197 protein-coding genes, 13 tRNA genes, 6 rRNA genes, 4 pseudogenes and 2 riboswitches (1 of these 222 running past the window's edge) are annotated in these 230,686 nt (G+C 55.9%); of the genes and pseudogenes, 78 read left to right on the top strand and 142 right to left on the bottom strand.

The genetic code is table 11. The features are described 5' to 3' along the window. The 3 genes from nfi to nudC all read right to left on the bottom strand — a co-directional run. Window positions 1-37 carry the 5' portion of a deoxyribonuclease V gene (gene nfi / locus BJF97_RS01350; protein ID WP_025107530.1) on the bottom strand. The gene continues 635 nt to the left of window position 1, outside the view, so 37 of the gene's 672 nt are visible here — the first part of the coding sequence; it begins with the start codon at window positions 35-37; its stop codon lies off the left edge, out of view. A gap of 9 nt (window positions 38-46) precedes the next feature. After that, window positions 47-1,111: a uroporphyrinogen decarboxylase gene (gene hemE, locus BJF97_RS01345; RefSeq protein ID WP_014227501.1), complete on the bottom strand. Its 1,065-nt coding sequence runs from the start codon at window positions 1,109-1,111 to the stop codon at window positions 47-49. Between the two features lie 166 nt (window positions 1,112-1,277). Then, window positions 1,278-2,051: an NAD(+) diphosphatase gene (gene nudC / locus BJF97_RS01340; protein WP_004097667.1), complete on the bottom strand. Its 774-nt coding sequence runs from the start codon at window positions 2,049-2,051 to the stop codon at window positions 1,278-1,280. A 95-nt stretch (window positions 2,052-2,146) separates the two neighbouring features. Here nudC and BJF97_RS01335 point away from each other — a divergent pair, with 95 nt between their 5' ends. The 10 genes from BJF97_RS01335 (at window position 2,147) to BJF97_RS01290 (ending at window position 10,914) form a co-directional block, all read left to right on the top strand. Continuing rightward, a complete protein-coding gene (locus tag BJF97_RS01335) occupies window positions 2,147-2,644 on the top strand; it encodes an Rsd/AlgQ family anti-sigma factor (protein WP_014837106.1) in 498 nt (165 codons plus the stop codon). A gap of 54 nt (window positions 2,645-2,698) precedes the next feature. After that, a riboswitch (TPP riboswitch) is annotated at window positions 2,699-2,812 on the top strand. 85 nt (window positions 2,813-2,897) lie between these two features. Beyond that, window positions 2,898-4,793, top strand: a complete 1,896-nt coding sequence (gene thiC / locus BJF97_RS01330) for a phosphomethylpyrimidine synthase ThiC (RefSeq protein WP_032692778.1) — start codon at window positions 2,898-2,900, stop codon at window positions 4,791-4,793. After that, a complete protein-coding gene (thiE, locus tag BJF97_RS01325) occupies window positions 4,793-5,428 on the top strand; it encodes a thiamine phosphate synthase (protein ID WP_009652773.1) in 636 nt (211 codons plus the stop codon). Before thiC ends, thiE begins: the two co-directional genes overlap by 1 nt. Continuing rightward, entirely contained in the window at window positions 5,421-6,176 is a 756-nt protein-coding gene (locus tag BJF97_RS01320) for a HesA/MoeB/ThiF family protein (RefSeq protein WP_014227497.1), read from the top strand. Before thiE ends, BJF97_RS01320 begins: the two co-directional genes overlap by 8 nt. After that, entirely contained in the window at window positions 6,160-6,360 is a 201-nt protein-coding gene (thiS, locus tag BJF97_RS01315) for a sulfur carrier protein ThiS (protein ID WP_032692783.1), read from the top strand. The genes BJF97_RS01320 and thiS overlap by 17 nt, the downstream gene beginning before the upstream one ends. Before the next feature lies 1 nt (window position 6,361). Next, window positions 6,362-7,132, top strand: coding sequence for a thiazole synthase (gene thiG, locus BJF97_RS01310; RefSeq protein WP_014227495.1), 771 nt, complete (start codon window positions 6,362-6,364; stop codon window positions 7,130-7,132). Beyond that, window positions 7,129-8,262 (top strand): 2-iminoacetate synthase ThiH, encoded by a 1,134-nt coding sequence (gene thiH / locus BJF97_RS01305; RefSeq protein WP_014227494.1) that lies wholly within the window; start codon window positions 7,129-7,131, stop codon window positions 8,260-8,262. The genes thiG and thiH overlap by 4 nt, the downstream gene beginning before the upstream one ends. A 320-nt stretch (window positions 8,263-8,582) precedes the next feature. Beyond that, window positions 8,583-10,115, top strand: a complete 1,533-nt coding sequence (locus BJF97_RS01300) for a sensor domain-containing diguanylate cyclase (RefSeq protein WP_014227493.1) — start codon at window positions 8,583-8,585, stop codon at window positions 10,113-10,115. Window positions 10,116-10,332: 217 nt separating this feature from the next. Next, window positions 10,333-10,593: a PTS sugar transporter subunit IIB gene (locus BJF97_RS01295; protein ID WP_009652762.1), complete on the top strand. Its 261-nt coding sequence runs from the start codon at window positions 10,333-10,335 to the stop codon at window positions 10,591-10,593. A 3-nt stretch (window positions 10,594-10,596) separates the two neighbouring features. After that, window positions 10,597-10,914 carry a PTS lactose/cellobiose transporter subunit IIA gene (locus BJF97_RS01290; protein WP_004097651.1) on the top strand — a complete coding sequence of 106 codons (318 nt, stop codon included), beginning with the start codon at window positions 10,597-10,599 and terminating at the stop codon, window positions 10,912-10,914. Between the two features lie 43 nt (window positions 10,915-10,957). On the opposite strand, the gene dcuB is transcribed toward BJF97_RS01290, so the two are convergent. The 14 genes from dcuB to BJF97_RS01220 all read right to left on the bottom strand — a co-directional run bounded on the left by dcuB (window position 10,958) and on the right by BJF97_RS01220 (window position 26,910). Further along, the gene (gene dcuB, locus BJF97_RS01285) at window positions 10,958-12,298 is read right to left on the bottom strand and encodes an anaerobic C4-dicarboxylate transporter DcuB (RefSeq protein WP_004097650.1); all 1,341 of its coding nucleotides are present in this window, start codon (window positions 12,296-12,298) and stop codon (window positions 10,958-10,960) included. 409 nt (window positions 12,299-12,707) lie between these two features. Next, window positions 12,708-16,931, bottom strand: a complete 4,224-nt coding sequence (rpoC, locus tag BJF97_RS01280; protein ID WP_032692785.1) for a DNA-directed RNA polymerase subunit beta' — start codon at window positions 16,929-16,931, stop codon at window positions 12,708-12,710. A 76-nt stretch (window positions 16,932-17,007) separates the two neighbouring features. Further along, complete coding sequence (gene rpoB / locus BJF97_RS01275; RefSeq protein ID WP_004097647.1) at window positions 17,008-21,036, bottom strand: DNA-directed RNA polymerase subunit beta; 4,029 nt, start codon at window positions 21,034-21,036, stop codon at window positions 17,008-17,010. Window positions 21,037-21,361: 325 nt separating this feature from the next. After that, window positions 21,362-21,727 carry a 50S ribosomal protein L7/L12 gene (gene rplL / locus BJF97_RS01270; protein ID WP_004097645.1) on the bottom strand — a complete coding sequence of 122 codons (366 nt, stop codon included), beginning with the start codon at window positions 21,725-21,727 and terminating at the stop codon, window positions 21,362-21,364. 66 nt (window positions 21,728-21,793) lie between these two features. Continuing rightward, window positions 21,794-22,291 (bottom strand): 50S ribosomal protein L10, encoded by a 498-nt coding sequence (gene rplJ / locus BJF97_RS01265; protein WP_004097644.1) that lies wholly within the window; start codon window positions 22,289-22,291, stop codon window positions 21,794-21,796. A gap of 419 nt (window positions 22,292-22,710) precedes the next feature. After that, window positions 22,711-23,415, bottom strand: coding sequence for a 50S ribosomal protein L1 (gene rplA / locus BJF97_RS01260; protein WP_004097642.1), 705 nt, complete (start codon window positions 23,413-23,415; stop codon window positions 22,711-22,713). A gap of 3 nt (window positions 23,416-23,418) precedes the next feature. After that, window positions 23,419-23,847 (bottom strand): 50S ribosomal protein L11, encoded by a 429-nt coding sequence (gene rplK / locus BJF97_RS01255; RefSeq protein WP_004097640.1) that lies wholly within the window; start codon window positions 23,845-23,847, stop codon window positions 23,419-23,421. Between the two features lie 153 nt (window positions 23,848-24,000). Further along, a complete protein-coding gene (nusG, locus tag BJF97_RS01250) occupies window positions 24,001-24,546 on the bottom strand; it encodes a transcription termination/antitermination protein NusG (protein WP_002438628.1) in 546 nt (181 codons plus the stop codon). A gap of 1 nt (window position 24,547) precedes the next feature. After that, a complete protein-coding gene (gene secE, locus BJF97_RS01245) occupies window positions 24,548-24,931 on the bottom strand; it encodes a preprotein translocase subunit SecE (protein ID WP_004097638.1) in 384 nt (127 codons plus the stop codon). A gap of 232 nt (window positions 24,932-25,163) precedes the next feature. Next, window positions 25,164-26,348, bottom strand: coding sequence for an elongation factor Tu (gene tuf, locus BJF97_RS01240; protein ID WP_004097636.1), 1,185 nt, complete (start codon window positions 26,346-26,348; stop codon window positions 25,164-25,166). 116 nt (window positions 26,349-26,464) lie between these two features. Then, window positions 26,465-26,540 (bottom strand) — tRNA-Thr (locus BJF97_RS01235). A gap of 5 nt (window positions 26,541-26,545) precedes the next feature. Continuing rightward, window positions 26,546-26,620 (bottom strand) — tRNA-Gly (locus BJF97_RS01230). 119 nt (window positions 26,621-26,739) lie between these two features. Next, a tRNA-Tyr gene (locus BJF97_RS01225) sits at window positions 26,740-26,824 on the bottom strand. 10 nt (window positions 26,825-26,834) lie between these two features. Continuing rightward, window positions 26,835-26,910 (bottom strand) — tRNA-Thr (locus BJF97_RS01220). A 439-nt stretch (window positions 26,911-27,349) separates the two neighbouring features. Here BJF97_RS01220 and coaA point away from each other — a divergent pair. After that, complete coding sequence (gene coaA, locus BJF97_RS01215; RefSeq protein ID WP_014227490.1) at window positions 27,350-28,300, top strand: type I pantothenate kinase; 951 nt, start codon at window positions 27,350-27,352, stop codon at window positions 28,298-28,300. Window positions 28,301-28,326: 26 nt separating this feature from the next. On the opposite strand, the gene birA is transcribed toward coaA, so the two are convergent. From birA to pepQ, 11 genes are all read right to left on the bottom strand, one after another. Further along, window positions 28,327-29,289 carry a bifunctional biotin--[acetyl-CoA-carboxylase] ligase/biotin operon repressor BirA gene (birA, locus tag BJF97_RS01210; protein WP_014837096.1) on the bottom strand — a complete coding sequence of 321 codons (963 nt, stop codon included), beginning with the start codon at window positions 29,287-29,289 and terminating at the stop codon, window positions 28,327-28,329. Continuing rightward, entirely contained in the window at window positions 29,286-30,314 is a 1,029-nt protein-coding gene (gene murB, locus BJF97_RS01205) for a UDP-N-acetylmuramate dehydrogenase (protein ID WP_032695049.1), read from the bottom strand. Before murB ends, birA begins: the two co-directional genes overlap by 4 nt. A gap of 167 nt (window positions 30,315-30,481) precedes the next feature. After that, a 5S ribosomal RNA gene (gene rrf / locus BJF97_RS01200) occupies window positions 30,482-30,597 on the bottom strand. Between the two features lie 200 nt (window positions 30,598-30,797). Further along, a 23S ribosomal RNA gene (locus BJF97_RS01195) occupies window positions 30,798-33,701 on the bottom strand. Window positions 33,702-33,879: 178 nt separating this feature from the next. Then, a tRNA-Ala gene (locus BJF97_RS01190) sits at window positions 33,880-33,955 on the bottom strand. A 106-nt stretch (window positions 33,956-34,061) separates the two neighbouring features. Further along, window positions 34,062-34,138, bottom strand: a tRNA-Ile gene (locus BJF97_RS01185). Window positions 34,139-34,209: 71 nt separating this feature from the next. After that, window positions 34,210-35,748: ribosomal RNA gene (locus BJF97_RS01180) — 16S ribosomal RNA — on the bottom strand. Together the 16S, 23S and 5S rRNA genes with 2 tRNA genes alongside form the textbook arrangement of a ribosomal RNA operon. A gap of 392 nt (window positions 35,749-36,140) precedes the next feature. Beyond that, on the bottom strand, window positions 36,141-36,674 hold the full coding sequence (gene hemG, locus BJF97_RS01175) for a menaquinone-dependent protoporphyrinogen IX dehydrogenase (protein ID WP_004870475.1): 534 nt from the start codon (window positions 36,672-36,674) through the stop codon (window positions 36,141-36,143). A gap of 11 nt (window positions 36,675-36,685) precedes the next feature. Further along, complete coding sequence (trkH, locus tag BJF97_RS01170) at window positions 36,686-38,137, bottom strand: Trk system potassium transporter TrkH (protein WP_070082755.1); 1,452 nt, start codon at window positions 38,135-38,137, stop codon at window positions 36,686-36,688. 41 nt (window positions 38,138-38,178) lie between these two features. Then, window positions 38,179-38,793, bottom strand: a complete 615-nt coding sequence (locus tag BJF97_RS01165) for an IMPACT family protein (protein ID WP_014227487.1) — start codon at window positions 38,791-38,793, stop codon at window positions 38,179-38,181. Then, window positions 38,793-40,124 carry a Xaa-Pro dipeptidase gene (gene pepQ / locus BJF97_RS01160; protein WP_009652560.1) on the bottom strand — a complete coding sequence of 444 codons (1,332 nt, stop codon included), beginning with the start codon at window positions 40,122-40,124 and terminating at the stop codon, window positions 38,793-38,795. The genes BJF97_RS01165 and pepQ overlap by 1 nt, the downstream gene beginning before the upstream one ends. 191 nt (window positions 40,125-40,315) lie before the next feature. Between pepQ and fadB the strand changes: the two genes are divergently transcribed. The 3 genes from fadB (at window position 40,316) to BJF97_RS01145 (ending at window position 44,231) form a co-directional block, all read left to right on the top strand. After that, entirely contained in the window at window positions 40,316-42,505 is a 2,190-nt protein-coding gene (gene fadB, locus BJF97_RS01155) for a fatty acid oxidation complex subunit alpha FadB (protein WP_032693751.1), read from the top strand. Between the two features lie 9 nt (window positions 42,506-42,514). Further along, complete coding sequence (fadA, locus tag BJF97_RS01150) at window positions 42,515-43,678, top strand: acetyl-CoA C-acyltransferase FadA (RefSeq protein ID WP_014837092.1); 1,164 nt, start codon at window positions 42,515-42,517, stop codon at window positions 43,676-43,678. Between the two features lie 241 nt (window positions 43,679-43,919). Beyond that, window positions 43,920-44,231, top strand: coding sequence for a hypothetical protein (locus tag BJF97_RS01145; RefSeq protein WP_014227485.1), 312 nt, complete (start codon window positions 43,920-43,922; stop codon window positions 44,229-44,231). A 44-nt stretch (window positions 44,232-44,275) separates the two neighbouring features. Here the strand turns inward: BJF97_RS01145 and fre are convergent, their stop codons facing one another. Continuing rightward, a complete protein-coding gene (gene fre / locus BJF97_RS01140; RefSeq protein ID WP_014227484.1) occupies window positions 44,276-44,977 on the bottom strand; it encodes an NAD(P)H-flavin reductase in 702 nt (233 codons plus the stop codon). Between the two features lie 54 nt (window positions 44,978-45,031). Continuing rightward, window positions 45,032-46,501 (bottom strand): 4-hydroxy-3-polyprenylbenzoate decarboxylase, encoded by a 1,470-nt coding sequence (gene ubiD, locus BJF97_RS01135; protein ID WP_014227483.1) that lies wholly within the window; start codon window positions 46,499-46,501, stop codon window positions 45,032-45,034. A 177-nt stretch (window positions 46,502-46,678) separates the two neighbouring features. On the opposite strand from ubiD, the gene rfaH reads away from it, so the two are divergent. Then, the gene (rfaH, locus tag BJF97_RS01130; protein ID WP_004097595.1) at window positions 46,679-47,167 is read left to right on the top strand and encodes a transcription/translation regulatory transformer protein RfaH; all 489 of its coding nucleotides are present in this window, start codon (window positions 46,679-46,681) and stop codon (window positions 47,165-47,167) included. Between the two features lie 6 nt (window positions 47,168-47,173). Here the strand turns inward: rfaH and tatD are convergent, their stop codons facing one another. The 9 genes from tatD to udp all read right to left on the bottom strand — a co-directional run bounded on the left by tatD (window position 47,174) and on the right by udp (window position 55,077). Then, window positions 47,174-47,968: a 3'-5' ssDNA/RNA exonuclease TatD gene (gene tatD, locus BJF97_RS01125; RefSeq protein WP_014837091.1), complete on the bottom strand. Its 795-nt coding sequence runs from the start codon at window positions 47,966-47,968 to the stop codon at window positions 47,174-47,176. A gap of 30 nt (window positions 47,969-47,998) precedes the next feature. Then, the gene (gene tatC, locus BJF97_RS01120; protein ID WP_004097593.1) at window positions 47,999-48,772 is read right to left on the bottom strand and encodes a Sec-independent protein translocase subunit TatC; all 774 of its coding nucleotides are present in this window, start codon (window positions 48,770-48,772) and stop codon (window positions 47,999-48,001) included. Window positions 48,773-48,774: 2 nt separating this feature from the next. Further along, window positions 48,775-49,314, bottom strand: a complete 540-nt coding sequence (tatB, locus tag BJF97_RS01115) for a Sec-independent protein translocase protein TatB (RefSeq protein WP_014227481.1) — start codon at window positions 49,312-49,314, stop codon at window positions 48,775-48,777. Between the two features lie 3 nt (window positions 49,315-49,317). Continuing rightward, window positions 49,318-49,569: a Sec-independent protein translocase subunit TatA gene (gene tatA / locus BJF97_RS01110; RefSeq protein WP_032693753.1), complete on the bottom strand. Its 252-nt coding sequence runs from the start codon at window positions 49,567-49,569 to the stop codon at window positions 49,318-49,320. Between the two features lie 77 nt (window positions 49,570-49,646). Beyond that, the gene (gene ubiB, locus BJF97_RS01105; RefSeq protein WP_032693754.1) at window positions 49,647-51,287 is read right to left on the bottom strand and encodes a ubiquinone biosynthesis regulatory protein kinase UbiB; all 1,641 of its coding nucleotides are present in this window, start codon (window positions 51,285-51,287) and stop codon (window positions 49,647-49,649) included. Further along, window positions 51,284-51,889, bottom strand: coding sequence for a ubiquinone biosynthesis protein UbiJ (ubiJ, locus tag BJF97_RS01100; protein ID WP_014227479.1), 606 nt, complete (start codon window positions 51,887-51,889; stop codon window positions 51,284-51,286). The genes ubiB and ubiJ overlap by 4 nt, the downstream gene beginning before the upstream one ends. Before the next feature lie 13 nt (window positions 51,890-51,902). After that, window positions 51,903-52,658 carry a bifunctional demethylmenaquinone methyltransferase/2-methoxy-6-polyprenyl-1,4-benzoquinol methylase UbiE gene (gene ubiE / locus BJF97_RS01095; RefSeq protein ID WP_004097585.1) on the bottom strand — a complete coding sequence of 252 codons (756 nt, stop codon included), beginning with the start codon at window positions 52,656-52,658 and terminating at the stop codon, window positions 51,903-51,905. A gap of 70 nt (window positions 52,659-52,728) precedes the next feature. Continuing rightward, window positions 52,729-54,177, bottom strand: a complete 1,449-nt coding sequence (rmuC, locus tag BJF97_RS01090; protein WP_032693755.1) for a DNA recombination protein RmuC — start codon at window positions 54,175-54,177, stop codon at window positions 52,729-52,731. 138 nt (window positions 54,178-54,315) lie between these two features. After that, the gene (udp, locus tag BJF97_RS01085; protein WP_004097583.1) at window positions 54,316-55,077 is read right to left on the bottom strand and encodes a uridine phosphorylase; all 762 of its coding nucleotides are present in this window, start codon (window positions 55,075-55,077) and stop codon (window positions 54,316-54,318) included. Window positions 55,078-55,344: 267 nt separating this feature from the next. On the opposite strand from udp, the gene BJF97_RS01080 reads away from it, so the two are divergent. Continuing rightward, window positions 55,345-56,157: a dienelactone hydrolase family protein gene (locus BJF97_RS01080; RefSeq protein ID WP_032693756.1), complete on the top strand. Its 813-nt coding sequence runs from the start codon at window positions 55,345-55,347 to the stop codon at window positions 56,155-56,157. A 3-nt stretch (window positions 56,158-56,160) separates the two neighbouring features. Here the strand turns inward: BJF97_RS01080 and BJF97_RS01075 are convergent, their stop codons facing one another. Further along, entirely contained in the window at window positions 56,161-56,850 is a 690-nt protein-coding gene (locus BJF97_RS01075) for a transporter substrate-binding domain-containing protein (RefSeq protein WP_025108394.1), read from the bottom strand. Window positions 56,851-57,056: 206 nt separating this feature from the next. Continuing rightward, the gene (metE, locus tag BJF97_RS01070; RefSeq protein ID WP_032693757.1) at window positions 57,057-59,318 is read right to left on the bottom strand and encodes a 5-methyltetrahydropteroyltriglutamate--homocysteine S-methyltransferase; all 2,262 of its coding nucleotides are present in this window, start codon (window positions 59,316-59,318) and stop codon (window positions 57,057-57,059) included. A 232-nt stretch (window positions 59,319-59,550) separates the two neighbouring features. On the opposite strand from metE, the gene metR reads away from it, so the two are divergent. After that, entirely contained in the window at window positions 59,551-60,504 is a 954-nt protein-coding gene (gene metR / locus BJF97_RS01065; RefSeq protein ID WP_014227475.1) for an HTH-type transcriptional regulator MetR, read from the top strand. Here the strand turns inward: metR and BJF97_RS01060 are convergent. From BJF97_RS01060 to pldB, 3 genes are all read right to left on the bottom strand, one after another. Next, window positions 60,392-61,291, bottom strand: coding sequence for a carboxylate/amino acid/amine transporter (locus tag BJF97_RS01060; RefSeq protein ID WP_014227474.1), 900 nt, complete (start codon window positions 61,289-61,291; stop codon window positions 60,392-60,394). The genes metR and BJF97_RS01060 overlap by 113 nt on opposite strands. An 88-nt stretch (window positions 61,292-61,379) precedes the next feature. Continuing rightward, window positions 61,380-62,180, bottom strand: coding sequence for a sugar/pyridoxal phosphate phosphatase YigL (gene yigL, locus BJF97_RS01055; protein ID WP_014227473.1), 801 nt, complete (start codon window positions 62,178-62,180; stop codon window positions 61,380-61,382). A 43-nt stretch (window positions 62,181-62,223) separates the two neighbouring features. Continuing rightward, window positions 62,224-63,216, bottom strand: coding sequence for a lysophospholipase L2 (pldB, locus tag BJF97_RS01050; RefSeq protein ID WP_004097574.1), 993 nt, complete (start codon window positions 63,214-63,216; stop codon window positions 62,224-62,226). A 109-nt stretch (window positions 63,217-63,325) separates the two neighbouring features. On the opposite strand from pldB, the gene rhtB reads away from it, so the two are divergent. Beyond that, complete coding sequence (gene rhtB, locus BJF97_RS01045; RefSeq protein ID WP_014227472.1) at window positions 63,326-63,946, top strand: homoserine/homoserine lactone efflux protein; 621 nt, start codon at window positions 63,326-63,328, stop codon at window positions 63,944-63,946. Between the two features lie 12 nt (window positions 63,947-63,958). Then, window positions 63,959-64,255: pseudogene (locus BJF97_RS32025) on the top strand (ISNCY family transposase); the annotation flags it as partial. 41 nt (window positions 64,256-64,296) lie between these two features. Here BJF97_RS32025 and rhtC read toward each other — a convergent pair. From rhtC to pldA, 3 genes are all read right to left on the bottom strand, one after another. After that, entirely contained in the window at window positions 64,297-64,920 is a 624-nt protein-coding gene (gene rhtC, locus BJF97_RS01035; protein WP_032693760.1) for a threonine export protein RhtC, read from the bottom strand. Window positions 64,921-64,981: 61 nt separating this feature from the next. Next, window positions 64,982-66,808, bottom strand: a complete 1,827-nt coding sequence (recQ, locus tag BJF97_RS01030; protein WP_014837082.1) for an ATP-dependent DNA helicase RecQ — start codon at window positions 66,806-66,808, stop codon at window positions 64,982-64,984. A 67-nt stretch (window positions 66,809-66,875) separates the two neighbouring features. After that, window positions 66,876-67,748, bottom strand: coding sequence for a phospholipase A (pldA, locus tag BJF97_RS01025; protein WP_032693761.1), 873 nt, complete (start codon window positions 67,746-67,748; stop codon window positions 66,876-66,878). Window positions 67,749-67,903: 155 nt separating this feature from the next. On the opposite strand from pldA, the gene yigI reads away from it, so the two are divergent. Then, window positions 67,904-68,368 carry an acyl-CoA thioesterase YigI gene (gene yigI / locus BJF97_RS01020; RefSeq protein ID WP_004097567.1) on the top strand — a complete coding sequence of 155 codons (465 nt, stop codon included), beginning with the start codon at window positions 67,904-67,906 and terminating at the stop codon, window positions 68,366-68,368. Between the two features lie 49 nt (window positions 68,369-68,417). Beyond that, window positions 68,418-69,311: an EamA family transporter RarD gene (rarD, locus tag BJF97_RS01015; RefSeq protein WP_014227470.1), complete on the top strand. Its 894-nt coding sequence runs from the start codon at window positions 68,418-68,420 to the stop codon at window positions 69,309-69,311. Window positions 69,312-69,352: 41 nt separating this feature from the next. Here rarD and corA read toward each other — a convergent pair whose 3' ends face one another. From corA to pdxR, 9 genes are all read right to left on the bottom strand, one after another. After that, the gene (gene corA, locus BJF97_RS01010) at window positions 69,353-70,303 is read right to left on the bottom strand and encodes a magnesium/cobalt transporter CorA (RefSeq protein WP_004097564.1); all 951 of its coding nucleotides are present in this window, start codon (window positions 70,301-70,303) and stop codon (window positions 69,353-69,355) included. Between the two features lie 149 nt (window positions 70,304-70,452). Then, entirely contained in the window at window positions 70,453-70,509 is a 57-nt protein-coding gene (ysgD, locus tag BJF97_RS35600) for a YsgD/CorL family protein (RefSeq protein WP_349817343.1), read from the bottom strand. Window positions 70,510-70,657: 148 nt separating this feature from the next. Continuing rightward, window positions 70,658-72,820, bottom strand: coding sequence for a DNA helicase II (gene uvrD / locus BJF97_RS01005; RefSeq protein ID WP_014227469.1), 2,163 nt, complete (start codon window positions 72,818-72,820; stop codon window positions 70,658-70,660). Between the two features lie 77 nt (window positions 72,821-72,897). Next, window positions 72,898-73,614 (bottom strand): 5-amino-6-(5-phospho-D-ribitylamino)uracil phosphatase YigB, encoded by a 717-nt coding sequence (gene yigB, locus BJF97_RS01000; protein ID WP_014227468.1) that lies wholly within the window; start codon window positions 73,612-73,614, stop codon window positions 72,898-72,900. Continuing rightward, window positions 73,614-74,516, bottom strand: a complete 903-nt coding sequence (gene xerC, locus BJF97_RS00995) for a tyrosine recombinase XerC (RefSeq protein ID WP_009651718.1) — start codon at window positions 74,514-74,516, stop codon at window positions 73,614-73,616. The genes yigB and xerC overlap by 1 nt, the downstream gene beginning before the upstream one ends. Further along, window positions 74,513-75,220, bottom strand: a complete 708-nt coding sequence (locus BJF97_RS00990; RefSeq protein WP_004097556.1) for a DUF484 domain-containing protein — start codon at window positions 75,218-75,220, stop codon at window positions 74,513-74,515. The genes xerC and BJF97_RS00990 overlap by 4 nt, the downstream gene beginning before the upstream one ends. Next, on the bottom strand, window positions 75,217-76,041 hold the full coding sequence (dapF, locus tag BJF97_RS00985; protein WP_004127458.1) for a diaminopimelate epimerase: 825 nt from the start codon (window positions 76,039-76,041) through the stop codon (window positions 75,217-75,219). The genes BJF97_RS00990 and dapF overlap by 4 nt, the downstream gene beginning before the upstream one ends. A 25-nt stretch (window positions 76,042-76,066) precedes the next feature. Further along, complete coding sequence (lptM, locus tag BJF97_RS00980; protein ID WP_009651708.1) at window positions 76,067-76,270, bottom strand: LPS translocon maturation chaperone LptM; 204 nt, start codon at window positions 76,268-76,270, stop codon at window positions 76,067-76,069. A gap of 163 nt (window positions 76,271-76,433) precedes the next feature. Then, window positions 76,434-77,894, bottom strand: a complete 1,461-nt coding sequence (gene pdxR, locus BJF97_RS00975) for a MocR-like pyridoxine biosynthesis transcription factor PdxR (RefSeq protein ID WP_014227466.1) — start codon at window positions 77,892-77,894, stop codon at window positions 76,434-76,436. Between the two features lie 132 nt (window positions 77,895-78,026). Here pdxR and BJF97_RS00970 point away from each other — a divergent pair, with 132 nt between their 5' ends. The 4 genes from BJF97_RS00970 (at window position 78,027) to cyaY (ending at window position 83,589) form a co-directional block, all read left to right on the top strand. Then, entirely contained in the window at window positions 78,027-79,673 is a 1,647-nt protein-coding gene (locus BJF97_RS00970) for an amidohydrolase (RefSeq protein ID WP_014227465.1), read from the top strand. A gap of 204 nt (window positions 79,674-79,877) precedes the next feature. Continuing rightward, the gene (locus BJF97_RS00965; RefSeq protein ID WP_050595133.1) at window positions 79,878-81,554 is read left to right on the top strand and encodes an MFS transporter; all 1,677 of its coding nucleotides are present in this window, start codon (window positions 79,878-79,880) and stop codon (window positions 81,552-81,554) included. Between the two features lie 86 nt (window positions 81,555-81,640). After that, entirely contained in the window at window positions 81,641-83,224 is a 1,584-nt protein-coding gene (locus tag BJF97_RS00960; protein WP_032693763.1) for an MFS transporter, read from the top strand. Window positions 83,225-83,268: 44 nt separating this feature from the next. Continuing rightward, complete coding sequence (gene cyaY / locus BJF97_RS00955; protein ID WP_004097546.1) at window positions 83,269-83,589, top strand: iron donor protein CyaY; 321 nt, start codon at window positions 83,269-83,271, stop codon at window positions 83,587-83,589. A gap of 136 nt (window positions 83,590-83,725) precedes the next feature. On the opposite strand, the gene cyaA is transcribed toward cyaY, so the two are convergent. Next, on the bottom strand, window positions 83,726-86,275 hold the full coding sequence (gene cyaA, locus BJF97_RS00950) for a class I adenylate cyclase (RefSeq protein ID WP_009651720.1): 2,550 nt from the start codon (window positions 86,273-86,275) through the stop codon (window positions 83,726-83,728). A gap of 346 nt (window positions 86,276-86,621) precedes the next feature. Here cyaA and hemC point away from each other — a divergent pair, with 346 nt between their 5' ends. The 4 genes from hemC to hemY are packed head-to-tail and all read left to right on the top strand — an operon-like array spanning window position 86,622 to window position 90,712. Then, complete coding sequence (hemC, locus tag BJF97_RS00945) at window positions 86,622-87,563, top strand: hydroxymethylbilane synthase (protein WP_032693764.1); 942 nt, start codon at window positions 86,622-86,624, stop codon at window positions 87,561-87,563. Beyond that, window positions 87,560-88,300, top strand: coding sequence for a uroporphyrinogen-III synthase (gene hemD, locus BJF97_RS00940; protein WP_004097542.1), 741 nt, complete (start codon window positions 87,560-87,562; stop codon window positions 88,298-88,300). The genes hemC and hemD overlap by 4 nt, the downstream gene beginning before the upstream one ends. A gap of 21 nt (window positions 88,301-88,321) precedes the next feature. Beyond that, window positions 88,322-89,512, top strand: a complete 1,191-nt coding sequence (gene hemX, locus BJF97_RS00935) for a uroporphyrinogen-III C-methyltransferase (RefSeq protein WP_004097536.1) — start codon at window positions 88,322-88,324, stop codon at window positions 89,510-89,512. A gap of 3 nt (window positions 89,513-89,515) precedes the next feature. Further along, window positions 89,516-90,712, top strand: a complete 1,197-nt coding sequence (gene hemY, locus BJF97_RS00930; RefSeq protein ID WP_004097533.1) for a protoheme IX biogenesis protein HemY — start codon at window positions 89,516-89,518, stop codon at window positions 90,710-90,712. Between the two features lie 585 nt (window positions 90,713-91,297). Here the strand turns inward: hemY and BJF97_RS00925 are convergent. The 17 genes from BJF97_RS00925 to trxA form a co-directional block, all read right to left on the bottom strand. Then, a tRNA-Pro gene (locus BJF97_RS00925) sits at window positions 91,298-91,374 on the bottom strand. 45 nt (window positions 91,375-91,419) lie between these two features. Continuing rightward, window positions 91,420-91,506, bottom strand: a tRNA-Leu gene (locus BJF97_RS00920). A 22-nt stretch (window positions 91,507-91,528) separates the two neighbouring features. Beyond that, a tRNA-His gene (locus BJF97_RS00915) sits at window positions 91,529-91,604 on the bottom strand. Between the two features lie 55 nt (window positions 91,605-91,659). Next, window positions 91,660-91,736: transfer RNA gene (locus BJF97_RS00910), tRNA-Arg, on the bottom strand. 102 nt (window positions 91,737-91,838) lie between these two features. Then, on the bottom strand, window positions 91,839-93,224 hold the full coding sequence (thrP, locus tag BJF97_RS00905; RefSeq protein WP_014227461.1) for a bifunctional threonine/serine APC transporter ThrP: 1,386 nt from the start codon (window positions 93,222-93,224) through the stop codon (window positions 91,839-91,841). Between the two features lie 231 nt (window positions 93,225-93,455). Next, the gene (wecG, locus tag BJF97_RS00900; RefSeq protein ID WP_014227460.1) at window positions 93,456-94,196 is read right to left on the bottom strand and encodes a lipopolysaccharide N-acetylmannosaminouronosyltransferase; all 741 of its coding nucleotides are present in this window, start codon (window positions 94,194-94,196) and stop codon (window positions 93,456-93,458) included. Between the two features lie 11 nt (window positions 94,197-94,207). Then, window positions 94,208-95,554: an ECA oligosaccharide polymerase gene (wzyE, locus tag BJF97_RS00895; protein ID WP_014227459.1), complete on the bottom strand. Its 1,347-nt coding sequence runs from the start codon at window positions 95,552-95,554 to the stop codon at window positions 94,208-94,210. Continuing rightward, window positions 95,551-96,630, bottom strand: a complete 1,080-nt coding sequence (locus BJF97_RS00890) for a TDP-N-acetylfucosamine:lipid II N-acetylfucosaminyltransferase (RefSeq protein WP_032693765.1) — start codon at window positions 96,628-96,630, stop codon at window positions 95,551-95,553. Before BJF97_RS00890 ends, wzyE begins: the two co-directional genes overlap by 4 nt. Beyond that, window positions 96,627-97,877 carry a lipid III flippase WzxE gene (gene wzxE / locus BJF97_RS00885; RefSeq protein WP_014227457.1) on the bottom strand — a complete coding sequence of 417 codons (1,251 nt, stop codon included), beginning with the start codon at window positions 97,875-97,877 and terminating at the stop codon, window positions 96,627-96,629. Before wzxE ends, BJF97_RS00890 begins: the two co-directional genes overlap by 4 nt. Before the next feature lies 1 nt (window position 97,878). After that, window positions 97,879-99,009 carry a dTDP-4-amino-4,6-dideoxygalactose transaminase gene (rffA, locus tag BJF97_RS00880; protein WP_004097526.1) on the bottom strand — a complete coding sequence of 377 codons (1,131 nt, stop codon included), beginning with the start codon at window positions 99,007-99,009 and terminating at the stop codon, window positions 97,879-97,881. Window positions 99,010-99,013: 4 nt separating this feature from the next. After that, complete coding sequence (rffC, locus tag BJF97_RS00875; protein WP_014837069.1) at window positions 99,014-99,688, bottom strand: dTDP-4-amino-4,6-dideoxy-D-galactose acyltransferase; 675 nt, start codon at window positions 99,686-99,688, stop codon at window positions 99,014-99,016. Window positions 99,689-99,766: 78 nt separating this feature from the next. Continuing rightward, window positions 99,767-101,029: a UDP-N-acetyl-D-mannosamine dehydrogenase gene (wecC, locus tag BJF97_RS00870; RefSeq protein ID WP_014227455.1), complete on the bottom strand. Its 1,263-nt coding sequence runs from the start codon at window positions 101,027-101,029 to the stop codon at window positions 99,767-99,769. Then, on the bottom strand, window positions 101,026-102,156 hold the full coding sequence (wecB, locus tag BJF97_RS00865; RefSeq protein WP_004097518.1) for a non-hydrolyzing UDP-N-acetylglucosamine 2-epimerase: 1,131 nt from the start codon (window positions 102,154-102,156) through the stop codon (window positions 101,026-101,028). The genes wecC and wecB overlap by 4 nt, the downstream gene beginning before the upstream one ends. A 56-nt stretch (window positions 102,157-102,212) precedes the next feature. Then, window positions 102,213-103,259 (bottom strand): ECA polysaccharide chain length modulation protein, encoded by a 1,047-nt coding sequence (gene wzzE / locus BJF97_RS00860; RefSeq protein WP_014227454.1) that lies wholly within the window; start codon window positions 103,257-103,259, stop codon window positions 102,213-102,215. 21 nt (window positions 103,260-103,280) lie between these two features. Next, on the bottom strand, window positions 103,281-104,375 hold the full coding sequence (wecA, locus tag BJF97_RS00855) for a UDP-N-acetylglucosamine--undecaprenyl-phosphate N-acetylglucosaminephosphotransferase (protein ID WP_004097511.1): 1,095 nt from the start codon (window positions 104,373-104,375) through the stop codon (window positions 103,281-103,283). Window positions 104,376-104,617: 242 nt separating this feature from the next. Beyond that, window positions 104,618-105,877 carry a transcription termination factor Rho gene (gene rho / locus BJF97_RS00850; protein WP_002883293.1) on the bottom strand — a complete coding sequence of 420 codons (1,260 nt, stop codon included), beginning with the start codon at window positions 105,875-105,877 and terminating at the stop codon, window positions 104,618-104,620. A 329-nt stretch (window positions 105,878-106,206) separates the two neighbouring features. After that, complete coding sequence (gene trxA, locus BJF97_RS00845; RefSeq protein ID WP_004097507.1) at window positions 106,207-106,536, bottom strand: thioredoxin TrxA; 330 nt, start codon at window positions 106,534-106,536, stop codon at window positions 106,207-106,209. 341 nt (window positions 106,537-106,877) lie between these two features. Here trxA and rhlB point away from each other — a divergent pair, with 341 nt between their 5' ends. Further along, window positions 106,878-108,143: an ATP-dependent RNA helicase RhlB gene (gene rhlB, locus BJF97_RS00840; protein WP_004127388.1), complete on the top strand. Its 1,266-nt coding sequence runs from the start codon at window positions 106,878-106,880 to the stop codon at window positions 108,141-108,143. Between the two features lie 125 nt (window positions 108,144-108,268). Beyond that, window positions 108,269-109,765 (top strand): guanosine-5'-triphosphate,3'-diphosphate diphosphatase, encoded by a 1,497-nt coding sequence (gene gppA, locus BJF97_RS00835; RefSeq protein WP_160743202.1) that lies wholly within the window; start codon window positions 108,269-108,271, stop codon window positions 109,763-109,765. 64 nt (window positions 109,766-109,829) lie between these two features. Here gppA and BJF97_RS00830 read toward each other — a convergent pair whose 3' ends face one another. Then, entirely contained in the window at window positions 109,830-110,570 is a 741-nt protein-coding gene (locus BJF97_RS00830; protein WP_004097500.1) for a GntR family transcriptional regulator, read from the bottom strand. Between the two features lie 221 nt (window positions 110,571-110,791). On the opposite strand from BJF97_RS00830, the gene BJF97_RS00825 reads away from it, so the two are divergent. From BJF97_RS00825 to BJF97_RS00815, 3 genes are read left to right on the top strand one after another with little or no spacing between them, the layout of a single operon-like run. Beyond that, on the top strand, window positions 110,792-111,808 hold the full coding sequence (locus BJF97_RS00825) for an ADP-ribosylglycohydrolase family protein (protein ID WP_032693766.1): 1,017 nt from the start codon (window positions 110,792-110,794) through the stop codon (window positions 111,806-111,808). 18 nt (window positions 111,809-111,826) lie between these two features. Further along, window positions 111,827-113,242: a purine-cytosine permease family protein gene (locus BJF97_RS00820; RefSeq protein WP_014837065.1), complete on the top strand. Its 1,416-nt coding sequence runs from the start codon at window positions 111,827-111,829 to the stop codon at window positions 113,240-113,242. Next, window positions 113,226-114,188, top strand: a complete 963-nt coding sequence (locus BJF97_RS00815) for a PfkB family carbohydrate kinase (protein ID WP_032693767.1) — start codon at window positions 113,226-113,228, stop codon at window positions 114,186-114,188. Before BJF97_RS00820 ends, BJF97_RS00815 begins: the two co-directional genes overlap by 17 nt. 3 nt (window positions 114,189-114,191) lie before the next feature. Here BJF97_RS00815 and rep read toward each other — a convergent pair whose 3' ends face one another. The 4 genes from rep to BJF97_RS00795 all read right to left on the bottom strand — a co-directional run bounded on the left by rep (window position 114,192) and on the right by BJF97_RS00795 (window position 118,518). Next, window positions 114,192-116,210 carry a DNA helicase Rep gene (gene rep, locus BJF97_RS00810; protein WP_032693768.1) on the bottom strand — a complete coding sequence of 673 codons (2,019 nt, stop codon included), beginning with the start codon at window positions 116,208-116,210 and terminating at the stop codon, window positions 114,192-114,194. A 102-nt stretch (window positions 116,211-116,312) separates the two neighbouring features. Then, window positions 116,313-117,041 (bottom strand): nicotinamide riboside transporter PnuC, encoded by a 729-nt coding sequence (gene pnuC, locus BJF97_RS00805; protein WP_032693769.1) that lies wholly within the window; start codon window positions 117,039-117,041, stop codon window positions 116,313-116,315. After that, window positions 117,041-117,790, bottom strand: coding sequence for a nucleoside phosphorylase (locus tag BJF97_RS00800; RefSeq protein WP_014227449.1), 750 nt, complete (start codon window positions 117,788-117,790; stop codon window positions 117,041-117,043). Before BJF97_RS00800 ends, pnuC begins: the two co-directional genes overlap by 1 nt. A 23-nt stretch (window positions 117,791-117,813) precedes the next feature. After that, window positions 117,814-118,518: a Crp/Fnr family transcriptional regulator gene (locus BJF97_RS00795; protein ID WP_004097483.1), complete on the bottom strand. Its 705-nt coding sequence runs from the start codon at window positions 118,516-118,518 to the stop codon at window positions 117,814-117,816. A 194-nt stretch (window positions 118,519-118,712) separates the two neighbouring features. Between BJF97_RS00795 and ppiC (BJF97_RS00790) the strand changes: the two genes are divergently transcribed. Both ppiC (BJF97_RS00790) and ppiC (BJF97_RS00785) read left to right on the top strand, forming a co-directional pair. Further along, window positions 118,713-118,994 carry a peptidylprolyl isomerase PpiC gene (ppiC, locus tag BJF97_RS00790; protein ID WP_032693770.1) on the top strand — a complete coding sequence of 94 codons (282 nt, stop codon included), beginning with the start codon at window positions 118,713-118,715 and terminating at the stop codon, window positions 118,992-118,994. A 52-nt stretch (window positions 118,995-119,046) separates the two neighbouring features. Continuing rightward, window positions 119,047-119,328 carry a peptidylprolyl isomerase PpiC gene (ppiC, locus tag BJF97_RS00785; RefSeq protein WP_004127351.1) on the top strand — a complete coding sequence of 94 codons (282 nt, stop codon included), beginning with the start codon at window positions 119,047-119,049 and terminating at the stop codon, window positions 119,326-119,328. A 168-nt stretch (window positions 119,329-119,496) separates the two neighbouring features. Here ppiC (BJF97_RS00785) and ilvC read toward each other — a convergent pair whose 3' ends face one another. After that, entirely contained in the window at window positions 119,497-120,972 is a 1,476-nt protein-coding gene (ilvC, locus tag BJF97_RS00780; protein WP_003018001.1) for a ketol-acid reductoisomerase, read from the bottom strand. A gap of 153 nt (window positions 120,973-121,125) precedes the next feature. Between ilvC and ilvY the strand changes: the two genes are divergently transcribed. Beyond that, the gene (ilvY, locus tag BJF97_RS00775; RefSeq protein WP_004097479.1) at window positions 121,126-122,016 is read left to right on the top strand and encodes an HTH-type transcriptional activator IlvY; all 891 of its coding nucleotides are present in this window, start codon (window positions 121,126-121,128) and stop codon (window positions 122,014-122,016) included. Window positions 122,017-122,072: 56 nt separating this feature from the next. Here ilvY and ilvA read toward each other — a convergent pair whose 3' ends face one another. From ilvA to ilvL, 6 genes are all read right to left on the bottom strand, one after another. Beyond that, window positions 122,073-123,617, bottom strand: coding sequence for a threonine ammonia-lyase, biosynthetic (gene ilvA, locus BJF97_RS00770; RefSeq protein WP_014227448.1), 1,545 nt, complete (start codon window positions 123,615-123,617; stop codon window positions 122,073-122,075). 2 nt (window positions 123,618-123,619) lie between these two features. Next, on the bottom strand, window positions 123,620-125,470 hold the full coding sequence (gene ilvD, locus BJF97_RS00765) for a dihydroxy-acid dehydratase (RefSeq protein ID WP_014227447.1): 1,851 nt from the start codon (window positions 125,468-125,470) through the stop codon (window positions 123,620-123,622). Between the two features lie 61 nt (window positions 125,471-125,531). Next, window positions 125,532-126,461, bottom strand: a complete 930-nt coding sequence (locus tag BJF97_RS00760) for a branched-chain amino acid transaminase (protein WP_014837062.1) — start codon at window positions 126,459-126,461, stop codon at window positions 125,532-125,534. A gap of 16 nt (window positions 126,462-126,477) precedes the next feature. Next, window positions 126,478-126,735, bottom strand: a complete 258-nt coding sequence (gene ilvM, locus BJF97_RS00755; protein ID WP_014837061.1) for an acetolactate synthase 2 small subunit — start codon at window positions 126,733-126,735, stop codon at window positions 126,478-126,480. Next, window positions 126,732-128,378, bottom strand: a complete 1,647-nt coding sequence (gene ilvG / locus BJF97_RS00750; protein ID WP_014227445.1) for an acetolactate synthase 2 catalytic subunit — start codon at window positions 128,376-128,378, stop codon at window positions 126,732-126,734. Before ilvG ends, ilvM begins: the two co-directional genes overlap by 4 nt. Window positions 128,379-128,517: 139 nt before the next feature. Beyond that, window positions 128,518-128,616 carry an ilv operon leader peptide gene (ilvL, locus tag BJF97_RS32020; protein ID WP_001311244.1) on the bottom strand — a complete coding sequence of 33 codons (99 nt, stop codon included), beginning with the start codon at window positions 128,614-128,616 and terminating at the stop codon, window positions 128,518-128,520. Between the two features lie 350 nt (window positions 128,617-128,966). Between ilvL and BJF97_RS00745 the strand changes: the two genes are divergently transcribed. Continuing rightward, window positions 128,967-130,487: a YifB family Mg chelatase-like AAA ATPase gene (locus tag BJF97_RS00745; protein ID WP_032693771.1), complete on the top strand. Its 1,521-nt coding sequence runs from the start codon at window positions 128,967-128,969 to the stop codon at window positions 130,485-130,487. A 23-nt stretch (window positions 130,488-130,510) separates the two neighbouring features. On the opposite strand, the gene BJF97_RS00740 is transcribed toward BJF97_RS00745, so the two are convergent. Then, window positions 130,511-130,849, bottom strand: a complete 339-nt coding sequence (locus tag BJF97_RS00740) for a DUF413 domain-containing protein (RefSeq protein WP_004097464.1) — start codon at window positions 130,847-130,849, stop codon at window positions 130,511-130,513. Window positions 130,850-130,967: 118 nt separating this feature from the next. Between BJF97_RS00740 and hdfR the strand changes: the two genes are divergently transcribed. After that, window positions 130,968-131,789, top strand: a complete 822-nt coding sequence (hdfR, locus tag BJF97_RS00735) for an HTH-type transcriptional regulator HdfR (RefSeq protein ID WP_004097454.1) — start codon at window positions 130,968-130,970, stop codon at window positions 131,787-131,789. A gap of 81 nt (window positions 131,790-131,870) precedes the next feature. On the opposite strand, the gene BJF97_RS00730 is transcribed toward hdfR, so the two are convergent. The 8 genes and pseudogenes from BJF97_RS00730 to btuB all read right to left on the bottom strand — a co-directional run bounded on the left by BJF97_RS00730 (window position 131,871) and on the right by btuB (window position 140,437). Next, a tRNA-Trp gene (locus BJF97_RS00730) sits at window positions 131,871-131,946 on the bottom strand. A 53-nt stretch (window positions 131,947-131,999) separates the two neighbouring features. Beyond that, window positions 132,000-132,076 (bottom strand) — tRNA-Asp (locus BJF97_RS00725). A gap of 55 nt (window positions 132,077-132,131) precedes the next feature. Next, window positions 132,132-132,247: ribosomal RNA gene (gene rrf / locus BJF97_RS00720) — 5S ribosomal RNA — on the bottom strand. 194 nt (window positions 132,248-132,441) lie between these two features. Continuing rightward, a 23S ribosomal RNA gene (locus BJF97_RS00715) occupies window positions 132,442-135,343 on the bottom strand. A gap of 359 nt (window positions 135,344-135,702) precedes the next feature. Then, window positions 135,703-135,779, bottom strand: a tRNA-Ile gene (locus tag BJF97_RS00705). Window positions 135,780-135,850: 71 nt separating this feature from the next. Then, window positions 135,851-137,389 (bottom strand): 16S ribosomal RNA (locus tag BJF97_RS00700). 378 nt (window positions 137,390-137,767) lie between these two features. After that, window positions 137,768-138,622: a glutamate racemase gene (gene murI / locus BJF97_RS00690; RefSeq protein WP_071993362.1), complete on the bottom strand. Its 855-nt coding sequence runs from the start codon at window positions 138,620-138,622 to the stop codon at window positions 137,768-137,770. Next, window positions 138,567-140,437 (bottom strand): annotated as a pseudogene (gene btuB / locus BJF97_RS00685) (TonB-dependent vitamin B12 receptor BtuB). Before btuB ends, murI begins: the two are co-directional and overlap by 56 nt. Window positions 140,438-140,503: 66 nt before the next feature. Beyond that, window positions 140,504-140,685: riboswitch (cobalamin riboswitch) on the bottom strand. 116 nt (window positions 140,686-140,801) lie between these two features. Here btuB and trmA point away from each other — a divergent pair. Then, window positions 140,802-141,902, top strand: a complete 1,101-nt coding sequence (gene trmA / locus BJF97_RS00680) for a tRNA (uridine(54)-C5)-methyltransferase TrmA (RefSeq protein WP_014227442.1) — start codon at window positions 140,802-140,804, stop codon at window positions 141,900-141,902. 46 nt (window positions 141,903-141,948) lie between these two features. On the opposite strand, the gene BJF97_RS00675 is transcribed toward trmA, so the two are convergent. Together BJF97_RS00675 and fabR are read right to left on the bottom strand one after the other, a co-directional pair. Further along, window positions 141,949-142,308: a YijD family membrane protein gene (locus BJF97_RS00675; RefSeq protein WP_004856046.1), complete on the bottom strand. Its 360-nt coding sequence runs from the start codon at window positions 142,306-142,308 to the stop codon at window positions 141,949-141,951. A 15-nt stretch (window positions 142,309-142,323) separates the two neighbouring features. Next, window positions 142,324-142,959: an HTH-type transcriptional repressor FabR gene (fabR, locus tag BJF97_RS00670; RefSeq protein ID WP_004107582.1), complete on the bottom strand. Its 636-nt coding sequence runs from the start codon at window positions 142,957-142,959 to the stop codon at window positions 142,324-142,326. Window positions 142,960-143,155: 196 nt separating this feature from the next. On the opposite strand from fabR, the gene sthA reads away from it, so the two are divergent. Further along, on the top strand, window positions 143,156-144,556 hold the full coding sequence (gene sthA / locus BJF97_RS00665) for a Si-specific NAD(P)(+) transhydrogenase (RefSeq protein ID WP_004116922.1): 1,401 nt from the start codon (window positions 143,156-143,158) through the stop codon (window positions 144,554-144,556). Here the strand turns inward: sthA and oxyR are convergent. The 4 genes from oxyR to argC form a co-directional block, all read right to left on the bottom strand. Next, on the bottom strand, window positions 144,539-145,456 hold the full coding sequence (oxyR, locus tag BJF97_RS00660; protein ID WP_014227441.1) for a DNA-binding transcriptional regulator OxyR: 918 nt from the start codon (window positions 145,454-145,456) through the stop codon (window positions 144,539-144,541). The genes sthA and oxyR overlap by 18 nt on opposite strands. Window positions 145,457-145,723: 267 nt before the next feature. Then, window positions 145,724-147,097, bottom strand: a complete 1,374-nt coding sequence (argH, locus tag BJF97_RS00650) for an argininosuccinate lyase (RefSeq protein ID WP_014227439.1) — start codon at window positions 147,095-147,097, stop codon at window positions 145,724-145,726. 77 nt (window positions 147,098-147,174) lie between these two features. Beyond that, window positions 147,175-147,951, bottom strand: coding sequence for an acetylglutamate kinase (gene argB, locus BJF97_RS00645; protein WP_088941751.1), 777 nt, complete (start codon window positions 147,949-147,951; stop codon window positions 147,175-147,177). A 6-nt stretch (window positions 147,952-147,957) separates the two neighbouring features. After that, on the bottom strand, window positions 147,958-148,962 hold the full coding sequence (gene argC / locus BJF97_RS00640; protein WP_032693276.1) for an N-acetyl-gamma-glutamyl-phosphate reductase: 1,005 nt from the start codon (window positions 148,960-148,962) through the stop codon (window positions 147,958-147,960). 184 nt (window positions 148,963-149,146) lie between these two features. On the opposite strand from argC, the gene argE reads away from it, so the two are divergent. Then, window positions 149,147-150,298 carry an acetylornithine deacetylase gene (gene argE, locus BJF97_RS00635; protein WP_014227436.1) on the top strand — a complete coding sequence of 384 codons (1,152 nt, stop codon included), beginning with the start codon at window positions 149,147-149,149 and terminating at the stop codon, window positions 150,296-150,298. Between the two features lie 253 nt (window positions 150,299-150,551). Further along, window positions 150,552-153,203 carry a phosphoenolpyruvate carboxylase gene (ppc, locus tag BJF97_RS00630; protein WP_004856030.1) on the top strand — a complete coding sequence of 884 codons (2,652 nt, stop codon included), beginning with the start codon at window positions 150,552-150,554 and terminating at the stop codon, window positions 153,201-153,203. A gap of 93 nt (window positions 153,204-153,296) precedes the next feature. Here ppc and zinT read toward each other — a convergent pair whose 3' ends face one another. Beyond that, a complete protein-coding gene (zinT, locus tag BJF97_RS00625; protein WP_032693277.1) occupies window positions 153,297-153,944 on the bottom strand; it encodes a metal-binding protein ZinT in 648 nt (215 codons plus the stop codon). A gap of 151 nt (window positions 153,945-154,095) precedes the next feature. Here zinT and BJF97_RS00620 point away from each other — a divergent pair, with 151 nt between their 5' ends. From BJF97_RS00620 to BJF97_RS00605, 4 genes are all read left to right on the top strand, one after another. Then, window positions 154,096-154,959, top strand: a complete 864-nt coding sequence (locus BJF97_RS00620; protein ID WP_014227434.1) for an AraC family transcriptional regulator — start codon at window positions 154,096-154,098, stop codon at window positions 154,957-154,959. Window positions 154,960-155,164: 205 nt separating this feature from the next. Then, complete coding sequence (gene fsa, locus BJF97_RS00615) at window positions 155,165-155,827, top strand: fructose-6-phosphate aldolase (RefSeq protein ID WP_004107558.1); 663 nt, start codon at window positions 155,165-155,167, stop codon at window positions 155,825-155,827. 55 nt (window positions 155,828-155,882) lie between these two features. Further along, entirely contained in the window at window positions 155,883-156,986 is a 1,104-nt protein-coding gene (gene gldA, locus BJF97_RS00610) for a bifunctional L-1,2-propanediol dehydrogenase/glycerol dehydrogenase (RefSeq protein WP_032693278.1), read from the top strand. A gap of 128 nt (window positions 156,987-157,114) precedes the next feature. Next, window positions 157,115-157,864 (top strand): DeoR/GlpR family DNA-binding transcription regulator, encoded by a 750-nt coding sequence (locus BJF97_RS00605; protein ID WP_032693279.1) that lies wholly within the window; start codon window positions 157,115-157,117, stop codon window positions 157,862-157,864. Window positions 157,865-157,986: 122 nt separating this feature from the next. Here BJF97_RS00605 and metF read toward each other — a convergent pair whose 3' ends face one another. Both metF and BJF97_RS00595 read right to left on the bottom strand, forming a co-directional pair. Next, on the bottom strand, window positions 157,987-158,874 hold the full coding sequence (gene metF, locus BJF97_RS00600) for a methylenetetrahydrofolate reductase (RefSeq protein ID WP_032693280.1): 888 nt from the start codon (window positions 158,872-158,874) through the stop codon (window positions 157,987-157,989). A 166-nt stretch (window positions 158,875-159,040) separates the two neighbouring features. Then, a complete protein-coding gene (locus tag BJF97_RS00595; protein ID WP_032693281.1) occupies window positions 159,041-159,946 on the bottom strand; it encodes a LysR family transcriptional regulator in 906 nt (301 codons plus the stop codon). Between the two features lie 90 nt (window positions 159,947-160,036). On the opposite strand from BJF97_RS00595, the gene BJF97_RS00590 reads away from it, so the two are divergent. Then, entirely contained in the window at window positions 160,037-160,408 is a 372-nt protein-coding gene (locus BJF97_RS00590; RefSeq protein WP_004856015.1) for a carboxymuconolactone decarboxylase family protein, read from the top strand. A gap of 39 nt (window positions 160,409-160,447) precedes the next feature. Here the strand turns inward: BJF97_RS00590 and BJF97_RS00585 are convergent, their stop codons facing one another. Both BJF97_RS00585 and metB read right to left on the bottom strand, forming a co-directional pair. Then, entirely contained in the window at window positions 160,448-162,880 is a 2,433-nt protein-coding gene (locus BJF97_RS00585) for a bifunctional aspartate kinase/homoserine dehydrogenase II (protein WP_032693282.1), read from the bottom strand. Between the two features lie 2 nt (window positions 162,881-162,882). Beyond that, a complete protein-coding gene (metB, locus tag BJF97_RS00580) occupies window positions 162,883-164,043 on the bottom strand; it encodes a cystathionine gamma-synthase (protein WP_014227429.1) in 1,161 nt (386 codons plus the stop codon). 266 nt (window positions 164,044-164,309) lie between these two features. Between metB and metJ the strand changes: the two genes are divergently transcribed. Continuing rightward, the gene (gene metJ, locus BJF97_RS00575; RefSeq protein WP_004107547.1) at window positions 164,310-164,627 is read left to right on the top strand and encodes a met regulon transcriptional regulator MetJ; all 318 of its coding nucleotides are present in this window, start codon (window positions 164,310-164,312) and stop codon (window positions 164,625-164,627) included. A gap of 97 nt (window positions 164,628-164,724) precedes the next feature. On the opposite strand, the gene rpmE is transcribed toward metJ, so the two are convergent. Continuing rightward, window positions 164,725-164,940 carry a 50S ribosomal protein L31 gene (rpmE, locus tag BJF97_RS00570; protein WP_004107543.1) on the bottom strand — a complete coding sequence of 72 codons (216 nt, stop codon included), beginning with the start codon at window positions 164,938-164,940 and terminating at the stop codon, window positions 164,725-164,727. Between the two features lie 230 nt (window positions 164,941-165,170). On the opposite strand from rpmE, the gene priA reads away from it, so the two are divergent. From priA to rraA, 7 genes are all read left to right on the top strand, one after another. After that, window positions 165,171-167,366 carry a primosomal protein N' gene (priA, locus tag BJF97_RS00565; RefSeq protein ID WP_032693283.1) on the top strand — a complete coding sequence of 732 codons (2,196 nt, stop codon included), beginning with the start codon at window positions 165,171-165,173 and terminating at the stop codon, window positions 167,364-167,366. Window positions 167,367-167,516: 150 nt separating this feature from the next. Continuing rightward, the gene (cytR, locus tag BJF97_RS00560) at window positions 167,517-168,545 is read left to right on the top strand and encodes a DNA-binding transcriptional regulator CytR (RefSeq protein WP_004856005.1); all 1,029 of its coding nucleotides are present in this window, start codon (window positions 167,517-167,519) and stop codon (window positions 168,543-168,545) included. Window positions 168,546-168,636: 91 nt separating this feature from the next. After that, window positions 168,637-169,605: a cell division protein FtsN gene (gene ftsN / locus BJF97_RS00555; protein ID WP_071846047.1), complete on the top strand. Its 969-nt coding sequence runs from the start codon at window positions 168,637-168,639 to the stop codon at window positions 169,603-169,605. 90 nt (window positions 169,606-169,695) lie between these two features. After that, a complete protein-coding gene (gene hslV, locus BJF97_RS00550) occupies window positions 169,696-170,226 on the top strand; it encodes an ATP-dependent protease subunit HslV (protein ID WP_004107530.1) in 531 nt (176 codons plus the stop codon). Between the two features lie 9 nt (window positions 170,227-170,235). Continuing rightward, a complete protein-coding gene (hslU, locus tag BJF97_RS00545; RefSeq protein ID WP_004127247.1) occupies window positions 170,236-171,570 on the top strand; it encodes an HslU--HslV peptidase ATPase subunit in 1,335 nt (444 codons plus the stop codon). 190 nt (window positions 171,571-171,760) lie between these two features. Then, the gene (gene menA, locus BJF97_RS00540; RefSeq protein ID WP_032693284.1) at window positions 171,761-172,687 is read left to right on the top strand and encodes a 1,4-dihydroxy-2-naphthoate polyprenyltransferase; all 927 of its coding nucleotides are present in this window, start codon (window positions 171,761-171,763) and stop codon (window positions 172,685-172,687) included. A gap of 92 nt (window positions 172,688-172,779) precedes the next feature. After that, a complete protein-coding gene (gene rraA, locus BJF97_RS00535) occupies window positions 172,780-173,265 on the top strand; it encodes a ribonuclease E activity regulator RraA (RefSeq protein ID WP_004127241.1) in 486 nt (161 codons plus the stop codon). Between the two features lie 59 nt (window positions 173,266-173,324). On the opposite strand, the gene pfkA is transcribed toward rraA, so the two are convergent. From pfkA to cpxP, 3 genes are all read right to left on the bottom strand, one after another. Further along, window positions 173,325-174,287, bottom strand: coding sequence for a 6-phosphofructokinase (gene pfkA, locus BJF97_RS00530; RefSeq protein ID WP_004127238.1), 963 nt, complete (start codon window positions 174,285-174,287; stop codon window positions 173,325-173,327). 202 nt (window positions 174,288-174,489) lie between these two features. After that, complete coding sequence (gene fieF / locus BJF97_RS00525; RefSeq protein WP_014227425.1) at window positions 174,490-175,386, bottom strand: CDF family cation-efflux transporter FieF; 897 nt, start codon at window positions 175,384-175,386, stop codon at window positions 174,490-174,492. A gap of 149 nt (window positions 175,387-175,535) precedes the next feature. After that, window positions 175,536-176,039: a cell-envelope stress modulator CpxP gene (gene cpxP / locus BJF97_RS00520; RefSeq protein WP_004855993.1), complete on the bottom strand. Its 504-nt coding sequence runs from the start codon at window positions 176,037-176,039 to the stop codon at window positions 175,536-175,538. Window positions 176,040-176,188: 149 nt separating this feature from the next. Here cpxP and cpxR point away from each other — a divergent pair, with 149 nt between their 5' ends. Continuing rightward, on the top strand, window positions 176,189-176,887 hold the full coding sequence (gene cpxR / locus BJF97_RS00515) for an envelope stress response regulator transcription factor CpxR (protein ID WP_004127228.1): 699 nt from the start codon (window positions 176,189-176,191) through the stop codon (window positions 176,885-176,887). Then, window positions 176,884-178,257: an envelope stress sensor histidine kinase CpxA gene (cpxA, locus tag BJF97_RS00510; protein WP_070082754.1), complete on the top strand. Its 1,374-nt coding sequence runs from the start codon at window positions 176,884-176,886 to the stop codon at window positions 178,255-178,257. Before cpxR ends, cpxA begins: the two co-directional genes overlap by 4 nt. A 91-nt stretch (window positions 178,258-178,348) precedes the next feature. On the opposite strand, the gene yiiM is transcribed toward cpxA, so the two are convergent. Beyond that, window positions 178,349-179,023 (bottom strand): 6-hydroxyaminopurine reductase, encoded by a 675-nt coding sequence (yiiM, locus tag BJF97_RS00505; protein ID WP_014227423.1) that lies wholly within the window; start codon window positions 179,021-179,023, stop codon window positions 178,349-178,351. A gap of 71 nt (window positions 179,024-179,094) precedes the next feature. Beyond that, window positions 179,095-179,715: a superoxide dismutase [Mn] gene (gene sodA, locus BJF97_RS00500; protein WP_004127220.1), complete on the bottom strand. Its 621-nt coding sequence runs from the start codon at window positions 179,713-179,715 to the stop codon at window positions 179,095-179,097. Window positions 179,716-180,006: 291 nt separating this feature from the next. On the opposite strand from sodA, the gene rhaT reads away from it, so the two are divergent. Beyond that, a complete protein-coding gene (gene rhaT, locus BJF97_RS00495; RefSeq protein WP_004107493.1) occupies window positions 180,007-181,041 on the top strand; it encodes an L-rhamnose/proton symporter RhaT in 1,035 nt (344 codons plus the stop codon). Between the two features lie 5 nt (window positions 181,042-181,046). Here rhaT and rhaR read toward each other — a convergent pair whose 3' ends face one another. Together rhaR and rhaS (BJF97_RS00485) are read right to left on the bottom strand one after the other, a co-directional pair. Continuing rightward, window positions 181,047-181,895, bottom strand: coding sequence for an HTH-type transcriptional activator RhaR (rhaR, locus tag BJF97_RS00490; protein ID WP_004127212.1), 849 nt, complete (start codon window positions 181,893-181,895; stop codon window positions 181,047-181,049). 73 nt (window positions 181,896-181,968) lie between these two features. Continuing rightward, window positions 181,969-182,805: an HTH-type transcriptional activator RhaS gene (gene rhaS / locus BJF97_RS00485; protein WP_014227422.1), complete on the bottom strand. Its 837-nt coding sequence runs from the start codon at window positions 182,803-182,805 to the stop codon at window positions 181,969-181,971. Between the two features lie 311 nt (window positions 182,806-183,116). On the opposite strand from rhaS (BJF97_RS00485), the gene rhaB reads away from it, so the two are divergent. The 9 genes from rhaB (at window position 183,117) to rhaM (ending at window position 193,111) form a co-directional block, all read left to right on the top strand. Beyond that, window positions 183,117-184,583 (top strand): rhamnulokinase, encoded by a 1,467-nt coding sequence (gene rhaB / locus BJF97_RS00480; protein ID WP_032693285.1) that lies wholly within the window; start codon window positions 183,117-183,119, stop codon window positions 184,581-184,583. Continuing rightward, complete coding sequence (gene rhaA, locus BJF97_RS00475; protein ID WP_014837041.1) at window positions 184,580-185,839, top strand: L-rhamnose isomerase; 1,260 nt, start codon at window positions 184,580-184,582, stop codon at window positions 185,837-185,839. The genes rhaB and rhaA overlap by 4 nt, the downstream gene beginning before the upstream one ends. A gap of 137 nt (window positions 185,840-185,976) precedes the next feature. Next, window positions 185,977-186,807, top strand: a complete 831-nt coding sequence (gene rhaD, locus BJF97_RS00470) for a rhamnulose-1-phosphate aldolase (protein ID WP_014227419.1) — start codon at window positions 185,977-185,979, stop codon at window positions 186,805-186,807. Window positions 186,808-186,888: 81 nt separating this feature from the next. Beyond that, window positions 186,889-187,875, top strand: coding sequence for a rhamnose ABC transporter substrate-binding protein (rhaS, locus tag BJF97_RS00465; protein WP_032693286.1), 987 nt, complete (start codon window positions 186,889-186,891; stop codon window positions 187,873-187,875). Window positions 187,876-188,019: 144 nt separating this feature from the next. Beyond that, complete coding sequence (locus BJF97_RS00460; RefSeq protein WP_014227417.1) at window positions 188,020-189,531, top strand: sugar ABC transporter ATP-binding protein; 1,512 nt, start codon at window positions 188,020-188,022, stop codon at window positions 189,529-189,531. After that, window positions 189,531-190,535 carry an ABC transporter permease gene (locus BJF97_RS00455; RefSeq protein WP_032693287.1) on the top strand — a complete coding sequence of 335 codons (1,005 nt, stop codon included), beginning with the start codon at window positions 189,531-189,533 and terminating at the stop codon, window positions 190,533-190,535. The genes BJF97_RS00460 and BJF97_RS00455 overlap by 1 nt, the downstream gene beginning before the upstream one ends. Continuing rightward, complete coding sequence (locus BJF97_RS00450; protein ID WP_014227415.1) at window positions 190,532-191,536, top strand: ABC transporter permease; 1,005 nt, start codon at window positions 190,532-190,534, stop codon at window positions 191,534-191,536. Before BJF97_RS00455 ends, BJF97_RS00450 begins: the two co-directional genes overlap by 4 nt. Window positions 191,537-191,651: 115 nt before the next feature. Then, complete coding sequence (gene fucO / locus BJF97_RS00445; RefSeq protein WP_014227414.1) at window positions 191,652-192,800, top strand: lactaldehyde reductase; 1,149 nt, start codon at window positions 191,652-191,654, stop codon at window positions 192,798-192,800. Next, complete coding sequence (gene rhaM / locus BJF97_RS00440; protein ID WP_014227413.1) at window positions 192,797-193,111, top strand: L-rhamnose mutarotase; 315 nt, start codon at window positions 192,797-192,799, stop codon at window positions 193,109-193,111. Before fucO ends, rhaM begins: the two co-directional genes overlap by 4 nt. Before the next feature lie 47 nt (window positions 193,112-193,158). Here rhaM and BJF97_RS00435 read toward each other — a convergent pair whose 3' ends face one another. After that, the gene (locus BJF97_RS00435) at window positions 193,159-194,538 is read right to left on the bottom strand and encodes a carbohydrate porin (protein WP_032693288.1); all 1,380 of its coding nucleotides are present in this window, start codon (window positions 194,536-194,538) and stop codon (window positions 193,159-193,161) included. Window positions 194,539-194,695: 157 nt separating this feature from the next. Beyond that, a pseudogene (locus BJF97_RS32010) lies at window positions 194,696-195,016 on the bottom strand (right-handed parallel beta-helix repeat-containing protein); the annotation flags it as partial. Between the two features lie 69 nt (window positions 195,017-195,085). Here BJF97_RS32010 and BJF97_RS00425 point away from each other — a divergent pair. After that, window positions 195,086-196,066 (top strand): IS5-like element ISKpn26 family transposase, encoded by a 981-nt coding sequence (locus BJF97_RS00425; protein WP_070082752.1) that lies wholly within the window; start codon window positions 195,086-195,088, stop codon window positions 196,064-196,066. Beyond that, on the top strand, window positions 196,048-196,236 hold the full coding sequence (locus BJF97_RS35465) for a hypothetical protein (protein ID WP_077270197.1): 189 nt from the start codon (window positions 196,048-196,050) through the stop codon (window positions 196,234-196,236). The genes BJF97_RS00425 and BJF97_RS35465 overlap by 19 nt, the downstream gene beginning before the upstream one ends. Here the strand turns inward: BJF97_RS35465 and BJF97_RS00420 are convergent. The 18 genes and pseudogenes from BJF97_RS00420 to BJF97_RS00335 form a co-directional block, all read right to left on the bottom strand. Next, window positions 196,198-197,031: pseudogene (locus BJF97_RS00420) on the bottom strand (NosD domain-containing protein); the annotation flags it as partial. The gene BJF97_RS35465 and the pseudogene BJF97_RS00420 sit on opposite strands and share 39 nt — an antisense overlap. Window positions 197,032-197,090: 59 nt before the next feature. Next, window positions 197,091-198,779: a glycoside hydrolase family 32 protein gene (locus tag BJF97_RS00415; RefSeq protein ID WP_032693290.1), complete on the bottom strand. Its 1,689-nt coding sequence runs from the start codon at window positions 198,777-198,779 to the stop codon at window positions 197,091-197,093. Next, window positions 198,763-200,184, bottom strand: a complete 1,422-nt coding sequence (locus tag BJF97_RS00410) for a glycoside-pentoside-hexuronide (GPH):cation symporter (RefSeq protein ID WP_014837032.1) — start codon at window positions 200,182-200,184, stop codon at window positions 198,763-198,765. Before BJF97_RS00410 ends, BJF97_RS00415 begins: the two co-directional genes overlap by 17 nt. A 70-nt stretch (window positions 200,185-200,254) precedes the next feature. Continuing rightward, complete coding sequence (locus tag BJF97_RS00405; protein ID WP_032693291.1) at window positions 200,255-201,265, bottom strand: LacI family DNA-binding transcriptional regulator; 1,011 nt, start codon at window positions 201,263-201,265, stop codon at window positions 200,255-200,257. Between the two features lie 328 nt (window positions 201,266-201,593). Beyond that, a complete protein-coding gene (locus BJF97_RS00400) occupies window positions 201,594-202,175 on the bottom strand; it encodes a helix-turn-helix transcriptional regulator (RefSeq protein ID WP_032693292.1) in 582 nt (193 codons plus the stop codon). 29 nt (window positions 202,176-202,204) lie between these two features. Continuing rightward, a complete protein-coding gene (locus BJF97_RS00395) occupies window positions 202,205-202,477 on the bottom strand; it encodes a YceK/YidQ family lipoprotein (protein WP_014227406.1) in 273 nt (90 codons plus the stop codon). Between the two features lie 13 nt (window positions 202,478-202,490). Further along, window positions 202,491-203,348, bottom strand: a complete 858-nt coding sequence (mscS, locus tag BJF97_RS00390) for a small-conductance mechanosensitive channel MscS (protein ID WP_014837029.1) — start codon at window positions 203,346-203,348, stop codon at window positions 202,491-202,493. Window positions 203,349-203,545: 197 nt separating this feature from the next. Continuing rightward, window positions 203,546-203,836, bottom strand: a complete 291-nt coding sequence (locus BJF97_RS00385; protein WP_032693294.1) for a hypothetical protein — start codon at window positions 203,834-203,836, stop codon at window positions 203,546-203,548. 170 nt (window positions 203,837-204,006) lie between these two features. Further along, window positions 204,007-205,731: a PglL family O-oligosaccharyltransferase gene (locus BJF97_RS00380; RefSeq protein ID WP_223240660.1), complete on the bottom strand. Its 1,725-nt coding sequence runs from the start codon at window positions 205,729-205,731 to the stop codon at window positions 204,007-204,009. Window position 205,732: 1 nt separating this feature from the next. After that, the gene (locus tag BJF97_RS00375) at window positions 205,733-206,428 is read right to left on the bottom strand and encodes a fimbrial biogenesis chaperone (RefSeq protein ID WP_032693295.1); all 696 of its coding nucleotides are present in this window, start codon (window positions 206,426-206,428) and stop codon (window positions 205,733-205,735) included. 7 nt (window positions 206,429-206,435) lie between these two features. Next, window positions 206,436-206,951, bottom strand: a complete 516-nt coding sequence (locus BJF97_RS00370; RefSeq protein ID WP_032693296.1) for a fimbrial protein — start codon at window positions 206,949-206,951, stop codon at window positions 206,436-206,438. Beyond that, a complete protein-coding gene (locus BJF97_RS00365; RefSeq protein WP_032693297.1) occupies window positions 206,951-207,493 on the bottom strand; it encodes a fimbrial protein in 543 nt (180 codons plus the stop codon). Before BJF97_RS00365 ends, BJF97_RS00370 begins: the two co-directional genes overlap by 1 nt. 9 nt (window positions 207,494-207,502) lie before the next feature. Further along, window positions 207,503-208,540, bottom strand: a complete 1,038-nt coding sequence (locus tag BJF97_RS34630; protein WP_177341176.1) for a fimbrial protein — start codon at window positions 208,538-208,540, stop codon at window positions 207,503-207,505. After that, window positions 208,540-211,170 (bottom strand): fimbrial biogenesis usher protein, encoded by a 2,631-nt coding sequence (locus tag BJF97_RS00355; RefSeq protein WP_077253344.1) that lies wholly within the window; start codon window positions 211,168-211,170, stop codon window positions 208,540-208,542. Before BJF97_RS00355 ends, BJF97_RS34630 begins: the two co-directional genes overlap by 1 nt. A 19-nt stretch (window positions 211,171-211,189) precedes the next feature. Continuing rightward, a complete protein-coding gene (locus BJF97_RS00350) occupies window positions 211,190-211,927 on the bottom strand; it encodes a fimbria/pilus periplasmic chaperone (RefSeq protein WP_014227396.1) in 738 nt (245 codons plus the stop codon). 46 nt (window positions 211,928-211,973) lie between these two features. Beyond that, window positions 211,974-212,531: a fimbrial protein gene (locus BJF97_RS00345; protein ID WP_014227395.1), complete on the bottom strand. Its 558-nt coding sequence runs from the start codon at window positions 212,529-212,531 to the stop codon at window positions 211,974-211,976. 71 nt (window positions 212,532-212,602) lie between these two features. Next, window positions 212,603-213,169, bottom strand: coding sequence for a fimbrial protein (locus tag BJF97_RS00340; protein ID WP_014837020.1), 567 nt, complete (start codon window positions 213,167-213,169; stop codon window positions 212,603-212,605). Window positions 213,170-213,494: 325 nt separating this feature from the next. Continuing rightward, window positions 213,495-214,190 (bottom strand): winged helix-turn-helix transcriptional regulator, encoded by a 696-nt coding sequence (locus BJF97_RS00335; protein WP_014837019.1) that lies wholly within the window; start codon window positions 214,188-214,190, stop codon window positions 213,495-213,497. 293 nt (window positions 214,191-214,483) lie between these two features. On the opposite strand from BJF97_RS00335, the gene BJF97_RS00330 reads away from it, so the two are divergent. After that, on the top strand, window positions 214,484-214,678 hold the full coding sequence (locus BJF97_RS00330; protein ID WP_032693299.1) for a hypothetical protein: 195 nt from the start codon (window positions 214,484-214,486) through the stop codon (window positions 214,676-214,678). A gap of 111 nt (window positions 214,679-214,789) precedes the next feature. On the opposite strand, the gene BJF97_RS00325 is transcribed toward BJF97_RS00330, so the two are convergent. From BJF97_RS00325 to BJF97_RS00310, 4 genes are all read right to left on the bottom strand, one after another. After that, entirely contained in the window at window positions 214,790-215,380 is a 591-nt protein-coding gene (locus BJF97_RS00325; RefSeq protein WP_032693301.1) for a maltose acetyltransferase domain-containing protein, read from the bottom strand. Between the two features lie 54 nt (window positions 215,381-215,434). After that, window positions 215,435-216,700 carry an MFS transporter gene (locus BJF97_RS00320; protein ID WP_014227390.1) on the bottom strand — a complete coding sequence of 422 codons (1,266 nt, stop codon included), beginning with the start codon at window positions 216,698-216,700 and terminating at the stop codon, window positions 215,435-215,437. Between the two features lie 41 nt (window positions 216,701-216,741). Continuing rightward, a complete protein-coding gene (locus BJF97_RS00315) occupies window positions 216,742-218,865 on the bottom strand; it encodes an alpha-galactosidase (protein WP_032693303.1) in 2,124 nt (707 codons plus the stop codon). Window positions 218,866-218,979: 114 nt separating this feature from the next. Continuing rightward, the gene (locus BJF97_RS00310) at window positions 218,980-219,975 is read right to left on the bottom strand and encodes a substrate-binding domain-containing protein (protein WP_014227388.1); all 996 of its coding nucleotides are present in this window, start codon (window positions 219,973-219,975) and stop codon (window positions 218,980-218,982) included. Between the two features lie 645 nt (window positions 219,976-220,620). Between BJF97_RS00310 and BJF97_RS00305 the strand changes: the two genes are divergently transcribed. The 5 genes from BJF97_RS00305 to BJF97_RS00285 are packed head-to-tail and all read left to right on the top strand — an operon-like array spanning window position 220,621 to window position 227,633. Beyond that, complete coding sequence (locus BJF97_RS00305) at window positions 220,621-221,769, top strand: MFS transporter (protein WP_236945565.1); 1,149 nt, start codon at window positions 220,621-220,623, stop codon at window positions 221,767-221,769. A gap of 36 nt (window positions 221,770-221,805) precedes the next feature. Continuing rightward, window positions 221,806-222,933: a LuxE/PaaK family acyltransferase gene (locus BJF97_RS00300; RefSeq protein WP_032693305.1), complete on the top strand. Its 1,128-nt coding sequence runs from the start codon at window positions 221,806-221,808 to the stop codon at window positions 222,931-222,933. A gap of 1 nt (window position 222,934) precedes the next feature. Further along, window positions 222,935-225,343 carry an acyl-CoA reductase gene (locus tag BJF97_RS00295; protein WP_014227385.1) on the top strand — a complete coding sequence of 803 codons (2,409 nt, stop codon included), beginning with the start codon at window positions 222,935-222,937 and terminating at the stop codon, window positions 225,341-225,343. Window positions 225,344-225,384: 41 nt separating this feature from the next. Further along, complete coding sequence (locus BJF97_RS00290; protein ID WP_077253345.1) at window positions 225,385-226,719, top strand: AMP-binding protein; 1,335 nt, start codon at window positions 225,385-225,387, stop codon at window positions 226,717-226,719. After that, window positions 226,716-227,633, top strand: a complete 918-nt coding sequence (locus BJF97_RS00285) for a GNAT family N-acetyltransferase (RefSeq protein WP_032693306.1) — start codon at window positions 226,716-226,718, stop codon at window positions 227,631-227,633. The genes BJF97_RS00290 and BJF97_RS00285 overlap by 4 nt, the downstream gene beginning before the upstream one ends. A 58-nt stretch (window positions 227,634-227,691) precedes the next feature. Here BJF97_RS00285 and BJF97_RS00280 read toward each other — a convergent pair whose 3' ends face one another. After that, entirely contained in the window at window positions 227,692-228,240 is a 549-nt protein-coding gene (locus BJF97_RS00280) for a helix-turn-helix domain-containing protein (protein WP_004855902.1), read from the bottom strand. Between the two features lie 100 nt (window positions 228,241-228,340). Between BJF97_RS00280 and BJF97_RS00275 the strand changes: the two genes are divergently transcribed. Further along, window positions 228,341-229,000: an AzlC family ABC transporter permease gene (locus BJF97_RS00275; protein ID WP_009653646.1), complete on the top strand. Its 660-nt coding sequence runs from the start codon at window positions 228,341-228,343 to the stop codon at window positions 228,998-229,000. Beyond that, window positions 229,000-229,323, top strand: a complete 324-nt coding sequence (locus BJF97_RS00270; RefSeq protein ID WP_009653628.1) for an AzlD domain-containing protein — start codon at window positions 229,000-229,002, stop codon at window positions 229,321-229,323. Before BJF97_RS00275 ends, BJF97_RS00270 begins: the two co-directional genes overlap by 1 nt. A gap of 87 nt (window positions 229,324-229,410) precedes the next feature. On the opposite strand, the gene BJF97_RS00265 is transcribed toward BJF97_RS00270, so the two are convergent. From BJF97_RS00265 to BJF97_RS00255, 3 genes are read right to left on the bottom strand one after another with little or no spacing between them, the layout of a single operon-like run. Then, complete coding sequence (locus BJF97_RS00265; RefSeq protein WP_014837010.1) at window positions 229,411-229,965, bottom strand: AAA family ATPase; 555 nt, start codon at window positions 229,963-229,965, stop codon at window positions 229,411-229,413. Then, window positions 229,962-230,399: a PTS sugar transporter subunit IIA gene (locus BJF97_RS00260; RefSeq protein ID WP_014227381.1), complete on the bottom strand. Its 438-nt coding sequence runs from the start codon at window positions 230,397-230,399 to the stop codon at window positions 229,962-229,964. Before BJF97_RS00260 ends, BJF97_RS00265 begins: the two co-directional genes overlap by 4 nt. Before the next feature lie 9 nt (window positions 230,400-230,408). Beyond that, complete coding sequence (locus BJF97_RS00255; RefSeq protein WP_014227380.1) at window positions 230,409-230,678, bottom strand: hypothetical protein; 270 nt, start codon at window positions 230,676-230,678, stop codon at window positions 230,409-230,411. Between the last annotated feature and the right edge of the window lie 8 nt (window positions 230,679-230,686).

Below are 230,686 nucleotides of genomic sequence, written 5' to 3'. Positions count from 1 at the left end.
GGCTGAGCTGCTGGGTGCGTAGCGATGACAAATCCATATTCACTCCTTAACGGTGGTATGGCGCCGACAACCGGTGCACTGCCTCCACAAATACGCCAGCATGTTCCGGGTCGACGTCCTGATGAATGCCGTGCCCGAGGTTAAAGACATGGCCTTCGCCCTGGCCAAACCCGGCAAGAATGGTCGCCACCTCTTCTTCGATGCGCGCCGGAGGGGCATACAGCATCGAGGGATCCATATTGCCCTGCAGGGCGACTTTATGGCCGACGCGACGCCGCGCATCGGCGATATCGGTCGTCCAGTCGAGTCCCAGCGCATCGCAGCCGGTTTCCGCCATCGCTTCCAGCCACTGCCCGCCGCCTTTGGTAAACAGCGTCACCGGCACGCGGCGGCCATCGTTCTCACGCAGCAGCCCATCAACGATTTTATGCATGTAATAGAGCGAGAACTGCTGATAATCCCGGCCGGTCAGCACCCCGCCCCAGGTATCAAAAATCATCACCGACTGCGCGCCCGCTTTGATTTGCGCATTCAGATACAGCGTGACGCTTTTCGCCAGCTTATCGAGCAGCGCATGCAGGGCCTGCGGCTCGGCGTACATCATCTTTTTGATCACCGTAAACGCTTTGCTGCTGCCGCCTTCCACCATGTAGGTCGCCAGCGTCCACGGGCTGCCGGAAAAGCCAATCAGCGGCACTTCTCCCTTCAGCTCACGGCGGATGGTGCGCACGGCGTTCATCACGTAGCCAAGCTCATCTTCCGGGTCGGGTACGGGTAATTTATCGACATCCGCTTTGCCGGTAATGGGTGAGGTAAAACGCGGGCCCTCCCCGGCTTCGAAATAGAGCCCCAGCCCCATCGCATCCGGGATGGTGAGAATGTCCGAGAAGAGGATAGCCGCATCCAGCTTATAGCGGCGCAGCGGCTGCAGCGTCACTTCACAGGCAAGCTCGGCGTTTTTACACAGCGACATAAAATCGCCCGCCTCGGCGCGGGTGGCCTTATATTCCGGTAAATAGCGGCCCGCCTGTCGCATCATCCATACCGGGGTGACATCAACCGGCTGGCGTAGCAGCGCGCGCAGGTAGCGATCGTTCTTCAGTTCGGTCATTTTTACATTCCTTTAGCGTTGATGCGCCAAGTTTATACACAAAATCATTCAAAGTGGATCGAGGCGGCAATTGAATGAACCCCAGGAGCTTACTCAAGTAAGTGACTGGGGTAAGTGAAAGCAGCCAACAAAGAGGCAATTTGAAGGATAAAGTGTATGTAACATGTCACTCATACTCTGCCCGACACATCGCCACGGTATCTTCAATCAGACGGCGCGCCACGGTGCCCGGCGGCGGCAAAAGCGGCAGATTGTCATAGCGATACCATCCCGCCTCCAGCAGCTCTTTCTTGTCGATGACAATCTCGCCGCTATCGTACTCGGCCATAAACGCGGTCATCAGCGATTGCGGGAACGGCCAAGGCTGAGAGGTCACGTAGCGCAGGTTTTTCACCTTAATGCCGCTCTCCTCCATCACCTCGCGGGCAACGGTCTGCTCCAGGGTTTCGCCGACTTCGACAAACCCGGCCAGCACCGTATGCACGCCGTTGCGATGGCGAGTATGCTGCGCCAGCAGGATAGAATCATCCCGACGGATGGCGACGATAATGCACGGGGCGATTTGCGGGTAGTAGCGTTCGCGGCAGTGGCTGCACAGCATTGCCCACTCGGTTTTGCTGGGGTGCATAGGATGACCGCAGTAGCCGCAGAATTTATGCGATCGGTAGAACTCCGCCAGCTGGATCCCGCGCCCCGCCAGTTGAAAAAGGCCAGCATCCTGATCGAGCACCTGACGCAGCGATCCCATCTCATGCCGGCGATCCTGGCGGACCAGCCACACCGGATCGCCCTGCCATTCTCCGATTCGCAGCGCGGGCTGCCCCGCAAGATTAAAATTTACCGCTTCGCCGTAGGGCAATTCTCCGTCGGGCAACCATAATTTCTGTTCGTGGCTGACGATCCACCAGCCGCGATCTAATTTTTCAATAATACGATCCATATCTATTGCACTACCTTTATTTTACTGGCACTTTTAACATTAAATTTACATTTTGGTGAGCAACGTATTTCTCTTAAAACCTTGCGGAGTCAACCATGTTAAACCAGCTGGAAAACCTGACGGAACGTGTTGGAGGCAGCAATAAACTGGTCGATCGCTGGCTACAAGTACGTAAGCATTTGCTTGTGGCTTACTACAACCTGGTTGGCCTGAAGCCCGGCAAAGAATCATTTATGCGGCTTAATGAGAAAGCGCTGGATGATTTTTGTCAAAGCCTGGTGGACTACCTCTCCTCCGGCCATTTTAATATTTATGAACGCTTTATCGGCGAATTGGAAGGCGATACGCCACTTTTAGCCGCCACTAAGATTTATCCACAGCTGCAGGCCAATACCCAGCAGATCATGGATTATTACGACTCCTGCCTCGAAAACGCCATCGATCACGATAACTACCTTGAGTTCCAGCAGGCGCTGTCGGATATCGGCGAAGCGCTGGAAGCGCGCTTTGCGCTGGAAGATAATCTGATCGCCCTCGCCGTCGCCCACAGCCGCAAAGACAACGTCAGCGACAATATCGCGCCGACCGCTTGAGTTGTGAGCCATTAACGCGTAGTTTACATACATTCCCCCTCACGGAGAGGGGATGTCATCTTGTCGGAGTGCCCATTTTCCACACTGGAAAAGGCTGAGACCGTTAATTCGGGATCCGCGGAACCTGATCAGGCTAATACCTGCGAAGGGAACAAGAGTAAACTGCGTTTAGCATCAGCCTCTTCAGGGCCGATCGCATCTGTTACTCCATCCGTCGTCTGGCAAGCCATATCCTGTTTAACTGGAATGAGCTATGTCTACAACCAAACTCACGCGTCGAGAGCAACGCGAACGCGCCCAGCGCTTTATCGACACCCTGGAAGGTACCGCATTTCCCAATTCGCAGCGCATCTATATCCCCGGTTCGCAGGAAGATATTCGCGTACCGATGCGCGAAATTCAGCTGAGCCCGACGCTTATCGGCGGCAGCAAAGATAATCCTCAGTACGAAGCGAACGAAGCTATTCCGGTCTATGACACCTCCGGCCCCTATGGCGATCCGCACGTCGCGATTAACGTTCAGCAGGGTCTGGCAAAACTGCGTCAGCCGTGGATTGATACGCGCCGCGACTGCGAAGCACTCAGCGATCGCAGCTCGGCCTATACCAGAGAGCGGCTGGCGGATGATGGCCTCAACGAACTGCGCTTTACCGGCCTGCTCACGCCCAGGCGCGCCATCGTCGGGAAATGCGTGACGCAGCTGCACTACGCCCGTCAGGGGATTGTCACCCCGGAAATGGAGTTCATCGCCATTCGCGAGAATATGGGCCGCGAGCGTATTCGTGGCGAAGTGCTGCGCCAGCAGCATCCGGGCGTTGGGTTTGGCGCGCGGCTGCCGGAGAATATCACCCCGGAGTTTGTGCGGGCTGAAGTCGCCGCCGGGCGCGCGATTATCCCGGCCAATATTAATCATCCGGAATCCGAACCGATGATTATTGGCCGCAACTTCCTCGTGAAGGTTAACGCCAATATCGGCAACTCGGCGGTCACCTCGTCGATTGAAGAAGAGGTCGAGAAGCTGGTGTGGGCGACGCGCTGGGGAGCGGATACGGTCATGGACCTCTCCACCGGCCGCTATATTCACGAGACCCGCGAGTGGATCCTGCGCAATAGTCCGGTACCGATCGGTACGGTGCCGATCTACCAGGCTCTGGAGAAGGTCAACGGGATCGCCGAAGATCTCACCTGGGAAGCCTTCCGCGATACGCTGCTCGAGCAGGCGGAACAGGGGGTGGACTACTTCACCATCCATGCGGGCGTGCTGCTGCGCTACGTGCCGATGACCGCCAGGCGCCTGACCGGCATCGTCTCCCGCGGCGGCTCAATCATGGCGAAATGGTGCCTGTCCCATCACAAAGAGAATTTCCTCTACCAGCATTTCCGCGAAATCTGCGAAATCTGCGCCGCCTATGACGTCTCGCTGTCATTGGGCGACGGCCTGCGTCCCGGCTCGATTCAGGATGCCAACGACGAAGCGCAGTTCGCCGAACTGCACACCCTGGGCGAACTGACCAAAATCGCCTGGGAGTATGACGTACAGGTGATGATCGAAGGCCCGGGCCACGTGCCGATGCAGATGATTCAGCGCAATATGACCGAAGAGCTGGAGCACTGCCACGAAGCGCCGTTCTACACCTTAGGGCCGCTAACCACCGATATCGCGCCGGGCTATGACCATTTCACCTCGGGAATTGGCGCCGCCATGATCGGCTGGTTCGGCTGCGCGATGCTCTGCTACGTGACGCCAAAAGAGCACCTCGGCCTGCCGAATAAAGAAGACGTTAAGCAGGGCCTGATTACCTACAAAATTGCCGCCCACGCCGCCGATCTCGCCAAAGGCCATCCCGGCGCGCAGATCCGCGATAACGCCATGTCGAAAGCGCGCTTCGAGTTCCGCTGGGAAGATCAGTTTAATCTGGCGCTCGACCCGTTCACCGCGCGCGCTTACCACGACGAAACCCTGCCGCAGGAGTCAGGCAAAGTGGCCCACTTCTGCTCCATGTGCGGCCCTAAATTCTGCTCAATGAAGATAAGCCAGGAAGTTCGCGACTACGCCGCCGCGCAGACCATCGAAGTGGGGATGGCCGATATGTCGGATAACTTCCGCGCCCGCGGCAGTGAAATCTATCTACGTAAGGAGGAAGCCTGATGTATCAACCCGATTTTCCATCCGTCCCTTTCCGTTTAGGGCTCTATCCGGTCGTCGATAGCGTCACGTGGATCGAACGCCTGCTGGCCGCGGGCGTTCGCACTCTCCAGCTGCGCATCAAGGATAAACGCGATAGTGAAGTTGAAGAGCATGTCGTTGCCGCTATCGCCCTGGGACGCAAATACCATGCGCGGCTGTTTATTAACGATTACTGGCGCCTGGCCATCAAACATCAGGCTTACGGCGTGCATTTAGGCCAGGAGGATCTGGAAACGACCGACCTCAGCGCCATCCGCAACGCCGGGCTGCGCCTTGGCGTTTCGACGCATGATGATATGGAAATTGATATCGCGCTGGCGGCGCGTCCCTCTTACATCGCGCTTGGGCACGTTTTTCCAACGCAAACCAAGCAGATGCCTTCCGCCCCTCAGGGGCTGGATCAGCTGGCGCAGCATATTCAGCGACTCGGGGATTATCCAACCGTGGCGATTGGCGGCATCAGCCTTGAGCGCGCCCCGGCGGTACTGGCGACCGGCGTCGGCAGCGTTGCGGTGGTCAGCGCCATTACTCAGGCGGCCGACTGGCGACAGGCAACGGCCCGGCTGCTCGAGATAGCGGGAGCCGGTGATGAATGACAGCGATTTTATGCGCTATAGCCGCCAGCTGCTGCTGGAGGATATCGCCATTGAAGGCCAGCAAAAGCTGCTGGCCAGCCGGGTATTGATCGTGGGTCTCGGCGGGCTGGGCTCTCCCGCCGCGCTCTATCTTGCCGGCGCTGGCGTCGGCACGCTGGTGCTGGTCGATGACGACGACGTGCACGTCAGTAACCTGCAGCGACAAATTTTGTTCACCAGCGAGGATATCGCTCAGCCTAAAACCACGGCCGCCAGGGCCCGGCTGGCTCAGTTAAATCCGCAGATTGAACTGATTGCGCTGAAGCAGCGGTTAGGCGGAAAGGCCCTGCGGGATGAAGTGGCGAAGGCCGATGTGGTACTGGATTGCACCGATAACATGGCGACTCGTCAGGCGATCAACGCCGCCTGCGTCGCGCTTAAAACGCCGCTGATTACCGCCAGCGCCGTCGGGCTTGGGGGGCAGCTGATGGTACTGACGCCGCCGTGGGAGCAGGGCTGTTATCGCTGTCTGTGGCCGGATGCTAACGAACCCGAACGCAACTGCCGCACGGCGGGCATCATTGGTCCGGTGGTTGGCATGATGGGTACCCTACAGGCGCTGGAGGCCATCAAGCTGCTCGCCGGCATGATGGCCCCGCGGAACACGCTGCGCCTGTTCGATGCCCGAACCAGCAGCTGGCGCACTCTCGCGCTCCAGCGGGCTCAGGGCTGTCCGGTATGCGGAGGGCAGCATGCGGATATGGTTTAACGATGAACCGTTGCAGTGCGCCGAAGCGACCTCCGTCGCCGATCTGCTCACGCAGCTGGAACAGCAGCAGCCGGGCGTCGCGCTGGCGCTCAATCAACGCATCCTGCCGCGTGAACGGTGGCAAGATCATCTCTTACAGGAAGGCGATCAAATCCTGCTTTTTCAGGTTATCGCTGGAGGCTGACATGTTACGTATTGCGGATAAAACCTTTGAGTCACATCTTTTCACCGGCACCGGTAAATTCGCCGCCCCCGACGTCATGGTGGAGGCCATTCGCGCCTCCGGCAGCCAGCTGGTGACGCTGGCGATGAAGCGCGTCGATCTCCGTCAGCATAATGACGCGATCCTCGCGCCGCTGCTGGCGGCCGGCGTTAGCCTGCTGCCCAACACCTCCGGCGCTAAAACGGCGGAAGAGGCGGTATTTGCCGCCCGTCTGGCGCGGGAAGCGCTGGGCACCCACTGGCTAAAGCTGGAAATTCACCCGGACGCCCGCTGGCTGCTCCCCGACCCGATCGAAACGCTGAAAGCGGCGGAGATTCTGGTACGGGAAGGCTTCGTGGTGCTGCCCTACTGCGGCGCCGACCCGGTGCTGTGCAAGCGCCTCGAAGAAGCGGGCTGCGCGGCGGTGATGCCGCTCGGCGCGCCCATCGGCTCCAATCAGGGACTGGAAACCAAAGCAATGCTGGAGATTATTATCGCGCAGGCCACGGTGCCGGTAGTCGTTGACGCGGGTATTGGCGTGCCGAGTCACGCGGCACAGGCGCTGGAAATGGGCGCTGACGCGGTACTGGTGAATACCGCCATCGCCGTTGCCGACGATCCGGTAACCATGGCGCGGGCCTTCCGTTTAGCAATCGATGCCGGCTTGCTGGCCCGACAGGCAGGCCCGGGCGCGCGCAGCGCGCAGGCGCAGGCCACCAGCCCGCTGACCGGCTTTCTGGAGGCGCGGATATGAACACCTTCACTGACCGTTGGCGGCAGCTGGACTGGGATGATATTCGCCTGCGAATCAACGGGAAAACTCCCGCCGACGTTGAACGCGCCCTGGCAGCCAAACAGCTCAGCCGCGACGATATGATGGCCCTGCTCTCCCCCGCCGCCGCGGACTATCTGGAGCCTCTGGCCCAGCGCGCTCAGCGCCTGACTCGCCAGCGTTTTGGTAATACCGTCAGCTTTTATGTCCCGCTGTATCTCTCTAATCTCTGCGCCAACGACTGTACCTACTGCGGTTTCTCAATGAGTAACCGCATCAAGCGCAAGACTCTGGATGAGGCGGAAATAGCCCGTGAATGCGCGGCGATCCGCGAAATGGGCTTTGAGCATCTGCTGCTGGTGACCGGCGAACATCAGGGCAAGGTCGGCATGGACTACTTTCGTCAACATCTGCCCGCGATTCGCCGCCAGTTCGCCTCGCTGCATATGGAGGTCCAGCCGCTGGCGATGGAAGAGTACGCCGAGCTGAAAACCCTCGGTCTGGACGGGGTGATGGTCTATCAGGAGACCTATCATGAAAGCATGTATGCGAAACACCATCTGAAAGGGAAAAAGCAGGACTTCTTCTGGCGGCTGGATACGCCGGACAGGCTTGGGCAGGCGGGGATTGATAAAATTGGCCTTGGCGCACTTATTGGCCTTTCCGACAGCTGGCGGGTGGACTGCTTTATGGTGGCGGAGCATCTGCTGTGGCTCCAGCAGCATTACTGGCGCAGCCGCTACTCCATCTCCTTCCCACGACTGCGGCCTTGCGCGGGAGGTATCGAGCCCGCCTCATTAATGGATGAACGGCAGCTGGTGCAAACTATTTGCGCTTTCCGCCTGCTGGCTCCGGAAGTGGAACTCTCGCTCTCCACCCGCGAATCCCCCTGGTTCCGCGATCGGGTGATCCCGCTGGCCATCAACAACGTCAGCGCCTTTTCGAAAACCCAGCCCGGCGGGTATGCCGATAACCATCCGGAGCTGGAGCAGTTCGCGCCTCACGATGACCGCCGCCCGGAAGAGGTCGCCAGCGCGCTGGTGGCCAGCGGTCTACAGCCGGTATGGAAGGATTGGGACAGCTGGCTGGGACGCGCCTCCCAATCGTCATGATAACGAATGTAATTTCTTAAACGTTCTTCATGCACGATCGTAATAAGAGAAACGGGAGATTGTGGCCCTGTTCCCGTTTCTCTATTCTGCCCCTGTCAGCAGCGGACGCTGGCCAGGGCGAATATTCACTCTTCCTCCTTTTCGCCCTGCTCCCGCCTCTTTGCGGCAACGGTAATTCCATCAATATCGAATATTAATCAGTCCATATCACAACGTCAGCGTTATAATTACCGGAGTTTTATCTGATTCGCTCAGCAGGCATGCTGGCTAAACCTGCGTCTCCACCCACGGTTTAACGCTTCTGGAACGATTTACGACTCATGGCTCGTCATAATAGAAAGCTCTCTTTCACCACGCCGATTATCATCGGATTTGCAGGTATTTTATTCAGCTTCTTGCTGATAGCGGTGTTTGCCACGACGACGCAGAGGAATGATTTTCTCGAAGATTATCATCATATTAATCGCAATTTTACCCACAATATGGCGACCAACTACACGGAGACGCTGCTGCAGGGCAACGACTTTATCCTCACCCGTGCCGCCACTTTCTTTGCCCGCAACGATGCGCTGAATGAGGCGGTTAACGTCAATCCGGAAAAAGGGTTGATGCAGCTTATGCAGTTGCAAAATATGATGCAGACCGTTTCGTCCATCTCGCTGGCGGATACCAATGGGCACTATCTGCGCGCGCCCGAGGTTCTGGAAACCGAAGACAGCCAGTCCTTCGATGCCAAAACAAGGCCGTGGTTTATTAAGCAAGCGGAAGCCAGTACCTTCAGTCGGTATACCAGCCCGTACAACGACTACTTCACTCATCACCCGACGATTACCGTCTACAAACCCATAATTTCTCCAGAGGGACGGCTAAAGGGCAGTCTCGCGTTTCATCTCGATCTCACCTCAATGGGCTACGCGTTACGGCAGATGGTTGCACCCGTCCAGGGGGAGTTTTTTGTGGTGCAACGCGATGGTAAAGTCGTTCTCCATCCCGATCCCGGCGCTTTGTTTAAACCCTACGTCAGTGAAGCCTTGATGGACAGAATGACCAGCGGCGAAGGCCAGCTGTACGACACCAATACGGACACCTGGTACTATTACTACTCCTTTACCAACCCCGACTGGTTTGTTATTTATCGGGTCGATAACTCGACGCTGGTCAACTTAACGCGCCATGAAACGGATATCGTCGCCTGGAGCTTTGCCCTGGCCGCGATCGTTATCGTGCTGTTTGGACTGTATCTGCGCCATGCTTCACGTACGGTGTTGATGAACATCATCAATGCGATTAAAACCGGGGATGTTCAGCGCGCCCCGCGGCTGGAAGCGATGCTCAGCAAAGCCATCGAGAGCAATAAGCAGCGCGAGTTAACCTACGTTCGCCAGGCGACCATCGACGCGCTAACCGGCTGCAAGAACCGCCGCGCCTTTGACAGCGATATCGCCGCGCTGATGAACGATCATCAGCCCTTCTCTCTTGCGCTGGTTGATATTGATAACTTCAAAACGATAAACGACACCTGGGGTCACCTCAACGGCGATATCGTGCTGCGCAATGTCGCCCGGGAAGGGCTGCAAATCCTCCAGCCCCGGCAAATTTCGCTTTACCGCTACGGCGGCGAAGAGTTTGCGGCGATCTTTACCACCGGACATAGCGATGACGCCCTGATGCTGCTGGAGAGCTGGCGGGCCCGCGTTGCGCAGCGCTCCTGGCGTGAAGAAGGGCTAACGGTCACCTTCAGCGCAGGTCTCGGCGAATGGAATATGGAGCCCCTGGAGCAGCTTGTCGTGCGCGTTGATGAAGCGCTGTATAAAGCCAAGCAGCTCGGCAAGAATCGCATCGTCCGCGCTTAACAGAGCCCTCCGTTTCAGGCCTGTCGGACGCGGCTTTTAGCGTTTTCTCCCCCAGAACCGAAACCGGTTTCATTATTTTGTGATGACTTACACACAATCACCGTAAAGCGGTTGTCCCGCCCGCCTGCCCGCGATAAAGATGGTACATCAAGGAACATAAGGGCCAACAATTATGAAGAATATCGTTTTATGCTGTGCCGCAGGAATGTCCACCAGCATGCTGGTTCAACGTATGCAGGCCGCTGCGCAACAAAAAGGCGTGGAAGTCTCCATCAAAGCCGTACCGGTTGCCGAGTTTAAAGATAATCTTGCCGCTGCCGATATTATCCTGCTCGGCCCTCAGGTGAAGTACGAGCAGGCCAAGCTACAGGCAATGGCCGACCCGTTTGGTAAAAAAGTCGCCGTCATCGATATGATGGATTACGGCATGATGAAAGGCGATGCCGTGCTTGATAAAGCCCTGAAGCTGATGGAGTAAGAGATGGAAGATTTAGAAACGATCATCATGGAGCTGCTGGTTAACGCCGGTTCTGCGCGCAGCTCGGCGTTAACCGCTCTGCAGCTGGCGCGTAAAGGCGATTTTGCTGCGGCCGAACAGGCAATGGCGGAATCCCATGAATTCGTCAAGCATGCGCATAAAATCCAGACCCAGCTGATTGGCATGGATGAAGGCAGCGGCAAGCTTCCGGTTAACCTGATTACCGTACACTCTCAGGACCACCTGATGAACGCGATGGTCATTCAGGATCTGGCTACCGACATGATTGAGCTCTATCGCCGAATTCCGCTCGCACAATAACGTCAACGACTTAACAGGCGCCGCTACCGGCGCCCGTATCCTCTTAAAGAAATCCGTACATCGCTGCAAATACCCAGCCAAAGACGCATGAGACGCTGACGCCAATGAGCCCTGGCAGAATAAAGCTATGGTTAATCACAAAGCGGCCGATATGCGTAGTACCTGAGCGGTCGAACTGAATCGCCGCCAGATCGCTTGGGTAGGTCGGCAGAATGTAATAGCCGTAGCAGGCGGGCGCGGAAGCGACGATGTAGGCCGGATCGACGCCAATCGCCAACGCCACCGGGACGATCGCCGCCAGCGCAGCCGCCTGGGAGTTAACAAACTTCGATACCAGCAGCAGAACGATAGCGTAGGCCCACGGGTACTCCTTCACCATCTCCCCGAGCACGCCTTTAATCTCGGTCATGTGCGCGCCGAACATCGTTTCCGCCATCCACGCGATGCCGTACACGGCAACGATAGCGATCATCCCGGAACGGAACACCTCATTTTTGGAGATCGAAGCCGGATTCGTTTTCGTAATGATGATGATGAGCGCCCCGGAGAGCAGCATAAACATCTGGATCACCAGCACCATCGACAGCGGCTTACCGTCGAATGCCGGACGCAGTTCGGAGAAGGCGCCGAGCAGGGCGACAACCGCGATTGAGGCCAGAAAAATCCACATCGCAATCCAGTTGCTGGTCGGAAGCTTTCTATCCAGCAGCGTGGCCGTGTCCCCGTACACGTAGTGACGGTTTTCCGGTACCGCAATAAAGGCCTGGAAGGTTTCGTCTTTATCGAGGTCTTTGCCGCGAAACCAGCTGAAGATACCAATGGCCAGAATCCCCAGCAGCGTGGACGGAATGGTTATCGCCAGCAGGTCGAGAAATTCAAGGTGCTTGCCGTTAAAGGTAAAGTTGCCAAGCATTGCCACCAGCGAGACGACCGCCACGGAAACCGGGCTGGCGATAATCCCCATCTGTGCGCCGATCGAGCTGGCGGCCATGGGTCGCTCCGGACGGATGTTATTTTTGATGGCGACATCATAAATAATCGGCAGAATGGTATATACCACGTGCCCCGTGCCGCAAAGAATCGTCAGCGTACAGGTGACGAATGGCGCGACGATCGAGACATATTTCGGGTTTCGCCGCAGGAGTTTCTCGGCAATCTGCAGCATCACGTCTAAACCACCGGAAGCCTGCAGCGTCGCCGATGCCGCCACGACGGCGATAATAACCAGCATGACATCGACGGGCGGTTTTCCAGGCTTCAGGTGAAAAACAAAGACCAGGATAACTAGCCCAATGCCGCCTAAAAGACCGAGCGCAATGCCGCCCTTTCTCGCACCATAGAACAAACAAATTAAGATAATGATAAGTTGTATAGCAAATTCCATACATCCCCCAGAAGCTATCCATTAAATAACGACAATACTCTCCGCTTTGTTTTTATTAGTTCACCTCCTCCATCGCCTTTTAACAGGCGTAACAATCCCCTCGGCTGCGGTAAACCGAAAAGAACCGGGAAAGTAATCACATGATTATTTTAGTTTTTTGACTATATAGCGTTTGCGGTGCTTATTTTTTGACACGCGTAGAATTTTCACCCTTTCATTGAGGATGAAAAACAGTCATGGAAATAAATCATTATAGGAGTGGTTTATATTTGCTAATTAATTGCAGCTATTACATCAATAAAATGTAATAAAAAAGTAGACGGGATAAACGGCAACAATAAACTGGCAGGCAATAAAAAAGCCAGTCAGGTGACCTGACTGGCTTTTTGAGCCTTTAGCGAATCAACGATTAATCGTTGTCAGAACCGCTCAGACCCGCGTTCAGCAGTTCTGCCAGGTTAGCAGAAGCTTCTTCCACGCTGACCTGCGGCGCTGCTGGCAGTTCGCCCGCTGCGCGACGGCGCATACGATCCTGGTGGTACGCATAACCGGTACCGGCCGGGATCAGACGACCCACGATAACGTTCTCTTTCAGGCCACGCAGTTCGTCGCGTTTACCCGCAACGGCTGCTTCGGTCAGGACACGGGTGGTCTCCTGGAACGATGCGGCAGAGATGAACGATTCGGTTGCCAGGGACGCTTTGGTGATACCCAGCAGATCGCGGGAGAATGTTGCACCCACTTTGCCGTTCGCTTCCAGATCGCGGTTAGCAATCTTAACGCGAGAGTATTCAACCTGTTCGCCTTCCAGGAAGTCGGAGCTACCGGCGCTTTCGATGGTCGCTTTACGCAGCATCTGACGAACGATAACTTCGATGTGCTTATCGTTAATCTTAACGCCCTGCAGACGGTATACGTCCTGAACTTCGTTAACAATGTAACGAGTCACAGCATGCACGCCACGCAGACGCAGAATGTCGTGCGGCGCTTCCGGACCGTCGGAAACCACGTCACCACGTTCTACGCGTTCACCTTCGAACACGTTGAGCTGACGCCACTTAGGAATCATCTCTTCGTACGGATCGCTACCGTCTACCGGGGTGATAACCAGACGACGTTTCCCTTTGGTTTCTTTACCGAAGGAAATGATGCCGCTGATTTCAGCCAGGATTGCCGGCTCTTTCGGACGACGCGCTTCGAACAGGTCGGCAACGCGCGGCAGACCACCGGTGATGTCCTTGGTACCGCCGGATTCCTGCGGTACACGCGCCAGGGTGTCACCAGAGCTGATCTGGACGCCATCTTCCAGCTGAACAATCGCTTTACCCGGCAGGAAGTACTGCGCAGGCATATCGGTACCCGGGATCAGAACGTCATTGCCCTGAGCATCAACGATTTTCAGCGCCGGACGCAGATCTTTACCGCCAGTGGTACGCTCTGCAGAATCCAGAACCACCAGAGAAGACAGACCGGTCAGCTCGTCGGTCTGACGAGTAATGGTCTGGCCGTCAATCATGTCAGTGAAGCGGACAAAACCACTCACTTCGGTGATAACCGGCATGGTGTGCGGATCCCAGTTTGCTACGGTTTCACCGCCGGCAACCTGCTCGCCATCACCTTTCGCCATAACGGAGCCGTAAGGCACTTTATAGCTCTCTTTGGTACGACCGAATTCGTCGATCAGCTTCAGCTCGGTATTACGGGAAGTAATAACCAGCTTACCGCTGGAGTTCACAACCGACTTCGCGTTGCTCAGACGGATGCTACCTTTGTTTTTCACCTGGATGCTGGACTCAGCAGCCGCACGAGATGCCGCACCACCGATGTGGAACGTACGCATCGTCAGCTGTGTACCCGGCTCACCGATGGACTGTGCCGCGATAACGCCGATAGCCTCACCTTTGTTGATGATGTGGCCACGCGCCAGGTCACGACCGTAGCAGTGCGCACATACACCAAAGTCGGTGTCACAGGATACAACGGAACGCACTTTGACGGAGTCAACGGAGTTCTCTTCCAGCAGATCGCACCAGTGCTCGTGCAGCAGCGTGTTGCGTGGAACCAGAATGTCCGCCGTACCCGGCTTCAGAACGTCTTCAGCGGTCACACGACCCAGTACGCGATCGCGCAGCGGCTCTTTAACATCGCCACCCTCGATAACCGGGGTCATGGTGATGCCTTCCAGGGTGCCACAGTCGTCTTCAGTCACGACCAGGTCCTGCGCAACGTCAACCAGACGACGAGTCAGGTAACCGGAGTTCGCCGTTTTCAGTGCGGTATCCGCCAGACCTTTACGCGCACCGTGCGTGGAGATGAAGTACTGGAGTACGTTCAGACCTTCACGGAAGTTCGCGGTGATTGGCGTTTCGATGATGGAGCCATCCGGCTTCGCCATCAGACCACGCATACCGGCAAGCTGACGAATCTGTGCAGCAGAACCACGCGCACCGGAGTCGGCCATCATGTAAATGCTGTTGAAGGAGACCTGCTGCTCTTCTTCGCCGTTACGGTTAATAACGGTTTCAGTTTGCAGGTTGTCCATCATCGCTTTGGATACACGATCGTTCGCCGCGGCCCAGATATCGATAACTTTGTTGTAGCGTTCGCCAGCGGTAACCAGACCCGACTGGAACTGCTCCTGAATCTCAGCAACTTCCGCTTCCGCTTCGCTGATGATCTCGTATTTTTTCTCCGGGATGACCATGTCATCGATACCAACGGATGCACCTGAGCGCGCTGCATAAGCAAAGCCGGTGTACATCGTCTGGTCCGCAAAAATAACGGTCGGTTTCAGGCCCAGAATACGGTAGCAGGTGTTCAGCATTTTGGAGATCGCTTTCTTACCCAGCGCCTGGTTGACGATGGAGAAAGGCAGACCTTTCGGTACGATCATCCACAGAATGGCACGGCCGATAGTCGTGTCTTTCAGGCTGGTTTTCGCAACGAATTCGCCGTTAGCATCTTTTTCGTATTCAGTGATACGCACTTTAACGCGCGCATGCAGAGAGGCCAGGCCAGCGCGATAAATACGCTCAGCTTCTTTCGGGCCAGTCAGCACCATGCCTTCGCCTTTGGCGTTAACACAGTCACGGGTCATGTAGTACAGACCCAGTACAACGTCCTGAGACGGAACGATGATTGGTTCGCCGTTCGCCGGAGACAGGATGTTGTTGGTAGACATCATCAGCGCACGCGCTTCGAGCTGGGCTTCCAGCGTCAGCGGTACGTGAACAGCCATCTGGTCACCATCGAAGTCGGCGTTGTATGCCGCACAAACCAGCGGGTGCAGCTGAATAGCTTTACCTTCGATCAGTACCGGCTCAAATGCCTGGATACCCAAACGGTGCAGGGTTGGTGCACGGTTCAGCAGTACCGGGTGTTCGCGGATCACTTCGTCCAGGATATCCCAAACGACAGCTTCTTCACGCTCAACCATTTTCTTAGCGGCTTTAATGGTGGTGGCGAGGCCACGCAGTTCCAGCTTGCCGTAGATGAACGGTTTGAACAGCTCCAGCGCCATTTTCTTCGGCAGACCGCACTGATGCAGACGCAGGTATGGACCTACGGTGATTACAGAACGACCGGAGTAGTCAACGCGCTTACCGAGCAGGTTCTGACGGAAACGACCCTGCTTACCTTTGATCATATCGGCCAAAGATTTCAGAGGACGTTTGTTAGAACCGGTGATCGCACGACCGCGACGACCGTTATCCAGCAGGGCGTCGACCGCTTCCTGCAGCATACGTTTTTCGTTGCGTACGATGATGTCCGGCGCAGCCAGATCCAGCAGACGTTTCAGACGGTTGTTACGGTTAATGACGCGACGATACAGATCGTTCAGGTCAGAAGTCGCGAAACGACCGCCATCCAGCGGAACCAGCGGACGCAGATCTGGCGGCAGAACCGGCAGAACGGTCAGGATCATCCACTCCGGCTTGTTGCCAGACTGGACGAACGCTTCCAGCAGTTTGATACGCTTGGTCAGCTTCTTACGCTTGGTTTCGGAGTTGGTTTCGTTCAGCTCTTCGCGCAGAGTTTCACACTCTTGCTCCAGATCCATGCTCTTCAGCAGGGCCTGGATAGCTTCCGCACCCATCTTCGCGTCAAATTCGTCACCGAACTCTTCCAGCGCGTCCAGATACTGTTCTTCAGTCAGGATCTGCTGGCGTTCCAGGTTGGTCATACCGCCTTCGATAACCACATAGGATTCGAAGTACAGCACGCGTTCGATATCGCGCAGCGGCATATCGAGCAGCAGGCCGATACGGGACGGCAGAGACTTCAGGAACCAGATGTGGGCGGTCGGAGACGCCAGCTCGATGTGGCCCATACGCTCACGGCGCACTTTAGTCTGGGTCACTTCAACGCCGCACTTCTCACAGATCACACCGCGGTGTTTCAGGCGCTTGTACTTACCGCACAGGCACTCGTAGTCTTTTACTGGCCCGAAAATACGCGCACAGAAAAGGCCGTCACGCTCAGGTTTGAACGTACGGTAGTTAATGGTTTCCGGCTTTTTAACTTCACCAAAAGACCATGAACGGATCATGTCTGGCGATGCCAGAGCAATTTTGATCGCATCAAACTCTTCGGTTTTAGTTTGCGCTTTCAGAAACTTTAATAAGTCTTTCACGGATTTGCTCCCGTCGGAGTTAGCACAATCTGGCGCCGGGTCTTACCCCGGCACCAGTGACCTGTTTGAGCGAGAGTTACTCGTCTTCCAGTTCGATGTTGATGCCCAGCGAGCGAATCTCTTTCAACAGTACGTTGAAGGATTCCGGCATGCCCGGTTCCATCTGATGGTTGCCGTCCACGATGTTCTTATACATCTTAGTACGGCCGTTCACGTCATCAGACTTAACGGTGAGCATTTCCTGCAGGGTGTATGCTGCGCCATATGCTTCCAGCGCCCACACTTCCATCTCCCCGAAGCGCTGACCACCGAACTGCGCCTTACCACCCAGCGGCTGCTGAGTAACCAGGCTGTAAGAACCGGTAGAACGCGCATGCATCTTGTCATCAACCAGGTGGTTCAGTTTCAGCATGTACATGTAGCCAACGGTAACCTGGCGCTCGAATTGCTCACCGGTACGACCGTCGAACAGGGTGATCTGGCCGGAAGTCGGCAGGCCACCAAGCTGTAACAGTTCCTTGATTTCAGACTCTTTCGCACCGTCGAAGACCGGCGTTGCGATCGGCATACCTTTTTTCAGGTTTTCAGCGAGACGCATAACTTCTTCGTCAGTGAAGGTATTCAGATCAACCTTCTGACGCACGTCGGTACCCAGATCGTAGGCACGCTGGATGAATTCGCGCAGTTTGGCGACTTCCTGCTGCTGTTTCAGCATGGCGTTGATTTTCTCGCCAATACCTTTCGCAGCCATACCCAGGTGAGTTTCCAGGATCTGACCGATGTTCATACGAGACGGTACGCCCAGCGGGTTCAGTACGATGTCAACCGGCGTGCCGTTTTCATCGTAAGGCATATCTTCGATCGGGTTGATCTTAGAGATAACACCCTTGTTACCGTGACGGCCTGCCATTTTGTCACCAGGCTGAATCTGACGTTTAACGGCCAGATACACTTTGACAATCTTCAGCACGCCCGGTGCCAGATCGTCGCCCTGAGTGATTTTGCGGCGTTTCGCTTCGAGTTTTTTCTCGAACTCGTGTTTCAGTTCGTCGTACTGCTCAGCCAGCTGTTCCAGCTGATTCTGTTTCTCTTCGTCGGTCAGGCCCAGTTCCAGCCAGCGATCGCGCGGCAGCTTATCGAGCTTCTCAGCTTCGATACCGCCGGAGACCAGCACCGCGTAGATACGACCAAACAGGCCAGCTTCGAGGATCTGCAGTTCTTCAGACAGGTCTTTCTTCGCCTGTTTGAGCTGCATCTCTTCAATTTCCAGCGCACGTTTGTCTTTTTCTACGCCGTCGCGGGTAAAGACCTGAACGTCGATAATGGTACCGGAGACACCGTTTGGTACGCGCAGGGAAGAGTCTTTAACGTCAGACGCCTTCTCACCGAAGATCGCACGCAGCAGTTTCTCTTCCGGCGTCAGCTGGGTTTCACCTTTCGGCGTTACCTTACCAACCAGAATATCGCCACCGGTCACTTCCGCGCCGATATAAACGATACCGGATTCATCCAGTTTAGAGAGCGCAGCTTCACCCACGTTCGGGATGTCGGCGGTGATCTCTTCCGGCCCCAGCTTGGTGTCACGAGACACGCACGCCAGTTCCTGAATGTGGATGGTGGTAAAACGGTCTTCCTGGACAACACGCTCGGAAACGAGGATGGAGTCTTCGAAGTTGTAACCGTTCCACGGCATGAACGCGACGCGCATGTTCTGGCCGAGCGCCAGTTCACCGAGGTCGGTAGACGGGCCGTCAGCCAGCACGTCACCGCGCTCAATCGGCTCACCCAGAGAGACACACGGCATCTGGTTGATGCAGGTGTTCTGGTTAGAACGGGTGTACTTGGTCAGGTTATAGATGTCGATACCTGCTTCGCCCGGGTACATCTCGTCTTCGTTAACTTTGATAACGATACGGGAAGCATCCACGTACTGAACGGTACCGCCACGTTTAGCGACCGCAGTTACACCGGAGTCAACGGCAACAGCACGTTCCATACCGGTACCAACCAGCGGCTTATCAGCGCGCAGAGTCGGAACGGCCTGACGTTGCATGTTCGCACCCATCAATGCACGGTTGGCGTCATCGTGTTCCAGGAACGGGATCAGGGACGCACCGACGGATACCACCTGCTGGGTGGATACGTCCATGTAGTCAACCTGGTCGCGGCTGAACAAGCTGGATTCGCCTTTACTACGGCAGGTAACCAGATCTTCTACAAAGTGGCCTTCGTCATCCAGGTTGGAGTTCGCCTGAGCAATAACGTAGTTGCCTTCTTCGATAGCAGACAGGTAATGAATTTCGTCGGTTACAACACCGTCAGTCACTTTACGGTACGGGGTCTCGAGGAAACCGTATTCGTTCGTCTGTGCGTACACGGACAGGGAGTTGATCAGACCGATGTTCGGACCTTCAGGCGTTTCGATTGGACATACGCGACCGTAGTGGGTCGGGTGTACGTCTCGAACTTCAAAGCCTGCGCGTTCACGGGTCAGACCGCCCGGGCCGAGTGCAGAGATACGACGTTTGTGCGTAATCTCAGACAGCGGGTTGTTCTGGTCCATAAACTGAGACAGCTGGCTGGAGCCAAAGAACTCTTTCACTGCCGCAGAAATCGGCTTGGCGTTGATCATATCCTGAGGCATCAGGGTATCCAGATCGCCCAGAGACAGACGCTCTTTCACCGCACGCTCTACGCGGACCAGGCCAACGCGGAACTGGTTTTCCGCCATTTCGCCAACGGAACGGATACGACGGTTGCCGAGGTGGTCGATATCATCGACTTCGCCTTTACCGTTACGGATATCGATGAGCTTCTTCATCACTTCGATGATGTCTTCTTTGCTCAGGATACCGGAACCTTCGATTTCGTCGCGCAGCAGAGAACGGTTGAACTTCATACGACCTACCGCGGACAGATCGTAGCGGTCTTCGGAGAAGAACAGGTTCTCGAACAGGCTTTCAGCCGCTTCACGAGTCGGCGGCTCACCAGGGCGCATCATGCGGTAGATTTCTACCAGCGCGCTCAGACGGTCGTTGGTCGGGTCGACGCGTACAGTCTCAGAGATGTACGGACCGTGATCCAGATCGTTGGTGAACAGCGTTTCGATACGCTTATGGCCAGACTGGCTCAGCTTGGCCAGCAGATCCAGGCTCAGCTCCATGTTCGCCGGGCAGATCAGCTCGCCAGTAGATTCGTCAACATAGTCTTTAGAGGCAACTTTGCCAGCGATGTACTCAACCGGAACTTCGATATGTTTGATATCGTCTTTTTCCAGCTGGCGAATGTGACGTGCGGTGATGCGACGCCCTTTCTCAACGTACACTTTGCCGTTCGCTTCGATGTCGAAGGAGGCCGTTTCGCCGCGCAGACGCTCCGGTACCAGTTCCATCTGCAGCTTGTTATCGCGAATTTCAAAGACCACTTTCTCGAAGAACAGGTCAAGGATCTGCTCAGTGGTGTAATTCAGCGCGCGCAGGATGATGGTAGCCGGCAGCTTACGACGACGGTCGATACGGACAAACAGGTTGTCTTTCGGGTCGAACTCGAAGTCCAGCCAGGAGCCACGGTAAGGAATGATACGTGCGTTATACAGGACCTTACCGGAAGAGTGGGTCTTACCTTTGTCACTGTCAAAGAAGACGCCCGGGCTACGGTGCAGCTGAGAAACGATAACGCGCTCGGTACCGTTGATAACGAAGGTACCGTTGTCGGTCATGAGCGGAATTTCGCCCATGTAGACTTCTTGTTCTTTAATGTCTTTAACGGTGCCTTCCGGCGCTTCGCGCTCGTAGATCACCAGACGCAGTTTGACGCGCAGCGGTGCCGAGTAGGTCACGCCACGGATCTGACATTCTTTAACGTCAAAAACCGGTTCGCCCAAACGGTAGCTGACGTACTGCAGCTCAGAGTTACCGCTGTAGCTTTTGATCGGGAATACGGAACGGAAAGCTGCTTCCAGACCATACTGCCCTTCAGGATCTTGCTCGATGAACTTCTGAAACGAGTCAAGCTGGATAGAAAGGAGATAAGGTATGTCCAGAACCTGCGGACGTTTACCAAAATCCTTACGAATACGTTTTTTCTCGGTATAGGAGTAAACCATAGGGTTCCTCAGCTCGCTGACAAGTCGACCCATCTGCCCACATAAGGCAGTTTTTTATGCAACACTATTTTGTTGACCGGAAAATGGAACACTTTCCGCAATACCTGTTTCTATCACGCTTAAACCATTTCATTGCGATTTACACAGCTCAGGAGCCCTAACCTGTCGCAGTATATTAAGTCGTCTATAGAAACAAGCATTGTCAGGACAACCAGTAGTCAAACAGTGTGAAATTCTACTGGCGCCTTACAGCGCAAAAAGGCTGGTGACTAAAAAGTCACCAGCCATCAGCCTGATTTCTCAGGCTGCAACCGGAAAGGTTGGCTTATTTAACTTCAACTTCAGCGCCAGCTTCTTCCAGAGATTTTTTCAGTGCTTCAGCGTCATCTTTGCTCACGCCTTCTTTCAGAGCGGCCGGAGCAGATTCTACCAGGTCTTTAGCTTCTTTCAGACCCAGGCCAGTTGCGCCACGTACTGCTTTGATAACGGCAACTTTGTTAGCGCCGATACCTTTCAGAATTACGTCGAATTCAGTTTTTTCTTCAGCAGCTTCAACCGGGCCAGCAGCTACAGCTACAGCAGCAGCAGCGGAAACACCGAATTTTTCTTCCATTGCAGAGATCAGCTCAACAACGTCCATTACGGACATAGCGGATACTGCTTCAATGATTTGATCTTTAGTGATAGACATTTAAATTGTTCCTGAATATCAGAATAAGTTTATACGTAAGCGAATGCTTTACAAAGACAACTGCGATTAAGCAGCTTCTTTCGCATCGCGTACAGCAGCCAGAGTGCGAACCAGTTTGCCAGCCGAAGCTTCTTTCATGGTTGCCATCAGGCGTGCAATTGCTTCTTCGTAGGTCGGCAGAGTTGCCAGGCGGTCGATTTGCGACGCCGGGATCAGCTCACCTTCAAAGGCTGCGGCTTTGACCTCAAATTTTGCATTCGCTTTCGCGAACTCTTTGAACAGACGAGCGGCAGCGCCCGGGTGTTCCATAGAGTATGCAATCAGGGTCGGACCAACAAACGTGTCTTTCAGGCACTCGAAAGGAGTACCTTCAACGACGCGGCGCAGCAGGGTGTTACGAACAACACGCATGTATACGCCAGCTTCACGACCTGCTTTACGCAGTTCAGTCATTTTGTCTACAGTCACGCCACGGGAATCCGCAACTACTGCAGACAGCGCGCCTTTGGCTACTTCGCTGACTTCAGCAACAATCGCTTGTTTGTCTTGAAGATTTAAAGCCATTAGCTTTGCTCCTGGATGTTTGCCAGAGCTCATGCTCCGGAACTCACTTCACTCGACTCAAAGAGAAGAGCGTCTTAATACGGTGAGCAGAAACAAGCCAGAGTATCCAAAAATAATCTTAGCGTTCTGTCACCGTCTACGCAGGGCATTAAGTCTCTTGCGAAACACCTGCGGTCTTCGACGGAGGCCTGGATAGGCCAGGCTCCAACGAACAAATTCTTTCTATGACTTCGTCCTTTGAACCGCAGCTGTGTTAGCTGCGCTCGTTCACACCAGTCACATAGTTAACTATGCTCCTGGTGATTCACTCACTTGCTGCCTTGCTGCAATTCAAATGACTCGCATAGTGCTCTGTTATATTTCAACAGAATCGTGGGGGTAGAATTGTAGACAAAACCACCGCCCACGTAAAGCTAATCTTAGTTCGCAGATGCGCTCAGACCAGCCTGATCAACGGCAACGCCAGCACCCATGGTGGTGGAGATGCTGATTTTCTTGATGTACACGCCTTTAGCTTGAGTCGGTTTTGCTTTTTTCAGCGCAACCAGCAGAGCTTCCAGGTTTTCTTTCAGTTTATCAGCGTCAAAATCCACTTTACCGATGGTGGTGTGGATGATGCCGTTTTTGTCGTTACGGTAACGAACCTGACCTGCTTTAGCGTTCTTAACCGCTTCAGCAACGTTCGGCGTTACGGTACCCACTTTCGGGTTTGGCATCAGGCCGCGCGGACCCAGAACCTGGCCCAGCTGGCCAACAACGCGCATTGCATCCGGGGAAGCAATAACAACGTCAAAGTTCATTTCGCCTTTTTTGATCTGGTCAGCCAGATCTTCCATACCTACCAGCTCTGCGCCAGCAGCTTTAGCTGCTTCAGCGTTCGGGCCCTGGGCAAATACGGCTACGCGAACTGAACGGCCAGTACCGTGCGGCAGTACGGTCGCGCCGCGGACGTTCTGGTCAGATTTACGCGCGTCGATGCCGAGGTTAACGGCAACATCAACGCTTTCAACGAACTTAGCAGTAGCCAGTTCTTTCAGCAGAGAGATGGCTTCGTTGATGTCGTACTGTTTGGTCGCATCAACTTTGTCACGAATCACGGACATGCGCTTGGTCAGTTTAGCCATTTCTTAGTCCTCCACTACCAGGCCCATGGAACGTGCAGTACCTTCAATGGAGCGAGTCATCGCTTCAATGTCGGAACCAGTCATGTCGGCAGCTTTGGTCTGCGCGATTTCCTGCAGCTGAGCGCGGGAAATTTTACCTACTTTGTCTTTGTTCGGTTTACCGGAACCAGACTTGATACCAGCCGCTTTTTTCAGCAGAACTGCTGCCGGCGGAGTTTTGGTAACGAAGGTGAAAGAACGGTCAGCGTAAACGGTAATAACAACCGGGATCGGCAGACCTTTTTCCAGGGATTCAGTTTTTGCGTTGAACGCTTTGCAGAATTCCATGATGTTCACACCCTGCTGACCCAGTGCTGGACCAACCGGTGGACTCGGGTTTGCCATACCAGCTGCAACCTGCAGCTTGACATAGGCTTGTACTTTCTTAGCCATGTAAATTTCCTCGTTTGGGTGTAGCGCCTAAAAAGGCTCCCCGTGATAAATATCGCTTTATGGGAATCAGACCCATAAAAACAAAAGGCGCGAAATTGTATGTCAATTCCGCGCCTCATGCAACGATTAAAACGTTGCTTTTTTGATCGGCTGTTAGGCTTTTTCTACCTGAGCGAAGTCCAGCTCAACCGGCGTCGCACGACCAAAGATAGAAACGGACACTTTCAGACGAGACTTCTCGTAGTCCACTTCTTCAACCACACCGTTAAAGTCGGCAAATGGACCGTCGCTAACGCGAACCATTTCACCCGGCTCAAACAGCGTTTTCGGCCGCGGCTTATCGCCAACCTGCTGCAGACGGTTCATGATCGCGTCGACTTCTTTGTCGCTGATCGGTGCCGGACGGTCAGATGTACCGCCGATGAAACCCATCACACGCGGTACGCTGCGCACCAGGTGCCAGCTCGCGTCGTTCATCACCATCTGGACCAGCACGTAGCCCGGGAAGAATTTGCGTTCGCTTTTACGACGCTGGCCGCCGCGGATTTCGACCACTTCTTCGGTCGGCACCATGACTTCGCCAAACAACTCTTCCATATTGTGTAATTTGATATGTTCACGCAACGAGGTAGCTACGCGACCTTCAAAACCGGAAAACGCCTGAACGACGTACCAGCGTTTTTTAGGAGCTTCAGACATCTCAGAACCTCAGGCCAGTGATAAAGGATACCAGGCGAACCAGAATACCATCCAGTCCCCACAGGATCAGTGACATTACGGCAGTCACTGCGGCAACAATCAGCGTGGTATGCAACGTTTCCTGGCGAGTCGGCCAGATCACCTTGCGGACTTCGGTTCTCGCTTCACGAGCGAAGGCGACTGTCGCCTTACCTTTTGTCGTTAACAGCGCGACACCGCCCGCTGCAGCGATCAGAATCACTACAGCCAGCGCACGCACTGCCAGCATAATGTCACGATAAAGGAAGTTGCCGACGATGGCCACAACCAGCAGCACGACTACGATTGTCCACTTCATCGCTTCGAGGCCGCGCCCGCTCCCTTGAGCTTCGGTATTCGCACTCATAAACCAACCTGTCACAAGAATTCAGACAAATAACTTCACCCCGCATGAAATGCGAGGCGACCAAACCGAAATGCTCTGCTGCGTTTCGGACTTAACGCCCTCTTCAGAGCCTGTCTCAGCAATGATTATGACCCAAAAAATCACTGATGAGCCAGGTTCTGGTGTGAAAGCGTGCAAAAAGGGCATCAAATGATGCCCTTTTATTGCGCATTGCGTCAAATGTTATCAGCGATTAGCCGAGAACTTTAGCAACCACGCCCGCGCCAACGGTACGGCCACCTTCACGGATTGCGAAACGCAGACCGTCGTCCATCGCGATCGGGTGGATCAGGGTAACAACCATTTTGATGTTGTCGCCCGGCATTACCATCTCTACGCCTTCCGGCAGTTCGATGGTGCCAGTCACGTCAGTTGTACGGAAGTAGAACTGCGGACGGTAGCCTTTGAAGAACGGAGTATGACGGCCGCCTTCGTCTTTGGACAGAATGTACACTTCAGATTCGAACTTGGTGTGCGGCTTGATAGAACCCGGCTTAGCCAGTACCTGACCACGTTCGATTTCTTCACGTTTGATACCACGCAGCAGAACACCAACGTTCTCACCAGCACGGCCTTCGTCCAGCAGTTTGCGGAACATTTCAACGCCAGTACAGGTAGACTTCGCAGTCTCTTTGATACCAACGATTTCAACTTCTTCGCCAACTTTGATGATACCGCGCTCTACACGACCGGTAACAACGGTACCACGACCGGAGATGGAGAATACGTCTTCGATCGGCAGCAGGAACGGCTTGTCAATCGCACGCTCTGGTTCCGGGATGTAAGAATCCAGGTAGCCAGCCAGTTCGATAATTTTCGCTTCCCAGTCTGCGTCACCTTCCAGCGCTTTCAGAGCGGAACCGCGAACGATCGGAGTGTCGTCGCCCGGGAAATCGTACTGAGACAGAAGTTCACGAACTTCCATTTCAACCAGTTCCAGCAGCTCTTCGTCATCAACCATGTCGCATTTGTTCAGGAACACGATGATGTACGGAACGCCTACCTGACGACCCAGCAGGATGTGCTCACGAGTCTGCGGCATCGGGCCGTCAGTCGCAGCAACAACCAGGATCGCGCCATCCATCTGCGCAGCACCGGTGATCATGTTTTTAACATAGTCGGCGTGGCCCGGGCAGTCTACGTGCGCGTAGTGGCGAGTCGGGGTGTCATATTCAACGTGAGAAGTGTTGATGGTGATACCACGAGCTTTTTCTTCCGGCGCGTTATCGATCTGGTCGAATGCGCGAGCAGAACCACCGTAGGTTTTAGCCAGAACGGTAGTGATTGCAGCGGTCAGCGTTGTTTTACCATGGTCAACGTGGCCGATAGTACCGACGTTAACGTGCGGTTTTGTACGTTCAAACTTTTCTTTAGACATCGATTGTCCCTCTAAGACACGGATAAATCGGTGATATCACCACATCAACCGGGCAACATGCCCGACTTGTTGAATGCAATAAACAAGAGAGAAACAGGGGAGGAGAGATAAAGAAGTGGTGCTGATACCCAGAGTCGAACTGGGGACCTCACCCTTACCAAGGGTGCGCTCTACCAACTGAGCCATATCAGCACGTTTGGAGCGGGCAGCGGGAATCGAACCCGCATCATCAGCTTGGAAGGCTGAGGTAATAGCCATTATACGATGCCCGCATCCTGAAACTCGGCTACCCAGTTCTTTCTATAACAAAAAAAAGAGAAGCGTCTCTTTTTTTGTTTGAGCTGACCAGTTTAACCAATCAACTCTGGCTCCGCAAAGCGTTGCCGAAAGATGGTGGTGGGGGAAGGATTCGAACCTTCGAAGTCGATGACGGCAGATTTACAGTCTGCTCCCTTTGGCCGCTCGGGAACCCCACCAGGCACTTGATGGTGCCGACTACCGGAATCGAACTGGTGACCTACTGATTACAAGTCAGTTGCTCTACCTACTGAGCTAAGTCGGCATCAAGTAGCGCGCATTCTAGGGAGACCTGCGAGTTCATGCAACTAAAAAATTGCAGAAAATGTTCTATTGCTCACATTTTGTGCTCAAACGAGAAAAAATGGTGTAATTTCAAACAGAGCAGGACAAAAATACGCCAATCATCCTCACGGACAGGGTTGCCGAGGAGGGCAAAAAGTAGAGTGATGTCGCTAAAGCGGCATCGATACCCCATCACCTGACCACCCGATTCAATGAATAACCCACGGGTCTCTGCTGAGAACTTTATATCCCCTTACCAAACCATTCATCTCTGTGATGCTACCTTTAGAAAGCATCATTCAATGAGTTTTTTTCTTATTATTCCTCGCAATCTGGTGTTACCCTCCTGCCCATTGTCCTGATTAACTAGTGTGAAGCACCCCGCCTTCATGTAATTCGGCGGTTGCAAGAGCATGCTTATGAGCCTAAAAGAGCAAACGTTAATGACACCGTATCTACAATTTAACCGCGACCAATGGGCTGCGCTTCGTGATTCCGTTCCGATGACGCTAACAGAAGAAGAAATCACGCGGTTAAAAGGCATCAACGAAGATCTTTCCCTGGAAGAAGTAGCGGAAATTTATTTGCCGCTGTCGCGTTTACTCAATTTCTATATCAGCTCTAATCTGCGCCGCCAGGCTGTACTGGAACAATTCCTTGGCACCAACGGCCAACGTATTCCTTACATCATTAGCATTGCGGGTAGCGTGGCGGTCGGGAAGAGCACTACCGCGCGCGTGCTGCAAGCATTGCTGAGCCGCTGGCCTGAACATCGACATGTAGAATTAATCACGACAGATGGTTTTCTGCATCCTAACGCGGTATTGAAAGAACGCGGCCTGATGAAGAAGAAGGGCTTCCCGCAGTCTTATGACATGCATCGCTTGGTTAAATTCGTCTCAGACCTGAAATCCGGCGTTCCTGACGCTACGGCGCCGGTCTATTCACATCTGATTTACGACGTCATTCCTGATGGGGATAAAACCGTCACGCAGCCTGATATATTAATTCTTGAGGGTTTAAATGTTCTGCAGAGCGGCATGGATTATCCACACGATCCGCATCATGTATTTGTTTCGGACTTCGTTGATTTTTCAATTTACGTCGATGCGCCTGAAGAACTGCTAAAAAACTGGTATATCAATCGTTTTCTGAAATTCCGCGAAGGCGCGTTTACCGACCCGGACTCCTATTTTCATAGCTATGCTCAGCTGTCTAAAGATGAAGCAATTGATATTGCCACATCGCTGTGGAATGAGATTAATCTTTTGAATTTAAAAGAGAACATTCTACCAACCCGTGAGCGAGCCAGCCTTATAATGACCAAAAGCGCAAACCACTCTGTGAATCAGGTGCGTTTAAGAAAATAAAAAAGGGAGCGTTAGCTCCCCTTTTTTTATTCAGCGCTGCGCAATGATATCTCACCGCCAATCCAGGGTTTTACCATCCCGTCCTGCTCCAGTAATAATGCGCCTTGAGCATCAATACCTCGCGAAATACCAAAGATCTCTTTATCGCCAATAATAAGTTTAACCGGTCGATTAATAAAGTTATCGAGCTTTTCCCAGCGGGTGAGATAGGGTGCCAGACCTTCATTCTCAAAAAGTTTAAATCCTGCCCGCAGCTCTTTAATCAGACAAGCCGCTAACGTATTACGATCGATAGAGATCCCTGCCTCCTGGAGGCTGATCCAACCCTGATTGACAACATCAGATTCCACCCGGCGCATCATGAGGTTAATCCCCGCGCCGCTGACTATCTGCGCAGCATCGCCGGTTTTCCCCGTCAGTTCCACCAGGATCCCGGACAACTTCCGATCCTGTAAATAGAGATCGTTTGGCCATTTCACCCGAACTTTATCCGCCCCCAGGCTTTGCAGCACCTCGGCAATGACGATCCCAATGACCAGACTCAAGCCTATAGCCGCAGCAGGGCCCTGCTCCAGTCGCCAGTACATTGAAAGGTAAAGGTTAGAACCAAACGGCGAGAACCACTTGCGCCCGCGGCGGCCGCGACCTGCCTGCTGATACTCAGCCACGCAGGCATCACCCGATTGCAGTTCGCTAAGTCTGTCCAGAAGATACTGGTTCGTGGAATCAATCACCGGTAGTACGGTTACCCGGCCATGCTCGATCTGCCTGGCGATCTGCTCTTCATCCAGAAGCTGGATAGGCTCAGGGAGACTGTAGCCTTTACCCGGTACGGTAAATACGTCGACTCCCCAATCGCGTAACGTTTGAATATGCTTGTTGATTGCTGCCCGACTCATCCCTAAACGCTCGCCAAGCTGTTCACCTGAGTGAAATTCAGCGTCGGCCAGGATCGATATTAGCGTCAAAGGAACGGTGTAGTCTTTCATGCGATGGTCTCCTCGGCATTAACTTCTCCCGTTTCACCGATAAAGCGCACTTCCGGCTGTAACCAGATATTAAACTTCTCACCAACCTGCTGGCGTACGTAATGAGCCAGCTCAACCACGTCTTCACTGGTTGCCTGATGCTGATTGATCAATACCAGCGCCTGCTGGCTATGCACCGCTGCGCCACCCATCACTTTACCTTTAAGCTGGCATTGATCGATAAGCCAGCCGGCGGCAAGTTTCATACTGCCATCCGGCTGAGGGTAGTGAGGGATGCCCGGATAGGTCGCCAGCAGCGCTTGCGCCTTGTCCGCGCTAACGACCGGGTTCTTAAAGAAGCTCCCCGCATTTCCATTCACTTTTGGATCGGGGAGTTTGGTCATGCGCATATGACAGACGGCGTCAAATACCTGCTGCGGGGTAACGGTTTGCGGATCGAGCCGGGTTAAATCACCGTAGGTCAAAACGGGTTGCCAGGCTTTTGGCAACGTCAAACCAACCGCCACAATGGCGTAGCGGTCCTGATATTCATGTTTAAAAATACTGTCCCGGTAGCCAAAGCGACATTCAGCAGCGGAAAGACGCTGTTTCACACCCGTGACCAACTCAATGCAGTCGACGTACCGGCAAACCTTCTGTAATTCAACGCCGTAAGCACCAATATTTTGAATCGGCGAGGAGCCGGCGCAGCCAGGAATCAAAGCAAGATTTTCCAGGCCCGGCATTCCGTTATTTAACGCAAACTGGACCAGCTGATGCCAGTTTTCTCCTGCACCAACATGCAAATGCCACGCGCCAGGTGTTTCACTCACTTCTATCCCCATAATACGGTTGATAATGACCGTACCGGAATAATCCTTCAGGAACAGAACATTGCTTCCTTCACCAAGGATCAGGGTTGGCTGGCGCTCTGCGGTGGCATTTTGCCAGGCATCCAGTAGCTGTTTTTCAGTTTCGGCGCGTACAATCGCTTTGGCAGAACGGTCAATACCGAAGGTGTTCCAGGGCTTAAGTGAGTGGCTCATAATGGCTTCCAGATGCAAAATCTGCATTAGTTTACCGTATATAGTGAGGGAAGGCTTGCCTGATTGTCAGGGGGAGCAGGTACCATGGCGTGCCTAAAATCTGGCAATTTTAAACGACAAAAACGCAAAAAGCCCATCCGTCAGGATGGGCTCTTCACTTGTTTGATGCCTGGCAGTTCCCTACTCTCACATGGGGAGACCCCACACTACCATCGGCGCTACGGCGTTTCACTTCTGAGTTCGGCATGGGGTCAGGTGGGACCACCGCGCTGTCGCCGCCAGGCAAATTCTGTTGTCAGAAACGAATCTTTTACACCGATGCTGCGTTGGCTGCATTCGTAAAGTCAGTCACATACTACAGTATGCTCCTTCCTTTACTTCATTTGCCGCCTTGCCTCAGCGTAAAATCTTTCGTTCCCGAAAATCTGTAATCTAAGCTGAAATTGTTGTCTTCTCAAATCGCCAAAACATCTTCGGCGTTGTAAGGTTAAGCCTCACGGTTCATTAGTACCGGTTAGCTCAACGCATCGCTGCGCTTACACACCCGGCCTATCAACGTCGTCGTCTTCAACGTTCCTTCAGGACCCTTAAAGGGTCAGGGAGAACTCATCTCGGGGCAAGTTTCGTGCTTAGATGCTTTCAGCACTTATCTCTTCCGCATTTAGCTACCGGGCAATGCCATTGGCATGACAACCCGAACACCAGTGATGCGTCCACTCCGGTCCTCTCGTACTAGGAGCAGCCCCCCTCAATTCTCCAGCGCCCACGGCAGATAGGGACCGAACTGTCTCACGACGTTCTAAACCCAGCTCGCGTACCACTTTAAATGGCGAACAGCCATACCCTTGGGACCTACTTCAGCCCCAGGATGTGATGAGCCGACATCGAGGTGCCAAACACCGCCGTCGATATGAACTCTTGGGCGGTATCAGCCTGTTATCCCCGGAGTACCTTTTATCCGTTGAGCGATGGCCCTTCCATTCAGAACCACCGGATCACTATGACCTGCTTTCGCACCTGCTCGCGCCGTCACGCTCGCAGTCAAGCCAGCTTATGCCATTGCACTAACCTCCTGATGTCCGACCAGGATTAGCTGACCTTCGTGCTCCTCCGTTACTCTTTAGGAGGAGACCGCCCCAGTCAAACTACCCACCAGACACTGTCCGCAACCCGGATTACGGGCCCACGTTAGAACACCAGCCATTAAAGGGTGGTATTTCAAGGATGGCTCCATGCAGACTGGCGTCCACACTTCAAAGCCTCCCACCTATCCTACACATCAAGGACCAGTGTTCAGTGTCAAGCTATAGTAAAGGTTCACGGGGTCTTTCCGTCTTGCCGCGGGTACACTGCATCTTCACAGCGAGTTCAATTTCACTGAGTCTCGGGTGGAGACAGCCTGGCCATCATTACGCCATTCGTGCAGGTCGGAACTTACCCGACAAGGAATTTCGCTACCTTAGGACCGTTATAGTTACGGCCGCCGTTTACCGGGGCTTCGATCAAGAGCTTCTCCGTGAGGATAACCCCATCAATTAACCTTCCGGCACCGGGCAGGCGTCACACCGTATACGTCCACTTTCGTGTTTGCACAGTGCTGTGTTTTTAATAAACAGTTGCAGCCAGCTGGTATCTTCGACTGATTTCAGCTCCATGAGCAAGTCACTTCACTTACCATCAGCGTGCCTTCTCCCGAAGTTACGGCACCATTTTGCCTAGTTCCTTCACCCGAGTTCTCTCAAGCGCCTTGGTATTCTCTACCTGACCACCTGTGTCGGTTTGGGGTACGATTTGATGTTACCTGATGCTTAGAGGCTTTTCCTGGAAGCAGGGCATTTGTCACTTCAGCACCGTAGTGCCTCGTCATCACACCTCAGCGTTGATAACGTTCCGGATTTACCTGGAACATCCGCCTACATGCTTAAACCGGGACAACCGTCGCCCGGCCAACATAGCCTTCTCCGTCCCCCCTTCGCAGTAACACCGAGTACAGGAATATTAACCTGTTTCCCATCGACTACGCCTTTCGGCCTCGCCTTAGGGGTCGACTCACCCTGCCCCGATTAACGTTGGACAGGAACCCTTGGTCTTCCGGCGTGCGGGTTTTTCACCCGCATTATCGTTACTTATGTCAGCATTCGCACTTCTGATACCTCCAGCAACCCTCACAGGCCACCTTCAACGGCTTACAGAACGCTCCCCTACCCAACAACACATAGTGTCGCTGCCGCAGCTTCGGTGCATGGTTTAGCCCCGTTACATCTTCCGCGCAGGCCGACTCGACCAGTGAGCTATTACGCTTTCTTTAAATGATGGCTGCTTCTAAGCCAACATCCTGGCTGTCTGGGCCTTCCCACATCGTTTCCCACTTAACCATGACTTTGGGACCTTAGCTGGCGGTCTGGGTTGTTTCCCTCTTCACGACGGACGTTAGCACCCGCCGTGTGTCTCCCGTGATAACATTCTTCGGTATTCGTAGTTTGCATCGGGTTGGTAAGTCGGGATGACCCCCTAGCCGAAACAGTGCTCTACCCCCGAAGATGAATTCACGAGGCGCTACCTAAATAGCTTTCGGGGAGAACCAGCTATCTCCCGGTTTGATTGGCCTTTCACCCCCAGCCACAAGTCATCCGCTAATTTTTCAACATTAGTCGGTTCGGTCCTCCAGTTAGTGTTACCCAACCTTCAACCTGCCCATGGCTAGATCACCGGGTTTCGGGTCTATACCCTGCAACTTAACGCCCAGTTAAGACTCGGTTTCCCTGCGGCTCCCCTATACGGTTAACCTTGCTACAGAATATAAGTCGCTGACCCATTATACAAAAGGTACGCAGTCACCCAACCAGTGGGCTCCTACTGCTTGTACGTACACGGTTTCAGGTTCTTTTTCACTCCCCTCGCCGGGGTTCTTTTCGCCTTTCCCTCACGGTACTGGTTCACTATCGGTCAGTCAGGAGTATTTAGCCTTGGAGGATGGTCCCCCATATTCAGACAGGATACCACGTGTCCCGCCCTACTCTTCGAGTTCACAACCTGTGCGTTTTAGTGTACGGGAGTATCACCCTGTACCCTGCGACTTTCCAGACGCTTCCACTAACACACAAGCTGATTCAGACTCCGGGCTGCTCCCCGTTCGCTCGCCGCTACTGGGGAATCTCGGTTGATTTCTTTTCCTCGGGGTACTTAGATGTTTCAGTTCCCCCGGTTCGCCTCGTTAACCTATGTATTCAGTTAACGATAGTGCAACGAATTGCACTGGGTTTCCCCATTCGGACATCGCCGGCTGTAACGGTTCATATCACCTTACCGACGCTTTTCGCAGATTAGCACGTCCTTCATCGCCTCTGACTGCCAGGGCATCCACCGTGTACGCTTAGTCGCTTAACCTCACAACCCGAAGATGTTTCGTAAAACATCGTCGTGTCGCGAAAATTTGAGAGACTCGAACACACATTAACTGTGTGTCGTTTCAATTTTCAGCTTGATCCAGATTTTTAAAGAGCAAAACTTCGCAGTGAACCTTTTCAGGTACACTCTGAAGTTTTCTTGTGTTGTGCAGTAAAGATGGTGGAGCTATGCGGGATCGAACCGCAGACCTCCTGCGTGCAAAGCAGGCGCTCTCCCAGCTGAGCTATAGCCCCATCGTAGTTAATCTCATTTACCGTAATTCGATTCCGGGCAAGGCGTGTAAGAACGAAGCATACTGAAGTATGCGAGTTATTTCACAACGCAGCACGGGAGCGAATTTGGTAGGCCTGAGTGGACTTGAACCACCGACCTCACCCTTATCAGGGGTGCGCTCTAACCACCTGAGCTACAAGCCTGCAGAGATTTTTTACTGCTACATTTTCATCAGACAATCTGTGTGAGCACTACAAAGGCAGGTTCTTTAAGGTAAGGAGGTGATCCAACCGCAGGTTCCCCTACGGTTACCTTGTTACGACTTCACCCCAGTCATGAATCACAAAGTGGTAAGCGCCCTCCCGAAGGTTAAGCTACCTACTTCTTTTGCAACCCACTCCCATGGTGTGACGGGCGGTGTGTACAAGGCCCGGGAACGTATTCACCGTGGCATTCTGATCCACGATTACTAGCGATTCCGACTTCATGGAGTCGAGTTGCAGACTCCAATCCGGACTACGACATACTTTATGAGGTCCGCTTGCTCTCGCGAGGTCGCTTCTCTTTGTATATGCCATTGTAGCACGTGTGTAGCCCTACTCGTAAGGGCCATGATGACTTGACGTCATCCCCACCTTCCTCCAGTTTATCACTGGCAGTCTCCTTTGAGTTCCCGGCCTAACCGCTGGCAACAAAGGATAAGGGTTGCGCTCGTTGCGGGACTTAACCCAACATTTCACAACACGAGCTGACGACAGCCATGCAGCACCTGTCTCACGGTTCCCGAAGGCACCAAAGCATCTCTGCTAAGTTCCGTGGATGTCAAGAGTAGGTAAGGTTCTTCGCGTTGCATCGAATTAAACCACATGCTCCACCGCTTGTGCGGGCCCCCGTCAATTCATTTGAGTTTTAACCTTGCGGCCGTACTCCCCAGGCGGTCGACTTAACGCGTTAGCTCCGGAAGCCACTCCTCAAGGGAACAACCTCCAAGTCGACATCGTTTACAGCGTGGACTACCAGGGTATCTAATCCTGTTTGCTCCCCACGCTTTCGCACCTGAGCGTCAGTCTTTGTCCAGGGGGCCGCCTTCGCCACCGGTATTCCTCCAGATCTCTACGCATTTCACCGCTACACCTGGAATTCTACCCCCTCTACAAGACTCCAGCCTGCCAGTTTCGAATGCAATTCCCAGGTTGAGCCCGGGGATTTCACATCCGACTTGACAGACCGCCTGCGTGCGCTTTACGCCCAGTAATTCCGATTAACGCTTGCACCCTCCGTATTACCGCGGCTGCTGGCACGGAGTTAGCCGGTGCTTCTTCTGCGGGTAACGTCAATTGCTGAGGTTATTAACCTCAACACCTTCCTCCCCGCTGAAAGTACTTTACAACCCGAAGGCCTTCTTCATACACGCGGCATGGCTGCATCAGGCTTGCGCCCATTGTGCAATATTCCCCACTGCTGCCTCCCGTAGGAGTCTGGACCGTGTCTCAGTTCCAGTGTGGCTGGTCATCCTCTCAGACCAGCTAGGGATCGTCGCCTAGGTGAGCCGTTACCCCACCTACCAGCTAATCCCATCTGGGCACATCTGATGGCAAGAGGCCCGAAGGTCCCCCTCTTTGGTCTTGCGACGTTATGCGGTATTAGCTACCGTTTCCAGTAGTTATCCCCCTCCATCAGGCAGTTTCCCAGACATTACTCACCCGTCCGCCACTCGTCACCCGAGAGCAAGCTCTCTGTGCTACCGTTCGACTTGCATGTGTTAGGCCTGCCGCCAGCGTTCAATCTGAGCCATGATCAAACTCTTCAATTTAAGTTTGATGCTCGTAGAATTAAACTTCGTAATGAATTACGTGTTCACTCTTTGAGACTTGGTATTCATTTTTCGTCTTGCGACGTTAAGAATCCATGTCACTTTGAGTGCCCACACAGATTGTCTGATAAATTGTTAAAGAGCAGTGCAACGCGGCTTTCGCTCACCGTCGCGAGGTCCCGTATAATACGTTTTCCTCATTCAGAGTCAAGCGATTATTTTCGCTTTTCTCTGCCGGTATTCATCGCTGAATCCCGCTGACCCGGCGGGCTGTAAGCCGTTGTTCCGTGTCAGTGGGAGCGCATTATAGGGAGTAATTCCGAAGTGACAAGGGGAAATTTCAAAAAACTTTTCGTTCGCTCAACTTTCCATCACCAGGATGGTTTAACGCGCTATTTGCTGGTCATTTGCGCAATTTCCCGCGCAAATCTGCCCACCTGCTGCCAGTCGGTATACACCACTTCTTTACTGACATCCGTTTCGCCGCCGGTCATCTTCATAATAAGGCGAATCATAAACCGATCGTACCAACGATAGCGTGGATAGCGGAGCGCGCCGGCAAACACCGCGCAGTGCTGCGGCTGCCACGGCGAGTTAAGCAGAAACTTGCGGGTGTAGCTGTTGGTCTGCGGCGTTCGTTTTTCTGGCTTACGCGCGACGAGGTTGACCGAGAAAAAGGCGCCCGGTAGCGCCTGCAGCGACTGAAGATGCGTTTTTACAAACCGTTCTAAGGCGGGATGAAAATGACCATAGCGGATTGATGCGCCGATGACGACACGATCGTATAAGGGCCACTCCACTTCATTGGTGCGGTTGAGATCGATCGTGTCCGCATCAATCCCCTGCTCTTTTAATTCAGATGCCAGATAGGAGGCGATTTCACGCGTCTGTCCGTCGCGGGTAGAAAAGAGAATCAAAGTTTTCACAGGCACTCCTGTTATTCGCGCCAGAAAGTCGGAGTAAATAGCACCAGCAAGGTGAACACTTCCAGACGACCAAACAGCATATTAGCAATCAAGATCCATTTTGCGACAGGGTTCATCGTCGCAAAGTTATCCGCCACAACACCCAGCCCAGGGCCAAGGTTATTCAGCGTCGCAACGACCGAAGCAAAGGCCGAGAAATCATCCACGCCGGTGGCGATAATCACCAGCATACTAATGATAAACACTAGCGCATAGGCGGAGAAGAATCCCCAGACGGCTTCCAGGATACGTTCCGGCAGCGCGCGGTTCCCCAGTTTAATACTGTATACCGCGTTAGGATGTACCAGCCGTTTAAGCTCACGGTTACCCTGCTTGAAAAGCAGAAGAATACGGATAACCTTCAAACCACCGCCTGTCGACCCGGCACAGCCGCCGATAAAAGCCGAACAGAGGAGGAGGACCGGCAAAAATAGCGGCCAGCGCGCAATGCTGTCGGTCGTGAAGCCCGCCGTTGTCGCCATCGATACAACCTGAAAGAACGCCTGATTCACCGTCATGAGCGCCGAACTGTAGACGTCATGCAGCCACAGCACCAGGGTACATACCACCACCAGCGTGAGCTGCACGCCGATGAACATGCGGAATTCGGGATCGCGCCAGTACACTTTCAGGCTGCGCCCGCTGAGTAATGAAAAGTGCAGGCCGTAGTTACAGCCCGATATCAGCAAGAAAATCGCAATAATGGAGTTAATCGTTGGGCTATTAAAGTAGCCCACGCTGGCGTCATGGGTGGAGAATCCGCCAATCGCAATCGTCGAGAAGCTGTGCCCGATGGCGTCGAACGCCGGCATGCCGGCAAACCACAGCGCCAGCGCACAGGCCACCGTCAGTAAGACATAGATAAGCCACAGCGTTTTCGCCGTCTCAGCAATGCGCGGCCGCATCTTGTTATCTTTCAGCGGCCCGGGCATTTCCGCCCGATACAGCTGCATCCCCCCGACGCCCAGTATCGGCAGTATCGCTACCGCCAGCACGATGATCCCCATCCCGCCAAACCATTGCAGCATCTGACGATAGAAAAGAATGGCGTGGGGTAACGAATCTAACCCAACCAGCGTCGTTGCCCCGGTCGTTGTCAGACCCGAGAAGGATTCAAAGAAGGCATCCGTAATGCTCAGGTTGGGCTGTTCAGAGAAGATAAAGGGCAGCGAACCGACGCTTCCGAGCACCGTCCAGAACAGCACGACGATGAGAAACCCTTCGCGGGATTTCAGTTCACCCTTCTCACGACGGTTGGGCCACCACAGCAGCGAGCCGATCGCCAGGGCAACGAAAAAGGTCTGGGTAAACGCCCGCCCCGCACCATCGCGATATATCAGGGCTATTAATCCCGGGAGGATCATTGTCCCCGAAAACAAAATGACCAGCAGTCCAACGATTCGGGTTATCGCGCGAAAATGCATCTCTGGCGCTTCCTTTGATATGCAAAAAAATCAGGTGGGGATTATTCGTCAATCTTCAGTAATTGCAACGAACCGCGACTAAAATCAGCCAGTTTTGCTGAAAATAGCGCCACTTCAGCCTGAGGAAGCGCCACGCGCAGCTGAACAGACGCTTGATATTCGCTTTCGACAATTTTCCCTGAGAACTGAGCCAACAGCGTTTCAATCCCGGCCAACTGCCCGTATTCACACTGCAAAGTATACGCGGTCAGCGGCGTCTTGCGCTGTGTTGTCAGCAGCGCAAGCGCCTGGTGCACACCGCCGCCGTACGCTTTGACCAGGCCGCCGGTGCCCAGCAGAATACCACCGTAGTAGCGCACGACGACAGCGGTTATCTCGCCGACGCCGCTACCCATCAGCTGCGCCAGCATCGGTTTACCCGCCGTCCCCGCCGGTTCGCCATCGTCGGAAAACCCCAGCTGCTGCGAGTCATTCGGAGGCCCGGCGACCCACGCCACGCAGTGGTGACGGGCATCCGGGTGATCCGCCCTGACTGACTCGACAAACGCCTTTGCCGCCGCTACGCCGTCGGTGTGCGCCAACAGCGTGATAAAGCGGCTCTTTTTGATCTCTTCCACAAAGGTGGCCGGCGCGGCCGGTATCAACCAGCTTTCCATTACGCCAGTTTCAGATCGCGCGTCATGTTTTCAATACTGTTTTCGTGGATCACGACGTTGTCTTCAATACGAATACCGCCAAACGGTTTCAGCGCTTCAATTTTCTGCCAGTTGAAGTGTTTGCTGAACTGCCCTTCGCGCCACGGCGCCAGCAGCGATTCAATAAAATAGATGCCCGGTTCAATCGTCAATACCATCCGCGGCTGCAGTACGCGCGTGCAGCGCAGGTAAGGATATTTTGCCGGCGCGGCCAGATGGGTACCCGAATCATCCTGCATAAAACCCGCGACATCATGAACCTGCAGACCTAAAGGATGACCAATGCCGTGCGGCATAAACGGTCCGGTCAGATCGTTTTCCACCATCGCTTCTTCGCTCATATCTTTGACTATCTGATGTTTGCGCAGCAGTTTGGCAATACGCTGATGGAACTGGACATGATAATCCACGTAGCTCACGCCCGCCTTCATGGTGCTAATCAGCGCCAGCTGTTCCTCATTAACGTCTTTAATCAGTTGAGCATAGTCACTATCGCCATGCGCCGCCCAGGTACGCGTCAGATCCGCCGCATAGCCGTTATATTCCGCGCCCGCATCCAGCAGGAAGCTGCGCAATTCCGCCGGCGCGCGATGATCCAGCTTCGTATAATGCAGCACGGAGGCATGTTCGTTCAGCGCCACAATGTTGCTGTACGGTACATCGGTGTCGCGATGGCCGGTCGCGGTCAGATAGGCCTGGTTGATATCAAACTCGCTCATCCCGGAGAGGAACGCTTCATGAGCGGCCTGATGACCGTTAACCGCCGACTTCTGCGCTTCGCGCATGCAGGCCAGCTCATAGTCAGTTTTATAAGAACGATAGTAGTGCAGATAATCGATCGCCCCTTTTGGGTTGATTTTATCCGCCGCGATATCTAACCCCAACGCACGTTCCGGCACCGGCCCGATATAGGCAATATTGCCGCGCGCGGCAGGCAGTTGGCTGCCGATACCATCTGCTTTCGGCAGGGCAATCACATCCACCTCTTCGGTCCAGAATGAGGTCGGCAGCGGTTCCACGTTATGCCAGTAGTCGACCGGCAGATAGAACCACAGTTTGGGTTTATTGACGCCGTCCACCAGCAGCCAGCAGTTAGGGACCTGCGTAACCGGCACCCAGGCTTTGAACTGGGGATTGACCTTGAACGGATACGGATGATCGTCAAGGAAGACGTTGACCAGTTCACCGGAGTGGATCAGCAGGGCATCCAGCTTAAAGCGGGCCAGAACATCGCGGGTGCGTTCTTGTAAGGTAACGATATGATTTTTATAGAGACCTGCAAGGGATTCCATCATTTATCCTTTGATTTTATGAGATCGTGATGCTTCGCATCTTAGCACAATGACCTCAAACGGGGTGATCTCTGCCGGGTGTGATCCGACCAGCATTTATTTAAAGTCTTATTTGCAATTTCTTAACATAAAATCCACACTCCGTCTCATCTGGTACGACCAGATCATATTGCTGGATTCAGGAGACTGACATGCTCTACAAAGGCGACACCCTGTACCTCGACTGGCGGGAAGACGGCATTGCCGAACTGGTATTTGATGCCCCCGGCTCGGTCAACAAGCTCGATACCGCAACCGTAGCCAGCCTCGGTGAAGCGCTGGACGTACTCGAAAAACAAAAAGATCTGCAAGGGCTGCTGCTACGCTCCGAGAAAGCCGCTTTTATTGTCGGCGCGGATATCACCGAATTTCTTTCTCTGTTCCTGGTTCCCGAAGAACAGCTCAGCCAGTGGCTGCATTTCGCTAATAGCGTATTTAATCGCCTGGAAGATTTGCCGGTTCCGACCATCTCCGCCGTCAACGGCTATGCGTTGGGCGGCGGCTGCGAATGCGTGCTGGCGACCGATTATCGCCTGGCGACGCCGGATCTGCGCATTGGTCTGCCGGAAACGAAGCTGGGCATCATGCCGGGCTTTGGCGGCTCGGTGCGGATGCCGCGGATGCTTGGCGCGGACAGCGCGCTGGAAATCATTGCCGCCGGCAAAGACGTTGGCGCCGAACAGGCCTTAAAAATCGGCCTCGTCGATGGCGTGGTTAAGCATGAAAAACTGATCGATGGCGCGGTCGCGATTCTGCGTCAGGCTATTAAAGGCGACCTGGACTGGAAGGCGAAGCGCCAGCCGAAGCTGGAGCCGCTGCATCTGAGTAAAATTGAAGCCGCGATGAGTTTTACCATCGCCAAAGGCATGGTGGCGCAAACCGCCGGGAAGCACTACCCGGCCCCGATTACCGCCGTTAAAACCATCGAAGCCGCCGCCCGCTTTGGCCGCGAAGAAGCGCTGGATCTGGAAAATAAAAGTTTCGTCCCGCTGGCGCATACCAACGAGGCGCGTGCGCTGGTAGGTATCTTCCTTAACGATCAGTACGTCAAAGCAAAAGCGAAGAAGCTGACGAAAGATATCGACACGCCAAAACACGCGGCCGTGCTGGGCGCGGGGATTATGGGCGGCGGCATTGCATACCAGTCAGCCTGGAAAGGCGTGCCGGTGGTCATGAAAGATATCAACGACAAATCGCTGACGCTGGGCATGACCGAAGCGGCCAAGCTGCTGAATAAACAGCTTGAGCGCGGCAAAATCGACGGTCTTAAGATGGCTGGCGTCATTTCTACTATTCAGCCAACCCTGGATTACGCCGGCTTTGAACGCGTGGACGTCGTGGTCGAAGCCGTTGTTGAGAATCCGAAAGTGAAAAAAGCGGTGCTGGCGGAAACGGAAGACAAAGTCCGCCCGGATACCGTGCTGGCTTCGAATACCTCCACCATTCCCATCAGCGAGTTGGCCAGCGTACTGAAGCGCCCGGAAAACTTCTGTGGTATGCACTTCTTTAACCCGGTGCACCGGATGCCGCTGGTCGAGATCGTTCGCGGCGAAAAAAGCTCGGACGAAACCATTGCGAAAGTGGTCGCCTGGGCCAGCAAAATGGGCAAAACGCCGATTGTGGTCAACGACTGCCCCGGTTTCTTTGTTAACCGCGTGCTGTTCCCCTACTTCGCCGGTTTCAGCCAGCTGCTGCGCGACGGCGCGGACTTCCGCAAAGTCGATAAAGTGATGGAGAAGCAGTTTGGCTGGCCGATGGGCCCGGCCTATCTGCTGGACGTCGTTGGCATTGATACCGCGCATCACGCGCAGGCGGTCATGGCGGCGGGCTTCCCGCAGCGGATGCAGAAAGATTATCGCGATGCGATCGATGCGCTGTTCGACGCTAACCGTTTCGGCCAGAAAAATGGCCTCGGCTTCTGGCGCTACAAAGAAGACAGTAAAGGTAAACCGAAGAAGGAAGAGGATGCCGCAGTCGATAGCCTGCTGGCGGAAGTTAGCCAGCCGAAGCGTGATTTCAGCGATGAAGAGATTATCGCCCGCATGATGATCCCCATGGTTAATGAAGTGGTGCGCTGTCTCGAAGAGGGCATTATCGCCAGCCCGGCAGAAGCCGATATGGCGCTGGTTTATGGCCTGGGCTTCCCTCCGTTCCACGGCGGCGCGTTCCGCTGGCTGGATACGCTCGGTAGCGCAAAATATCTCGATATGGCCCAGCAGTATCAGCATCTCGGCCCGCTATACGACGTGCCGGAAGGATTGCGCAGCAAAGCGCGTCATAACGAACCGTACTATCCACCAGTTGAGCCTGCCCGTGCGCCAGGCGACCTGAAAAAGGCTTAAGGAGTCACAATGGAACAGGTTGTCATTGTCGATGCAGTTCGTACCCCGATGGGCCGTTCGAAGGGTGGCGCCTTTCGCCACGTGCGCGCGGAAGATCTCTCCGCGCACCTGATGCGTAGCCTGCTTTCACGCAACCCATCCCTTGAAGCCAGCACGATTGACGATATTTACTGGGGCTGCGTTCAGCAGACGCTGGAACAGGGCTTCAATATTGCCCGCAACGCGGCGCTGCTGGCGGAAATCCCGCATTCGGTACCCGCCACCACGGTCAATCGGCTGTGCGGTTCTTCCATGCAGGCGCTTCACGACGCGGCACGCATGATCATGACCGGCGACGCCAGCGTATGCCTGATTGGCGGCGTAGAGCATATGGGCCACGTCCCGATGAGCCACGGCGTAGATTTCCATCCGGGCCTGAGCCGTAACGTCGCCAAAGCCGCCGGAATGATGGGGCTGACGGCAGAAATGCTGGCGCGCCTGCACGGCATCAGCCGCGAGATGCAGGACCAGTTTGCGGCTCGCTCCCACGCCCGCGCCTGGGCCGCGACGCAATCCGGCGCATTCAAAGCGGAAATTGTCCCGACAGGCGGTCACGACGCCGACGGCGTGCTGAAGTCTTACAGCTACGACGAAGTGATTCGCCCGGAGACAACGGTTGAAGCGCTGGCCGCGCTTAGACCCGCTTTCGATCCGGTAACCGGAACCGTGACGGCGGGAACCTCATCCGCCCTCTCCGATGGCGCCGCAGCCATGCTGTTAATGAGCGAAAGCCGCGCCCGCGAGCTGGGCCTGAAGCCCCGCGCTCGCGTGCGTTCGATGGCTGTCGTCGGCTGCGACCCGTCAATAATGGGCTATGGTCCGGTTCCCGCGTCAAAACTGGCGCTGAAAAAAGCCGGGCTCTCCACCAGCGATATCGATGTGTTCGAAATGAACGAAGCTTTTGCCGCGCAGATCCTGCCGTGCATTAAAGATCTGGGGCTGATGGAACAGATCGACGAGAAGATCAACCTCAACGGCGGCGCGATCGCCCTGGGTCATCCGCTCGGCTGTTCCGGCGCGCGCATTAGCACCACATTGATCAACCATATGGAACGCAAAGACGCGCAGTTCGGCCTGGCGACGATGTGTATTGGTTTAGGTCAGGGTATCGCGACGGTATTCGAGCGGGTTTAAGCAAAGCGTTAACCCCCTGAATCATTCGCGCGGCATCGCGGCGGCAGCCGAGCAAATCCCCGGGAGCATAGAGAACTCGGTGACCGGGGTGAGCGAGGGCAGCCAACAAAGAGGCAGCGTGAATGATAACGGGAGAAGGTTTAGTTGCCGTTCTTCCCGCCTGTCAGGGGCGGGTTTTTTATTTCCGCTATTCGGTTATTATCACCGGATACGTCACGCTCATTAAGGATAATGAAGAGTCATGAAAATAATCCCCATCATTTTTTTGCTAACGACGTTCCCTGCCGCAGCGCTCGCCAGCGAACAGGATAACGCTCAGGCCTGCCTCTCATGGGGGATCGGTAAAATGGCGCAGGATCCGCAAAGCGAGCGGTTCAAGGATCTGACCGTCACCGATATCACTACCGAACGCTATGATGAGAAGATAGGCAGCCAGCATATCGCGACGCAGCTAACCGCCACGCTGGAAAAAGAAGGGAACCCGGTAGGGAAAATGCTCTGTTTGCTGGAAAACGAACGACCGCTGTACGTTTACTTCAGCGATGCCCGGTAACAACAGCATCCGGGCCAAAAGCCCGGATGCCGGCAGAGCGGCTATCAGATAAACGCAAAGGCATCGCCAAACAGGCGATCTTCGCGCGCGCCGCGCTCGTTGCAGAACAGGTCGCGGGCAATTTTCGCCATCTCGAAGCGGCCAGCGATATAGATATCATGCTCGCCCAGCGTACCGTAATCCTGCAGAACCGCCGTGAGTACGGTTCCGGTACGGCCACGCCACTCGGCGTCAGGCTGCTCAACAACGGGTTCGACGCGCAGGCCCGGATGCTGCAGGCTTAACGCTTCGAGCTCGGCCAGGTCATAGAGATGTTTCGCTTCGCGCCCGCCCCAGTAGATGGCGATATCGCGATTCGGATTGCGCGCCAGCGCGGTGAGCAGAATCGAACGCACGTAAGAGAAGCCCGTTCCCCCGGCGATTAAAATCAGAGGACGTTCTTCATCATCGCGCAGCCAGGCTTCGCCATGCGGCATATCGACCTCGATTTGACGCTCTTTCAGGATTCGATCCATCACCGCCATCGCATACAGGTTCAGTTCAGATGCACCGATATGCAGCTCGATAAACTCCTGTTCCGACGGCGTGGAGGCCATCGAGAATGGGCGCTTATCGCGTTCGTCCATCACGACCATCAGATACTGACCGGCACGGAAGGAAAACGCCGCTTCCGGCACTAATCGAACGCGATACACAGTATCGGTAATCGCCTCCACTGAGGTCACTTTACAGCTTAAGGTTGTCATGCGTCCCCTCTGTCGGGTCTATTGTGCAAAACAGCGGCGTAGCCCCGCTTACTGTTATTTGAAGATAGCCAGTTCATCCCAGATGGCGTCGACGCGCGCCGTCACCTCAGGATCTTTCTTGATCGGACGACCCCACTCGCGCTGGGTCTCTCCAGGCCATTTATTTGTGGCATCCAGCCCCATTTTTGAACCCAAACCGGAAACCGGTGAGGCAAAATCCAGATAATCAATTGGCGTATTTTCTACCAGTACCGTATCACGCGCCGGGTCCATACGGGTAGTAATCGCCCAAATCACATCATTCCAGTCGCGCGCGTTGACATCGTCATCGCAGACAATAACGAACTTGGTGTACATGAACTGGCGGAGGAACGACCAGACGCCCATCATGACGCGTTTCGCGTGACCGGCGTACTGCTTCTTCATCGTGACGACCGCCAGGCGATAGGAACAGCCTTCAGGCGGCAAATAGAAATCCACGATTTCAGGAAACTGCTTTTGCAGAATGGGGACGAACACTTCGTTCAGCGCAACGCCCAGTACCGCAGGCTCATCCGGCGGACGCCCGGTATAGGTCGAGTGATAGATGGCATCTTCACGCTGAGTAATGTGGGTAACGGTAAAGACCGGGAAGTTATCCACTTCATTGTAGTAGCCAGTATGGTCGCCATAGGGGCCTTCCGGCGCCATTTCTCCGGCTTCAATATACCCTTCCAGCACGATCTCCGCGCTGGCGGGCACCTCAAGATCGTTAGAGATGCACTTCACGACTTCGGTTTTGGTGCCGCGCAGTAGCCCGGCAAAAGCATATTCGGAAAGGGTATCCGGAACCGGAGTCACCGCCCCGAGAATGGTTGCCGGATCGGCGCCCAGCGCGACGGAGACCGGGAAACGCTCGCCAGGACGCGCCGCGCACCACTCCTGGAAGTCCAGCGCGCCGCCGCGATGCGATAGCCAGCGCATAATCAGCTTGTTCTTGCCAATCAGCTGCTGGCGATAAATGCCCAGATTCTGCCGCTCTTTATGCGGGCCGCGGGTCACCGTCAGACCCCAGGTGATCAGCGGCGCGGCATCTTCCGGCCAGCAGGTCATGATCGGGATACGGGTCAAATCAACTTCATCACCCTGAATGATTTTCTGCTGGCACGGCGCTCCGCGCAGACGCTTAGTCGGCATATTCAGCACCTGTTTGAACTGCGGCAGCTTATCAAACAGATCGCGGAAACCTTTTGGGGGTTCCGGCTCTTTCAGGAATGCCAGAAGCTTACCCACTTCCCGCAGAGAACTGACATCCTCCTGCCCCATCCCCAGCGCGACTCGCCGCGGCGTGCCGAAAAGATTACACAGCACCGGCATGGCGTAGCCCTTGGGATTTTCGAATAGCAGCGCCGGACCGCCAGCTCGCAAAGTGCGGTCGGCAATTTCGGTGATTTCCAGGTGAGGATCGACCGGCAGGGAGATCCGTTTCAATTCCCCCTGCTGCTCCAGTAATGTCAGAAATTCGCGTAGATCGTGGTATTTCATGGAGTTGTTATTGACCTCTATACAGGCGGGTGATTATACGGCGTTCGCCGGAGCTATGCTGTATTTTTGTTAAATTAGCGTGAAAGAACGCTGAAATTTAGTTTTCACCCGCAATGATTTCGCGATCGTACCGGGCTTTTGTTATGCTTGCAGCTAGTAGCATTGGAAAGAGTCATTATGCAAGCCTGGTACTTACTTTATTGCAAACGTGGGCAGCTTGAACGAGCCCAGGAACACCTTGAACGGCAGGCCGTCAATTGCCTGATGCCAACGATCGAGCTGGAAAAAATCGTCCGCGGTAAACGCACGACGGTCAGCGAGCCCCTGTTCCCAAATTATCTGTTTATCGAGTTCGACCCGGAAGTGATTCATACCACTACCATCAGCGCCACGCGCGGCGTGAACAGTTTTGTGCGTTTCGGCGCGCTGCCCGCTATCGTGCCATCTGCCGTCATTCATCAGCTTTCCATCTACAAACCGGAAGGCATCACCGATCCTGAAACGCCGCACGAAGGCGACAGCGTGCTGATTACCGATGGCGCTTTTGAGGGTCTGCAGGCTATTTTTACCGAACCGGACGGCGAAGCCCGCTCGATGCTGCTGCTGAATCTGCTTAACAAGCAGGTGCTCCAGAGCGTTAAAAATACTGACTTTTATAAAATCTGACGGCGCTTAAAAAGCCACGCCAAAAAGTCTTCTGACGTTAGCATCAGTCACGTCTTCCAGCCATTGCGCCTCCTCCCCACGCCATTGCGCGATGCGGGTCAGAATATGCGGCAGGTAGGCGGGCTCATTGCGGCGAGAAGCGGGTTTTGGCAGCATATCTCGCGGCAACAGGTACGGCGCATCGGTCTCAATCAGCAGGCGCTCTGCCGGAATATCGACCAGCAGCTCTCGCAGCTCCAGCCCCCGACGCTCATCGCATACCCAGCCGGTGATACCAATAAATAAACCGTGCTCCACGCATTCGCGCATCTCTTCGCGGCTACCGGTAAAACAATGCACAACGGCCCCCGGGAGCTTATCAAGCCAGGGCACCAGCAGGGCCAGGAAGCGCTCGTGTGCATCGCGGCAGTGCAGAAATACCGGCATCGACAGCTCCGCGGCCAGCGCCAGCTGAGCGCTAAACGCCGCTTCTTGCTCCTGAGGCGTCGAAAAATTGCGGTTGAAATCCAGCCCGCACTCACCCACCGCAACGACTTCCGGCTCGCGAGCCAGCGCATAGACCGCTGCCGCCGCCGAGTCCGTCCAGCTGCGACTGTCGTGGGGATGAACGCCGGCCGTTGACCAGCACCCGGAATAACGGCGCGCCAGCTGCTGAGCCTGCGCGCTTTCATGCAGGTTGGTTCCCGTCAATAGCATCCCGCTGACGCCCGCCCCCCGGGCCCGGGAAACCACCTCGTCGCGATCGCGGGAAAACTGCGAACTGGTCAGATTTACGCCGATATCAAACATCATCGCTCCCATACGGCAACCGCCCTGGCGGGCGGTTGAGCGTTATTCTTCTTTGCCCTGCGCCTCTTCGGCAGCGGCATCCTCATCACGCGTCAGGCGTTTACCGGTGTAGAACCGCGCGAAGAAGACCCCGACCTCAAACAAACAGTACATCGGAATCGCCAGCAGGGTTTGCGAGAACACGTCCGGCGGGGTCAGCAGCATCCCGACAACGAATGCGCCAACCAGTACGTAGGGGCGTTTCTTACGCAGGTCGTCCGGCGTGGTGACGCCCATCCAGCACAGCAGGACGATGGCCACCGGAACCTCGAATGAGACGCCAAAGGCGATAAACAGCGCCATCACAAAGTCGAGGTAGCTGCGAATATCGGTAGAGACCTGTACGCCTTCCGGCGCCGCGTGGGTCAGAAAACCAAACGCCAGCGGGAAAACGACGAAGTAGGCAAAGGCCATGCCGATATAGAACAGCAGCGTACTGGAGACCAGCAGCGGCATAACCAGCCGACGTTCATGCTTATACAGCGCTGGCGCCACAAAGGCCCAGACCTGATACAAAATGACCGGGACCGACAAAATTATCGATACCATAAAGGTCAGCTTGATCGGCGTGAAGAAAGGCGAGGCCACATCCGTGGCGATCATGGTCGCACCGACCGGCATCTGCCGAATCAGCGGCGCGGAAACCAGCTGATAGATATCGTTGGCGAAATAGACTAACGCCAGGAAAATCACCAGAATCGCAAGAATGCTGTTGATCAAGCGCTTGCGCAGCTCAATCAGATGCGTAATTAGCGGTTGAGTATCGTCTACGCCCATTTTTACTGTTTATCACTCGGTACGGGGGAGGAGGAATCGGAAGCCGACACGGCAGCTTTCACTTTCGCTGCCGGGATTTCACTCTGCGAAGCGGGGAGTTCTTCAGACACGGAGTCAGGCGCATGCTCTGGCGCACTGGCCTGATGTTCAGCCGTCGCTGGCGTCACGTCCTTGCGCTGCTCTTCACTCCCTTTTACGACCGGGTTGTGAATGGTATTGGCTTCGTCGCTGGCTTTTTCAGGATCGTGGGCGGAGTAGGATCGCTTCATAGATTCAGCCGCTTCACGCAGTTCATCCATTGAAGCTTTTAGCTCGGGCGTCAGGTTGTCCAGGCTGGCCTTTTCCACCTTTTTAAGGCTTTCCTGAAACTCCTGCAGTTTTAATTCCTGGGTAATTTCATTTTGTACGGTAGCCGCAAGCGACCGCAGCGTGCGGATCCAGCTCACCACCGTCTTTACCGCTACCGGTAGTCGCTGTGGCCCCAGAACGATGAGGCCAATCACGAATACCAGCAGCAGCTCACTAAAACCGATATCGAACACGAATTACACCTGCTCTTTGTCGTGGCGTTTAGTCTCGTCTTTCTTTGCATCATCCGGCTTATCAGCAAGGGTCTTCGCCGCGAAATCTGCATCCGGCGCGGATTTTTCCGATTTCTCTTCGTCGCTCATGGCCTTTTTAAAGCCTTTGATCGACGCCCCTAAATCTGAACCGAGCGAGCTCAGCTTTTTTGTCCCAAAAAGCAGAACCACAATGACGACAACAATGAGTAACTGCCAAATACTGATACCACCCATACACATTCCCCTATGACAGATGATGAATTATTAGGACGCATTATACACATTATGCGCAGTGATAAAGGCGGCCGCCGTCAGTTCGTCTTTCGCCAGCCGATAAGCCAGGTTACGACCCCAGCGGCCATCAGCCAGCCTGGCATCATGCCCCACTCGGGACGATGAATGAATAGCAGCGTACCACTCAGTAATAAAACCGCGCCTATACCGAACAAATAGCGGGACTGACCCTGGCGCACGTGCCGCACCTGGATGTCGCGCACGATGGTATCGACGCTATTCTGCAGCTGCTTGCTTTGCTGCAGGCTCTGGTACACCAGCTCAGGTATTTCCGGCATTCTTTCGATCCAGAACGGCGCTTTTTCTTTAAACGCCCGCACCAGAGCCGGAATGCCCACCTGATCTTTGATCCACGACTCAAGGAACGGTTTCGCCGTTTTCCACAAGTCTAACTGAGGATAGAGCTGGCGACCTACACCTTCTACGTAAAGTAATGTCTTCTGCAGCAGAACCAGCTGCGGCTGCACTTCCATATTGAAACGTCGCGCCGTATTAAACAGGTTCAACAACACGTGGCCAAACGAGATTTCCGCCAGCGGTTTTTCAAAGATAGGCTCGCAGACGGTACGAATAGCAAACTCGAACTCTTCGACGTTGGTATCCGCGGGAACCCAGCCGGAATCAACGTGCAGCTCCGCAACTTTGCGATAATCGCGGTTGAAGAAGGCAATGAAGTTCTCCGCCAGATAGCGCTTATCTTCTTTGTTCAGCGAACCGACGATACCGCAGTCAATACCAATGTACTGAGGATCTTCCGGATGATTACGGCTGACAAAAATATTGCCCGGATGCATGTCGGCATGGAAGAAGCTGTCGCGGAAAACCTGCGTAAAGAAGACCTGCACGCCACGCTCGGCCAGCAGCTTCATGTTAGTTCCCTGCGCTTCCAGCGCGGTGACGTCGGACACCGGGATCCCGTAAATCCGCTCCATCACCATCATGCCTTCGCTACAGTAGTCCGAATAAACTTCCGGGACATAAAGCATTGGGCTCTCGTCGAAGTTGCGGCGAAGCTGGATAGCGTTAGCCGATTCACGCAGCAGGTTGAGCTCATCCAGCAGCGTTTTTTCATATTCGCGAACCACTTCCTGCGGGCGAAGGCGACGGCCGTCCGGTAACAGACGCGGCACCCAGCGGGCAAGACGGTAGATGAGCTTCATATCCGCTTTGATAACCGGCACGATATCCGGGCGGATCACCTTAATGACCACCTCTTTGCCGTTCTCTTTCAGACGCGCGGTATGCACCTGGGCAATAGAAGCGGAAGCGAGCGGTTCAACAGAGAAGTCATCAAACCAGGCTTCTACCGGCAGGCCGCCCATGGCTTGCTCAATCTGCTTTTTGGCCTGCAGACCGTCAAAGGGCGCGACGCGATCCTGCAGCATGGCCAGCTGATCGGCAATGTGCGGCGGAAACAGGTCGCGACGGGTCGAGAGCATCTGGCCAAACTTGATCCACACCGGCCCCAGCTCCTGTAATGCGAGGCGGAGTCGCTCGCCAAGAGGACGATCTTTATGGCGGTTGGGCATCCAGAACAGCATCCGCCGCCAGATTCGCAGCGGCAGCGTGATACGCATTTTGGGAATGAGCTCATCAAGCCCGTAGCTCAAAAAGGTGTGGACGATAAAATACAGGCGCCGTAATTCTCCTGGCGTCATTTGCCCTCCAGCGTGTCCAGCCGTTTTTCCAGCGCGGCCAGGGTTCGTTCTACCGCAGCGGTTTCCTCTGCAAACCAGGCCAGCTCCAGCGGCCCCGGCGCCAGGCGCCACTCTTCGGTAATCGCTTCCGCGACATAGCGCTGCTGGCGTTGAGCGCCATGCAGAAGAAAGCGAGCGCCGCCGCGGAATACTTTACTAAAGCCTTCCGCAACCACATCACCGGTATACGGGGCGAGCAGTTCAGCCGGATCGAACTCTGCCAGATCGCACAGCGTGACGGTATTTTGCACCACCTGCAGGTCGCCCTGCACTTCAAGATCGCCGCTGCGAATCAGCGCGGTAAGCTGCTGGCGATTGCGCAATTGCGGAAGCACGCTAAGGCGGGTACGTACGGTGCAGTCAGCCTCACCTTCCCACGCGCCCAGCACGTCCAGCTGACGTTCGCTAAAAACCAGCACCACAGGATCGGAAAGCTCTTGCAGCTCGATGCGCAGCACTTTCCCCAGCAGGCGCTGGCGCGCGGGTTTCAGCGCCCGATCGCGCCAGAGGAAGGTGTTAAGGACCGTCTCAAGACCGGCGGTAACCAGTGGTTTGAAAGGCATAGCGTCCCTCCTGTCAGAACTTATATCCGCGGTGTAGCGCAACGATACCTGCCGTCAGGTTGTAGTAGTCGACGCTTTCAAACCCTGCGTCCTGCATCATGCCTTTCAGCGTGTCCTGATCGGGATGCATTCGAATAGATTCAGCAAGATAACGATAGCTTTCGGCATCTTTAGCAACCAGCTCTCCCACGCGCGGCAGGATATGGAAGGAATAGGCGTCGTAGGCTTTACTGAGCGGCTCAATAATCGGTTTTGAGAATTCCAGCACCAGCAGGCGGCCGCCCGGCTTTAGTACGCGATACATTGAGCGCAGCGCTTTTTCTTTGTCGGTCACGTTACGCAGACCGAAAGAAATCGTAATGCAATCAAAGGTGTTGTCTGCAAAAGGCAGCGCTTCAGCGTTTGCCTGGACGTATTCCACGTTGCCGACAATACCAATGTTACGCAGCTTTTCGCGGCCCATTTTCAGCATAGAGTCGTTGATGTCCGCCAGCATCACGCGGCCGGTTTCACCCACCAGGCGAGAGAATTTCGCCGTCAGATCGCCGGTACCACCAGCCAGATCCAATACGGTTTGCCCGCGGCGGACGCCGCTGCAGTCGATGGTGAAACGCTTCCACAAACGATGAATACCGAACGACATCAGGTCGTTCATTACGTCATATTTTGCGGCCACAGAATGAAATACATGCGCCACCATGTCAGCTTTCTGCTCTTTGGCGACAGTCTGAAAGCCAAAATGCGTCGTTTCTTGTGAATCCTCAACCATCTCAATGCCTGCTTGCTTATCAAGAAAATGTTCGTTGAGTGTAACAGGTTTAGCGCACTTCCCATACGCTTCAACGTGGCCGGGAGCCGCCCCCAAACATGGCAGTAGCCGTAGGATCGGATAAAATATCGTTATCTTCCGGCGGGTTACCCCCCTGCGCAAGGCGGTATTCTTCATCCTGGGCCGTCGCCTGTTCAACTAACTCAGGATTAATCTCACGCTTAACCTCCACGCCCAGCTCACGGAATGATTCCGCCTGTACCAGCAGGTTACCTCGTCCGGAGGCGAGCTTTTTCATCGCCTGGCGGTAGTTATCCTGAGCTTTATCCAGGCCCTGCCCGATGGCGGACATATCATCGACAAACAGGCGCATCTTGTCATACAGCCGCCCCGCTCTTTCGGCAATTTTCTGCGCGTTACGGCCCTGATGCTCATAGCGCCAAAGATTGGCGATAGTCCGCAGCGCCACCAGCAGCGTGGTTGGGCTCACCAGCATGATGTTGTTCTTCAGCGCTTCGCTAATGAGTTCCGGCTGACGATCGATAGCCAGCAGGAAGGCGGGTTCTACCGGGATAAACATCAGAACGTAGTCGAGCGAACGCAGCCCCGGCAGCTGCTGGTAGTCTTTACGCCCCAGCAGGCGCATATGGTTGCGTACCGAAGCGATATGCTCCTGCAGCGCCGCTTCACGGGTGTAATCATCTTCGGCGTTGAAATAGCGCTCATAGGCCACCAGGGTCATCTTGGCATCGATCACCACGTCTTTCCCCTGCGGTAAACGGACAATCACATCGGGCTGCATCCGCGCGCGATTGTCCGTTTCGATGCTGACCTGGGTCTGATATTCATATCCTTCCCGCAGTCCGGACGCTTCCAGCACGCGGGTCAACACCACCTCGCCCCAGTTGCCCTGGGTTTTGTTATCGCCTTTGAGCGCGCGCGTCAGGTTTAGCGCCTCCTGGGCCATTTGCGCATTCAGCTGCTGAAGATTGCGGATTTCATGGGCCAGAGTATGGCGCTCCCGCGCTTCCTGGCCAAAGCTATCCTGCACCTGCCGACGAAAGCCATCCAGCTGTTCGCGAAGCGGCGTCAGCAGGCCGTGCAGGCTCTGGCGATTCTGCTCATCCACCCGCCGGTTGCTGTGCTCAAAAATGCGATTTGCCAGATTCTCAAACTGTTCGCTAAGACGCTGCTCGCTGTTAACCATCTGGCGAATTTTGTCTTCCGCATGCAGCTGAGTGGATTCAAGTCGGGTGGTCACTTCGCGAAGATCGGCTTCCAGCGAGGCGTTGATATCGCGCAGGCTGCGCAGTTCGTTATTGAGCAGTTCACACTCTTCTCGCCAGTGTGACTCCTGCACCAGACATTGGCGGGCCGCGCTCAGCTCAATATCCAGCTCGCGCCGCTCATCGATAAGATCGGCGCGAATTTGATCGGCGTGCGCTTTGGTCGCCAGCCAGCCGACAATCAGCCCGACGGCCAGCGCCACAACGGCGCTAATAATAATTGAGATATCCACAAAGCCCCCTGCGGCAACGACTTACGGCACAAAATAGAATTGTGCTGTACAAACGTCCAGTTTGAAAGGGTTTTCCTGCGAGGCGCTACGCAAAAAAGAAGGGCCGGAGAGTCCGACCCCTGGCAGAAGAAAGGGTAACTACAGCAGGCGGCGCGCCGCTTCCACGACAATTTTCACCGCGTGGCTTTCGGTTTGCTTCATGGTTTCCGCGTTCGGAATTTCCTGCTGGGTACGGTTGACGATAACTCCGGCAACCATCCCGGCGCGCAGGCCCTGGCTGGCGCACATCGTCAGCAGCGTGGCGGATTCCATTTCATAGTTCATCACGCCCATCGCCTGCCACTCTTCCATCGAGCCTTTAAAACGGCTAACAACGCGGCCGGAGAAGGTATCGTAACGTTCCTGGCCCGGATAGAAGGTGTCGGAAGAGGCGGTGACACCGATATGGGTGGTCGCGCCGATAGACTTCGCCGCTTCAACCAGCGCGGTAGTACATTCAAAGTCAGCCACCGCCGGGAACTCCATTGGCGCAAAGTGCAGGCTTGCGCCGTCCAGACGGACGGACGCGGTCGTCACCAGAACGTCGCCGACATTAATATGCGGCTGAATGGCGCCGGTGGTACCGATGCGCAGGAAGGTACGGATGCCCAGTTGGGCCAGCTCTTCCACGGCGATAGAGGTCGATGGGCCGCCGATACCGGTAGAGCAGACAATCACTGCTTTACCATCCAGCTCAGCGCGCCAGGTGGTGAATTCACGGTGAGATGCCAGCTTAACCGGCTTATCCATCAGCGCGGCGATCTTTTCCACACGCTCCGGATCGCCAGGGACGATAGCCAGCGTAGCCCCTTGTAAATCGTTTTTGGTGAGGCCGAGATGAAAAACATCAGACTTGGACATAAAAAACTCCTCTGTGGGTCGAATTATCAGCAGAAGCAAAACGGTACTTTACAGAAGCTGTCGGCTCAATTTTGTGACCACAATCACCATGAATGAAATTCATTGCAATAACTTTCCATAAAAGAGTGATATACATCACATTAACAAGCTAAATCGCAGAAGCCTGAACAAAAGATAGCCTGTTTCGGGCACTGTGTTTGATTAACGTCCTGTCCAGAGCAGCTATAGTTATTGATGCGCTAATAAATTGAGGGTACGGAGAATACCATGACGACAATTAAGCAAACCGGCTTTGCACCTGCAGCCACGCCGCACGCCTCAACTGCCGTTCACACATCAGATGAGAACATCGTCTCCGGGGAGACATCCATCCCTTCACAGGGAGATAACATGCCGGCGTTCCATGCTCGCCCGCGCGGCGTCGACGGTCCGCTGCCGGTCGTTATCGTGGTCCAGGAAATTTTCGGCGTGCATGAACATATCCGCGATATCTGCCGCCGTCTGGCAAAGGAGGGGTATCTGGCTATCGCACCGGAGCTCTATTTCCGCCAGGGCGATCCTAATGATTACAGCGACATCCCTTCTCTGTTCCAGGGACTGGTCAAAAAGGTGCCGGATTCTCAGGTGCTGGCCGACCTCGATCACGTGGCCAGCTGGGCCTACCGCCACGGCGGCGATGCTCATCGCTTGCTGATTACCGGCTTCTGCTGGGGCGGGCGTATTACCTGGCTGTACGCTGCGCATAATCCGCAGTTAAAAGCCGCCGTCGCCTGGTACGGCAAGCTGGTAGGCGAGAAAACGCTGAATTCGCCGAAGCATCCGGTCGATATTGCCGTCGATCTTAACGCGCCGGTGTTAGGGCTTTATGGCGCGAAAGATGACAGCATCCCGCAGGACACGATGGAAACGATGCGTCAGGCGCTGCGGGCGGCCAACGCCACGGCGGAAATCGTGGTTTACCCGCACGCCGACCACGCTTTTAATGCCGACTATCGCGCCAGCTATCATGAAGAGTCGGCAAAAGACGGCTGGCAGCGGATGCTGGCCTGGTTTGCGCAGTATGGCGGTAAGCGCGGTTAACGATCAGCTATTGCCGATATGGCGGCTCACCATCCCGGCAATAGTACCGTCCGCTATCCAGGAAGAGAGGCGGCGGCAAATAAATTCATAGTGCTGCGTCGCATTGCGCGGTACGCATATCGCCTGGTGTATCTGGCTAAAGCTGTCGGGCAGAACGCGAAACTGCGGATTCTCCTGCGCGGCTTTCTCCAGAGGCTGGCGAATACCGGCCACCCAATCGCCTTCGCCGTTGATAAATGCCTGAATAGCCTCCTGTGAGGTGGCGTACTGGCGCATCGTTGCATGCTGCAGCGTGCGAATCAGATACAGCTCGTAGGCCGCGCCTTTGCCCACGTTAATCACCACGCCTGCGCGGTCCATCTCCTGAACCGATTGAATCTGGCTCTCTTTTTTCACCATCAGCGAGCTTTCGATAGTGACGTAGGATGGCGTAAAGCGAAGCTTATCTTCCCGCGCCGGGTCGATAGCCAGAAAGGCGATATCCCATTGATCCTGCAGCGCCGCGTCAACTACCTGCCCGGCCGTCGGCCAGGTCACAAACCGCGCTTCGCGCTGGCTCTCTGCAGCCAGTTTCTTTGCCAGCTCGACGGTAATCCCCCCCGGAGAGCCATCCGGCAGCAGTGTCGTAAGCACCGGATTACCCAGATTAATGGCAAAACGCAAATACCCTTTTTGATCGTGGTGTTCAATCATCTTTCACCTCAGGAGAGTTATCACAGCTTCGGTTCAGGGAACGCTTAACTGTAGTCAAAGACATCCGTCCTGAGCAACAGCCGGGAGCGGGTGGACGTTGTCCAGACGCTGCCGCCTCACGCCGAACAGTTCTTCACATTCGGTTTTGCCAGCGAAGAGAAGAAACCAAAAAAGGAGGCCGGGGCCTCCCACAAGTGTGATTTATATTACGCCTGGCGCAGGTTTTGCGCGGCCTTGACCATGTTGGCCAGCGCGGCGCGCGTTTCCGTCCAGCCGCGGGTTTTCAGGCCGCAGTCCGGGTTCACCCACAGGCGCTCTGCCGGGATACGCTGCGCGGCTTTTTCCAGCAGCGCTTCAATCCACTCCACGCTCGGCACGTTCGGGGAGTGAATGTCGTACACGCCCGGCCCGATTTCATTCGGGTAGTCGAACGCTTCGAACGACTCCAGCAGCTCCATATCAGAGCGCGAGGTTTCGATGGTAATCACGTCCGCATCCAGCGCGGCGATGGAATCCATGATGTCGTTGAACTCGCAATAGCACATATGGGTGTGGATCTGCGTGTCGTCTTTCGCCACCGCAGCATTGATACGGAAAGCTTCCACCCCCCATGCCAGATACGCATCCCAGTCGCTACGCTTCAGCGGCAGGCCTTCCCGCAGGGCCGGTTCGTCGATCTGGATGATACCGATACCGGCGGCTTCCAGATCCGCCACTTCATCGCGCAGCGCGAGGGCTATCTGTTTCGCAATCGTTTCACGGCTGACGTCCTCACGCGGGAAGGACCAGCAAAGAATGGTCACCGGGCCGGTCAGCATGCCTTTTACCGGTTTGTCGGTCAGGGACTGAGCGTATTTTGCCCACTCGACGGTGATCGCCTCCGGGCGGCTGATATCTCCGACGACCACCGGCGGTTTGACGCAGCGGGAGCCGTAGCTCTGTACCCAGCCGTTCTGCGTGAAAATAAAGCCGTCCAGGTGTTCGCCGAAGTATTCCACCATATCGTTACGCTCGGCTTCACCGTGTACCAGCACGTCCAGCCCCAGTCGCTCCTGCTCAACGATCGCCTGCTTAATGTGTTCGGCGATGCCGGTGCGGTAGCGGTTAGCATCGAGATTGCCCTTTTTGAAGTCCAGACGCAGGCCGCGGATCTCGGTGGTCTGGGGGAAGGAGCCGATGGTGGTGGTTGGCCAGGCCGGCAGCTTAAAGCGGGCGCGCTGCGCTTCGGCGCGAACTTCGTAGACGCTTTGACGCTGGCTGTCCTGAACGGTAATGGCCGCCAGACGCTTCTCTACCGCAGCGTTGTGCACGCGGGTTGACTGGCGACGTGCCTGGATCGGCGCGCTCCAGTCAGCAATCGCCGCGGTGTCGCCGCTGTTCAGCGCATCGCGCAGCAGCGCCAGCTCCCGGCATTTTTGCAGGGCGAAGGCAAACCAGCTCTTCACTTCGGCATCGAGCCGCGTTTCCACGTTCAGATCGATCGGGCTGTGCAGCAGGGAGCAGGAAGAGGCTACCCACAGTTCACGTTTGCCGACGATATCTTTAACCTGCGCGTATTTCTCGCTCAGATCGGCGCGCCAGACGTTGCGGCCGTTGATCAGCCCCGCGGAGAGCAGCCAGTCGGCAGGCAGGCGCTTATGCAGTTCGGCGACATCGTCCTGGCCGTGGACCAGATCCACATGCAGGCCCTGTACCGGCAGTGCGGTAATGGTGTCGAGGTTATCGGTAATGCCTTCAAAGTAGGTAGTCAGCAGCAGCTTAAGCTGACCGCTAAGGGCCGCGTAAGCCGGTTTGAAGGCATCCAGCCACGCCTGCGGCAGCTCGAGCACCAGCGCCGGTTCATCAATCTGCACCCACTCAACGCCGCGTTTTGCCAGTTCAGTCAGCACCTGCTGGTAAACAGGCAGAATATCGTTCAGCAGGCTCAGGCGGTCGAACGGCTCGCCTTTCACCTTACCGAGCCACAGGTAGGTGACCGGCCCAAGTAGAACGGGCTTCACCTTGTGGCCCAGCGCCAGCGCTTCGTCCACCTCATCCAGCAGCTGGGTCCAGCTCAGTTTGAACCGCTGGCCCTTCACAAATTCCGGCACCATGTAGTGGTAGTTAGTGTTAAACCATTTGGTCATTTCCGCCGCCGCGGCCGGTTCGCCGGTCGGCGCGCGGCCGCGGCCTATGCGAAAAAGGGTATCGATATCAACGGAGCCGTCTTTGTTCTGATGACGAGCCGGCACGTTGCCAAGCCACAGGCTAGTGGTCAGAACATGGTCGTACCAGGCGAAATCGCCCACCGGTAGCAGGTCAATGCCCGCCTGCTTCTGCTGTTCCCAGTGGCGAGCGCGCAGTTCGCGGCCAACGGCCAGCAATTCTTCGCGGCTGGTATTGCCCGCCCAGTAGCTTTCTTGCGCTTTCTTCAGCTCGCGGCGCAGGCCAACGCGAGGGAAACCGAGGGTGTGGTTAATAATTGTCATTTTTTGAGCCTCATAATTGCAATCCGAAAGATTTCGGATTTAGGGAAGGCGGCAAACTTGCTCATCCCCAGGAGCTTACTGAAGTAAGTGACTGGGGTGAGGAAGTGCAGCCAACGCTGCCATAAATTCGAAAGATAAAGGATTTAGACGTCCAGATGTTTACACATCCATAATTGGCAGTTACTGTATATTCCTCAAGCGCAAATTATTCATGCCGAAGTGAAGGACTTTCATGATCGAAATTAAACACCTGAAAACGCTCCAGGCGTTGCGGAATAGCGGCTCTCTGGCAGGCGCGGCGGCGGCCCTGCACCAGACCCAATCCGCCTTGTCCCACCAGTTCAGCGATCTGGAACAGCGCCTCGGCTTCCGTCTGTTTGTACGTAAAAGTCAGCCGCTGCGCTTTACTCCGCAGGGAGAGATCCTGCTGCAGCTGGCCAATCAGGTCCTGCCGCAAATCAGCCGCGCCCTGCAGGATTGCAATGAGCCGCAGCAAACCCGGCTGCGTATCGCCATCGAATGCCATAGCTGTATTCAGTGGCTCACGCCGGCGCTGGAGAGTTTCCGCGCCCGCTGGCCGCATGTGGAGGTGGACTTTCAGTCCGGGGTGATCTTCGACCCACAGCCGGGCCTGCAGCAGGGCGAGCTGGATCTGGTGATGACCTCCGATATCCTGCCGCGCAGCGGACTGCACTATTCGCCAATGTTTGATTTCGAAGTACGCCTGGTGATGGCGCCGGATCATCCGCTGGCGACAAAGGCGCGCATCGCGCCCGAGGATTTAGCGACCGAAATGCTGCTGATTTATCCGGTCCAGCGCGCACGTCTGGATATCTGGCGTCACTTCCTGCAGCCTGCCGGGATTAGCCCGCAGCTGAAGAGCGTCGACAATACGCTGTTGTTAATTCAGATGGTGGCGGCGCGAATGGGCATCGCCGCCCTGCCGCACTGGGTCGTGGAAAGCTTTGAGCGCCAGGGCCTGGTGGTGACCAAAACCCTGGGCGAGGGACTGTGGAGCCGACTGTACGCCGCGGTGCGCGACGGCGAGCAGCGCCAGCCGGTTACCGAGGCGTTTATTCGCTCAGCGCGGAACCACGCTTGCGATCATTTACCGTTTGTGCGGAGTGCGGAGCGACCCAACGTCGATGGACCCATAGCGAGGCCAGGATCACCAGAGCGCCAATAATAAAGCTCGGCCAGCGGGGCTGCGTCTGCCAGATGGCCAGGTTCACCAGCAGCCCGGCAGGCACGTGCATATTGTTCATGATGCCGAGCGTACCGGCATCCACCTGGGTGGCGCCGTAGTTCCACATAAAGTAACCAATCCCGGATGCCGCCACGCCAAGAAAGGCCAGGATGCCCCACTGTAGCGAAGTTTGCGGCATTTTCTGCGCGTTACCCAGCATCGACCAGGCAACCGCCGCCACCAGAAACGCCCCGATGTAGAACCAGGCGAAGGCGTTATGCTGCGGCATCGGACGCGTTTCCATCAGGCGCTTATATCCCACCATGCCAATCGCGAAGCTGATGTTGGAGAGTTGAACCAGGATCAAACCGGTCCAGAAATGGTTGGTCACCTGGTCATAACGGATGATGCCCGCGCCGATTACCGCCAGCAGCGCGCTACAGGCGTAGCCCCAGCGCAGGCGACGGCGGCTCATCACATCGTAAATCAGCGTGATATAGAGCGGCGTCAGGACGGTAAACAGCAGAAGCTCCGATACCGTCAGGTACAGATAGGCCTGGAAACTCAGCATATACATAATGCCGAGCTGCATCGCCCCCACCAGCATATACAGGCCGATGGTTGACAGGCTCTGCCCGCGGGTGCGCAGGAAGGGCAAAAACACCAGCGCCGCCAGGCCAACGCGCGCCAGCACCGCAAAATAGCTGTCGACGTGGCCTGCCAGGTATTCGCCATACAGGCTAAAGGAAAAGGCCCACAGAATGGTGGTGATAATCAGTAGCGCCACAATGAATGTCTCATAGAGTAAAGAACACGCATTGTAGCGAAGTGACAGGTTGACGACTGCTCATTAATTAAACAATCGTCAATCTTTTTTAGTCAAGATAGAGTTTACGCAGGTAGTGGGGAACGGCGTCATCGACGTTGCTGCCGATCACTTCCAGCTCAGGATGCAGGTCTTTCAGCCGCTGGTGCGCGTTGGCCATAATGCAGCCCTTGCCCGCCATTGACAGCATTTCCGCATCGTTCATACCGTCGCCGAAGGCGATACACTCTTTCAGGCTATAGCCGAGCATTTTCGCCACGGCCTCCAGCGCATGCCCTTTCGACACGCCGCCCGCCATCACTTCGAGGCAGGTAACGGTAGAGAAGCTCACGTTCACCCGATCGCCCCAGCGGGCGTTGATCGCCTGCTCCAGCGGCAGCAGATGCTCATGATTATCGCAGGTGAAAAAGACTTTGCTGATCCCTTCAGGATCCAGCTCGCCCGGCTCGTACAGCTTGTAGTTAAACACCGCCTCTTTGAAGAAGCGCATCTCTTCCGGACGATGGCGATTCATATACCACTCATCTTCACGATAGACGTTGGTCACAATCGCCGGATCGTTACGCATCATTTCGAACAGGTCGGCGGCGATATCGCGGTCAAGGTTGTGGGCGAAGATCTGCTTCCCTTCGCTATCGTGCACGCGAGCGCCGTTCGAGGTGATCATATAGGATTTAATGCCGAGATTATCGCGAATTTGCCCAACATCGATGTAGTGGCGGCCGGTCGCGAACACGAAGTTGATACCGCGTGCGGTAAGCAGCTTCAGCGTCTCTTTGGCGTAGGGAGTTAAGCAGTGATCGGGAGAAAGCAGCGTGCCATCTAAATCAGACGCAACAACCTGGTACATAAAAATTTTAACCTCTAAGCAGGGCGACGAGCGTTTCGCCGGATTAAGTGTGTCGACCAAAAAAATCGACGATAGCGTTTAGCGCGACCGAGCGCATTGCGTCCTTTTCAAAAAGGATCTCATGGTATGCCCCTTCTATGACAAACGGCTTATCCCCTTCACAGGGATGACCGCCAGCGGCGCGAAGTTCACAGTAGCGATCGTGCATACGGTTATCGACCACCCGCTCTTCTTCCGCCTGGAGCAATAATGTTGGCGTGACGTCTTTCTCCGCACCGGCCAGCACCTCTTCGCCGGCGAGGATCCCCTCGCGCACCCAGTGGAACGTCGGCCCGCCGACCCGCAGCTGCGGCTCATCGGCGTAAAAGCGCAGGTTGCGGCGATAGCGTTGACGGCTGTGCGTCAGTACGTTAACCGCAAAGGGCAGCGCCCGCCAGCGGCCGGTACCGAGGGCATACTCTTCACGAATGCGCTGATGGCCCTCAGCCCAATCGAGAATATGGCGCACCATCCAGTCAGGCAGGCGCATAACGATGCCGAACATCGGCGCACAGAGCGCCATCGCGTCGCAATGCTGGTGGTAGCGCTGCAAAAATAGCGTCGCAATGGCGCCGCCCATGGAGTGGGCCAGTATAAACCGTTTCCGCCAGCGTCCGGGCGCCACCTGCTGCTGCCAGAACGCGGCGAGATCGTCGACGTAATCGCTGAAATTAACGACGTGCCCGCGGTGGGTATCTGAAAGCATGCGTCCGGAGCGCCCCTGGCCGCGATGATCGATAATCATCACGTCAAAACCGCTGCGGAAAAGATCGTAAGCCAGTTCGGCGTACTTAACGTAGCTTTCAATGCGACCCGGACAAATAACCACGACCCGGTCATGACTTTTGGCGCAGAAGCGAACAAAGCGCACCGGAACGTTATCCACGCCCGTAAATTCAGCCTCTTCCCGCTGACGCCAGAAATCGGTCAGTGGCCCCATGGTAAAGGCCGCAAACGCGTTTTCTCGTGTTTCCCAGTCCTTTTGCTGCAAAAACATCGGGCTTACACCCCTGATAACCGCTGAAAATCGTTTTTTTATCGTGCATCACACAATGCTTACACAATAGCGTATTGTGGCATAAAAACAGACAATCAGGGAGTTTCTCATGACGTTCGAGTGGTGGTTTGCCTATCTGCTGACATCTCTTATTCTCAGCCTGTCGCCGGGATCCGGGGCGATAAATACCATGACCACCTCAATCAACCACGGTTATCGCGGCGCGGCGGCTTCTATTGCCGGGCTACAGACCGGGCTCGGCATTCATATCGTGCTGGTGGGCGTTGGCCTGGGTACGCTTTTTTCCCGTTCGCTGTTGGCCTTTGAAATCCTGAAATGGGCGGGCGCCGCTTATCTTATCTGGCTCGGCATTCAGCAGTGGCGAGCCGCGGGTTCTCTCGATCTGAATACCCTTGCGCAAGCGCAGAGCCGCGGCAAACTCTTTAAGCGCGCGGTGTTCGTCAACCTGACCAACCCAAAAAGCATCGTGTTCCTCGCCGCGCTCTTCCCGCAGTTTATCGTACCGCACCAGCCCCAGGTGATGCAGTACCTCGTGCTCGGAGTCACCACCATCGTGGTCGATATTATCGTGATGATTGGCTACGCCACGCTGGCGCAGCGCATCGCCGCGTGGATCAAAGGGCCCAAACAGATGAAGGCGCTAAACAAGGTTTTTGGATCGCTGTTTATGCTGGTCGGCGCCCTGCTGGCCTCCGCGCGCCACGCCTGATGTATAGATAAACAGCAAATTACCGTACTGATAAAATATATGGCCCAGGGGGGAGAAGAGCAGGATGTTCGGCCGCTATTATATGAGCTGGCACAGCGGGTGCCGCAACATGGAGGTGTACTGATGACTCTGGCAGAAAAGTGGCTTGAGGAAGGTATGCAGAAGGGCATTAAGGAAGGCATAAAAGAGGGTAAACGCGCTGCGCTTCTTAACGTTGCAAAGGCCATGCTCGAGCGGGGCATTGATACTACTGCGGTTATGGAAATGACCGGTCTGACGTCCGACGATTTGCAGCAGCTGCGTCATTAATATCCGGCCCGCCCATAACCCTTGGGCGGGCCGCAGAACGCTTAGCGCGAAATAATCAGGTGAATACCAAACCCGGCAAACAGAGTACCGGCAATGCCGTCGATCCACTTCGCCATCCGCTGATAGCCGCGGCGCATGCCCGGTAGGGCGAACAGGCTGGCGACCACCGTAAACCAGGCCAGCGTCTCCAGAACAATCAGCAGGAAAATCCCCCAGCGCGCGCCGGAACTGACGCTGTCGCCGACAAACAGCGAGAACACGGAGCCAAAATAGATAATCGCTTTTGGGTTAGCCAGATTGGTCAGCAGCCCTTTCAGGAAGCTCCGGCCGCTGCGCGCCAGTTCGACCTGAGGCTCTACCGCCGCTGCCGCTTCGCTTTTTTTCAGCGCGCCGCGCAGCATCTGGAAGCCCATCCAGCACAGATACAGGCCGCCGCCGACCATAATAATGGTATGCAGCCAGGCCATCTTCTCGATAATCAGGTTCAGGCCGAGCAGCGCTACGCCCGCCCATACCATTACTCCGCAGGTGATCCCCAGCACGCCCATCATCGCCTCTTTGCGGGAGCGGCTAACGGCGGTTTGTGAAACAAAGAAGAAGTCCGGGCCAGGACTCATCAGCGCAATGATATGCACCAGCACCACGGTGAAAAAAAGCGTCAACATAATTAACTCGCAGGGAAATAGTCAGGACGAAAACTATATTTACACTTTTTCGTCTGGCTGACTACTCATCATCGCCATCCACGTGCGCGCGGATCAGGGCCATAAACTCTTTACCAAAACGCTCGAGCTTACGCGTGCCAACGCCGTTGACGCTGAGCATCTCCCCGGCCGTCAGCGGCGTTTGCTCGGCCATTTCAATTAGCGTCGCATCGTTAAACACCACGTAGGGCGGGATATTCTCTTCGTCGGCAATCGCCTTACGCAGTTTGCGCAGCTTGGCGAACAGCTTGCGATCGTAATTACCGCCAAAGGATTTCTGCATCGCTTTCGGCTTCAGCGCCACAATACGCGGCACGGCAAGCTGTAGCGTCACGTCGCCGCGCAGGACCGGACGCGCGGCCTCGGTAAGCTGTAGCGCAGAGTGCTGGGCTATATTCTGCGTAACCAGGCCTAAATGAATAAGCTGACGGATCACGCTGACCCAATGCTCGTGGCTCTGTTCGCGCCCAATGCCGTAGACCGGCAGCTTGTCGTGCCCCATATCGCGAATACGCTGGTTATTGGCGCCGCGCAGCACTTCCACCACGTAGCCCATACCAAAGCGCTGATTGACGCGGTAAATCGTCGACAGCGCCTTACGCGCGTCCATTAAACCGTCGTACTGTTTCGGCGGATCGAGGCAGATATCGCAGTTGCCGCAGGGCTCCTGGCGCCCCTCGCCAAAGTAGTTGAGCAGCACCAGACGGCGGCAGGTTTGCGCTTCGGCAAAGGCCCCCATCGCGTTGAGCTTATGGCGTTCAATGTCCTGCAGCGGCCCGGCGGGTTTCTCCTCAAGGCAGCGTCGGAGCCACGCCATATCCGCCGGATCGTAAAACAGCATCGCCTCGGCAGGCAGCCCATCGCGCCCGGCGCGGCCGGTCTCCTGGTAATAGGATTCAATATTGCGGGGGATATCGAAATGCACCACAAAACGGACGTTCGGTTTGTTGATACCCATACCGAAGGCTACCGTCGCCACCACGATTTGCAGGTCGTCGCGCTGGAATTTCTCCTGCACGTCGGCGCGGATATGGTTTTCCAGCCCGGCGTGATAGGCCGCGGCGCTGATGCCGCGGCTTTGCAGGCGAGCGGCGGTGTCTTCCACTTTTGAGCGGCTATTGCAGTAGATAATACCCGACTTACCGCGCTGGTCCTGCACGTAGCGCATCAGCTGATCCAGCGGCTTAAACTTCTCCATCAGCATATAGCGGATGTTGGGTCGGTCGAAGCTGCTGACCTGAATGAGCGGGTCGTTTAGATCCAGCAGGCGAACAATGTCGCGACGCGTCGTGTCATCGGCGGTGGCGGTCAGCGCCATAAACGGGATTTGCGGTATCCGCTGGCGCAGCTGCCCTAACGCGGCGTATTCCGGACGGAAATCGTGCCCCCACTGGGAAATACAGTGCGCCTCGTCCACCGCCACCATCGACAGATTCCAGTGCGTAAGATGCTCAAGGAAGTTATCCAGCATCAGGCGCTCCGGGGCGATATACAGCAGGCGAATCTGCCCGCTGCGGCAGCCGGCCATCACATCCTGCTGCTGCTCCCGGCTCTGGGTTGAGTTCAGGCACGCCGCCGCCACGCCGTTAGCCAGCAGCTGATCGACCTGGTCCTTCATCAAGGAAATAAGCGGCGACACCACGACGGTGAGACCGCCCAGTACCAGCGCCGGAACCTGATAACACAGCGACTTGCCGCCGCCGGTTGGCATCACCACCAGGCAATCGCGCCCGGCCAACGCCGTATCAATGATAGTTTCCTGGCCCGGGCGAAACTGCTGGTAGCCGAAGGTCTCTTGTAAAACCTGCTTAGCCAGCGATTCCTGATTCAATACTTCCGCCTGCGCCACGTTGACCCCATATGCCTGAAAAGAAAACAGGCGCTATTTTCAGCGCCTGAGAGCCAGAGTGCAACGATTAAAACAGATCGTTGAGCATCAGCCCGACGCCGACGCGGGTCTGATTGAAGTTATAATCGATGAGCGACTCGCCATAACCGCTATAGACCTGAGTATAGACGCGCACGTGTTTGGTGATCGGATAGCTCACCCCAAGCTCGGCGCCGCCGTAGCCGGTATTCCAGTTATATTGCCCCTGGGCGCTGAGGATGGCGTCGCCCAGCTGATAGCCCACTTTCAGCCGGTAATACCCCATATATTTGGTGATATCCGGATTATCGTCGGTGCTGCCAATCACGTACCAGGGCTTCACCTCAACCAGCCAGTTGCCGTTTTGCGCCATCAGCCGGGTATAGAGGCGGTTCCAGCTGCGGGAGGTGGGATCGGAACGGCCGTTAGAGTCGTGGTTATAACCCATCTCAACGTCGCGCAGCGTCCAGCCGGCGAACGAGTAATCGGTCACAAACCCGAGGAACAGCTGCGGCTCATAGTTGGTTTCGCGAAACGGCGCGGACTCTTTGCTGTTGGAGAGCTGCCACCAGGATTTTTGCGTATAAGAAGCGCCCAGCAGCGAATTCTCGCCGAGGATCCCTCGCCACAGCGGAAACGCCAGGCTGAGCTGGAACTTCACTTCATCTTTACGCGCATTTTCGGCCCAGTCGTAGCTACGAATCGCTTCTTTATTGAGATCGCTGGTCCACGTATAGAGCAGATAGTTGCTCTCGTAGGGATAGAGCAGGAACGGATTATCATGGTCCTGTAACAGGTTGGCGATAATGCTCCCGCGAACGACCGGAGCGTCGTGGACCTGTTTATTCACCGGCGCGTCCTGCGCCAGAACGCCGGCCGGAAGCGCAACAAGCGCCAGCAGGCAGGCCAAAGAGATACGCATTGCTGTTCTCCTGGATGGATATTTATTATTTCTGTTTAACCCAGGCAGCATTCTACCTATTTATGCGGCATCTGACCTGTTATCCGTTCTTAAAGTAGAAATCAATATTTTAGAAGCATAAAATCAACATTTCATTAACTTATGGAAGTGTTGTTATGTCTGAACTGACCGCCGCCGCCGCCCTGAAGCTGGTGGGAGAGATCTTCGTCTACCATATGCCGTTTAATCGTGCCTTAGGGCTGGAGCTGGAGCGCTATGAAAAGGAGTTTGCCCAGCTGAGTTTCAACAATCAGCCGATGATGGTGGGCAACTGGGCGCAGAGCATTTTACATGGCGGCGTGATCGCCTCAGCGCTGGACGTCGCTGCGGGGCTGGTATGCGTCGGCAGCACGCTGACTCGCCACGACACCATCAATGAAGAAGAGCTGCGCCAGCGCCTGTCGCGGATGGGCACTATCGATCTGCGCGTCGACTACCTGCGTCCGGGCCGCGGGGAACGCTTTACCGCTACCAGCAGCCTGCTGCGCGCCGGTAATAAAGTGGCGGTGGCCCGCGTCGAGCTGCATAACGAAGAGCAGGTGTATATCGCCAGCGCCACGGCGACGTATATGGTGGGTTGATCGGCCTAAATCGAGTAACATCTCTCTCTTTGGCAATGGATTTGTACCGATGGACGCTAAACAAACGCGGGTGGGGATTCTTCTGGCCCTGGCCGCCTATTTTATCTGGGGTATCGCGCCGGCGTACTTCAAGCTTATCTACTATGTTCCCGCCGATGAAATTCTGACTCACCGCGTGATCTGGTCCTTCTTTTTCATGGTCGCGCTGATCAGCATCAGCCGTCAGTGGCCGCAGGTCAAAAGGCTGCTGAAAACGCCGAAAAAGGTGTTCCTGCTGGCGCTCTCTGCGGTGCTGGTGGGCGGCAACTGGCTGCTGTTTATCTGGGCGGTGAATAACCATCATATGCTGGAAGCCAGCCTGGGCTATTTTATCAATCCGCTGGTGAATATTCTGCTGGGGATGATCTTCCTCGGGGAGCGCTTTCGCCGGATGCAGTGGCTGGCGGTGCTGCTGGCCGCCTGCGGCGTGCTGGTACAGCTCTGGACCTTCGGCTCGCTGCCGATTATCGCGCTGGGCCTGGCGTTCAGCTTCGCTTTTTACGGCCTGCTGCGTAAAAAGATCGCCGTGGATGCGCAAACCGGGATGCTGTTTGAGACGCTCTGGCTGCTGCCGGTCGCTGCGATTTATCTGTTTGGTATTGCCGATAGCCCGACCAGCCACATGGGGCAGAATCCGTGGTCGCTGAACCTGCTGCTGATGGCGGCGGGCGTGGTCACCACCATCCCGCTGCTGTGCTTTACCGGCGCGGCGACGCGTCTGCGCCTCTCCACGCTGGGATTTTTCCAGTATATCGGCCCGACGCTGATGTTCCTGCTGGCGGTAACCTTCTACGGCGAAGTGCCGGGCGCGGATAAAATGGTAACCTTCGCCTTTATCTGGGTGGCGCTGGCGATTTTCGTGATGGATGCGGTTTACACAATACGCCGTACGCGCAGGGCATAAAGCCAAGCTGGTACGCAGAAAAGGAGCCGAAGCTCCTTTTTTTACAGCCAGTTTTTACGCTTAAAGTACAGATAGGGCGCCAGGCCAGCGAGCATCATAAAGACAATCGCGCCGGGATAGCCAAAGCTCCAGTGCAGTTCAGGCATAAACTCAAAGTTCATGCCATAGCTGGAAGCCACCAGCGTCGGCGGCAGGAACACCACGGAGACCACCGAGAAGATCTTGATGATGCGGTTCTGCTCGATGTTGATAAAACCCATCGCCGCCTGCATCAGGAAGTTAACCTTCTGGAACAGCGATTCGTTGTGCGGCAGCAGGGATTCGATGTCGCGCAGGATCTCACGCGCCTGCTCCAGCTGACCGGCCGGAAGGCGGGCTTTGCGCACGAGGAAGTTCAGCGCGCGCTGGGTATCCATCAGACACAGGCGGACTTTCCAGCCGATATCTTCCTGCTCCGCCAGCGTCGAGAGCGCCTCGTCGTAATCATCGCCCTGACGACCTTCCATGATCACCCGGCTGAGCTTTTCCAGGTCGCTATAGATGTTTTCAATTTCATCCGCCAGCTGCTCGATTTTGGTTTCGAACAGGTCCAGCAGCAGCTCGTAAGCGTTGCCGTCCACCATCGACTGGCTGCGGGCGCGCATGCGATACAGGCGGAAAGCGGGCAGCTCCCGTTCGCGCAGGGTGAACAGACGCCCTTCGCGGATAGTAAACGCTACGGTAGAGTTACCGGCGTGATCCTCTGCATCTTCAAAAAAGAAAAATGAGTGGATATGCAGGCCGTCTTCATCCTCAAAGAAACGCGCTGACGCTTCGATGTCTTCCAGCTCCGGGCGCGTCGCCAGGTTCTGGCCCAATTCCGTTTGCACGCGGCTTCGTTCATCGTCGTCAGGCTCGACCAGATCGACCCACACCGAACTGGCGAGGTGCTTGATCTCGTCGGCTTCCAGACGCGTTAAACGATTGTTTTCCAGTTGAAATGCGCTCAGCATGACCGGGACTCCCAATGCAAAAAATTATCGGACAGTTCGGTGGGCACACAGAAACAATTTGGGTTTCAGACCATTAAGCCTGACTCAGAGCGACGGGAATAGAACGGGTCGCCGACAACCGCTAAGGCTATCAGCATAAGAGGATAGCCTTAGGAGTTGTTCCTGATGGGCAGGAAATTGAGCCAGCATCTACTGGGTGTGTCCAAGGCGAATGTCCTCTTAGCGTAATCGTGCGCGCATGTTACGCCAGCGCAAAAACGGCGTCAACACGCAACGGAACGCTAAAGAGCAAATCAAGCTCCTTAACGTATAAAGGTAGCAGAATATTACAAAATAATGATACTTTTCTTACTGTTACACTGTTTCAAGCCGGGCATACGCCGCGACCAGCCATTTAATCCCCTGCCCCTGAAACGCAACCTGCAGGCGGCTGTGTTCGCCGCTGCCTTCGAGGTTCACGATCGTGCCTTCGCCAAACTTGGCATGGCGCACGCGCTGGCCCAGCTTATAGCCGGTGTCGTTTTCCGCCATCGGCGTCCCCATCCGCTGATGGCTGACCGGACGGCTCACCGTGGCGCGCAGCCGCACCTCTTCCACGCACGACTCCGGCAGCTCGCCGATAAAGCGCGACGGGCGGTGATAAACCTCTTTGCCATACAGGCGGCGGGTTTCCGCATAGGTCAGCGTGAGCTTCTGCATCGCGCGGGTGACGCCGACGTAGGCCAGACGGCGTTCTTCTTCCAGGCGGCCGCCCTCATCAAGCGCCATCTGGCTCGGGAACATCCCCTCTTCCACGCCGACGATAAAGACCTGCGGGAACTCCAGCCCTTTCGCCGAGTGCAGGGTCATCAGCTGTACCGCATCCTGCCAGGTATCCGCCTGCCCTTCTCCCGCTTCCAGCGCCGCATGCGAGAGGAACGCCTGCAGCGGCATCAAATCTTCATCTTCTTCGTTGTAGCTGAACTGGCGCGTTGCCGTCACCAGCTCCTCTAAGTTTTCAATGCGCGTCTGGCCTTTCTCGCCTTTCTCCTGCTCGTACATCATGCGCAGGCCGGAGTCTTTAATCACCCGATCGGTCTGCACGTGCAGCGGCATATCGGCGGTTTCCTGCGCCAGGGCGTCAATGAGCTCCATAAAACGCTGCAGGGCGCTGGCGGCGCGTCCGGCAAGCACTTTATCTTTTAACAGCTCGCGACAGGCCTGCCACAGCGTCAGCTGACGGTCGCGCGAGGTCTGGCGCACCACGTCCAGCGTGCGATCGCCGATACCGCGCGTCGGGGTATTCACCACGCGCTCAAAGGCCGCGTCGTCATTACGATTGGCGATCAGGCGCAGATAGGAGAGCGCATCTTTGATCTCCTGGCGTTCGAAGAAGCGCATGCCGCCATAAATACGATACGGCATGCTGGCCTGCAGCAGCGCCTCTTCCAGCACGCGCGACTGGGCGTTGCTGCGATACAGAATCGCGCACTGCTCCAGCGCCCCGCCGTTTTCCTGCCAGGTTTTGATGCGGTTGACGACAAAGCGCGCCTCATCAAGATCGTTAAACGCGCAGTAGAGCGAAATCGGCTCGCCGTCGGCACCGTCGGTCCACAGCTTTTTCCCCAGGCGCCCGCTGTTGTTTTCAATCAGGGCGTTGGCCGCGCTGAGGATATTGCTGGTCGAGCGATAGTTTTGCTCGAGGCGGATAGTTTCCGCGCCGGGGAAATCGTTGAGGAAGCGCTGGATGTTCTCCACCTGCGCGCCGCGCCAGCCGTAAATGGACTGATCGTCATCGCCGACGATCATCACCTTGCCGGTATCGCCCGCCAGCAGGCGGATCCACGCGTACTGAATGTTGTTGGTATCCTGAAATTCGTCCACCAGGATATTGGTAAAGCGCTCGCGGTAGTGCTGAAGAATGTGCGGCTTGTTGAGCCACAGTTCGTGGGCGCGCAGCAGCAGTTCGGCGAAATCCACCAGCCCCGCCCGATCGCAGGCCTCCTGGTAGGCCTGATAAACTTTCTGCCAGGTCTGCTCAACCGGGTTACCGTAGCTCTGTATATGGTGCGGGCGCAGCCCTTCATCTTTCTGGCCGTTGATGTACCACATCGCCTGACGCGGCGGCCACTGCTTCTCATCGAGATTCATCGCCTTAATCAGACGCTTGAGCAGGCGCAGCTGGTCTTCGCTGTCGAGGATCTGGAAGTCCTGCGGCAGGTTGGCGTCAAGGTGATGAGCGCGCAGCAGCCGGTGCGCCAGCCCGTGGAAAGTGCCGACCCACATACCGCCCTGGGTGGTACCCATCAGTTGGCCAATACGATGGCGCATTTCCGCCGCCGCTTTGTTGGTAAAGGTCACCGCCATAATGGAGTAAGGGGAACAGTGCTCAACGCTCAGCAGCCAGGCGATGCGGTGTACCAGTACGCGCGTCTTACCGCTGCCCGCGCCTGCCAGAACCAGCATGTTAGTACGTGATGCCGCAACGGCTTCACGCTGTTTGTCATTAAGGCTGTCGAGCAGATAAGAAACGTCCATTGGCACCGCCGGAAATGAGACGCCCGGCAACGTTCAGTCCACCGGGCTACTGTTAATTTATACAGAACTACTGACGATTATATCAGCGAGGTCAGAGATGCCAACCGTGAAATTTCGATGTGCGGTAACAGGCGGCTGTCGGCGGTGCGCATCAGGTCGGCGCCCTGCGGTTTGATCCAACAGGCCTGCATGCCGCAGCGAATGGAGCCCGCCACGTCGGTCGTCAGATCGTCCCCGACGTGCAGAATCTGCCCCAGCGGCAGCGCCAGCCGCTCGGCTGCGAGATGATACATATCGGCAAAAGGCTTAGAGCGCCCGTCCGGACCGGCGCGCAGCACGAAGCGGAAGTAGTCGCTCAGGCCAAAAAGCTCCGGCTGGGCATTACCGTTGGTAATGGCCACCAGCGGCCACTTTTCCGCCAGCTGCGCCAGCGTATCGTGCGTCTCCTGCGGGACATCGATCAGGCTGCGCCAGTGGGCGAAGTTCGCCATCGCTTCCTCGGCCCCCGTTTTCGCCAGCGCCGCAGAAAGCCCGGCGTTGATCATCCCCAGCTCCAGCGCGCGGCGGCGCCACTCGGTGACATCGTGGTAAATTTCCGGCTCTGACGCCAGCAGCGTCTGGCGCAGCCGGTTGAGTTCGCTGGCGTCAAATTGACTCAGCGACGGGTGGTAGCTGCGCACAAAGCTCAGCGACTCATGCAGCGTTCGGTCAATCACCGGACGGTTGTCATAAAGGGTATCGTCCAGGTCAAATGTCAGTGCTGAAATCTGGCCCAGAGGTCGGTAAAAACGCATTATTTCCCCCGTTTGGCGCGCGGATGCGCCGCATCGTACACCGACGCAAGGTGTTGAAAATCAAGATGGGTATAAATTTGAGTGGTGGACAGATTCGCATGACCCAGCAGCTCCTGCACCCCGCGCAGATCGCCGCTCGACTCCAGCATATGGGTCGCGAAAGAGTGGCGCAGCTTATGCGGATGCACGTGGCTGTTGAGGCCCTGCTTAATGCCCCATTCGGCAAAGCGCTTTTGCACGTTACGCGCGGAAATTCGCTTACCCAGCTTTGATAAGAACAGGGCGTCTTCATCAGCGCCGAACAGGCCGCGCAGGTCGAGCCAGTGCTCAATCCACACCACCGCGTTGCGGCCAATCGGCAGGCGGCGCTCTTTGCTGCCTTTGCCCATCACCCACACCTCGCCGGATTCCAGATCGAGGTGCTTAATGTCGAGATTCACCAGCTCCGAGAGACGCAGTCCCGCGCCGTACATCACTTCCAGCATCGCCCGGTCGCGTACCGCCAGCGGATCGTTAAGATCGATATCCAGCAGTCGGTTAACGTCGTCGACGTCGATATTTTTTGGTAAATGGCGCGGTGTTTTCGGCGCCGAAATCCCCTTCGCCGGATTCGCGGCCAGTTCGCCCTGGCTCACCAGCCAGTCAAAGAAGCTGCGTAAGGCGGAGAGACGTAAAGCCAGGCTGGCTGGCCCCAGCCCCTGGCGACGGCTGCGCACCGCCAGGCTACGGACCTGGGCAGCATCGCACTGCTGCCAGCTTTTCAGCCCGGCGCTATCCGCCAGCGCGATAAGCGTCTCGAGCTGGCGGCGGTAGTTCAGCAGCGTTATCGGGCTCAGCTGACGCTCCACGCCGAGATAGCGTAAAAAGCGTTCTACGGGCGTAAACAGCGGCGAGTCGGTCATGCGCGCTCGATCCAGCGCTCCAGCAACCCCGGGAGCATCGACGCAATTTCATGCAAAAGCTGCGTTCCCTGACCTTGCTGATAGTGCTGAGGGTCGCGACTGCTGAACAGCATCACGCCGGGCGCTTCATCTCCCCCCAGCAGCGACATCGCCACCGAACCCACGGCTTTTGCTTCCGGCAGCACCACCAGCAGTTCCGGGCCGTTTAATGGGCCAAGATAATGGCGCTGTTGCCCAAGACGCTGAATGCGAATCGGCTCAAACGCCTGACGGCTTATCGCCAGATGAGTGAATTTGGAGGGCGCGCCGAGCCGCCAACTGTCGGGAAACAGGCGCACCGTGGCGCCCGCCAGGCCCAGCTCGCGCGCCCAGCGATGAAAGCGGTTCAGCATTTCATCAAGGCTATCGGCCGCCGCCAGCCGCGTCTGGAGATCAAACAGGCGCTGAAACAGGCTTTCGTTAGCCGTCGCCTGGGCCATCAGCAGCGTCATATTCTCTTCCAGCACGTTGATATGGTTCCGCGCCCGCGCCATGTGCCATTCCACCAGCGAGACCGAACCACGTACCGGATGCGGCACCGACATATGCTCCACCAGCGCCGCATTACGAATAAAGAATTCAGGATGTTGCAACAGATAGTCCACCACTGCGCGATCGTTCAGCTCGCTGGCGAGTTCCTGCTGTTCTTCCCCGACTTGTTTCATAAATGAATAAATCCGTCATAGACATGTGCCGCCGGGCCAGTCATATACAGCGGTTGGCCCGGACCTTTCCAGGCGATATCAAGACGCCCGCCGGGTAATTCCACGCGGACCTCCTCGCCCAGTAACCCCTGCTGGATACCGACTGCCGCCGCCGCGCAGGCGCCGCTGCCGCAGGCCTGCGTTTCACCCGCGCCGCGTTCATACACGCGCAGGCGAATATGGGAGCGGCTGACCACCTGCATAAAGCCGATGTTCGCCCGCTCCGGGAAGCGCTCGTGGTTTTCCATCACCGGGCCGAGCGTTTCCACCGTCGCGGTTTCCACATCATCGACCTGGATAACGCAGTGCGGGTTGCCCATGGACACCACGCCGCACAATACTGTCTGTTCAGCGGCGCGCATGATATAGGTCTTTTCCGCTTTGTTGGCGCGGAACGGCACCTGCGACGGTTCGAAGTTTGGCTCACCCATATTCACGCGCACCAGATCGTCTTCCGTTACGCTTAATACCATACGGCCGTTCGAGGTACTGACGCGGATGTCACGTTTATTGGTCAGGCCTTTCAGGCGCACAAAGCGGGCGAAACAGCGCGCGCCGTTGCCGCATTGCGCCACCTCGCTACCGTCGGCATTGAAGATGCGATAGTGGAAGTCGAGCTCCGGATCGTAGGGCGGCTCAACCACCAGCAGCTGATCGAAGCCCACGCCAAGATGCCGATCCGCCAGACGACGAATCAGTTCCGGTGAGAAAAAAACATTCTGAGTTACCGCGTCAACAACCATAAAGTCATTGCCAAGGCCATGCATTTTAGAGAACTGCATCATCTACTCCAGCAGCGCGGAACTGTCAGTAATTCACCTGGGTCGGACCACCGCTATCACCGCGATCGTTACGATCCGGCGTAGAGCTCTGGATACCGCTATCAACCGGTTTAGTCGGCGGAGGCGCCGTTTTATCCGCTGGCGGGAAATAGAGCGGCCCTTTCAGACCACAGCCGGTGAGGCTGAGGACCGCAAATAAAACGGCAAGCGCTGGGAAAACGTTTTTCATAGATAGTAGCCCGTAATTCATTCTTTCTGTTTTCTATCATCGCAGGAGAAGACGTAAAAGCAAGCGTTTAGGGCAGCTTTATGACATCTGAAAAGCGGCTTTCCACCAGGGTTACAGCGCAAACGCGTTGGTAGATATACGCTGAGTATTTATTTTAGCAGGGTCACTGCCAGCATTTTTTTAGCGCTTGTATCGACTGCACAATATCCGCTTCCATCACGCCGGCAAATCCCAGCACCACGCCGTAATGATGGCGGCTTTCAGGCGTACCGGGGATCCACAATGCGCTCAGCGGCGTAATTTCCACGCCTGCCGCCTGGGCCTGGCTAACGAGACGGGTTTCTGTTTCAGCATCATCCAGCGTAATCGCCGCATGTAGCCCCGAGGCCACTTCCGGCATCACGCCAATATGGCTCAGATGCTGATTCCACTCCGCCAGCAGCAGATCGCGACGGCTTTTACTGATTCTGCGCATTCGCCGGATATGGGGCTGGAAATGCCCCTCCGAAATAAAGCTCGCCATCACCTGCTGGTCGTTCATTGGCGGCTGGCGGGTGGATAGCGTACGCAGCAGGTTCAGCGGTTCCACCAGCTGTTGCGGAACCACCATGTAGCCCAGGCGTAGCGCGGGATACATCACTTTGGAAAACGAACCGATATAAATCACCCGATGGCGGTTATCCAGCGCGGCGAGCGGCATCAGCGGCGTGCCGTTATAGCGATACTCGCCGTCGTAATCATCCTCCATAATCCACGCCTGATGCTTTCTGGCCCACTCCAGCAGCGTCATCCGCCGCGATAGTGAGAGCGTCGCGCCCGTCGGGTACTGGCATGACGGGCTCACGTAGACCATCCGGGCGTCGGGATAATCCGTCAACTGCGCCGTCTGAAGCCCCTCATCATCAACGTTAATCGCTTTAATATTCAAACCAAGGCAGGAGAATACGCCCGCCGCCGCCCAGTGGCAGGGGTTTTCCATAATGACGTCCTGCCCGACGCGCAGCAGCAGCGCGGAACAGAGCATTATCGCCTGTTGTGCGCCAAGGGTAATAATCACCTGCGCCGGATCGCACTTCAGGCCGCGCGAGGTATGCAGATAGCTGGCGATAAGCTCGCGCAGCTGTAAATCGCCCGCCGGAACGCCGTAACCCATTTGCGCAATGGGTCGCCGCCGCCAGAAGCGGTTTTGCAGGCGCGACCAGGTATCAAACGGGAAATGGTCAATCGCGGGCATGCCGATGCGAAAAGCCTTCGGCGGGCCATCGTGCACAAAATGGCGATTAAACCGCGCCGTCAGCGGCAGGCGCGAGTCGACGCGTAAGGCAGGAATTTCAGGGACGTCGGGGCCTTCGTCAACCTCCTGCCCGCGATAACGTATATAGGTGCCGTCGCCCTGTCGGGTTTCAATCAAATCGTCGGCATATAAACGCTCGTAGACCGAGACCACCGTATTGCGAGAAACCCCCAGCAGCCGCGCCAGCTCACGCGTCGCGGGTAGTTTAGCCCCGTGAAGACCGGGCGTATTCACCATCTTCTCTCTCAGGGCGCGATAAAGCTGCTCGCTACGCTTTCTGCCAGCATCCAGCTTTATACCCGTTAAATCAAAAGGCAGAGCAACCGACAAATTGGCACCTTAATATCGTGGGTTTTTGGTCCTGTTATACATCCAATATGACAATTAGCATAGGCGCATTAATACTCATGATGAAAGCGACGCCTTTCATCGCTCTCTGAACCCTCAATGATTGAGCCTACTATGTCAGCATCAGAAATCACGATTTTTGCCGCTAAAAAAATCATTACGATGTGCCCGAACCGCCCGGAGACCACCCATGTTGCGGTGCGCGGCGACCGTATTTTAGGCACCGGCACGCTTGAAGAACTCACCGGCTTTGGCGAATACCAGCTGGACGAGACCTTTGCCGATAAAGTGTTAATGCCCGGCCTGATTGAAGCCCACTCGCACGTCACCGGCGGCGGTATGTGGCAATTCCCCTATGTGGGTTACTACGATCGCCCGGACCATACCGGTAAAGTCTGGAAAGGCTGCCGCTCTTTTGACGACGTCGTCAGCGCGCTGCAGGCGGTGGAACGTGAGATGACCGATCCGCACGCGCCGCTGATCGCATGGGGCGTTGATCCCATTTATTTCGGCAGCGAAAAGCTGGGCCGCGAACATCTGGACCGCGTCTCAACCACCCGTCCGGTCGCGGTTATCCATATGAGCATCCACCTGATGGGCGCCAATACCGCCGCGCTGCACGACTGCGGAATATTTGACGATTGCCAGATTGAAGGCGTGGTGAAAAATCAGGACGGTACGCTGCACGGCGAGCTGGTGGAGTTCGCCGCCATGGGGCCAATCCTGAATAAATATGGTTTCTGGGACGAACTCACCACCGAAATCGCCATCGCCAATTTCGGCCAGGAAGCGTTTCGCGCAGGCTGTACCAGCGCAGCCGATATGGGTCTGACCGATTTCAGCAATCCCGAGCTGATGACCAACTACATCCGCATGACCCGTGAAGAGGACTTCCCGATTCGTCTGCTGGTGGCCTACGGCCCTCCTTTCGTCAAAAAACCCTTCCAGGAAGCGCTGGATTTCGCCCCGGACGTTATGCGTCACGGGCACGAAAAAATGCACTTCGGCCCGATGAAAATCTTCCTCGACGGCTCTATCCAGGGTGGGTCAGGACGGATGCTGGAGCCCTTCTATTATCTGGATGGCCACAACGGCGCGTGGAACGCCACGCCGGAAGAGGTGGAGCAGCAGGTCTACGACATCATGTCCCGCGGCTACCAGGTTCACTGCCACTGTAACGGCGACGAGGCCTCGGAAGCGTTCATTAAAGCCGTCGAGAAAACCCTGAATCGTATTCCGGCAGTGAACCACCGCGCGGTGATGCAGCACGCGCAGATGCTGCGTGAAGATCAGTTCAAACGCATCAAAGAGATGGGTATGGGCGTGAACTTTTTCAGCAACCACGTCTATTACTGGGGCGATCAGCACTACAGCCAAACCATGGGCCCGGAGCGCGCAATGCGTATGGACGCCTGCGGCAGCGCGGTGCGCCACGGTATTCCTTTCGCCTTCCACAGCGATTGCGGCATCACCCCCATCAACCCGCTGTTCACCGGCTGGTGCGCGGTGAACCGCCTGACGGCATCCGGGCGCGTACTGGGCGAAGCGGAAAAAATCTCCGTCGATCAAGCGCTGCACGCGATGACCCTCGGCGCGGCATGGACCATGAAAATGGACCATCTGATCGGCAGCATCGAATGCGGTAAATACGCCGACTTCACCGTGCTGGAAGACGATCCGCAGGCCATCGAGCCGGTTCAGCTTAAAGATGTGAAGGTCTGGGGCACCGTGCTGGGCGGTAAGAAACAGCAAATCCAGTAATCCTGTTGCGAACATTATCCACCCGGCGGCGACGTCGGGCGGATAGCTATTGCACAAAATCATTCACGTTGCATCAAGGCGGCACCTGAGAGAATCCCCGGTCACTTACTACAGTAAGCGACCGGGGTGAACGCAGGCAGCCAGCACAGAGGCAGCTAGAAGGACGATGTGTAGATTGCCTGAAATTAACCACAGAACACGATCATGACGACAAATTCAGTAATTAACTCTCCCGGCATGTCGCGCAACGCGGCCGCCGATACGGCGATGAAATGGTTGCCGCTGCTGGTACTGTGCCTCGCTCAGCTTTCGACATCCGGCGATAATGCCACGCTGAGCATCGCTACCGGCGCGCTGGTCAAAGACCTGCACGCGTCAATGGATCTCATCAGCATCGCCAACGCGATGTATTCGCTGGCCGCGGGCTCTCTGATGGTCGCCGCCGGGATGGCCGGGCTTATCGTCGGCTGGAAGAAAACCTTCCGCATCGGCTGCGCGCTGCTGTTTCTTGCCGAGCTGACCGCTTATTTCTCACCGAACATGCTGGTCTTCACCTACGGCGCCCGTCTGCTTTCCGGTATTGGCGGAAGCTTTATGATCCCTTCGGTGCTGGGGCTTATCGCCAGTAACTATAAAGGCCGCCAGCAGGCGATCGCCTTTGGCGCTATCGGCGCGGCAAGCGGCGTCTCCTTCGCCGCCGGTCCGTTGATTTGCGGCCTGCTGGTTGACCATTTCGGCTGGCGTGCGGCGTTTGCCGCTATCGCCGGCCTGTGCATCGTGATCTTCAGCGGCTCTTTCCTCGTCCCTACGCCGGCAAAACCTGAACGCAAAGTGGTGTTCGATCTGCCGGGCGTCGTCCTGACCGTTATCGGCCTGTTCAGCGTGATCCTCGGCTTCCTGAAAGTCTCGAGCTGGGGTCTGTTTACGCCGTTTAACGCGCCGTTCACCGTCATGGGTCTTAGCCCGGCGCCGTTCCTCGTCCTGTTTGGCCTGATCGTGCTGGCGATTATGCTGAAGTGGGAGCGCCATCGCGAAGCCACCACCGGCAGCGCGCTGATCCCGCTGTCGTTCCTCGCAACGCCGCAGGTGCGTAACGGTCTCTATCTGACGGCGTTTATCTTCCTCGCCTACGGTTCCGGTATTTTTGTGACCGTGAGCTTTGTACAGGTGGTTGCCGGGCTGAACGGTATTGAAACCGGCTTGCTCATTCTGCCGTTTGCGCTGGGCGTCGTGGTCTTTTCGCTGGGGCTGCCGATCGTCTGGAAAAACGCGAATCCGAAACGGATGTGCCAGAGCGCGCTGCTCATCGGCACGCTGGGCTCCGTGTTGTGCATCTTCGGCTTCGGCCCGTCCGATTTCAGCATGATCGTGCCGGTAGGGATGTGTCTGATTGGCATCAGTATGGGCATCGTTTCCGCCTATTCCAGCTATATTGTTACCAGCGCCCTGCCGGCGCGCGATGCGCAGCAGTCCGGCGGCGTGCAGGCGACTTCGCGTAACGTCGGCCAGGCAATCGGCGTAGCGGTTTGCGGTATGGTGATGCTGACGGCGGTCACCATGACGGTACAGGATATGGCCAGCCACGACGCTTCGCTAAGCCAGGATACACAGCAGAAGGTGGCAAATCTCTCCGTTATTCCTTATCTCAGCGATACGGGTTTCTCAACGCTGATGCTGGACCAGGGCGTGAATCAGAAGGATGTAACGGAACTCAACCAGGTCTATAAAACCGCCCGCCTGAAAGCCACGCGAGCGGGTATGGTCGCCACCGCGGTCATGACGCTGCTGTTTTTATTCGGGACGCGCAATCTTCCCGTCCGCGCCAGGGGTTCTGATGACGCAGCAGGAGAAGAGCCGCGTGCGAAGAAGTCGAAAATCTGAGTTAAGATCGAAAGATAACTAACAATAACGCGCCCCTCCCGCGAGGAAGGGCGCGTTTTGTCGTTTCTATCAAAAAGGAACACGCTGTGACCACCAACCCTACACCGACAAACTGGTTACCTTTGGTTGTCTTATGCTGCGCACAGTTTCTGGCTTCCGCCGATAACGTGACGTTAAGTATCGCCACGCAGGCGCTAATGAACGATCTGCACGCCACGCTTGGGCAGGTCAGTACAGCGAATACCATGTATCCGTTGGTTGCGGGCACGTTTATGGTGGCAGGCGGAATGCTGGGGTGTATCTGGGGTTGGCGGATGCTGTTTCGCATCGGCTGCCTGATTTTTATCCTCGCCGAAGCCTGCGCCTTTTTTTCGCCATCGATCGCGCTCTTTACCTGGGGCGCGCGTCTGACCGCCGGGATAGGCGGTAGCCTGATGATCCCCGCCGTTTTTGGCCTGATCTCTGCCCTGTATCAGCAGCGACGACGGGTTGCCGCCTTTGGCGCGCTGGGTGCCTCCAGCGGCATTTCATTCGCCTGTGGTCCAATTGTATGCGGATATTTGCTGGACCACGTCGGCTGGCGCATCGCGTTTGCCTCGCTTGGCCTGCTGGCGCTGCTTATCCTGCTCTGCTCCGTCATCATCCCGGCATCAGAAAACAAACGCGCCGCTATCGCCTTCGATACCCTGGGCTTTCTGTTAGGCACCCTGGGGCTGTTCCTGACGATTTTCGGTATTCTGCGCATCCCGGTCTGGGGGCTGGTTATGCCCTTCGACCCGGCAGTGAGCGTTCTCGGCCTGAGCCCCGCCCCTTTCGTTATTCTCTGCGGCCTGATGGTGCTGATGATGATGCTGCGCTGGGAACGTCATTTTGAAGCCACCACCGGCCACGCTCTGCTCCCCGCGGTTTTCCTGAAAACCCGCCTGGTGCGCCACGGGCTCTATCTCACCGGTTGGATATTTTTTGCCTACAGTTCGGCTATTTTTACCGTGGTGAGTTTTGCGCAGATTGTTAAAAGCGTATCGGCGATGGAAACAGGGCTGCTGATACTCCCTTTTGCGATATGTCTCGCCGCCTGTTCGCTGGGCCTGCCGCTGTTTATTCAGCAGCGAAACCCTCGCCGCCAGTGCCAGATGGGGCTGACGGCGGGAATCGCCGGCGCTCTGGTCGCCGCCGCGGCGCTGCACGTAACGGGGTTTACCCCTGTACTGATGGCGTCAGGGCTTTGTTTAATCGGCGCGGGGATGGGCACCATCGCGGCCAATGCCCCGATACTGGTCACCACTGGCGCAGGGAATCGGCACGCCGAACAGTCCGGCGGCGTTCAGGCCGCCTCGCGCGATATCGGGCAGGCATTAGGAATGGCGTTAATCAGTACCGTCATGCTCACGGTGTTGACCTTCCTGATGAAATATCAGGTACAGCACGACCCGGCAATGGACCTGGCCGCCCGACAGGCCATCGGCCATCTCACGTTTATCCCCTGGACGAGCGATCGGACTTTCCATCAGCTTATCCAGACACAAAACCTGGCACCCGGCGATCTCTCTGGCCTTCTTCAGCATTATCAACAGAGCCGGATGCTGAGCGCGCGTTACGGGTTGCTGGCGATGGCGATCGTGACGTCTCTACTGCTGATCCGCCTTCGCCATCTGCCGAAGTCATCGTAGATTGCGCTATACTGCCGCCACGATCAAAAAAGCGGGAAAGAACCATGAACGACAGTGAATTCCATCGCCTGGCCGATACCCTGTGGATGACCATCGAAGAGCGTCTCGACGACTGGGATGGAGACAGCGATATCGACTGCGAAATCAACGGCGGCGTGCTGACTATCAGCTTTGAAAACGGCAGCAAAATTATTATCAACCGCCAGGAGCCGCTGCACCAGGTATGGCTGGCGACAAAACAAGGCGGCTACCATTTCGACCTGAAAGGCGACGAGTGGGTATGCGACCGCAGCGGCGAAACCTTCTGGGATCTGCTGGAACAGGCGGCGACCGCGCAGGCCGGTGAAGCGGTGAGTTTTCGCTAAACGCGCGTGACTCGAGTTCCCCGGATTGCGGCTAACGCCGTATCCGGGCGACAAAACCCATATCACCCCGAAGCCCGGGCAAGCGAAGCGCCCCCGGGAAATTTACCTGCGCCGAATGACAGGTCTACGCGGCGGGTCATGAGTAGTGCTGCAACATCGATGATGTCGCGGAATCCTCACCTGCAGCAAGGGTGGCCGCGGCAATCACCTGGCTGCGGAACGGGATCACCTGTTCGCGGCCGTCGACGTCGACGATTTGATAAAACTGCGGCAGGTTAAAGTTGATAAAGCTGGAGCCGTAGGTAAAGCGGTCATGCGACGAAGAGTAGAAGCGGCTGACGTCGCGTACCAGCTCTTCTTTGCTGCCTTCGCAGTGGTGATACACCTCGGCGCGGTTGCTCTCATCAAGGATATAGATGTTAAATCCGTTATCGTTATCCGCATCTTCAAAGAAGAACTGAATAATCCCTTCGCTGGCAAAACCATCCACCACCTGCGGCAGCCTGACGTGGTTGGTTTCCACCTGCACCGACAGGCCGTGCAGTTTGTTATGCGAAATCGCGCCGTAGAATTCGATGGCGTTTTCCAGCTTCTGTACCGAGACGTTAAGACGCTCGAAGAAGAGTCCCCAGGTCTGCCCGGAAACACGTAGCGCTTTAAAACGGCCGGTATCCTGACGGGTGCTGGAAAGACGCAGCTCAACGCATTCAGACACCAGCTGCTGCACGCGAGTGCGGATCAGGCCGCGCAGATGCTGGCTATAGCAGAAAACTTCCACGCTATCCGGCGGCGCGGCGTCCTGGTGCATCTTGCCAAGAATGGTTTTCAGCGCTTCGATCATCGCCTGCTCGCCGTTAAAGTGCAGCGTACGCACCTCGTTCCACGAGTTGCGGTACAGCAGATCGATGCTGCCAATCAGGCACTTTTGCTCTTCGCCGAAGCTGAAAACATCCAGCTTGCGGAAGTCGAAATGCACCACCTGATTGCGGAAGGCCGCCGTCGGGTCATATTCGAGGTTGACGATAATCGCCAGGTGGCGAATTTCGCAGGGGCTATACAGCGCTTTCGGCGTCGGAGACGGCAGGCGCAGCGGGAAGTGATGCGCCACATCGGCCACCATCTCCTGCAGTTTCGCCAGGTCGACAATCCCGTTGCCCTTAATAAACAGGCGTGTGCGTGACGTCAGCAGGCCGTTAAACCAGGCCCAGGCCACCAGCTTATTAAGATAACGGTTATATTCCAGCGGCTGATGGCTGATGATCGATTCCATGTCCGGCGCGCGGTTATAGACATACCAGCCGGTACGGTTGGCACGGCCCGGCGGCACGTGGATGAAAGTCAGATTCGGCTCAGACAGATCCGGCGAAATTTGCGGGTTTACCAGGGTCACTTTCCCCGGCAGCGCTTCAAAGGCGGCGTACAGCTTACGCGTCAGCACGCCAATATCCTGCGGGCTGGCGGAAACGCTCAGGTTATTACGGCGCGCAAAGCGAATCAGGTTGCGATAGCTCTGCATCATCGCATCAAGCAGTTCGTTGTGCGCTTTACGGACTTCGTCAATCTTCCAGTTGGCCCGGTTATCGAGCATCATCAGACGCTTTTCATCCCAGCCCCACTCTTTCACCAGGTGGCTGACGACTTCACGGCGCCAGCCGACGCAGGCGCGCTCGCGGCTCAGCTTCTCGCACACTTTTAAATAGAAACATCGACGCACCAGATCGAGGCGCGTTTCATCTTCGATGGCCTGCAGATAGAGCGTGACGCGCTCCAGCATCATGCAGTAAGGGTCAAGGCCAAACGAGACAATTTCACCATCATGCAGGCGCTGCTTGATATCTTTCGCCAGCAGACGGTTGTTGGGGTACTCCCAGGAGTACGCTTCCAGCAGCAGCGTCTTCAGCACGGCCTTATAGGGCGAGTCGATACTTTTATACAGCTGCCACAGGCTGGCGCCGAAGTACTCTTCTGCCGAGAGGGAGCTCAGGCCGCCGAGATCCAGCCATTCGTTCGGCGTCAGCACGCCCTGCGCGTAGAGGCTCATCACGTAATCGTCGTAATGCTCTTCTTCATCGCACGGCACCATATTCCACAGAATACGTTTCCCGGCAAGGCGCACCGCGGTACGGTAAAACTCATCCAGCAGCAGGATGTGTTGAGTTGAGCCGCAGTCTTCACCGCCCAGGCTGCCGCTTTCGTTATGGCGGAAGCGGTTTTCGTCGATCAGGAAGAAGCTGACCTCAACGCCCAGCGACGCCGCCCAGCTCTCGAGCAGGCTACATTTGCGCTGCAGCAGCTGGCGCTCTTCGCTATCCAGCCATGATTGGTGGCAAACCCAGATATCCAGGTCGGAAGAGCAGCTTTGGCCGACGGAAGAAGTACTGCCCATAGAGTAAAGGCCGGTGATCGGCAGCTCGCCTTTCGGCGGCTCTTTGGCCAGCATTCCACGGTTGAGCTCGAGTTCATCAAGATAGTGACGTTGGGTTTCATCAGGCGTGTAGAGGCAAATGCCACGGGGAACGTTACCGTCAAGGTAACCCGGCATCAGCGGATGATGATAATGTAGTAATGTCGGCAGTAGACTGTAAACCTGCTGGAAAGCGGGTCCCATGGCAGCAAGGGCGCGATCCACGCGCAATTGGTTGATGGCATCCAGTCTCTGTTTCAGTGTCTCAATATAGAGGTACAAGACATATCGCCTGATGTTCAAAAACCCGACGTACAATAGTACGGAGAGTTTCAGTATTTCAACAAAAACCGTCACCATTCGTCGTCGGTGTGGTTGTGATGAACTGCTGACTGACAAATGGTTTAAAACGTGATCAATCTAACACCTTGCTGATTGACCGTAAAGAAAGATGAGCTACATACAAGTGTAGCACCCTTTACTACGTGTAAATTCTTCACTACGTTTGCGGCAACCCGCAAACGCATGAAAGGCTAAAAAAATGGCCGCGACCCTTAACCCCACAAAACTAACATCCCTAAGACAACAATGTTAGGATGGTTAGTGGTCGACTATGACGGTAACAAGCATGTTAGACAAAGTTTTGAGAATTGCCACACGGCAAAGCCCGCTTGCGCTATGGCAGGCACATTATGTGAAAGAGCGCCTGGAGTCCTGTCATCCGGGGCTTTCCGTTGAGCTGGTGCCTATGGTCACCCGCGGCGACGTGATCCTTGATACGCCCCTTGCAAAAGTGGGCGGTAAGGGCCTCTTTGTGAAAGAGTTAGAGCTGGCCATGCTGGAAGGTCGCGCCGACATTGCCGTCCATTCTATGAAGGACGTGCCGGTGGAGTTTCCCGAAGGGCTGGGGCTGGTGACCATCTGTGAACGCGAAGATCCGCGCGACGCCTTTGTCTCGAATCACTACGCTTCCATTGATGAACTCCCCCACGGCAGCATCGTTGGCACCTCAAGTTTACGCCGTCAGTGTCAGCTGGCCGCCGCGCGGCCGGATCTCACGATCCGCTCCCTGCGCGGCAACGTTGGCACGCGTCTGGGCAAGCTTGATAGCGGCGAGTACGACGCCATTATTCTGGCCGCCGCAGGACTTAAGCGCCTGAACCTTGAGGCGCGTATTCGTCAACCGCTGTCCCCGGAGCAATCTCTGCCCGCCGTCGGCCAGGGCGCGGTCGGCATTGAGTGTCGCCTTGACGACGAATGGACCAAAACGCTGCTGGCCCCGCTGAATCATACGGAAACGGCCATCCGCGTCCGCGCTGAACGGGCGATGAACACCCGGCTTGAAGGCGGCTGTCAGGTGCCTATCGGCAGCTATGCCGAACTGATCGACGGTGAGCTATGGCTGCGCGCGCTGGTTGGCGCGCCGGATGGCTCACACACGGTACGCGGCGAGCGGCGCGGTCGCCCGGAAGATGCCGAAAGGCTGGGCGTCGCCCTTGCCGAAGAACTTCTGGATAACGGCGCTCGCGACATTCTCGCCGTCGTCTACGCAGGAGAAGCGCCTCAATGAGCATTCTGGTTACCCGTCCGCTGCCGCAAGGCGAAGAGTTAGTCAGCCGCCTGCGCGCGCTGGGACGCGTGGCCTGGAGCTTTCCGCTCATTGAGTTTACCCCGGGCCGTCAGCTCCCTGAGCTGGGCGGCCAGCTGGCAAGCCTCGCCGCAGGCGATTTACTCTTCGCGCTATCTCAGCATGCCGTCGAGTTTGCCCACGCTCGCCTCCAGCAGCAGGGGCTGCGCTGGCCCACGGCGCCCGACTATTTTGCCATTGGCCGCACCACCGCGCTGGCCCTGCATAAGGTCAGTAATCGACAAGTTCGCTACCCGTTAGATCGGGAAATCAGCGAAGTCTTGCTACAATTACCTGAATTACAAAACATTGCGGGGAAAAAAGCGCTCATCCTGCGCGGCAACGGCGGGCGGGAATTACTCGGTGACACGCTTCGCGAACGCGGCGCTGATGTCACTTTTTGTGAATGTTATCAACGTAGTGCAAGGCACTACGATGGCGCAGAAGAAGCAATGCGCTGGCAGTCTCGCGGGGTTTCGACGCTGGTCATCACCAGCGGCGAGATGCTGCAGCAGCTCTGGACGCTAATACCACAGTGGTATCGCGAACGTTGGCTCCTGAGCTGTCGCATTTTCGTTGTCAGTGAACGTCTGGCCGAGCAGGCCAGGGAATTGGGCTGGCAGGATATCCAGGTTGCCGATAGCGCCGACAACGATGCGCTGCTACGCGCATTACAATAACTCTCAACATTGGAAGCCATAATGACGGAACAACAGAATCAATCCGCCGTGGTTGAAGAGACCAGGGAGGCCGTGGAAACGACGCCACAGCCAGAGAAGAATGTCGAAAAGAAAAACGGCGGCAGTAAAACCAGCCTCGCCCTGAGCGCTATAGCTATCGCTATCGCCCTCGCCGCTGGCGTAGGCCTTTATGGTCTGACGAAGACCCAGGCAACCCGCCAGAGCGAAGCCAGCGCCGGGCTATCCAGCCAGATCGCCGCGCTGCAAAAAGCGCAGGAGAGCCAAAAAAGCGAGCTTGAAGGCATCATCAAGCAGCAGGCCGACCAGCTGACGGAAGCGCAGCGTCAGCAGGATTCTCTGGCGAAGAAGCTGGAAGAAGTGCAGGAGAAGGTCGCGGTCATTTCCGGCAGCGATGCAAAAACCTGGCTGCTCGCGCAGGCTGATTTCCTCGTAAAACTGGCCGGACGTAAGCTGTGGAGCGATCAGGACGTGACGACCGCCGCCGCGCTGCTGAAAAGCGCCGATGCCAGCCTCGCCGATATGAACGATCCGAGCCTGATTTCCGCCCGTCGCGCCATTACCGACGATATTGCTTCGCTTTCCGCCGTGAGTCAGGTCGACTACGACGGCATCATTCTGAAAGTGAACCAGCTCGCCAACCAGATCGATAATTTACGCCTGGCGGACAACAACGACGATGATACCCCGATGGATTCCGATAGCGATGAGCTATCCAGCTCCATTAGCGAGTGGCGGGTAAACCTGCAAAAAAGCTGGCAGAACTTTATGGACAGCTTTATTACCGTTCGCCGCCGCGATGAGACCGCCGTGCCGCTGCTGGCGCCAAACCAGGACGTCTATCTGCGCGAAAACATCCGCTCCCGGCTGCTGGTCGCGGCGCAGGCGGTTCCGCGTCATCAGGAAGAAACCTACAAACAGGCGCTGGATAACGTCTCGACGTGGGTTCGTGCTTACTACGACACTGAAGATGCCACCACCAAAGCCTTCCTTGAGGACGTGGATAAGCTCAGCCAGCAAAGCATCACCATGAACGTACCGGAGAGCCTGCAGAGCCAGGCGCTGCTTGAGAAACTGATGCAAACGCGGGTACGTAATCTGATGGCGCAGCCGGCTGAAACCCAGGCCAGCGCCCCGGCTCCCGCGCCGGCACCTGCTGCCCACGCGCCAACGCCTGCGCCACAAGGAGAGTAACGCATGTTGAAAATTCTCTTACTCTTCGCGCTGCTGCTTGCCGGGATCGTGGTCGGTCCGATGATCGCGGGTCATCAGGGCTACGTCCTGATCCAGACCGATAATTACAACATTGAAACCAGCGTCACCGGGTTAGCGATCATCATGATCCTCACCATGGTAGTGCTGTTTGCCATTGAGTGGCTGCTGCGGCGCATTTTCCGCACCGGCGCACATACCCGCGGCTGGTTCGTGGGCCGCAAGCGTCGCCGCGCGCGTAAGCAAACCGAGCAGGCGCTGCTGAAGCTGGCGGAGGGCGATTATCAGCAGGTTGAGAAGCTGATGGCGAAAAATGCCGATCACGCTGAGCAGCCCGTTGTGAACTACCTGCTGGCGGCAGAAGCCGCCCAGCAGCGTGGCGATGAAGCCCGCGCCAACCAGCATCTGGAGCGCGCGACAGAGCTCGCCGGCGACGACCTGATACCTGTCGAAATCACCCGCGTACGCCTGCAGCTGGCGCGTAATGAAAACCACGCCGCCCGCCACGGCATCGACAAGCTGCTGGAGATCACGCCGCGTCATCCGGAGGTCCTGCGCCTCGCCGAGCAGGCCTACATTCGTACCGGCGCCTGGAATTCGCTGCTGGATATCATTCCATCAATGGCGAAAGCCAACGTCAGCGATGAAGAGCACCGTGCCGAACTGGAACAGCTGGCGTGGATTGGCCTGATGGATAAAACGCTGGCCGACGGCGGCAGCGAAGGTCTGCGCGACTGGTGGAAAAGCCAGAACCGAAAAACCCGCAGCCAGGTGGCGCTACAGGTGGCAATGGCTAATCGCCTTATCGAAAGCGACGACCATGATACCGCGCAGCAGATTATTATCGAAGGTCTGAAAAAGCACTACGACGATCGTCTGGTGATGCCGATCCCGCGGCTGAAAACGAATAATCCGGAACAGCTGGAAAAGGTGCTGCGCCAGCAGATCAAAACGGTCGGCGACCGTCCGCTGCTGTGGAGTACGCTGGGACAATCGCTCATGCGTCACGGCGAGTGGCAGGAAGCCAGCATCGCGTTCCGCGCAGCGCTCAAGCAGCGCCCGGATGCGTTTGACTACGCGTGGCTGGCCGATACTCTTGACCGCCTGCATCAGCCGGAAGAAGCGGCGACGATGCGTCGCGACGGCCTGCTGTTAACCCTGCAAAACAACCCGCAGCAGTAATGCCCTTCTCGCCTCCATCGGGGGCGAGAATCTCTTCTCTTCCCGCCTGAGCGTTTCTCTATCCCTGAAAAGAAAAAAACGCCTGCTCTGAAACCAGGGCAGGCGTTAAAACAGGTCTGTTTGACAACAAATTGGGTGCTTCACTCAACGTAGTGTCCATGGTGTTTGATGAGGCTATATGGCTTCATCCTTCACGCTGTCTCTTCGTTGGCTGCACACGCTCACCCCAGTCACTTACCTTTGTAAGCTCCTGGAGATTCCCGTGCTGGCCGTCTCGACACATCATGAATGATTTAGCATATAAAATGCGACATCTGTCAGTGGACGATAAGCACCGTAAAACGGCTCTGCATCATTCCTGAGTTTATGAGGCACTAAGGCGAACATAAGAGATGGAATGAGCATCTACCCGTTTATTATCGCACAGGATCGGTAGAAAATGCATCTATCCGCACAAGGAATTGGGACTATTCTGGACAATAAATCGCATGCTGATTAGCGAGATATTTTTTGCGATATCAGGGAGATAGGAACGTTTTTGCAGACGCGGAAAACAAAAAACCCCGCCGAAGCGGGGTTCAAAATTGGTCGGCGAGAGAGGATTCGAACCTCCGACCCACTGGTCCCAAACCAGTTGCGCTACCAAGCTGCGCTACTCGCCGATGTACTGCTTTTTTGAATTTTTAGTTCAATTCTTTATAAAGTCGTGGTGCGAGGGGGGGGACTTGAACCCCCACGTCCGTAAGAACACTAACACCTGAAGCTAGCGCGTCTACCAATTCCGCCACCTTCGCAATATCACAACTTTCTAAATAATGGGGTGGCTAATGGGATTCGAACCCACGACAACTGGAATCACAATCCAGGGCTCTACCAACTGAGCTATAGCCACCACTGCAAATCTTTTACGCGGTATTGAAACCACCGCAGCTCCAGCACCGGGTAAATGGTGCGCCCGACAGGATTCGAACCTGAGACCTCTGCCTCCGGAGGGCAGCGCTCTATCCAGCTGAGCTACGGGCGCTTAGCGCCGTTGCGGGGTCGGATAATACGGACTTCCTCCCCCGCTGTCTAGTGCCTTTTTAAAGAAAATTATTGTTTGCTCATGCTTTGTGCGTTTTGTTGCTTATTGCGCCACATTATCAACATTTCCGCGTCGGCCAAGGCCAAATACCTTATAAATAAGCGTTACGGCGGCGAGGAAAATCATTCCGACAAAGAGCGACATACGCGTATCGTCGTTAAATCCCATCCCTATCAGCACGCAAATCAGGAACGCCATGGTCAAATAGTTCGCCCACGGGAACAGCAGCGAGCGAAACGGATGGCTGGCCATTGCTTCTTTATGCACGAGACGAAAACGCAGCTGGCTAATCAGAATCACAAACCACGGCACCATCCCCGGCAGCACGCTGGCGCTGTAGACGTAGACGAAAACTCGCTGTGGATTAGGGATAATGTAGTTCAGGCACGAGCCGACCAGCAGAATCAGGATCGACAGCGCCACGCCCGCTGACGGCACGCCGTTGCGCGAAACTTTGGCGATGGCCGCGGGCAGCTGACGGTTTTTTGCCAGCGCGTAGAGCATGCGGCCGCAGCTGTACATGCCGCTGTTACAGCCGGAAAGCGCCGCCGTGAGCACCACAAAGTTGATAATGCCCGCCGCCGCGGTGATGCCGATTTTGGCAAAGGTCAGTACGAACGGACTGCCGTTGGAGCCAATTTGATCCCACGGGAAAATAGTGACGATCACAAAAATCGCCCCGACATAGAAAATCAGGATTCGCCACAGTACCTTGCCAACCGCGCTACGCAGCGTAACCTGCGGATTCTTCGCTTCACCGGCGGTAATCCCGATAAGCTCGACGCCCTGATAAGACGCGACCACGATGCACAGCGCCGTCAGGAAGCCCTTCCAGCCGCCGGCGAAGAAGCCACCGTGCTCGGTCAGATTGCCAAAGCCAATGGCGTGCCCGCCGTTGCCAAAGCCAAAGAAAATAACGCCCAGCCCCACCACGATCATCACAATAATGGTGGTGACCTTAATCATGGCAAACCAGAATTCAATTTCGCCGTACAGCCGTACCGCCGCGAGGTTTGCCAGCGCCACCAGCCCGACGGCAATCAGCGCCGGTATCCACTGCGCCATATCCGGGAACCAGAACTGCACATAAACCCCGATAGCCGTAATCTCCGATATCCCGACCGCCATCCACATAAACCAGTAGGACCAGGCGGTGAGATAGCCGAAAAATGGGCTCATATAGCGGTGTGCGTAAACGGCGAACGATCCGGTTACCGGTTCGAGGAACAGCATTTCGCCCATCGAACGCATGATGAAGAAGACAAAGAGCCCGGCGATAATATACGCCAGCAGAACCGAAGGTCCGGCCCACTTCAGCGTACTGGCCGCGCCCATAAATAACCCGACGCCAATTGTCCCACCAAGAGCGATTAGCTCAATGTGCCGCGCCTCCAGTCCCCGCTGAAGTTCCGCTTTTTTCTCAGTCATATAGCCTCTTGTGTTTGCCCTGCTCCGGGTTTAAGCGCATCCCAACCGGGATGTGTCTATGCCGGTTATTTTTATTGAATAAATAGCCCTGCCTGCGCGACGGTAAACTGACCGTCGCGTTTTAAGCATGCGAATGGTTAATGAATTTGAGGGAAATGGCAAATAAAGTATCAGGCGAGTGAAGACATTACACAGAATACCCAGGTAAACCCGCCCGCTTGCAGTGGAATGTCACAGCTTATCGGTGTAATGCCAGCGTAAATAGCGCAGCAGGCGCGCCTGCCTTTTTATGCGGCTCGGCTGCGAAACCAGGCGATAGAACCACTCCAGACCCAGGTCCTGCCAGAACTTCGGCGCCCGCTGGACGTGGCCGGTAAAGACATCGTAGGTGCCGCCCACGCCCATATACAGCGCCTGCGGATAAACGTCCCGACAGTCGCGCATCAGGATCTCCTGACGCGGCGAGCCCATCGCCACCGTGACGATTTTCGCCCCGCTATCGCGGATACGCTCAAATAGCGCCTGACGCTGGTCAGCGGCAAAATAGCCATCCTGGCTTCCAACGATATTCACGTTCCAGCGCTGGCGAAGCTGCTGCTCCGTCTGCGCCAGCACCTCAGGCTTGCCGCCGATCAAAAATACCGGCGTTCCCTGAGCGCCTGCGCGCGCCATCAGGGCTTCCCATAAATCGGCGCCGGCGACGCGCGACACCTGAGCCTGAGGGTATTTTTTACGTAATGAACGTACTACGCTGATGCCATCAGCGTATTTGAATTCTGCCGCTTCAATCAGCGCCCGGACTTCGGGGCTGTCTTCTACCGCCAGCATCTTCTCTGCATTAATCGCCACCAGCGTTCCCGTGCGGATCTCACCATCGGCGTACAGATAATCCAGAGCGTGTTGCATATCGCGCCAACCAATGAGTTGTAGCCCTCTCAGCAGGTACAACGGCGCGGATGTGGTCTCAGTCATGTACACCCTTATCAGACTTGAGGTTGCGTCAGCGGTTTGGCCCGCCGGTGAATCAGCCCCACGCTATCAAGGAACCAGTACAGCAGTTTTGCCGCCAGCAGGCAGATCCCAAAGATAACGAGGAAAAAAACCACGCGAGAGCCAAATGAATCCAGCCCTTCACGCGCCAGCACGATCATGTTGAAGATAGCGCCAAAACAGAAACTGTGCAGAATCGCCGCTTTATAGCGGTTCGTTTCCCGGTTGCCAAGCTCGTACAGCCAGTCAAACCATTTAATAATCAGCCCAACCGCCACCGCGCCCAGCGGGACGAACCAGACGCCGCCCATCACCACCAGCGAGCCAATCAGGGTCGGCGAAATCGCCAGACCAGAATGATTATTCAATACTTCCCAGGTGAAATAGTTCGCGGTATTGAGCACCATTGTCGGACGACCGTGCCACAACCAGCTGGGGATAAAGACGTAAAAATCCCGGATGATTGGCGCCAGCCCCTGGAACTCAATCTTGTCGTAATTTTGCAGCAGCAGGGCCAGATTCTCCCACGGCGAGAAGGTGTCGCGGGTCAGATAGAGGAAAGTATAAAACGCCTCATCGCCGCTGACGTTCATGCCATAGCGCTTCAGGGCCAGCCAGAACATACCGACGATGCCCAGCACGCCCGCCGCCGCTAGCATCCACAGGCTGATCCAGCCGCGAATGATGCCGATAAACAGGAAGATGGCAAACGCGATGATGATATTCGCCCGGGTGCCGCCAACGATGGCGTAGGTCAGCAGGCCAAAGGCGACGGTGCTGACAAGGAAGAATATCCACGCTTTATAATCCTGACGCAGAAAATAGACCACCAGCATTGCCGGGATGAAAAAGTAGAAGAAGCGCTTTAGCGCCACGCCGGAGACTTCGCTGGAGAAGATCTGGCTGTAGGAGTTGAGCTTGAATAACAAGAAGCCGTTATGCGCAAAGAAGATGCCGACGCAAAGCAGCGCCAGCCCCAGCAAAATGCCCCAGGTGAGGTGGGTCTCCACGCGATTCATCGTAAACAGCGGACGATGCGGATGACCGTGCGTCGCCGACCGTAGCCGCGTTTTATAAGTCACGTAATAAACCGCATAAAAGCAGACGGAAACCAGCAGGGTTTGCAGCAGAATTTCCGGCGGGGCGACCGCGACGTCAAAGCGGAACACCAGAATACTGGTCAGCGGGAAGCCAAAGAAAAACGTCAGCAGATACAGCAGCGAGAAAAAGACGTTGAAGTTGAAGCGTACGCGACGAAATTCAAAGTACGTGGCGGTGGCGATAAATAGCGTCGACAGCAGCCAGACCAGCAGCAGCCCGCTAAATTGCATTAATGTCATGCGTCCACCCCCGCAGCAATTCGCAACGCTCGTCGCCAGCCCGTCAGGTAATTCGGCCGGAAAAAGGCGATTTGATTTTTATCCACACCGGCCAGCTGGCGCTGCGCTTCACGCACAACGCTCACATCCAGCGCATCGCTGGTAAAGAGTACCGGAATATGCTGCTCCGACATATCCTGCCAGAAGGGATTCTCCCGGTTCAGCACGCAGGGGATCCCCGCCTGAATCAGCAGGCACAGCGTGCCGATACCCTGCTGGCGGGCAAACAGGAAGTAGCCAAGATCGCAGCGGCGCAGCAGGGCAAGGTAGTCATCAAACGCCAGCTTGTCGCTCAATACCTGGAAATGCTGCGGGCTGAACAGCTCCGCGCCGGCCGCGCGGACTTCGTTGATGTAGTCGCCATTATTTGCCGGATAACCCATCGGCACGACAACGTTAACCGTATCGCCAAACTGCTGGCGAATCGCACGCAGCGCCGCGATATGCTCGTTGCTACGGTCGCCGGAATTACCCACCAGGATAGTCAGCGTGTCGCCGCGCGGCGCGCTATCGGCGAGCGAATTCAGCGCCGGATCCATGCGGGTCGGAAAGTAGAGCAGCTCTCCCGCTACGCCAGAATGGCGGGCGGCGAACCAGCTCAGATCGCCCCTGGTCGCAAACACGCGACCTACCCGGCCCTGCGCCAGGCGCCGCAGGGGATAAAACAGGCGAAACTTCAGGCTGGCGGAGTTCTCGTACAGATCCGCTCCCCAGATATGCCAGTTAAACTGCGTCGGGCGGATCCCGCCGCTGAGCAGCGCCAGCCACAGGCCGGTATTAAACTGGCCGTGAAAGAAAAAGCGCTGCTGCCGGTTCGCCTTTGCCAGCGCGATAACCGCCTTTGCCAGCGACTTTTTCCCCGGATAGCAGCGAATGGAGAGTGCGGGATAAGCGGCGCAAATTTCTGTCGCATCACCGACGACCATAAACAGGCGAGCCTGTTCGTCATCCACGGCCAGCTCATCATTAAAGAACCGCAGCACGGTCTGGTTGTGGTGCGGGATATCCGATCCCAGTACATGTATCAGTGCTGTCATGCCCGTTTACGCCAAAGTAAAAACACGCCGCTGCAGAGGGCGAAATAAACAATATAGGTAGCCATATACGCCTGCGCCGCGCCGATTGCGCCGTGCGCCGGGATAAGCCAGTGCGAGAATGCGGTCAACAGCGTGAACTGGCTGATTTCCGTCAGAATATAAAAACGCAGCGAGGCTTTGGCGATCACCAGATAGCCATAAACATAAGCCCCGACCTTTAACACATCGCCCACCAGCTGCCAGGCAAACAGATCGCGCATCGCCGTAAAGCGGTCGGAAAAAAGTAGCCAGATAGCGAAATCACGCAGCAGCCACACCGTTAAGCTCGCTGCCGCCACCGCCGGGAGGACAAATTTTAACGATTTGCCAATCTCGCGGGTGATATCCGCTTTCGCCGTCAGACGGGACAGCGTTGGTAAAAGATAAACGCTAAATGACGCGGTAATAAACTGCAAATAGGCGTCGGAGATGCTGCTCACCCCTTGCCAGATCCCCACCGCGTCCCAGCCATAGTGGGCCGCCAGCAGGTTACGCATCATCACGTAGGCGACCGGCAGCGTCACCGAGGTAATCAGCGCCATCAGGGTAAATTTCGACAGCTGCCCCGCCAGGCCGTTGTCCCAGCGCGGGCGCAGCGCGCTTAGCGGAATATTGCCGCGACGCCACAGTACGATAGCCGCCGGCACCACCACCAGCGCCGGCACCAGCGCCAGCCCCAGCAATGCGCCCTGATAGCCGCCAAAACGGTAGCAGGCATAGTACGCCGCCACGCCAATCAGGCTCCCGGCGATAAGCGACAGCGCATTACCCGCCGCATCGCGAAAGCCTTTCATCAGCGCTAACAGGAAATTCGCCCAGGCAATCCCCATCTGCACCAGCGCCACCAGCCGTACCAGATTCTGGTAATGTTGATGACCGAATAGCCCCTGGCTTATTGGCGCGGCCGCCAGCAGGAAGATCAGCGCCAGCAGGGTGGAGAAACCGAGTACCATCGCTGAAGCGGTGCCAACGACGTTGTTCAACTGCCGGCGATCGTCATGATGCTGCGCCACCAGCTTCGTGACGCCGTTGAATATCCCGGCCCCCGCCAGCACGCCAAGCACGGTCACCAGCTGGCGGAAGTTACCCGCCTGCCCCACGCCAGCCGGGCCGAACGACACGGCCAGCAGTTTTACCACCAGCAGACCGGCGCCGATTTTGACCAGCGTGGACGCCGCGGTCCACAGAGACGCTTTTGCCAGCGACATATCAGGAGAAATAGCTCAGCAGCGAGTTAATTACCGTGCGCTGGTTAACGTTCGACAAATTGTAGAATAACGGCAGGCGCAGCAGGCGTTCGCTCTCTTGGGTCGTGTAGCGATCCGTCCCGTGGAACTCGCCGAAGTTCTCCCCGGCCGGGCAGCTGTGCAGCGGGATATAGTGGAATACCGCCAGAATTTCCGCCTCTTTCAGCCAGGCGATCAGCTTGCTGCGATCGTCAATATCGCGCAGCTTGATATAGAACATATGCGCATTTTGCCCGCAGTCGGCAGGCACGATGGGCAGATCGATACGCCCGGCGCGCGCCAGCGGCAGCAGGGCGTCGTAGTAGTTCTGCCACAGCGCCAGACGCTGCTGGTTAATCCGCTCCGCCGCTTCCAGCTGCGCCCACAGATAGGCCGCCTGTAAATCGGACATCAGGTAGCTGGAGCCGATATCGCGCCACGTATATTTATCCACCAGGCCACGGAAAAATTGGCTGCGGTTGGTGCCTTTTTCACGAATGATCTCCGCGCGCTCTATCAGCGTGCGATCGTTAATCAGCGTTGCGCCGCCTTCACCGCCCGCGGTGTAGTTTTTGGTTTCATGGAAGCTGAAGCAGCCAATATGGCCGATAGTGCCGAGCGCCCGGCCTTTATAGGTCGACATCACGCCCTGAGCGGCATCCTCCACCACAAACAGATTATGCTTGCTGGCGATAGCCATAATGGTGTCCATCTCGCAGGCCACGCCGGCGTAGTGGACCGGTACAATCGCGCGGGTTTTCTCGGTGATGGCCGCTTCAATCAGCGTTTCATCGATATTCATGGTATCGCGACGAATATCAACGAAGACGATTTTCGCGCCGCGCAGCACAAAGGCGTTGGCGGTGGAGACGAAGGTATAGCTCGGCATAATCACTTCATCGCCCGGCTGAATATCCAGCAGCAGCGCCGCCATTTCCAGCGAAGCGGTGCAGGACGGCGTCAGCAGCGCTTTCGCGGTGCCGAAACGCTGCTCCATCCACTGCTGGCAGCGGCGGGTAAAACCGCCATCGCCGCACAGCTTGCCGCTCCCCATCGCGGACTGCATATAATCAAGCTCGGTACCCACCACCGGCGGCGCGTTAAATGGAATCATCATGTCACCTGTATAACCAGTACGCGGTGCTTTCGACATTGGCACCGCTAAGAATGTAACGTTTAAGCGCGGCGGTGTTGCCCATCTGGGTCGCCACCCGCAGTGTCGTCAGCTCGCGCAGCGCGGCCCAGCGCTGCGCCGCCTGCATTAATTCCGCTCCGGCGCCGCGTCCGGCCAGCAGGCCAATCCTCGCCTCGCGCTCGCTGAGCTGGCGCAGGGAGACAAACGCGCGGATATCGCCGTCAGGGGCGCGAAGCACCAGACACTGGTGATCGAAGGTACCGCGCACCGCATTTTCAATCCACTGGGCATAGAAACGACCGCTGGCATCGTCGGCGTACCAGGGGGCGCGAAAACGGCTCTGCGCAAAGGCCAGCGCCGCCAGTTCGCGCAGCCGGGGGATATCCACCTCGGTCGCCGGCTCGGCGCCGATATCATCAGAAGCCGCGGGCGGAAGCGCAAGATCGACCTCGCCCTCCACCAGCCGGAAGCCTAATGCCTGCAGCGCATCCAGGCGCGCGGTATCATCCGCCGCAACTTTCGCCTGCACCCGCGACCATCCCGCCAGCGCTTGCACCGTCAGCGGCGGCGCATCGTCGCCAAAGCGGAGAATGGCGCTATTGACGCCGAAGAAGCGGTTTTCCCACTCAAGGGGCTCAATACTGGCGCGGGCGAACATAAAATAGATCTGTTAAGTTTTGGTCACGATGAAAGCGCGCGAAGCTGCGAACGCTTTCATCTTTTACCAGACGCCCTCTCACCGCCACACCCCTTTGGTATCGACGATAAACTGCTGGCTAACGCTATCCCCGCCGACCGCTTTAAATTCTTTATGATCGACCAGCATCACCAGCACATCGGCGCTCGCCAGCGCCTCGTCCAGCGACGCCAGAGCGCACAGTCCGTCGAGCTTTTTCGGCAGCTGATGAATATTTGGCTCAACGACCAGGGTTTCGCCGCCGTGCCAGCGGGCGATCTGCGCGGCAATGGCCATGGCCGGGCTTTCGCGCAGGTCATCAATATTCGGCTTAAACGCCAGGCCAAAACAGGCGATTTTTAGCTCGCTGGCGCGTTTGTTGCTGGCGGCGAGGCAGTCGGCGACCCGCGCTTTGACCTGATCGATCACCCATTCTGGTTTGTGGTCGTTGACTTCACGCGCGGTCCGGATAAGCCGCGCCTGCTGCGGGTTTTGCGCCACGATAAACCACGGGTCGACCGCGATGCAGTGGCCGCCAACGCCCGGCCCCGGCTGGAGGATATTGACGCGCGGATGACGATTCGCCAGACGAATCAGTTCCCAGACGTTGATCCCCTGATCGGCGCAAATTAGCGAAAGTTCATTGGCAAAAGCGATATTAACGTCGCGGAAGCTGTTTTCAGTCAGCTTGCACATTTCGGCGGTGCGCGAGTTGGTCACCACGCATTCGCCTTCGAGGAAAATTTTATACAGCTCGCTGGCGCGGGCTGAGCAAACCGGCGACATGCCGCCAATCACGCGATCGTTTTTAATCAGCTCAACCATCACCTGCCCCGGCAACACGCGCTCCGGACAGTAGGCGATATTGACGTCCGCCGCTTCGCCAACCTGCTGCGGGAAGCTCAGATCGGGGCGCATTTCCGCCAGCCAGCCCGCCATCTGCTCGGTTGAACCCACCGGCGAGGTGGACTCAAGGATAACCAGCGACCCTTTCTTCAGCGTCGGTGCGATAGATTTCGCCGCCGACTCGACGAAAACCATATCGGGTTCATGCAGGTCTTTAAACGGCGTCGGCACCGCAATCAGGTAAGCGTCGGCTTCTACCGGAGCGGTAGTGGCGCTCAGGTAGCCCTGCTCGACCGCCGTTTTGACGACGCTCGCCAGATCCGGCTCCACGATATGAATTTCACCACGGTTAATGGTCTCCACGGCGTGTTGATTGATATCAACGCCGACCACCCGCTTTTGCCGGGAGGCGAACGCGGCAGCGGTTGGCAGGCCAATATATCCAAGGCCAATCACTGAAATGGTAGAAAAATTCATAGCGTTACCTGATTATTTTTAAGTGCAGACAAAATACGATGACACGCATGTCCATCGCCATACGGGTTATGCGCCCGGCTCATGGCCTGATACGCGGACTCATCTTGCAGCAGGCGCGTGACCTCATTGACGATGCGCTGGCTATCGGTACCCACCAGGCACACGGTGCCCGCGCTGACCGCCTCCGGGCGCTCGGTCATTTCACGCATCACCAGCACCGGTTTCCCGAGCGAGGGCGCCTCTTCCTGGATACCGCCGGAATCGGTCAGGATCAACCACGCGCGGTTCATCAGCCAGACAAACGGCAAATAATCCTGCGGCTCAATAAGTATGACGTTCTCAACGTGGCCGAGAATGCGCTTCACCGGTTCGCTGACGTTCGGATTCAAATGCACCGGATAGACGATCTGTACGTCCGGATTGTTCGCGGCGATCTCCGCCAGCGCATGGCAGATTTGCTCGAAACCGCGGCCAAAGCTTTCCCGACGGTGTCCGGTGACCAGAATCATCTTCTTGCCGTTGGCGAGGAAGGGATAACGCTGAGTCAGCTCGTTGTGCAGGGCTTCATCGCTCAAAACCCGGTCGCGCACCCAGAATAGCGCGTCAATAACCGTATTTCCGGTTACCGTGATCCGATTGTCGGCGATGTTTTCCCGCAGCAGGTTCTGCCTTGAGGTTTCCGTCGGCGCAAAGTGGTACGTCGCCAGATGCCCGGTCAACGTACGGTTCCCCTCTTCCGGCCACGGCGAGCTCAGATCGCCCGTGCGCAGCCCGGCTTCCACGTGTCCTACCGGGATCCGCTGATAGAAAGCGGCCAGGCTTGCCGCCATCGTCGTGGTGGTATCGCCATGCACCAGCACCACGTCTGGTTTAAACGACTCCAGCACCGGCTTTAAACCTTCAAGGATGCGACAGGTAATCTCCGTCAATCCCTGACCCGGCTGCATAATATTGAGGTCGTATTCCGGAACAATAGAAAAAAGTTTCAACACCTGATCGAGCATCTCCCGATGCTGCGCGGTCACGCAAACTTTCGCCTCAAAATGAGGATCCTTTGCCAGCGCATGAACCAGAGGCGCCATCTTGATAGCTTCTGGTCTCGTGCCAAATACCGTTAGTACTTTCACATCGATTCTCTTCGATTAGGCGATGAAGGCGACATGTCCTTCACCACAGGCCGCATTCACTGGACACGGCGACGCGATAACGCAACGCCTGCGCCGATGAGCGCGCCCACAATCCCCCACATCACCATCAGAAACACGCGGCGCGGGCTATCGCGTTTTACCGGTTCTTCAGGCGTTCGCAAATACCTGTAAGTCTGAAAACGCGGGTCCAGGGTCGGCCCCACGTTCAACGTCGTTAACATGGCGCGGCTTTGGTCATAATCAAGATCGTACTGCGGCCCCACCGCCTGCAGATTTTCCAGCCGGGCCTGCAGCATTGGCCGCCCCAGTAAAAACAGCTCGGAATCCGGCAGCTGGTCTGGTGGAATATCGGTTTCGCTGCGGGAGATGTTGTGCTGCTGCGCGACTTTCAGCGCCTGTTCCACGCTGTGCATGCGGCGATTGAAAATCTCTCGCGCCACCTCTTCCTGGCGCTTCACCTGCGCTTTCATCTGTACGGTACGCGCGGCCCAGGCGCCTTTGAGCTCATCATTCAGATGCCCTGCCGCACGCTGGCTGGCGAAAGCCACATACTGGCGCAGCAGATTGTTGGCATCAGGCGCGGTTTCTGCCGTCAGCTTCACGCTATCGTTGATGCTTTTTAGCGCATCGCCGGGCATGAACTGGATATCGTTAATCAGGTCATCCAACAGCGCGGCATCGGCGCGAGCGTTACCCGACTGGCGCTGCTTGTAGTAGTCCGTTTGCAACCAGAAGTCGCGGCGGGTATCCCACGACGCCTGCTGCATGATGAACTCTTTATATGCTTCGTCCATGACCGAAGGCTGATCGACAGAGACGAGATTGGCCTTGATATCGAGATTGCGTAAGAACTGCTGTTGTGAATAGTATCCCCCCAGCATGTTCACCGTCGGTCGGTCGGTAATCGCCGTCGCGCTCCACTCCTGACGAGCAAAAAAGGTATAAACCAGAACAATCAGTGCAAAGAGCACTGCGATACCTGCTATCCAGCTTTTTCCGGCCCATAAGGCGCGAAACAGCCCGCGAATATCCAGCTCGTTCTCAACGTTCACTGTTTGTGCTCCCGGTAATGGTTGAGTCATCACGTCCCCAGATTGACTTGGTTAATTTGGATTATTGCCGCTGTGTCGCCGTATTCTGCGTCTAATGCGCTTAACCATGCGCGCCACTTTCCAGGCGCGTTTAATGCAGTAGCCATAAAGAAAAAAGGCTAACAAAAAGAGTATTAACATCACCCATTCAGGAACAATGCGGGTGTATTCCGCCACCACGCCAACCAGGGCCAGCAGCGCGGCGGCCAGGGTGATCAGCACAAACGCCTGACGGGAAGTAAACCCGGCGCGCATGATTAAATGATGAATATGCTGACGGTCCGGGGAGAATGGACTCATCCCTTTGCGCAGGCGACGGTACATAATCGCCACCATATCCATCAACGGAATAGCGATAATCCACAGCGCCGTGACCGGGCTGATAGGATGCGTTTTTCCCTGCGTGGTCTCCAGCAGGATCCAGATGATAGTGAAGCCAATCATGGTGCTGCCGGCATCACCCATAAAGACCTTATAGCGACGGCCAAGCGCACCGAGGTTAAGTAAAATATAGGGCAAAATGGCGGCGATCATCGCAAAACACCACATCGCCAGGCTGTACTGGCCATCAAACCACAGGATAATGCCCGTTGCCGCAAAAGAGACTGACGACAGACCGCCAAGCAGCCCATCGATACCATCAACCATATTGAAGGCGTTGATCGCCGCCCAGACGGCGAACAGCGTGAGGAAGAAGCCAAAGGGGCCGAGCACCAGCTCCCATGAGCCGAATATAAAACCGAGGCTACTAAGATGAAGATTACCCACCATCATCATAATGACGGCGATAGCGGCTTGAATTACCGCGCGAATTTTTACGCTGATATCAAAGCGGTCGTCCAGCGCACCGACCAGCACGAGCACCCCGGCACATCCCAGGTATAACCGAGCGTGGGGAATGTAATAATCGGCGATAGCAAACGTAAAACAAATACCTGCGAAAACTGAAATACCACCGACTAACGGAATCAAACCCTGATGCCGTTTGCGATAGTTAGGTTTATCCACCAGCCCAACTCTTTTTGCCGCCTTGCGAGCGATAAATATAAACAGGGTGGTGAATAAGAAAATACTGATTAATTCAGTAATAGCAGTGAGTAAATTCACAACGCATGTGCTCTCAGCATAGTTAATCCGGGAAGTATAACGATGATGCCTCAACTCCAGAAGGGGCAAAGCAGAACATTACAAATTTATTGTAGAAATTTTAGACTGTTAAAGCCGTCTCTGCCTGCCATCATCCTGCGCATATCATACGTTAAGACCCATTTTGTTTTCCCTTCCTGGATCATACAAACCCGGAAAACAAAACGCCACGCAATAGCGTGGCGTTCTCTGGCGTTTTTAGTTTACGAGCGCTTCATCATATCGAAGAAGTCATCGTTAGTTTTGGTCATCGCCAGTTTATTGATGAGGAATTCCATCGCGTCAATCTCACCCATCGGGTGAATGATTTTACGCAGGATCCACATCTTCTGCAGCTCTTCCTGAGTGGTGAGCAGCTCTTCTTTACGGGTACCGGAACGGTTGTAGTCGATAGCCGGGAAGACGCGTTTTTCTGCGATCTTACGAGAGAGGTGAAGCTCCATGTTACCGGTGCCTTTAAACTCTTCGTAGATAACTTCGTCCATTTTAGAACCGGTATCGATCAGCGCCGTAGCGATAATCGTCAGGCTGCCGCCCTCTTCCACGTTACGCGCGGCACCGAAGAAACGCTTCGGACGATGCAGGGCGTTGGCGTCCACACCACCGGTCAACACTTTACCGGAAGCCGGGACGACGGTGTTGTAGGCACGCGCCAGACGGGTAATGGAGTCGAGCAGAATGATAACGTCTTTCTTATGCTCAACCAGACGCTTCGCTTTCTCGATAACCATCTCGGCAACCTGAACGTGGCGAGATGCCGGCTCGTCAAAGGTAGAAGCGACAACTTCGCCTTTAACCAGACGCTGCATCTCGGTCACTTCTTCCGGACGTTCGTCGATCAGCAGTACCATCAGAACGCAATCAGGATGGTTGTACGCAATGCTCTGTGCGATGTTCTGCAGCAGCATGGTTTTACCGGCCTTCGGCGGCGCAACAATCAGACCACGCTGACCGCGGCCGATCGGCGATGCCAGATCCAGGACGCGAGCGGTTAAGTCTTCCGTTGAGCCGTTACCACGCTCCATACGCAGACGTGAATTTGCGTGCAGAGGGGTTAAGTTCTCGAACAGAATCTTGTTACGCGCGTTTTCCGGCTTATCGTAGTTAACTTCGTTAACTTTCAACAACGCAAAGTAACGCTCACCCTCTTTAGGAGGACGAATCTTACCGGAAATGGTGTCACCAGTGCGGAGGTTGAAGCGGCGGATTTGGCTGGGGGATACGTAGATGTCGTCGGGACCGGCGAGGTAGGAGCTGTCTGCTGAACGGAGGAAACCAAATCCATCCTGCAGTATCTCCAGTACGCCATCGCCAAAGATATCCTCGCCACTCTTCGAATGCTGCTTGAGGATGGCAAAAATAATATCCTGCTTACGCATACGGGCCAGGTTTTCCAGCCCCATATTTTCGCCGAGAGTAATCAGCTCAGAAACCGGCGTATTCTTTAATTCGGTAAGATTCATAATGGTGTGGGTTCTTAAACTCGGGGTAATTCTCGAACTTAATGTTGTGAATGGTATGGCAGGAATATCCATGCCTGTTAACGGCCTTCATCTCGTGTCTGTACGTTGCCTGGTCACAGGAAAGAACGCAGAACTGAAACGACTAAACGGAATGAGTGATAAGCCCGGATTATAAGCCTCACGCGCATTTTTGCGGGACGCTTTGGGTAAAACAAGATTCAAACAAAGGTATGTTTAAAACGAAGTCTGAGATTAACTTAGCACGACTCTCGCCGGGCGTCCAGAGATCCGCAAAAAATTGGACGCTGGACGCCGGGAGAACAAGCCGCTTACGCCAGGTTGGCGTCGAGGAACTCTTTCAGCTGGCCTTTGGACAGCGCGCCAACTTTGGTCGCTGCCACTTCGCCATTTTTGAACAGCAGCAGGGTCGGGATGCCGCGAATGCCGTATTTCGGCGCAGTACCCGGGTTCTGATCGATGTTCAGTTTCGCAATGGTCAGTTTGCCCTGATACTCTTCAGCGATCTCATCCAGAATCGGGGCGATCATTTTGCACGGACCACACCACTCTGCCCAGAAATCGACGAGGGTTAGCCCGTCAGCCTTGAGTACGTCCGTGTCAAAACTGTCGTCAGTCAGGTGAATAATTTTATCGCTCATATTTAACTCCACAGGAATAAGCCTGGTGTGTTGGTGTCGCGGCCATCAACGACGTGTCGATGCTACGTTATGCACGCTGTTCTTCAGAATGCCTCTTTTATCTCTCTGCATCACAATGCCCATCATGAACTTTGCCCCGCAAAAGATAAAGCAACCAGCGTTCAAACCGGCTTATCGCAGATTTGTCACCCTCGCCTCGCTTAGTAGTCTAAGCTTTCGAAGATTCGTTCAGTTGCCGCAGACGCACCTTGAATAATTTCATACATAGCCAACGAAAGGTTGACGTTATTTCACCGGATACGCTTTCTTAATGCAATAGTTAGCTGATATTCTACCACACTATGAGCAAAACACATTTAACAGAACAGAAGTTTTCCGACTTCGCCCTGCACCCGGCAGTGATTGAAGCCCTTGAAAAGAAAGGGTTTCATAATTGTACACCCATTCAGGCACTCGCCCTCCCGCTTACGCTGGAAGGTCGCGATGTCGCCGGGCAGGCGCAAACCGGTACCGGTAAAACGATGGCGTTTCTGACGTCAACGTTTCATTATCTTCTCACTCACCCGGCGATCGCTGACCGCCAGGTCAACCAGCCGCGCGCGCTGATCATGGCGCCGACGCGTGAACTGGCGGTTCAGATCCACGCTGACGCCGAACCGCTGGCGCAGGCTACCGGTCTGAAACTCGGCCTGGCTTACGGCGGCGACGGCTACGATAAGCAGCTGAAAGTGCTGGAAAGCGGCGTGGATATTCTGATCGGTACCACCGGTCGCCTTATCGACTACGCCAAACAGAACCATATTAACCTCGGCGCCATTCAGGTTGTCGTGCTTGACGAAGCCGATCGCATGTACGATCTCGGCTTTATTAAAGATATCCGTTGGCTGTTCCGCCGTATGCCGCCAGCGAATCAGCGCCTGAACATGCTGTTCTCTGCTACCCTTTCTTATCGCGTCCGTGAACTGGCGTTCGAACAAATGAACAACGCCGAGTACGTCGAAGTTGAGCCTGAGCAGAAAACGGGCCACCGTATTAAAGAAGAGCTGTTCTATCCTTCCAACGAAGAAAAAATGCGCCTGCTGCAGACGCTGCTGGAAGAAGAGTGGCCGGATCGCGCGATTATTTTCGCCAACACCAAACATCGTTGTGAAGATATCTGGGGTCACCTGGCGGCGGACGGCCATCGCGTTGGTCTGTTAACCGGCGACGTTGCGCAGAAAAAACGCCTGCGCATTCTCGATGAATTTACCCGCGGCGATATCGACATTCTGGTCGCAACCGACGTTGCCGCCCGCGGTCTGCATATTCCGGCCGTTACGCACGTCTTTAACTACGACCTGCCGGACGATTGCGAAGACTACGTTCACCGTATTGGCCGTACCGGCCGCGCTGGCGCCAGCGGTCACTCCATCAGCCTGGCCTGTGAAGAGTACGCGCTGAATCTGCCGGCAATTGAAACCTATATCGGCCATTCAATTCCGGTCAGCAAATACAATTCGGACGCGCTGATGACTGAACTGCCCAGACCGCTACGTCTTACGCGCCCGCGCCCGGGCAACGGCCCGCGTCGTAACGGTCCGCCACGTAATCGTCGTCGTTCAGGTTAAAGCACTATGCCATACACAAAATCATTCAAGTTGCATCAAGGCCGCAGGAAAGCGAATCGCGGCGAGCTGACGCTGGTAAGTGATTCGGGTAAGAGAACGCAGCCAACACAGAGGCAACTTGAAGGATGAAGTGTATGAGCTCCACCTCGCTCTATGCCGCTATCGATCTTGGCTCCAATAGCTTTCATATGTTGGTTGTACGCGAGGTTGCCGGAAGCATCCAGACCCTGAGTCGTATCAAACGCAAGGTCCGTCTGGCCGCTGGCCTCAGCGGCGACAATACGCTCTCGGCGGAAGCCATGGAGCGCGGCTGGCAATGTTTACGCCTGTTTGCCGAGCGTTTGCAGGATATCCCCCCGACGCAAATCCGCGTGGTCGCCACAGCGACGCTGCGCCTGGCGGTTAACGCCGGTGAGTTTCTGGAGAAAGCGCGGGAAATCCTCGGCTGCGCGGTTCAGGTTATCAGCGGTGAAGAGGAAGCGCGCCTGATTTATCAGGGCGTTGCGCATACAACAGGCGGCGCAGATCAGCGTCTGGTCGTGGATATTGGCGGCGCCAGCACCGAACTGGTTACCGGTACCGGCGCGCAAACCACCTCGCTTTTCAGCCTGTCCATGGGCTGCGTGACCTGGCTGGAACGCTACTTTGCCGATCGCAGCCTGACCAAAGAGAACTTTGACCAGGCCGAAACCGCCGCGCGTGAAGTTTTGCGTCCCGTCGCCGATGTGCTGCGCTATCACGGCTGGAAAGTGTGCGTCGGGGCATCCGGTACGGTTCAGGCGTTACAGGAAATCATGATGGCGCAGGGGATGGATGAACGCATCACCTTAGCCAAGCTACAGCAGCTCAAACAGCGCGCGATTCAGTGCGGTCGTCTGGAAGAGCTGGAGATCGAAGGCCTGACGCTTGAACGGGCGCTCGTCTTTCCCAGCGGGCTGGCGATTCTTATGGCCATCTTCAGCGAGCTGAATATTCAGTGTATGACGCTCGCCGGCGGCGCGCTGCGTGAAGGTCTGGTCTACGGCATGCTGCACCTGTCAATCGATCAGGATATTCGCAGTCGTACCTTACGCAATATTCAGCGCCGGTTTCTGGTTGATACCGAACAGGCACAGCGCGTTGCCCAACTGGCCGCCCATTTCGTTCATCAGGTGGAAAACAGCTGGGAAATTGAGCCACTATGCTTCGATTTGCTGCAAAGTGCCTGCCAGCTGCATGAAATTGGTCTGAGCGTGGAGTACAAGCAGGCCCCCCTGCACGCCGCCTGGCTGGTGCGCAATCTTGACCTGCCCGGCTTTACCCCCGCACAAAAGAAGCTGCTGGCGACGCTGCTGTTAAACCAAACCAACGCCGTCGACCTTTCATCCATTCATCAACAAAACGCGGTGCCTCCGAGAGTCGCGGAGCATATGTGCCGTCTGCTGCGTCTGGCGATTCTGTTTGCCAGCCGCCGACGCGACGATCTGCTGCCGATGCTTACGCTGGCTGCCGAAGATGAAAATTTGACGTTAACGCTGCCGCAGGGCTGGCTGGAGAATCATCCGCTGGGCCGGGAAATGGTCGAACAGGAGTGCCAGTGGCAGAGCTACGTTCACTGGCCGCTGCGGCTTAACGAGCAGTAGTCGGCTACGATCCGCTCTCGCATAAAGCGATGGCGGGTTTTATACACCGGCCATGCCAAAGCGCTTATTGCAGCTTCACTCTGAAATCAAAATTAAAGTAATTGCTCAGGCAGAATGCGGTTCCGTACTCAAGCACCTCTCCCTGAGCATTGCGGCTTTTCAGCGTAATTTTCATCAATGGCACGCCTTGCGGCAGGTCGAGCAAATTCAGCTCTTCCGCCGAAGGAATATGCACCGTCAGTGAGTAATCCTGAAGATCGGGATAAATATCATTTTCCGCCCAGTGCGCGTACAGCGAACCTTCAAGTAGATCCGGGCGGGGTAAGAAACGCTCGGGGATAAACATGGTTTCGATAGACACCGGGAGGGCATCGACCAGACGGACGCGTTTGATTTTCGCCACCCGATCGCCGACCGCGATCTCCAGCTCACGGGCCAGAAAATCATCCGCCGCCAGCTTTTCCCTCACCAGCCATCGGTTGGACACCGTGCCTGAATTTTGTAGCTGGGCAGAAAATCCGCCGCTGGCAAGGTTATAGCTTACCGGCAGATTCACCTCAGTCCCTTTTCCGTGGCGTTTAATAACCAGCCCGGCCTCCAGCAGCGCATCAAGCGCCTTCACGACCGTCACGCGCGATAGCTCAAGCGTCTGCGACATTTTGCGTTCGGAAGGCAGGATGCTGCCGTGCGTCAGCAACCGCTCGGTCATTGCCGCTTCAATAGCTTGTTTAAGTTGAATATAAAGCGGCGCGGGAGCCTCTGCATTCAGACGCCCTTTTATATACTCAAGCAGCGATTGCGGCATAATGTCGTAGTCTTCCGGAATTCAGTGGCAGTGGATTTATCATAGTGGATCCATACTGGAATCAATAGCCCCCTCATAACGTCTCCCCACCCTTTTTTAGCTTCTCACTTTTCTTTCAGAATGCGTCTTCGATCACAGCATGGCCACAAAGGACTTTAACTGGACTTAATCTGGATCTACTTTTAGTATAACTTTTATTCATTTCTTCCAGGGAGCCGATGATGTCTGCTATTCACCCTACCTATACCACCGAAAACCGCATCCTCGGCTGCCTTTATGGGCAAGCCATCGGTGATGCGATGGGTATGCCTTCCGAACTGTGGCCTAAGCGCCGAATTATTAACCATTTTGGCTGGATTGAGCGCTTCCTCCCCGGACCGAAAGAGAATATTGCGGCCTGCGAATTTCGCGCCGCTGAGTTCACCGATGATACCCATCAGTGCATCGCACTCATGGATGCCCTGAATGAAACCAACGGCGTGACCGATCCACTGGTCATCGCCAGGCATATTCTGCTGTGGGCCAGACGCTGTCAGGCCTTTGAAAAAAATATTCTTGGCCCGACCTCGAAGGCTTCCCTGATCGCGCTTGAGCAGGGGCAGCCGCTGGAGGAGATCGCGGCCAACGGCGTAACCAACGGCGCGGCAATGCGCGTGGCGCCGATGGGCTGTCTACTGCCCACCGGGGACAGAACGTTTTTCATTGAGCAAGTGCGGCTATCCTGCCTGCCGACGCATAAATCAGACATCGCTATCGCCGGCGCGGTGGTCATTGCCTGGGCGATCGGCCGCGCCATTGAAGGGGCCGAATGGCCGTTAATCAAAACGGAGCTGGCGTCGCTCGCCAATGAGACGCAGCGCCATTATGAGTCCACTTTTAGTCCACTACTGGGAAACCGTATCCACCTGGCGCTGGAAACGATCGGCGGGGAGACTGACCATCTGACGGGTATTGAACGGATTTATGAGGACATCGGCGCCGGTATGGATATTATCGAGTCCGTCCCCGCAGCGATTGCTCTGGTTGAGCTGGCAAAAACGCAGCCTATGAAATGCGCTATGCTGGCAGCCAATTTAGGCGGCGACACCGACACCATTGGCGCGATGGCCACCGCCATCTGCGGCGCGCTTCATGGCATAGAGGCTTTTCCTGAAGAACATATACAACGGATTAAGCAGGCCAACAGCATCGACTTCGCGCCTTACGCACAGCGGCTTGCAGGCTACCGCTTCGCATAATTCACAGAGGGTATCACTATGGACAGCAAAGCTTCATACGATGGAAATATCCAGGCGGCAGATCCCGGAATGGCAGAATTAGGGATCGGTCTGGTCCCCCCGGTCCACCAGACCCAGAAACCGGTCCAGCTGTTTTTCGTCTGGTGCGCCGCGAATATTGGCATTCTTGGCGTCGTTTACGGCGCGGTGATTGTGTCGTTCGGCCTCTCATTCTGGCAGGCGATTCTTGCCGCCGTGGCGGGCGTCGCCTCCTTTGCGCTGGTCGGCATCACCAGCATCGCCGGGAAAATTGGTCGTACGACGACGCTAACCCTCTCCCGCGTCATTTTTGGCAAACGCGGTAATATCGCCCCCACCAGCTTCTGTTGGGTGAATTTGATGGGCTGGGAAGCGGTCAATATCATTACCGGCACGCTCACCCTCGTCGCGCTGTTTGCCGCCATGGGTTTTGAAGAGAGTCTGACCACCACCGCGCTGTCGCTTTTCTTGTTTGGCGGGCTGACCGTACTGGTCAGCGTGCTCGGGCAAAACGCCGTGCTGATGATGCAAAAATGGATCACCCGGATCTTTGGCGCCATGACGCTGCTGGTGGTGATCTATTTACTCTTCACCGCGGACTGGCAGGCCATCCTTGCGCTGCCTTCAGGCAGCTGGCTGACCGGCTTTCTGCCGGCCGTGTCTATTATTGCCGCGGGCACCGGCATCAGCTGGGCTATCGCCGGCGCCGACTATAGCCGCGATCAGCGCCCTGACTCCGGGGAAAAGCCTATTTTTCTCGCCGTGGTCAGCGGCGCCGCCCTCCCCCTGCTGTTGCTGATGCTCACCGGAATACTGCTTACCGCGCAGATCCCCGATCTGGCCTCCAGCGAGAACCCCATTTCAGCGATCGGTAAACTGCTGCCTTCGTGGATGGCAATCCCCTATCTGGCCGCGGCTACCGCCGGGGTCGTGACCATCGCCGTGTTGAGCCTCTATTCCGCCAGCCTTAACCTGTTAAGCATGGGGATTAAGCTACAGCAGCGTTCCGCCGTGGCCCTCGACGCCGTGCTGGTGCTGGGGATTGCCCTCTACGTGCTGTTTGTCTCGAAAGATTTTCTCGGGCCGTTCATCGCGTTTTTGATTTTCTGCGGCGTATTTCTGGCCGCCTGGGCCGCCATCTTTATGGTCGATTTTTATCGGCTGCGCCGCCGTGCCGGATATCCTGAAGCTGATTTATTCAGGGAGAGCGGCGCAAACCGTACCGCGCTGGGCTGCTGGATTGTCGGTGCGCTGGCAGGATTGATGGTCTCTAAAACCGGTTTTATCGACGGACCTTTCGCGGTCGGTATTTTCGCGGACTCCAGCCTCGGGTTATTCGTCTCTTTTATTCTGAGCCTGGCGCTGTATCTCGCCTTCGGAACGAGAAAGGGGGCCTGCCGTGACAATCAGCGCTGACCTGCTATCGCCTCAGCGGCCAATCGTGGTTATCGGCGCCGCTTTTGGCGACATTATTCTCCATCTCGATGCGCTGCCGCAAAGCGGTAGCGATGTCTCCGCCCGTGACGGCGGACGGCAGATTGGCGGCTGCGCGTTCAACGTCGCCCGCGCGCTCTCGCGCCTCGAACTGTTTCCCATTAACGCCATACCGGTAGGCAATGGCGATTGGGGGCAGGCCGTTGCGCAAAAAATGGCGCTGGAAAACTTGCCCGTCCTCTTGCGCCATCCCACCCACGATAACGGCTGGTGTCTGGCTCTTGTCGAAGCCAGCAAAGAGCGGACGTTTATCACCATTGAGGGCTGCGAACAGCACTGGACTGATGAACTATTAGCGCAAATACCGCTGCCGAAGGAGGCGATTATTTACGTCTCGGGCTACGAACTGGCCAGCGAAGCGCTGCGCCAGTGGATCCTTGCCCAGACGGAAGATAAAACGCTGTTCGTCGATTTTGGCCCGCGTCTGTGCGGCCTGGATATTCACTTTATCCAGGCGCTGCTGCGCAAACGCCCCCTGCTCACCCTGAATCGCGATGAACTCAGCGTGCTGTGCGCGCGTTTATACGATTTGGATAGCGCAACCCTTGATGCCGCCTCACGGCTCGCCAGCGACTGGCATATTCGGGCGATCTGTCGGTTTGATAAGGATGGCGCATGGGTGGTTGAACCTGACGCAGCACCGCAGCATATTCCGGCCTGCCGCGTGAAGGTCCACGACACGATTGCCGCAGGAGACAGCCACTGTGCCGGTACGATCGCCGGGCTGGCCTGTGGAATGGATTTGCAGCAGGCAACGCGGCTGGGCAATGAAGTGGCGGCCATTGTCGTCAGTCAACCCGGTTCAGACGGCGCACCCGGTCGCAAAGCGCTACGTCAGTTCCAGATTCAACAGCAAAACAGCCGCTAGCCGCTATTTACGCGCTTTCGCCAGCATCGCCCGGATGTTGGCGACGTTCGCCTGGCCTTTATGCATGCGCTCTTCCGGCGAAATCACTTTGCGCTCCTGTTCCCAAATCAGGTCGTCCTGCGGCAGTTCCAGCAGAAAACGGCTCGGCTCCGGTCGCACCAGCTCGCCGTACTGACGGCGCTCTTTGCACAGGGTAAAAGTCAGTTCTTTCTGCGCGCGGGTGATACCTACGTAGGCAAGACGGCGCTCTTCATCGACGTTGTCTTCATCAATGCTGCTCTGGTGCGGCAGCAGCCCCTCTTCCATACCAACCAGGTAGACATATGGGAATTCCAGCCCCTTTGACGCGTGAAGCGTCATCAGCTGCACCTGATCCGTCTCCTCATCCGACTCGCCGCGCTCCATCATATCGCGCAGGGTAAAGCGGGTAACGACCTGAGTGAGCGTCATCGGTTCATCGATCTCGCTGCCTTCGAGCATTTCAGTCATCCACGTGAACAGCGTATTGACGTTTTTCATCCGCATTTCGGCGGCTTTCGGGCTGGGCGAGGTCTCATAGAGCCAGGATTCATAATCCACGCCGCGGATCAGATCGCGGACGGCGGCAATCGGTTCACGCTCTGAAAGCTGCTGGATCTCCCGCAGCCAGTGGGTAAAGCGGGTCAAAGACTCATAGCCGCGCCCGTTCAGGGTCTGGGTCAGGCCCATATCGAAGCTGGCGGTAAACATGCTTTTATTGCGCCCCATCGCCCATTCACCCAGCTTTTTCAACGTCGCCGAACCGATTTCACGCTTTGGCGTATTAACGATGCGCATGAAAGCGCTGTCATCATCGGGATTAGTCAGCACGCGCAGATAGGCCAGCAGGTCTTTAATTTCCGGGCGGGAAAAGAACGACGTGCCGCCGGAAATTTTGTACGGGATGCGGTTCTGCATCAGCATCTTTTCAAAAACCCGCGACTGATGGTTGCCGCGATACAGAATCGCGTAGTCCTTATAGGCGGTTTTATTAATAAAGTGATGCGCGATCAGTTCACCGGCAACGCGCTCCGCCTCATGGTCTTCGTTATTAGCAGAGAGCACCTTCAGCTCTACGCCATAGCCCAGTTCGGAAAACAGACGCTTCTCGAAAACGTGTGGGTTATTGGCAATCAGAATGTTAGCCGCCTTCAGGATGCGCCCGGAAGAACGGTAGTTTTGCTCCAGCTTGATCACCTGCAGCGCCGGGAAATCCTGGCTTAGCAGGACCAGGTTCTGCGGCCGCGCGCCGCGCCAGGAGTAGATCGACTGATCGTCATCGCCGACCACGGTAAAGCGCGCCCGCTGCCCCACCAGCAGTTTCACCAGCTCGTACTGGCTGGTGTTGGTGTCCTGGTATTCATCCACCAGCAGATAGCGAATCTTATTCTGCCAGCGCTCCCGCACCTCTTCGTTACGCTGCAGCAGCAGCGTTGGCAGCAGGATCAGATCGTCAAAGTCGAGTACGTTGCAGGCTTTCATGTGCGCGTCGTACAGCCCGTAGCAGTGAGCAAAGATCCGATCCCGCTCCCCTTTCGCCCGAGCGGCGGCCTGGGCAGGGGTTTGCAGATCGTTTTTCCAGTTGGAGATCGTCGAGATCAGCTGCTGAAGCACCACTTTATCGTCTTCGATCAGCCCTTCGGTGAGCTCTTTTAACAGCGCCACCTGGTCGGTATCGTCGAACAGCGAGAAGTTTGATTTCATCCCTAACGCGGCGTATTCGCGTTTGATGATATCCAGCCCCAGCGTGTGGAAGGTGGAAATCATCAGGCCGCGCGCCTCTTTGCGTCCCAGCGTTTGCCCGACGCGCTCTTTCATTTCCCGCGCCGCCTTGTTGGTAAAGGTGACCGCCGCGATATGACGCGCCTGATAGCCGCAGCCGCGGATCAGGTGGGCGATTTTATTGGTAATCACGCGGGTCTTACCGGAACCGGCACCCGCCAGCACCAGGCACGGTCCGGTAACGAATTCGACGGCTTGTTGTTGGCCAGGATTTAAACGCATGGGAGTCTTTTGCTCAATCTTCGAACGGGGTGGGGATTGTAGCAGAAAGAGGGGCACAGAGAGCAACAGGCTGCCCATTCAGGCAGCCTGGAAATCGGTTAATCAGGATGCGGCCTCGGCAAGCGGCGTATAGCCGTTACGCTGTGCGCTCTTGATCCAGCTGTATGAGCCCATTACCGCGATCGCCGTCAGCAGGACATACTCAAGCGACATGGCGTAAACGCCCTGTACCGCGTAGATAACTACGCTAATCACGTCGATAACCACCCACAGCAGCCAGTTTTCGACGAATTTACGCGTCATCAGCACCATGGCGGCAATCGACAACACCAGCATGGTGGAATCCCAGAACGGGAAGGCGTCGGGCTGGAGGTCGGGCATCGCGACCTGCATACCGAACGTTTGCAGCAGAGCAATCATGATACGAGTGAGCGTCGCGAACACCGGATCGATAAACAGCGTCATCAGCACAATCGCCACCGCGCAGACGCCGCCCAGCGCCAGCGTTTGCTGACGGGAAAGCCAGCGTACCTTGAGCGCGGCCTCCTGCGCCTCGTTTTGCCGGCTCCACGCGTACCAGCCGTAAATATTAGCAGCGAAGAAAAAGACCTGCAGCAGCAGGCTGGCATAGAGCTGGATCTGGAAAAAGATCGCCGCAAACAGCGTGACGTTAATCAGGCCAAACAGATAGTTGATGATTTTTTCCCGGCTGGCGCACCAGATGCACAGCAGGCCGAATACGGTACCGATAGCCTCAATCCACGATAGCGCATAGCCGCCTTCGCCGAGAGGAATGTTGACCATCACATTGTTAATGCTAAAAAAGTCCATCACAGACCTCCTTGCTGGCTAGCGGAATAAATGGCGCGCAGCGCCAGGGTAATTTGCCGTTCTTCGCCCTGCTGGCACAGCGCCTCCTGCTGGACATAATCATTGATGCTGCTATCCAGGCAACCGTTGTGGGCAACAACCACGTTGAGTAATGATGCCGTACGTAGGCCGCGCAGCGCGCCGATAGTCATCAGAGCGGCGCTCTCCATATCAGCACCCAGAACGCCTCGCGCCGACCACTGCGCATCCAGTTCCGCCTCACGATCGGTATAGAAACTGTCGTGGCTGCGCACCAGCCCGCACGCGGCGGGGATGTTCATTTGCCGCGCCTGCGCCACCAGTTCCCAGGTCAGCAGCGGGTCGGCGCAGGCCGGATAGCCCGCCGGCGCATAGGTTCGGCTGGTACCATCATCCATCACCGCAGCGTGAGCGATAATCACATCGCCGAGCGCAAGATTATCCTGCAATGCGCCGCAGCTGCCGATACGAATCAGGGTTGTTACGCCAATCTGGCGCAGTTCTTCAATGGCGATCGCCGTGGAGGGTCCGCCGATACCGGTGGAGAGCACCAAAATCTCGATGCCCTGATACCAGCCGCGCGCGGCGCGAAACTCCCGGTTCTGACCGAGCCGCTGTGGATTATCAAGAAAATTGACGATGCGGTCGACCCGCTGCGGGTCGCCCGGCAGCAGCGCGTACCGCGCGCCGGTCATCTCTTTGCTTAACTGGATATGGGGTTGCAGCGACATTCTCCCGCCTCCTTCTCTTGCGGTTATCCGATATCAGCCTCCTGCTTCAGTTTTTCAGGAGCTAACAACACAATGCGTTCACCATCGGTATCAATAATCTGTAGCGCTTTCAGGTCATGCAAAATACGGTTAATGCTGCGGGTCGTCGCCGCGAACTCCTGACTGAGATTCTGCTTATCCAGCAAGATTTCATTCGCGCCATCCTGTTGATAACGCAGCCATAGCGCCTGACACACCCGCTGATGCAGCGAGTAGAGATTGTCGCTGCTGGCCTTTTTCGATAGCTGATAATATTGCTGGCTAAAGAAGCGCAGCATCCGCTGGTTAAAGTGGTTATCCAGCGCCAGCCAGCGGCAGAAATGTTCCTGCGACAGGCTCAGGAGCTGCACATGGTCCACCGCCACCACCGAGCAGATGTAATGACGCGACTCAAAGATCTCGAGTTCGCCCACCATGTCGCCTTTACGGTAGCGGGCCTGGCGGTAGCGGCGCCCGTCTTCAGCCTCATAGAAAACGTCTACCTCACCGGCGATAATCAGCGAAAAACGCTGGCACACTTCCCCCTGTCGGCAGATAAAATCACCGCGCGGAATGTCTTCGAAGCGCCAGCGCCGCATGATCTCCAGAGGACAATATTTCAGTAATTCATAGAGCAGCGGATCGCGCACAATCTCGCTCAGCCCGGAAAGCCAGCCGACTGAAAATTCAGGTTTTTTCATTGTATCCATGTTATCTCGCTCCACGACGATAAGGACAGGACGGCTGTCCCCGGCCAGAAGGAAAATGCCGAAGAAAAGTGTTGCCCATCTCCCGCTTCCGTCTATCAGGCGAGACACCTGTCCCGCGATGGCGAAGAGTATAGGTCCACGACCAAAGCGGATGGTAAAGTAACGGGATATCTTTGAGACATGAGAGCAAAATAATGGCAAAGAGCGCAGCAGCCCTGCATATCCTGGTAAAAGAAGAGAAGCTGGCGCAAGAGATCCTCGCCAAACTGGAACGTGGCGTGAGCTTCGTTCATCTGGCAAAGCGCTATTCAAAGTGCCCATCCGGACGCAACGGCGGCGATCTCGGGGAGTTTAATCAAGGCGTTATGGTCGGGCCGTTCGATAAAGCGGTCTTCAGCTGCCCGCTGCTAAAGCCATATGGACCGGTCAAAACCAAGTTCGGCTACCACATCATTAAGGTGCTGTATCGCCGCTAGCCCATGCTACTATTGCGCCCTGGTTTGTCCCCCACTCACTCAAGGTACGATCATGGCAAAAACGGCAGCAGCACTGCATATTCTGGTTAAAGAAGAGCAGCTGGCACTGGATCTTCTGGAGCAAATTAAAAACGGCGCCGATTTCGGCAAACTGGCGAAGAAGCACTCGATCTGCCCGTCAGGCAAACGCGGCGGCGATTTAGGTGAATTCCGCCAGGGTCAGATGGTGCCGGCGTTTGATAAAGTCGTCTTCTCCTGCCCGGAGCTGGAGCCAACCGGCCCGCTGCACACCCAGTTTGGTTATCACATCATCAAGGTGCTGTACCGCAAATAAAAAAACCGGTGTCTTATTTGCACCGGTTTTTTATCTCACAGCTTTCCCCTAAGGATTTCAGCTTGCAGGAAGGCGGCAAGTGAGTACAGCCCCAGGAGCATAGATAACTATGTGACTGGGGTGTACGAACGCAGCCAACGCATCTGCAAGTTGAAAGACGACGGGGAATTAGCCCGCTACCGCAATGCGTTTCATGTCGGTCATATAGCCGCGCAGTTTCTTACCAACCTGCTCGATAGCGTGGCTGCGAATAGCTTCGTTCACGTCGCGCAGCTGAGCGTTGTCTACCGCGCCTTCGGCAATCGCTTTGCCCAGGTCGCCGGTCTGCAGGGTGGTCATGAACTCTTTCAGCAGCGGTACGCAAGCGTAAGAGAACAGGTAGTTACCGTATTCAGCGGTATCGGAGATAACCACGTTCATTTCGTACAGACGCTTACGAGCGATGGTGTTGGCGATCAGCGGCAGCTCGTGCAGTGATTCGTAGTAAGCGGACTCTTCGATGATGCCGGAATCCACCATGGTTTCAAACGCCAGCTCAACGCCCGCTTTCACCATTGCGATCATCAGAACGCCTTTATCGAAGTACTCCTGCTCGCCAATTTTACCTTCAAACTGCGGTGCGGTTTCGAACGCGGTTTTGCCGGTCTCTTCACGCCAGGTCAGCAGTTTTTTATCGTCGTTGGCCCAGTCAGCCATCATGCCGGAGGAGAATTCACCGGAGATGATGTCATCCATATGCTTCTGGAACAGCGGCGCCATAATTTCTTTCAGCTGTTCGGACAGCGCGTAAGCACGCAGCTTAGCCGGGTTAGACAGGCGATCCATCATCAGAGTGATACCGCCCTGCTTCAGCGCTTCGGTGATGGTTTCCCAGCCGAACTGAATCAGTTTTTCGGCGTATGCCGGGTCGGTACCCTCTTCCACCAGCTTATCGAAGCACAGCAGAGAACCGGCCTGCAGCATACCGCAGAGGATGGTCTGCTCGCCCATCAGGTCGGATTTCACTTCGGCAACGAAGGACGATTCCAGCACGCCCGCACGGTGACCGCCGGTCGCCGCAGCCCAGGCTTTAGCGATGGCCATACCTTCGCCTTTCGGATCGTTTTCCGGGTGAACCGCGATCAGGGTCGGAACGCCGAAACCGCGTTTGTACTCTTCACGTACTTCGGTACCCGGGCACTTCGGCGCCACCATCACGACGGTGATATCTTTACGGATCTGCTCGCCAACTTCCACGATGTTGAAGCCGTGAGAGTAGCCCAGCGCCGCGCCGTCTTTCATCAGCGGCTGAACGGAACGTACAACGTCAGAGTGCTGTTTGTCCGGCGTCAGGTTAACCACCAGATCGGCCTGCGGGATCAGCTCTTCGTAGGTACCCACCTTGAAGCCGTTTTCGGTTGCTTTGCGCCATGATGCGCGCTTTTCGGCAATCGCTTCTTTACGCAGCGCGTAGGAGATATCCAGACCGGAGTCGCGCATGTTCAGACCCTGGTTCAGGCCCTGAGCGCCACAGCCGACGATGACCACTTTTTTACCCTGAAGGTAGCTTGCGCCATCGGCGAATTCGTCGCGACCCATAAAGCGACATTTGCCCAGCTGCGCCAGCTGCTGGCGCAGGTTCAGTGTATTAAAGTAGTTAGCCATGGTGATACCTCGTGATGTTGTGTGTCTTATTTTGTTCGGTTCGCGTTTCAGCGAGAATGTACCCACATTACAACAGGAAATTTATTGCGGAAATTGATATATTCACAACGTCACGTTGCAATTTCTGCAATGTAAAATCGTGGAGTGCCGCCGGTGGATTTACGCGATCTGAAAACCTTCCTGCATCTGGCTGAAAGCCGCCATTTTGGCCGCAGCGCGCGGGCGATGCACGTCAGCCCCTCCACGCTTTCCCGACAAATTCAGCGCCTGGAAGAAGACCTCGGGCAGCCGCTGTTTGTCCGCGATAACCGCACGGTAACGCTTACCGAAGCGGGAGAAGAGCTCCGCACCTTTGCCCAGCAGACGCTGTTGCAGTATCAGCAGCTGCGCCACACTATCGATCAGCAAGGTCCGTCGCTGTCGGGCGAACTGCATATCTTCTGTTCGGTGACCGCCGCCTACAGTCATCTGCCGCCGATTCTCGATCGTTTCCGCGCCGAGCATCCCTCGGTGGAAATAAAGCTCACCACCGGCGATGCCGCTGATGCGATGGAAAAAGTGGTGACGGGTGAGGCCGATCTGGCGATTGCCGGAAAACCGGAAACGCTGCCCGGCGCGGTGGCTTTTTCCATGCTGGAGAATCTGGCGGTGGTGCTGATCGCCCCGGCGCTGCCTTGTCCGGTTCGTAACCAGGTCTCAGTGGAGAAGCCTGACTGGGCAACGGTACCCTTTATTATGGCCGACCAGGGGCCCGTGCGTCGCCGCATTGAGCTATGGTTTCGCCGCCATAAAATCAGTAATCCGTCAATTTACGCCACGGTGGGCGGGCATGAAGCCATGGTCTCCATGGTGGCGCTCGGCTGCGGCGTCGCGCTGCTGCCGGAGGTGGTGCTGGAAAACAGCCCTGAGCCAGTGCGCAATCGCGTGATGATTCTGGAGCGTAGCGACGAGAAAACCCCGTTTGAGCTGGGCGTCTGCGCGCCAAAAAAGCGGCTGCATGAGCCGCTGATTAATGCGTTCTGGAATTTGCTGCCTGGCCACTAATGCCGGGCCTGCTCAGGCCTGCAGCCCGACCACAGGCCTGACAAGCACAGCGCTTCTTAACCGGCGAGGAAGAACCTGAACGCTGGATTATTGCTCTCATCATGGCAATCGTAGCCCAGCTCATGCAAGCGGGTTTCGAAGTCAGGCTCGTGATCGCCCAGTTCGAATGCCGCCAGCACGCGGCCGTAATCGGTACCGTGACTGCGATAGTGGAACAGAGAGATGTTCCAGTGGGTGCCCAGCGTATGCAGGAACTTCAGCAGCGCGCCGGGCGATTCCGGAAACTCGAAGCTGAACAAACGCTCCTGCAGCGGCTGAGACGGACGCCCGCCGACCATGTAGCGCACGTGTAGCTTGGCCATTTCATCGTCGGAGAGATCCACTACGCTGTAGCCACCGTCGTGCAGCAGGTTGAGGATCTCTTTCCGCTCTTCCAGCCCCCGGCTCAGGCGCACGCCGACAAAAATGCAGGCATTTTTCGCATCCGCGAAGCGGTAGTTGAACTCGGTCACCGAACGGCCGCCCAGCAGCTGGCAGAACTTGAGGAAGCTGCCCTTCTCTTCCGGAATGGTGACCGCCAGCAGCGCTTCGCGCTGTTCCCCCAGCTCGCAGCGTTCGGAAACGTAGCGCAGGCCGTGGAAGTTGACGTTCGCGCCCGAAAGTACGTGCGCCAGGCGTTCGCCGCGAATATTATGCTGAGCGATATATTTTTTCATCCCCGCCAGCGCCAGCGCCCCGGAAGGTTCTGCTACCGCACGCACATCTTCAAACAGGTCTTTCATCGCCGCGCAGATGGCATCGCTATCGACGGTAACGATGTCGTCGAGATACTCCTGGCAGAGACGGAAAGTCTCATCGCCGATGCGTTTCACCGCCACGCCTTCTGCAAAAAGCCCAACGCGGGGTAAATCGACCGGATGACCCGCATCCAGCGCGGCTTTCAGACAGGCAGAATCCTCGGCCTCAACCGCAATGACTTTAATCTGCGGCATCAGCTGTTTGATCAGCACCGCTACGCCGGCCGCGAGACCGCCGCCGCCGACCGGGACAAATACGCGATCGATATGGGCATCCTGCTGCAGCAGCTCCAGCGCCAGCGTCCCCTGCCCGGCAATCACCATCGGATGGTCGAAGGGCGGAACCCAGGTGAACCCCTGCTGCTGCGCCAGCTCGATGGCTTTGGCTTTGGCTTCATCGAAATTCGCGCCGTGCAGCAGCACTTCACCGCCGAAGCCGCGCACCGCATCAACTTTGATATCCGCGGTGGCGGTTGGCATGACGATGAGCGCCTTCACGCCCAGGCGAGATGCCGAGAAAGCCACGCCCTGCGCATGATTACCCGCCGAAGCGGTAATCACGCCATGCGATTTTTGCTCTTCCGTCAGGCCCGCCATCATCGCGTAGGCTCCGCGCAGCTTAAAGCTGTGCACCGGCTGACGGTCTTCACGCTTCACCAGCACAACGTTATCGAGGCGCGACGAGAGCTTTTCCATTTTTTGCAGCGGCGTGATCTGCGCGGCTTCGTATACCGGCGCGCGCAGTACCGCTCTGAGGTATTCCGCCCCCTCGGGGGCGGCGGACAGGGGTTGAGACTCGGCCATCATTAACCCCCAAGTTTCGATTTATCGCGCACCGCGCCTTTGTCGGCGCTGGTTGCCAGGCTGGCATAGGCGCGAAGGGCAAAGGAAACCTGACGCTCGCGATCTTTCGGCGTCCATGCTTTATCACCGCGCGCTTCCTGAGCTTCGCGGCGTGCCGCAATCTCGGCATCGCTTAGCTGCAGCTGAATACCGCGGTTCGGGATATCGATAGCAATCATGTCGCCATCTTCAATGATCGCGATATTGCCACCGCTGGCCGCTTCCGGAGAAACGTGACCAATAGAGAGACCTGAAGTACCGCCGGAGAAGCGCCCGTCGGTAATCAGCGCACAGGCTTTACCCAGGCCCATTGATTTCAGGAAGGTCGTCGGGTAGAGCATCTCCTGCATCCCCGGCCCGCCTTTCGGCCCTTCATAGCGGATGACGACTACGTCACCGGCGACCACCTTGCCGCCTAGGATCGCATCCACAGCCGCGTCCTGGCTTTCGTATACCTTCGCCGGGCCGGTAAATTTGAGGATGCTGTCGTCAACGCCGGCGGTTTTCACGATACAGCCGTTCTCGGCAAAGTTGCCGTACAGAACCGCCAGACCGCCGTCCTTGCTGTAAGCATGTTCCAGCGAGCGGATACAGCCTTCTGCGCGATCGTCATCCAGGGTGTCCCAACGGCAGTTCTGAGAGAAAGCCTGCGTTGTGCGGATACCCGCAGGGCCAGCGCGGAACATCTTCTTAACCGCTTCATCCTGCGTGACGGTGATATCGTACTGCTCCAGCGTCTGCGGCAGGGACAAACCAAGCACGTTTTTCACATCGCGGTTCAGCAGCCCGGCACGATCCAGTTCACCTAAAATACCCAATACGCCGCCCGCGCGATGCACGTCTTCCATATGATATTTCTGCGTACTTGGCGCGACCTTACACAGCTGCGGCACTTTGCGGGAAAGTTTATCGATATCGCTCATGGTGAAGTCGATTTCCGCTTCCTGCGCCGCCGCCAGCAGATGCAGTACGGTATTGGTGGAACCGCCCATGGCGATATCCAGCGTCATGGCGTTTTCAAACGCCGCCTTATTGGCGATATTACGCGGCAGCGCAGAGGCATCGTCCTGCTCGTAATAGCGTTTAGTCAGCTCAACGATACGTGAGCCCGCATTGAGGAACAGCTGTTTACGATCGGCGTGAGTCGCCAGCAGCGAGCCGTTGCCCGGCTGCGACAGGCCCAGCGCTTCGGTCAGGCAGTTCATGGAGTTCGCGGTGAACATTCCCGAACAAGAGCCGCACGTCGGGCAGGCGGAACGCTCAACCTGATGACTCTGATCGTCGGAGACTTTCGGGTCAGCGCCCTGAATCATCGCGTCAACGAGGTCGAGTTTAATGATTTGATCGGACAGTTTAGTTTTCCCGGCTTCCATCGGACCGCCGGAAACAAAAATGACCGGAATATTCAGGCGCAGAGACGCCATTAACATCCCCGGGGTGATTTTGTCGCAGTTGGAGATACAGACCATTGCATCAGCACAGTGGGCGTTAACCATATACTCAACCGAGTCGGCGATCAGTTCGCGGGATGGCAGTGAATAAAGCATACCCCCGTGCCCCATCGCGATCCCATCATCCACCGCAATGGTGTTGAATTCTTTAGCGACGCCGCCAGCGGCTTCGATTTGCTCAGCAACCAGTTTGCCGAGATCGCGCAGGTGAACGTGGCCCGGCACGAACTGGGTGAAAGAGTTCACCACGGCGATAATCGGCTTACCGAAATCATCGTCGGTCATTCCAGTGGCGCGCCACAGCGCGCGGGCACCCGCCATATTACGGCCGTGAGTGGTTGTGGCGGAACGGTACTTAGGCATGCTTTAGTTACTCCCAGTGTCTGTTAAATGGGGCGTTGCGTGCCGCCCCATCTTTTTATACTTAGTTATTAACCTGATCCAACCAGCCCCATTTATCCTCGGTTTCACCGGTGAAGAGGCCAAAGAATGCTTGCTGAATGCGTTTGGTGACCGGGCCGCAGCGGCCTTCGCCCACCTGAATACCATCAACGCTGCGCACCGGCGTAATCTCTGCAGCCGTGCCGGACATAAATACTTCGTCGGCCAGGTACAGGGACTCGCGGGACAATACCTGTTCGCGCACTTCCAGACCCAGCTCTTTCGCCAGCTTGATGATCGCGTCGCGGGTGATGCCCGGCAGCGCGGAGGAGGTGAACGGCGGGGTAAACAGCACGCCATCCTTCACTTCAAACAGGTTTTCACCGGCGCCTTCAGAGATATAGCCGTTCACGTCCAGCGCGATACCTTCCTGATAGCCATGACGACGCGCTTCGCTGCCGACCAGCAGCGAAGAGAGATAGTTACCGCCGGCTTTGGCCGCGGTCGGAATGGTGTTCGGCGCTGCGCGATTCCAGGAAGAAACCATCGCATCGATCCCCTGATCCAGCGCTTCGGCACCCAGGTAGGCGCCCCACGGGAACGCCGCGATGATCACGTCAGTGCTATAGCCCGGAGGCGGGTTGACGCCCATGCCCACGTCGCCGACAAAAACTAACGGGCGGATATAGGCGCTGGTCAGACTGTTTTTACGAATGACTTCACGGCAGGCTTCCATCAGCTCATCAACGCTCTGAGAAACCGGGAAACGATAGATTTTTGCTGAGTCATGCAAACGCTGCATATGTTCACGGTGACGGAACACCACCGGTCCCTTGTGAGAGTCGTAGCAACGGATGCCTTCAAATACGGAAGTCCCGTAGTGCAGCGCATGGGACATCACGTGAACCTTCGCCTCGCCCCACGGAACCATCTCACCATTGAACCAAATGTAATCAGCTTTTTTCGTCGTCATTGTTCTTCCTTTGCGCTCAGGCGCGAATTTGTTGTGATGTAGGTTGCTGGATCTCGACGCAGGCGACGTCCACCAGTTTGCTTAATTGACTAAACAGTAATTCGACGGGCCGCTGGCTGGCAACGGTCAGTTCAATATTAATATTCCGGGCATCGGCGGCGGTTGCCATATTCATCGCGCAAATCTGGAACCCGCGATGGCGCACGACGCGCAGCACGCGTTCTAAGGTTTCTGGATTAAAGCGAGCCTGCAAGGCGACCTGATGTTGCATCATGATAATTTCTCCAGCATTTCTGCATTACTGGCACCGGGCGGCACCAACGGCCAGACGTTCTCAAGTTCGTCGATTGAGACATGAAGCAGGTAAGGCCCCTGGCTCGAAAGCATGGTGTCGAGTGCCGCTTCAACCTGGTCTTTACGGGTGATGTGTTGACCAGGGATGCCGAAGGCGCTGGCCAGAGTAAGGAAATCGGGGTTATCGGTAAGGGTGGTTTCGCTATAACGTTCCTGAAAAAACAGCTGTTGCCATTGTCGAACCATTCCTAAACGCTGGTTGTCCAGTAAGACTATCTTCAGCGGCAGCTGCTTGCGTTTTACGGTGCCCAGCTCCTGCACGTTCATCATGAAGGAGCCGTCACCGGAGATACAGATAACCGTATCGTCTGGACGGGCCACCTGCGCGCCTACCGCTGCGGGCAAGCCGAAACCCATAGTGCCTAATCCGCTGGAAGTGATGAAATTCTCCGGGCGCGTATAGGTCATATGCTGCGCTGACCACATCTGATGCTGGCCCACATCGGTTGTCACGACGCAGTCTGCGGGTTTGCGATCGGAAAGCTGCTTCAGCAGCAGCGGGGCATAGATAGCGTCTCCCGGATGGTCGTAACGCCAGGCATGCTCGGCGCGCAGCTGCGCATTACGTTGGCGCCAGGCGTCGATAGACAGCGGCTGCTGCAGCGCGGGCAGCATCACATTCAAATCACCGGTCAGGCCGATATGTGCCTGACGGAGCTTGTTCAGTTCAGCCGGATCGATATCCATATGGATGACTTTGGCGTGCGGGGCAAACGTATTCAGCTTGCCGGTGACGCGATCGTCAAAACGGGCGCCTACCGCGATCAGCAGGTCACATTCCTGTACTGCAAGGTTGGCCGCTTTAGTACCGTGCATCCCCAGCATGCCCAGATAGTAGGGATAATCCGCCGCTACCGCTCCCAGCCCTTTCAGGGTGGACGTCACGGGCATTTGCGTAACGGCAAGAAATTCGCGCAGCGCCGGTACCGCCTGCGCCATCCCCACGCCGCCACCAACGTATAACATCGGCTTCTGCGACTGAGCCAGCATCTGCAAAGCGTATTCGATATCCGCATATGGAAAATCAACGTCGTCGGCTACCATGGAAAAATGCGGATCGAGATCGCCCTGAGCCAGCTGGATGTCTTTTGGGATATCGACCAGCACGGGACCGGGACGCCCGGAGTTTGCCACGTGGAAAGCTTCAGCAATGACGCGCGGCAGCTCTTCCAGCGACTGCACCAGAAAACTATGCTTAGTGCATGCCAGCGATAATCCGAGAACATCCACTTCCTGGAATGCATCAGTACCAATGAACGGGGCAGCAACCTGGCCGGTGATAGCAACAACGGGAACGGAATCAAGCAGCGCGTCGGCGAGGCCGGTGATCAGGTTGGTTGCGCCAGGCCCCGAAGTGGCGATACACACCCCGGTTTTGCCGGTAGCCCTGGCATAGCCGATAGCCGCCATAGCCGCGCCCTGTTCATGCCGGCACAGTAGGTGTTCCACGCCGCCGTCATACAATGCATCGTAAACCGGCATAATTGCTCCACCCGGATAGCCAAAAACGGTATCGACTCCCTGTGCTCGCAAAGCATGTACTACCCACCGCGCCCCATTCATAGTTACTTCCCCGTCGTAGATCGAGAGAAACAGAATTTTATGCTACCAGCCATCGTCTGCTCCTCTTTTCTGTTTTTAAGTTATAAAAAAACCCCCGGACCTTTCGGTGCGGGGGTCTTAGTTCGTTAAGGCTTGTTTTTTAAGCCTTTCCTCGTCCAAGTGCAGCCCCGCACGGTGGGATAATAATCACCACCACGCTAATCACGACCAGGCTAATCACTCGTAGAAGGGCTGTCATTTTATGTTCTTTCTGGCTTCATGTTCGAAGGAATACCTAAAGAGGTACCACAGACTTCGTGTTAAACACAAGATTTTTTTATGACCTCATTACTTACCTTGCTAACCATTTAAGAAAAAACAATTGTTTTTAATGGGAAAAATATGAAATGAAAATATTTCAATTTGTGGCGTGCTCCACAGCACTTTTTCATCTTGTTGCCTGATGACAGCATTTTACGAGCCAGCATCCAACATCAGTGCAAAGCGGAAATTGCCGGGAAATTGGCTGGGAGCAAGCATGCAGAATTTAATATTGCCGAATTACTCAACAGCAAATCGCCGACATAATCCTGGTTCTCAGGAGGTGTTATGTCACTCGCCATTGTTTACACCCGCGCCGCTCTCGGGATCGGTGCCCCGCTTATCACGGTTGAAGTTCATATCAGCAACGGGCTCCCAGGCCTGACAATGGTAGGACTGCCTGAAACAACGGTTAGAGAAGCGCGTGACCGGGTACGTAGTGCGATTATCAACAGCGGCTACGCTTATCCGGCGAAAAAAATCACCATCAATCTGGCCCCGGCCGATCTGCCAAAAGAAGGGGGAAGATATGATTTACCTATCGCTCTCGCGCTTCTGGTGGCCTCAGAGCAGCTAAAGGCCCCCAGGCTAAATCAATATGAGTTTGTCGGCGAGCTGGCGCTTACAGGCGCTCTGCGTGGCGTTCCTGGGGCCATATCCAGCGCCATGGAGGCCATAAAAGCGGGGCGGAAGATTGTTATCTCTAATGAGAATTCTCCAGAGGTGGGGTTAATCGGCGGCAGTGACTGCCTTATCGCCACCGATCTCCAGGAAGTCTGCGCTTTTCTCGAAGGTCGACATGCCCTGGCTAACCCCCTTCCAGAAGGGGAATATACGGATGAAACATCGGTTGATCTGCGTGATGTTATTGGCCAACGGCAGGGGAAACGAGCGCTGGAAATCATCGCTGCAGGTGGTCACAACCTGCTGATGATAGGCCCGCCCGGCACAGGAAAAACGATGCTCGCCAGTCGATTACCGGGACTACTGCCGCCGCTGAGTAATCAGGAAGCGCTGGAAAGCGCGGCAATACTTAGCCTGGTCGATTCCAGGCATGCCATGAAAAATTGGCGCCGCAGGCCCTTTCGTGCCCCGCATCATAGCTCCTCCCTGGCGGCCATGGTGGGCGGAGGCTCAATTCCGGCACCGGGAGAGATCTCCCTTGCCCATAACGGAGTCCTGTTCCTGGATGAGCTGCCTGAATTCGAACGCAGGGTGCTGGATGCGTTACGCGAACCCATTGAGTCAGGGGTTATCCATATCTCACGCACGCGCGCCAAAATCGATTATCCAGCCCGTTTCCAGCTTATTGCAGCAATGAATCCCAGCCCGACAGGGCACTATCAGGGCCAGCATAATCGCGCTTCACCTGAACAGACGCTACGCTACCTAGGTCGTTTATCCGGCCCGTTTCTTGACCGATTCGATCTCTCCCTGGAGATCCCACTTCCGCCGCCGGGGGTGCTCAGCCAGGGAACAAACGAAGAGGAAAGTAGCGCCTGCGTACGCCAACGTGTTCTGGCCGCACGCGAAAGGCAGCTATCGCGGCAGAAAAAACTTAACGCGCATCTGGGAAATGATGAGATGAAAATCTGCTGCCGGCTTCATAAAGATGATGCTGTCTGGCTGGAGCAGACGCTAATACAGCTCGGGCTTTCAATCCGCGCCTGGCAGCGCCTGATTAAAGTGTCCCGAACTATTGCCGATATTGAGGCTGTCGAACGCATCGAACGCCATCATTTACAGGAGGCTCTCGGCTATCGGGCAATAGACAGAATGTTGAGCCATCTACAAAAAATGATGGCGTAAAAAAAGGGCTTACGCCCTTTTTCTTAATCATCGCTTTCTGTGTAATCTTCCGTACCTTCCACCTGCGGCTTGCCGCCGGACAGGGTATGGAAACGCTTCGGACGCTTAATGCGCGCCATGTACTTAATCCAGACGCGTTCTGCTTCCGTTGCGGGCTCACGTTCACCACGGCATACCGAAACAAACTGTTTTTCATCGTCGGTGACAGGCTCGCGTTTACCTAGTTCGAGTTCATTAAAGGCATAACCATGACGTTCCAGCAGTTGCGCCTCTTTGATGGTGAAATCTCCATGACGGGAAAACCCGCGCGGATAATTTTTATTGTCGAAAAAACGATTAGTTGTCGTAAAGCTTTCCGCCATCCTACACGCTCCTGATTCTTTGGCCGAGCTAATTATGGCGCGGAGTATTAGTTACGCTTGACAGAGCGTCAAACAAAACATTTAAATCATCACGACAAATAATTTTGCGGAGAAGAGTGTGGATACGGAATTGCTCAAGACTTTCCTTGAGGTGAGCAGAACTCGCCACTTTGGCCGAGCCGCAGAGGCGCTTTATCTGACGCAGTCAGCAGTTAGCTTTCGTATTCGTCAGCTGGAGAACCAGCTGGGGGTAAATCTTTTTACCCGTCATCGTAATAATATCCGTCTGACCTCAGCCGGAGAGAAACTGCTACCCTACGCCGAAACCCTGATGAATACCTGGCAAGCTGCGCGCAAGGAGGTCGCGAATGCTTCCCGCCATAATGAATTTTCGATCGGTGCCAGCGCTTCTCTGTGGGAATGCCTGCTTAATGGATGGCTGGGAAAGCTCTATACAGAGCCCTATAACCTACAGTTTGAGGCGCGGATTGCGCAGCGGCAATCGCTGGTCAAACAGCTGCACGAACGTCAGCTTGATCTCTTGATCACGACAGAATCGCCGAAGATGGATGAACTAAGCAGCCAGTTGCTGGGTAATTTTACCCTGGCGCTTTATTGTGCCTCTCCGGCTAAATACACAAATGAATTGAATTATTTACGCCTGGAATGGGGGCCCGATTTCCAACAAAACGAAGCGGGATTGATCGGAAATGATGATATTCCTCTGCTGACCACCAGTTCTGCCGAGTTAGCTTACCAACAGCTCAGCGCGCTTAAGGGCTGTACATGGCTGCCCGTGCTCTGGGCACAGGGGAAAAATAATCTGCATACGGTTACCGACAGTGCGACTCTTTCAAGGCCTCTCTATGCGATTTGGCTACAGAACAGCGATAAACAAGCGCAGATTCGGGAGATCCTGAAGCACAATATATTGGGATAAACGCACTCCTCCAGGGATGGAGGACGATTGGCGGGAAATTTAAAGCAAAAAAAATCCTTTGCCTGAGCAAAGGATTATATATGGCAGGGGCGGAGAGACTCGAACTCGCGACACCCGGTTTTGGAGACCGGTGCTCTACCAACTGAGCTACGCCCCTAAAGTTTCTTATCATTAAGCCTGCTTAATCAGCAGGCTTAATCTTTTAATAAGTGGCGGAACGGACGGGACTCGAACCCGCGACCCCCTGCGTGACAGGCAGGTATTCTAACCGACTGAACTACCGCTCCACCGAATACTTCTGTAACCACCGGATTTATGCACCGGCTTACTACTTAATTTGATGCCTGGCAGTTCCCTACTCTCACATGGGGAGACCCCACACTACCATCGGCGCTACGGCGTTTCACTTCTGAGTTCGGCATGGGGTCAGGTGGGACCACCGCGCTGTCGCCGCCAGGCAAATTCTTTGTGCTCAGTACGCAATTCTTTATCGCATCAGCTGCGTTGCCCGCGCTCGTAAAGTCAGTCACATACCTCAGTATGCTCCTTCCTTTCCTTCGCTTGTCGCCTTGCTGCTGCGCAAATTATTGCGTACTCAACTCTGAATCTAAGCTGAAAATCTCTCAATCCGCCAAAACATCTTCGGCGTTGTAAGGTTAAGCCTCACGGTTCATTAGTACCGGTTAGCTCAACGCATCGCTGCGCTTACACACCCGGCCTATCAACGTCGTCGTCTTCAACGTTCCTTCAGGACCCTTAAAGGGTCAGGGAGAACTCATCTCGGGGCAAGTTTCGTGCTTAGATGCTTTCAGCACTTATCTCTTCCGCATTTAGCTACCGGGCAATGCCATTGGCATGACAACCCGAACACCAGTGATGCGTCCACTCCGGTCCTCTCGTACTAGGAGCAGCCCCCCTCAATTCTCCAGCGCCCACGGCAGATAGGGACCGAACTGTCTCACGACGTTCTAAACCCAGCTCGCGTACCACTTTAAATGGCGAACAGCCATACCCTTGGGACCTACTTCAGCCCCAGGATGTGATGAGCCGACATCGAGGTGCCAAACACCGCCGTCGATATGAACTCTTGGGCGGTATCAGCCTGTTATCCCGGAGTACCTTTTATCCGTTGAGCGATGGCCCTTCCATTCAGAACCACCGGATCACTATGACCTGCTTTCGCACCTGCTCGCGCCGTCACGCTCGCAGTCAAGCCAGCTTATGCCATTGCACTAACCTCCTGATGTCCGACCAGGATTAGCTGACCTTCGTGCTCCTCCGTTACTCTTTAGGAGGAGACCGCCCCAGTCAAACTACCCACCAGACACTGTCCGCAACCCGGATTACGGGCCCACGTTAGAACACCAGCCATTAAAGGGTGGTATTTCAAGGATGGCTCCATGCAGACTGGCGTCCACACTTCAAAGCCTCCCACCTATCCTACACATCAAGGACCAGTGTTCAGTGTCAAGCTATAGTAAAGGTTCACGGGGTCTTTCCGTCTTGCCGCGGGTACACTGCATCTTCACAGCGAGTTCAATTTCACTGAGTCTCGGGTGGAGACAGCCTGGCCATCATTACGCCATTCGTGCAGGTCGGAACTTACCCGACAAGGAATTTCGCTACCTTAGGACCGTTATAGTTACGGCCGCCGTTTACCGGGGCTTCGATCAAGAGCTTCTCCGTGAGGATAACCCCATCAATTAACCTTCCGGCACCGGGCAGGCGTCACACCGTATACGTCCACTTTCGTGTTTGCACAGTGCTGTGTTTTTAATAAACAGTTGCAGCCAGCTGGTATCTTCGACTGATTTCAGCTCCATGAGCAAGTCACTTCACTTACCATCAGCGTGCCTTCTCCCGAAGTTACGGCACCATTTTGCCTAGTTCCTTCACCCGAGTTCTCTCAAGCGCCTTGGTATTCTCTACCTGACCACCTGTGTCGGTTTGGGGTACGATTTGATGTTACCTGATGCTTAGAGGCTTTTCCTGGAAGCAGGGCATTTGTCACTTCAGCACCGTAGTGCCTCGTCATCACACCTCAGCGTTGATAACGTTCCGGATTTACCTGGAACATCCGCCTACATGCTTAAACCGGGACAACCGTCGCCCGGCCAACATAGCCTTCTCCGTCCCCCCTTCGCAGTAACACCGAGTACAGGAATATTAACCTGTTTCCCATCGACTACGCCTTTCGGCCTCGCCTTAGGGGTCGACTCACCCTGCCCCGATTAACGTTGGACAGGAACCCTTGGTCTTCCGGCGTGCGGGTTTTTCACCCGCATTATCGTTACTTATGTCAGCATTCGCACTTCTGATACCTCCAGCAACCCTCACAGGCCACCTTCAACGGCTTACAGAACGCTCCCCTACCCAACAACACATAGTGTCGCTGCCGCAGCTTCGGTGCATGGTTTAGCCCCGTTACATCTTCCGCGCAGGCCGACTCGACCAGTGAGCTATTACGCTTTCTTTAAATGATGGCTGCTTCTAAGCCAACATCCTGGCTGTCTGGGCCTTCCCACATCGTTTCCCACTTAACCATGACTTTGGGACCTTAGCTGGCGGTCTGGGTTGTTTCCCTCTTCACGACGGACGTTAGCACCCGCCGTGTGTCTCCCGTGATAACATTCTTCGGTATTCGTAGTTTGCATCGGGTTGGTAAGTCGGGATGACCCCTAGCCGAAACAGTGCTCTACCCCGAAGATGAATTCACGAGGCGCTACCTAAATAGCTTTCGGGGAGAACCAGCTATCTCCCGGTTTGATTGGCCTTTCACCCCCAGCCACAAGTCATCCGCTAATTTTTCAACATTAGTCGGTTCGGTCCTCCAGTTAGTGTTACCCAACCTTCAACCTGCCCATGGCTAGATCACCGGGTTTCGGGTCTATACCCTGCAACTTAACGCCCAGTTAAGACTCGGTTTCCCTGCGGCTCCCCTATACGGTTAACCTTGCTACAGAATATAAGTCGCTGACCCATTATACAAAAGGTACGCAGTCACCCAACCAGTGGGCTCCTACTGCTTGTACGTACACGGTTTCAGGTTCTTTTTCACTCCCCTCGCCGGGGTTCTTTTCGCCTTTCCCTCACGGTACTGGTTCACTATCGGTCAGTCAGGAGTATTTAGCCTTGGAGGATGGTCCCCCCATATTCAGACAGGATACCACGTGTCCCGCCCTACTCTTCGAGTTCACAACCTGTGCGTTTTAGTGTACGGGAGTATCACCCTGTACCCTGCGACTTTCCAGACGCTTCCACTAACACACAAGCTGATTCAGACTCCGGGCTGCTCCCCGTTCGCTCGCCGCTACTGGGGGAATCTCGGTTGATTTCTTTTCCTCGGGTACTTAGATGTTTCAGTTCCCCCGGTTCGCCTCGTTAACCTATGTATTCAGTTAACGATAGTGCAACGAATTGCACTGGGTTTCCCCATTCGGACATCGCCGGCTGTAACGGTTCATATCACCTTACCGACGCTTTTCGCAGATTAGCACGTCCTTCATCGCCTCTGACTGCCAGGGCATCCACCGTGTACGCTTAGTCGCTTAACCTCACAACCCGAAGATGTTTCGTAAAACATCGTCGTGTCGCGAAAATTTGAGAGACTCGAACACACATTAACTGTGTGTCGTTTCAATTTTCAGCTTGATCCAGATTTTTAAAGAGCAAAACTTCGCAGTGAACCTTTTCAGGTACACTCTGAAGTTTTCTTGTGTTGTGCAGTAAAGATGGTGGAGCTATGCGGGATCGAACCGCAGACCTCCTGCGTGCAAAGCAGGCGCTCTCCCAGCTGAGCTATAGCCCATCGTAGTTAATCTCATTTACCGTAATTCGATTCCGGGCAAGGCGTGTAAGAACGAAGCATACTGAAGTATGCGAGTTATTTCACAACGCAGCACGGGAGCGAATTTGGTAGGCCTGAGTGGACTTGAACCACCGACCTCACCCTTATCAGGGGTGCGCTCTAACCACCTGAGCTACAAGCCTGCAGAGATTTTTTACTGCTACATTTTCATCAGACAATCTGTGTGAGCACTACAAAGGCAGGTTCTTTAAGGTAAGGAGGTGATCCAACCGCAGGTTCCCCTACGGTTACCTTGTTACGACTTCACCCCAGTCATGAATCACAAAGTGGTAAGCGCCCTCCCGAAGGTTAAGCTACCTACTTCTTTTGCAACCCACTCCCATGGTGTGACGGGCGGTGTGTACAAGGCCCGGGAACGTATTCACCGTGGCATTCTGATCCACGATTACTAGCGATTCCGACTTCATGGAGTCGAGTTGCAGACTCCAATCCGGACTACGACATACTTTATGAGGTCCGCTTGCTCTCGCGAGGTCGCTTCTCTTTGTATATGCCATTGTAGCACGTGTGTAGCCCTACTCGTAAGGGCCATGATGACTTGACGTCATCCCCACCTTCCTCCAGTTTATCACTGGCAGTCTCCTTTGAGTTCCCGGCCGGACCGCTGGCAACAAAGGATAAGGGTTGCGCTCGTTGCGGGACTTAACCCAACATTTCACAACACGAGCTGACGACAGCCATGCAGCACCTGTCTCACGGTTCCCGAAGGCACCAAAGCATCTCTGCTAAGTTCCGTGGATGTCAAGAGTAGGTAAGGTTCTTCGCGTTGCATCGAATTAAACCACATGCTCCACCGCTTGTGCGGGCCCCCGTCAATTCATTTGAGTTTTAACCTTGCGGCCGTACTCCCCAGGCGGTCGACTTAACGCGTTAGCTCCGGAAGCCACTCCTCAAGGGAACAACCTCCAAGTCGACATCGTTTACAGCGTGGACTACCAGGGTATCTAATCCTGTTTGCTCCCCACGCTTTCGCACCTGAGCGTCAGTCTTTGTCCAGGGGGCCGCCTTCGCCACCGGTATTCCTCCAGATCTCTACGCATTTCACCGCTACACCTGGAATTCTACCCCCCTCTACAAGACTCCAGCCTGCCAGTTTCGAATGCAGTTCCCAGGTTGAGCCCGGGGATTTCACATCCGACTTGACAGACCGCCTGCGTGCGCTTTACGCCCAGTAATTCCGATTAACGCTTGCACCCTCCGTATTACCGCGGCTGCTGGCACGGAGTTAGCCGGTGCTTCTTCTGCGGGTAACGTCAATCGACAAGGTTATTAACCTTATCGCCTTCCTCCCCGCTGAAAGTACTTTACAACCCGAAGGCCTTCTTCATACACGCGGCATGGCTGCATCAGGCTTGCGCCCATTGTGCAATATTCCCCACTGCTGCCTCCCGTAGGAGTCTGGACCGTGTCTCAGTTCCAGTGTGGCTGGTCATCCTCTCAGACCAGCTAGGGATCGTCGCCTAGGTGAGCCGTTACCCCACCTACTAGCTAATCCCATCTGGGCACATCTGATGGCAAGAGGCCCGAAGGTCCCCTCTTTGGTCTTGCGACGTTATGCGGTATTAGCTACCGTTTCCAGTAGTTATCCCCCTCCATCAGGCAGTTTCCCAGACATTACTCACCCGTCCGCCACTCGTCACCCGAGAGCAAGCTCTCTGTGCTACCGTTCGACTTGCATGTGTTAGGCCTGCCGCCAGCGTTCAATCTGAGCCATGATCAAACTCTTCAATTTAAGTTTGATGCTCGTGAATTAAACTTCGTAATGAATTACGTATGTTCACTCAGAGACTTGGTATTCATTTTTCGTCTTGCGACGTTAAGAATCCATGTCACTTTGAGTGCCCACACAGATTGTCTGATAAATTGTTAAAGAGCAGTTGCGACGCGCTTCAGCGCTCTGTCGCGAGGTCCCGTATAATACGTTTTCCTCATTCAGAGTCAAGCGATTATTTTCGCTTTTCTCTGCCGGTATTCATCGCTGAATCCCGCTGACCCGGCGGGCTGTAAGCCGTTGTTCCGTGTCAGTGGAGGCGCATTATAGGGAGTTCTGAGACGTTGACAAGCCCTGTTTTCAAAAAATCTTTCAACCGTCTCTTTTTTGTGCAAAACGCTATGAAAGCGCCAGTTTTTCCAGCGACTCGAAGCCATAGCGCCGCAAAACGCTCAAAAGCTGCTCAGTTTCAGGCGTCAGCGCCATACAGTACGCAATATTAGCATCACTCGATTTTGCGTCAGGTGCTTCGTGCTCTAATAGCCAGGCGGTGCGACGCGCAATCGCCGCTCCGGAGTCGATCATTCTCGTCCCTTCCGGCAGAACCTGCTGCAGCTCGTCTTGTATTAGAGGGAAATGCGTACACCCCAGCACAACCGTATCAGGTGGTTCCTGCATTCGTAGCCAGGGACGCAGGATGCGCCGCAGTTCATCCAGCGGGACCGGCTCACCGTGCAGTTTGGCCTCTGCCAGTTCTACCAGCTCTGCCGACCCCAGCATTTCGATTTTGCATTCATTCGCAAAACGGGAGATCAGTTCGCGCGTATAAGGGCGTTTTACCGTTCCGCGCGTCGCCAGCAGGCCAACAACGCCATTCGCCGTTAAGCGGGCCGCCGGTTTTATCGCCGGAACGACGCCGACAACCGGAAAGGCGAATTTATCGCGTAAGGCGGGGAGGGAAACGGTACTTGCGGTGTTACAGGCAATAACGGCCAGCGCCAGAGGGTAACTCTGCTGAACCGCAGTCACAATCTCCAGGACGCGTTCAACAATAAACTCTTCACTCTTCTCGCCGTAGGGGAAAGCAACGTTGTCGAAAGCGTAGATATAATGCAGATTCGGCAGAAGCTGCCGAATCTCATTGTAAACCGACAGCCCACCGACGCCGGAATCAAACACCAGCACGGTGGGACGTGGATCAGAAGGTGTAGCTGCCAGACAAGTAGTATTCTCGTCCTGCAGTTTGGTAGCCATAAGCTGTCTCGTAATCTTTATCGAACAGGTTAGCTATTTTACCACGAACTGTCAGGCGATCGGTGATCGGATACGATGCAGAAACGTCTACCGTGCTGTAGCTCGGCAAAATTCTTTGCGTATTGTTGTACTGGGAGGTGTTGTTATCGTAACGCTTCCCATAATACTGCCAGGACACATCCATATCGACATCAAACACGGACCAGTCCAGCTGATACTTTGCCTGTCGTTTAGAACGTCGGGCCAGCACTTCACCGTTATCATCGTTGCGCGGATCGACATACTGCAACGTTACGCGATGGCTGAAAATACCGGTATCGATACTTCCCGTCCATTCCACGCCTTTAATCGTCGCGGCATTGATATTGTCGTACTCCCCGTCATAGGTAACAGGATCGGAATAATAGGTAATCAGGTTAGTAATTTTGTAATGGTACGCGGACAAGCGCCAGTCCACGGGACCGGTAAGCCCTTCCAGCCCAGCTTCCCACTGTTTCGACTCTTCAGGTTTCAGATTAGGATTCGCGTTGATACCAAATCGGGTGGAGCCAAACTGTTGCCCTAAAGAAGGCGCGAGGAAGCCGGTACCGTAGCCGAGAGTCAGGCGATAATTTTCGACAAACTCCCAGCCTGCAGTAGTCTGCCAGGTACCGTGCCAGCCAAACTGCTCATCGTGGTCTTCACGTCCGGACGCTTCGAGGGTCACGTCGCCAACTTGCTGCTGGCCCGTCAGGTACAGTCCCGTATTGTCACGTTTGTAGGTATCCGACATCGCCGTATCTGATGAAGTTAACCGCTGCTGCTGCCAGTCCACCCCCTGCGCTGACAGAGCCATGACCGACAATAACGTTATTGCCCCCATTGCAGGTTACGCTGCGTCATCCTGTCGAGCGTCGTCCCATCATTATAGCGGCCATAAATACTGCTGTAGTTGTAGTCCTTTATCTTCTGATAGCTGGCGATGAGCTGGGAGGAATAAATTCCGGAATTAAAGTTCAGCCCCGCATCCCAGCTCTGGTTATAGAGCTGGCTTTCATCGGCGCTGTAGGCCGGGCTATACGGCGGGCTTCCCAGATCGTAATCAGAGTTGTTGGTGTAGCTGTGTCCGCGGAAGAAACCGTCAACATTCTCGTTAAATTTATGCTCGAGGCTGCCCCAAAACGTTTTATTACGAAAACCGTCGCGATCGCCGTCGTGATCCCAGGTTGAATCGGGCTGAACGTTAAAGCCTTTATTACCCTCATAAGAACCCGCAACCGTCGCCACCGTATCGCCAAAGCGATGGCGCAGGGTACCGTCATATTGTTGGTAGCCTTTCGATCCTACCCCAGCGGTAATTTTGGATTGTTCTTTATCGGAATGCGTAATGACGTTAATCACGCCGCCCATTGCCCCGGAACCATAAATCGCTGAACGCGGGCCGCGGATATATTCGACGCGCTGCACCAGCGACAAAGGGATCTGGTTCAGATCGGGGTTATTTGTAATACCCGGTCGGGCCATGGGAACGCCGTCAACCAGCACCAGAACTTGTTTGGCTTCAGTACCACGGATAAAAAGAGAGGAGGATTGACCCATGCCACCATTTTGTGCGACGTCCACGCCAGGCAATCGGCGCATCACATCGTTTAAATCTTTCGCCTGCCAGCGATCGATATCTTCCCGGGTAACCACATCGGTCGGCGCAAGAACCGTATTGACCGGCTGTTGAAAACGGTTTGCTGTGACCACTAACGTATCTGAATTGCTGTCCTGCGCCCAGCCGGAAAATGCCGTGACGGAGAGCGCCGTCATCAGCGAAGCTTTTTTAATCATTTTTAAAGCATCCGTAATAAACAAAGGATGCCGCCGGCTCTATCAGTAGCACGCGATGATAGAAACCAAATGCGACGTATTCCGGCAGGTCTTCGGGCTTGGAGTGTTTAATGGACGAGGACTTCCCGCTAAATAGCCGCAGTGTCTGCATAATGCGCTCATCCCACTTTTCCTTACCGCTGCGCGTCAGCTCCAGATTTACACTGGATTCCCTATTAACTCATAGGACCGGTAGCACGATGCTATAATCAGAAACATATAGATGTCCAGACTTCTACCGTTATATTTCCTTATATCATCAGGGCTGGACATCCCCGGCGCTTTCCCTACAATCCCCGCGTACTTATTTTATTCAGGATGCATCATGACCCCCGAACACCTTCCTACCGAACAATATGAAGCGCAGCTGGCAGAAAAAGTCGTCCGTTTGCAGAAAATGATGGCGCCTTTTAGCGCCCCGGTTCCGGAAGTGTTTCGTTCGCCGGTCAGCCACTACCGCATGCGCGCAGAGTTTCGCCTGTGGCACGATGGCGACGATCTGTACCACATTATGTTCGACCAGCAGACCAAATCCCGGATCCGCGTCGAGACTTTCCCGGCCGCCAGCGAGCTGATTAATCAGCTGATGGCCGCGGTGATTGAGGGCGTACGCGATAACCCGGTACTGCGCCACAAACTGTTTCAGGTGGATTATCTCACCACCCTGAGCAACCAGGCCGTGATATCGCTGCTGTATCATAAAAAGCTCGACGATGAATGGCGTCAGCAGGCGGCGCGCTTGCGCGATGCGCTGCGGGCGCAAAATCTGAATGTGCACCTGATTGGCCGCGCCACGAAAACTAAAATCGAGCTGGATCAAGACTATATCGATGAACGCTTGCCGGTTGGCGGGCGTGAAATGATCTATCGTCAGGTTGAGAATAGCTTCACCCAGCCAAATGCGGCGATGAACATTCAGATGCTGGAGTGGGCTATCGACGCCACTAAAGGCGCAACCGGCGACCTGCTTGAGCTGTACTGCGGCAACGGCAACTTTTCGCTGGCGCTGGCGCGTAATTTCGAACGCGTGCTGGCAACGGAAATCGCCAAACCGTCCGTCGCGGCGGCGCAATACAATATTGCAGCGAACCACATTGATAACGTGCAGATTATCCGCATGTCGGCGGAAGAGTTTACCCAGGCGATGAACGGCGTGCGGGAGTTTAACCGCCTGCAGGGAATCGACCTGAAGAGCTATCAGTGCGAGACGATTTTCGTCGATCCGCCGCGCAGCGGGCTGGATAGCGAAACGGAGAAAATGGTGCAGGCGTATCCGCGTATTCTCTATATCTCCTGCAATCCGGAGACCCTATGCCAGAACCTGGAAACGCTCAGTGAGACCCACGAGATCGCGCGCCTGGCGCTATTCGACCAGTTCCCCTATACCCATCATATGGAATGCGGCGTGCTGCTAACGAAGAAGTAAAGCTGCGCGAGAAAACCCGGCAACAACGCTGCTGCCGGGTGAGAGATTATTCAGCGACCGCGTTCTTGCGGTTGCGTAACCTGTAGCCAATCCAGAACACCATAATCACCGACAGAACCGCCGGGAAGAAGTTAGATCCGATGTCCGGGTATTCCGCGCGCACGACGGTACTGTAAACCAGCACCCCGAGAATAAAACAGGCAGCGGCGAGCCCCGGCAAACCCACGGGCATACTACGATTCTGATAGCGCTGATGCAGGCAGTAAACCGTCAGCACCAACGACAAAATGGGGAAGATGGAAAAAGGGACAATGGAGCTGAACAGCGCGGCGAAGGTACCATTAATGGATAAACCTGCGATCAGCGCCAGCAGCAGCGTACCTCTATCTTGTACTGAGTGTTTCATTGCTCGTCCTTCACGTTATTCGGAATGATTTGATATTTTTTCTTGTTCACGGCGATACCAGTAATACGCGCCTTTCGAGATCATTCTGAGCTGCAGCACCAGGCGTTCTTCCAGCTGTCGACGCTGCTCCGGGCCCACATCGAGAGCCTCGGCGCCAGCGCTAAATACGATGGTGACCATAGCTTCAGCCTGCGCTTCGGTAAAGGCGCGCGGCATATGGTTTTCGATTTCTAAATAGTCGGCAAGTTCCGCGATAAAATGCTGAATTTCACGCGCCACGGCGGCACGAAACGCCGCGGAGGTACCGGAGCGTTCCCGCAGCAGCAGGCGGAAGGCGTTCGGGTTGTTGCCAATGAATTCCATAAAGGTGGAAACAGAGGTACGAATGACGCTGCCGCCTTTAGCGATACGCTGGCGCGCCTGGCGCATCAGCTGACGCAGCATGAGCCCGCTTTCATCCACCATGGTCAGACCCAGCTCATCGACATCGCGAAAATGACGATAGAAGGACGTCGGGGCGATCCCCGCTTCCCGCGCCACTTCGCGCAGGCTCAAGCTGGCAAAACTGCGCTCAGCACTCAGCTGACTGAATGCCGCTTCCACCAGCGAACGCCGGGTTTTTTCTTTTTGTTGCGCTCTTACGCCCATCACGTTGTCTGAATCCTTCCATAAGCCCTTCCGGCACTATACCAGAGATTAGAACTAATCGGTTTACACTGGATTGTGAATGATTGTTTACGAGCTGTTTCTGCTTTTATGCCGCAAAAAAGCACAACGATAATTGGGTTAAAGCGCGGCGAATGTTATCATCGTGTTTATTTTATGTATAAAACAGGTGAGTAATGCCATGTCACACTCTTGGGATTATGATGCAATTGTGATTGGTTCCGGTCCTGGCGGAGAAGGCGCCGCCATGGGGCTGGTGAAACAGGGAGCACGCGTTGCCGTCATTGAGCGCTACCATAACGTCGGCGGCGGTTGTACCCACTGGGGTACCATCCCGTCAAAAGCCCTCCGCCATGCCGTCAGCCGTATTATCGAGTTTAACCAAAATCCCCTCTACAGCGACCATTCCCGTCTTCTTCGTTCTTCCTTCGCCGACATCCTGAACCATGCCGACAGCGTCATTAACCAGCAAACCCATATGCGTCAGGGTTTCTATGAGCGTAACCACTGCGAAATCCTGCAGGGCAATGCCCATTTTGTTGATGAACACACTATCGCGCTGGAGTGCCACGACGGTACCGTGGAAACGGTGACGGCGGAAAAATTCGTGATTGCCTGCGGTTCACGCCCGTACCATCCGGCAGACGTTGACTTCCATCATCCGCGCATTTATGACAGCGACTCGATTCTCAGCCTGCATCACGAACCGCGCCATGTGATCATCTACGGTGCCGGGGTGATCGGCTGCGAATATGCGTCGATCTTCCGGGGAATGGAGGTCAAAGTGGATCTGATCAACACCCGCGATCGTCTGCTGGCGTTTCTCGATCAGGAGATGTCCGACTCGCTCTCCTATCATTTCTGGAACAGCGGCGTGGTCATTCGCCACAATGAAGAGTACGAAAAGATTGAGGGCGTTGATGACGGCGTCATCATGCATCTGAAATCCGGCAAAAAGCTCAAAGCGGACTGCCTGCTGTACGCTAACGGCCGCACCGGGAACACCGACTCACTGGCGCTGGAAAATATCGGTCTGCAAACCGACAGCCGCGGCCAGCTGAAGGTCAACAGCATGTATCAAACCGCCCTGCCGCATATTTATGCCGTCGGCGATGTGATTGGCTATCCAAGCCTGGCCTCCGCCGCCTACGACCAGGGCCGCATCGCTGCCCAGGCGCTGGTAAAAGGCGAGGCATCGGCGCACCTGATTGAGGATATCCCTACCGGGATTTACACCATTCCGGAAATCAGCTCCGTCGGTAAAACCGAGCAGCAGCTGACGGCAATGAAGGTGCCTTACGAGGTGGGTCGCGCGCAGTTCAAACATCTGGCCCGGGCGCAGATCGTCGGTATGAGCGTCGGTACGCTGAAGATCCTCTTTCATCGCGAAACGAAAGAGATCCTCGGGATTCACTGCTTTGGCGAGCGCGCGGCCGAAATTATTCACATCGGCCAGGCGATAATGGAGCAGAAAGGCGGTGGTAACACCATTGAGTACTTCGTTAACACCACCTTTAACTATCCGACGATGGCGGAAGCCTATCGGGTCGCGGCGTTAAATGGCTTAAACCGCCTGTTTTAACGCGGCGTCGAAATGGCCATCCATCTTACCGCGGATGGCCTCCGCCAGATGTTCATAGCGGCTACGCAGCGGCGAACCCGGACGATAAACCAGCCCCACGGTACGTCTCGGCTCCGGCTTGATGCAGGGCACATAGACCACGCCATCGCGCTTTCTCTCCTGCGGTACGGCCAGGGCTGGCAACAGCGTGATGCCGCTACCGGCAGCCACCATGTTACGCAGCGTTTCGAGGCTCGTCGCCCGGAAATGGGTATCTTCATCGGCGCCCGCTTCAAAGCAAAAGCCCATCGCCTGATCGCGCAGGCAGTGCCCATCTTCCAGCATCAGCAGCTTTTCACCGGCCAGGTCCGACATCGGCACGCACTCGCGGTTCGCCCACGGGTGATCTTCGTAGATAGCCAGCATCATGGGCTCATCAAACAGCGGCACCTCAATAAACGCTTCACTCTCTTTGACCAGCGCCAGAATCGCGCAGTCGAGCTTACCGCTATCAAGCTGCGCTAAAAGCTGATGGGTTTGTGCTTCATGCAGATACATTTCCAGCTTGGGAAAGGTCTGGTGCAGCATCGGGATAATCAGCGGCAACAGATAAGGGCCAATCGTCGGGATCAGTCCAATATGCAGCGGCCCGGACATGGTCTCTCCCTGCTGGCTCGCCATTTCCTTAAGCACTTTGACTTCTCGTAGCACGGTACGCGCCTGATCCACCAGCAGCAGCCCTGCCTGGGTGAACAGAACCTTACGGCTGGTGCGCTCCAGCAACATCACGCCGAGTTCATCCTCCAGCTTACGGATTTGCCCGCTGAGCGTCGGTTGGCTGACGTGGCAAGAATCCGCCGCACGGCGGAAGTGGCGGTGTTCGGCTAGCGCTACCAGATATTCAAGATCGCGAATATTCATTATTCATCCTCCATCGCCACGATAGTCCATGGCGATAGATAGAATAGCAACGAACGATTATCCCTATCAAGGTTTCTGTTCAATAATAAACCCATAAATGAGGAAAACTTCAGAAAATCATTGAGCTTTCTCATCACCTCTCTACCCGGATAACTAAAGCCAACGTGAACTTTTGCGGACCTTGTGTCCGCTTTTTTTTGCATAAAAAAGCCCGGAGTTACCCGAGCTTCGTTTATTTACCGCCTTAAAAGCAGCCCCGCAGGCGGATCACACCAGACGCTGTTTAGCGTCGGCAATCGCCTGAGCCACCTGCTGAGGAGAAACGCCACCTTTAGCCGCACGCTTATCCAGACACGACTGCAGCGCCAGAATCGGATAGACGTCATCCGCAATCACGGGGCTAAATTTCTGCAAATCGGCCAGAGGCAGATCCTCCAGCGGCTTGCCCTGGGCAATGGCTTCCACTACCGCTTCACCGACAATATGGTGCGCTTCACGGAACGGTACGCCTTTGGCAACCAGGTAATCCGCCAGTTCGGTGGCATTGGCGTAACCCTGCTGCGCGGCTTCTTCACAACGCGGGCGTTTTACCTGAATACCGTCGAGCACCAGTGCCGCCATATGCAGGCAGTCGAGCCAGGTATCAAGCGCGTCAAACAGGCCTTCTTTATCTTCCTGCATATCTTTGTTGTAGGCCAGCGGTAGCCCTTTGAGGGTCATCATCATGCCGGTCAGCGCACCCTGCACGCGGCCGCATTTACCGCGGATCAGCTCCAGCGCATCCGGATTTTTCTTCTGCGGCATCAGGGATGAGCCAGAAGTCACGCGGTCAGAAAGCTCAACAAAGCCCGCTTCGCCGGTATTGAAGAAGATCAGATCTTCAGCAAAACGCGACAGGTGGACCATACCGATTGAGGCATCGGACAGCAGTTCCAGTACGTGATCGCGATCGGACACGCTGTCCAGGCTATTGCGGGTCGCCGATGCGAAGCCCAGCCAGCCGGCAAGCTGTTCACGATCGATTTCATAGGCGGTACCCGCCAGCGCTCCGCAGCCCAGCGGGCTGACGTCCAGACGTTTAAGCGCATCCTGCAGGCGGCTTTCATCACGCGCCAGCATTTCGACATAGGCCAGACACCAGTGGGCAAACGTCACCGGCTGCGCGCGCTGCAGGTGGGTATAGCCCGGCATAACGGCGTCCTGATTATTCTCCGCCGTCTCAACCAGCGCGCTTTGTAGCTGACGATTCGCCGACAGCAGTTCCATCACGGTGTCTTTGCACCACAGCTTCAGGTCGGTCGCCACCTGGTCATTACGGCTACGCCCGGTGTGCAGCTTTTTGCCCAGCTGGCCGACCTTGTCGATCAGCTTACCTTCCACCCAGCTATGAATATCTTCCGCATCGCTTTCAAGTATCTGCTGCGGGTTAGCCCGCACGTCTTCCAGCAGAACGTTCAGCGCCTCTTCCAGCTGTAGCTGCTCATCGGCGGACAGTACGCCCACCGTCACCAGCGCTTTGGACCAGGCAACAGAGCCAACGATATCCTGCTCCGCCAGGCGATAGTCAAAGCGCAAAGAGTCGTTGAACTGCTTGAACCGCTGATCCGCTGCCTGAGTAAAACGCCCACCCCAAAGTGCCATAACATGCTTCCTTAATATCTTTGAATTTTATTGCCCGGCGGCGCTACGCTTACCGGGCCGACAAAATGATAAATTGATTATGCCAGTATACGCGTGCCGATCGGCGTACCGTTAAACAGCGCAGGGAGCTGCTCCGCGTGGCGCCAGGAGGCGATATCGACCGGGCGGCCTAATGTCCGCGCCGCGTCCAGGGCCGCATTCACTTTGACGATCATGCCGTCGGTGATAATGCCCTGCTCGATCAGCTGTTCAGCCTTCTCGGCGGTCATTTCCGCGATGCGCTGCCCTTTACCATCGAGAATGCCGCTTACGTCAGACAGCAGAATCAGGTCTGCGCCGAGCGTTGCCGCCAGCGCGGTCGCCGCTTGGTCGGCGTTGACGTTCATCAACTCGCCTTCATCGGTGACGCCGATGGAGCTAACGACCGGCATATATCCGCCCGCCAGCAGCGTGTTAATCAGCGCCGGAGAACCCGGCTGAGCGAATCCGACATGACCCAGCTCTTCATCAAGCTGCGTCACTTTGACGCTATCGCCATCGCCAAGGAATAGCCCAACGGCAGCCAGGCCGTGCTTCTTCGCCCACGCCAGCAGCGTTTTGTTGGCGGTTCCCGCCAGCGCGCCGGTAATAATGTCGATCTGATCCGCCGGCGTGACCCGCAGACCGTTTTTCTTGTTCACCGGCAGGTTGAGCTGCTTCATGAGTTCATCCACCACGCAGCCGCCGCCGTGCACAATAATCAGCGGGCGATGATGGGATTCGCGGTAGTTCACCAGTGCCGTAAACAGGCGCTCAAGCGCTTCTTCGCTGTCCAGCAGGACGCCGCCAAGTTTGATAATTAAAGGATTCATCATCACACCTTAAATAAGAGACTGCGTCTCAGCGAAGCCGAAACGAATATTTGCGCACTGCACGGCCTGCGCGGCCGCGCCTTTCAGCAGGTTATCTTCCGCCGCCACCACGATGATATGTTCATCCTGGACCGCAAAACCGATATCACAGAATGGCAGACCCACGACATTTTTCAATGCAGGGACACCTTTATCGTATAAACGTACCAGCGGCTTATCCGCATAGGCCTGCTGGAATACCGCCGCCACCTGCTCTTTGCTCACGCCGGGCTTCAGACGGCAGGTAATGGTTTCCAGAATCCCACGCTTAAAATTGCCCAGATGCGGAGTAAAAATAACGTCCGCGCCCAGGTGGGTTGAAATTTCCGGGTGATGACGGTGGTTGAAAACGCCGTAAGGTTGCAGGCTGACTTCGCAGAAGCTATTGCCGATAGAGGCTTTACGCCCGGCGCCGCTGACCCCGCTGGTCGCGTTGATCACCGGCCACTGGTTAAGATCCAGCAGCCCCGCGTCGATCAGCGGTTTTAACGATAGCTGAGCCGCCGTCGGGTAGCAGCCCGGTACGGCGATCAGATTGGCTTCTTTTAGCTTTTCGACGCTCCACTCGGCCAGGCCGTAAACCGCCTGCTCCAGCAGTGCAGGGTGCTGATGAGTGAAACCGTAATATTTTTCATAGAAGGCGCCGTCATTAACGCGGAACGCCCCGGAGAGATCGAACACGACGCAGCCAGCGGCGAGGAACTGCGGCGCCAGATCATGGCTTACCTCGTGCGCGGTAGCCAGAAAAACGACATCGACTCCGGCGCTAAACTCGCTGATATCGGACATCGGCTGCAGCGGCAGATCGACAATGCCTTTCAGCTGCGGATGCAAATCGGAAACTAATTTTCCCGCATCATTGCTTTGCGCGGAGACCGTCAATGCGGTTATGGTCATATGAGGATGGCGATTTACATAGGCCACTAGCTCTGCGCCGGCATAACCGCTGGCGCCCACAATCAGCGTGTTCAACATTGGGGCTCTTCACCTTCTTGCTTACGTATATTTGCCCTGGAAGACCGTTGCCTTCCCCACCCTGTTGAGCCGTAAGAGCATCATCCTTACATTCGATGGGTTTTCTTACGCTCAACGATAATGTATTTTTATTCACAAATAATGCATGAATATTGATACTATCACGACCCGAGGTGTGTCAACAATGAAAAACAAATTACCGCCCTTTATCGAGATTTACCGCGCGCTGATCGCCACACCTTCCATCAGCGCAACCGAAGAGGCGCTGGATCAAAGCAATGAGTCTTTAATCAATTTACTGGCAGGCTGGTTCCGCGATATCGGCTTTAATGTTGAAGTTCAGCCAGTCCCGGACACGCGTAATAAATTCAACCTGCTGGCCAGCAGCGGCCACGGCGCTGGCGGCCTGCTGCTTGCCGGGCACACCGATACCGTCCCGTTTGATGATGGCCGCTGGACCCGCGACCCTTTTACCCTGACCGAGCACGACAATAAGCTGTACGGTCTCGGCACCGCGGATATGAAAGGCTTCTTCGCTTTTATTCTCGACGCCCTGCGCGACGTTGACGTCACTCAGCTGAAAAAGCCGCTCTATATTCTGGCGACGGCCGATGAAGAGACCAGCATGGCCGGTGCCCGCTACTTCGCCGAGACGACCCAGCTGCGACCGGACTGCGCCATTATCGGCGAGCCCACGTCGCTGCAGCCGATACGCGCGCACAAAGGCCACATGTCCAACGCGGTTCGCATTCAGGGGCAGTCGGGCCACTCCAGCGACCCGGCACGCGGCGTCAACGCGATTGAACTGATGCACGACGCCATTGGCCGCATCATGCAGCTGCGCGACGATTTAAAAGAGCGTTATCACTACGCCGCGTTTACCGTCCCGTATCCCACACTTAACCTCGGGGCAATTCACGGCGGCGATGCCTCCAACCGCATTTGCGCCTGCTGCGAACTGCATATGGATATTCGTCCGCTGCCCGGAATGACGCTCAACGATCTCAACGGGCTCCTTAACGAAGCGCTGGCGCCGGTGAGCGAGCGTTGGCCTGGTCGCCTGACCGTTGCTGAACTGCATCCGCCGATCCCCGGTTACGAATGTCCGCCGGACCATAAGCTGGTTGAGGTCGTCGAAAAACTCCTCGGCGCGCAAACCGACGTGGTCAACTACTGTACCGAAGCGCCGTTTATTCAGACCCTCTGCCCAACGCTGGTGTTAGGCCCGGGCTCTATCAACCAGGCCCACCAGCCGGATGAGTACCTGGAAACGCGCTTTATTAAGCCGACCCGCGAGCTCATCACTCAGGTGGTTCACCATTTTTGCTGGCATTAAATACCCATTCTCTCGTGCGATTTTATCGGCGCGAGAGGGTGACAATTATCACATTTTCATAAGCAACGCTTATCAAGCGACCTCCGAGTTAAATTTCGCAAATTGCCGCCATTTATTCGTTTGCTGAAGCGATTTCGCAACAATTGACGTGGGGGTTTTTACGTGGCTTTATAAAGACGGTTGCTTATCCACTGCTCAAATTATCGAGCGCCGGATATAACAAAATAAAATGAGATGGGGTGTCTGGGGTAACATGAACGAACAATATTCCGCTTTGCGTAGTAATGTCAGTATGCTCGGTAAGGTGCTGGGCGACACCATCAAGGATGCGCTGGGAGAAAACATTCTTGATCGTGTCGAAACTATCCGTAAGTTGTCCAAATCTTCTCGCGCTGGCAATGAAGCCAACCGCCAGGAGCTGCTCACCACGCTGCAAAACTTGTCCAACGACGAGCTGCTGCCGGTGGCGCGCGCCTTTAGCCAGTTTCTGAACCTGGCGAATACCGCTGAGCAATACCACAGCATTTCGCCAAAAGGCGAAGCGGCCAGTAATCCGGAAGTGATTGCCCGCACCCTGAGAAAGCTCAAAGAGCAACCCAATCTCAACGAAACGATTATTAAACAAGCCGTTGAATCCCTGTCGTTGGAGCTGGTGCTGACCGCGCATCCGACCGAAATCACGCGTCGTACGCTGATCCACAAGATGGGCGAGATCAACAGCTGCCTGAAGCAGCTCGATAACAACGACATTGCGGACTATGAACGTCATCAGGTCATGCGCCGTCTGCGCCAGCTGATTGCCCAGTCGTGGCACACCGATGAAATCCGCAAGCATCGCCCTACCCCGGTGGATGAAGCCAAATGGGGCTTCGCGGTTGTCGAAAATAGCCTGTGGGAAGGCGTACCGAACTACCTGCGCGAGCTGAATGAACAGCTGGAAGATAACCTGAACTATCGGCTGCCGGTCGATTTTGTTCCGGTTCGCTTTACGTCCTGGATGGGCGGCGACCGCGACGGCAACCCGAACGTGACCGCCGACATTACCCGCCACGTCCTGCTGCTCAGCCGCTGGAAGGCAACCGATCTGTTCCTGAAAGATGTCCAGCTGCTGATTTCCGAGCTGTCGATGGTTGAGTGCACCGACGAGCTGCGTGAGCTGGCAGGCGCGGAAGGCGCTCAGGAACCCTATCGTTACCTGATGAAAAAACTGCGCACGCAGCTGATGGAGACCCAGGCCTGGCTGGAAGCGCGCTTGAAAGGACAGAAACTGCCGAAACCGGCGGGCCTTATCACGCAAAACGAGCAGCTGTGGGAACCGCTTTACGCCTGTTACCAGTCGCTACAAGCCTGCGGTATGGGCATTATCGCCAACGGCGAGCTGCTCGATACTCTGCGCCGCGTAAAAGCCTTTGGCGTACCGCTGGTGCGTATCGATATCCGTCAGGAAAGCACCCGCCACACCGAAGCGCTGGGCGAAATGACCCGCTATCTTGGCATCGGCGACTATGAAAGCTGGTCAGAAGCCGATAAACAGGCCTTCCTGATCCGCGAACTGAACTCCAAGCGTCCTCTGCTGCCGCGCCAGTGGGAGCCAAGCGAAGAAACGCGCGAAGTGCTCGAGACGTGCAAAGTCATCTCCGAAGCGCCGCGCGGCTCTATTGCGGCCTACGTGATTTCGATGGCCAAAACGCCGTCAGACGTCCTGGCCGTGCATCTGCTGTTGAAAGAGGCCGGCATCGGCTTCGCGCTGCCGGTCGCCCCGCTGTTCGAAACGCTGGACGACCTGAATAACGCCGACGACGTTATGACCCAGCTGCTGAATATCGACTGGTATCGCGGCTTTATCCAGGGCAAGCAGATGGTCATGATCGGCTATTCCGACTCGGCGAAAGATGCGGGCGTGATGGCCGCCTCCTGGGCGCAGTATCAGGCGCAGGACGCGTTAATTAAGACCTGTGAAAAAGCCGGCATTGAGCTGACGCTGTTCCACGGTCGCGGCGGTTCTATCGGCCGCGGCGGCGCGCCGGCGCACGCGGCCCTGCTCTCTCAGCCTCCGGGAAGCCTGAAAGGCGGCCTGCGCGTTACCGAACAGGGCGAGATGATCCGCTTTAAATACGGCCTGCCGGAAGTCACCATCAGCAGCCTGTCGCTCTACACCAGCGCGATTCTGGAAGCCAACCTGCTGCCGCCGCCGGAGCCAAAAGCGCAATGGCGCGACATCATGGCCGAGCTGTCCGACGTCTCCTGCGAGATGTATCGCGGCTACGTGCGTGAAAATAAAGATTTTGTTCCTTACTTCCGTTCCGCAACGCCGGAGCAGGAGCTGGGCAAACTGCCGCTGGGCTCGCGTCCGGCCAAACGTCGCCCGACCGGCGGCGTCGAGTCGCTGCGCGCCATTCCGTGGATCTTTGCGTGGACGCAAAACCGCCTGATGCTGCCAGCCTGGCTGGGCGCCGGCGCCGCGCTGCAAAAAGTCGTTGAAGGCGGCAAGCAGAGCGAGCTGGAAAGCATGTGCCGCGACTGGCCGTTCTTCTCTACCCGCCTCGGCATGCTGGAAATGGTCTACTCAAAAGCCGACCTGTGGCTGGCGGAATATTACGATCAGCGTCTGGTGAAACCGGAACTGTGGAAGCTGGGCGAAGAGCTGCGTGAACTGCTGTCCGCCGATATCAACGTGGTACTGGCAATCGCCAACGACTCCCACCTGATGGCCGACCTGCCGTGGATCGCGGAGTCCATCCAGCTACGTAATATCTATACCGACCCGCTGAACGTGCTCCAGGCCGAGCTGCTCCATCGTTCACGTCTGGCGGAAGAGAAAGGTGAAAAACCGGACCCGCGCGTTGAGCAAGCGCTGATGGTCACCATCGCAGGCGTTGCGGCAGGCATGCGTAACACCGGCTAGTTCGCCTTGAGAAACCTGTAGCCCGGCTAAGCGTAGCGCGAGCCGGGTTAAAAACCATAGCTCCGGTAAGCATCGCGTTTACCGGAGCTTTTTTTAGTGGTGCAGCATTTCGTCGACAATCTGCTCTTTATGCAGGGCATAAGGATAGTAGGTTGGCCAGTTATCCATCTCTTTCAGCAGCGCTTCCTGGGACTCATTGCCCATAAAGATATGGAAATGTTGGGACTTGCGCGGCGCGATGGTGTGATCGCTAAACTGAACAAACTTCGGCGCTTTTGAATCCGCCTGCTGGCATTCGAACAAGTAGCGCACGCCTTTTTTACCGGATGCGTAGGTCAGGATTTTGTAGCCGGAATAGGCGTACCGGCAGGCGTTGACGGTTTTCCCGACGTGAAACTCCATGACGTTATCTTCGATACCAATCTGCTCCACATCGGTAGCGTAGCCCTTCTTATAATACTCCCGATATTCCGCCACGCTTTTACCGGCTTTTTTGGCCTTCTGCTCCAGCACGGCATCTAAATCGCCGTTCAGCAGATAGGGATTAACCGACTGCCAGATACCCTCCCAGTCGCTCAGCGCCCTGTCCTTTACGTCCTGGTCGGCAAAAATGCCTTCACTCGCCTTCTGCTCCGCTTCGGTCAGCGCCGGGCCATGGCTATGGTGGCCGTGGGCAACCGCCTGACTGTTCGCCAGTACCAGGCTAATACCAAGCATAAGTGCGGAAATCTTTCGGGTCATCACTCTCTCCTGAGTTAAGGTTTGCAATAATATGTTACGATATAACATATCAATCAAATCTTACAACTCTCTTCGCAGAAAAATCGCGCGGCTTTTCCCTCTGCCAGTTTGTTAGGTATGATGAAACGGGATCGCGCAACGCGGAGAGAGAATGGATAGCGACATTAATCAGGCCATTGATTCTTTTATTAAAGGCCCGGCGGTAATCGGCAAAGTCCACTTTTCCACAGAATCCAGGCCGGCTTCTGAGAAAGCGCTAAGCGTCGATTTTCCGCGCCTCGAAATCATGCTTGCGGGCCAGCTTCGCGATCCGGCGATTAAGGCCGACCAGGCGCAGCTGACGCCGCACGATGTGCTGTACGTCCCCGCAGGCGGATGGAATGACCCGCAGTGGCTGATGCCCTCCACGCTGTTAACTGTCTTGTTTGGTAAGCAGCAGCTGGAATTCGTCCTACGCCACTGGGACGGCAGCGCGCTTAACGTGCTGGATAAACAGCAGGTTCCTCGCCGCGGCCCCCGGGTTGGATCGTTTCTGCTGCAGGCGCTGAATGAAATGCAGATGCAGCCGCAGGAACAGCACACGGCCCGCTGTATTGTCACCAGCCTGCTCAGCCACTGTGCCGATCTGCTGGGCAGCCAGGTACAAACGTCATCGCGCAGCCAGGCGCTTTTTGAAGCGATTCGTAAACATATTGATACCCATTTTGCCGACCCGTTAACCCGCGAGTCGGTGGCGCAGGCGTTTTATCTCTCACCAAACTATCTTTCCCATTTGTTCCAGAAATGCGGGCCAATGGGCTTTAACGAATACCTGAATCACATCCGTCTGGAGCAGGCCAGAATGCTGTTAAAAGGCCACGATATGAAAGTGAAAGATATCGCCCACGCCTGTGGTTTCGCCGACAGCAACTACTTCTGCCGCCTGTTTCGCAAAAACACCGAGCGCTCGCCGTCGGAGTATCGCCGTCAGTATCACAGCCAGCTGACGGAAAAAACGGCTTCGCTAAAAAACTAGATTTTTGTGTGTTAAACCTGACTTTTGTGCGTTCTTGTTTTCCCATTTTAATCCGGGTTGCGGGATAAATGTGATCTAAATCATCCTTAACCGCAATGCGTACATTTATCCAGTTTTTGGCAAATTTGTCATCTGGCGACCCTTCGCGTGAAAGCCGTATTCTTTCCTCAACGACACTACCGTATTAAGCATTGAGGAAAGCATCATGGAACTCTATCTGGACACCGCAAACGTAGCAGAAGTTGAACGCCTGGCGCGCATCTACCCGCTGGCAGGCGTGACCACCAACCCGAGCATTATCGCAGCCGGTAAAACGCCGGTTTGGGATGTTCTTCCGCGCCTGCAAAAAGCCGTCGGTCCGGAAGGTATTCTGTTCGCCCAGACCATGAGCCGCGACGCGCAGGGCATGGTGGAAGAAGCCAAACGCCTGAGCAACGCCGTCCCCGGTATCGTGGTAAAAATTCCGGTCACCGCCGAAGGCCTTGCCGCTATCAAGCTGTTGAAAAAAGAAGGTATCCCCACGCTGGGTACAGCGGTATACAGCGCATCTCAGGGCCTGCTGGCCGCGCTGGCCGGGGCAAAATATGTGGCGCCGTACGTCAACCGCGTCGACGCCCAGGGCGGTGACGGCATCCGCATGGTCCAGGAGCTACAGTCCCTGCTGGAGCTGCATGCGCCGGAAAGCAAAGTGCTGGCCGCCAGCTTTAAGACGCCGCGCCAGGCGCTGGATTGCCTGTTAGCAGGCTGCGAAGCGATCACCCTTCCGTTAGATGTAGCGCAACAAATGCTCGGTACCCCTGCGGTAGAGTCAGCTATTGAGAAGTTTGAGCAGGACTGGAATAACGCCTTTGGAACGCTAAACCTGTAACCCGATCGGCGAGCTGCCCAGAGGGTGGCATCACGGTCATCCAGGAGGAATAGAAATGGATCGCATTATTCAATCACCCGGTAAGTACATTCAGGGCGCGGACGTCATTACCCGCCTTGGTGGATACCTAAAGCCGCTGGCAGAACGCTGGCTCATCGTGGGCGATAAATTCGTACTCGGTTTTGCCGAAGAAAAACTGCGTAAAAGCCTGGCGGATGCGGGGCTGGCTGGCGAAATCGCACCGTTTGGCGGCGAATGCTCACATAACGAAATCAACCGCTTGCGTGATATTGCCGGTTCCGCCCGCTGCACCGCCGTGCTGGGTATCGGCGGCGGCAAGACGCTGGATACCGCAAAAGCATTAGCACACTTTATGAATCTGCCGGTGGTTATTGCCCCGACGATTGCCTCCACCGACGCGCCGTGCAGCGCGCTCTCGGTCATCTATACCGATGACGGCGAGTTTGATAGCTACCTGATGCTGCCGCGCAACCCGAACATGGTCATTGTCGATACGCAAATCGTTGCTGGCGCCCCGGCGCGCCTGCTGGCAGCCGGTATCGGTGATGCGCTGGCGACCTGGTTTGAAGCGCGTGCCTGCTCCCGCAGCGGCGCGACCACCATGGCGGGCGGAAAATGCACCCAGGCGGCGCTGGCGCTGGCTGAACTGTGCTACAACACGCTGGTTGAAGAGGGCGAAAAAGCGATGCTGGCGACGGAGCAGCACGTGGTGACGCCGGCGCTGGAACGGGTGATTGAAGCCAACACCTATCTGAGCGGCGTCGGCTTTGAAAGCGGCGGCCTGGCGGCTGCGCACGCTATCCATAACGGTCTAACCGCTATTCCGGACGCTCACCACTACTATCATGGTGAAAAAGTGGCTTTCGGTACGCTTACGCAGCTGGTACTGGAAAACGCGCCGGTGGAAGAGATCGAAACCGTAGCGGCGCTGTGCCATAGCGTCGGGCTGCCTATCACCCTGGCGCAGCTGGATATTAAAGTCGATATCCCGGGCAAAATGCGTACCGTGGCGGAAGCCGCCTGCGCGGAAGGTGAAACCATCCACAATATGCCCGGCGGCGCGACGCCGGATCAGGTCTATGCCGCGCTTCTGGTGGCCGACCAGTACGGTCAACGCTTCCTGCAAGAGTGGGAATAACCCCTCGCGACATACCCGCCAGCAGGCGGGTATGTTCTTTTCGCCCGCCATTGCCCGCCAAAACGATGTATTTTATAGTGCGATTTTCCTTTGGGTGAATCGTAGATATGCAGTCATCAAATCGAAGAATGAGCATTTACGCCATTTTGCAACAGGACAAAAAAGTCGTCGTCAATGACCTCGCCGAAAAGTTCGGCGTCACCAAAATGACCATCCGTCGCGATCTCTCTTTCTTTGAAAAACAAGGCATTGTAAAAACAACCTACGGTGGAGCCTACTTAACCCGCGGCGCCAGCGTCGAGCCCGGCTTTCAGCTGCAATCGATACAAATAGCCGATGATAAGCACCTGATTGGCCAGAAAGCCGCCGAGCAGGTTGAAGATGGAGACACGATTATTATCGACTGCGGCACCACGCCGCTGGCGCTCGCTCATTTTATTTTCGATAAGAAAATCATGGTGATAACCAACTCCATTCCGGTGGTTAATCTCCTGAAAGGAAGAAAAAATATCAAGTTGATCGTCGCGCCCGGTGAATATGAAGACGCCAGCCAGGGAATGGTCTCTTTCAGTACCGCCGACTTCTTTCGTCATATCCACGCCGACAAAGTCTTCCTCAGCACTCAGGGCGTCAACGATCTTGGAGAGCTGACGGTTCCTGAAATGACCAATGCCCACGTCAAACAAGCGCTGATGCGCGCCGGGCGGCAAAAAATCCTGCTGGCGGACAGCAGTAAATTTGGTCAAACGTTCCTTGCAGGCCATGCCCGCCTGGCAGACCTTGACCTCGTTATCAGCCAGACCGGCCTCTCCCCCGATATCCTCTCTCTGATGCAAACGCAAAACGTACCGCTGCTGCTGGCGGATAGTCACCTCTGATGGCGCAGGTGCCCCGTTTTACCGCCCGTAAAGATGTTTTAAGGAAATAACCAGAACAAGCGGCGCCGAAGATGTTTTGACGCCGCAGAGAGAAGAGAAGGACGGGGAAATCTGAAGCCTGCTTACGCCGGGCGCACGCCTAAAGTGTGGCAAATCGCGTAGCTCATTTCCGCGCGGTTCAGGGTATAGAAATGGAAATCCTTCACCCCTTCGCGGCTGAGAATCTTCACCATATCCATGGCGATGTTCGCCCCCACCAGCTGGCGGGTTTCGGCGTCATTGTCCAGACCTTCGAACATTTTCGCCATCCACGTCGGGATACGCACGTTGGTCATATCGGCAAACTTTTTCGCCTGCTTAAAGTTAGAGACCGGCAGAATACCCGGAATGATTTCGACATCGATACCCGCCGAGACGCAGCGGTCGCGAAAACGCAGGTAGCTTTCAACATCAAAGAAAAACTGGGTAATCGCGCGATTTGCTCCGGCCTCGACCTTACGTTTCAGGTTAAGCAGATCGGCCTGCGCGCTTTTGGCTTCCGGATGGACTTCCGGATAAGCCGCAACGGAAATATCAAAGTCCCCGACCTCTTTCAGCAGAGTCACCAGGTCGGCCGCGTACATATCCGGCTTACCGCTGCCAGGCGGCAGGTCGCCACGCAGCGCAACGATATGGCGAATTCCGCTATCCCAGTAATCTTTAGCAATGGTACGCAGCTCATCGCGGCTGGCATCGATACAGGTCAGATGCGGGGCGGCTTCCAGACCGGTACGCTCTTTAATACCTTTGATAATGCTATGGGTGCGGTCACGTTCACCGGAGTTAGCGCCGTAGGTCACGGAGACAAACTTCGGCTTCAGGCTGCTCAGGCGATCGATGGATTTCCAGAGGGTTTGCTCCATTTCACTGGTACGCGGCGGAAAGAATTCAAAGGAGACGTTAATCTGGCCCTGCACTTCCGCCAGGCTCTGATTCAGGGCTTCCCGCTGATTGGCGTGAAAAAAGCTCATACCTTACCTCATCAATCGCATTTTATTGTTTGTTGTGTCGCGAACTTCTATACGTTTAGACGTCCAGATGTAAAAATGACGGAAAAGGGCATCCGCGTCAATAGAAAAATCAGCGTAAACAGTGAGGAATATTCAGCCAGGATGAAATTAATTCATCTCTTTTTCGCTAAGACAATGATTTTTCAACGACTGCTGTTACCCTTTCCCGGACCCTCTCATTTGCGCGCAACGTCACCATTCCCAGCCTAAGCGGAAGCTGCTGGCTGGCATCCTGCAAAGGACAAAAGACGACCCCCTGCCGCTGAATCGCGGAAAAAGAGGCCGGCAGGAGGATCAGGCCTTCTCCGCGCGCAATCCGCGCCAGCAGAACATCATGCTCGGCAGGCTCCTCCACGTAGGTGGGCACATAGCCTGCCCGGTCAAAAATACGTCGCGTATAGTCAAAGAAATCGGGATTACGCTCGCGTTTAAACCAGAACAGCGGCCGATGATTGAGTGCGCTTAACGTCAGCTCCGCCCTGGCGGCCTCCGGCCAGGATGCGGGTAGCGCCGCGATAAGCGGCTCCTGGTAAGACAAAGGATGCAGGTGAAGCCCCTCGGTATTCAGCGGCAGCGCCACCAGTGCCGCATCGAGCTTGCCCTTTCGCACCAGTTGGGCCAACGCCGGTGATGACTGACGAGTGATGTGCAACGCGCTGGTGTACTCACCCAGAGCGGATTCCGCGGCGGCGAAAATGCCTTGCTCAAAGGCGGTGGTCAACCCCAGACGCAGAGGCTGCTGCGCGGGCGCAGAGAGCTGGCTCAACGCCGCCAGGGTGCGATCCTGAAGCGCCAGTAGAGGCCGAATGATATCCAGCACCCGTCTTCCCTCGTCGGTAAGGATCAGACCTTTGGTATGCCGCAAGAATAGCGTTACCCCCAGCTGCGTTTCCAGATGGCGAATATGACGGCTCAGCGGCGGCTGCGAAATAAATAGCCGCTGCGCGGCCCGGCTGATGTTATTTTCCTCCGCCACCACCGCAAAGTAGCGCAGCAGGCGAATATCCAGAGTGTGTAAACGTGAATTTGTCATACTGAAAAGGTATCACGAAAAGGGTATTACTCAAGTCAGGAAAACTTCCCTAACCTTCCTCATTACGCATCATCACACTGAGGAAAAGCCATGACCAGCGAACGTTATACCATCGGACGAGAAATGCTACAGCGCGTGGACGGCAAAGGCGGCGACGCCGTCGTCAACAGCCTGAAGGATATCGCCCCCGATTTTGCCCGCTATCTGATTGAGTTCCCCTTCGGCGATATTTACGCCAGGCCAGGACTCGATTTACGCAGCCGTGAAATTGCCACTATCGCCGCGCTCACGGCGCTCGGTAACGCCGCGCCGCAGCTAAAAGTGCATATTGCCGCCGGGTTAAATGTCGGGCTGACGCAGGAAGAGATTACGGAAGTGATCATGCAGATGGCGGTCTATGCCGGATTCCCGGCGGCCCTGAATGGCCTGTTTGCCGCCAAAGAAGTCTTCGCGGCGCACTAAGGTAAAAAGACCAGGCGTTGCCTGGTCTTTGATTTATGGCTACAGCAGCTGCGCCAGACGGTTGATATCCGACTGAATCGCCCCGGCGGTCACATCACGACCGGCGCCCGGACCGCGGATCACCAGCGGGTTATCGCGATACCAGCGGCTCTCGATAGCAAAGACGTTATCACACGGCAGCAGCGCCGCCAGCGGATGCTCTTCGCGCACCGCTTCAACGCCGACGCGGGCTTTACCGTTAGCGTCAAAGCGCGCGACGTAGCGCAGCACCAGGCCCATTTCGCGCGCCGCTTCCAGACGCTGCAGCATCTGCTCGTTCAGCGCTTCGCCGTTCTCGAAGAAGTGATCGACAGACCCCTCTTCGCAGTGGGCGGGCACCAGCGACTCAACGCGCACCTGGTCCGGCTCGATGTTGTAACCCGCCTCACGGGCCAGGATCACCAGCTTGCGCATGACGTCTTTCCCGGAGAGATCGACGCGCGGGTCCGGTTCCGTCAGCCCCTGCTGCCAGGCCTGATCGACGAGGTCTGTAAACGGCACGGTGCCGTCAAACTGCAGGAACAGCCATGAGAGGGTGCCGGAGAAAATACCGCTCAGCGCCAGAATGGTATCGCCGCTATCAATCAAATCGCGCACCGTATGGTTGACCGGTAAACCGGCGCCGACGGTGGCGTTGTACAGCCAGTGGCGCCCGGTCTTCTCGAACGCGTCGTGGATCTGGCGATACTTACTGCTGCTGCTGGCGCCAGCCAGCTTATTCGCGCTGATAACGTGGAAACCATGGCTGGCGAAATCGAGGTACTGGTCGGCCAGCTGCGCGCTGGCGGTTACGTCCAGCACCACTAAATCATCGTACGGATGCGCGCGCATCCACAGGAACAGCGACTCTTCATCCTGCTCAACGGCCTCATCATTAAAGAAAGCCAGCGCGCGACTGGCGTCAAGGCCTTCGTAATTAAGCAGGCTACGGCGACTATCCACGACCCCGGCAAGGATGAATTCAAACCCGGTGCGGGCGGAAAGCGTGGTCTGCTCGCGAGCGAACAGCTCCAGCCAGCGGGACCCGATATTACCTTTGCCAAACAGCACCAGGCCAATGCGTTTTTCCGCGCGGAACAACGACTGATGCAGCCCCTGAATAAGGCTTTCCGTCGGCCCGGCGCGCAGCACCGCGACCAGGCTGATGCCCTCTTCTGATTGCCAGGTAAACTCTACCGGCTGACCTTTCAGCTGCTGCCAGAAACGGTGGCAGTGCAGCGGATTGCGGGTCACGCCAGCGCCAACCATCGCCACCAGCGCCAGTTTCTGACGCAGGCGCAGCTCGCCCGGCAGCCCCGCTTCGTCCAGCAGCTTCAGCGCGCCGTCGGCCACTTCAGAGGTGTAGCAGAACTGCAGCAGCTTACGGTCGGCGTGTACGCCAACCGCCAGCGGACGCAGCTGGGCGCGTTTTAAAATAGCGTCCAGCTCCTTATGCGCCAGTTTGAAATCCTGACCGCCGGGTACCTGGAACTCAATCAGGCAGACATCATCATGGCTGGTCACGATACGCGCCCCGGTACCGGAAGCCAGCACGCGTTCGATGCGCGTTGAGCCCTGATCCGGGGTGTAGCTACAGCGTAATTGTAAATCGATATCGCTGCCGGAGACCGGCTGCAGCGTACGGGCATGCAGCACCGGCGCCGCCAGGCGGGCCAGTTCGCTGGCTTCATCCAGGCGCAGCAGCGGCAGCAGGCAGGCGTCTTTCACTTTACGCGGATCCGCGCTGTAGACCCCGGCCACGTCGCTCCAGATAGTGACGCGAGACGCCCCGGCCAGGGCGCCGATTTGGGTGGCGGAATAGTCGGAACCGTTACGTCCCAGCAGGACGGTTTCCCCGGCGTTGTTACGCGAAATAAAGCCGGTCACAACCAGACGCTTGTTCGGGTGCTGCGCTATCAGCTGCTGCAAAAGCGGATAGGATAAGCCTTCATCCACCTGCGGCTGCGCGGAGCGCTCGGCGCGCAGGAAGCTACGCGCATCCAGCCAGGCGGCTTCTACGCCAAGATGGTTCAGCACCGCCGCCATCAGGCGGGCCGACCAGACTTCGCCGTGACCGACGACTTCGGCGTATACCGCGTCGGTGACGCCGCCGTCAAGCAGCCCGGCAAGGCGCTCAAGATCCTGAATAAAGATGGCAATCAGCGTGTCGGCAGCGTCTGGTGACAGCAGTCCGGAGATGAGCTCCATCTGATAACGACGGAGCGATTGTTGCACCTGATGCGCAGAAAGGCGATCGGTCTGGCTGAGCTTCAGCCAGCTGATCAACTGGTTGGTGGTACTGCCGGCGGCAGAGACGACCATCATGTCGCCCGCCTGCGAATACTCCGTCATAATACCCGCGACGCGCAGGTAACATTTCGCATCCGCTAAACTACTCCCACCAAATTTGTGCAGCTGACGACCCTTCGCCCCTGCCTGCGCAATCACACTCATGTTTATTCCTCGTTTGCTGCCCGGAAGCCATTTTCCAGGTCGGCAATTAAATCTTCACCATCTTCAATACCGGTCGAAATACGCAGAAGCGTTTCTGAGATCCCGGCGGCCGCACGCGCCTCAGGCGCCATGCCCGCATGGGTCATCGTCGCTGCGTGGGAAATCAGACTTTCCACGCCGCCCAGCGATTCCGCCAGCGTAAACAGCGATAACCCGCTCAGGAAACGACGCAGCGTCTGCTCATCGCCATCCAGTTCGAAGCTTAACATCGCCCCAAAACCTTTTTGCTGACGCGCCGCAATCTCATGCCCCTGGTTTTCCGGCAGGGACGGATGGTACAGTTTTTTCACCAGCGGCTGGGATTTCAGATAGTCGACAATCGCCAGCGCGTTACGCTGCGCCACTTCCATACGCGGAGAGAGCGTACGTAAGCCGCGCAGCAGCAGATAGCTATCAAACGCTCCACCGGTAACGCCGATATTATTCGCCCACCATGCCAGTTCGGTGACGGTCGCCGGATCTTTAGCGATCACCACCCCGGCCACGACGTCAGAGTGGCCGTTCAAATATTTAGTGCACGAATGCAACACCAGATCGGCGCCCAGCGCCAGCGGATTCTGCAAAGCCGGGCTCAGGAAGGTGTTATCAACCACGCTGACCGCTCCGGCCTCACGCGCCAGACCGCAGATTTTCGCAATATCCACAACTCTCAGCAATGGATTACTTGGGCTTTCGACCAGAACCAGCTTCGGTTTTTCCGCCAGCGCGGCGCTCAGCGCCTGCTCGTCGTTTTGATCGACAAACAGCACGCGATAGCAGCCGCGCTTCGCCAGGCTGTCAAACAGGCGGTAGCTGCCGCCGTAGCAGTCGTGCGGCGCCACCAGCAGATCGCCCGGTTTCAGAAATACGGTGGTGACCAGCAAAATGGCCGACATGCCGGTATTGGTCAGAACCGCCCCCGCGCCGCCCTCCAGCTCCGCCAGCGCACGCTGCACCACATCACGGGTCGGGTTACCGCGACGAGAGTAGTCGTGGGCGCGAGGTTCGTTAAATCCGGTGAAATTATAGGTGCTGGAGAGATGAATGGGCGGGACAACGCAACCGTACTGCTCGTCGTCATTTAAACCGCTACGCACTGCGATGGTGGCCTGTTTACGCGTCATGTTGGGGAGTTCCTGGGCTGAGTCGGTGAAAAGTCAGGCTTCAGAGTAATCATTGTTATAATAGACGTCAATACATCTGGACATCTAAACTTCTTTGCGTATAGATTGAGCAAACTGGAAATAGCCGTTAAAATTATATGCATTAGCGCACATCCGTAGCGGCTTGTTTGGTGCCAGACGCGCCCCTCTACGGTAAACTACGCGCAATTATGGCCAGGACTCGCGTTCAGGCCCTTAACTAATGAATAGAGGATTAAAGGTAACTCATGGCTGAATGGAGCGGCGAATATATCAGCCCATACGCTGAGCACGGTAAGAAGAGTGAGCAAGTAAAAAAAATTACGGTTTCCATTCCTCTGAAGGTGTTAAAAATCCTCACCGATGAACGCACGCGTCGTCAGGTGAATAACCTGCGGCACGCGACTAACAGCGAACTGCTGTGCGAAGCGTTCCTGCATGCCTTTACCGGTCAACCGTTGCCTAACGATGAAGACCTGCGTAAAGAGCGCAGCGATGAAATCCCGGAAGCGGCGAAAGAGATTATGCGCGAACTGGGCATCGACCCGGATACGTGGGAATACTAAAACCATAAAAAAGGGCAGAAGAAATCTTCTGCCCTTTTTTCTCGCGTTTAGCGCAAGAGAAACAAAAAAGCCGCCCTGAGGCGGCTTCTTCAGCAAATTACTTGCTGGTACCCGGTACGCTGAAGCGCTTGTTGAAGCGGTCAACACGGCCACCGGTAGCAACATCACGCTGTTTGCCAGTGTAGAACGGGTGGCATTTACCGCACACGTCGAGGTTCAGGTCGTGACCTACGGTAGAACGGATTTTCATGACGTTACCGCAAGAGCAGGAAGCAGTAACTTCTTCGTATTTCGGATGAATATCTTTTTTCATGGGAGAACCTCAGTTAAGGCCGCGTCGCTCTTCCAGCCCTAACGCCAGACACCACGCGATGTTAATAATTCCCGGAGCGATTACACTACCGGGTAATAGATTTTGATGTCGCACAAAGCGCATCAAAGGCGGCGAATCATACAGAATTTGACCAGCATATGCAAACTGATCCGCGAGCCCTTATCACAATGTGTATACTAACCCGCCAGATTTCAAGTCAGGAAGATTAAATGCCCGTCGCTCACGTTGCCCTGCCCGTTCCGCTGCCCCGCACTTTTGACTATTTGCTGCCTGAAGGTATGCCGGTCAAAGCGGGCTGTCGCGTGCGCGTTCCGTTCGGCAAGCAGGAGCGGATAGGTATCGTAACGGCGGTCAGTGAGCGCAGCGAACTGCCGCTCGACGAACTTAAGCCGGTGGCCGAAGCCCTCGACGCCGAGCCGGTCTTCTCCGCTTCGGTCTGGCGGCTGCTGCTGTGGGCGGCGGATTACTACCATCATCCCATCGGCGATGTGCTGTTTCACGCGCTACCGATCGTGCTGCGCCAGGGGAAGCCCGCCAGCGCGGCGCCAATGTGGTACTGGTTTGCCACCGAACAGGGGCAAGCGGTTGATATCAACAGCCTTAAGCGCTCACCGAAACAGCAGCAGGCGCTGGCTGCGCTGCGTCAGGGCAAGATCTGGCGCCATCAGGTTGCCGAACTCGAATTTAACGACGCCGCCCTGCAGGCGCTGCGGGGTAAAGGCCTGGCCGAACTCGCCAGCGAAGCGCCCGCGATCGCCGACTGGCGCACGGGCTTCTCGGTACCCGGCGAGCGCCTGCGGCTCAATACCGAACAGGCCACCGCCGTGGGCGCGATTCACAGCGCCTCGGACAGCTTTTCCGCCTGGCTGCTGGCCGGGATCACCGGTTCGGGCAAAACGGAAGTGTATCTGAGCGTCCTTGAAAACGTACTGGCGCAGGGGCGCCAGGCGCTGGTGATGGTGCCGGAGATCGGCCTGACGCCGCAGACTATCGCCCGTTTCCGCCACCGCTTTAGCGCCCCGGTGGAAGTGCTGCACTCCGGACTGAACGACAGCGAACGCCTCTCCGCGTGGCTAAAAGCCAAAAACGGCGAAGCGGCGATTGTTATCGGTACCCGCTCGTCGCTATTTACCCCTTTTAAAGACCTCGGGGTCATCGTCATCGATGAAGAGCACGACAGCTCTTATAAACAGCAGGAAGGCTGGCGCTATCACGCCCGCGATCTGGCGGTCTGGCGCGCCCACAGCGAACAAATTCCAATTATCCTCGGCTCGGCGACCCCGGCGCTGGAGACGCTTCATAACGTCCGCCAGGGCAAGTATCGCCAGCTGAAGCTCACCAAACGAGCGGGCAATGCGCGCCCGGCTCAGCAGCACGTTCTGGATTTAAAGGGCCAGCAGCTGCAGGCCGGACTGTCTCCGGCGCTCATTGGCCGCATGCGCCAGCATCTGCAGGCCGATAACCAGGTGATTCTGTTTTTGAACCGCCGCGGCTTCGCGCCAGCGCTGCTGTGCCACGACTGCGGCTGGATAGCGGAGTGTCCGCGCTGCGACAGCTACTACACGCTGCACCAGGCTCAGCATCATCTGCGCTGCCACCACTGCGACAGCCAGCGCCCGATTCCGCGCCAGTGCCCCTCCTGCGGCTCAACGCATCTGGTACCGGTAGGTTTGGGGACCGAACAGCTTGAGCAGGCGCTGGGACCGCTGTTTCCCGATATCCCGATTTCCCGTATCGACCGGGATACCACCAGCCGCAAAGGCGCGCTTGAGCAATATCTTGCCGACGTCAATCGCGGCGGCGCGCGCATTCTTATCGGCACCCAAATGCTGGCGAAGGGGCACCACTTCCCGGCTGTCACCCTGGTTTCCCTGCTGGACGTTGACGGCGCGCTGTTTTCCGCCGATTTCCGCTCGGCGGAGCGCTTCGCTCAGCTCTACACGCAGGTTTCAGGCCGCGCAGGCCGGGCGGGCAAACAGGGCGAGGTGATCCTGCAAACCCACCACCCGGAACACCCGCTGTTGCAAACGCTGCTTTATAAAGGATACGACGCGTTTGCCGAGCAGGCGCTGGCGGAACGGCAAAGCATGCAGCTGCCGCCGTGGACCAGCCACGTGCTGATTCGCGCCGAGGATCATAACAACCAGCAGGCGCCGCTTTTTTTACAACAGCTGCGCAACCTGCTGCAGGCCAGCCCGCTGGCCGATAAGAAACTGTGGGTGCTCGGGCCGGTTCCGGCGCTGGCGCCAAAGCGTGGCGGCCGCTGGCGCTGGCAAATTCTCCTCCAGCATCCGTCGCGCGTTCAGCTACAGCATATCGTCAGCGGAACGCTGGCGTTGATTAACACGCTGCCGGAAGCGCGAAAAGTGAAATGGGTTCTGGACGTCGATCCTATTGAAGGTTAAGGCTTCTCTTGCGAGGCGGATCGAAAAATTCAACCATCGTCACGTTTTTCATGAAAATTCTGTAACTCTCTGGATGTACTATCTGTTAAAAATGTTGCTGATGTCAGAACGCCAGGGATGTGTCTGCGCCAGTCAGCGAGGAGAAATCAGGTGAAGCCCAAAAAACAGGTCGTTGCCGCCACTATGAAAGACGTTGCCCAAAAGGCAAACGTTTCCACGGCAACCGTATCCCGAGCGTTAATGAATCCCGATAAGGTTTCGCAGAGCACCCGTAACCGGGTCGAGCAGGCCGCGCTGGAAGTCGGCTATTTACCGCAATCGCTCGGGCGCAATATGAAGCGCAACGAGTCACGCACCATTCTGGTGATTGTGCCGGATATCTGCGACCCCTTTTTCAGCGAGATCATTCGCGGTATTGAAGTCACCGCGGCGGAACAGGAGTACCTGGTGCTGATTGGCGATTGCGCCCACCAGAACCGTCAGGAAAAGACCTTTATCGACCTGATCATTACCAAGCAGATCGACGGTATGCTGCTGCTTGGCTCCCGTTTGCCCTTCGATGCGGGCGTAGAGGAGCAGCGCAATCTGCCGCCGATGGTCATGGCCAATGAATTCGCTCCCGAGCTTGAGCTGCCGACGGTGCATATCGATAACCTCACCGCCGCCTTTAACGCCGTTAACTATCTGCACGAGCTGGGGCATCGCCGCATCGGCTGTATCGCCGGCCCGGAAGAGATGCCGCTGTGCCATTATCGCCTGCAGGGCTATGTCCAGGCGCTGCGTCGTAGCGGGATAACCGTCGATCCGCACTATATCGCCCGCGGCAATTTTACCTATGAAGCCGGCGCCAACGCCCTCGAACAGCTGCTGGCGCTGCCGGTACCGCCGACGGCTGTTTTCTGCCATAGCGATATTATGGCGCTGGGGGCATTATCGCTGGCGAAACGTCGCGGCCTGAAAGTTCCTGAAGATCTGTCTATTATTGGTTTCGATAACATCTCTTTGTCTGAATTTTGCGATCCGCCATTGACGACCGTCGCGCAACCACGTTTTGATATTGGCCGCGAAGCGATGCTGCTTTTATTGGATCAACTGCACGGTCACAGCGTCAGCAGCGGTTCACGATTACTCGACTGCGAGCTTATCGTTCGCGGCAGTACGCGAAAAATCCGAACATAACCTTCAGGCTTTCGGGCCTGCCCTTCTGGTCAAAGGCCCGCCGCTTAAGTAACATGGCGGGCTGAAAAACGAATAAGACAGCGAAACGATAGTGGCACAACGAGATTATGTACGCCGCAGCCAACCGGCTTCTTCGCGGCGCAAAAAGAGCAATACCCGAAGCTCAAGGAACAAGCAAGGCGGCCTTTCGGCGGTTTCACCGACTATGGTGGCGATCGCTGCGGCAGTGCTGGTGGCCTTTATCGGTGGACTGTACTTCATCACGCACCACAAGAAAGAAGAGGCTGAAGCGCTGCAAAATCGCCAGGCCGCTGGCAACGGCCTCCCGCCGAAGCCGGAAGAGCGCTGGCGCTATATTAAAGAGCTGGAGAGCCGTCAGCCCGGCGTTCGTGCGCCTACGGAACCCACGGCAGGCGGCGAAGTTATGAAGCCGGAGCAGCTGACGGACGAGCAGCGCCAGCTGTTGGCGCAAATGCAGGCCGATATGCGTCAGCAGCCTACGCAGCTGACCGAAGTGCCGTGGAATGAACAAACCCCGGCGCAGCGCCAGCAGACCCTGCAGCGTCAGCGTTTAGTTCAGCAGCAGCAGCTCGCGCAGGTGCAGCAGCAGACACAGACGCAGGTACAGCAACCGCGAACCCAGCCGCGGGCCGTCGAGCAGCCGAAACCGGTGCAGCAGCCGCCGAAGCAAACGGCGTCGAACCAGCAGCCGTATCAGGATCTGCTGCAAACTCCGGCGCATACCAGTACCGCGCAGCCTAAAACCCAGGCCGCCGCGCCGGTAACCCGCGTTGAAGAGGCGCCAAAAACCGCCGCCGCGGAGAAAAAAGACGATCGCAGCTGGATGATCCAGTGCGGCTCCTTCAAAGGCGCTGAGCAGGCGGAAACCGTGCGCGCGCAGCTGGCGTTTGAAGGCTTCGCCTCGCATATCACCACCAATAACGGCTGGAACCGCGTGGTAATTGGGCCGCTGAAAGGCAAAGAAAACGCCAGCAATATGATTGAACGGCTGAAAATGGCCGGACACGCAAACTGCATTCGTCTCGCCGCCAGGGGTTGAAACCCTCAAAATCCCCCCCATCTATAATTGCATTCTGCCCCGCGTAACCGCGGGGCCCCTATTCCGCTTTTGCAACCAAGGGGTCTGCTCGTGACTACAATTGTAAGTGTTCGCCGTAACGGCCATGTCGTTATTGCCGGTGATGGCCAGGCCACGCTGGGCAACACCGTAATGAAAGGCAACGTCAAAAAAGTGCGCCGCCTGTACAACGACAAAGTGATCGCCGGCTTTGCGGGCGGCACCGCTGACGCCTTCACGCTGTTCGAACTGTTTGAACGTAAGCTGGAAATGCATCAGGGCCACCTGGTAAAGGCCGCCGTTGAGCTGGCGAAAGACTGGCGTACCGACCGCATGCTGCGCAAGCTGGAAGCGCTGCTGGCCGTGGCTGACGAAAACGCATCGCTTATCATCACCGGTAACGGTGACGTGGTGCAGCCAGAAAACGATTTGATTGCTATCGGCTCCGGCGGTCCTTACGCCCAGGCCGCGGCTCGCGCCCTGCTGGAAAATACCGATATGGGCGCACGCGATATCGCAGAGAAAGCGTTGAATATTGCAGGTGATATCTGCATTTATACCAACCACTTCCATACCATCGAAGAATTACCGTCTAAAGCGTAAGGATCTCCCATGTCTGAAATGACCCCACGCGAAATTGTCAGCGAACTGGACAAACACATTATCGGCCAGGACGCAGCCAAGCGCTCCGTCGCCATCGCTCTGCGTAACCGCTGGCGTCGTATGCAGCTCAACGAAGAGCTGCGTCACGAAGTCACGCCCAAAAACATTCTGATGATCGGCCCGACCGGCGTCGGTAAAACGGAAATCGCCCGTCGTCTGGCAAAGCTTGCCAACGCGCCGTTCATCAAAGTTGAAGCGACGAAATTCACCGAAGTGGGCTATGTTGGTAAAGAAGTGGACTCCATCATCCGCGATCTGACCGATGCGGCGATCAAAATGGTGCGCATGCAGTCCATCGACAAAAACCGCTATCGTGCGGAAGAACTGGCGGAAGAGCGCATCCTTGACGTGCTGATCCCGCCGGCGAAAAACAACTGGGGCCAGGCTGAACAGCCTCAGGAACCGTCCGCCGCGCGTCAGTCTTTCCGTAAAAAACTGCGCGAAGGTCAGCTCGATGATAAAGAGATTGAGATCGATCTCGCTGCTGCGCCGATGGGCGTTGAAATCATGTCCCCTCCGGGCATGGAAGAGATGACCAGCCAGCTGCAGTCCATGTTCCAGAACCTGGGCGGCCAGAAGCAAAAACCGCGTAAGCTGAAAATTAAAGACGCGATGAAGCTGCTGATTGAAGAAGAAGCGGCGAAGCTGGTCAACCCGGAAGAGCTGAAGCAGGATGCCATCGACGCCGTTGAGCAGCACGGTATCGTGTTTATCGACGAAATCGATAAAATCTGTAAGCGCGGCGGCAACTCCTCCGGCCCGGACGTATCCCGCGAAGGCGTACAGCGCGATCTGCTGCCGCTGGTTGAAGGCTGCACCGTCTCCACCAAGCACGGCATGGTGAAAACCGATCATATTCTGTTTATCGCTTCCGGCGCGTTCCAGGTAGCCAGCCCGTCTGACTTAATCCCGGAGCTGCAGGGTCGTCTGCCGATTCGCGTTGAGCTGAAAGCGCTCACCACCCACGACTTCGAGCGCATCCTGACCGAGCCGAACGCGTCCATCACCGTGCAGTATAAAGCGCTGATGGCCACCGAAGGCGTCAATATCGAGTTCACGGAAGATGGCATCAAGCGTATCGCTCAGGCCGCGTGGCAGGTCAACGAGACCACCGAGAACATCGGTGCGCGTCGTCTGCATACCGTACTGGAGCGTCTGATCGAAGACATCTCCTACGATGCCAGCGAAATGAATGGCCAAACCGTCACCATCGATGCGGAATATGTCGGTAAGCATCTGGATGTTCTGGTGGCAGATGAAGACCTGAGCCGTTTTATCTTATAATCCGGTTCAATATATTTTCATCACTATAGATGGGGCTATAGATACCCTAAATAATTCGAGTTGTGGGAAGGCAGCCGTTGGCTGAGGGCCCTCATTTATCCCGGCAGTGCCTGGGGTGAATGCGCGTCGCCAACGCATCTGCAGCTTGAAGTATGAAGGGTAGAGCCCCATTTTTTATTGGCCGGGACTTATGACCGAACACGCTATCACTCGCACCCAGGCCTGGCTGGAAAGCCTGCGCCCCAAAACGTTACCTCTGGCCTTTGCCGCCATTATTGTCGGCTCCGCGCTTGCCTGGCATCAGGGCAGCTTCGATCCCTGGGTTGCCCTGCTGGCCATCATCACCGCCGGTTTATTACAAATCCTCTCCAATCTGGCCAACGATTATGGCGACGCGGTAAAAGGCAGCGATAAACCTGACCGTATCGGCCCCCTGCGCGGGATGCAGAAAGGGGCAATTACCCAGGCGCAGATGAAACGCGCGTTGATACTCACCGTAGCGCTGATTTGCCTTTCTGGCCTGGCGCTGCTGTTCCTGGCCTGGCAAACCATGGCCGATTTTATCGGTTTTATGGTGCTTGGCGGGCTATCGATCGTGGCCGCCATTACCTACACCGTCGGCACTCGTCCTTACGGCTACATCGGCCTTGGCGATATCTCCGTGCTGGTGTTCTTCGGCTGGCTTAGCGTGGTCGGGAGCTGGTACCTCCAGGCGCACAGCGTTGAAGCGGTTATTTTCTTACCCGCCACCGCCTGCGGCCTGCTGGCAACGGCGGTGCTGAATATTAACAACCTGCGTGATATCAACAGCGATCGTGAAAACGGTAAAAACACCCTCGCCGTGCGCCTGGGGCCGGTTAACGCTCGCCGCTACCACGCCTGCCTGCTGTTTGGCGCGCCGCTGTGCCTGGCGCTGTTTAACCTTCTCTCGCTGCATAATCCGTGGGGTTGGCTGTTCCTGCTGGCAACGCCGCTGCTGGTCAAACAGGCGCGTTATGTGATGCGCGAACGCGACCCTGTCGCCATGCGTCCAATGCTCGAAAGAACGGTTAAAGGGGCGCTGCTGACCAACCTGCTGTTTGTTATCGGAATTATTTGCAGCCGGCTTGTGGGTTAACTGACAAATATCAATTAACAATTGATGATTTTGCCAACAGTACGATTCACGCGATATACTGAAAATTCTCGCAGCAACTGAACGTTAAGCCTATGAAATACGATACTTCCGAGCTTTGTGACATCTACCAGGAGGATGTCAACGTCGTGGAACCTCTGTTCTCCAACTTTGGGGGGCGCTCGTCGTTTGGTGGACAAATCATCACGGTAAAATGTTTCGAGGATAACGGGTTGCTCTACGATATGCTCGAACAGAACGGCCGTGGCCATGTCCTGTTGGTTGACGGCGGTGGTTCCGTTCGACGCGCATTGATTGACGCTGACCTGGCGCGTCTGGCCGTACAAAACGAGTGGGAAGGGCTGGTCGTCTATGGCGCTGTGCGTCAGGTTGACGATCTGGAAGAGCTGGATATCGGCATCCAGGCGCTGGCGGCCATCCCCGTAGGGGCCGCAGGTGAAGGTATCGGCGAAAGCGACGTGCGCGTCAACTTCGGCGGCGTCACCTTCTTTTCCGGCGACCATCTCTACGCCGATAATACCGGGATTATCCTCTCCGAGGATGCCCTGGATATCGAGTAGCGTCCCGCCCATAAAAAAGGCCTTCTCTCTGAGAAGGCCTTTTTATTTCCGCCGGAGGCTTAGTACAGTTTCTTAGCGCAATCCAGCCAGTCGCTTTTGAACGGACGCTTCATGTTTTCGATAGCGTCGATAATGTCGTGGTGAACCAGCTTCTCGTTCTGAATACCGACGCAGCGGCCGCCGAAGCCCTGCAGCAGCAGGTCAATCGCGTACGCGCCCATGCGGGATGCCAGAATACGGTCATAAGGAACCGGAGAGCCGCCGCGCTGAATGTGGCCCAGTACGGTGGCACGCGTTTCACGGCCGGTCTCTTTCTCGATGTAGTGAGCCAGCTCGTCGACGTCGCACATATGCTCGGTAATCGCCACAATCGCGTGTTTTTTGCCTTTCGCGATACCCGCCTTAATTTCTGAAACCAGGTCGTCGCGCGTGTATTCAACCTCAGGCACCATGATGAACTCACAGCCGCCGGAGATAGCTGCCGCCAGGGTCAGATCGCCGCAGTAGCGGCCCATCACTTCAACAACGGAAATACGCTGGTGGGAGGAAGAGGTGTCACGCAGGCGGTCAATGGCCTCTACCACGGTGCTCAATGCGGTAAAGAAGCCGATGGTATAGTCGGTGCCTTTAATATCGTTGTCGATGGTGCCCGGCAGACCGATGCAGGGGAAGCCCATCTCAGTCAGACGCACGGCGCCCATATAGGAACCGTCACCACCGATAACCACCAGCGCATCCAGGCCGCGCTTTCTCATATTTTCAATCGCGACGGCGCGAATATGTTCTTCGCGGAATTCTGGAAAACGCGCCGACCCCAGGAAGGTGCCGCCGCGGTTGATCATGTCGGAAACGCTGTAGCGGTCGAGCTGAACCATACGATCTTCATACAGGCCGAGGTAACCGTCATAGATTCCAAAAACTTCCAGACCTTCCGTTAATGCCGCACGCACAACGCCACGAATTGCTGCGTTCATGCCCGGGGCATCACCGCCACTTGTCAACACACCGATTTTCTTAATCATGACTACCTCTGAACTTAGGAAGCAAAAAATAATCCTGTTGCCTGAAGCGCCCCTCACGAGGAGTGCACAACGATAATTGCAATAGTATATCAAACGCTTCTGGCTGAATTGATTCAGGTCAGACCAAATGGCGGTAATTTATACAAAAAATGCCGATCCGCCCCACACTTTTACATCGAGTTTACAGACTATAACCTAAAGATCATAAAACACCCTGCCGCCCTAACGGCACCACAGAGCAGGGGTCCTGGTGGATAATGACATCGGACCCGGGAAAACGGAGCAACAGCGCCTGCTCCACCTGGTCGGCAATCACGTGTGCCTGAACAAGCGGGAGGTTATCTTCCATTTCCAAATGAATCTGAATAAAGCGAGTCGGCCCTGACTGCCGCGTTCGTAGATCGTGCGCCCCGCTGACGCCTGGCCACGCGGTCACGATATTGATAATTTCCTGGCGTTCCTCATCAGGAAGCGCACGGTCTAACAACGACTGAACGGCGTCATAAGCCATGCGCAGCGCGCTATATAAAATATAGACGCCTATACCTAATGCAAACAGCGCATCAGCACGGTGCCAGCCGTACCAGGAGAGGGCCAGCGCCACCAGAATTGCGCCGTTCATCATAACATCAGACTGATAATGAAGCATATCCGCCCGTACCGCCTGACTTTGTGTTTTTCTTACGACCCAGCGCTGGAACGTGACCAGCAGCAGCGTGCTGACCAGCGCAATCAGCGTCACCACCATCCCTACGCCCGCCGCATTCATCGGCTCAGGACGAACGAGATGATCAATACCGGTCAAGAACAGAAACAGCGCCGAGCCGGAGACAAACATACTTTGCGCCAGCGCGGCCAACGATTCCGCTTTACCATGGCCAAAGGTATGTTCTTCATCGGCAGGCTGCAGCGAATAACGCACCACCAGCAGGTTGGTCAACGAGGCGGCGATATCCACCAGTGAATCAACCAGCGCCGCCAGAATACTCACAGACCCGGTATACCACCATGCAAAAATCTTGATCAAAAGTAACGCAGAGGCCATCACCGTCGCCGCAATCGCCGCGCGGCTCACCAGCTGCCCATAAGATTGATTCATAAACGCTCCTTACTTCGCGATGCGCTTAGTATAACCCGATCTTTTACCGGGACGGGGAGCCAGGAGGGCGCTGAATAACGGGCAAAAAAAACCCCCACATCATGTGGGGGAAGACAGGGATGGTGTCTATGGCAAGGAAAACAGGGTTGTTACTGGGGTTGCAGGGTATTGCTACTACTCGAAAGCATCATCGCTGAGCCTTTTTGCATCCGTGCAACCTCACGCAACTGATCCATTCGTTGCTGGTGCTTAGCGTTTAAAACCGCTTGCTGCTCTGGCGTTAGCAGGTGATACATCTGGTTGCGAACTTTTGCCATTTCAACCTGGCGGGCAACCTGTTCCTGCGCCATCTTATCTGCCTGAGCGCGTACAGCGTTTTCATCAAAATTTTCTGCGGTGACAAGGCGATGCATTGTCTCCATTTCGCTAACATTAACGGGTGGCCTGTCGTGGCGTGCCCGCTGCATAAGATCTCGTAACTGTTGCCGTTGGTGTTCAGTTAAACTTATGCCGTCAAACATATGGCTCTGGCTGCTGCGCTGGACCCCTTCGTCTCCGGGAAGCCAGTTAACGCTGGTGACGACTTCAGCGGCTTGGCTATATGCACTTAGCGCCAGCGTTGAGGCCATGACGGCAGCGATAACATTGCGCATCACATACTCCCAAAACGTTTGTGTCGCGATTCAACGATAGAGAGTTTACGATGCAGGCTGCAAACATGCGTCAGGGGGTGTAAAACAACGTAAAGTCATGGATTAGCGAGCCTTGATGACGTAATTTCTGCCTCGGAGGTATTTAAACAATGAATAAAATCCTGTTAGTAGATGATGACCGGGAGCTCACCTCCCTGTTAAAAGAGCTGCTCGATATGGAAGGTTTTAATGTGCTCGTCGCCCATGATGGGGAACAGGCGCTGGCCCTTCTGGACGACAGCATCGATTTACTTTTGCTTGATGTGATGATGCCGAAGAAAAACGGTATCGACACGCTCAAAGAGTTGCGTCAGACACACCAGACCCCGGTTATCATGCTAACGGCCCGCGGGAGCGAGCTGGATCGCGTTCTCGGCCTCGAGCTGGGCGCGGACGATTATTTGCCTAAGCCGTTCAACGATCGTGAGCTGGTGGCGCGTATACGCGCGATTCTGCGCCGGTCGCACTGGAGCGAGCAGCAGCAGACAACCGAAGCCGGTTCACCGACGCTGGAAGTGGATGCGCTAAGCCTTAACCCCGGCCGCCAGGAAGCCAGCTTCGATGGTCTGACCCTGGAGCTGACCGGCACCGAGTTCACCCTGCTCTATCTTCTGGCGCAGCATCTTGGCCAGGTGGTATCGCGTGAGCATCTTAGCCAGGAAGTGCTGGGTAAACGCCTGACGCCATTCGATCGCGCGATCGATATGCACATCTCCAACCTGCGGCGCAAGCTGCCGGAGCGCAAAGACGGCCATCCGTGGTTTAAAACCCTGCGCGGACGCGGCTATCTGATGGTATCGGCTTCATGATTGGAAGTTTAACCGCACGCATCTTCGCTATTTTCTGGCTCACGCTGGCGCTGGTGTTGATGCTGGTTCTGATGCTGCCTAAGCTGGACTCGCGCCAGATGACCGAGCTGCTGGAGAGCGAGCAACGTCAGGGCATCATGATTGAACAGCACGTCGAGGCCGAACTGGCGAACGATCTGCCAAACGACCTGATGTGGTGGCGTCGTCTGTTTCGCGCCATCGATAAGTGGGCTCCGCCGGGCCAGCGTTTGCTGCTGGTCACCAGCGAAGGTCGCGTTATCGGTGCCGAACGCAACGAAATGCAGATTATCCGCAACTTTATCGGCCAGGCGGATAACGCCGACCATCCGCAGAAAAAGCGCTATGGTCGTCTGGAAATGGTCGGGCCTTTTTCCGTCAGGGATGGAGAAGATAACTACCAGCTCTATCTGATTCGTCCTGCCAATACGTCACAATCAGACTTCATCAATCTGCTGTTCGACCGGCCGCTACTGCTGCTGATCGTCACGATGTTAGTCAGCGCCCCGCTGCTGCTATGGCTGGCGTGGAGCCTGGCGAAACCCGCGCGTAAGCTCAAAAATGCCGCCGATGAAGTCGCCCAGGGCAACCTGCGTCAGCATCCGGAACTGGAAGCCGGTCCGCAGGAGTTTTTAGCCGCCGGGACCAGTTTTAACCAGATGGTGACCGCGCTGGAGCGCATGATGTCCAGCCAGCATCGTCTGCTGTCCGATATCTCGCACGAACTACGCACGCCGCTGACCCGCCTGCAGTTAGGCACCGCATTGCTGCGCCGCCGCAGCGGGGAAAGCAAAGAGCTGGAGCGTATTGAGATGGAAGCGCACCGGCTGGATAGCATGATCAACGACCTGCTGGTGATGTCGCGCAATCAGGCGAAAACCGCGCTGGTCAGCGAAACGGTGAAAGCCAACCAGCTGTGGGGCGAGGTGCTGGATAACGCCGCCTTTGAAGCCGAACAGATGGGGAAATCGTTCACCGTCGAGTATCCGCCGGGGCCGTGGCCGCTGTACGGTAACCCCAATGCGCTGGAAAGCGCGCTGGAGAATATCGTGCGTAACGCGCTGCGCTACTCGCATACTAAAATTTCGGTAAGCTTCTCAGTGGATAAAGACGGCATCACGGTGAACGTCGATGATGACGGCCCGGGCGTGAGTCCGGAGGATCGCGAGCAGATTTTCCGTCCGTTCTACCGTACCGATGAGGCGCGCGACCGCGAGTCTGGCGGTACCGGCCTGGGGCTGGCGATTGTCGAGGCGGCGATTCAACAGCATCGCGGTTGGGTGAAGGCCGACGACAGCCCGCTGGGCGGCCTGCGCTTAACCCTCTGGCTGCCGCTGTACAAGCGCACCTGATCTTCCCGGCCTGGCTTCACCGGGCCGGGTTCAAAACGGGTAGCCCGGGTAAGGCGCAACGCGCCGCCATCCGGGAACGCGCACGGAAGCGCTATTTCCCCCACAATCTCCGCGAATTATTTTCGATCTTCCCGCTCAGGCGCCGTTTCTGCATGGTACGGCTCCAGCTTACCGACAGCCCCGCCGCGGAGAGCAGACGGTGGTACTGCTCATCATCAAACGGCATCTGCCAGGCGATGGCGCCCGCTTCGTGAACGCTCACGTCGCTGAGCCGGGAAACCAGCGCCAGCGGCGCATCGCTGGACACCTGCCCGCCCGCCACCACCCGATACAGCCAGCCGGTTTTGCCGCTGTTTTGCATAAGCTGCGCCATATCGCTGACGGCAAAGTGATAGTTGAGCTTGAAGCACGGCGATCGCGGCTGGGTGACCTGAATCAGCGCTTCTCCCCAGCGGAAGATATCGCCAATGTAGACGTTTTTTTCGGTCAGCCCTTCGGTCGAGAGATTTTCGCCAAACGCCGGGGCGCAGAAAAGATCCGCCTGCTGCGGAAGCTCACGGGCCCAGTGGGCGTAGTGTTCACGGGGATAGTGGCACAGCGCGCGGTCCGGCCCGCCGTGAATTTTCTTCTCCGCCTGCTCATCGCCCTCCAGCCCCAAATCGCCGAGGGTCAGTTCACCATCGACCTGAATTTTACCGATGGCGCTTGGACGGCTGCCGTCATAATCCCTTACCTTGCCCACAAAGACATTCACCGGATAGTGCATCGCTGCTCCTTTGCTGCGGATATAAAAAAAGCGAGTCATCAGACTCGCTTCTCGCTCAGCACAATGCAACCTTATTTTTTGGCGGCAAAACGCGCTGCGGCTTCGTCCCAGTTCACCACGTCCCAGAACGCTTTGATGTAGTCCGGGCGGCGGTTCTGGAATTTCAGGTAGTAAGCGTGTTCCCACACGTCCAGGCCGATAATCGGGAAGCCGGAAGCGCCGGAGATCGCTTCGCCCATCAGCGGGGAGTCCTGGTTAGCGGTAGAAACCACCGCCAGCTTGTCGCCTTTCAGCACCAGCCACGCCCAGCCGGAGCCGAAACGGGTCGCCGCCGCTTTTTCAAATTCCGCTTTGAAGTTGTCAACGGAACCGAAATCACGCTCGATAGCCGCTTTCAGGTCGCCCTGCAGGGTGGTACCGGTTTTCAGGCCTTTCCAGAACAGGCTGTGGTTAGCGTGGCCGCCTGCGTTGTTACGCAGCACGGTTTTTTTGTCTGCCGGCAGCTGATCCAGTTTGGTAATCAGCTCTTCTGCGGACAGGCTCGCGAATTCAGGCAGGCTTTCCAGCGCTGCGTTAGCGTTATTTACGTAGGTCTGGTGGTGTTTAGTGTGATGGATTTCCATCGTCTGCTTGTCAAAATGCGGTTCCAGGGCGTCATAAGCGTACGGCAGGGCAGGCAGTGTATAACTCATAATCATCTCCATTATTGTCGAGCGGCGGAAAGTGTTAATGCCGCGTAAGCAGTTGGTTCATTATAGTTAATTAAATGATATTGAAAACGCTTATCAATGCCGTATTTTTAATAAGGTTATAACAACGGGTAATAGATGTCGTTTTGTGATACAGAACAACTAATTAAGTTTTTGGTTGCCAGGTTCAGGCTTCGGGTGGCAACAGCTTAAAGGCGGAAAAACTGACCGATTTTTACACTCATCGGGTCGGAAGAAGATTTATCCGATAAAAAATAGATGAGGATAAAATCAATGAATCACGCGATTACGATGGGTATTTTTTGGCATTTGATAGGTGCGGCCAGTGCAGCCTGTTTCTATGCCCCGTTCAAGAAAGTTAAACATTGGTCCTGGGAAACCATGTGGTCTATCGGCGGTATTGTCTCCTGGCTGATCCTCCCCTGGGCCATCAGCGCCATGCTGCTGCCCGATTTCTGGGCCTATTACGGTTCTTTTAACGCCTCCACTCTGCTGCCCGTTTTCCTGTTCGGCGCCATGTGGGGTATCGGTAATATCAACTACGGCCTGACGATGCGTTACCTGGGGATGTCGATGGGGATCGGCATCGCCATTGGTATCACGCTGATTGTCGGCACGTTAATGACGCCGATTCTTAACGGTCAGTTTGATGTTCTCATTAACACTAAAGGCGGCCAGATGACGCTGCTCGGCGTGCTGGTCGCGGTGATTGGCGTGGGTATCGTCACCCGCGCAGGCCAGCTGAAAGAGCGCAAAATGGGCATCAAAGCCGAAGACTTCAACCTGAAAAAGGGGCTGCTGCTGGCGGTGATGTGCGGCATCTTCTCGGCCGGTATGTCGTTCGCCATGAACGCCGCCAAGCCGATGCATGAAGCCGCCGCCGCGCTCGGCGTTGATCCGCTCTACACCGCGCTGCCAAGCTATGTGGTGATCATGGGCGGCGGCGCGCTGGTCAACCTCGGCTTCTGCTTTATCCGTCTGGCAAAAGTAAAAAACCTGTCGATAAAAGCCGACTTCTCGCTGGCAAAACCGCTCATCATCAGCAATATCCTGCTTTCGGCGTTAGGCGGCCTGATGTGGTATCTGCAGTTCTTTTTCTACGCCTGGGGCCACGCCAGCATTCCGGCGCAGTACGACTATATGAGCTGGATGCTGCATATGAGCTTCTACGTGCTGTGCGGCGGCCTGGTGGGTCTGATACTGAAAGAGTGGAACAACGCCGGTCGTCGTCCGGTGGGCGTCCTCAGCCTCGGCTGCGTGGTAATTATTATCGCCGCCAATATCGTTGGTCTGGGAATGGCGAACTAGCGTCGTCAGGCGGCGGTGCGACTGCGCTGCCGCCACTGCCCCGGCGTCATGCCTATCTCGCGGTTAAACACCACCGAAAAGTAGTTGCTGTCTTCAAACCCGCACTGCATCGCCACTTCACCAATCAGCCGTTCGGTATGCTGCAGCAGATACTGCGCGTGACAGATGCGCAGCTGGCGCAGGTAGTGGTTGATGGTCATCCCCGTCTGCTGACGAAACTGCTGGCGCAGCGCGCGTTCGCTGCACCCTTCGCGCTCGCAAAAACGGTCAAGAAAGAAAGGACGATTGAGGCTGCCCGCCAGCTCGGTGAGCAGCTTATCGAGCAGCGCTTCGCTTTGGGTTGCCGCCAAATTATCGGTGGCGTAGCGATAGCGCTGAAGAATAAGCGCCAGCTGCGCAAACAGCAGTTCGGCCATATTATTGGCCTGCGCATCGCTGCGGCTACTTTCATGCTCCAGCTGGGTAATCACCTGCCTGACCTGGGCCATGCCGCTGCTGCCAATCCGCCAGTGCGGAACCCACGGGGTGCCGAACAGGCCGGGAATGTGCGCCGCCCAGTCAAAGTTAAGCCGCAGCCGGTCCGGGCAATAAATGACGTTTTGCAGGACGAGATCGTTCACCGAGGCGTAGGAGTGTTTATCTTCCGCGCGGATATAGAACAGATCGCCGCGGGTAATGCGCCACGGGCGATCGTTCAGGACGTGCAGGCCGTTACCCCGCCACACCAGCACCAGTTCACAGAACTCATGGGTGTGCTCGGCGAAGACGTTTTGCGGATAGCGATCCGCCACCGCCACCGCCTGAGCGGGAGAGGCAAAAAATTCATCTTTGCGAAGAATCAGCTGACCTGCCACGACATCAACTCCGGACGTGAATAACGTTTCATTATTCGCGTTTATGTCTGTCAAAACGTTGACTGCTCTCCCGTTACTGAAGAATGGCGTCGCGCCCCTGGCGAATATCGCGCGGAGACCAGTCAAACTCGCGGCGGAAAAGCGTCGAAAAGTGGTTACTGTCGCCGAATCCGCAGCGATAGGCGATATCGGTCACGCTATCATCGCTATGGCGCAGCAGATGGCGCGCTTTCATCAACCGCACCCGATTCAGATAGCGCTGCGGCGTCAGCCCGGTTTGCTGTTTTAACTGACGATGCAGGGTTCGCAAGGAGAGCGAAAAGCGCGCCGCCACCTCTTCCCAGCAGATATCTTCGGCAAAATGGTCTTCCAGCCAGGCCATCAAATGGTTGAGCCGCGCGTCGTTGTTGGCGGCCCCTTCGGCGAGGCTGCTTTTACGCAGGTGCACCAGCAGCTGCATAAATAAAATCTCGCGGCTGGCGATGGCGTGCATATCCGCATCCGCGCCAACGTTCTCCATCTGCTCCACAATCTGGCGCACCTGCTGCAACGCATTCTGATTCACCCGCCAGTGCGAGAGGTAGTTCCCTTCCTGCTCCTGCGGCAACAGCGCGTTCAGGCCGGACAAAAAGCGAAACGCGTCCGGCGCGCGATAGAGCACGTTAGTCAGGCATAAATTATCCGTGTGCTCGTAGAGATGGCGATCGTGATCGCGGATAAAGCAGACCGAGCCGCCGCTGATGGTGTAGGGCTGGCCGTTGAAAACGTGAATCCCGGTGCCGTGCTCCACAATAACAATCTCATGAAAATCATGGTGATGCTCAGGAAAAGCGGATTGCGGGAGCCGCGGCTCAATGGCGACAGCTGAAACGCCGGACTTAAAGAAATCCACACTGTGCAACATAGTCATAGCCGCTCCTCGAGATGAGAAAAGTTATCAATCAGTGGAGCAAATAGTAATTAAGGGTCGGCGATCCGGCCTTCAATTTTTGACCGCAAAATTCGTAAAGCCTGCCGCTTTTTCAAGAAATGACGGGAAAGATCGGGAACTGCGGACAACATCACATCCCTCACCCCAGCGCGGAGAAAACGAAACTGTGACCTCCCTCACGGTCACCTTTGCTTTCTTGCCAGCGGCCAATTTTCCCTGTCAGTAACAAGAAGGTGAGCCCGACGCGACTTTTTTAGACTGCATGCAATGATTTTCACAAGGATCTTCCCATGAGTTTTCGTCATTGTGTCGCCGTCGATTTAGGCGCCTCCAGCGGGCGGGTGATGCTCGCCGGTTATCAGCCCGGCCAGCAAACGCTGGCGCTGCGTGAAATTCACCGTTTTACCAATAGCCTGCAAAAGGTGGATGGCTTCGACTGTTGGGATCTCGATAGCCTGGAAGGGGAAATTTGCCGCGGTCTGGAGAAGGTCTGCGAACAGGGCATCCTGATCGACAGCATCGGCATCGATACCTGGGGCGTGGATTATGTCCTGCTGGATAAAGCGGGTCAGCGCGTCGGCCTGCCGGTTTCCTATCGCGACTCCCGCACCCAGGGCCTGATGCGCCATGCCGAAGAGCAGCTGGGCCGGGCGGAGATCTACCGCCGCAGCGGTATTCAGTTTCTGCCGTTTAATACCCTTTATCAGCTGCGCGCGCTGGTTGAACAGCAGCCGGAGCTGGTCAGCCAGGCCGCGCACGCGCTGCTGATCCCGGACTACTTTAGCTTCCGCCTGACCGGCAACATGAACTGGGAATACACCAACGCCACCACCACGCAGCTGGTCAACATCAACAGCGATAGCTGGGACGAAGATCTGCTGAACTGGAGCGGCGCGCCGCGCGACTGGTTCGGAACGCCGACCCATCCCGGCAACGTTATTGGCCACTGGATTTGCCCGCAGGGCAATAACATCCCGGTGGTCGCCGTCGCCAGCCACGATACCGCCAGCGCGGTTATCGCCTCGCCGCTGGCCAGCAAAAATGCCGCGTATCTCTCTTCCGGCACCTGGTCGCTGATGGGCTTTGAAAGCAAAACCCCCTGCACCAGCGATGCGGCGCTAAGGGCCAATATCACCAACGAAGGCGGTGCCGAAGGCCGCTATCGGGTGCTGAAAAATATTATGGGCCTGTGGCTGCTGCAGCGGGTGCTCAAGGAGCAAAACGTCGGCGACCTGCCGGCGCTGATCGCGCGTACCGCTGCGCTTCCGGCCTGCCGCTTCGTCATTGACTGCAACGATGACCGCTTTATCAACCCGGACAACATGAGCGCGGAAATCCAGGCCGCCTGCCGCGAAGCCGGGCAGCCGGTTCCCGATACCGACGCCGAGCTGGCGCGCTGTATTTTTGACAGCCTGGCGCTGCTCTATGCCCGGGTGCTTAACGAGCTGGCGGCGCTGCGCGGTCAGCCGTTCAGCCAGCTGCATATTGTCGGCGGCGGCTGCCAGAACGAACTGCTCAACCAGCTGTGCGCCGACGCCTGCGGCATCACCGTGACCGCCGGCCCGATTGAGGCCTCCACCCTGGGCAATATCGGCATTCAGCTGATGACCCTGGACGAGCTGCACAACGTCGATGAATTCCGTCAGGTGGTGCGGCAAAACTACGCCCTCACCACCTTTACCCCCAATCCTGAAAGTGAAATTGCCCGCTTCGTCGCGCAGTTTCAGCCACAACAGACCAAGGAGCTTTGCGCATGACCACTCAACTTGAACAAGCCTGGGAAATTGCCAAACAGCGCTACGCCAGCGTCGGCGTGGACGTCGAGGAGGCCTTGCGCCAGCTGGATCGCCTGCCCGTTTCCATGCACTGCTGGCAGGGCGATGACGTCGTCGGTTTCGAAAACCCGGAAGGAAGCCTGACCGGCGGTATTCAGGCCACCGGCAACTACCCGGGTAAAGCGCGTAACGCCAGCGAGCTGCGCGCCGACCTTGAGCAGGCGCTGAGCCTGATCCCCGGGCCAAAACGCCTGAACCTGCACGCGCTCTATCTCGAATCCGACGCGCCGGTGCCGCGCAATGAAATTAAGCCGGAGCACTTTAAAAACTGGGTTGAGTGGGCGAAAGCCAACAAGCTGGGGCTCGATTTTAACCCCTCCTGCTTCTCGCATCCGCTAAGCGCTGACGGCTTTACGCTGTCGCACGCCAACGATGAAATCCGCCAGTTCTGGATCGATCACTGCAAGGCCAGCCGCCGTATTTCCGCTTACTTCGGCGAGCAGCTGGGCACGCCGTCGGTAATGAATATCTGGATCCCGGACGGCATGAAGGATATTACCGTTGACCGCTTCGCGCCGCGCCAGCGCCTGCTGAACGCGCTCGATGAAGTGATCAGCGAGAAGCTGGACCCGGCGCACCACATTGATGCCGTCGAGAGCAAACTGTTCGGTATCGGCGCGGAAAGCTACACCGTCGGCTCCAATGAGTTCTATATGGGCTACGCCACCAGCCGCCAGACCGCCCTGTGCCTGGATGCCGGCCACTTCCACCCGACGGAGGTCATCTCCGACAAAATCTCCGCCGCCATGCTCTATATCCCGCGTCTGCTGCTGCACGTCAGCCGTCCGGTACGCTGGGACAGCGACCACGTGGTGCTGCTGGATGACGAAACCCAGGCCATCGCCAGCGAAATCATCCGTCACGATCTGTTCGACCGCGTGCATATCGGTCTCGATTTCTTCGACGCTTCGATTAACCGCATCGCGGCGTGGGTGATTGGTACCCGCAATATGAAGAAAGCCCTGCTGCGCGCCCTGCTGGAACCGACCGGGCAGCTGCGTCAGCTGGAGCTCGACGGCGATTACACCGCCCGCCTGGCGCTGCTGGAAGAGCAGAAGTGCCTGCCGTGGCAGGCCATCTGGGAGATGTACTGTCAGCGTCACGATACGCCGGCAGGCAGCCAGTGGCTGGATAACGTACGCGCTTATGAGAATGCGGTTCTGAGCCAGCGCGGGTAAAGCCCGGACGTTCCCCGGGTCGCGGCCGGGCTACAAACCGGTAGCCCGGATAAGCCGTTTACGGCGCAATCCGGGGGCTCGCACATATTCAGGGCGAGGGGCCAACCCCGCGCCGAATCAACAGGAAAGACAAGACTATGCAGACCATTATCGACGCCTGGTTCGTCCAGGGCATGATTAAAGCCACTTCTGACGCCTGGCTGAAAGGCTGGGACGAGCGCAACGGCGGCAACCTGACGCTACGCCTCGACGAAGCGGATATCGAACCCTACGCGGCGGATTTCCACGCTAAACCGCGCTATATCGCCCTGAGCCAGCCGATGCCGACGCTGGCTAACCAGCCGTTTATCGTCACCGGTTCCGGTAAATTCTTCCGTAACGTCCAGCTCGACCCGGCGGCGAACCTCGGGGTGGTGAAAGTCGACAGCGACGGCGCGGGATACCATATTCTTTGGGGCCTGACCAACGATGCGGTACCAACATCCGAGCTGCCGGCGCACTTCCTGTCGCACAGCGAGCGCATCCGGCTGACCAACGGTAAAGACCGGGTGATCATGCACTGCCACGCCACCAATCTGATCGCCCTGACCTACGTGCTGGAGAACAGCAGCGATCTGTTTACCCGCAAGCTGTGGGAAGGGAGTACCGAATGCCTGGTGGTCTTCCCGGACGGCGTCGGCATCCTGCCGTGGATGGTGCCGGGCACCGACGAAATCGGCCAGGCCACCGCCGAGGCGATGCAGAAACATTCGCTGGTGCTGTGGCCGTTCCACGGCGTTTTCGGCAGCGGCCCCAATCTGGACGAAACCTTCGGCCTGATCGATACCGCTGAGAAATCCGCCGAGGTGCTGGTGAAAGTTTACTCAATGGGCGGAATGAAACAAACCATCACCCGCGAAGAGCTGGTCGCCCTTGGCAAACGCTTCAACGTTCAACCCCTGCAGTCCGCGTTAGACCTTTATCCATAACAACATCGCGCCCCGCTCACCGAGACGGGGCGAAAAAATCACCTGCAAACCCTACAAACTAACTCATGTGGAGTAAAAGCAATGAAAACAAACACAAGCTTGATCCTCACCGTTGCCATCCTGGCGTTGTCCGGTTCCGCTTTAGCCGAAGTCAAAATCGCCCTCGTGGCGAAATCACTGGGAAATGGATTCTTCGAAGCAGCGAACGTCGGCGCGCAGGAAGCGGCCAAAGAGTTAGGCGATGTCAAAGTGATCTATACCGGCCCGACCACCACCACCGCCGAAGCGCAGATCGAAGTGCTGAATGGTTTGATCGCCCAGGGGGTGGATGCGATCGCCATTTCCGCTAACGATCCCGACGCCGTGGTGCCGGTACTGAAAAAAGCGATGCAGCGCGGCATTAAGGTGGTCTCCTGGGACTCCGGCGTCGCGCCGGCGGGCCGCCAGATCCATCTTAACCCGTCCAATAACGCGCTGATTGGCGAAACCAACGTTAAGCTCGCCGCCGATGCGCTGAAGGCGCTGAAAGTGGAAAAAGGCGATGTGGCGATTTTAAGCGCCACCCCAACCTCCACCAACCAGAACATCTGGATTGAGGAGATGAAAAAGGTGCTGCCGCAGTATCCGTCCGTCAATCTGGTGACCGTCGCCTACGGTGACGATCTGTCGGATAAAAGCTATCGCGAAGCGGTGGGCCTGCTGAAGTCATACCCTGACCTGAAAGTGATTGTTTCGCCTTCGTCGGTAGGGATCGTGGCCGCCGCGCAGGCGGTGAAAGATCAGGGAAAAATTGGCAAGGTCTACGTCACCGGGCTGGGGCTGCCGTCGGAAATGGCGGGGGCGATTAAGTCCGGCGCCAGCAAAAGCTTCGCCATCTGGAACCCGATTGACCTTGGCTACGCCGCCACGTATCTGGCCGACGATTTAGTCAAAGGCACGGCGACCAAAACCGAAGCCAATATGGGCAAGCTGGGCAAAGTGAAGCTGGACGCCGACGGTAGCGGCGCGATGGCCGAACCGTTCGTCTACGATGCGAGCAACATCGATAAGTTCTCGAAAATTTTCTAACCCTGTTTCCTCACTCCGGCCCTCTTCCAAAAAGAGAGGGAGAAAGTCAGGCCCTCTGCGCACTGCTGCCAGCGAGCACTGAACGGTTCCCTCGCCCCTTTGGGGAGAGGGTTAGGGTGAGGGGTGATTTTACGGAGAACTATCATGTCAGCATCCACCCCACTGCTGTCGCTGAAGGGCATCACCAAGATTTTTCCCGGTGTGCGCGCCCTTGAAAACGTACAGCTCGATCTCTGGCCCGGCAAAGTGACCGCTTTAATCGGCGAAAACGGCGCGGGGAAATCGACGCTGGTCAAAGTGATGACCGGCATTTATCAGCCCGAAGAGGGCGAGATTCTCTATAAAGCGATCCCTATCCAACTGCCGAACCCGGAGTCGGCGCATAAAGTTGGGATCACCGCGATTCATCAGGAAACCGTGCTGTTCGACGAACTCTCGGTCACCGAAAATATCTTCGTCGGCCAGTATCTGCATCGCGGCCTGCTGAAGAAGCTCGACTGGCCCGCCATGCACCGCAAAGCCAGCGAAATTCTCACCCGCCTCGAGGTACAGATTGACCCGCGCGCGACGCTGAAAACCCTCAGTATCGCCCAGCGCCATATGGTCGCCATCGCCCGGGCGCTCTCCTTTGAAGCTCAGGTGGTAATCCTCGATGAGCCGACCGCCGCGCTCTCGCAGCATGAAATTCTGGAGTTCTATCAGATCGTTGAGCGCCTGAAGCAGGACGGCAAAGCGATCCTGTTTATCTCGCATAAGTTCGATGAGATTTTCGAGCTGGCGGACTACTACACCATTCTGCGCGACGGCGTGTACGTCAGCTCCGGTGCGATCAACGACATCACCGAAGAGCGGATGGTGGCGATGATGGTGGGCCGCGCGATTACCCAAACCTACCCGAAAGTCGATTGTATCCCAGGGGAAACGGTGCTGGAGGTGAAAGACCTCTGCCACCCCACCGAGTTCGCCCATATCAGCTTCAGCCTGCGCAAAGGGGAGATCCTTGGCTTTTACGGGCTGGTGGGCGCCGGGCGCACCGAGCTGATGCAGGCGCTCTCCGGGGTCTCGCATCCCTCTTCCGGCGATATCGTGCTGAAGGGAAAACCGATGCGCTTTCGCCAGCCGGCCGACGCGATCGGCGCCGGTATCGTCTGCGTGCCGGAAGAGCGGCAGAAGCAGGGAGCAATTATCGCCCTGCCGATCGCCCAGAACATCAGCCTGCCGCAGCTCAGCAAACTGAACCCCGGCGGCGTGCTTAACGACGCCCGCGAATGGCGGCTGGCGGACGAGTACGCCTCGCGCCTGCAGGTTAAGGCCTTTAGCTGGCGGCAGGCGGTGGAAACCCTTTCCGGCGGCAATCAGCAAAAAGTGGTGATCGGCAAATGGCTGGCGACCCATCCCGAGGTGATTATCCTTGACGAACCGACTAAAGGCATCGATATCGGCTCCAAAGCGGCGGTGCACCAGTTTATGTCCGAGCTGGTCAGCCAGGGGCTGGCGGTCATTATGGTCTCTTCGGAGCTGCCGGAAGTGATGGGCATGGCCGACCGGATTATCGTGATGCACGAAGGGCTGATGGTGGCCGAGTATCGCGCCGGTGAAGCGACGGCGGAAACCATCGTCAGCGCCGCCAGCGGCGCCGGTCGGGAGGCAGCGTAATGGGTAAACAACTGCTTAAACACCGCGAAGCGCTGCTGGCGGCGGCGATCGTTTTGCTGATCGGCGCTATCGGCAGCCGGGCGCCGTCGTTCGTCTCGCCGGGCAATCTGGTGGAGATGTTTAACGACACCGCCATTCTGATCGTCCTCGCCCTCGGCCAGATGATGGTGCTGCTCACCAAAGGCATCGATCTGTCGATGGCCGCCAATCTGGCGCTGACCGGGATGATCGTCGCGCTGCTCAACGCCCACTATCCGGGTATCCCGGTGGCGGCGCTGCTGGCGCTGGCGACCCTGCTTGGCCTGCTGATGGGGATGATTAACGGCCTGCTGGTCTGGCGGCTCGGCATTCCGGCCATCGTGGTCACGCTGGGCACCATGAGTATTTATCGCGGGATTATCTTTCTGCTTTCCAACGGCGGCTGGGTCAACTCGCACCAGATGAGCGCCGATTTTCTCGGCCTGCCGCGCGCCTCGCTGCTGGGGCTGCCGCTGCTGAGCTGGTGCGCCATCGCCGCGCTGCTGCTGGTGGGCTATTTCCTCCGCTACAGCCGCACCGGCCGGGCCTTGTACACCGCGGGCGGCAACGCGACGGCGGCGTACTACACCGGGATTAACGCCGGGAAAATGCAGTTTGTCAGCTTCTGCCTCTCTGGCGCGCTGGCCGGGTTCTGCGGCTATCTGTGGATCTCGCGCTTCGCCGTCGCTTATGTCGATGTCGCCAACGGTTTTGAACTGCAGGTGGTCGCCGCCTGCGTCATCGGCGGCATCAGCACCATGGGCGGAACCGGTCGCGTGCTCGGCTGCCTATGCGGCGCGCTGTTCCTCGGCGTTATCAATAACGCGCTGCCGGTGATTGGCATTTCGCCGTTCTGGCAAATGGCCATTTCCGGCGCGGTGATCGTCATTGCGGTGCTGCTTAACGAACGCGGTAATAAAGGTAGCGGACGATTAATCCTGCGCAACGCGGCGCTGGCGCGGCAGAAACAGGCGGTGAAATCATGAGCAAAATAATGATGTCTGAAGAGATGAAAAGCGCCCCGGCCGCGCCGTCGCCGCTGCGCCGCTTGCTGTGCTGGGAAGGGTTTCTGCTGGCGGTAACCCTGGCGGTATTCGTGGTTAACGCCCTGGCGTCACCCTGGTTCCTTAATATCTGGAACCTGTCGGACGCCACGTTTAACTTTACCGAAAAAGCGATCATCGTGCTGCCGATGGCGATGCTGATTATCGCCAGAGAGATCGACCTTTCGGTAGCCTCGACGATGGCGCTGAGCTCAACGGCGATGGGCTTCTGCGCGGCGGCGGGTATGGATACGCCGCTGCTGGTGGCCGTCGGGCTGGGCGTGGGGCTGCTGTGCGGCCTGTTCAACGGTATCCTGGTGACGCGCTTTAACCTGTCGTCGATTGTGATCACCATCGGCACCATGAGCCTGTATCGCGGAATAACCTACATTCTGCTGGGCGACAAGGCGCTCAATCACTACCCGGACAGCTTCGCCTGGTTCGGCCAGGGCTACGTGTGGGGGGCGCTCTCTTTTGAGTTCGCGCTGTTTATCCTCCTCGCCGCCGCCTTTACCTTCCTGCTGCATAAAACCAACTTTGGTCGCCGGACCTACGCCATCGGCAATAACCCGACCGGAGCCTGGTTCTCCGGAATCAACGTCAAGCGCCACAATCTGGTGCTGTTCGCGCTGGTCGGGCTGATGGCCGGGCTGGCGGCGGTCCTGCTGACCTCGAGGCTCGGCAGCACCCGCCCGACGCTGGCGATGGGCTGGGAGCTGGCGGTCGTCACGATGGCGGTGCTCGGCGGCGTCAATATTCTCGGCGGCTCCGGCAGCATGGTGGGGGTGATTATCGCCGCCTTCCTGATGGGGCTGGTGACGTTTGGCCTGAGCCTGCTCAACGTGCCGGGGATCGTGATGTCGATCATCATCGGCGCGATGCTGATCGTGGTGATCTCGCTGCCGATTATTACCCGGCGGATGATGCAGCGAAGACGAATTTAATTTCCCCTTCACCCTAATCTGACCGGTACGTGTAGTCCGGGTAAGGCGCCAGCCGCGACCCGGGGGCGGGTGAAGGGAAACGGATTACCCAAAATCAACATTAAGGAGAATTATCATGAGTTTTATGTTGGCACTGCCCAAAATCAGCCTCCATGGCGCGGGCGCAATCGGCGATATGGTCAAGCTGGTGGCGGGTAAACGCTGGGGCAAAGCGCTGATCGTCACCGACGGCCAGCTGGTGAAGCTGGGGCTGCTCGACAGCCTGTTTACCGCCCTGGATGAACAGCAGATGTCTTACCATCTGTTTGACGAGGTGTTCCCTAACCCAACGGAAGCGCTGGTGCAAAAAGGCTACGCGGAGTATCGGGAGGCCGGATGTGATTACCTTATCGCCTTCGGCGGCGGCAGCCCGATTGATACCGCCAAAGCGATAAAAATCCTCACCGCCAACCCGGGGCCATCGACCGCCTATTCCGGCGTCGGCAAAGTGAAAAACGCCGGCGTGCCGCTGGTGGCCATCAACACGACCGCCGGCACCGCGGCGGAGATGACCAGCAACGCGGTTATTATCGACGCCGAGCGCCAGGTAAAAGAGGTGATTATCGATCCCAATATCATTCCCGATATCGCCGTCGATGACGCCAGCGTGATGCTGGATATCCCGCCGTCCATTACCGCCGCCACCGGCATGGACGCGCTGACCCACGCCATTGAAGCCTTTGTTTCCGTTGGCGCGCACCCGCTGACCGATGCCAATGCCCTGGAAGCGATTCGCCTGATCAACCAATGGCTGCCGCAAGCCGTGGACGACGGACACAATCTTGAAGCCCGCGAGCAGATGGCGTTTGGCCAGTATCTGGCGGGCATGGCGTTTAACAGCGCCGGTCTTGGTCTGGTGCACGCGCTGGCTCATCAGCCGGGCGCTACCCACAACCTGCCGCACGGCGTGTGCAACGCCATCCTGCTGCCGATCATCGAAAACTTTAATCGCCCGAACGCGGTTGCCCGCTTCGCGCGCGTGGCGCAGGCGATGGGCGTCGATACCCGCGGTATGAGCGATGAAGCGGCCAGCATGGAGGCCATCAACGCCATCCGCGCGCTAAGCAAACGCGTCGGCATTCCGCAAGGCTTCAGCCAGCTTGGCGTCAGCAAAGCCGATATTGAAGGCTGGCTGGATAAAGCGCTGGCCGACCCGTGCGCACCGTGCAATCCGCGCACCGCCAGCCGCGATGAAGTCCGCGAACTCTATCTGGAGGCATTATGATCCGCAAAGCTTTCGTGATGCAGGTAAACCCGGACGCGCATGAAGAGTATCAGCGCCGTCATAACCCCATCTGGCCGGAACTGGAAGCGGTGCTGAAAGCCCACGGCGCGCACCACTACGCGATTTATCTCGATAAAGAGCGCCATCTGCTGTTCGCCACGGTGGAGATTGAATCCGAAGCGCGCTGGGACGCCGTCGCCGGGACCGAGGTGTGCCAGCGCTGGTGGCAGCATATGCGCGATGTGATGCCTGCCAATCCGGACAACAGTCCGGTGAGCGCGGAGCTTAAAGAGGTGTTTTATCTGGAGTAAAACTATGGCTGCCCCGTTGTGCTGAGCGGGGCAGCCGTTGCAAGCGCTTAGAAGAAGTACTTAAAGCGCACCCGCGCGCCGTAGCGATCGTCATCATCCCCCTGGCTCAGCTTCTCGTCGCTGTCGAGAATGGAGTAATAGGCGCCGAGATAGATATTAAAGTTCTGCATATTCATCACGTTCGGAATTTGATACGACGCGTGGAAGGTATGAATATTGTAGGTGCCTTCATCCTTAATCCAGCAGTCGTTCTCGCAAATCACCCCGGCATAATCGCTGATTTTGTTATGCGCGTAGATATATCCCAGCTCGAAGCGCCGCCACAGCGCGTTCACCCCGGCGGTAAAATCCTGTTCGTTGCTGGCGTCCATATAAGCGGTATTCAGATTCACCACCACCCCGCCCTCCGGGTCGCGCTTCAGGCCGTTCCAGGTCATGGTCAGGCCATAGCCGGTGCGCCCCGACTGATCGATAAAGTTGCCCTGGGCATCTTTATAGCCGTAGGCGTTCTGCACCACGTTCGCTTCCATGGCCGCGGCAACGGAAAATTCGTCTTTCGCCCATGACACCACCGGGCGCAAATAGGCGACGTTCTTTTTCTGCTCCATATCGCGACCATGGTAGCCATCGTTGTCGTACAGCGACGTACCGTCTTCCAGCAGGGTGTTGAGCTCAAAATACCAGTTATCAAGCTGCTTGCTCAGCAGGAAGTTGCCGCCTGCGTCAGAGCGGCCGCGACCCTCTTTCATCATATAGATATAGCCATGGCCGTCGCTGTAGAGGTCGTTGGCGGTATTACCGGAGTGCTCGACGAAGGTGTCCTGATTCAGCGGGAACATATCGTACGCTTCAAAGCGCCCCACTTTCACCTTCCAGTCGTTCTCCTGACCAAAGAAGAAAACCGCGTCGTCGAGGTTCATCGAGCCGGTCATATCCGCCAGCGGCTGGACAGAGAAACCGGCAAAATAGCCGTTATCCGTTTTGCGGATACCGTCGAAGCCGAGCAGGATACGGCCGTTTAAATCCCACTTATCGTAGGTGGGATCGCTGCCAACATCGGCGTTGGTCATCGCCAGCAGGCCGTGTTTGCTTTCCGCGTCCATGTTGAACTCCACGTCGCCGTAGATTTTCAGATCGCCATAGCCGGATAATTTCAGCTCCGGGACGCTAAGATTCTTTTTACTCTCCGCGGTTGCCGCCGCGCTGTTTACCGGCACACGGGTTTGCGCCGCCTGAATCGCGGCATTCTGCTTCGCCTGTAAATCCCGCACCTGGCCTTCCGCTACCGTCGCCCGGCTTTCCGCGGCGGCAAGCCGCGCTTCAAGCTGTTCCATTCGTTGTTCCAGCGTCAGTTGATTATTTTTCCCGACCGCCGATCCCGTTATTAAACACAAGCCTAGCGCTATTGATAATGTTGTTTTATTCATTTTTATTTTCCCAGAGGTAATAGGTGGGATAAGGTGAATAAAAATATTCACCTTTTATATTTTGATTTTTATTTAGCAGAAGAATGAATGAAATAACGTGTAATCTGCCTCCTTAAATAACGTCATTCGCTATACAGATTAACAAACAGAGTGAATATTAATTTCCAGCAACCGGAGTTGCCCTGAAGGCATTACGCGCTCGGTCTATGACCACCTGTGCGTCACTGCCGCTATCAAGTATCGTGTTTTGCGCGGATTCTTTTTCTACCTGCACGGCGACCGCATCAAGTTCTTTTAACCTGGCCGTCGTCAGCAAAGCGCTGACCTGCGCCGCAAAGCAGGCATCCTCTTCGGAGGGCTGCGCCTGCGCCGCTGACGTCTCCGTGGTCGCCACGATATGGTTATTCGCAATATAATTCCCTTTGCCGGAAACAAGGCGGATGATGACCGGTTTTATTCCCTGCGGCTTGAGATACTGGGGAAGGTGCGAACAAGTTCCTGATATGAGATCATCATATTCATCCGGAGCGCATCCCAGAGGGACATCATGAGCCATCAACTCACCTTCGCCGATAGTGAATTCAGCACTAAGCGCCGTCAGACCCGAAAAGAGATTTTCCTCTCCCGCATGGAGCAGATTCTGCCATGGCAGAATATGACCGCTGTCATCGAGCCGTTTTATCCCAAGGCGGGCAATGGCCGACGGCCCTATCCGCTGGAGACCATGCTGCGTATTCACTGCATGCAGCATTGGTACAACCTGAGCGACGGTGCCATGGAAGATGCCCTGTACGAAATCGCCTCCATGCGCCTGTTTGCCCGATTATCCCTGGATAGCGCCCTGCCGGACCGCACCACCATCATGAATTTCCGCCACCTGCTGGAGCAGCATCAACTGGCCCGCCAATTGTTCAAGACCATCAATCGCTGGCTGGCCGAAGCAGGCGTCATGATGACTCAAGGCACCTTGGTCGATGCCACCATCATTGAGGCACCCAGCTCGACCAAGAACAAAGAGCAGCAACGCGATCCGGAGATGCATCAGACCAAGAAAGGCAATCAGTGGCACTTTGGCATGAAGGCCCACATTGGTGTCGATGCCAAGAGTGGCCTGACCCACAGCCTGGTCACCACCGCGGCCAACGAGCATGACCTCAATCAGCTGGGTAATCTGCTTCATGGAGAGGAGCAATTTGTCTCAGCCGATGCCGGCTACCAAGGAGCGCCACAGCGCGAGGAGCTGGCCGAGGTGGATGTGGACTGGCTGATCGCCGGGCGTCCCGGCAGGGTAAAAACCTTGAAGCAGCATCCGCGCAAGAACAAAACGGCCATCAACATCGAATACATGAAAGCCAGCATCCGTGCCAAGGTGGAGCACCCGTTTCGCATCATCAAGCGGCAGTTCGGCTTCGTGAAAGCCAGATACAAGGGGCTGCTGAAAAACGATAACCAACTGGCGATGTTATTCACCCTGGCCAACCTGTTTCGGGTGGACCAAATGATACGTCAGTGGGAGAGATCTCAGTAAAAACCGGAAATAACGCCAGAAATGGTGGAAAAAATAGCCTAAATAGGCTGATTCGATGTGTTTGCGGGAAAAAAATCGGCCCAGATCCGCGAAATTTTAATCAGCGAGTCAGCTTGGGAAGAAATGACCTGCTTATTCGCACCTTCCCTAGAGCGGACCACGCCCGATAAGTGAACGCTGCTTGCGCCGCGCGGGAAGATATTGTTGGTAGAAATTAATAGCCCACCAAAATTTTCGGCATAAATAGAATAGCCTTTATAGCCCGCGCCAATCAGGTTATCGGTTATTTTTGAAGCCTGCCCGGCGCCACGCAGCTCGATACAGTTACCGCATTCGGCGATAAAGTTATTATGGATCGCCATTGCATCGCTATTGTACGCGGTGAGGCCATGCTCCAGATAGATAAATCCCATCCCGGTAATGCGGAAAGCATCCTGCGCGCTGGCGATATAAATCCCGGTTTTGCCGTTCGTATAGCTATTTTCCGGGTCGTTGTTTCCCAGCCCATCATCAACAAAGTGCAAACCATCAATACAGAAGTTTTCGAACGCCACCGAACTGATACGCGGCGCCCCGCTGCGTTTCACGTAAAATGCAGCGCCAGCGTGTTCTTCATCGCCGGGCTGCGGGCAGAGATCGACCAGAATACGGCTCCCGCCCGGCCATATATCGTGCAAATTCGCCCACTCGTCCGCCGGCGTATTAAAGCGAATGCTCGAGGAGACAAAACCATGCCCGGAACCCATAATTTTTAAATAACTGATATCAATTAAGACCTGCGTCTTCAGATGATAATCGCCGGGCGGAATATAAATCGCGGCGCCCGGTTTACCCCCGTCGTTTATATCGGTTTCAGTTTGCCTGGATTTAATATCGGCGAGAATACTGTTAATGACTTCGCCAATATCCTCATACGGGTTGCCGACGTGCCACTGCGTAACATCATAATAATTTTTACGTACCATGAAAAACCGCCTCTAATGATAATAAGAAATCGAACATCAACGCTTAAATTTGACTTTGCTTATTCCTGCGAATACGTCGAGCGATATTGCGTAAGCTGTGCCGGCGCGCCGGAGAGCTGGATCCGGGTGAGCTGACTGCATGAGTAATAGCGTCGCGTACCGCATACGCTGCCCTGATTTGCGAAGACCTCAACAATCCCGGCATCAAAACACAGCGTGACGTCGCTGACGCTGGGCACCGGCGCGCGGTAACGCCCATCGTCCCGGCCTTTTTCATATAGCGTCAGATTTTTACCCTCCTGTTCGAGGATGATTTGCTGACCGCTATCGCCCGTTAACGTCAAACGGAAACCACCGGCAGGCATAAAGGTTACAATGCCGGCTTTACAGCCTTTCTCATTAACCCAGATATCACCGTCATCCAGCGCATGGCGGCTGACGACCAATGATTCCGGCGGCAGCTCCGGCATCATGCATAGCCGCTGCTGCGCATTGAGATGAAAGCGACGCGGGAGCGACATTTCCCCCGAGTAAGCGGAATCCACCGGTTTCTGCGTCGCCCAGTTATATAACCAGGCAAAACCGATTCTTCGGTCGTCCTCACCCCAGGTTTGCAGGGCGTAGAAATCCGTACCGAAATCTAAAGTCTGTAGCGGCTGCTCGGACGGCGTGAAATAGCCGTTCCGGAAAGTACCGGTCTGGGCAAAAAGCAAATTATGCCGCCCGGTTGTCGGCTCCTTGTAGCCAACGACGCCGATAATTAATACCCATACGCCATCCAGGCAGAAGAAATCCGGGCATTCGACGCAGCGACCGCCGTTTTCGCGAAAATAGCCGGGAGCGACATACAGCACATGATGGAACGTCCAGCGTTCACTATCCGCAGAGTGAAAGAGCAGCATCGCCGGATCGCCGTTTACCGACGCGCCGAGGATCATATAAAAGGTGGCATCGGCCTCTTCGTACCACACTTTTGGATCGCGGAAATCGCAGTCCACGCCCGCAGGCAGGTCGGTTAAGACGGTTTTCACCCATTCCGGCTTATCGTAGTCGTCGTGCGCAACGGCCATTTTCTGCACTTCCCGGTAGCCGCGATACAGATCGTAAGCCGGGAGCCGTTCGGTATACCAGAAGCGGGTTTTTCCTTGTTTATCAATATACGCGCTGCCGGAAAACGCGCCGCCCGTCGCGCCCAGCGCGGAAAGATTCTGCTCCGGCTGGAGGAAAACCGGATAATGCCGCCAGTGATACAGATCGCGGCTCACCGCATGATTCCAGTGCATGGGGCCCCATTGGCTGGAGTGCGGATGATACTGGTAAAACAGATGCCACTCGCCGTTCTTATAGTGCAGCCCGTTAGGATCGTTCATCCAGCCGGTACGCGGCGAGAAATGCAATGCCGGGCGCAGCGGCTCCCGCAGATACTCGTCAGCAACATCCTGACCGCTCATCAGGCGCAAATCCTGCCCGGCTGTCGCGATAAAGGTGACGCCGCGCGCGCGCAGTGAATCCGGATGCCAGGTGTAACAAAGCGATATCTCGCTATATTCCGGCAGCCACTCCAGGGTGGCAACGCCGTCCTGAAACGAGGTCCAGGTAAAATACTGGAAGTAGCGCGGCGCCTCCTGAATCTTAAATACAACCTGACCGTTCACGCGAATAGAAAACAGGGGTTGCGCCGCCGGTTCGGACGCTTTCAGCCACAAATCAATGCGCTGACCTTGTTTAATATTAAATGACAGGGACATCCTGAACCTCCTGTGGTTGACCGCGACCTTTTTCCAGCTCACGTTTTGCAAGATCCGTTTTGATTTTCTCAAGGAACGCGTTATTCAGCTTGAAGTAGCGCACCAGATACGCGCTGATGAAATAACTCACCATCGGCAGCAGTGAGAACATCATGATAATGCCTTGAATCGTCTGCGAATTTTGCTGCGGCTCATTCGCGACATAGCCGGTAAACGCCAGAATCCAGGCGACGATAGCGCCGGCGACCGCCAGCCCCATTTTGAGCATAAACAGGTTTCCCGCGAAGGAGATGCCGGTCAGGCGTTTACCAAATTTCCAGTCGCCGTAGTCATCGACATCGGACATCATCGCCCACAAAATGGGGCCAGACTGAATTAAATGCAGAACGTTAATAATGATGAATAGCGTCATCAGCGGGGTCAGGGATTGCGGATCAACAAACCACAGCGCAAATGAGAGAATGCCGAGAATAATATTAATAATGCGGAACAGCGCCAGCTTATCAAAGCGATCGGTCAGCGGTTTGGCAAGCACGCTGCCCAGCATATTACAGGCCACGCCCAGCGCCATAAAGAAGGTAATAAATCCGACCGACTCTTTCATGACGTAAGTAGCATAATAGATAGTGACGCCGCCGCGGATAAATGCCGGGAAAACGTTCAGGAAGGTAATAGTGATCATCAAGAGCCACTGATCGTTTTTGATAATATCCCGCAGGTCTTTCTTCAACGACTCGTTTTGCTTAACCGATACCACCCGCTCTTTAATGCTGGAAAAGCAGAACAGGAACATCAGCGTTGCCGCACCGCCCATAATGATCATGGTTAGCTGGAAACCGGACGCACGATCGCCGTTACCCAGCCAGTCCGTTAACGGCAGAATAGAGGAGGAGATAATTAATGTTGCCAGGCCATTAAGGAAAAAGCGCCACGACAGGCAGCCCATGCGCTCTTTCTGATTGAGCGTAATGACGCCGCCGACCGAGCAATAGGGAATATTAATCGCGGTATAAATCAGCGACATGACCAGATAGGTAACCCAGGCATAGATAATCTTGCCGTTCATGCTGAGCTCTGGGGTCGTGAACATCAGTACCGCGCCCAGACCAAACGGAAACGCCATCCATAATAACCATGGGCGGAATTTACCCCAGCGCGAGACGGTGCGGTCGCAGATGGCCCCCATCAGCGGATCGCTAAAAGCGTCAAAGATGCGGATAACCAGGAATAATGTGCCCACCACCCCGGCGTTCAGGCCATATACATCGGTATAAAACCACGTCAGATAGAGCGCCAGTACGCTCCATATCATTCCTGAACCAGCGTCACCCATGCCGTAGCCGATCTTCTCCCTCAGCCCCAGCTTTTCATAAGCGCTTGGCTTTTCCATTGCGGTAGCAGACATAAATATACCTATTTTTTGTTAAAAGGAGCCCATGGCGCAAATTGTCGCGCCATTTCTAAACATAAATCCCTTACAGGGAAGTAATATTAATTTTTACGCTGCTCTCACGGATAATTAACCGCGAGACAATTTCGTGCATTTCAATACTGTCCGGCTGCTGTTGATATTTCACCATCTGAAACGCGAGGTGAGCAATTTCATTTACCGGCTGTGCAACGCTGGTGATTTTTTTAGTTTGCGCCAGCAGGGTATTATCAAAGCTGGCAATCGCAATATCTTCAGGAACGGAGATGCTCTTTTCTTTTAGCCCATCGATAATATAGTTTGCCGCAATGTCGTTATACACTAACAGACATGTACAGGTTCGCGTCGGCTCGCTGAGTTTCTCGATAATGTCATCAAGAATACTAATATGGCCTGATATCTTTTCACCCTCGCCTTTGGCTATCCAGAACGAATTATCTTTCGCAAGCTTTAAACCGTGACTCGCTATTTTTTTGCTGTACGACGAGACCTTGCGGCTATCCACCCCTTCCTGGGCAACAAAGCCAAATGAAAGATGGCCCGTATGAATAAAATGTTCCGCAATACTTTCCGCCCCCCGATCCTGGTTAATCGATACGGAATTAAAGAACCGGGACACCTGAGTGACAACGGCAACCGGGATCCGGGTAATACTTAACCATTCTGAAAGTTCGGCTTCAGCTTCTGTCGGCACCCATAGCAAGCTGTCAATGCCCATCCCCACTAAGGTCTGAATAATATGTTTATCCTGCTGCGGCTGGTTCTGATGCGTTTTAACGATCACCGATTTGCCGATATACCGGGCCTCTTCTTCTACCGTCGCCAACAGTTCGCAGAAGTGAGGATTCACCAGATTAGGCAAAACCACACCAATCAGCCCTGAACATTTCCCGCTAAGCTGAAACGAACTCTTGCTGGGGACATAGCAGAGGTAATCCATCGCATCACGCACCGCCTGCCGCGTTTCCGGCACGACGCTGGGATGATTGTTGAGCACTCGCGATACGGTCGCCGTCGAGACCCCCGCTCTTTTCGCTACGTCTTTAATGGATGCCATGATGATTGAATACGCCCCCTAACACTGGCGCTCACTATAAATGGCGAGCGCGGTTGAAAATGTAAGCCAGTTCACATGTTGCTTTGTTACATGGAATCACGTTTAGCCTTCGCAATTTCATAGCCCTATTATGGGTTTTTATTAAAACCAGGCGAGAATATATTACGAGCACCATCAACAGGAAAGCAGAATACAGGAAGGGAGAATAAGAGATTATGCTATTGCTGCGGGATGGCGTTGGCTGGCGCGATAAATACGCAGCATGCGGGGATCCGCGGATGGTCTATGCACGCCCGGCCACGGCAGCCTGCTACGCCGTACGCGACCATTAGCGTTTAAATTGTAGAATTAAAGATGACATGCTGGGCGCGCCGAGTTTTTTCAGCGCTTTGATTTTATGCGTGCTCACGGTTTTAATCGTAATACCCAGTGATTTCCCTATGTGATGATACTGCTTTCCGCAGCACAGCATTCTGATCACTTGATACTCTTTATGGGTCAGCAGGGTCTCCCAGCGGGAGATATAATTATTTCGCTGATAGCCCCTCAGTATTAATTTCAAATATTCCCATATTTCATCTTCAGTTGAGGAAACATGATAGCGCGCATAATGCGGCAAATCAGAAAGATTGCTCCAGAATGAGCGAAAAACAAACACGGCGATGTCTCTGGCCTGCCTTTTTAGATAATCGCCAAAAACAAACGCATCGTAGATGTTCTCTCCTTCACCAAACGTTTCCATTAGCACGCCGGAGAGCGTAACGCTCTCCATTAATGCTTTTAAGGACTTCAGGTCGTGACAAAAGTGCAGCTGAATAGCGGGCATCGCCTTTTGTTCATGCAGGCTATTCAGCCCCAGGCAGAAATAACGATTTGGAGACATTACGGCCACATGTAAAATAGAACTCATAATGAATAAACACCATCTTATAATATATTTTATTTTGCAGAGTGAATTAACCAAGGGCCGTGGAAATAATCAACCGGCAGCATCAGCGTATCACCAATAAACGACAGCGGCGTATCCAGGGTCCATAATGTGCCCTGAAGATAATTATAATCATACTCGCTGTCACCGCGGATCACCGCGATATCCGTTTTAACCCCTGGATACCACGTTTCGCCCTCCGCCAGAGTGGTTCTTCCCATGACGCTGCCGCAGCCCGTCAGCAGAAAACAGACAGCCATACAACCCATCACTTTCGGATTCATATCATCTCAGCCATCAGGATAACGTTGGTACGGTGCCGGCCACGCGAATATCCATCTGCGGATAAGGAATCGCAATATGATGTTCGTCCAGCGCCTCTTTAATATTCTCCAGCAGATCGTAATAGGTATCCCAGTAATGGGTGTTTTTCACCCACACGCGCACGGTAAAATTAAGTGACGAGGCGCCAAGTTCGGCCAGACGAACGGTGGTGTCACGCTGCCGATCGATGCGTCTGTCAGCATCGATGACCGCCAGAATAACGCGCTTCACTTCCGCAATCCGGCTATCGTAGCCGACGCTAATCATCAAATCGATACGCCGAAATGGATGGCGCGAATAGTTAACGATGCTGTCGGCGATAATTTTGCCGTTCGGGATCACCACGTCTTTATTATCCGCGGTGAGCAAGGTGGTAGAAAATATATGTACGGATTCCACCACTCCGGTAATGGCCCCGATCTGCACCAGGTTTCCGGCCCGGAAAGGACGTAGCGTGACTAGCAGTACGCCAGCGGCAAAGTTTGATAGAGATCCCTGCAGCGCAAGCCCCACCGCCAGCCCCGCCGCGCCGATAACCGCAATAATTGAGGACGTTTCTATGCCTAAGCGGCCAAGCGCGGCGATAGCCGCAAACGCCAGCGTGATATAGCGTACCAGGGCGGCAAAGAAATGGATAACGGTAATATCTACCCTGCGCCGCAGAAGTATTTTCTCGATACCTTTAGATAATAAGGTTGAGACAACCCGGCCGATAAAAAAGAGAATACAAGCGGCAATCACGTTCCAGCCATACTGAAGAATTGTATCGCCATGCCCTTTTAACCACTCCAGCGAAGAAGCGATCTGCGGAAATAAAACCACCTTAGCCATATATTATTTCTTTTCTGCGTAAAACATATGAGGAATAGTATAGAGGAATATGTGGTGATTCAATAAATTCGCAGCGATAAAGTGGTCGTAGATTGTAAGAATAATAAAATTATGTAATTTCTTGCTAACATCTTAATTTTCTGACGAGATAAATATCTTCAACCCAATGAGCTGAAGATATTTAAATGTCATTAAACTTAATAGTAATTAATCGTTAACTGTTCAAGCTGCTTTTGTTTATCAAGAAATGTTTTTTGCACCACCGCATTACTGACATCCAGCGAAACGCTGCTGACGTGCGCCGCGGAATAATGAGAAATGGTCTTATCGCGATAACAGAATAATTCATTTTGGCCGGGCGTGTTCCAGCATCCCGACTCCACAACGGTGCCAATGAAGCGGACTTTTCCGGTATGGCCGGCGTAGCAAAAAGAAGAAGTGCAGGCGAGAAGTAAAACCGCTGCGGCAGTGCATTGACGTGCGTCCATGGGGTAACACTCCTGTGTTGGGCATTTTTGAAATCAATTTCAAACCACAGGAGATAATTACACTGCTAATTATATTCGATCAATGCTTTTTCAGCCCCGACCGGCAATATACGTAAAAAGGCTCAGCTGCCTCTGCGACGCTGAGCCCGCGGTCATAACCGGCATCGGCACTACGATGAAAAACGCCGGTCCTCAGGATAGAGCCGCCGGGCCTCCTCGCGCAAAGCCCGGGCATTTTTCTGTTGCCCAAGATACCGCTCGACGTTAATAAGATTGTTGTACATATCGGCGTCGTTCCACACCGCAATCCAGCGCCTGCCGAGCTGGTTGAAAGCCTCCAGGTCCTCGACGTTAGCGCTCGACTGATAGCGGATGATATAGCTGAGCGCCCGATCTTTACGCAGCCTTTCGCTGCCGATGCCGATGTCATGCAGCCGCAGTACGCGGCTGGCAAAACGCTGCGGCGACTGCTGAAAAGCGGTCAGATAGTGCCCCTGCCAGAAGGCGCAGCCGGTGAGCAGCGCGCCGTAGCAGGCCAGGATCATCAGCGCGCAGGGCACCGGCCGCGTGGAGGGAGCGGTGAATGCGGACAGCGGCGCCTGTTCGCCGGTCGGACAGCGATCGGCCAGGTTGACCAGGATAAGAACGAGCAACCAGTGTACCGGCGATTGATACAGCGGATACTCCAGCTGCGTGTGCAGCAAAATGGGCATCAGGCAGGCCAGCAGCGCCAGCTGCCGTACGCCGGGGCGGCGCAGCAGTAGCCTGAATCCGCTAACCCCCAGCACCAGCAGCCCGAGCAGGGCGACCGCTCCGCCCTCGACCCACCAGAACAGCAGGTCATTATGCGGATAGGTTAACCCCGGGACCCGGCGGGACAACGGCGGGACGCTATCGGCCACGAAATGGGCAAAGGACCAGGCGTATCCCCCGTAGCCCCAGCCGACGATCGGATGCTGCAGTATCATTTTCCAGGTCTGCTGCAGAATAAAAACCCGCTCAAGATTCGAGCCGTCATGTTCATGCAGGGCGTTGAGTAACGAGACCGATAGCAGGGCAAGCCCCAGCAGCACGCCGGCCACCGGCGCCAGTACGACACGCCAGCGTGCCCCGCGCGCGGCGGAGCGGCGTAACGGCGAGAAGCAAAAAATGGTCACCATCATCAGCCAGCAGACCACGCCGCCCAGCCATCCGGTGCGGGATTTCAGCAGGGTCAGCGTGGCGTAGAGCAGCCCGAGCCCGAGCGCGCTTCCCCACTGACGATATCTCTCCCTCGCGACGCTGCGGCAGACAAAGCGGGCGTCGGCCGCCAGCCACAGCAGCACCGCGGCGCCGGTGGCAATAAAGGAGCCGGTGACGTTGCGTTGCAGAAAAACGCCGATCGCGAACTGACCGGCCTGGCGCTGCGCCGCCTGCGCCGGCAGCGGCAGCCACGCCGGATGACCGATACCCACCAGCGCATAGACCGCCTGAATCAGGGTGGCGGCGACGATCAGCCATAGTACGGTCTGCTGCTGACGCGGCGTGAGCCGACAATTCAGCAGCAGATAATAAAACGCCACGCCCGCCCACAGGCCCGCCAGGCGCGGGAAGGCGTCCAGCCGCCAGTCGGCGGAGGGGCTCCAGAGCAGGGGCAGCGTCAGCAGTAACGCCGCCAGCGCCATGCCGCGCAGGAACGGGCTGCTGCGCAGTCTCTGATGCCGCAAAAACCAGGCGCAGCCGACCATCGCGACCAGCAGCACGCACCAGACCAGCAGCGGTTCCGGTAAATCGGCGCCGCTGCCGCCGGTGCTGGGCAGGACAATATGCATAACGCCAAGCAGGATCAGCGCCAGCATCATAAGGAGCCAGCGGGAGGCCGCCGTTACCGGCGCCTCCCCGAGTTTTGTTTGCATCTTATTGCCCCTTCCTGGCCTGCGCATCGGGCGAAATATGCATGGCTGGCATGGCCCGACCATAGTCGTTAAGGGTCTGCCACTGCAGCGCGCAGCCGCCCTGCGCCGGACACCACGCCACCGAGCGGCTGGAAAGCGGCGCGACCATCCCGGCCCCGGCGATACTCTGGCCGTTGGCCTGCATATTCAGCAGCGTGACGTAAAACGGCGTCGGGTTCTGCACCGTTACCGTTTTACCCTCGCGCCGCCAGGTCAGCTGGCGATAAGCCTGCTGTGAATCCCCTTGTACGCCTTTCGGGCGATAGAACAGCTTCATGCGGCTGCGCACCGCAATCTGCAGGGTATTCTGCTGCTGACTGTCGGCCTGAGGGATATTGGCCACCGTGACCCAAAACAGACTTTCGCGGTCCGCCGGCAGCTGGCCGCTGGTGTACATCACGCGAATTTCATTTTCTTTATGGCCGTTTAGCGCAAAGACCGGGGGCGTCGCCACAAAAGGCACCGCCGCGTGCGGGTCGCCATCGGCAACGATTTTGCTCAGAATCAAGTAGCGCGAGGGCGATTGATTGATCACCCGGAACGATATCGACGGCTTACCCTCATTATAAATAAAGCGGGTCCCCCCGATCACCACGCCCGCCTGCGCCTGAAGGGATAAGGCGCTGAGCGCCAGCAGTACAGCGATTTTTCTCAACATGGACAGGCTACTGATAGGTCAGGCTAAAGGTGGTCGTGGCGTCAACGCTGCCGGCGGTAACCGGGCTGCTCGTCGCTACCATCTCACCGTAAAAGGTGAGGTTCTGGCTGGTTTGCTGCGGGTCGAGCGTATACTGGCGGCTGGCGCTGTTCAGCGGCACCAGCGTACGCTGGCTGTCTAAGATCGCCACCCCGACGCCCGCGGCGCTGCCCGCCTGGCTGGTTAACGCCAGCAGGGCGCTGTTGGTCGTATCCGCCTCGCCGGTAAAGGTTAATGAGACCGCCGACGCCGCGCTGCCGCAGTTTTCCAGCCCGATGGTGAACGCCACCGGCTGGGAGGCGCTGCCGGCTGCGGTAAACTGTTTCGCCGCAATGTCGCCCAGGGTCACCTGCTGATTCGCGGTATCGGTGGTCACGGTACAGGTGTTTCCCTGGATCGTGCCGGTAATGTTTACGGTGCCGTCGTGGGCCAGCGCTGAGCAGGACAAGCCGGATAGCGATAACAGCAGGATCGTCTTTTTCATTATTGATAGCTCACATCAAAATAGAGTACCGAAGAGGCGTTGCCGGGCGTGACCGGCACCGCGGTAGCTTTATAGCGCAGGCGAAACGTCAGGTCGTTATTTCCCTGGGTAATCGGGTATGCGTTATCGGTACTGTTGATCGCAATGGTGTTCATACTGCTGTCCAGCAGCTCAATCGCCACGCCGCTGGCCATTCCGCCGCCGCCGGAGGTATCGGAGAGGGCTAACAGCGATGGGTCGCTGCCGTCCGACGTGCCGCTGAACGCCACCGTCGACTGGCTGATCGCCGAGGTGCAGTTATTTAATTTGATATCAAACTGCTTCCACTCCGAGGTATCGCCGACGTTTTTAAATATCCCGGCGCTGAAATCGCCGATATGGATAGTCTGGTTCTGGCTGGCGGTGTCGATATCGCAGCTTTCCGCGACGATTGTACCGGTCATATCCAGCTCGACCTGGCCGCTATCAATATCATCGGCGATAGCGCTATGCATACCCGCGAGCGCCAGCAGCAGGGGAACGAGTTTTTTTGCCGCTTTCATCTTTTTTCCTCAGGCGAAGTCAACGCGAATATAGGCCGTCGCCGAAAAGGTCCCCTCTGCCGGGGCATTTCCGGTGGTACTAATCGGCGCGGCGTGGAAGGTCACCGTCGCCTGCAGGTTGTCGTCCAGCTGGAACGGGATCAGGCCGCTGTTCGGCTCAATCACCTTGCCGCTGTCATCGGTGATCTGCACGCCGACATCGTCGTTGCTGGTCTTAATCGCCGCCGGTTCATCCGCCGAAGCATCCGCCTGGAAGCGCAGGGTTAAGCTGGCATTAGCATCCATCCCGTTACATTTAATCGGCACGGTGATGGTTTTCGGCGTATAGCCGGCGGGCATCTGGCCTTTATTTTTAAATTCGCCCGACATAAATGAGCCAAAATCAACGGTCACGATTTGCCCGGCGTTAACGGAGCAGGTTTGGGGGACAATGACCTGGCCAGAGATATATACTGATGACATTGGTTCTGGTGAATAACTTCCCTTAACTGTAGAAATATAGGTATTTACAACATTAACCGTAGGTATAGTTACAGTCCCAACAAAAGGTTTAGAGATATAAAGAGATAATTTTCCTTGACTACCAGTTCCCACAGAGTGTTGAGTACCGTAAGTGCTGCAATCACAAGCTGCTCCTGATGTGATATCTATCCATGGGGTTGCTACATACGTATTTGTTGTACCCGCAAGCCAAACAGATGTCGCTACCTCAAGGTAATCATTTATTTTATAAAATTGATAACTACCATCATTATGTCCTAAAGGTAAATCTGTAGATGCTGAATAATAAAAAAGCGGATTTGCGATAGATGGATCGGCATCACAAGAATCGTTAAACGTTGTACCTAGGTTCCAAGTATATGCATCAAGGAATGTTTTACCTGCCACATTTTGAGATGCATCAGTAATACTCATCGAGCCAAAATTGTACGTAAATGTCTGGGTACCATTTACAGCAGTACACCATCCCGTATAACCCCACGCCACCGATGACCATCCGGCGAGTGTAATACCCAGAATTAAAAACAACCGCGAAAATAACTTCATTACTGGCACCTTTCACTTAATTTATTCACCGGCTGCTGCTTCGCGCTTTCCGGAAGTTGATATTTCACCATGCAGTGCTGTCCGGCGCTCTCGCCCCACTGCACTTCCAGCATGCCGTTCAGCGGCAGCCCGGCGAGGTAGGCCTGGCCGTCGTCGCCGACGATGGTGCTGTTACCCGCTTTCTGGCTGACCGTGGCGCCAAACGGCACCGGCTTACCGTTATGCATCAGGGTCATCAGCGCGCGCACTCCGACGTGGGCGTTAAATTCGGCGCGCACCAGCGCCCCCTGGGTCGGCACCACGTTGGTGACCGCGTCTTCAATATCGACGTTCTGCCCCATGGAGTTGGTATTCAGCGCTACGCGGTTCTGGCGATAGGTGGTGGCGTACGGGATCACCGCGTAGCCGCGCCAGTCGGTTTTCACCCCGGTGGCGTTTTCCAGCTCGACGCCGGCCGCCCCCGGCGCTTTCACCAGAATGTTGGTGTCGCCGAGCGGCTGGCTAAGGGTGACGCCGTTGCGGTGGACCACCACGCCGCCGCTCACCCCGTAGTTCACCTGATGGTAGCCGTCGCTGTAGTTGTAGCCGGCCTGCAGGTTACCGTAGGTGCCCCGATAGCTCATGTTAGCGTTGCCGCTGTTGCTGGTGCCGTGGTTGCCGTCGCTCTCCTGCACGTTATAGCTCAGGTTGTTATCCGCCAGCAGCGTCCCGTTGATGCCGGTGGTCCCGGTGGTCTTACCGTGCTGGTCGGTGGTGGTGCCGAAGCTCATATTGGTGGTATTGGCCGAACGGTAGATATCCGCGCTATGGTTGCTGGAGAGCCACTGGCCAATCGGCAGCGAAATATTAAAGGCGTAGATCTGATCCGCCTCCTCTTCCCCCGGCGACTTGTCATAGTTCCACGTCAGGCTATAGGAGATGCCGTTCCAGCTGCCGTTATAGCCCACCTGCAACATGCGATCTTTCTCATCGGTGTGCCAGTAGGTCTGCTCGGAGCCGGTGACAAAAATCGAGCCGATTTTGCCGACCTGCTGCGAGATATTGAGCTGCGCTTTGCCTTTTTTGGTGTAGTAGAGATCGTAGTAATCGGTCCACACCGGCTTATCCTGCTTGCCGTCGTGATCCTCATCCTTCCACTCATTGTCGCCGGTATAGCCGCTCATGTTTTTATACGTCGTCTCGTCGAGGGTGTAGAACCCCTCCGTCGAGTAGCGGTAGCCCAGCAGCTGGAAGTTAGTGCCGAGATCGTTCAGCGCCTTAGCGTACAGGAAGCGTACCGACTGGCCGTCGTGCTGGCTGCCGTCGGCGAGGGTGCTGTTGGCCTGGGTGATATCGGCGGAGATCGCGCCGAAATCCCCCATGTTCAGCCCGGCGCCCAGCGCGAAGGCGTGGTAGTCGTTGCTGACCTGCGAACCGCCGTAAAGGGTGAAACCATGCGGCAAACCATAGATCGCCGTTCCCTGGGCGAAATTGACCTCATCCTGATCATCGTTGGTGCTGCGGTATTTACCGGCGGTCAGGGCGTATTTCAGTCGTCCTTCGCGCTGCAGCAGCGGCACCGCGGAGTACGGCACGGTAAAGGTATTTTCGCTACCGTCGCTCTCTTTTACCGTCACCTGCAGGTCGCCGCTCGACGAGGTCGGGTAGAGATCGTTAATGGCGAAGGCGCCCGGCGAGACGTAGGTCTGGTAGATAACGTAGCCGTTCTGCTTGATGGTGACCCTGGCGTTGCTCTTCGCGATACCGCGGACCGTCGGCGCAAAGCCTTTCAGGCTGTCCGGCAGCATGTTGTCATCGGAGGCAATCTGGACGCCGCGAAAGCCGAGGCTGTCGAAAACGTCCGACGGGGTGTAGCTTTCCCCCAGCGTAAGCTCCGCCTTCAGCGGCGCGATCGTGCGCTCGACGTAGGTGCTGATATGCTCCCACTTGTTCTGCGTGTCGCCCTCGCCGCTGGTGTAGTTCCAGGTGGAGTAGTCGCGCAGGCGCCAGGCGCCGAGGTTCAGGCCGCTTTGCAGGTTGAGATAGTAGCTGTCTTCTTTGCTATCACCGCCGCTGTTGCCGCCGGTGAAGTCATAGTTCAGCAGCAGCGCGTTGATCCCCTGATCCCACTCTTCCGGGGGGATATAACCGCGCGCGCTCTGCTTTAGCGCCGCCTGCGGCACGCTGATGTTCAGCTGCTGATGCTCAAAGTCGAATTCGGTGGTAGCTTCCGGTATGGCGGCAAAGGGCACGCACTGCTCCGGCGCCAGCTTCGCCAGGTCCGGGAAGGCTTTGGTATTGACCCCCATCTGTTCCAGGCGCCCGGTGGTAAAGCACGGCGCCAGCCCGGTATCATCCTGGCCGCCTTTTGTCGCTTTAAAGTTCACGTCTTCCGTGGAGACCAGCTGCTTATTCAGATAAATATCAACGTGATATTTACCGGGGGCCTGGCTATCGCCCTTTTCGAAATGCGAAAGATCGGCCACCGCGTTAGGATCGTCCGATAAAAACGCAGGGTTAAAATAGTTATCCGCCAGCGCGGATAACGGTATTGCCGATAAGGTTGCCGGCAAAATAATACGGTATACCCGACGCCGGGCAAATAGAACCTGCATCACCGCGAGGGTGATATATTTTATTTTTAACGTCATTATTTTGCCGACCTGTTTATTATTCTATTATGGCTTTCTGTTCGGGCGAGTTTGCCCCGTAATCATTAATGGTCTGGAAGGTGATATTTCCCTGCGCGTTCGCCGGCAGTTTTAAATCCGCCTGCGACATCGGCGCCACCATTGTCGTCGGTAACGTTGCGGTACCGGCGTGAATCTGTACCAGCGTCATATAATAGGGCGTGGGATTTTTCACCGTCAGGGTATTACCGCTTTCGTGGAAGCGCAGCTTCGCCGGCGCATCAATCGAGGCCATTGGCAGATTTTTCGGGCGAACAAAAAGTTTAATCCGGCTCAGCACCGCGATCTGCAGGGTATTTTTCCCTTTGGTGTCTTTTGCCGCCGAGGGAATCGCTTTGACGTTAACCCAGTAGAGGCTTTCGCGATCCGTAGGCAGATTATTCGGCCCGACGTACATAATGCGCAGCGTATTTTCTTTCTGCGGCTTCATCACAAACAGCGGCGGGGTGATGACAAAATCGCTGCTTTTGCTTTCGCTGGCGTTTTCCACCCATGACTGAATTAAAAAGGTGGCCTTCGGGTCGGTATTATTCACCGCCAGTGAGACCTGATTATTGCCCTGCGGATAGATGACGCGGGTGGAACCTAGTGATACCCCGCCGTTCGCCGCGGCGTGCGCCTGCGCTTCGGTTTGCGCCTGCGCCGCGGGCACGGCCAGACCGGCACCGGCTAAGGCCAGCGCCACCAGAGACAGGCGGGAAAAAGAAATAACGGACATAAAGTGCCTTTCACAATAAAGATTTGCCGCGGACGGCATCAGGAAATTACAAATAGGTTAACGTGAACCAGGTTTGTGCGTTTGCATCCCCTGCCACGACGGTTCTCGAGGTCGCGCGATATTTGGCGACAAAATTGAGTACGGTCGTATTGTCCTGAATAGCGGTAAAATTCATCGGCTGCGTGTTCGGGATAATTTGATTTCCCTGATTATCAAAAATGCCTAACCCGACGCCCTGCGCGCTCTGCGCACCGTCGGTCACCGCCAGTACCCCCGGATCTTTGCCATCCGTCAGGCCGCGAAAGGCCACGCTGACTTGCTGGCTTACCGTGGTATCGCAATCCTTCAGCGTAATGGTAAACGCCTGCGGATCTGTCCAGCTTCCCAGCCCATGAAATTCATTGGAGCGCACCTGCCCCATCTCAACGGTTAAATCCTCGCTACCGGCATCCACCGCGCAGGCGGCATTGACCACGGCGCCCTGAAACTCAACGTCGCCGCCCTTTACCGTTACCACGTGGTGGTTGCCCGCCTGTGCCAGAGCGGGAAACAAAAACGCCCCCGCGAGGGAAAACGCCTTCAGCCGTTGTGTAGTGAAATTCATATCTACTCCTTTCAATGACACAGCCGCCGTCCCTGGCACAGGATCCCTAAATGAAAATGACTGACGCGACCTTACTGGTAAGTCACGTTAAACGTGGCAGTGGTGTCCACGCTACCGGCAGTCGCGGTATCCGCAGTCTGGTAGTAGTCAGCGGAGAAGTTCAGGGTGTTGTCGCCGTCGATCAGCGTAACAGCCTGAGACGCGGTGCCCAGATCCAGCGCAGAGCCGTCTTTGTCATAAATCTGGATGCCCACGCCCGCCGCGCTACCCGCGCCAGAGGTGTTGTCCAGCACGCCAGCTTCACCCGCCGCCGCGTTGCCGTCGAAGGTCACAGATGCCTGAGAAGCGACGGTGGTATCACAGTCAGCCAGCTTGATGCTGAACGGGGTTTTCTGGTTAGCAACGGAGTCTTTACCGGTGAGGGCAGCCAGACGAACCTGACCCATGTTCACAATCTGGTTGCTGGTATCTGCGGTTACCGCACAGGCCGCATCGACAACAGAGCCTTTAAACTCAACGGTGCCGCCCTGAACGGTGGTAGAAGAACCGCTGGTTGGTAAAGCAGCCATTGCAGAAGAGATACCGCCAGCCATAACCATTGCCAGAACGACGCTTTTTACCATAAATGCTTTTTTCATTTTTAATCCATACACATTAAATTAATTTTGTATTCCCTCATTCATTACCGCTTATTTTTTTATGGCCGAAGTCATTCCCAGGGAACGTTCCCTGCGGCGATAAAAAAGACGGTTTAAATATAAGAAGACACTCCGTGTTGTCCTGGGAATAATTCTTACAGAGAATTTTATTAATCTAAATCAATTTTTTCGTCCAAAACTGGACATTCGAAAATGATGCAAGTCAATAATGATAATTACGTATAAAAATCATGATGTTAATAATTCAAAGAGCTGGTGCGTCTAAAAAACAGGCGTTGTTGTTAATATATTGTTATGGACTTATTTAAAAATCGATAGGAATTCGTTTATTAATTCCCTTCAGCACGCCTCGATGGACGCTGATGTACTCCCCCTTGCGCAGTTCAGACAGGACGTACAGTATTCCGCTGCGGGAAAGATTGGTGCGCCGCTGGATAAAATTGAGCACGTTGATTTGCTCGCGATATTCCTCAGGATAGGAGCCGAGTTCCAGAATCAACGTCCGGATCATGATGAATGATTCCACGCCAATAAACTCCTTCTCGCGGATGGCCATGACCAATAACCGATGGGCCAGAATCCGGGCGATATCATGCCAGAGATTTTGCTCGTCCATAATCTCTACAAACTTAGCAAGCGGAACCAATTGACCAGAGCAAGATGTTTCCGCAGAGAAAAAATGCTTCGGCCTGGCCTCTACGTCGTAAAAGGTACTATATCCATCAATCAGCCCCAGTACCGAGGGGGAAAATAGCGTGGTTATCGCCATATTATTTTCACTATGGCAAACCACGCCGGTCCCCTCGAGCAGGAGGAATATATTCGCGTTATTTTCAGTATCGCAAAATTCAAATCGCTCGTCCGGCTGCAGCTCAAGCGGTGTGCTCACGGGCAGCAGCGCCTGCAAAATACGCTGAATCGCTAACGCGGGCTTGGTATTACGGCCAAACGAAAAGGAACGTAAGGAGCCACGATCAAAATCATCATCGATAATAAACATTATTTATTCTCATATTTAGCCTACGACATTACTTAATTAAAATACTAGCACCAAAAATCGAGGAAATAAAAAAAATTAAAATATCATTATAACTCAACAGGTTAATTTCATTTTGCGTTTTTTACACTAGTCATATCCTACTGATATATCAGCATAAAAACTCTCATTTTCTGCATGGATAAAATACCCTACCCAAGGGAAAAACCATTACTTTTTCTACTCATGAACTATAAATTTATTCACATAAAAACCACATAAAAACGCTATAAAAAATCACATTATCATAAAAAATAATGGCTAAAATGATAATTAAAAAGGCGCTGAAAAAGCATATTAACGCTTGTCCTCCTCAGCTGAAAAAGGCTGAGGAAATGAATAAAAAAAACGAGAAAATAACGATGGCAAACGTTTGTCTGATTATGATGGAAGGGGCTAAGTTTCACGAAAAATTAGCATTCAGCGTAACGCGAGAAATGCCTGGGCAATGAATAGTCAGGCAAAAGCATCATGATGTCCCGGCGGAAATGCGTCCCCGCAGGCAGATTGCGCGATGTCTACCCGGGAGGGGGCATGAAGCGCCCGCCCGGCACCGCGACAATTTACGCTGTAAACAGCTGAAACTTCTTTTTATCGCTGTCGGCGATCGCTCTTAATACCCGGCAGGGGACCCCAGCGGCGACCACGTTCGCCGGTATGGAACGGTTCACCACGCTGCCGGCGCCAATGACCGAGTTTTTTCCGATGGTGACGCCTGGGTTGATAATCACCCCGGTTCCTAACCATACGCCGTCTTCAATTATCACCGGCTGAGAGAACTGCTGCTGGGTATGGCGCAGATCCGGATGAATCGGATGGCCGGCGGTGGAAATGGTCACGTTGGGCGCAAACATCACGTTATTGCCGATGATAATGTCGGCATCATCGACCAGCGTCAGGTTGAAGTTCGCGTAAAAATTATCGCCAATGGTGGTGTGGGTACCGTAGGCCACATGAATCGGAGGCTCTATCCAGCACTGCTCGCCCACGGCAGCGAACATCCGCTGAATAATGTCGTTTCTTAATTCCTGATTAAAGGGGTGCGAGTGGTTGTATTCGTAAGCTCGCGCCTTGCCCATCAGCCGCTGCTGCGGTAATTCATATCCTGAATCAAGATAAAGCTCGCCGCTGTTCATTCTTTCCTTCATATCCATGGTCAATATTTCCTCATTTATCAATCATATCCTTGTGAATTATCGGACTGTTTTCTAAACCGTCATCGCGCTATCGCTCATCTTTTCCGACGTTGCCTTACCCGATAAGGTAAAGGCGGAGATTAGCGTGACGCTCAGCGCAATGCCGCCAAGGATCATATAGGTATCCTGGAAACCGATACGGTCATACATATTCCCGGCAAATGCGGAGAGGAAGATCGCCGCCACCTGTTTGGAAAACTGGAAGCCAACCAGGTAAATCGTCGCCGACAGGCGAACGTCAAACACGCCGGTAATATATTTAAACGCGCCTACCAGCAGGAACGGGACTTCCAGCGCATGGAGCATTTTCAGCGCCACCACTTCAGCGGCCGTCGTGGCGAACGATGACCCGATCATCCGTGCCGCCATCACCATGCCGGCAATCAGCAGGGTATTCTTCGCGCCGATGCGGTTAATAATCCACGGCGAGCTGAACATAATAATCGCGTTGCATATTTCCCCGGCGGTGGTCGCAAAACCGAAGGCGCGGGTGCCCGATTCCGGGGTAGCAAAGAAGGATTTAAAGAAGGTGGCGAACTGCTGATCGAAAACGTCATAGACGCAGGCGACGCCGATGACGTACAGAATAAACATCCACATTTTGCGCTGGCGGAACATGCCCACGGCAGTTTTTAAATCCACCGCCGGGCGATTTGCACCTAAAGAATCCATCACCTGTGCGGTCTGGCTGGCCTGCGGTTTCGCAATGGCCACCAGCACGACCAGTACCAGCGCGGCGGCCGACCCCATCCAGAACACCCACTCGGGGTTAACGCTGAACAGCATCCCCGCCGTGGTGGCGCACAGCGCCCAGCCGAGGCAGCCAAAAGTCCGCGCTTTGCCGTACTCAAACCCGCTGTTGCGGCTCACGCGTTCAATATAGGCTTCCATTGCCCCGGCGCCGGCAGAGAACACAAAGCCGATGTAGGCCCCGCCGCTCAGCGCGCCGAGCCAGATATTGGTTTTCAGCAGCGGTGCAAAAACGTACAGGAAAAAGGGCGCGATCAGCACCAGCAGCACCGTCACGATCCACATCAGATGCTTTTTCAGCCCCAGCTTATCGGAGATCACGCCCAGTATCGGCTGAAAACAGATGGCAAACAGCGACAGGCTGGAGAAAACAATGCCGGTCTCGGTTTTATTCAGGCCGATGACGTCCGATAGCCAGATCGGCAGAAACGGAAAGCAAGTGGCCATGATGAAAAAATAGAGAAAGAAGAACAGCCCGAAAATCCAGAAATTGGGGTTGTTTTTATGGGTACAGACGGTCGGGTTCATGGTGTATTCCTCAAAAAGGGCCGACGCGCGGCCCGTCGTCATTACACGCGTTGCAGGCCAATCAAAATGGCGCTTTCCGGATCGAGGACTGGCAGCGCCAGCCCCGCCTGTTGCAACCACTCACCGCTGACGGTCTGCGGCGTCGTCATCCATTCCGGCAGCTTACGCATGGTATGGCCGCCCTCTCCCGTAATCTGAATATCGGGATGGTCGAGCAGCGTCACCTCATAACGGGCGCCCGCTTCCAGCCCCGCCACGCGCAGCGGCGCCATCAGGGTGTAGTCCGGCATCGCCAGCTGGCTGACGAGGAAAATCGCCCGATGCCGATCCTCGCTCACCACGCCGTGCGCGAGGGTAGTGGCGTCCGGCATATCGATACGCCACTGCGCGCCGTGATGAATGACATCGCGCCACTGCTTATGCAGCGCCGCGTATTTGCGATAGCCCGCGCGCTCCTGCTCATCGGCGGTCACCGGATCCAGCTCAAGCCCCATATGACCGAACAGCGCCGTCAGGCCGCGAAACGCAATGCTGTGCTGGCGGAAGGTGGCGTGGCAGCGGCGGTTGCCGATGTGCGCGCCCATTACTTCCGGCGGGAAGAAGTAGCTCATGCCGCGCTGGATGGTGTTGCGCTCAAGAGCATCGTTATTGTCGGAAGCCCAGAAGCGATGGCTGCGCTTCAGCACTTCATAATCGATACGCCCGCCGCCGGAGGAGCAGGATTCAAATTCAATATGCGGGAAGCGGGCCACCAGCGTATCCAGCAGGCGATAGAACTGGCGAGTTTGCGCATCGGCGGCGGCTTTGCCGTTATGGGCAGGCTGCACCAGCTCGCGATTCATATCCCACTTCACATAGTCCACCGCGTGGTCGCCCAGCAGCCAGCTCATCCGTTCCAGCAGATAATCAAAGGCTTCGGGGATATTCAGGTTCAGGACAAACTGATGACGCCCGGGGATCGGCGTATAGCCCGGCAGCGCCAGCAGCCAGTCGGGATGGGCGCGGTAGAGATCGGAGTTCGGGTTGATCATCTCTGGCTCAACCCAAATGCCGAACTCCATCCCCAGCGACTTCACGTGGTCGATAACCGGCGTCAGACCGTCAGGATATTTTTCCTCATCAAGATACCAGTCGCCGAGCGCCGCCCAGTCGTCGTTGCGCCCTTTAAACCAGCCGTCATCAATGATAAAGCGCTCCACGCCCAGCTCCGCCGCCTCATCCGCCATGCGCATGATGTACTGCGGGTCGTGGTCGAAATAGATCCCTTCCCAGGTATTGAGATGCACCGGACGCGGTTTGTTGTCCGGGAAGCGAATAATCTGTTCGCGCAGATAGCGGTGGAACTGCTGGCTCATGCCGTTCAGCCCCTGCGCCGAATAGCTGGCGTAGAGGTTCGGCGTCCACAGCGTTTCCCCTTCCGCCAGCGCCATTTCTCCCGCCAGATAGAGCGCTTCCGCCTGCAGGTAGCGGCGACCGTCGGTTTTCACTTCCGCCCGCAGGCGGTGGTTACCGCTCCAGCCCAGATGCACGCCCCACACTTCGCCCTGCATCTCGCTAAAAGCGCGGCTGCCGGTAATCAGCGCCGGAAAATGTTCGTGAGAAGTGCGCCCACGACGGTTTTCCAGCACAAAGCTGTCGTGTTCAAGGGTCAGACGATGGGGCTGGAATTCGCGGATCCAGCGGCCATGAAAGGCCATGACTTCGCGGGCGCGCTCGGCGACCGGCAGCGTGACCGCCAGGCGGTCCACCTGCCACGGCTGCGGGCGCAGGTTGGTTAAACCATGACGAACGCTGAGCACGCCGCTGCTATCAAGCTGAATTTCACTGCACAGCCGCAGGCCCGCCTGCGCGTCTTCGCTGAGAAGAGTTAAATTCTGCCCATCCTGCACCACCTCGGTCGTGGTAAACATCGGTGAGGCATCCAGCCCCTGGCGGTGGCCTTCAATGCCCGGCGCGCCAAACAGGCCGTGGCCCAGTTCGGCCATTAAGGTCACCGGGGAATCGACGTCGAGGCGGCCATTGGCCACCGGGCGGGCGATGCTGGCCGCATCCTGCGGCGTAAAGTGGCTTAAATGCGGCCCCCAGTAGATAATTTCGGCGAACGGACGGGTTTTGATCACCACATCAGCCGCTGCGCTTTGCAGACGTAAAATCGAATCAGACATGAGACATCTCCACAACAAGGAATGCCTTACTGTTGATCCGAAACGTTTCGGATGCCAACCAAAACGTTTCGGATCCGTGATCGAGTTCAGGAAATTAATCTGACGGGAGGGGAATCAGGCGGTTTCGCCAGGAATAAATTCAGGCTGCCAGAGCACCTGGAGAGAGGCCAGATCCTCGCCGGCGATTAAGCGGCGGACCATGGTGGCAATCTGGCGGCCCACGCCCTGCCGGGTGGACTGAACCACCGCGCCCACCGGGGTTTCGATGATGCTGTCCTGCGGCAAGCCGTCGTAAACCACCAGCGAGACGCGATCGGCGCCGGTGAGGCGTCCGAGCTGAGCCAGGGCCATCGCCGCGCCGTCGCCGTGGGTGTTGCAATCGGTGACAATCGCCGTTGGCGGTTCAGGCAAGCGCAGCAGTTCCATCGTTGCCTGAAACCCGCCGCGGCGGGTGGGCGGTACGCTGCGCAGCCAGGTTTCCGCCAGGCCCGCTTCGCGCAGCGCCTGCAGGTAACCGTTGCGGCGCTGGGTAATAAACGCCTGATTGTTATTTTCGCTCAGCAGCGCGATGCGCTGATGCCCCTGGCTAATCAGATGACGGGTGGCGCGGTACGTTCCCGCCTGGTTATCGAAATCAAACCAGGCGTAGGGCTGCGGCAGGCGGCTGCGCCCCAGGGCGAGAAAAGGAAAGCCGGAAGAGAGCAGCTGAATCAGGCGCGGGTCGTCGTCCAGAGTATGGGCCACGATCAGCGCATCGACGCGACGACTCTGCACCATACGCATATAGCCGTGCTTATCGGCCTGCTCATCGTCGGCAATCAGCAGTAAATCAATCTCATAGCGCGCCAGCTCGTGACTGATTTCTCCCACCATTTCGAGAAAGACGTTGTTATTCAACGGCGCGGGACGCACGGGGAAAACGAGGCCAACGGCGTCGATTTTGCCCATTTTCAGGCGGCGGGCGAAAGTATTTGGCCGATATCCACGGCGCTGGGCTTCGGCCTCCACACGGGCGCGCGTCTCCTGCGACACGTCATCATAGCCGTTTAGCGCACGGCTGACGGTCGTTACCGAGATCCCAAGTTCTTTAGCAATGGCTTTCAGCGACATAAGTATCCCTGTCTTCGCGGGAGAATGCGGCTAGTGTCCCGCAATACGGGCATGGCGTCCAGCAAGAGCGACGCCGCGCGGCAATACCTGAACACCGCGGCCCTCGGCGCCTGATGATACGTCACAACGAAATGAGAGGCAGCAAGACCGTTTATTCAATGTGGCGGTAAATTAAACGCCCCCTTCCCCATAAGAAAGAGACGAAGATGCGCTGTGATTCACCAAGCTGAATATATTTGAATCCGACAGGTTTACCCTATACAAATCATATGGTTGATAGATGAATGACTTCATCGCTCAACCCTGGAAAAATAACGCAGCGTCTGGAAAACGCACATTTAATCCCCATAAATCATTCGATTTATTTTTAATTAAAATATGAAGTATGTATCGGAATTATAATTCGCAGTTAAAACAAACATGAACACGGTCTGTTCATTGATATTTATCAACTAAGAATCACTTGATAAAAGTTTTTAAAAAGAGGGAGTGATATAAAAGCAAAATAATGGAATATGTTAATAACAGGGTTTTATGTATAACTCACTACTGCCTGTTTCTTCACGGCACGCTTTATTTTTCTGTTTATTTCTTTCAACATTCGAGCTGTTAACTTATGTCGCCAGCGATGTAGTAATGCCGGGAATGCTAACGGTTATTAAAGATTTAAATGCTCAACCGCATTACGTACCGTGGTCACTTAATGCCTATTTACTTGGCGGCGTCAGCTTTCAGTGGCTTATTGGACCGGCGTCGGATAGATTTGGCCGCAGGCCTTTATTACTCATCGGCTGTGCGCTTTTTTCTGTTTCCTGCCTGGCCACGCCATGGGTAGACAATATCCAGGTTTTTACTCTCCTGCGGTTTATTCAGGGAATAGGTTTGGGGTTTGTGGTGGTGGTGAGCTATCCGGCCCTGCAGGAAGCATTCAACGAATCGGATGCGATCCGCTTAATTGCCCTGTTTGCCAATATCGCGCTGCTGTCGCCGCTGTTTGGCCCTTTGGTCGGTAGCGTTGTGCTTGCATACCTGTCATGGCGCACGCTTTTTATTGCTATCGCGCTGATGGCGGCGCTCACCTGGTTCGGTTTGCTACGCTGGATGCCGGAGACGATCGGCGTCGTACGCCAGGATGGCAGTAAAATTGAATGTCAGCCGCTCGAGGTAAAAACCCTCGCGCGCGCTTATGGCGATTTGCTTAGGAACCCACGCTGTATATCCGGCAGCGTTGCGCTTGGCCTCGTCGGGCTGCCGCTGATGGCGTGGATCGCGCTCTCCCCGCTGCTGCTGGTGCATCATCTGCAAATGAGTATGCTGGAGTACGCGCTATGGCAATTACCTGTTTTTGCGGCGTTGATTGCGGGGAATATTGTCCTTAACGTTACCGCTGAAAAATTTAAGCCGGAGCAGTTATTATACTTTTCACTCTCTCCCGTATTTATCGGCATAATGCTGGCGCTGGTCATGACGCTAATATGGCAAAATATTATTGCGCTGATTATCGGCATGGCTATTTATGCTTTTGGCCTGGGCATTTGCAACGCCACGCTGTATCGCCTCACGTTATTTTCCAGCGAGCATGGAAAAGGTTCAGTATCGGCAATGATAGGCATGATTTCCGTCGCTATTTTTAGCCTCGGGGGGGCGCTAATGGCCGGATTGGGCGCCGGCGACAGCCTCAGCGCATATATTATCGCGGCCACTATTCCGATGCTGGCAGCATTATTCATTATCGTTAATATATTCACCAGGCAGAAGAGGAGTAAAACGAAAATAACAGCTTCAGGCCATTAATCACTCACGGACGACTTTTTATTAAGGATTAATAAAATGGACACTTTATCCTGCGTCGATGCCCTCTGCGCACTCGACAGCCCTTATCATGAAGATAGCGATTCACAACGGCTCTTTGATGAAGCCATGCGTGAAATCGTTGCATTTCATGTTATGAATACGCCGGGCTACCGCCAGTGGCTGGCCCGCCACAATATTCCAGCAGATGCGGCCAATATAGATTCGTGGTCGCAGCTGCCGCCGATCTTTGCCGACTATTTCAAACAGAATCTGCCGATCGGCCGCTCCGGTGAGGATGCGCTTGAACTCACCTCTTCCGGTACCAGCGGGCAGAAAAGTCGAATGCGCTATGATGCGCGCAGTATCGGAGCCGCCCAGGGAATGGTCGATCGCATTTTTCGCCATTATGGCTGGGAAACGCCCGATGCGCCCTGCAACTACCTGCTCCTCAGCTACGAACCCGCCGATATCATCACGCTTGGCACCTCTTTTACCGACCAGTTCTTGTGTAAATACGCGCCGGTCAAACGCGCCGTTTACGCGCTGCGTCACACCGGGAGCGGGCATGAGTTCGACCCTTTCGGCGTGATTCGCGCTTTACAGGAGTTTGCTGAAGAGGGGTTACCGGTACGAATCCTGGGTTTCCCGGCATTTATGTGGTTCATACTTGAACGGATGCGAGAAATGCAGCTACCGCCGCTCCAGCTTCATCATCAATCGCTGGCCTTTTTCGGCGGCGGCTGGAAAACGCATGCCGACCGTGAAATCCCTAAATCCGCGTTCTATGCGCGGCTGACCCAACAGCTCGGGATCCCCGATAGCCGATGCCGCGACGGCTATGGTTCCGTGGAGCACTGCGTGCCCTACATTGAATGCGCGCATCACCATTTCCATATTCCCGTTTATTCCCGCGCCTGGATCCGCGATACCTCCTCTCTGGCGGTGAAAGATTATGGGCAGCGCGGTTTTATACAGTTTGTGTCGCCTTATATCACCTCCTGCCCTGCGCACAGCGTGGTCATGAGCGATCTAGCACAATTGCACCGCGCCGAAGAGTGCGGATGCGGTGTGACAACCGATTGGTTTGAGCTGCTGGGCCGGGCCAGCCATAGCAAAGCACGTAGCTGCGCACTGGCGGCGTCAGAACTGATTAAGGGAAATTAATATGTATTTCATTCAGGGAAAAAACTATTCCTCGCTCACGCCAGAAGAGGCCATCGCCATGTTGACGAGCGGGCTGGATAGCGCGCTGGGCCAACCGCCGCGTCCGGAAACCGTGCTTGCCTGCGCCGGGCGTTTTATCGAACAGCTAAAAGACCACGCTTTCCTTCCCCAACTGGGCCCGGCTTATCGGGAAGAGGTGAGAAAGTTTTGCCAACCTGACGCGCTGCGCCAAAAGCTCGAGCATGAGCTGGGGGATAACCCCTTTTCCGTGCGCCGCATTAACTACCGTGAACCGCAGTTTGAAGGCTGGCGTCCTTTGGGCGTCGTGGTGCATGTCACCCCAGCCAATGCGGAACTGCTTCCCTTCTTCGCAATAATAGAGAGCCTGCTGGTCGGGAATATTAACTGGCTGCGCCCAAGCGCCAGCGAACAAGGAATGACAATCGATCTGCTACGGGCGTTTATCCGCTGCGATTTAACGGACCAGCTGGCTAACTTCGTCGCCGTGGTTCCCGTCGAAACCACGCGCCTTTCCCTGCTGCTTACCCACGCCGATGGTATATCGGCCTGGGGTGGCGATACCGCCCTCGAGGCGATTCGTCAACAGCTCCCTGGCGGGTGTCGCTGGATCCCCTGGGGACATAAAATCAGCTTTGCCTGGCTACAACCGGATGCCGTTAATGAAGAAAGCCTTCTCGCGCTGGCGGATGACGTTTGCTGTTTTGACCAGCAGGCCTGTTCCAGCCCGCAAATCGTTTTTGTTGATAGCGATGATTCGGCGGTATTGCAGGATATTGGCGGAAGACTGGCAGAGGCCATGCGGCGCCGTCACGCACGGTGGCAACCGTTAATGCCCGATGAAAAGGCGGCGGCGGATATCACCCGCGCCGTCGCCTTCGCGCAGCTGGACGCCGTATTTGCCGGGGCTGACAACGCTCTGCTGGCAGGAGACGGCTGGCGCATCATTCAGCAACACACCTCGGCCATAACGCCTTCACCGCTGTTCCGAACCGTCCTGCTGCGGCCGCTACCGCAAAATAAAGTGATGCAAACGCTGCGCCCCTGGCGAACCCACCTGCAAACCTGCGGGCTGGTTGTCGCCGATCGGGACAGAATCCCCCTCAGCCAACTGCTGCTGGCAGCCGGCGTCAATCGAATTACCCCCGTCGGTAAAATGCATGACGGCTATCACGGCGAACCGCATGACGGCGTTTACGCCTTAAGCCAGCTGGCTCGTCGCGTCACCGTGACGCTGGATGCCGATGTCCTGCCGCAGCAGGCCACGCTCGATCCGAACCCGCCGCCGCCGATGCTGACGGCGCAGCAGCCGATTATGGATAAAACGGCATTCTTACAGCACGCGATGCGGCCCAGCGCCCAGCTTTTCTTTCGCAGCGGCGGCAGCAGCGGCGTGCCTAAACTCGCCGGGTTTACCTATCGCGACTATCGCCGCCAGATGCAGGCCGCCGCCGCAGGCATGTTCGCCGCCGGGCTGGATCCCGCCCACGACAAAGTGCTCAATCTGATGTACGCGGGCAATCTCTACGGTGGTTTACTCAGCTTCTTCACCCTACTGGAAATGCTTGAAGTGACCCATCTTCCCATGGGCGGCCCCCATGATGATGACTATCACGAGATCGCCCGAACTATTGTGAATCAGGGCGTTACCACGCTCATTGGTATGCCAAGCACGCTGTATCAGCTCTTTACGCGAGAAGAGGCCATTCTGCGCGACTACGGCGGTATTCAGAAACTGCTGCTGGGCGGCGAACATATGGGCGTCGCCCAGCGTGACTATATTCATGGTTTCGGGGTGAAAACCATTCGCTCGGCGCTGTATGGTTCGGTTGATGCCGGGCCGCTGGGACATGCCTGTACGCATTGCCCGGATGGCGTGTTTCACCTGATGACGGATATTCAATGGCTGGAGATTGTCGACCCGCTCGACGATCGGCCCGTCGCGCCCGGCGATGCCGGCCGCCTGCTCTTTACCTCGACGGCCCGCGAAGGTCAGAAGGTTATTCGTTATGACATCGGCGATATGGGCCGTTGGCTGCCGGGCGAATGCCCCTGCGGCGCCCCCAGCCCCCGCTTTGAACTTTTAGGTCGCCACGGCAGCCTGGTGCGTATCGGCACGATGTTTATTCAGCCCCAGCGGCTGGCAACGCTCGCCGCTGCCCCTGTTCAATTGATTCTTCAACATAACCCGCGCAGCGGGCTCGAATGCATCAACATCTTCACCGACGGCAATATTGATACCGTCAAACAGCGGGTCTGCACCGACCCTGAGCTCAAAATGGCATTGGACGCCCATTTGCTGGAGTTAGCCGTGACCAGCCGCCCGTTCAGCGAATTTGAACGGCATCCGCAAAGCGGCAAGACGCCGCTGGTCATTGATAAACGCCGTTGAGCGCACTCCCGCCGATCGGCTCACAATAAGGATATTTGAATATGACAACAGCAAAGATGATGGGTCGCCTTGATCCGCAATCCACCCAAACGGAAGAAGTGGCCGTAAGCCCACCGGGTCTCGAACAGCTTGTCGAGAGGGTTCGCTGCCGCTCGCCTTTCTATGCCGAACACTATCGCCATCTCGCCACCCGCGGCTGGCAGCTGAAGGACCTGCCGCTTATTAATCCCGAACGCTACTGGGAGGGGAGCCAGGGCCTGAAAAACTGGCCCGTCCTCACCGGGCCGGTGGAGGACGGTATTGTCTTTAAGACCGGCGGTACCACCGGCGGCGGCAAGCTGTCGGTTTTTTCCCGCCAGGAGTGGCGTGCGTTCGTCACCAGTTTTGGCCGCAGCCTCTCCAGCCAGCTCAAGCCAGGCGCGCGCGTGGCAAATTTATTTTTCGCCGGTGATTTGTACGCGAGCTTCTTATTTATCCACGGCGCGCTTTCGCACATGTCGATACCGGTATGTGAGTACCCTTTCACCGGATCGCTTGAACCGCAGACCCTCACCGAACAGATCGTCCAGCACGATATCAACGTACTGGTGGGCGTCCCGGCGATGCTGCTGCAATATGCGGCAGAGCTCGCTGGAAAAAACCGCTGTCTGCCCGGTATCGAGACCATCCTTTACGGCAGCGAGAGTCTTTTTACTGAACAGCTACAGCTGCTGAAATCCGCCTTTCCCAACGCCCGTATTGCTTCTATCGGCTGCGCCTGCGTGGATGCCGGGCTTATCGGACTCAGCACGCCGGATTGCCTGGCGGACGAGCATCGGGTCTTTGAACCCGAAACTATCGTGGAAATTATTGATGAAGCGACGGGCGAGCCGATCGACGAAATCAATCGTTCCGGAATGCTGGTGGTCACCAGCCTTACGCGCACGCTGATGCCGCTGATTCGCTATCCGGTAGGCGATTTGGCCGCCTGGCGTGAACCTCCGGGAAGCAAACATCGCAAGTTTATTTTGCAGGGACGCAGTAGCCTCGGGCACCGCTTGCGGGTAGGTTACGCCTCGCTGTTTCCTGATGAAATAGCGGCCCTTATTACGGAAGAGATGGGGCATCAGCAGTGGCAGCTGATGCTGGAGCACGCCGATAACCGGGATCGTTTGAGCTTACGTATCGCCTTTTCCGGTACCCGGCAGCAGGCCGACAGGCTTTGCGGTCAATTACTCGCCAGGGATCACGCTCTCGCAGAACTACAGGCTGCCGGCCAGCTGTGCGTTCAGGTTCACTGGTGCAGCCAGGCGGAACTTATCCGCAATACCCGAACAGGTAAGCTGCAGCGGGTGATCGACAAACGCGCCTACCTCGCGCAGGAGGCGGTGAAATGATTGAAATCAGAGCGTTCCAGCGACAAGACGGCGAAGGCATCAGCGCCTTATTTCGCACGGTTTACGGCGATCGCTATGTCTATCCTGATATCTATATGCCCAGCCTGATTGGCTGGCGCAACGCCCGGGACGAATGGCACAGCGCGATAGCCGAACAGAATGGCATCATCATCGGGCATGCCGCCTTATGGCGGCACCACGCGGATAAGCAGACGGCCGAACTGGCCATGTTCGCGGTGCACCCCGCCTTCAGAAACCGGGGCGTAGCCACCCAACTGGGGGAATATTTGCGTCTTGCCGCAAGCAGGCTTGGCCTGGGCACGCTAACCATCAAAATGGTATCCAGCCATCCACACTCGCAGCGCCTGGCGCAGAGGCTGGGCTTTTACTCAACGGGGTTGCTCAGAGATTACGTCCCCTCCCCCTTTCAATCCGGCCTGCGTGAAAGCATTATCCTCGGCGTATTACCCTTGCAGCCACGCCCCGTCCCGCTCACCGCGGATGATAGCCGTGATGATGGTTGGATAAACTTGCTAAAGGAAAAATTTGGCGCGGCGCAGATCCCGCCCGCCAGGGAAACTTGTGCAGCCCCCGTTGAAATTGCCCTTTGTGATGATCGGGTGGACGTCACGATGAATATATCAACGCAACAGATGGTCGACGAGATTTCCCGACTGCCGGCCCGTAAACTGATTTATATCCGGGCGCGCGTGGATGGCGCGCTGATGTCGCTACGACCCAGGCTGCGGCGAGCAGGTTTTACCGATATGGGGCTGGAGCCAGCGGCCGGAGGCGAGTGGTTCTGGCTGCTGCAGCGCGGCTATCATCCCCGGCAGCTCGACCTCTCCTGCCCTATCGCTATTGCCCTGCAGAAAACGGCCGATGGCGATATCAATCATAACGCGCGCGCCTGACAATCCCTTTTATCTGACGCCTGTTTTTGGCACACCGAAGGCCCAGTGTCGGGCCTGACTAGTTCTGCTCGGCGACCAGCAGCGCCTGGGTATCCGGCTCCAGCGCCTGGAAAACGTGCTCCCGATCGGCGGGATAGCAGATGTAATCTCCCTCCCCCAGCTCTTCCGGCGCTTCCGTCAGGCCGACGCGCGCGCGCCCCTGGGTGACAATAATATGCTCCACCGAACCCGGCGGATGAGGGTGGGAAATGCGGTCCGCGCCCGGCTGGGTCAGCAGGAGATAGATATCGCGCCGCGCGCCCGGCGGGCAGGCGGCCAGTAAAATCGCCTGATAGTTTGCCTGCTCGGCGATCACTTTCGTTCCCTCGCCGCGGCGGATCACCTGGGTGGTATTCACCTGCGGCTCCAGCAGCCGGGCAAAGGGAATATCGAGGGCCACGCACAGCGCCCAGAGGGTTTCCAGGCTCGGGTTACCGTTGCCGGACTCCAGCTGCGATAACGTTGATTTGGCGATTCCCGCCCGTCGCGCAACTTCGGCAAGGGAAAGACCGGTGCGCGCGCGTTCCCGCACCAGGCTTTTGGCAATCAGGCTAATTGGCTGAGTCATACAGCCCTCCGTGTTTTTTATAACGAACGTTTCGTTCGTCTTGAAATGCGATTCTGTTGCGTTCATTATAATGGAAATTCGTTCGATATGGCTAAAGAGTATGAAACAACACTTCGCCACGCTTAAAGGCGACACCCTCAGAGCAATTGTTTTAGTCTGCCTCGCGGTAGGCATCGTCGGGATGTCCTACGGTTCGCTGGCCGTCGCCTACGGCTTCCCGATTTGGGTCCCCTTTGTGCTTTCGGTTTGCGTCCTGGCGGGAGCCTCAGAGTTTATGTTTATCGGCATTGTCGCCAGCGGCGGCAACCCGCTGGCGGCAGCGGCGGCCGGTTTGCTGGTCAACGCGCGGCATATTCCCTTCGGCGTGACGGTTCGCGACCTGGTCGGCCAGCGCGCCGCCAGCTTCCTCGGCTGCCATATTATGAACGATGAAAGCGTGGTGTTTGGTCTGTCGCAGAAAACCCCCGAGCAGCGGCGGGCCGCCTACTGGCTGTGCGGCCTGGGCGTGGCGCTGATCTGGCCGTTGGGGGCGCTCCTGGGCGCGGGGGTCGGCAAACTGCTCCCGGCCCCGGAAACCATTGGCCTCGATGCGGTATTCCCGGCGATTCTGCTGGCGCTGGTGGTGCCGGCCTTTAAAAACCGCACCACCCTGATCCGCGCCTGCAGCGGAGCGGCCCTGTCGCTGGCCGCCGTTCCTTTCGCACCGGTTGGCCTGCCGGTTTTGCTGTCGCTGTTTGGCCTGCTGACGAGGAAAAAATAATGGGCAATATGACGCTATTTATCGCCGGTATTGCGATTCTGTCGCTGGGCACCTACTTAATGCGTTTAGGCGGGGCGAAGCTCGGCAGCCGGCTGGCGTTTTCCGAGCGCGCCCAGGCCCTGCTCTCCGATGCGGCGACGGTGCTGCTCTTTTCCGTGGCGCTGGCGACCACCTTTTACGAAGGCGAACATTTTGCCGGGATGGCGCGGGTGCTGGGCGTGGGCCTGGCGGTGTTCCTCGCCTGGCGTAAGATGCCGCTGATCGTGGTGATTATCGCCGCCGCCGTGGCGACGGCGCTGCTGCGGATGGCGGGCGTCGCCTGATCCGGCCTACGAAACGCGAAACATCATATTGTTATGCAATTGTAGGCCGTGCCAGCGAAGCGCCGCCGGGCAGCTGCCCTTAAGGGCTTACGCTATTTGTGCTTCGATCCAACGGGTAGCGGACGCCATATCCAGCGGCTTGTGCTGATCCACGGTGAACACCGGCCCCAGCCGCATCGGTTCCGCCTGCTGCGCCAGCTGCGCCAGTTCCGGAAGATACTCCTCGCCCGGGTGCCCCGGCTTACGATCCTGCAACCGGCTGGCATAGCGCGACACCGCAAGCTCAGGCGAGATGTGGTTCCAGACCTCCAGCACTTTCTCTACGCCCGCGCGTTGCAGCAGCTGCTGTAGCGTGTCGCGCGGTTGAAAGCCAAACCAGGCGTCAATGAGCCAGATACAGCCTGCCGGCGACTGGCCGACGATCGACCAGATGACTTCATACGCGGCGCAGCCCAGCTGCCGGTTGAAGGTCCGGTCGATCCCGGTAAAGCACGCCATAAACGGCTCTTTAATACCGTCTATGGTCAGATGCGGCAGATTAAACGCTGCCGATAGCTGCCGGGTGACGGTGCTTTTACCCGATGCGGGAATGCCGTTAATTAAAATCACCGTTTTGCAGCCGGGTGTGAGATGTCTGTTCATAACAACGCGACGACCTCCTCTCTGCTGCTGGCGGCCCGCAGCTTCGCCATGGTCTCGTTATTATCAAGCAGAGCGACAATCGCCCGAATCCCCTCTTCAATATGGGCATTGCTGTCCTGCGCGCCGAACATAATGACGATATCCGCCTTCTCGCTATCGGCAAATTGAATCGGCTTATTCAACACCACAAGGCTGAAGCAGTTGCGTTTGACGCCACATTCCGGCCTGGCGTGAGGGATGGCGACACCTTCATCAAACACGTAATAGGCGCCATGATGCAGGGTATTATCGATCACCGCCTGGCCGTAATCTGCCGAGATATAGCCTTTTGCAACCAGCGGGCTGGCCGCCAGCTGGATCACCTTCTGCCAGTCGGACTCCGTGACGCCGACCTGAATAGCATCGGCCTCAATCAGCAGTTCTTTTATCGTCATTATCACTTCCTATATATTATGGCGAATAATGTTACGTAACTCATCAATGCGCATAAAAAGCGCATCGATTTCCTCGCGATGCGTATGACTTTTGGCATAGACCGACAGCGCCCGGTTATATATCAGCATTAATGCTTTCTGCACTTCGCCATTAGCCGGGTTGCCCCGTAACTCGCCTTCCAGCCTGGCAATTTCCCCCGCCAGCTGGCGAGACTGTTCGTCATAATCCTGCGGGGGTTGATTCTCTTTTTTCCACAGCGTTTTCAAAGATTCAAACATAGCGAGCT

This window comes from Klebsiella sp. LTGPAF-6F (assembly GCF_001753185.1).
Classification (GTDB): Bacteria; Pseudomonadota; Gammaproteobacteria; order Enterobacterales; family Enterobacteriaceae; genus Klebsiella; species Klebsiella michiganensis.
This window is presented reverse-complemented; position numbering and strand designations above follow the sequence as displayed.

What these genes read in the sequence shown, in the direction of transcription:
- BJF97_RS00990 (WP_004097556.1), bottom strand. Translation starts at nt 75,220, where the DNA reads ATGAAACAAGTCGGGGAAGAACAGCAGGAACTCGCCAGCGAGCTGAAC.
- BJF97_RS00590 (WP_004856015.1), top strand. Translation starts at nt 160,037, where the DNA reads ATGACCAGCGAACGTTATACCATCGGACGAGAAATGCTACAGCGCGTG.
- BJF97_RS01075 (WP_025108394.1), bottom strand. Translation starts at nt 56,850, where the DNA reads ATGATTGAACACCACGATCAAAAAGGGTATTTGCGTTTTGCCATTAAT.
- metJ (WP_004107547.1), top strand. Translation starts at nt 164,310, where the DNA reads ATGGCTGAATGGAGCGGCGAATATATCAGCCCATACGCTGAGCACGGT.
- rhaB (WP_032693285.1), top strand. Translation starts at nt 183,117, where the DNA reads ATGAGTTTTCGTCATTGTGTCGCCGTCGATTTAGGCGCCTCCAGCGGG.
- BJF97_RS00435 (WP_032693288.1), bottom strand. Translation starts at nt 194,538, where the DNA reads ATGAATAAAACAACATTATCAATAGCGCTAGGCTTGTGTTTAATAACG.
- BJF97_RS00965 (WP_050595133.1), top strand. Translation starts at nt 79,878, where the DNA reads ATGACGACAAATTCAGTAATTAACTCTCCCGGCATGTCGCGCAACGCG.
- uvrD (WP_014227469.1), bottom strand. Translation starts at nt 72,820, where the DNA reads ATGGACGTTTCTTATCTGCTCGACAGCCTTAATGACAAACAGCGTGAA.
- fadA (WP_014837092.1), top strand. Translation starts at nt 42,515, where the DNA reads ATGGAACAGGTTGTCATTGTCGATGCAGTTCGTACCCCGATGGGCCGT.
- hemD (WP_004097542.1), top strand. Translation starts at nt 87,560, where the DNA reads ATGAGCATTCTGGTTACCCGTCCGCTGCCGCAAGGCGAAGAGTTAGTC.
- BJF97_RS00400 (WP_032693292.1), bottom strand. Translation starts at nt 202,175, where the DNA reads ATGAGTTCTATTTTACATGTGGCCGTAATGTCTCCAAATCGTTATTTC.
- murB (WP_032695049.1), bottom strand. Translation starts at nt 30,314, where the DNA reads ATGAGCCACTCACTTAAGCCCTGGAACACCTTCGGTATTGACCGTTCT.
- ilvD (WP_014227447.1), bottom strand. Translation starts at nt 125,470, where the DNA reads ATGCCTAAGTACCGTTCCGCCACAACCACTCACGGCCGTAATATGGCG.
- BJF97_RS00825 (WP_032693766.1), top strand. Translation starts at nt 110,792, where the DNA reads ATGTCTGCTATTCACCCTACCTATACCACCGAAAACCGCATCCTCGGC.
- BJF97_RS00365 (WP_032693297.1), bottom strand. Translation starts at nt 207,493, where the DNA reads ATGAAAGCGGCAAAAAAACTCGTTCCCCTGCTGCTGGCGCTCGCGGGT.
- ilvG (WP_014227445.1), bottom strand. Translation starts at nt 128,378, where the DNA reads ATGAATGGGGCGCGGTGGGTAGTACATGCTTTGCGAGCACAGGGAGTC.
- zinT (WP_032693277.1), bottom strand. Translation starts at nt 153,944, where the DNA reads ATGACCCGAAAGATTTCCGCACTTATGCTTGGTATTAGCCTGGTACTG.
- rpoB (WP_004097647.1), bottom strand. Translation starts at nt 21,036, where the DNA reads ATGGTTTACTCCTATACCGAGAAAAAACGTATTCGTAAGGATTTTGGT.
- BJF97_RS00830 (WP_004097500.1), bottom strand. Translation starts at nt 110,570, where the DNA reads ATGCCGCAATCGCTGCTTGAGTATATAAAAGGGCGTCTGAATGCAGAG.
- BJF97_RS00460 (WP_014227417.1), top strand. Translation starts at nt 188,020, where the DNA reads ATGTCAGCATCCACCCCACTGCTGTCGCTGAAGGGCATCACCAAGATT.
- rplK (WP_004097640.1), bottom strand. Translation starts at nt 23,847, where the DNA reads ATGGCTAAGAAAGTACAAGCCTATGTCAAGCTGCAGGTTGCAGCTGGT.
- gppA (WP_160743202.1), top strand. Translation starts at nt 108,269, where the DNA reads ATGAAGTGTATGAGCTCCACCTCGCTCTATGCCGCTATCGATCTTGGC.
- trkH (WP_070082755.1), bottom strand. Translation starts at nt 38,137, where the DNA reads ATGCATTTTCGCGCGATAACCCGAATCGTTGGACTGCTGGTCATTTTG.
- hemY (WP_004097533.1), top strand. Translation starts at nt 89,516, where the DNA reads ATGTTGAAAATTCTCTTACTCTTCGCGCTGCTGCTTGCCGGGATCGTG.
- fucO (WP_014227414.1), top strand. Translation starts at nt 191,652, where the DNA reads ATGAGTTTTATGTTGGCACTGCCCAAAATCAGCCTCCATGGCGCGGGC.
- BJF97_RS00820 (WP_014837065.1), top strand. Translation starts at nt 111,827, where the DNA reads ATGGACAGCAAAGCTTCATACGATGGAAATATCCAGGCGGCAGATCCC.
- BJF97_RS00970 (WP_014227465.1), top strand. Translation starts at nt 78,027, where the DNA reads ATGTCAGCATCAGAAATCACGATTTTTGCCGCTAAAAAAATCATTACG.
- ppiC (WP_032693770.1), top strand. Translation starts at nt 118,713, where the DNA reads ATGGCAAAGAGCGCAGCAGCCCTGCATATCCTGGTAAAAGAAGAGAAG.
- BJF97_RS00330 (WP_032693299.1), top strand. Translation starts at nt 214,484, where the DNA reads ATGGCTAAAATGATAATTAAAAAGGCGCTGAAAAAGCATATTAACGCT.
- BJF97_RS00740 (WP_004097464.1), bottom strand. Translation starts at nt 130,849, where the DNA reads ATGGCGGAAAGCTTTACGACAACTAATCGTTTTTTCGACAATAAAAAT.
- BJF97_RS01335 (WP_014837106.1), top strand. Translation starts at nt 2,147, where the DNA reads ATGTTAAACCAGCTGGAAAACCTGACGGAACGTGTTGGAGGCAGCAAT.
- rfaH (WP_004097595.1), top strand. Translation starts at nt 46,679, where the DNA reads ATGCAAGCCTGGTACTTACTTTATTGCAAACGTGGGCAGCTTGAACGA.
- BJF97_RS00270 (WP_009653628.1), top strand. Translation starts at nt 229,000, where the DNA reads ATGGGCAATATGACGCTATTTATCGCCGGTATTGCGATTCTGTCGCTG.
- tatA (WP_032693753.1), bottom strand. Translation starts at nt 49,569, where the DNA reads ATGGGTGGTATCAGTATTTGGCAGTTACTCATTGTTGTCGTCATTGTG.
- BJF97_RS00295 (WP_014227385.1), top strand. Translation starts at nt 222,935, where the DNA reads ATGTATTTCATTCAGGGAAAAAACTATTCCTCGCTCACGCCAGAAGAG.
- rhaT (WP_004107493.1), top strand. Translation starts at nt 180,007, where the DNA reads ATGAATCACGCGATTACGATGGGTATTTTTTGGCATTTGATAGGTGCG.
- rhaS (WP_032693286.1), top strand. Translation starts at nt 186,889, where the DNA reads ATGAAAACAAACACAAGCTTGATCCTCACCGTTGCCATCCTGGCGTTG.
- BJF97_RS00410 (WP_014837032.1), bottom strand. Translation starts at nt 200,184, where the DNA reads ATGTCTGCTACCGCAATGGAAAAGCCAAGCGCTTATGAAAAGCTGGGG.
- rhtB (WP_014227472.1), top strand. Translation starts at nt 63,326, where the DNA reads ATGACGTTCGAGTGGTGGTTTGCCTATCTGCTGACATCTCTTATTCTC.
- metR (WP_014227475.1), top strand. Translation starts at nt 59,551, where the DNA reads ATGATCGAAATTAAACACCTGAAAACGCTCCAGGCGTTGCGGAATAGC.
- BJF97_RS01290 (WP_004097651.1), top strand. Translation starts at nt 10,597, where the DNA reads ATGGAAGATTTAGAAACGATCATCATGGAGCTGCTGGTTAACGCCGGT.
- nudC (WP_004097667.1), bottom strand. Translation starts at nt 2,051, where the DNA reads ATGGATCGTATTATTGAAAAATTAGATCGCGGCTGGTGGATCGTCAGC.
- BJF97_RS00265 (WP_014837010.1), bottom strand. Translation starts at nt 229,965, where the DNA reads ATGAACAGACATCTCACACCCGGCTGCAAAACGGTGATTTTAATTAAC.
- rhlB (WP_004127388.1), top strand. Translation starts at nt 106,878, where the DNA reads ATGAGCAAAACACATTTAACAGAACAGAAGTTTTCCGACTTCGCCCTG.
- fadB (WP_032693751.1), top strand. Translation starts at nt 40,316, where the DNA reads ATGCTCTACAAAGGCGACACCCTGTACCTCGACTGGCGGGAAGACGGC.
- thiC (WP_032692778.1), top strand. Translation starts at nt 2,898, where the DNA reads ATGTCTACAACCAAACTCACGCGTCGAGAGCAACGCGAACGCGCCCAG.
- BJF97_RS00310 (WP_014227388.1), bottom strand. Translation starts at nt 219,975, where the DNA reads ATGTCGCTGAAAGCCATTGCTAAAGAACTTGGGATCTCGGTAACGACC.
- BJF97_RS00800 (WP_014227449.1), bottom strand. Translation starts at nt 117,790, where the DNA reads ATGTCGCTGCAACCCCATATCCAGTTAAGCAAAGAGATGACCGGCGCG.
- metE (WP_032693757.1), bottom strand. Translation starts at nt 59,318, where the DNA reads ATGACAATTATTAACCACACCCTCGGTTTCCCTCGCGTTGGCCTGCGC.
- BJF97_RS00760 (WP_014837062.1), bottom strand. Translation starts at nt 126,461, where the DNA reads ATGACGACGAAAAAAGCTGATTACATTTGGTTCAATGGTGAGATGGTT.
- rplA (WP_004097642.1), bottom strand. Translation starts at nt 23,415, where the DNA reads ATGGCTAAACTGACCAAGCGCATGTCCGTGATTCGTGACAAAGTTGAT.
- rep (WP_032693768.1), bottom strand. Translation starts at nt 116,210, where the DNA reads ATGCGTTTAAATCCTGGCCAACAACAAGCCGTCGAATTCGTTACCGGA.
- BJF97_RS00290 (WP_077253345.1), top strand. Translation starts at nt 225,385, where the DNA reads ATGACAACAGCAAAGATGATGGGTCGCCTTGATCCGCAATCCACCCAA.
- BJF97_RS00255 (WP_014227380.1), bottom strand. Translation starts at nt 230,678, where the DNA reads ATGTTTGAATCTTTGAAAACGCTGTGGAAAAAAGAGAATCAACCCCCG.
- hslU (WP_004127247.1), top strand. Translation starts at nt 170,236, where the DNA reads ATGTCTGAAATGACCCCACGCGAAATTGTCAGCGAACTGGACAAACAC.
- rhaS (WP_014227422.1), bottom strand. Translation starts at nt 182,805, where the DNA reads ATGACTATGTTGCACAGTGTGGATTTCTTTAAGTCCGGCGTTTCAGCT.
- rho (WP_002883293.1), bottom strand. Translation starts at nt 105,877, where the DNA reads ATGAATCTTACCGAATTAAAGAATACGCCGGTTTCTGAGCTGATTACT.
- wzzE (WP_014227454.1), bottom strand. Translation starts at nt 103,259, where the DNA reads ATGACTCAACCATTACCGGGAGCACAAACAGTGAACGTTGAGAACGAG.
- udp (WP_004097583.1), bottom strand. Translation starts at nt 55,077, where the DNA reads ATGTCCAAGTCTGATGTTTTTCATCTCGGCCTCACCAAAAACGATTTA.
- BJF97_RS00795 (WP_004097483.1), bottom strand. Translation starts at nt 118,518, where the DNA reads ATGGATACAATGAAAAAACCTGAATTTTCAGTCGGCTGGCTTTCCGGG.
- metB (WP_014227429.1), bottom strand. Translation starts at nt 164,043, where the DNA reads ATGACGCGTAAACAGGCCACCATCGCAGTGCGTAGCGGTTTAAATGAC.
- pldA (WP_032693761.1), bottom strand. Translation starts at nt 67,748, where the DNA reads ATGCGTATCTCTTTGGCCTGCCTGCTGGCGCTTGTTGCGCTTCCGGCC.
- wzyE (WP_014227459.1), bottom strand. Translation starts at nt 95,554, where the DNA reads ATGACATTAATGCAATTTAGCGGGCTGCTGCTGGTCTGGCTGCTGTCG.
- BJF97_RS01165 (WP_014227487.1), bottom strand. Translation starts at nt 38,793, where the DNA reads ATGGAAAGCTGGTTGATACCGGCCGCGCCGGCCACCTTTGTGGAAGAG.
- hemE (WP_014227501.1), bottom strand. Translation starts at nt 1,111, where the DNA reads ATGACCGAACTGAAGAACGATCGCTACCTGCGCGCGCTGCTACGCCAG.
- mscS (WP_014837029.1), bottom strand. Translation starts at nt 203,348, where the DNA reads ATGGCTAAGGTGGTTTTATTTCCGCAGATCGCTTCTTCGCTGGAGTGG.
- rffA (WP_004097526.1), bottom strand. Translation starts at nt 99,009, where the DNA reads ATGATTCCATTTAACGCGCCGCCGGTGGTGGGTACCGAGCTTGATTAT.
- BJF97_RS00345 (WP_014227395.1), bottom strand. Translation starts at nt 212,531, where the DNA reads ATGAATTTCACTACACAACGGCTGAAGGCGTTTTCCCTCGCGGGGGCG.
- BJF97_RS00450 (WP_014227415.1), top strand. Translation starts at nt 190,532, where the DNA reads ATGAGCAAAATAATGATGTCTGAAGAGATGAAAAGCGCCCCGGCCGCG.
- BJF97_RS00325 (WP_032693301.1), bottom strand. Translation starts at nt 215,380, where the DNA reads ATGGATATGAAGGAAAGAATGAACAGCGGCGAGCTTTATCTTGATTCA.
- BJF97_RS00305 (WP_236945565.1), top strand. Translation starts at nt 220,621, where the DNA reads ATGCTAACGGTTATTAAAGATTTAAATGCTCAACCGCATTACGTACCG.
- BJF97_RS00745 (WP_032693771.1), top strand. Translation starts at nt 128,967, where the DNA reads ATGTCACTCGCCATTGTTTACACCCGCGCCGCTCTCGGGATCGGTGCC.
- rffC (WP_014837069.1), bottom strand. Translation starts at nt 99,688, where the DNA reads ATGTTCGCCCGCGCCAGTATTGAGCCCCTTGAGTGGGAAAACCGCTTC.
- ppiC (WP_004127351.1), top strand. Translation starts at nt 119,047, where the DNA reads ATGGCAAAAACGGCAGCAGCACTGCATATTCTGGTTAAAGAAGAGCAG.
- BJF97_RS00385 (WP_032693294.1), bottom strand. Translation starts at nt 203,836, where the DNA reads ATGGACGCACGTCAATGCACTGCCGCAGCGGTTTTACTTCTCGCCTGC.
- BJF97_RS00275 (WP_009653646.1), top strand. Translation starts at nt 228,341, where the DNA reads ATGAAACAACACTTCGCCACGCTTAAAGGCGACACCCTCAGAGCAATT.
- tuf (WP_004097636.1), bottom strand. Translation starts at nt 26,348, where the DNA reads ATGTCTAAAGAAAAGTTTGAACGTACAAAACCGCACGTTAACGTCGGT.
- ubiJ (WP_014227479.1), bottom strand. Translation starts at nt 51,889, where the DNA reads ATGCCTTTCAAACCACTGGTTACCGCCGGTCTTGAGACGGTCCTTAAC.
- secE (WP_004097638.1), bottom strand. Translation starts at nt 24,931, where the DNA reads ATGAGTGCGAATACCGAAGCTCAAGGGAGCGGGCGCGGCCTCGAAGCG.
- fsa (WP_004107558.1), top strand. Translation starts at nt 155,165, where the DNA reads ATGGAACTCTATCTGGACACCGCAAACGTAGCAGAAGTTGAACGCCTG.
- BJF97_RS00620 (WP_014227434.1), top strand. Translation starts at nt 154,096, where the DNA reads ATGGATAGCGACATTAATCAGGCCATTGATTCTTTTATTAAAGGCCCG.
- BJF97_RS00890 (WP_032693765.1), bottom strand. Translation starts at nt 96,630, where the DNA reads ATGACAGCACTGATACATGTACTGGGATCGGATATCCCGCACCACAAC.
- fieF (WP_014227425.1), bottom strand. Translation starts at nt 175,386, where the DNA reads ATGAATCAATCTTATGGGCAGCTGGTGAGCCGCGCGGCGATTGCGGCG.
- BJF97_RS00280 (WP_004855902.1), bottom strand. Translation starts at nt 228,240, where the DNA reads ATGACTCAGCCAATTAGCCTGATTGCCAAAAGCCTGGTGCGGGAACGC.
- BJF97_RS00285 (WP_032693306.1), top strand. Translation starts at nt 226,716, where the DNA reads ATGATTGAAATCAGAGCGTTCCAGCGACAAGACGGCGAAGGCATCAGC.
- hemC (WP_032693764.1), top strand. Translation starts at nt 86,622, where the DNA reads ATGTTAGACAAAGTTTTGAGAATTGCCACACGGCAAAGCCCGCTTGCG.
- BJF97_RS00380 (WP_223240660.1), bottom strand. Translation starts at nt 205,731, where the DNA reads ATGCAAACAAAACTCGGGGAGGCGCCGGTAACGGCGGCCTCCCGCTGG.
- metF (WP_032693280.1), bottom strand. Translation starts at nt 158,874, where the DNA reads ATGAGCTTTTTTCACGCCAATCAGCGGGAAGCCCTGAATCAGAGCCTG.
- cpxR (WP_004127228.1), top strand. Translation starts at nt 176,189, where the DNA reads ATGAATAAAATCCTGTTAGTAGATGATGACCGGGAGCTCACCTCCCTG.
- rhtC (WP_032693760.1), bottom strand. Translation starts at nt 64,920, where the DNA reads ATGTTGACGCTTTTTTTCACCGTGGTGCTGGTGCATATCATTGCGCTG.
- BJF97_RS00595 (WP_032693281.1), bottom strand. Translation starts at nt 159,946, where the DNA reads ATGACAAATTCACGTTTACACACTCTGGATATTCGCCTGCTGCGCTAC.
- hemX (WP_004097536.1), top strand. Translation starts at nt 88,322, where the DNA reads ATGACGGAACAACAGAATCAATCCGCCGTGGTTGAAGAGACCAGGGAG.
- murI (WP_071993362.1), bottom strand. Translation starts at nt 138,622, where the DNA reads ATGGCTACCAAACTGCAGGACGAGAATACTACTTGTCTGGCAGCTACA.
- yigL (WP_014227473.1), bottom strand. Translation starts at nt 62,180, where the DNA reads ATGTACCAGGTTGTTGCGTCTGATTTAGATGGCACGCTGCTTTCTCCC.
- BJF97_RS00375 (WP_032693295.1), bottom strand. Translation starts at nt 206,428, where the DNA reads ATGTTGAGAAAAATCGCTGTACTGCTGGCGCTCAGCGCCTTATCCCTT.
- BJF97_RS00675 (WP_004856046.1), bottom strand. Translation starts at nt 142,308, where the DNA reads ATGAAACACTCAGTACAAGATAGAGGTACGCTGCTGCTGGCGCTGATC.
- lptM (WP_009651708.1), bottom strand. Translation starts at nt 76,270, where the DNA reads ATGAAAAACGTTTTCCCAGCGCTTGCCGTTTTATTTGCGGTCCTCAGC.
- wzxE (WP_014227457.1), bottom strand. Translation starts at nt 97,877, where the DNA reads ATGTCGCTGGCAAAAGCGTCTCTGTGGACCGCGGCGTCCACGCTGGTC.
- argE (WP_014227436.1), top strand. Translation starts at nt 149,147, where the DNA reads ATGAAAAACAAATTACCGCCCTTTATCGAGATTTACCGCGCGCTGATC.
- argC (WP_032693276.1), bottom strand. Translation starts at nt 148,962, where the DNA reads ATGTTGAACACGCTGATTGTGGGCGCCAGCGGTTATGCCGGCGCAGAG.
- argB (WP_088941751.1), bottom strand. Translation starts at nt 147,951, where the DNA reads ATGATGAATCCTTTAATTATCAAACTTGGCGGCGTCCTGCTGGACAGC.
- fre (WP_014227484.1), bottom strand. Translation starts at nt 44,977, where the DNA reads ATGACAACCTTAAGCTGTAAAGTGACCTCAGTGGAGGCGATTACCGAT.
- BJF97_RS00415 (WP_032693290.1), bottom strand. Translation starts at nt 198,779, where the DNA reads ATGTCCCTGTCATTTAATATTAAACAAGGTCAGCGCATTGATTTGTGG.
- BJF97_RS01295 (WP_009652762.1), top strand. Translation starts at nt 10,333, where the DNA reads ATGCTGGTTCAACGTATGCAGGCCGCTGCGCAACAAAAAGGCGTGGAA.
- thrP (WP_014227461.1), bottom strand. Translation starts at nt 93,224, where the DNA reads ATGACTGAGAAAAAAGCGGAACTTCAGCGGGGACTGGAGGCGCGGCAC.
- coaA (WP_014227490.1), top strand. Translation starts at nt 27,350, where the DNA reads ATGAGCCTAAAAGAGCAAACGTTAATGACACCGTATCTACAATTTAAC.
- cpxP (WP_004855993.1), bottom strand. Translation starts at nt 176,039, where the DNA reads ATGCGCAATGTTATCGCTGCCGTCATGGCCTCAACGCTGGCGCTAAGT.
- ubiE (WP_004097585.1), bottom strand. Translation starts at nt 52,658, where the DNA reads ATGGTTGAGGATTCACAAGAAACGACGCATTTTGGCTTTCAGACTGTC.
- BJF97_RS00300 (WP_032693305.1), top strand. Translation starts at nt 221,806, where the DNA reads ATGGACACTTTATCCTGCGTCGATGCCCTCTGCGCACTCGACAGCCCT.
- cyaY (WP_004097546.1), top strand. Translation starts at nt 83,269, where the DNA reads ATGAACGACAGTGAATTCCATCGCCTGGCCGATACCCTGTGGATGACC.
- BJF97_RS00355 (WP_077253344.1), bottom strand. Translation starts at nt 211,170, where the DNA reads ATGACGTTAAAAATAAAATATATCACCCTCGCGGTGATGCAGGTTCTA.
- sthA (WP_004116922.1), top strand. Translation starts at nt 143,156, where the DNA reads ATGTCACACTCTTGGGATTATGATGCAATTGTGATTGGTTCCGGTCCT.
- ilvA (WP_014227448.1), bottom strand. Translation starts at nt 123,617, where the DNA reads ATGGCCGAGTCTCAACCCCTGTCCGCCGCCCCCGAGGGGGCGGAATAC.
- trmA (WP_014227442.1), top strand. Translation starts at nt 140,802, where the DNA reads ATGACCCCCGAACACCTTCCTACCGAACAATATGAAGCGCAGCTGGCA.
- menA (WP_032693284.1), top strand. Translation starts at nt 171,761, where the DNA reads ATGACCGAACACGCTATCACTCGCACCCAGGCCTGGCTGGAAAGCCTG.
- BJF97_RS00260 (WP_014227381.1), bottom strand. Translation starts at nt 230,399, where the DNA reads ATGACGATAAAAGAACTGCTGATTGAGGCCGATGCTATTCAGGTCGGC.
- ubiB (WP_032693754.1), bottom strand. Translation starts at nt 51,287, where the DNA reads ATGACGCCAGGAGAATTACGGCGCCTGTATTTTATCGTCCACACCTTT.
- BJF97_RS00605 (WP_032693279.1), top strand. Translation starts at nt 157,115, where the DNA reads ATGAGCATTTACGCCATTTTGCAACAGGACAAAAAAGTCGTCGTCAAT.
- BJF97_RS00320 (WP_014227390.1), bottom strand. Translation starts at nt 216,700, where the DNA reads ATGAACCCGACCGTCTGTACCCATAAAAACAACCCCAATTTCTGGATT.
- BJF97_RS00370 (WP_032693296.1), bottom strand. Translation starts at nt 206,951, where the DNA reads ATGAAAAAGACGATCCTGCTGTTATCGCTATCCGGCTTGTCCTGCTCA.
- ilvL (WP_001311244.1), bottom strand. Translation starts at nt 128,616, where the DNA reads ATGACAGCCCTTCTACGAGTGATTAGCCTGGTCGTGATTAGCGTGGTG.
- ilvC (WP_003018001.1), bottom strand. Translation starts at nt 120,972, where the DNA reads ATGGCTAACTACTTTAATACACTGAACCTGCGCCAGCAGCTGGCGCAG.
- rpmE (WP_004107543.1), bottom strand. Translation starts at nt 164,940, where the DNA reads ATGAAAAAAGATATTCATCCGAAATACGAAGAAGTTACTGCTTCCTGC.
- oxyR (WP_014227441.1), bottom strand. Translation starts at nt 145,456, where the DNA reads ATGAATATTCGCGATCTTGAATATCTGGTAGCGCTAGCCGAACACCGC.
- ubiD (WP_014227483.1), bottom strand. Translation starts at nt 46,501, where the DNA reads ATGAAATACCACGATCTACGCGAATTTCTGACATTACTGGAGCAGCAG.
- ppc (WP_004856030.1), top strand. Translation starts at nt 150,552, where the DNA reads ATGAACGAACAATATTCCGCTTTGCGTAGTAATGTCAGTATGCTCGGT.
- thiE (WP_009652773.1), top strand. Translation starts at nt 4,793, where the DNA reads ATGTATCAACCCGATTTTCCATCCGTCCCTTTCCGTTTAGGGCTCTAT.
- BJF97_RS00395 (WP_014227406.1), bottom strand. Translation starts at nt 202,477, where the DNA reads ATGAATCCGAAAGTGATGGGTTGTATGGCTGTCTGTTTTCTGCTGACG.
- xerC (WP_009651718.1), bottom strand. Translation starts at nt 74,516, where the DNA reads ATGACCGACTCGCCGCTGTTTACGCCCGTAGAACGCTTTTTACGCTAT.
- BJF97_RS00455 (WP_032693287.1), top strand. Translation starts at nt 189,531, where the DNA reads ATGGGTAAACAACTGCTTAAACACCGCGAAGCGCTGCTGGCGGCGGCG.
- BJF97_RS00335 (WP_014837019.1), bottom strand. Translation starts at nt 214,190, where the DNA reads ATGTTTATTATCGATGATGATTTTGATCGTGGCTCCTTACGTTCCTTT.
- BJF97_RS01145 (WP_014227485.1), top strand. Translation starts at nt 43,920, where the DNA reads ATGAAAATAATCCCCATCATTTTTTTGCTAACGACGTTCCCTGCCGCA.
- thiS (WP_032692783.1), top strand. Translation starts at nt 6,160, where the DNA reads ATGCGGATATGGTTTAACGATGAACCGTTGCAGTGCGCCGAAGCGACC.
- dapF (WP_004127458.1), bottom strand. Translation starts at nt 76,041, where the DNA reads ATGCAGTTCTCTAAAATGCATGGCCTTGGCAATGACTTTATGGTTGTT.
- BJF97_RS00425 (WP_070082752.1), top strand. Translation starts at nt 195,086, where the DNA reads ATGAGCCATCAACTCACCTTCGCCGATAGTGAATTCAGCACTAAGCGC.
- rhaD (WP_014227419.1), top strand. Translation starts at nt 185,977, where the DNA reads ATGCAGACCATTATCGACGCCTGGTTCGTCCAGGGCATGATTAAAGCC.
- rraA (WP_004127241.1), top strand. Translation starts at nt 172,780, where the DNA reads ATGAAATACGATACTTCCGAGCTTTGTGACATCTACCAGGAGGATGTC.
- thiH (WP_014227494.1), top strand. Translation starts at nt 7,129, where the DNA reads ATGAACACCTTCACTGACCGTTGGCGGCAGCTGGACTGGGATGATATT.
- wecG (WP_014227460.1), bottom strand. Translation starts at nt 94,196, where the DNA reads ATGACTGAGACCACATCCGCGCCGTTGTACCTGCTGAGAGGGCTACAA.
- nusG (WP_002438628.1), bottom strand. Translation starts at nt 24,546, where the DNA reads ATGTCTGAAGCTCCTAAAAAACGCTGGTACGTCGTTCAGGCGTTTTCC.
- tatD (WP_014837091.1), bottom strand. Translation starts at nt 47,968, where the DNA reads ATGGGAGCGATGATGTTTGATATCGGCGTAAATCTGACCAGTTCGCAG.
- thiG (WP_014227495.1), top strand. Translation starts at nt 6,362, where the DNA reads ATGTTACGTATTGCGGATAAAACCTTTGAGTCACATCTTTTCACCGGC.
- BJF97_RS01080 (WP_032693756.1), top strand. Translation starts at nt 55,345, where the DNA reads ATGACGACAATTAAGCAAACCGGCTTTGCACCTGCAGCCACGCCGCAC.
- tatC (WP_004097593.1), bottom strand. Translation starts at nt 48,772, where the DNA reads ATGGGCGTAGACGATACTCAACCGCTAATTACGCATCTGATTGAGCTG.
- ilvM (WP_014837061.1), bottom strand. Translation starts at nt 126,735, where the DNA reads ATGATGCAACATCAGGTCGCCTTGCAGGCTCGCTTTAATCCAGAAACC.
- rhaA (WP_014837041.1), top strand. Translation starts at nt 184,580, where the DNA reads ATGACCACTCAACTTGAACAAGCCTGGGAAATTGCCAAACAGCGCTAC.
- rhaM (WP_014227413.1), top strand. Translation starts at nt 192,797, where the DNA reads ATGATCCGCAAAGCTTTCGTGATGCAGGTAAACCCGGACGCGCATGAA.
- BJF97_RS01300 (WP_014227493.1), top strand. Translation starts at nt 8,583, where the DNA reads ATGGCTCGTCATAATAGAAAGCTCTCTTTCACCACGCCGATTATCATC.
- BJF97_RS01320 (WP_014227497.1), top strand. Translation starts at nt 5,421, where the DNA reads ATGAATGACAGCGATTTTATGCGCTATAGCCGCCAGCTGCTGCTGGAG.
- trxA (WP_004097507.1), bottom strand. Translation starts at nt 106,536, where the DNA reads ATGAGCGATAAAATTATTCACCTGACTGACGACAGTTTTGACACGGAC.
- cpxA (WP_070082754.1), top strand. Translation starts at nt 176,884, where the DNA reads ATGATTGGAAGTTTAACCGCACGCATCTTCGCTATTTTCTGGCTCACG.
- pnuC (WP_032693769.1), bottom strand. Translation starts at nt 117,041, where the DNA reads ATGGACTTTTTTAGCATTAACAATGTGATGGTCAACATTCCTCTCGGC.
- argH (WP_014227439.1), bottom strand. Translation starts at nt 147,097, where the DNA reads ATGGCACTTTGGGGTGGGCGTTTTACTCAGGCAGCGGATCAGCGGTTC.
- sodA (WP_004127220.1), bottom strand. Translation starts at nt 179,715, where the DNA reads ATGAGTTATACACTGCCTGCCCTGCCGTACGCTTATGACGCCCTGGAA.
- BJF97_RS00585 (WP_032693282.1), bottom strand. Translation starts at nt 162,880, where the DNA reads ATGAGTGTGATTGCGCAGGCAGGGGCGAAGGGTCGTCAGCTGCACAAA.
- BJF97_RS34630 (WP_177341176.1), bottom strand. Translation starts at nt 208,540, where the DNA reads ATGAAGTTATTTTCGCGGTTGTTTTTAATTCTGGGTATTACACTCGCC.
- BJF97_RS00315 (WP_032693303.1), bottom strand. Translation starts at nt 218,865, where the DNA reads ATGTCTGATTCGATTTTACGTCTGCAAAGCGCAGCGGCTGATGTGGTG.
- wecC (WP_014227455.1), bottom strand. Translation starts at nt 101,029, where the DNA reads ATGAATTTTTCTACCATTTCAGTGATTGGCCTTGGATATATTGGCCTG.
- yigB (WP_014227468.1), bottom strand. Translation starts at nt 73,614, where the DNA reads ATGCGTTTTTACCGACCTCTGGGCCAGATTTCAGCACTGACATTTGAC.
- yigI (WP_004097567.1), top strand. Translation starts at nt 67,904, where the DNA reads ATGTCTGAACTGACCGCCGCCGCCGCCCTGAAGCTGGTGGGAGAGATC.
- dcuB (WP_004097650.1), bottom strand. Translation starts at nt 12,298, where the DNA reads ATGGAATTTGCTATACAACTTATCATTATCTTAATTTGTTTGTTCTAT.
- priA (WP_032693283.1), top strand. Translation starts at nt 165,171, where the DNA reads ATGCCCGTCGCTCACGTTGCCCTGCCCGTTCCGCTGCCCCGCACTTTT.
- rplL (WP_004097645.1), bottom strand. Translation starts at nt 21,727, where the DNA reads ATGTCTATCACTAAAGATCAAATCATTGAAGCAGTATCCGCTATGTCC.
- BJF97_RS00340 (WP_014837020.1), bottom strand. Translation starts at nt 213,169, where the DNA reads ATGAAAAAAGCATTTATGGTAAAAAGCGTCGTTCTGGCAATGGTTATG.
- BJF97_RS00350 (WP_014227396.1), bottom strand. Translation starts at nt 211,927, where the DNA reads ATGTCCGTTATTTCTTTTTCCCGCCTGTCTCTGGTGGCGCTGGCCTTA.
- birA (WP_014837096.1), bottom strand. Translation starts at nt 29,289, where the DNA reads ATGAAAGACTACACCGTTCCTTTGACGCTAATATCGATCCTGGCCGAC.
- corA (WP_004097564.1), bottom strand. Translation starts at nt 70,303, where the DNA reads ATGCTGAGCGCATTTCAACTGGAAAACAATCGTTTAACGCGTCTGGAA.
- BJF97_RS00405 (WP_032693291.1), bottom strand. Translation starts at nt 201,265, where the DNA reads ATGGCATCCATTAAAGACGTAGCGAAAAGAGCGGGGGTCTCGACGGCG.
- pfkA (WP_004127238.1), bottom strand. Translation starts at nt 174,287, where the DNA reads ATGATTAAGAAAATCGGTGTGTTGACAAGTGGCGGTGATGCCCCGGGC.
- pepQ (WP_009652560.1), bottom strand. Translation starts at nt 40,124, where the DNA reads ATGGAATCCCTTGCAGGTCTCTATAAAAATCATATCGTTACCTTACAA.
- gldA (WP_032693278.1), top strand. Translation starts at nt 155,883, where the DNA reads ATGGATCGCATTATTCAATCACCCGGTAAGTACATTCAGGGCGCGGAC.
- pldB (WP_004097574.1), bottom strand. Translation starts at nt 63,216, where the DNA reads ATGTTTTTGCAGCAAAAGGACTGGGAAACACGAGAAAACGCGTTTGCG.
- rarD (WP_014227470.1), top strand. Translation starts at nt 68,418, where the DNA reads ATGGACGCTAAACAAACGCGGGTGGGGATTCTTCTGGCCCTGGCCGCC.
- yiiM (WP_014227423.1), bottom strand. Translation starts at nt 179,023, where the DNA reads ATGCACTATCCGGTGAATGTCTTTGTGGGCAAGGTAAGGGATTATGAC.
- rplJ (WP_004097644.1), bottom strand. Translation starts at nt 22,291, where the DNA reads ATGGCTTTAAATCTTCAAGACAAACAAGCGATTGTTGCTGAAGTCAGC.